The following is a 229,437-nucleotide window of genomic DNA, read 5'->3' on the forward strand; positions in this document are numbered from 1 at the left end:
TAGCAGAAGCCCCTTGACGGCTAAACTGTTGAAAAACATCTCCATCTTCTTTCTCAAACAATTTATGCTCTAAGAAATGAGCAATTCCATCTGGAACTTTGACAAATTCATCTTCGTTTAAAGGTTGAAAGTGGTTGTCAATGCTTCCGTACTTAGTAGTAAACGTAGCATAAGTTTTGTTAAATCCTTTTTTAGGCAGTATATAAACGTCAAGTCCGTTAGACATTTTTTCGTAATAGAGATCCTCTTGTAACTGATCGAAGGAAATTTTCTTCATGGTTATTCCTCCATTCCTGTTAAGAAATAAATAGTATCTAATTCTACTTTATTTGCTACTTTTACAATCTCTTCTTTAGTTGTCTTCTCAATTTCATTTAACCAATGCTCAAGACCAATCTCTTTTCCAGCAATTGCATTATGGTATAAAATCTCAATTAACCCTCTGGATGTATCAATCGTTTCCAAAAGCTGATTGCGGATAACCGCCTTTGTTTGATCGATTTCTGAATCTGTAAACTCTCCGTCTTTCATTGCTTGTAATTGCTCTTTTATAATACCTACTGCTTGATCATAATTTTTAAATTCAATTCCTGACATCACCATCATTAAGCCTTTATGACTTTCTAAGCGACTAGCAGCATAGTAGGCTAAGCTAGCTTTTTCTCTCACATTGATGAATAATTTTGAATGTGAGAATCCACCGAAAATTCCATTAAACACTTGAAGAGCAAAATAATCTTCATCGCCATATTCAGTATTTGTACGATATCCGATATTCAATTTCCCTTGTTTTACATCTTGTTTTTCCTTTACTACATTTTCTTTATTTTTAGACTGAGGTACAGAAGATTCTACACGCTCAATGGTTCTCACTTTAAAATTCAATAATTTGTCGCACAGGCCCTCTACCTCAGAAACATCTACATCACCAATAACATAAAGATCAAATTGATCCTCATTCATTGCCTTTTGATAGTATTGATACAATTCATTTGATGTTAAGGCATCTACCTGTTCACTAATTCCATTTACATGAAGTGCAAATCGTTCTCCTCTGCACATTTCTTCAACAAGTCGAGAATTAGCATAGCGCATTTTATCATCATATACTGCTTGAATTCTCACTTTTTGATTCCGCTTTTCCTTTTGAACTGTATTTTCATCAAATTGATTACTCTCAACATTAGGATTAAGCACCACATCAGATAAGAATTCAATTCCTTTTTCAAGAAGAGGCTCTGAATCCTTTAAAAACTTTTCATTCGCAATTTCTACAGATAAACTTACAACATGGTATTCTCCCTTTTTCCCCAAATCAACAAAAAAGTTTGCACCGTATAGCTCATCTAAATGAGATCTTAGTTCAGTTGTATTCGGGTACGTTTTTGTACTGCTTTGCAGGACATGTGGAAGTAGCCCGCGCAGAGTAACTGTTTCTTCATCTAAAGGAGCTTTCATTTTCAAAACCAGACTATTGGTTTTAAACTTATCTGTTTGAACGATATGTAGCGTATACCCCTGCTTCTTTTTTACCACTTCGTTTATAGCTGTCATTCTACCGTCCTCCTTAGTTCCACTTTATCGACCAATGATGGGTTTATAAAAATATTCTAAACACCCTTATTGTGCGGTATTTAAGTTTAACTATACATGTAGCAATATATTGATTTCAAGCATCTTCCACTTTTGGAAAAACAGGCATTGAGGTAAACCATTATATGCATCAGCAACTCTTAATATGAAATGATAGAAAAAACGGGTATTTCGCTCAATGACAAGAACGAAACACCCGTGAGTAGAAACTAATGAAATTAACGATTTCCTTTGATGTATGGAGTACCTAATGCTTTAGGGGCATCTGCACGTCCAATGAATCCAGTTAGTGCTAATATCGTCAACACGTATGGGGCAATTAATAAGTATACACTTGGAATATTCTCAAATAAGGGAATACTGCTTCCAATAATACTTAAGCTTTGGGCAAAACCAAAGAATAAAGCCGCTCCCATCGCTCCAAGTGGATGCCATTTTCCAAATATTAAGGCAGCAAGGGCCATGAAACCTTGTCCACTGATTGTAGAGTGGCTAAAGTCTGACGAGATTGATTGAGCATATACTCCTCCTCCAACTCCCGCAAAGGCACCGGATAGAATTACTCCAATATATCTCATTCTTGTTACATTTATCCCCATTGTATCTGCTGCCATTGGATGTTCACCAACTGAACGGAGTCTTAATCCAAATGGAGTTTTAAACATGACAAACCACACAATAAACGAAACTAGTATGGCAACAAAAGGTGGCCAATAGGTATTGGAAAAGAATATATCACCGATTACTGGAATCTTGCTTAGTAGGGGTACATCCACTTTTCCAAATCCTTCAGAAATGATATCTGTTTGCCCCTTTCCATAAATGCGCTTTACTAAGAAAAGAGTCAATCCAACTGCAAGTAAATTGATGGCAACACCTGAAACAACTTGATCTGCTCTAAAGGTAATGGAAGCAACCGCATGTAAAATAGCCAGAATCGCGCCCGTTAACATGGCAACCAAAAGAGCAATCCAAGGAGTTGAAGCACCCAGTGTATCAGAGAATGTAATGTTAAAGACTATACTAGAGAATGCTCCAATAACCATAAGTCCCTCAAGACCAATGTTAACTACTCCTGAACGTTCCGAGAAAGCTCCACCTAAAGCAGTGAAAATAAGTGGTGAAGCCCAAAGTAACGTTGATGGAATTAATATTACTAAAATGTCCATAAAGCCCACTTACTTCACCCCCTTTTTACTAAATCGTTGAATAAGGTAACGAATCATGTATCCTGAAGCTACAAAGAAAATAATAAGGGCAATAATAATGTCAACTAATTCATTTGGAATTCCTGCTTCAAGCGGCATGTTTAAAGCCCCTATTTTAAGTCCTCCAAATAATAATGCTGCAAATACAACACCGATGGCCGCGTTTCCTCCCAGAAGGGCAACGGCGATCCCATCAAACCCAACACCTGTAAAACCACCCTTAATGGATGCATAACCAAATGTACCGAGTCCTTCCATAGCACCAGCTAAGCCTGCAAAAGCACCTGAAATAACCATAGAAAGAATAATGTTTCCATTTACATTCATACCTGCATACTGTGAGGCATGTTGATTGAATCCAACGGAACGAAGCTCATAGCCACGAGTCGTTTTCTCTAACAAGAACCACATAACAAACACACAGATTAAAGCGATGAATATTCCCCAGTGTAAACGAGAATAGTCTGTTAAGGTTTCAAAAAATGGTGACTTTAATGAAGCTGTTTCTGCAATATAATCTGTACGATCTTTTCGATCTGTTAATACGTCTCGTATAATAGCATTTGTTACATGAAGAGCAATATAGTTCATCATAATCGTTACAATAACTTCATGTACTCGATATTTGGCTTTTAATAAACCGGGGATAAAGCCCCATAATGCACCTGCTAATGCTGCCGCAATAATAGCAAGAGGTAGATGAATAATCTTTGGAAGCTCATCAAAGGCAACACCTACCCATACAGCTGCCAGCCAACCAACAATTAATTGACCTTCAACACCGATATTAAAAAGGCCAGTTCTAAAAGCAAAAGCAACTGCTAAACCAGCTAATATATATGGTGTAACTTGACGCACTGTTTCACCAACATAGTAAATTTCCCCAAAAACACCCTGCCATAAGGCTGTATATCCCTCTACTGGATTATATCCGTTTATTATCATGATAACCGTTCCAACAATGATTCCTAAAAGTACTGAAATTACAGGGATTAATATATTAATTAAGCGATTAGACATGTGTTTCTCCCCCTTCTTCCTTCCTCTTAGAACCGGCCATCAATAGTCCAAGCTCTTGTTCCGTCGTTTCTTTAGGGTTTACGATGGCAACTATTTGCCCTTCATAAATTACAGCAATTCGATCACTCACATTCATAATCTCTTCTAGTTCAAAAGATAGAAGCAATACAGCTTTCCCATTATCTCTTTGTTCAATCAAACGTTTGTGAATAAACTCGATCGCACCTACGTCTAAACCACGTGTTGGTTGGGCTGCTATCAAGAGATCCGGATCACGATCAATCTCTCTTCCAATAATGGCTTTTTGCTGATTACCACCGGATAGAGCCCTGGCAAGAGTGTACTCAGATGGGGTTCTTACATCAAATTCTGAAATTAACTTTCGAGCTTGATTATAAATATTTTTATAGTTTAAGATACCTTTATTCGAAAATGGCTTTTGGTAATAGGTTTGTAGAACCATATTTTCACCAATCGGGAAGTCCAAAACAAGTCCATGTTTGTGTCGGTCCTGAGGAATATGACCTACTCCCGTTTCGTAAATTTTACGAGGTTTCATATTAAGAATTTCTTTCCCATTCAACTTAATTGAACCACTCTCGGCTTTATGGAGCCCCGTTACGGCTTCAATGAGCTCACTTTGACCATTTCCATCTACACCTGCTATCCCAAGTATTTCTCCAGCCTTCACTTCCAGGTTTAGTCCTTTAACAACAGGAACATTACGATGGTCTATTACATTTAAGTCTGTTATTTCTAATACATTCTCAGCAGGGGAAGCTTCCTTCTTCTCGGTTTTAAATGTAACTTCACGTCCTACCATCAAGCTAGCCAGATGGTTAGGGTTTGTATCAGAAACACTTACTGTCCCAATTCCTTTACCTTTTCTGATAACGGTAACATTATCACACACTTCCATAATCTCTTTAAGCTTATGGGTAATAAGAATGATAGACTTTCCTTCTTTAATAAGTGTTTTCATAATTTGAATTAGTTCTTTAATTTCTTGTGGAGTAAGCACTGCCGTTGGTTCATCGAAGATAAGAATATCAGCCCCTCGGTAAAGGGTTTTTAAAATTTCTACACGTTGCTGCATCCCAACTGAAATTTCTGAAATTTTAGCTTTGGGGTCCACTTTTAATCCGTATTTCTCTGATATGTCCAGGATATCTTGTTCAGCCTTTTTTATATCCACTGAAGCACCTGACTTAGGTTCACGTCCAAGGATAATATTTTCTGTTACAGTGAAGGTATCGACAAGCATAAAATGTTGATGTACCATCCCAATCCCAAGGTCGTTTGCAATATTAGGGTTTGTGATGTCCACCTTCTTGCCTTTAACTCTAATTTCTCCTTGTTCAGGTTGATACAACCCAAATAGGACATTCATCAATGTGGATTTACCTGCTCCATTCTCACCAAGAAGTGCATGTATTTCACCTTGTTTGAGTTGGAGGGTAATGTTGTCATTTGCAACGATGCCAGGAAATTCTTTACGAATATTCAGCATCTCAATTACATAATCCATTGTTTTCACTCCTTGCGTAGGCTAGGGATATTTATCCAGTAGTTAGAGGTCAGACCTTAACTGACTAGAAAAAAAGGGTTTCCCCTTTAAAACTCTAAATGAAAGATAGAAGAGGATTCTATACTTCAATTAAAGTTTTAAGAAAAAGGGATAAGAGACCAGCAAACCTAGGCCCGCTTATCCCCTTTACTCAAATATTAGTTAGCTGAAAATGATTTAGCAGCATCAAGAGAATCGGGTACAGTAATATCCCCATTCTTAATCTTTTCTTTCCACTCATCTACTTTACTCATAACTTCGTCTTTATTAGAAAGCTCTTCGTTAAGAGGTGCAAGTCCTACACCATCTTCAGTAAGACCGTAAGAAATTACTTCTCCACCAGGGAACTTATCTTCTAAAGCTTTGTTAGAAAGGTCAACTACAGCATTATCAACTCGTTTTAAAGCTGACGTTAAGATAATATTGTGATCGCCTACTTCACCTTCAGCAGATTGGTCAGAGTCAACCCCAATTGCCCAAATCTCGCGAGAAGGATCTTTGTCTTTTAAGTTCTTTGCTTCTGTAAATAAACCGTTACCTGTTCCACCAGAAGCGTGGAAGATAACGTCAACTCCTGAAGAGTACATTTTTGAAGCAATCGTTTGACCACTAGCAGCATCATCAAATGCACCAGCATAGTCAGATGAAATTTCTGCATCAGGGTTAACGGCTTTAACACCAGCGATGAATCCTGATTCAAAACGCTCAATTACTGGAATTTCCATTCCACCAAGGAAACCAATTTTATTTGTTTTTGTAGTCAAACCTGCAACAACACCTGCTAGGAATGAACCTTCTTGCTCTTTGAATGTAATGCTTGCAACGTTTGGTTGCTCTACAACTGCATCAACAATTGCAAATTTAGTGTCTTTTTGTTGTTGTGCAATGTCATTGATTGCACCTTGCATTAGGAATCCGATACCATATACTAAGTCAAAGTCTTGACGTGCTAATTTGTTTAAGTTAGTAGCATAGTCAGCGTCACCTTTTGATTGTAAGTAGTCGAAACCTTCTTTACCTTTTTCTAAGTCATGCTCTTTACCGAAAGCCTGTAAACCTTCCCAAGCAGATTGGTTGAAAGATTTATCATCTACTCCACCAACATCAGTTACCATTGCTACTGTAAATTGATCTTCTTTACTATTTCCTTCACCACTAGATGTACCTTCTTTACTATCGTCTGTTCCACAAGCTCCTAAAATTGTACCAGCAGCTAGAACAAATGACAGCGCTAAACCAAATTTACGCTTTTTCACCTAGAGTACCCCCTAAAATTAGTAATAAATTAGTAGAAAGATTGTTTGTGTTAGACACGCTTTCTTAAAACGTGGAAGCTAAATTTGTCTGATCGAAAATAGTTTACTGAATACAGAATTGGCTCATCATTCTCGTCAAAATGCATTTGTTTTAATACGAGTAAAGCCGTTTCTGGTTCACAATTTAGAATAGGAGAAATTTTATCGTGATAGCCCATTGGTTCTATTTGTGCGACTGCATAAGTAATTCTTTTATTCTCTCGTTTTTCTAAAACGGTGAAAATTGAATTATCTTCATGAGTGAAATTCCTGGGCATAATCTTTTTTGGAATTTTGTCCACACAATAAACAACCGGCTCCCCATTGGCCGTACGAACACGTTCAATGAGAATCACGTCCTCTTCCTCTTCGCAAACAAACCTTTTCATATCCTCTTCAGTAGCTTCTTGAGTAGTTGAGCTTAAGAAAATGGTCCCTGGCTCCATCCCCGCTTGCTTAATCATGTTGGTCACACTGTTTAACTGCTCAATACCAGAAGTAAAGAGCGGTTTCGCGTTTACAAATGTGCCTACACCATGACGACGTACGATGACACTTTCTTCCTCAAGAATTCTGAGAGCTTCCCTAAGAGTAGCTCGACTGACACCTAATTGTTTGGAAAGATCAAATTCAGAAGGGAGTTTTTCTTTCTCTTTGTATATTCCCGATTCGATGTCTTTCTTCAAACGATCAATTACTTGTAAGTATAAATGTCGATTGTCTGTTTTAATTGTCACTGGAACCACCACCAAATTTTCTCAAGACATCAGACCTCTGATGTATATCTTTCCTACTAATCGAAAATACTATAACACTTTTACTTTGATAAATAAATAGCATTGTGTGATTTTGTCGAAAAAAAAGATAATAATTAAAATTCTGACAGTAATAATGTTAAATATTAGTAGATTTTACGTCATGAATAGGTTTTCATGGGTAATTTTTACAATAATTTTACAAATATATTCTGACTGATTTTCTTTTATTACAATCTCAACACAATCACGTAACTTTTGTAAACGCTTTTAATAGTATAACACATTCGTGGATAAACCAGAATACTATAAAAGAAAACGTATACAAAACTAAATTTCAATTTCATTTAACTTAAAAAAAGTGTGTTACCTTATTCTTAGTTGAATAGAGTAACACACTTTTTTTATGAGCTATGTTCTTCTGAAGGCTTCCCAATTAAAACCGTTCTTGGCTTGCTGCCTTCATAAGGACCAACAACCCCTCTTACTTCCATTTCATCAATTAGTCTTGCAGCTCTTGTATATCCGATTCTAAATCTTCTTTGTAGCATAGAAACTGATGCTGTTTGCATTTCTGCTATCAATTGAACGGCATCGTGATATAATTCATCCTCTGCTTTACCGGTTTTTTCATCTTCTTGTACTTCATCAGGTATCATTTCTTCTTGATATTGTGCTTTTTGTTGAGAGATGACAAAGTCGACAATTTCTTCTACTTCTTCATCAGATAAGAATGCCCCTTGAACCCTTGTTGGCTTTGTTGCGCCTACAGGCATAAACAACATATCTCCTCTACCTAACAATTTTTCTGCCCCTCCAGAGTCCAGGATTGTCCTAGAATCGGTTTGAGAAGACACAGCAAAGGCTATTCGAGAAGGAATATTTGCTTTAATGACTCCGGTAATAACATCAACAGATGGTCTTTGGGTTGCAATAATCAGGTGAATACCAGCAGCACGTGCCATTTGTGCAAGTCTTGTTATGGCATCCTCAACATCATTAGATGCTACCATCATTAAATCAGCTAATTCATCTACAATCACCACAATATACGGCAGTAATGGATTTTTTTCTTCGTTCTCATTGTTTTGTTTCTTAACATATTCGTTATATCCTTCAATATTCCTTGTTCCCGTATGTGAGAATAATTCGTATCTTCGTTCCATTTCACTAACTACCTTTTTTAAGGCTTGAGATGCTTTTTTAGCATCCGTAACAACTGGTGCTAATAAATGGGGTACCCCATTATATACATTCAATTCTACCATTTTGGGGTCAATCATCATCAACTTAACCTCATGAGGCTTCGCTCTCATGAGAATACTTGTAATAATGCCATTGATGCATACGCTTTTTCCGCTACCAGTAGCACCTGCTACAAGTAGGTGCGGCATTTTATTCAGTTCTGCTAGAACAGCTTCGCCTGTGATATCTCGCCCAAGTCCAATTTGGAGTTTAGAATCCGGCTTATTTTGTTCCTTTGCTTCTAATACTTCCCGTAAAGAAACCATCGCTACTTCTGAATTAGGTACTTCAATTCCTATGGCAGACTTCCCTGGAATAGGAGCTTCTATTCTAATTCCTTTTGCAGCTAAAGCCAATGCCAAATCATCACTAAGGTTTACAATTCGACTGACCTTTACACCGACATCAGGGTGAACCTCATATTTAGTTACTGCCGGACCTAAGTGGACCTGAGTGACTTTTGCTTTCACTCCGAAGCTTTGAAAGGTTCTTTCCAGTTTAGCTGCGTTGGCATGAATAAGTTGATATTCATTACTTTGGTCCGTTTGTTTCGGGCTCTTTAACAAAGTTAAAGATGGTAACTTGTAATCTTTATTCTCTACTTCAGTAAATGTAATAGGAGGAGAGGATTCTGGTTCTTCTTCTGATTCTGATTTTCTCTGAGAATCAGAAGTCTCTTTTTCGTCATCCTGTTGTTGTAAGCTTTTCTCTTCTTTCCGCTCTCCATGCGCTGTTCCGTAAGCACGTTCTGCAAAATTTGAAATAATTGGTTCACTTTTCTCTTCTTCTATTGGAATATTTGCTTCAATTGTTTGGTTTTCTTCTTTGACGGGAATATTCTTTTTCTTCTTTGGTTTCTTTTCTTTTTTCTTCGTCTGTTCTTCTTTCCATTCTTTCATATCTTCTTTAAATGCAGACCATTGATCACTTAAGAACTGGCCAAATCGCTTCCCAACTTTGCCGAGTACTTCACCTAAAGACTTTCCTGTAACAAGAATGATACCGATTAATATGAATGTCGCACTAACAATTCGTGCACCCTGGGAATCAAATAGGAAATAAGAAACGGCAAATAAGAGACTCCCGATCATTCCTCCTCCTAAATCCGATGTACTTGTTTCCCCCTGTACGTCCATCCAGAATAAATCCCATGTGTTCATGATGACACTAGGATTATTAAAGGAACCATTATTAGACAGCAGGTCAAATAATTTCACATGACTTAACAGCAAGAAGCTTGCAATGATTATATAAACACCTATTAATCGACGACTGAATAATAAAGGCACCTCACGTTTGATCATAAGGTAGCCTGCAACATATAACATCCATAACAAGGCAACCATATACCATTCCCCGAGAAAAAATCGGTGGAAATAAACTAATGCACTACCTACTGCGCCTAATTCTATAATAGAAATAATACTGAGGGCTACAAGAATCATACCTGTAATTTCATATCTAATCGTTTGTTTCAATGTTGAGCTAGTTGAGGATCTCTTTTTTCTTCTTTTTCGTTTGGTCAAAATGTTTCACCTAAATTCCTTATAAGTCTACCCTATTATGTATGTAAAGATGAAGAAAGGGCTGATCCTTTGGGGCAAATCGTATGCCTAAGGTGTCAGACCCTTCCCTTTAACTTGATTGTTGTTTTATATATATGGTTAATGGATGTTTAATTACCAATTTTATTATATCATAACCACTATTTCGGGAAAATCCTCATTCTATCTTAATTCGTAATAAATTCTCCTGGGCAAACTGAATCATTTAAGAAATGAGCGGGATCACTACTCATCACTCTTATTACTCGATACTTATTTTCCTCTTGTTGAACAAGTAGAGGTATACCGTTGTGTTCCATTACCATTTGAGCATTATAAGCTTTTGCATCTGATTGAAAAATAAGGTCATAAGGAACTGTTGTATATAGAATCATTGAACCAACCCTTCTTTCTCCCCAGATTGTCTTCTCATTTCTATTAATTCATTAATTTTTTTAATAGCTGTGCCAATCCCACCAATCCCATCTATAAGTCCGTATTCCACAGCATCATCACCTACTACATTTGTACCAATATCACGTGTTAAATTTCCCTTTGCAAACATTAAATCTTTGAAGTCCTCTTCTGTTATATTACTATGTTTCGTTACAAAGCTCACTACACGATCCTGCATTTTATCCATGTATTCGAACGTCTGTGGCACTCCAATGACTAATCCAGTTAATCGAACAGGGTGAATGGTCATTGTAGCTGTGCTGGCAATGTAAGAAAAATCACATGATACTGCTATTGGAACCCCTATGCTGTGACCTCCCCCTAATACAATTGAGACAGTTGGCTTTGAAAGAGATGCAATCATTTCAGATATAGCCAGACCTGCTTCTACATCTCCACCAACTGTGTTTAAGATGACTACTAATCCTTCGATTTTAGGATTCTGTTCTATGGCTACAAGCTGTGGAATAACATGCTCATATTTTGTTGTTTTGTTTTGTGGAGGAAGTTGCATATGGCCTTCAATTTGACCTACGATTGTTAAACAATGAATATTAGAGTCCTGGGAAAGCTGAGGAACGTTGGTTTGTCCTAATTGCTGTATTTTTTCCATTAAGCCAGAAGGTTTATCTTTTCCATCCTCCTGACCTTTGTTTGGTTGTTCTGTATTCGGTTGATTTTGATCATTCATATCAGACATCTCCTTTTCATATCCATTCTCTTGTTATTATTTTAAAAAAGGAGTGTTTTCATACTGTAAATTGTTTAGATAACGTCGGTTTACGAGAGGGATGGTAAGTTTTTGGTGTGTACTAGAGAATTCTATTTGAATATTTCCAGTGTGTTTTCTAATAGATTTTATAAAAAAGCAGCGAATTGTTTTAATGCGTAAACAATTCGCTGCTTTCTATCGTTATACCTCCATAATTATAGGGAGGATCATAGGTCTTCTTCTCGTCTTATTAAACAAATAATAATTTAATTGGTCTCGAACATCTTGTTTAATGGCATTCCATTCAAAAGAACCTTTTTGAAGATAGGTATGAACAATGTCCGTCACAATCCCTGAGGCACCCTCCATTAACTCTTCTGATTCTCTTACATACACAAATCCTCGAGAGATAATCTCAGGTCCTGACACGATGGTTTTGTTTTTTCTGTTAATCGTCACGACTACTGTAAAAACTCCATCCTCGGATAAAAGCTTACGATCACGAAGAACAATATTTCCCACATCTCCAACACCAATTCCATCGATTAAAACATTTCCGGCTTGAACTCGACCGCTCATTCTCATTTTACCATCTTTATATTGAAGAACATCACCTTTGTCTAAGATGAAAATTTGTTTATAAGGTAATCCAATATCATGAGCCAATTGACTATGAGCAACAAGCATTTTATATTCTCCCTGAATGGGTACAAAATACTTGGGTTTCATAATATTTAACATAAATTTCAAGTCTTCCTGACTACCATGACCTGATACATGAACCATTTTGTTTGCTGTTAAGACATTTGCACCAGCTCTATAAAGCATATCAATAGTTTTTCCAACGGTTACTTCCATCCCAGGTGAAGGTGTTGCAGTGATTAAAACCGTATCCCCTTCTTCGATATTCACTTGGCGATGTGTACGCTTGGACATTCTTTGAAGAGCCTCAAAGGGTTCACCTTGTGTCCCCGTAGCAATAATGACTACTTCATCTTTGGGATAATCTCCAATTTCATCTATGGAGATGATCATTCCTTCTCGTACGTGAATATATCCTAATTTTAAAGCTACATCATATACCCTCTTCAAACTCTTTCCAACAACAACAACTTTTCGATTGTTTTGTTCTGCAGCATCAAAAACTTGTTGAAGTCGAATAAGATTAGATGCAAATGATGCAACAATCACTCTACCCGTTGCCATCCTGAAAGCGTCAGTAACATGCTGAGCTATCACTGCTTCAGAAGTCGTATAACCCGGTCTCTCTGCTTCTATACTATCTGATAAAAGGCAAAGTACACCCTTGTCTCCTATTTGTGCCATCTTTCCAAGGTCAGGTCGATAAAGATGTTTCGCAGATTGATCAAATTTAAATTCTCCCGTATGTACAATGACACCTTCAGACGTATGAAGACATACACCGACGGAGTCAGGGATACTATGTGTTGTTCTGAAAAAAGTTACATCAATACTTTTAAAGTGAAGAAGACTATCTGAATGGATATTGTAAAATTTCACTTCTTCATGAACCTGTTCATCTTTTAAACGTGCTTTAACGAGGGCGTTCGTTAGTCTGGTACCGTATACAGGGGCTTTGACACTGTTTAATACATACGTAATTGCTCCTATACTGTCCTCATGCCCATGTGTTAGGAATATCCCTTTTACCCGATCTTTATTTTCGATTAAATATTGTATGTCTGGAATGACAATGTCAATTCCCAGCATTTCATTTTCCGGAAACATTAATCCCGCATCGATGACAAAGATTTCTTCGTCCACTTCAATGACATACATATTTTTCCCGATTTCTCCGACTCCCCCAAGTGGAATGATTTTTATACTTTCATTTTTTGTTTTACTCACTATTATGTCCTCCTATGCTGTGCCTTCCCCGATCTTTAATCAGTTAAATTAATTATACTTGATAATAATTTTTAATTACAACCAATTTTATCCTTAACAGGAATGAACAGGCGTATCCTTTTGGAGATTAGGTCGACTTCCGCAATCATTTTACTACGTAACTATTTCGATACCTCTTCCATAAATCCTCCTTTATAAAAATTATTATTAGAAATAAGGGCATAAGTGGTTATAAATGCAAAAAGACTGTGACGGTTATTATCCGGCACAGTCTTTTAACAATCATGATAATGTTTGAAGCAATTGAGTCAGTTTTACCCTTTCTACTTCTGTTAATGGTATCAAGGGTAATCGCACAGAACCTACATCAAGACCTTTCATCTGAAGGGCAGTCTTTACAGGTGTCGGACTAGGACTTGTGAATAATCCTTTCATGACAGGTAATAGAGCTTGATGTAATGTAGCTGACCGAAGTGGATTACCCTCTGTAAATTCTTTAATCATCTCTTGCATTTCATTTCCAATAATATGAGAAGCTACTGAAACAATCCCTGCTCCACCGATTGATAATACTGGGAGGGTTAAACCATCATCACCACTATAAAGTAAGAAATCTTGAGGGGTTTTAGAGATAATTTCAGTCATCCCATCTAAATCTCCACTTGCTTCCTTCACCGCCACAATGTTTTCAACTTCTGATAAACGAATGATTGTTTCAGGTGCGACATTAACAGAGGAACGACCTGGAATATTATAGAGCATTACAGGTAAGGTTGTGGATTCAGCAATCCCTTTGAAATGTAGAAATAAACCTTCTTGACTTGGTTTATTATAATAAGGCGCCACTAGCATTATCGCATCTACACCAGCATCTTCTGCTTTTTTTGTTAACTCAATTGACTCATGTGTATTATTACTTCCCGTCCCTGCAATAACAGGTATTCTGCCATTTACCACTTTTACAACATGGCGAAATAAAGCGACCTTTTCCTCTTTTGTTAAAGTAGGTGATTCTCCTGTAGTACCTGCTACCACTAGTGAATCAGTACCATTGTCAATTAAATAGTCAACCAGTTGTGACGTTTTTGTAAAATCAATATTTCCTTTACGGTCGAATGGAGTGACCATTGCCGTAGATACGCGACCAAAATTCAATATTTCCACTCTCCTTATAAATCCATTATCCAACTTTAAATGTTGAGTTTTTCTCTTGTAATTGAAAAGTGTCATGAAGTGCATTTATAGCGTTTATTAAATCCATTTCTTTCACCAGTACCCAGATGGTCGTATGACTGTCGGCTGATTGTAGTATCCGTATTCCTTTGTCTGACAAGGAAGATACGATGGCAGAGGTAACTCCAGGTACTCCGTTCATGCCTGCACCAACTACTGATACCTTCGCACAATCTGGTTCTATAACAGGCTCGTGCCCCAGCTTCTTTAATACAGATATTGCCGCGACTGCCAATGATGAAGCCACTGTATACACTACTCCTCTAGGAGAGATATTAATAAAGTCCACACTGATTTTCTCTTTTGCCATTGCTTTAAACACTTCTGCCTGAAGATTGTATTGATCTTCCTTAGCAAACACTTTAATTTGTGTTAATTGACTTACATGAGCAATTCCCGTTACGGGATGATTTCTAAACTCTTTGTGAGCTTTGGTGTTTTCGAGAGTGGTAACTAGAGTACCTTCACCTTTTGAATATGTCGAGCGAATCCTTAGAGGTACATTAGAATTCATGGCAATCTCTACAGCCCTTGGGTGGATCACTTTTGCCCCTTGATAAGCCATATTACAAACTTCATTATAGGAAACAACTGAAATCGGTCTAGCCTTCGAAGAAATTCGAGGATCAGCTGTCATAACGCCATCTACGTCTGTAAAAATGTCAATGAATTCCGCTTTTAAAGCAACACCTAATGCAGAAGCTGAGGTATCACTCCCTCCTCTTCCAATCGTTGTTATATCGCCACCCTTGGTTGCCCCTTGAAAACCTGCAACTACTACAGCATCATGATTTTCTAATTCTTTCATTAGGCGACTGCAATTCATTTCGATTATTTTAGCATTATTGAAGTCATTATTCGTTGTAAATCCTGCTTGGGCCCCCGTAAGTGCTGTAGAGCGTATCCCATTGGTAATAAGCAAATTTGAAAAAACTAGACTGGAAATAATTTCTCCACAAGATAATAATAAATCTTGCTCTCTCTTACTAACAATTGTATTCGTACCACCAATTAATGAAAGTAAGGAGTCCGTTGCATAGGGGTCACCTTTTCTTCCCATTGCCGAAACAACAACAACCACCTTATACCCCTTTTGGATGGCTTGTTTTGTGTGATCAAGTGCTTTTAATCTGCTCTTTTCATCACGGACAGATGTTCCACCAAATTTTTGAACAATTACCTTCATGACTACACCTCAATTGTCATATATGTTCAAGAGGTATGAGGGGATAGATTATTTGAATTGTAAGTGGGATGGCTACAATATTCCTCTTAAATTATTTAACTAAACCTAACTTTAATAAGCTTTCTGCAATTTGCACCGAATTCCAAGCCGCTCCCTTTAAAAGATTGTCGGAAACAATCCACATGTGAAAGCCGTTGGCTTCATCTAAATCTTTTCGAACACGACCGACAAATACATCTGGTTTCCCTACAGCATGGGCAGGCATAGGGTATATTTGTTCTTCAGGTACATCCTCAAGTGTAACTCCCGGTGCTTCGTTTAATATTTCATGCAGATCTTTCACAGAAACAGAATCCTGTTCAATTTCAATATATACACTTTCAGAGTGACCTGTGACAACCGGTAATCTAACACATGTAGCTGATACCTTCAAAGCAGGCATGTGCATAATTTTTTTTGTTTCATTAATCATTTTCATTTCCTCAAAAGTAAATCCGTTATCATCAAATTTATCTATTTGTGGAATCGCATTAAATGCAATCTGATAATGCTTCTTGTCTCCCTTTACTGGCAGTACACTTGGCTCAAATGCCTCTTGGGATAAAATCGCTTGTGATTGTTGTTGTAATTCATCAATCGCTACTGCCCCGGCTCCTGAAACTGCCTGGTAAGTAGAAACAATGACCTTGGTCAAACCATATTTTTTTCGAACAGGTTCAAGTGCAGCCACCATTTGAATCGTTGAACAATTTGGATTGGCTATAATTCCATTATGAAGTTTTAAATCTTCCTCATTTACTTCTGGTACAACTAAAGGTACGTTTGGATCCATACGGAATGCGCTTGTGTTATCCACCACGATGGCACCATGCTTTACCGCTTCAGGAGCAAGTCGTTTTGAGACATCTCCACCTGCACTAAACAAAGCAATATCTACTCCTATAAAGCTTTCAGGTTTTGCTTCCTCGACTACCCACTCTTTCCCCTTAAAGGTTACTGTGCTACCAGCTGAACGCGCAGAAGATAATAGTGTTAATTGTTTTATTGGAAAATTCCTTTTTTCTAAAGTTTTAAGCATTTGATTTCCGACAGCGCCTGTAGCGCCTACAACAGCTACATGAAATCCTGATGTATCCAAAATATTCTCTCCTTCCAACCATTCAATATTCTCATAGTAGAATAGGTGAATCATTCAGTCTATTACTATAATAAAGAATATTTTAACATAAACAATTATTCGACAATAGAAGATTTTTTGTATCAGATTATATTCTTTCTTTTCTACTTTCATTCATCATCTTTCCTTAAGCATGAAAAGAAGGCCATCTTATTTGATAAGGTGATAGCCTTCATAAAGTATTAATCCAAGTATCTCTCGACAACTACTGGTTGAATTTGAACGCCTTCCATAGCAGCTTCAACTGTTTCTTGAATGAGTGTCATTCTTGCAACCATTGATTTTGGTTTCTTTTCAGGAGCATCTTGCCCAAATGGAATAAAATATATATCCTTCGTTGAAATTAACCTCATTAAATTTACGCCATTTAGACCAAGTGCATCATTTGTAGAGATTCCGAGAACAACTGGACGATGATTACGAAGCGTTGCTTTAGCTGCCATTAGTACTGGGGAGTCTGTCATAGCATTGGCAAATTTACTCATGGAATTACCAGTTAATGGAGCAATCACCATACAGTCTAATGGGATTTTTGGACCTAACGGTTCTGCCTTCACGATCGAATCAATGACCTTATGCCCCGTTACATCTTCTATCCGCTTTATCCAATCTTCTCCTTTGCCAAACCTTGTTTCAGTATTCATGACGGTTGAAGTCACAATTGGCATAACTTCAGCTCCGTTATTTACCAATCGTTCGATTTCTGGAAATACAGCATCATACGTGCAATGCGACCCTGTCAGACCAAACCCTATTCGTTTACCTTTAACACTCAAGACGATTTCTCCTTCCCTAAATCAAGATCTTTTTCTATTAATTGACTTAATACGTTCGCCAAAATTTGCCCGGCAGTTTTTGGTGCAACGATTCCAGGTAGCCCTGGTGCAAGCAAAGCTTTTATTCCTCTTTTCTCTGCATATCGAAAATCTGTTCCACCTGGCTTTGAAGCCAAATCAATAATTAAAGTATGAGCAGGCATTTTTGCAATCACTTCAGCTTTAACAATAGGAATCGGGATCGTATTAATACAAATATCACAATCCTCCACCTTTTTCTGTAAGTGATCCAAATGGAAAGCTTCTAAACCCATTTCTGTTATCCTGGCTAAATGCTCACTTTTCCGAACACCAACCCTCACCTTTCCTCCAAGATGGTGAAAGGTTCTCGCTACACTCATTCCAACCCTTCCAAGACCTAATATAATGATAGTAGATCCATGAATTGTAAAATCTGTATGTTGAATAGCCATCATGATGGTTCCTTCCACTGTGGGAATCGAATTATATATGGCAACATCATCTCTTTCAAACAACTGAACTAACTTTCGGTTAGTCGAAGACATTACTTTATCCAAATATTGATTACTAATTCCTGAATAGATCGTACAGTGATCTGGCGTCTGTGATACAATATTTTCGGTTAAATAAATTTTCTCATTCGAAAATATGGTGTCAATTTCTCCTTGTAGATTCGTGCCAGGTACAGGTAAAATAATGGCATCTATAATGGAGAAGTCCACTTCATCGAGCTTTTCCTTAGTGGCCCCTGTAAAGGCATGATCTAGTTGTTCAAAACCTACAAGTGAGATTTTTGCATCTAACTCTGTAAGTTTTCGAATAATCTCAAGTTGACGAGCATCTCCGCCTAGTACTGCGATCTGCATTCCGGTCAACATCACTGCTTTCACCTTCTTTTACATAATCGCTATAATTAATCCCTTTTCACTTCAACAGTGTATGTTATGAACACCTAATAGGTGAGTGGAAATACATAAGGTATGATGATTGGAATCAATTACTGCTTTATTTGAAATCTTCCTCTCAATCTGCTATTCACAACTTATGAAAGAACTCTCCTTTTGGAATTCTGCTGATGGAGGAAAAATAGCCGAAAAAAAAAAAAAAAACGAGGATATCCTCGTTTTAATCGCGACTTATTTATTCATCACTCGAAACCTCTAATATGATCATATCGGCTCCGATTGTTCGAATCTGATGCCATGGCACCCGAATTTCTCCACCTTGTTTTCGTAACCATTTCCCTGTTGGTATAACGAGAGCTTTTATTTGCCCAGACTGATCATTAAACTCTAAATCTGTTTGACCAAGCACTCCCATTCTTTCTGCTTTTTTATAATCAACTATTTCTTTCCCGCTTAATTCACTTAACCTCATGAAGGTACCTCCCCTAAAAATGCTCTGTGATACAATGTATACACTGTCCCTATTTTTTAGAAGAAGATATTTGTAAAGTTCTTTCTACAAACGAAAAAGGCAGACTATTTCGTCTGCCTTTTCGTTATTTTTTCATTTTTTCAGGAAGTTTTCCGTCTGGACTAATCAAGGATAAGGCATAATCGTCAGTAAAAATATCAATGGCTAATTGATTGACTCTTTCCATTGTGACCCCATCAATCTCTTCCACAATTTCATCTAACGTACGATGTCTTTTGAGTAATAATTCATTTTTCCCGTTACGACTCATTCGACTATTTGTACTTTCTAAACTTAACATGAGATTCCCTTTTAGTTGTTCTTTACTGTTTGTTAACTCTTTAGAGGTAATTCCATCCCTTTTTAGTTCTTGTAGGGTTGTATCCATCGTTTCAAATAGTTGGTCTAATTGATTCGCACCCGTCCCACCATATATGGTAACCATTCCGCTATCTTCATAGGCAGAATGATACGAGAAGACAGAATAAGCAAGTCCCCTTTGTTCTCTCACTTCTTGGAATAGTCTTGAGGACATACTTCCACCCAATACATTATTTAATACGATTAAGTTATATATATCTGAGTGTCCGATTTGTAATCCATTAAACCCTAAGCATAAATGGGCTTGTTCTGTGTCCTTTTTACGTGCAAGCTTATTGTAATGAAAAGCAGGTTTTTCTCTCTCCTCGGGTCCTTTGCCACCTTCGAAAGATCCAAATAAATTTTCAACTTCTTTGATAAAACTTTCATCAACATTTCCCGCGACGGACACGACTACTTGATCAGGTGTGTACATGTCATACATGTACTGTTTTAGTTTATCTTGATTAAAAGAGTGCAGTGTTTCTTCTGTTCCTAGAATTGGGTATCCCAGTGGGTGTTCTTCATATACTGCTTTACTCAGTAAATCATGAACGATGTCATCCGGGGTATCTTCATACATTTTAATTTCCTCATAGACAACATTCTTTTCTTTAGTCATTTCATCTTCTACGAAAGTAGAATTAAAAAACATATCTGAAAGGGTATGTAGGGCATAATCGGCATGATTATCTAACACTTTCGCATAGTAGCAAGTATATTCCTTAGAGGTAAAAGCATTTACTTGCCCTCCAATACTGTCGAAAGACTCTGCGATTTCCCTAGCGCTCTTTGTTTTAGTCCCTTTAAAAAACATATGTTCAAGGAAATGTGAAACTCCATTATTTTGCTTTGTTTCATTACGTGATCCTGTACCAATCCATATACCTATGGCTACTGAGCGTACGGTTGGTATTTCTTCAAGAACAATTCTAAGTCCATTTTTGCATGTATATTTCCTAATCAAAAATAGTTCCTCCTATTCATGCTGTAAAAAATTACTGCTTCTTTTTAACACTTTCTTGTTGAGGTGAATGGTCTATGTCAGCTGCAATTCTCTCTTCATTAACTAAACTAGTAACTGTACCTATCCTCAAATTTTGTGCCTTTATTTGCAGAATTAACGAATTTAAAGAGTTAGCAGTTGAAGCTGTTGGGTGCATTAAAATAATTGCCCCTTTATGCAATTTACCCATAACACGATTTACTAATACATTAGGTTGCGGCTTCTGCCAATCAATCGTATCTACACTCCACATGACCGTTCTCATATCCATCTCATCTGCTATTTCGATGACTTCATCACGATAGCTTCCACTTGGTGGAGCAAACCATTTTACCTTTTTACCAGTTGTTACTTCAATCATTTCGTTTGTCTTTTTCAACTCATCTTTTATTTTAACTGTTTCTAATGTTTTCAAATCTGGATGTGTGTACGAATGATTCCCTACTTCATGACCAGCATCTACAATCATCTTAGCTAAATCAGGATTATTTTTCACCCATCTACCCTCTAGAAAAAAGGTAGCATACACATGGTGTTTTTTCAAAGTAGAGAGCATATCGGGAATATACTCATTCCCCCAAGCAACATTTATTATGAATGAAGCCATCGGTTTATCTGGATTGCCTCTATATACAGGAGATGGAGGTAAGTCCGATAAATGTATACTTGGAGAAATTTGTTCGTACACAAGTAAATCCTCACGAAAGCTCTTTTCCTTTTTCATGTTTTTAATGGAAGCATTGACATCAACTTTTAATCCATTATAGCCAGGGGTAGCTTTCCATACTTTATCTATTTTAGCATCTTGAGGTGATATGATTCTCTCTTCTGCTTCCTGCCTAACTCTGTCAGTGAAATCACTGACTCCATTTACACTTATAGAGTCTTGCTTCAGTTGGATGAGATACTGATCCGATAAGGGGTTTTCCACAACTACTAAAGTAACAATAGCAATGAGGCTTATTCCCAGCAAGTATTTTTTTTCCATACTTGTTCACCTTCCTTCTCCTAAAACATATGTAGGAATTGGACAAGGTAGAACGGTATGGGTTTCACATATAAAAAGGCTGTCCAATAGGAGAGTTTGCTCCATACAGGACAGCCTGCCAATCTAGCAAGTGTTATGCTTGATTTTGTTCTTCTTTTTCACGTTGTTCTTTTAATACAGCTTTTCTTGATAGGTTCACTCTTCCTTGATTATCGATATCCAATACCTTTACAAGGATTTCATCTCCAATGGCAACTACGTCTTCAACTTTACGAATACGTTCTTCTGCAATTTCAGAAATATGCACTAAGCCATCCTTACCACTGAAGATTTCAACGAATGCACCAAATTTTTCAATACGCTTTACTTTACCAAGATACATTTGGCCAGGTTCAACTTCTCTAACAATATCTTCTATTGTTTTCTTAGCAACCTTGTTCATCTCATCATCAATAGAAGAGATGAAAATTGTTCCATCTTGTTCGATGTCAATTTTAACTCCTGTTTCATCAATGATCTTGTTAATCTGTTTACCACTTGGTCCAATTACATCACGAATCTTATCTGGTTTAATATGCATCGTTAATATTTTTGGTGCATATTTTGAAAGGGTTGATCTTGATTCACCGATTGTCGCTAACATGCTCTCTAGAATTTGCATTCTACCCTTTTTCGCTTGTTGAAGAGCTTCTTCCAGAATTTCACGTGATAAACCATCTATCTTAATATCCATTTGAAGAGCGGTAACTCCATTTGAAGTACCTGCAACTTTAAAGTCCATATCCCCTAAATGGTCTTCCATTCCTTGAATGTCCGTTAAGATTGAGTAATTTTCTCCAGATTTTATAAGACCCATTGCAATACCAGCTACTGGCGCTTTAATAGGTACACCTGCGTCCATCATGGCTAATGTACTTGCACAGATACTTGCTTGAGAAGTAGACCCATTTGATTCAAGTACTTCAGAAACAAGACGCATAGTATATGGAAAATCCTTCTCATTAGGAATAACTGGATCTAATGCTCTCTCTCCTAATGCTCCATGTCCAATTTCACGGCGGCCTGGTCCTCGGATTGGTCCAGTTTCTCCTACACTAAATTGTGGGAAATTGTAATGATGCATAAAGCGTTTAGATTCTTCAATACCTAGTCCATCAAGAACTTGCACATCGCCTAAGGCACCTAGGGTACAAATACTTAAAGCTTGTGTTTGTCCACGAGTAAAGAGTCCAGATCCATGGGTTCTAGGCAGTAACCCTACTTCAGAAGAAAGAGGTCGAATTTCATCTACTTTACGACCATCAGGACGAACTTTATCTTCAGTAATAAGGCGACGCACTTCATTTTTCACTAGCTTGTCTAACACTTTTTTCACTTGCTTAAGTGAATCATCATCCGCTTCTTTCTCTTCTTCGAAATGAGTAATGACATTATTCTTTACAGCTTTTATTGCTTCTTCACGAGCATGCTTCTCTTGAACTTGAATAGCTGGGATTAATTCACTTTCACATAGTGAGCGAACTTCAGCTTCAATCGTTGCATCAAGCTCAAAAAGTTTGATTTCTGTTTTTTCTTTACCTACTTTTGCAACAATTTCTTCTTGGAACGAAACTAACCGCTTAATTTCCTCATGTCCAAACATGATTGCTTCAAGCATAGTTTCTTCCGGCACTTCATTTGCACCGGCTTCGACCATATTAATGGCATCCTTTGTACCGGCAACAGATAAATGAATTTCACTTTTCTCCAATTGTTCAACAGAAGGATTAATAATGAATTCTCCATCCACAAGTCCAACAATAACCCCAGCTATTGGGCCTTCAAACGGTATATCAGAAACTGATAGTGCTAATGATGAACCAAACATAGCTGCCATTTCAGATGAACAGTTTTGATCCACACTCATTACCATACTAATAACTTGTACTTCATTTCGGAATCCGTCAGCGAATAATGGACGAATAGGGCGATCGATTAAACGACTTGCCAAGATTGCCTTTTCACTAGGGCGTCCCTCACGCTTAATAAAGCCACCAGGTATTTTACCTACTGCATATAATCTTTCCTCGTAGTTTACTGTTAGTGGGAAGAAATCGAGTGGTTTTGGTTCTTTTGAAGCTGTCGCACTACTTAATACTGCAGTATCTCCATAACGAATTAATACTGCTCCATTTGCTTGTTTGGCTAATTGGCCAACCTCGACCGTCAATTCTCTTCCGGCCCAATCAATGGAAAAGGTTTGTTTAGTTTGTTCCATAACGTGTACCCCTCTCTTTATACATCACTTAAAGGGCATCGGCTGAACCTTACCCGTATAATAAAAATCATTTTAATAATCTATATCATGCACTATGGTGCTGTTATATTCATTGAAATTACCGCATTTCGAACCATAATTGGGGGCTGACTCCCAAAATTAACTAATAAAGCTTTTTTATGAAAATATTTTTTCACCATTTCATTTAAAAGGAGACTTCCGTTTTTCTTTATATTATGTATTGTAGACAAAAACAGAAAGAATGAATACGTTTTGTTACAATTTCCAGATTAAATTTGCGAAATTAAATGGGGAATCATACAAAGATTTCCACTTTTAAAAACTAAAGAAAAAGCGGGAAAGATTCCCGCTTCCTTTGTCTGTTTATCGACGTAAACCTAATTTGTTAATTAAATCACGGTAGCGTTGTACATCTTTCTTACGTAGGTAAGATAATAGATTACGACGGTGACCTACCATTTTAAGAAGACCGCGACGAGAGTGGTGGTCTTTCTTATGAACGCGTAAATGATCGTTCAGATTGTTAATTTCTTCAGTTAGGACAGCAATTTGAACTTCTGGAGATCCAGTATCGTTCTCATGTACTTTGTATTCACTGATAAGCTCGTTTTTACGTTCTTTAGTGATAGCCATCCTTTTCACCTCCTAATAATTTCTTTCAAATCCCCTGTTACTGAGCAGCCGTTGGTGAATCGTGATGCCAAGCAAAGGTTCATTTCATACGCTATTTAGAATACTACTCTTTACGACAAAAATCAAGTGCTAACATCAAATTTCCGAAAAGTAGTGTATTGCTTCATCTTTATCCTTTTGTATTTGGGTAATTAATTCCTGAATCCCTGAAAATTTCACTTCGTCCCTGATTCGATGATACCAGTCAACATACACTTCTTCTCCATAAATTGAAGTATGAAAATCGAAGATATGGACTTCGATAGACATTGAATACTCCTCTGGATTTTTGAAAGTAGGTTTATAGCCAATATTACATACCCCATTATACCATTGATCATGTATGTGGATTCTTACAGCATATACACCAACTTTAGGTGTTAAATAATCATCTGCCATTTCGATATTGGCAGTCGGAAAACCTATTTTCCGACCTCTTTTATCACCGTGGATGACTGTTCCTTTTATTCTATACGGTCTTCCAAGTAGTTCCTGAACCTTCATTACATTCCCTGATCTAAGATTTTCTCTAATTAAAGTAGAACTTACCTTAAAGTCTTGATCGGTTAATTCAGGTATTGTTGTAGAAGTGAATGTATCTCTTGAATGAAATGGAAGAGTTTCCATGGTTCCTTTTCCTAATCGTCCGTAAGAATAATCAAAGCCAGCTATTACATGCAAGACATTCAGACCAATAATATATTGATCTACAAATTCCTGGGGCAACAGGCTTGCGAAGTCAGAAGTGAATCGAACAATAAATAAGTAATCCACTCCTAATTCCTGCATGATTTCTTTCTTATCCTGAAGAGGGGTTATGTAATGGATATGTTTATGTTTATGACCTAATACAACAGATGGGTGAGGATCAAATGTCATAACAGCACTATAGACATTAATATCTCTTGCCTTCTCTACTGCCGACTTAATGACCTCTTGATGCCCTTTGTGCACTCCATCAAAATATCCCAGTGCTAACACTAAAGGAGGAAATTCAGTTTTACTAATTGAATGTGGATGATGTAAAGTTATTACTTTCACAGTATTTCACCTTTTTCACTAGTCGTTGAAAAGCACTTTAACAGGTTTAATTATCCCTTGTTTGTCTGGATGACGCTGATAAATAGCAATGGCCTTCCCTTCATACTCCATTACTACTTCTACGCTCTGTGGCCAATCCTCAGGCTCTTCCAAGCGTGCTCCGTTCTTCACTTTCTCTGCTAATGTATCATTAATTACCCTTTTCGGCAAATGTAAAAGTCCCAATTCTAAAGGCAGTAAAAGTCTTTCAGGATTCTCATTTTGAACATATTCTTCAATTTGTTCTAAGGTTAAACAATCTTCGCTAGTAAAACTTGCAGATTGGGTTCTGGTAAGTGCTGACATATGGGCTGGGTACCCTAATCGCCTGCCAATTTCAACAGCAAGCGTTCTTACATAGGTCCCCTTACTGCAAGAAACTTTAAATGTAAATGAGACATTTTCACCCTTCAATTCTTGCCAATCTTCAAGTAATTCGAGACTGTGTATTTGCACCTTCCTTGATGGTCTTTCTACTTCAATTCCTTTTCTTGCATACTCATATAATCTTTTCCCGTTCACTTTCACAGCTGAAAACATAGGAGGTGTTTGAATAATCTCACCTGTTAATTCTTTTAATATTGCTTCAATCTCATCTCTACTTATGGTACCCTCTATTCTCTTCTCCTCAACTCTCTCTCCCCAGGCATCCTCAGTCGTTGTGGAAAAGCCTAATGTCACTTCTCCTTCATAGGTCTTTCCTGAAGAGGTTATGTAATCAGCAATTTTTGTAGCACGTCCGATGCATATAGGTAAGACTCCAGATACTTCTGGGTCAAGTGTTCCGGTATGTCCTACTTTTTTTGTTTTTAGGAGCTTTCTTAATTTAAAAACGCAATCATGGGAGGTCATGCCTCTTGGTTTCCATAAGGGTAAGATCCCGTTCATTTATAATACCTCCAATTGTAGAGTGTCCTATTTTTATTTATTCTTAATGAGAAAGGACTGACCCTCCGGATTTGTTTCGCTCCATAGGATCAGTCCTTTCTTGTTACTCTTCTTTATCTTTTGATTCTTCTTGCGGATCATCTTGCACTTTACGAAGTAAAGTTTCAATATGATTTCCATAATCAATCGATTCATCAAACTCAAAAATAATTTCAGGTGTTTTACGAAGTCGAACTCTTTGTCCTAACTCTGAACGTATGAATCCTTTTGCCTTCGCAAGACCCTTAAGTGTGTTCTCTCTTTGGTCTTCTCCACCTAGAACTGTAATGTATACCTTCGCCTGTTGCAAATCGCCAGATACTTCAACATCTGTAACAGTCACAAAGCCAATACGCGGGTCCTTTATTTTTCGTCCGATAATATCGCTGAGCTCTTTCTTCATTTGCTCGCCAACTCGATTCGCACGATGGCTCATCAATATCACCTCATAATTAAGTCTTTGCTAAAAAGTATTGAAATGTGAGATTTGACTAGAATGTTTCTCTTGTTGTTTCTAGTCTTTCCCACTCTGGAAAAGAATCGATGAACTTTAATGCATTTTCTATTTCTCTTTCACTGGCACCTTTAGTGGAAGCCACAGTAACTATGGCAATTCTTGTTCTCTGCCACACATCTTGATGATCAATTTCAGAAACAGCTACATTGTGTTTTTGTTTGAGTCTTGTAATGACTCTCTGTAAAACAGCTCTTTTTTCTTTTAAAGAGTGAGAATGATAAATCATACACTCACATTCAACATACGTGATCATTTACGTTTAATTTCCTCCATAATAAAGGCTTCGATTACATCGCCTTCTTTAACATCATTAAAGTTCTTAATCGTAATACCACACTCATAGCCTCTTGCTACTTCTTTAGCATCATCTTTAAAACGTTTCAGGGCATCTAGCTCACCTTCAAAGATAACGATTCCGTCACGGATAAGGCGAACTCCACTATCACGAGAGATTTTCCCCTCTGTCACATAGCTTCCCGCAATTGTACCAACTTTAGACACTTTAAACGTTTGACGTACTTCTGCCTGACCGATGATTTTTTCTTCGAATTCAGGATCTAGCATACCTTGCATTGCTGCCTCTATTTCTTCCATTACTTTATAGATAATGCGATGCAGACGTATTTCAACACCTTCAGCCTCGGCAGTACGTTTCGCGTTTACATCTGGACGTACGTTAAAGCCGATAACGATAGCATTGGAAGCAGAAGCAAGTGTGATATCAGATTCATTAATTGCTCCAACACCAGTATGAATGATGCGGATATTTACACCTTCTACTTCAATTTTCAGTAATGAAGCGGCAAGAGCTTCCACAGAACCCTGTACATCAGCCTTTAGTACAAGATTTAAATCTTTCATTTCTCCTTGCTTCATTTGTTCGAATAGATTTTCCAGACTAACTTTGGATTTTTCTCCACGCTGAGCCTGTAGTGCTTGTGATGCACGGGATTCACCTACAGAACGAGCTGTCTTTTCGTCTTCAAATACAACAAAACGATCTCCTGCTTGAGGAACGTCATTTAAACCTGTAATTTCAACTGGAGCAGATGGACCAGCTTCTTTTACTCGACGCCCTAAGTCATTTACCATTGCACGAACGCGACCAAAAGTATTTCCTACAACGATAGGGTCTCCAACTTTTAACGTTCCGTTCTGAACAAGAAGCGTTGCAACTGATCCACGACCTTTATCTAATTGTGCTTCAATTACAGTACCCAAGGCAGGACGATTTGGATTCGCTTTAAGTTCCTCGACTTCACTTACAAGGACAATCATCTCAAGTAAATTATCAATTCCTTCACCTGATAATGCAGAAAGAGGAACGAAAATAGTATCCCCACCCCACGCTTCAGGAACAAGTTCATATTCAGTTAGTTCCTGCATAACACGATCAGGGTTAGCCGCTTCCTTATCCATTTTGTTAACGGCGATGATGATTGGAACCTCAGCAGCTTTAGCATGATTAATGGCTTCAACCGTTTGAGGCATTACACCATCATCTGCAGCAACAACGATAATAGCTATATCAGTTACTTGAGCACCACGGGCACGCATAGTTGTGAATGCAGCATGTCCAGGAGTATCAAGGAAAGTGATTTTCTTTCCATCTTCTTCTACTTGATACGCACCAATATGCTGAGTGATTCCACCCGCTTCACCGGCAGTTACTTTAGTGTTTCGAATGGAGTCCAGTAGGGTTGTTTTACCATGGTCTACGTGCCCCATAATCGTAACAACAGATGGACGTTCTTCAACTTGCTCTTCTGAATCTTCAGTGAAGTATACTTCAAGATCCGTAGCATCTACTCTGATCTCTTCTTCCACTTCTACACCGTATTCTCCAGCAATTAATTCAATTGAATCTTTATCCAGCTCTTGATTGATTGTTGCCATAACACCAAGCATGAAAAGCTTCTTGATAATTTCTGAAGGTTCTTTGTGTAATTTTTTTGCAAGTTCAGATACCGTTAAAGAATCTGTAAATGTTATTTTAGAAGGAAGTTCCTTTTTCTTAGCCGGCTGTTGTTGTTGAGGAGCCTGCTTAACATTTTTATTGTTTTTGTTATTTTTACTATTATTGTTTTTATTATTTTTGTTGTTCTTGTTGTTATTATTGAAGACCTTTTTCTCCTTTGATTGGTGCTGTTGTTCGTGTTTTTTACCCTCACGACTTTTGGGTGCTGTTTTTACTTTTACAGTATTTGGTGACTCATCTTCTTTTACTGATTTTGATTTAGAATCATTTGAAGCAGTTTTCGTTCCTTGCGCTTTAGAGTTAGAATCACCCTTAAACATGGAATCTAGTTTTGTTACAGTTTCATCTTCTATTGTTGCCATATGGTTTGATACCTCAATATTCAATTGCTTTAATTTTGCGATAACATCTTTACTTGAAACGTTATATTTTTTTGCATATTCATAAACACGCATCTTGCTCATATGTTCACCCCCATTGAGATTCAGAGCATTTCAGATAATTTATTGGCAAATCCTTCGTCAGAAAGAGCAACAACAACCCTTGCATCTTTTCCAATGGCATGCCCCAGCTCGTACCTACTTTCTACAAACCGTACCGGTACATTAAAATACTTACACTTGTCCGTTACTTTTTTATAGGTATTTTTGGACGCATCATTTGAAAGGATTACAAGCTTTGCTTTTCCACTTCGAACTTCCTTAATTACTAGTTCTTCACCTGAAATAATCTTTCTTGCTCGAGTCGCCAATCCTAAAAGTGACATCCAACGATTTTGATTCATACGCTAAACGTTACTCCTTTTCCACAAGGCTAATCAATTCATCATATAGAGATTCATCTATTTTCGCTTGTAATTGATTGGCTAAAGTATTCTTTTTTTTCGCTTGTAAAATGACATCCTTATCTTTTGAAAGATAGGCACCACGTCCTGATTTTTTACCGGTAGGATCTATGGAAACCTCTCCTTCTTTAGATCGAACGATTCGAATCATTTCTTTCTTAGGTTTCATTTCTCCGGTTGCTACGCATTTGCGCAATGGAATTTTTTTATTAGCTCCCATAATTAGCTCACCACTTAATCTTGATTATCAAAATCAATATTTAAAGGTTCGTCCATATCATACTCTTCTTCCTTCTCGTCAGGTAAAAAGGAATCTTCGCGAGGATATAAACCTAATTCACGTGCATCTGCTTCACTTTTTATATCAATTTTCCAGTTGGTTAACTTGGCTGCAAGGCGTGCATTTTGACCACGTTTTCCAATAGCCAGTGACAGCTGATAATCAGGAACAATGACTCTTGTCGCCTTTTCATCTTCATTCACTTGAACATCTAATACTTTAGATGGGCTTAATGCATTTGCTACGAATGTAACAGGATCTTCAGACCATTGGACAATATCGATCTTTTCACCTTTTAACTCATTCACAATTGCCTGTACCCTAGCTCCCTTAGTTCCAACACATGCACCCACTGGATCTACTTCTTCATTTTCAGCGTAAACAGAAATTTTAGAGCGATCTCCAGCTTCCCGTGCAACAGATTTGATTTCAACTGTTCCGTCGAAAATCTCAGGAACCTCAATTTCAAACAATCTCTTCAATAACCCTGGATGAGTTCTTGATACAAAGATTTGAGGACCTTTGGTTGTCTTTTCAACTTTTGTAATAAATACTTTGATTCGGTCATGAGGCTTGTATGTTTCATTTGGCATTTGCTCACTAACCGGTAAAAGAGCTTCAATCTTTCCTAACGCCACATAAATGAAACGATTATCTTGACGTTGAACAATACCTGTCATAATATCTTCTTCACGGTCAACAAATTCAGAATAAATAATTCCTCTTTCTGCTTCACGTACACGTTGAGTGACTACTTGCTTAGCCGTTTGAGCAGCAATACGACCGAAATCCTTCGGAGTAACTTCTAACTCGACTACGTCGCCTACTTCATAACTTGGATTGATTTCTCCAGCATCTTCAACTGAGATTTCAAGACGGGAGTCAAAAACCTCATCTACTACTTCCTTACGAGCAAAAACTCTCATAGTACCTGTATCTAGGTTAAGGTCTACACGGACGTTTTGTGCCTGATTAAAGTTACGTTTATATGCTGAAACTAACGCAGCTTCAATTGCTTCAATAATGACATCTCTAGCGATGCCTTTCTCTTTCTCCAAAAAAGTAAGAGCATCTAATAACTGAGTGCTCATGTTGGTGTCATCCCCCTTCTTAGTGCGGTTATTCCCTATTAAAATGTAACAGCTAATCTTACAATAGCTATTTTATCTGTTGGAATTTCAACCTTCTTTTTTCTTGTTTTAATTGTTACTTCAAGTTGTAATTGTTCTGAAGTGTAGGAAAGAAGTGTACCTTCAAAAGCTTTTTCACCGTTTAATGGTTCATACGTTTTTACAAATACGTTTTTACCAATAGCTTTTTCAAAGTCCTTATCATTTTTCAAAGGACGTTCAGCTCCAGGCGAAGAAACCTCAAGAAAATAATTGTGAGGAATTGGATCGAGTTCATCTAGTTTTTCACCTAAGCGCTCACTTACTATTCCGCATTCTTCAATGTCAACACCTTGATCCTTATCAATAAATACGCGAAGAAACCAATTGGATCCTTCTTTTACGTATTCCATATCAATTAGTTCTAATGACATGTCTTCTAAGATTGGTGTAACAAGTTCTTCTACGAGTGTTGTTATTTTGCTCATACTTACCTCCTGGTTTATATGAAAATCTTGCACCAAGACTAGAAATATTAGTTCAAAAAATCTCCATGTAATAACGAAAGAGTGGGGTGCGACCCCACTCTTCTAACTTTAGAGCTATCTTTAGTATTTCCAATAAAAATATACCATAATCATCATTTTTATGCAAACAATTCCCTTGACAGTAGGCTAGAATAAGGAAAGTTGATTCTTATCTGGTAATGCTTCAAGGCAGCCATGATTATCAAGATACTCAATAATCGTTTTGGAGACACGACCTCTTTGTTGAAGGTCCTCCTTTGAGAGGAACTCTCCTTGTTCTCTCGCCTTACAGATATTAATTGCCGCATTCGTCCCTAATCCAGGGATAGAATTGAATGGTGGAATTAATGATTCCCCATCTATGATAAACTCTGAAGCATGAGATCGATAGAGATCTACTTTTTGAAATTTGTATCCTCTTTCACACATTTCTAAAGCTAATTCTAAAACAGTTAACGTGTTCTTTTCTTTCGGGGAAGCATCCAGCCCTTTGCCATTGATTTCTTCAATTTTCGCTCTGACAGCTTGTGAGCCCCTGACCATCGCTTCAATATCAAAATCCTCTGCACGTACGGTGAAATACGCAGCATAATATAGAAGTGCATGGTGAACTTTAAAATACGCTATTCGAACTGCCATCAATACATAAGCAGCAGCATGGGCTTTAGGGAACATGTATTTGATTTTCAAGCAAGAGTCGATATACCAGTCTGGTACACCATTCTTTTTCATTTCTTCTACCCATTCATCCTGAAGTCCTTTCCCTTTACGAACAAACTCCATTATTTTGAATGCCAAAGAAGGTTCAAGACCTTGGTATATGAGGTAGACCATAATATCATCACGACAACCGATTACTTCACTTAAATTACACGTATTATTATGAATAAGCTCTTGAGCATTCCCAAGCCATACATCTGTACCGTGTGACAGACCGGAGATTTGAACGAGTTCTGAAAACGTTGTCGGTTTGGTATCTTCTAACATTTGACGAACAAATCTCGTTCCAAATTCAGGTATTCCTAATGTCCCGGTTTTACACATGATCTGATCTTCGGTTACACCAAGAGATTCAGTGCCACTGAAGATTTTCATCACTTCAGGATCATCTGTCGGTATCGTTTTAGGATCGACTCCTGACAAATCTTGAAGCATTCGAATGACTGTTGGATCATCGTGCCCTAATATATCAAGCTTTAATAAGTTATCATGAATCGAGTGAAAGTCGAAATGAGTCGTCTTCCATTCTGAGCTAGAATCATCGGCAGGAAATTGAATAGGTGAAAAATCATAAATATCCATATAGTCCGGGACAACAATGATTCCCCCAGGGTGCTGACCTGTTGTCCTTTTCACACCTGTACATCCACTAACCAATCGATCGACTTCCGCACCTCGGATTTGTAATTGATGATCATTTGCATATCCTTTTACATAACCATAGGCTGTTTTCTCTGCAACAGTACCAATTGTTCCTGCTCGATATACATTATCCTCTCCAAATAATACTTTCGTATAATTGTGGGCATTTGGTTGATATTCCCCTGAGAAGTTTAAATCGATATCAGGAACTTTGTCTCCTTTAAAGCCAAGGAAGGTTTCAAATGGAATGTCATGTCCGTCTTTTCGATATGGCTGACTGCAATCAGGACAATCTTTATTTGGCAAGTCGAAACCAGATCCTACTGAACCATCGTCAAAGAACTCTGATTTTTTGCAGGCAGGACAAACATAATGAGGCGGCAAAGGATTTACTTCCGTTATTTCAGTCATGGTGGCAACAAAAGAAGATCCAACAGACCCACGGGATCCTACAAGGTATCCATCATCCAAAGACTTTTTCACCAGTTTATGGGAAATCAGATAAATGACTGCAAAACCGTGACCAATGATACTTTTTAATTCTTTTTCCAGTCTTGCTTCAACAATTTCCGGCAGGTCATCTCCATAAATACTCTTTGCCATCTCATAGCTCATTCTCCGCATCTCTTCATCAGCGCCCTCGATTTTAGGAGTATATAAATCATCCCTAATTGGCTTAATGACATCAATCAAATCAGCTATTTTATTGGTATTTTCCACGACGATTTCTTTTGCCGTCTCTTTTCCTAAAAATGAGAAAGCATCTAACATTTCATTTGTCGTTCGAAAATGAACATCTGGGTGCTCATGTCTATTTAAAGGATTGGCCCCACCTTGAGAGCTAACTAATATTTTACGATAGATTTTATCCGTTTCATTTAGGTAATGAACGTTACCGGTAGCAACAACAGGTTTGTTTATTTCCTTGCCAAGCTCAACAATATTTTGAATGATATCTTCTAAGTTTCGATCATTCTGGACGAGGTCAAGCTCTATTAAGTGTTGATATACCGCTTTGGGATGTACTTCTAAATAATCATAAAATTGAGCAATGCCCTCAACTTCTGCTTTTCCTTTTTGCATCATTCCTTCAAATACTTCACCTTTATCACATCCTGAACCAACAAGAATTCCTGATCTATATTTTTGAAGTTGTGACCGAGGAATTCTTGGAACACGATAAAAGTAATTCATATGGGAGATAGATACTAACTTGTATAGGTTCTTTAAGCCCTCTTCATTTTGAGCAATCAACGTACAATGATATGGTCTAGAACGCTTATAAGAATCGCCTTTCCCCATATAATCGTTGAACTGATTGTGATTAGTGATTCCTTTTTCCGTGGCATCTTTGAGCATTTTTAACAGGAGATACCCTGTTGCTTCTGCATCATAAATGGCACGGTGATGTTGGGTCAATTCAACATCGAATTTTTTGGCAAGCGTATTGAGTCGATGATTTTTAAATTGTGGATAAAGGAGTCTGGCTAACTCTAACGTATCAATGACTGGGTTAGATGCTTTAGACAACTCAGCTTTTTTATATCCTGCATTTAAAAATCCCATATCAAAAGAAGCATTATGTGCCACTAATATATCGTTCTCAACCCACTTATAGAAATCATGTAAAACGTCATTGATTTCAGGCGCGTTTTGAACCATTTCATCTGTAATCCCTGTTAACTCGATAGTAGTAGCCGACAATGGATGGTGGGGATTAGAGAATGATTCAAAGCGGTCAATAATCTCCCCATCTTTAATTTTTACCGCAGCAAGCTCGATAATTGTGTCATATACAGCAGAAAGACCGGTAGTTTCTACATCAAACACAACATATGTTTCTTCTTCAAGGTTTCGGTCACTGTCGTTATAAGCAATAGGAACTCCATCATTTACTAAATTTGCTTCAACTCCATATAGAAGCTTAATATCATTCTTTTTACTTGCACTATAGGCTTCCGGAAAAGACTGAGCTACTGCATGATCTGTAATGGCTACAGCTTTGTGCCCCCATTTCTTCGCCTGAGCCACAAGGCTGCTAACTGATGAAACAGCATCCATTTGACTCATTGGAGTGTGCATATGAAGCTCAACTCTCTTTTCATCCGACGGAGCTGTGTCTAAGCGTAAGACGGGCTTGATTTCATTTACATCATTTGCAATCATGACTAAGTCACGGACAAAGGTATCATTTTGAATACTACCACGACAGCGAACCCACATACCTTTTTTCATACTGTTCATAATCGCTGCGTCTTCTTTATCACGGGAGAACATCTTAACTAGAATTGAGCTTGAATAATCAGTTACTTTAAAAGTTAATAACGTTCGACCACTACGTAATTCACGTGTTTCACAGTCAAATACATATCCCTCAATGGCAATACGTCTTTCCTCGTCATAAATTTCTTCTATCTTACGGAAGTCAGCATCGTCTTTAATGGTAAGACCTAGCATAAACGGACCACTTGGTACACCTGAGGCTTCTTCTTTCTCTGCCTTCTGCATCTCGACAAGAGCTTGTTGTGCCCTTTCTTGGTCTTCTTTTAGTTTTTCTTCAAGGAATTTTTCGTAATCACTTGTCTGCTCTTCGATTTGAGCAACTTCAGCATCTAAAATTAATCTGGGAAATCCAAAATTCTCGAATATAGAAGTAATCATATCCCCATATTTCCGCTTCAACTGAGTTGCCTCTGTATCATTTGAAGCATTGACGATGATTTTATTCCCATTTATTTTAGGTTGCTGAGTGGTAAGTAATTTTAATAGTGGTGGAGAAATACCCTGGATTTCCTTTACGCATTCAGACCAGTATTCTAAAATGTGCTTCTCTGTCACATTGGGATTTATTGCTCTCATGCTGAAACTCACGCTAGCGATATGCTTAAAAGAAGCCTGTAACTTCATAGAAAATTCAGACCATACTTTACATGGCACAAGTTCTTCAATAACAAAATGAAAATGCCATTTTTTCTCGGCACGATATACTGTTAATTTTTCAATTTCAGCGTTGTGAAAATATTTTACAAATGCGTCCTCTGTTAACCCCAATTGTTGTAACAACAATTGAAACCTCTCTTTTTTACCGAGGGACTTTTCTTCCATTCTTTTTCTCCCCCATTTCTATTTTAATTAATTCTTTTCGTTTATATTGTAGTCATCGAATAATCTATACGAAAAGAGCCTTTACAAAAGAAAAGGGCTGACAGCTAAGGATATTGCACCCTTATAAAGTCTAGCCCGTTCTATTTAGGATTGAAGCAATTCCTGAATTTTCGCCAGTAAATCATCCTTGTGTACTTCCAGCATGTCTCCAGTTTTTCTAACTTTCACTTCTACAATTCCGTCGCCGGCTTTTTTCCCAACTGTAATACGAATAGGGAGCCCAATCAAATCAGAATCAGCGAATTTTACACCTGGACGCTCAGCACGATCATCCATCAGTACATCTATACGATTACTTTTAAATTCTTCATACAATTCGTTCGCTAGTGATGATTGAAGGTCGTCCTTCATGTTAATTGGGATCAAATGAAGGTCGTAAGGTGTTAAGTTTGTCGGCCAAACTAAACCATTTTCGTCATTAAATTGTTCCGCTACTGCCGCCAAAGTTCTTGAAACCCCAATACCATAGCACCCCATCAATATGGATTGTGCCCTTCCGTTTTCATCAAGGAAAGTACTATTCATTGCGTCTGAATATCGTGTACCTAGTTTAAATACATGACCTACTTCGATTCCTTTAGCAAAAACAATCTTCCCTTGTCCATCCGGTGAGGCATCTCCTTCTTTTATAAAACGAAGGTCAGCATATTGAGAAACGGTAAAATCCCGTTCTGGGTTAACATTTAGGAAGTGGTACCCTTCTTCATTTGCGCCACAAACACCATTTCGAATATATTTCACAGCCTGGTCTGCAATGACTTTTACCTTTTCATCTAAAGAACAAGGACCAATCGATCCAACTTCACAACCTAAGATTTCTTTTGTTTCTTCAGGAGAAGCAATCTCTACCACCTGTGCGTTTAACTCATTTTTTAATTTAATATCATTAATCTCATGATCACCTCTGGATAAAACTAAGATAAATTCATCGTCGACTTTAAACAGTAGTGATTTAACACATCGTTCTTTTTCTATTTTTAGGAAGGATGCAACTTCTTCGATTGTTTTACGATCTGGTGTAGAAACCTTTTCTGTTTCTTGTAGATCTTCACTGGATTCAGTGTAACAATCAATAACCTCAGCCATTTCGATATTCGCAGCATAATCAGATGAATCTGAATAGGCAATGGTATCTTCTCCCACCTCAGACAGAACCATAAATTCATGAGTATCTTTACCACCCATCGCTCCAGAGTCGGCAATTACCGCTCTAAAGTTTAATCCACAACGTGTAAATATATTGGAATATGCTTGAAACAATTTATCATAGGCTTCATCTAAACTTTCTTTTGAAGCATGGAAAGAATAGGCATCCTTCATGATGAACTCTCTTCCTCTAAGCAATCCGAACCGAGGACGCTTTTCATCTCTAAACTTTGTTTGGATTTGATAAAGTGTCAAAGGCAGGCGCTTATATGACTTAACTTCATCTCTCACCAAACTTGTTATAACTTCCTCATGAGTTGCACCAAGGGCAAATTCTCGATTATGACGATCGTTCATACGCATCAATTCTGGTCCATAAGTTCCCCAACGACCAGATTCTTTCCAAAGCTCAGATGGCTGTAATGCTGGCATTAAGAGTTCAACTGCACCAGCTGCATCTAACTCTTCGCGAATTATATCTTCTACTTTCTTTAATACTTTCTTACCAAGTGGCAAAAAACTATAAATCCCACTGGCATTTTGTCTTATGTAGCCTGCACGAAGGAGAAGTTGATGACTTTTAACCTCCGCATCGGCAGGTGTTTCTCTTAAAGTAGGAATCATGGTATTACGTTGCTTCATTTATTAGCACCTCTGTTACTATTTAGAATTTTTTATCAATAAGTAGTTGAACAAGAAAAGAACGGAGTGAAGTACTCCATTCTCATGAACGACTTCCTTAATAAAAAGACTAGTTGATGATTATCTTTTTATCAGGTATTTTTCGTAATACTTTCTTGATCTACCCTGCTAAGAAAATACCGAAGAGTAGGTATTTTCCTGAATAGTTAGATGTTTTATTACGTTTATGAATGTTTAGCAGAGAGTCCTTTAACTCTCTGTTCATCTTTTTATAGAAAGAATCGTTGAATATCATTCCATGTTACAACAAGCATTAGGACCATTAGAAGAGCAAATCCGATAAAGTGGACCATCCCTTCCATTTGGCGATCAATTGGTTTCCCACGTACCGCTTCAACTGCAAAAAACATCAGCCTTCCACCATCAAGTGCTGGTATAGGGAGCAGGTTCATGATTCCTAAGTTAATACTTAAGATAGCTGCCCATCTCATCAAATAAAAGATTCCGGATTTAGCAACTACATCCGTTGACTGGTAGATTCCTACCGGGCCTGAAAGGGCATCAATTGAAAATTCTCCAGAAACCAGTTTACCGAGGAGGACAAAAATCATTTTTGTCCATTCGTATGTTTGTTGTCCACTATTTGTTACGACCTTTAATGGTGATTTTTCCACTGGGCTATGAACCCCTATAATACCTATTTCTTTGCCCTCTATTTCCTGAGGTTTAGGTGTTACTGGAATTTCCTCCATTGTACCATCTCGTTCGACGTTAAATCGAAGTTCATCCCCAGGATGCTTCTGAATAATGGATACAATATCTTCCCAGGTAGTTATCTCGTTACCATCAATACTTCGTACAATATCATTCTTTTGTAAGCCTGATTCTTTTGCTGCCCCATCTTCTGTTAAATTTCCAAGTACGGGATCATTTGTTGGTACCCCTTGTAAAAGACCAACCAGAACAAAAATGAAAAAAGCTAAAACAAAGTTAAACAATGGACCAGCAAAAATGGCCAAGGCACGTTGTGGAAGAGACTTCGAAGCAAATTGACGATCCCAAGGAGCAATTTGAGTTTCTACTCCATCCTCAACAAAAACTGCTTCTTTAGAAATATCAAAGGTTTTTAGTTGTTCTTCATCTTCTTCATATCCCCGAATATAAAGTCTGTGTTCTAAATCTGCTTTTTCCACCTCTATGACTCGAATATTCGGATAGCGATCCTTGTTATTTAAGATTATTTTTTTGATTTTTTCATTTTCACCTAACACTAATCCAACTCGATGCCCGGCTTTTAATTCAATCATTTCAGGGTCTTCTCCTGCCATGCGAACAAAGCCTCCAAGTGGCAATAAACGTATTGTGTAGGTTGTTTCATTTTTCTTGTAAGAAAAAACTTTAGGTCCAAATCCTATTGCAAATTCTCGACATAATATCCCAGCCCGCTTTGCAAAGATTAAGTGACCTAGTTCATGAAAAAATACTAATGCTCCAAAAATAACAATAAAGGCAATCACTGTTTGCAAAATATAAAACCACCTTTTTTTAACCTGTTTCGAACAGATTTAAATAATAACGTTTTTGAAATTAAAATACTGTGCATTATTATACTACGTCAAAAACAATCTAAACATGACCAAGCCTCACACTCTAAATTCCATTTGTGATTGAACTACGAGTTTGTTTATCGATCGTCAAAATGGTTTCAAGATCTGGCCTATGTATAACTTCATGAGAATTTAAGGCTTTCTCAATAACTTCTTCGATTTCAAGGAAAGCTATTTTATTATCCAAGAACAAAGCGACAGCTGCTTCATTAGCTGCATTTAAAACCGTTGTCATACTTCCTCCTATGCGACCTGCTTCATAGGCAAAATGTAAACAACGAAATCTTTCATAGTTCATTTTTTCAAAATGAAGTTGTCCAATTTCAGCTAAGTTTAATCTTTTTCCGTTAGGTCTAGGGAGTCTGTCAGGATATGTTAAGGCATATTGAATTGGCACACGCATGTCCGGTGTTCCTAATTGTGCCATTACAGAAGAATCATGAAATTGAATCATAGAGTGGATAATACTTTCTCTATGTTGCAGAACTTCTATTTTTTCATATGGGATATCAAAAAGCCAATGAGCTTCTATCACTTCTAAACCCTTATTCATCATAGAGGCTGAATCAATAGTAATCTTTGCTCCCATAGACCAATTAGGATGATTCAATGCTTCCTTCACTGACACTCCTACTAACTCTTCCCTTGTTCGGTCTCTGAAACTACCACCTGATGCAGTAATAATTAATTTTTCGATATTTTTCTCCTGTTCACCTTGAAGGGCTTGGAAAATAGCTGAATGTTCACTATCTACTGGAAGTAGAGTAACCTCTTTCGATTTGGCAGCATCCATCACAAGGTGACCAGCTGTTACAAGAGTTTCTTTATTTGCGATAGCAATCGTTTTACCTGCTTCGATTGCTTTTAATGTTGGGTATAAACCAACACTTCCGAGAACGGCATTTACAAGGATATCCGCATCTTGATGACAAGCCACTTCAACTAACCCTTCTTCTCCATATAAAACTTTCACCGAAGATGGCAATTCTCTTATAAGTTGATCTGCGTCCTTTTTCAATTGAACAGAGACAAGGCTTGGGGTAAACTCGTTAATCATTTTTCTTGCTTCTATAATATTTTTACCAACTGATAAAGCTACAAGTTTAAATTCTTCAGGATGCTCTCTCAGCACATCTAATGTTTGTATTCCTATTGAGCCAGTAGCACCCATTAAACTAATTTTTTTCAAACGCCGCACTCCTCCCATTTCAAACCCTTTCACCAATTATAGATTGCTAAGGAAGTGAAGAAGGGGTAAAACAAATAATAGACTGTCGAAACGATCTAATATTCCACCGTGACCAGGTAATAAACTCCCTGAATCTTTTACTTTGTAATGTCGCTTTAATGCAGATTCAACTAAATCTCCGACTTGCCCAAAAATAGACAATATGGCTGTCACAATCACTAGCTTAGGAATCGACATATCCAATTCAGTAAAGAAGGTCATGAGTATAGCTACTATAATGGCACATACTATTCCCCCAATGAACCCTTCTACCGTTTTATTTGGACTGATTTCTGGCCATAACTTCTTTTTACCGATAGCTCGTCCAATGAAATATGCACCTGAATCTGTTGCCCAAATAATGAACAACGCATAAAATACGTATTGAACTCCTTCTAAGCGAGTATCGATAAAATAATAAAAACCGATTCCTACATAGAGAATACTAAGTAAAGAGAAACCAACATCATCAAAGGTAAAGCGATTCTTAGTTGCAACTGTATAAGTTAGAAATAAGATTACCGCAATAAATGCAAGTTCAAGTTTAGAATATCCAAAATCCTGAATAATCCCTATGTAGTCCTCTGGTATCAAAAACACCCATAGTAAAGCTAATGATAATAAACCTGGAATTGTTAAAATCCATTGTCCACGCATCTTTAATGCTTCGTAAAGTCCAACGGAAGCAATTAGGTACATTAAAATAATAAATGGAGTCTTACCAAATAGTATAATCGGTAGAAAGACTGCCGCCGCGACAACTGCTGTAATAATTCGTTGTTTCATTATGATTCCTCACTTTGTAACCCACCAAATCTTCTCGAACGACCTTGGTATGCTTCTATTGCTTCAGTAAGTTGCTCTTTACCAAAATCCGGCCACAGTACATCGGTGAAAAAGAACTCCGTGTAAGCTAATTGCCAAAGCATAAAATTACTTAAACGGATTTCTCCACTGGTACGAATAAGTAGGTCAGGGTCTTTTAAATCTTTAGTCATTAAATAACTTGAAAAAACTTCCTCATTTATTTGATTTTCATCTAGTATACCATTTTGAACATCTTTTAAGACATGCTTCATGGAATCAATAATTTCAGAGCGACTTCCATAGTTTAAAGCAAAATTTAAAATGAGACCATCGTTATGCCTGGTTTCCTCCATTGCTTTTGTAACAGCTTTTGTTGTATTTGATGGAAGCGCTCCTGTTGAACCCATCATTCGGACTTGAACATTTTCTTCAATTAATTCAGGCAAGAAGGTTCCAAGAAATTCTTCTGGTAACTTCATGAGAAATTCCACTTCCATTTTTGGACGCTTCCAATTCTCTGTAGAAAAAGCATATAAAGTTAAGGTTTCTACACCCAGTTCATTAGCTAATTTCGTAATTCGCCTAACGCATTTCATTCCTTCATGATGACCCGCAACCCTGGGTAAAGCTCTTTTTTTAGCCCAGCGTCCATTTCCATCCATAATAATGGCTATATGACCCGGTATAGGGTGTTTGACTAATTCTTGAAAACGTTCTTCAAAGCTATCTGAGCCCTGCTGCCGTTTCCATTGTTTAAGCTTGTTTAGCATAAAAAATCCTCCACCAACAATCCAAAAAATATTTACCTTTACTATCATATCAAAAAAACAGAAAGATATCTTCTAGAAAATTGAATATGTACTTCTTTAAATCAATGATGTCAAAACAAAAGGACTGCCCAATAAGGAATTTGATTTCACTTATAGGTCAGCCCCTTAAGATTAGATTATAAAAGTTATACTTCTAAAATTTCTTTTTCTTTATCTTTTGCAATATTATCTATTTTTGTAATGTTTTCATCTGTCGCTTTTTGAACGTCATCTGAATAGCCACGAAGATCATCTTCTGTGATATCTCCATTTTTTTCTTTTTTCTTTAAATCATCATTTGCATCTCGTCGAATATTACGAATTGCAACTTTTGCATCTTCAGCTTCTTTTTTAACAAGCTTTACAAGGTCCTTACGGCGTTCTTCAGTTAATGCTGGAATTACAATACGAATAATGTTTCCGTCACTCGTAGGGGTAATTCCTAAATCTGATTTTAAAATTGCTTTTTCAATATCTCCCAAAGCTGATTTATCGTATGGTTGGATTACAAGCATACGAGCCTCTGGAATTGAGATTCCTGCTAATTGATTTACCGGAGTTGGCGCACCGTAATAATCTACCGTTATTTTATCAAGTAGAGAGGCATTTGCTCTACCGGCACGGATACTAGCTAACTCACGAGAAAATGTTTGAATTGCTTTTGTCATTCGGTCATTTGCATTGGTTATTATTGTGTTTGGCATTAAGATTTCCCCCTTACGATTGTCCCAATATTCTCACCAGTAATTGCTCTTTTAATATTCCCATTCTCCATAATAGAGAATACAATAAGTGGAATATCATTGTCCATACAGAGAGAAGAGGCGGTTGAATCCATTACAGCTAAACCTTCTTTTAAAACATCTAGATAGGAAAGTTCATTATACTTTACTGCTGTTTCGTCTAACTTCGGATCTGCTGAATATACACCATCTACATTATTCTTTGCCATAAGAATCACTTCAGCTTCAATTTCAGCTGCTCGAAGTGCCGCGGTCGTATCAGTAGAGAAATAAGGATTACCTGTACCTGCTGCAAAAATTACAACACGCTTTTTCTCTAAATGACGGATTGCTCTACGTCTGATATAAGGTTCAGCTACTTGACGCATATCAATAGATGTTTGAACCCTTGTCTCAATCCCTTGGTGCTCGAGGCTATCTTGAAGAGCAAGGGAATTCATAACCGTTGCAAGCATACCCATATAGTCTGCTGACGCACGATCCATTCCCATTTCACTTCCTATTTTACCACGCCAGATATTGCCTCCGCCAACTACAACTGCTACTTCTACTCCAAGCTCTGCAATTTCCTTTACTTCTTCTGCAACATTTTTTATGACAGAAGGATTAATGCCAAAGCCATCATCACCAGCTAAAGCTTCTCCACTTAGTTTAAGAACGACACGTTTGTACTTAGGAACGCTCATAGGAACCTCCATATGTATTTAGAATTTTTCTTGAAAAATAGGGAACACGCTAGGTGTTCCCTACTAAGAAATGTTTAACTCAATCAGTTTACATTATTTCTTAACTTGGCTCATTACTTCTTCAGCAAAGTTATCTTGACGTTTTTCAAGACCTTCACCAACTTCGTAACGGATAAAATCAGTTAAAGTGGCTTTATTTGCTTCAAGGTATTGACGTACTTTTTGATCTGGATTCTTAACGAATGTTTGATCAAGGATACAGATATCCTCAAAGTATTTACCTAGGCGGCCTTCTACCATTTTTTCAACGATATTTTCAGGCTTTCCTTCATTTAACGCTTGTTGCTTTAGAACTTCACGCTCACGCTCTACTTCTTCAGCAGAAACCTGGTCACGAGAAACATACTTAGGGTTTAATGCTGCAGCATGCATCGCAACATCTTTTGCTACACTTGCATCAGTTGTGCCTTCTACTACTGTAAGAACAGCAATACGGCCACCCATGTGTAGATATTCACCGAACGCAGCGTTTTCACCTTTAGTACGGATTTCAAAACGACGCAGGGTGATTTTTTCACCAATTTTAGCAATGGCAGCATTAATGAATTCAGTTACTGTTGAACCATTTGTCATTTTTTGCTCTAGAGCTTCCTCAACAGAAGAAGGTTTGTTAGCAAGTAAGTGATCAGCTAGTTCTTTTACAAGGCTTTGGAAGTTTTCGTTTTTCGCAACGAAATCAGTCTCAGCATTCACTTCAAAGATAATTGCAGTGTTTCCTTCACTTGCGATGTAAGTTGTTCCTTCGGCTGCAATACGATCAGCTTTTTTCGCTGCTTTCGCGATTCCTTTTTCACGAAGGAAGTCAATTGCTTTGTCCATGTCACCATCTGTTTCAGTTAACGCTTTTTTACAATCCATCATACCAGCGCCAGTTTTTTCACGAAGTTCTTTAACCATTTGTGCAGTAATTGCCATAGTGGATTTCCTCCTTAAATTTACTATGTAGACATTAGCTTCTTAAGAAATGTTTCGTAAAACGAGGGAAAAACCTCCTGCTCATTTTACCACATTTAAGGCTTAGTCATAAATGTGCTAGAGCTTAAAATAAGTTAGCACTTAGAATACTCTTTAAAAAAAGGTGATAAGGGTAAGCCCCACTTATCACCTTTCTTGAATTACTCAGCTGCTACAGCTGCTTCTTCACCTTGTTTCGCTTCTAAAATAGCATCTGCCATTTTACCTGTAAGAAGCTTAACTGCGCGAATTGCATCATCATTCGCAGGAATAACAACGTCGATTTCGTCTGGATCACAGTTCGTATCGACAATACCTACGATAGGGATATTAAGTTTACGAGCTTCCGCTACAGCGATACGCTCTTTACGAGGATCGATGATGAATAATGCATCAGGTAGCGTGTTCATATCTTTGATACCGCCTAGGAATTTAACTAAGCGTTCATGTTCTTTTTTAAGTTGAACTACTTCTTTCTTAGGAAGTACTTCAAACGTTCCGTCTTCTTCCATTTTCTCAATTTCTTTAAGACGAGAAATACGCTTTTGAATTGTTTCGAAGTTAGTAAGTGTTCCACCTAACCAACGTTGGTTGATGTAGTACATACCTGCACGTTCTGCTTCTTCTTTAACAGACTCTTGTGCTTGCTTTTTTGTTCCAACGAAAAGAACTTTACCGCCGTTACCAGCTAATTCTTTAACGAATTTGTACGCTTCTTCAACCTTTTTAACTGTTTTTTGAAGGTCGATGATATAGATACCGTTACGCTCCGTGAAGATGTATCTCTTCATTTTTGGGTTCCAACGGCGAGTTTGGTGTCCGAAATGTACACCAGCTTCTAGCAATTGTTTCATTGAAATTACTGACATGTGTGTTTCCTCCTAATGGTTTTTCTTTTTCTCCTCCGCTTCTGTCATCTTGAGGTAGAAACTATTAAATATAGCACCATCTACTTCAATCGAGAAACGTGTGTAATCACACCATGAATACTATAGCATACCTTGTTGAGGCAATCAAGAACTTCCTACATTTTTTGACGGAATTTTATAAGAAGCTCTATTTCCGTCTTGCCTTTCCCTACCCTTTTCGCTATTTCTTCTATGGATAATCCTTTATTTTTCATGGTAAGGACCTGATGAGAAAGGTCCTTTTCTTCTAATTCTGGTTCTTTTCCATTAACCCCTCTGTCTTCTGAACCATCATCATCGCCGAGAGGAGTAATGGGGTTTTTATATGCTTTCGCAGCGTGTATACGATTAAAGCTGCTATTTTTTATACTATTGTTATTCTCTGGATAACCCTTTTTATCTCTAATAGGACCTTCATTAGAGATTTCGTAGGGCCTCATGTCCGAACCTTGACTAGAAGGACGATTCTCAAGATTTTGTAGAAAGCTTTCGTTCTCTTCTTTCATTTCCAGAAGATAAGTGGAAATGACCTCTTCCATTTCCTTCATTATTTTTTCTTGTTTTTTCTCTATGTCTGAAACACGATTTTGTCTAGTAAATAAGATAACAATACCAAGGAGAGAAATGATGTTGAGAAGAAATGAAAGGAACAGTAAAAAAGTTGTCAATATATCACCTCATTCAAATTTTAGTAGTTGCTAATGACAATGCTCTATTTGCAATGATTGTTGATCAATTCCTACAGGAGAAGTAGGACAGTCGGAAAAATACAGGGTCTTAACACGAGGTCATAAGCCTTGAACTACACAGGTGATACTTATACAGGCAGGACCTCCCCCGGAAATCGGGCATCTGAATTGGAAATCAACCATCAATCTTTTTTAAAAAGCAACAAAGTTTTCGAAAGCAGCAAAGAAAAAGACTGCCCCTTTAAATGAAATCTTCCTCTTAGGAACAGTCTTTATGGCAGCTATATCTAACTATTAACCAGAATAATCAATACTCTTTCCTTTAAATGGATGAGGATTCCCAGGCTTTAATTGAGCCTGACTATCTGATCTCGGGCTTTTTTCACTAGAATGCTTCTGTTTTGATTTTTCTTGATGAAGAGTAGCATCCCCTTTTGCATCAGCCTGTTTAACAGATTGTCTTTTCTTTTTTAACTCTTTCTCCATTTCAAGGGCTACTGCACTTTGGAGGAGTTGATTTTGTTCCTGATTTTGTTGAGCAGCTTTTCCTGCCTCAAACGTTCTAGGCAGAGCTACTTGCATCTCGATTGCCTTAAGACTCATGGAAATCCCTCATTTCAATGAGAAGGTTATGAGCTGAGTAAATTACGTAATTTATAAATGGCTTTGGAATGTATTTGTGAGATCCTAGATGTTGATAGCTTCATGACCTCTCCTATTTCTGTTAATGTTAATTCTTCTTTATAAAATAAACTTAACACAAGTTGTTCTTTTTCAGAAAGCTTCAGAATTGTTGATTCCAATTCAGTTATTCTTTCACCCTTTACGATTTCTTCTTCAGGAGAAATCATCTTGTCATCTTTCAAAGAGTAGGTTTGAGTATCATGATCGTCATCTGTAAGCTGATCATCGATGGATAGTACATTGGCAAAAAAATGTTCATTCGTCGTTTGGTAAACATCCTCAGGAGACATCTCTAACGCACTTGCTACTTCTTCAGCCGATACATGTCTTAGTAATTTTTGCTCTAATTCTACGACTTTAGCTTCAATTCTTTTAGCCTTATCTCTAGTGGATCTTGGTAGCCAATCTTCTTTTCTAAGACCATCCAGAATTGCTCCTCTTACCCGAAATGAAGCGTATGTATCGAACTTTAAATCCCTTGAAGGATCAAACTTTTGAAGTGCATCGAGTAATCCCATCAACCCAAGACTTTTTATATCTTCTCTCGAGACGTTTCTTGGTAGCCCTACGGAAATACGCTGAACATGATACGAAACTAACGGCATGTATTTTTTAACTAACATGTCACCTGCTTCGGTATCACGATTTTCTATCCATTTTTCCCAATATTGTTGTTCATCGGTTCGAGGGGGTTGCTGAGACATGAGACTCCTCCTTACTGTTTATTTTTAAATTTGTTTCATAGCGATACCTTTTTCTAAAGCTCTGTTAAATCTAGCTGTTTCTTTCACTCCTGACAGGTGGTGAACCACCTTTTCCGACAACAAAACTTATCCAAAAAAGCAATATTATCTCTGTTCTTCTGCCATCATTTTTTTAACAATGGCAGCAATTTGTTCACTTTCATCCGTTCTTGATTTATCCGTTAAAGACTCTTGAACAGCATTTTCCACCGAATTCGGATTATGGTCATGTTTTTCAGTTGAGTTATTATCCATAATAGACGATAAACTCCACCTAATGAGGTACATGAATATAAATGAAAGAAAAGCATAAATGAGCGATTCCATGATTATTTTATTCGGGTAATCAGGATGAAAGGACAACATAAAATAGAATGTAAAACTAATTATAGCAAACCATGAATTCCAAAATATTGTTCCTTTCATTTTCATTACAGCTCCTTTATTCCTTCATTTACAGTACGAACTTGAAGAATATTCGTAGATGTAAAAAATTCAATCGTTCTTCCCTTATTTCCACCTAAATCCTCTGCTAAAACAGGTATGCTATGATTGGATAGTGCCTTTTTCACTGCATCAATATTTCTTGGACCGATTCTCATGACATCACTCTTCGAGGAAAACTGAAACATTTGAGCACCACCAGCTAACTTGCACTTCAACCTTTGTAAACTAGCTCCTCTTTTCCTTAATTGAGATATAAGCTCGTCGATACCGGTATCTGCATATTTTGCAAGATTCAGAGTTTTTTCTTTAGAAGCATTTGAGCTTGGGAGCATGACGTGTACCATACCAGCTAGCTGGATTAGTTCATCATATAAAACGACCCCTACACATGAACCCAACCCCGATGTACGGATTGAACCACCACGATCAGCAATGTTCAAGTCAGCTATTCCAACTTTTACGACTGTAGTAAGCTCTATCATTCATTTACACCCAATGCTTTAAAAATGATTTCAAAAGAGTCTGGATCAGGTAATAAGAAAAAGTGCCCTTTTACACTCTCAGAATTTAGATTTTCATCATCTTTTAATGCAGTATCCACTACAATTGCATAGTCACTCTCTTGTGATATTTCCAATAATCCAAAACCAATAATAGCTCCCACCATATCAACAGATAAAGCAGGTACTGAAGGTAAGAGGTTTAACTTAGTGAAATCAGATAAAGAAGAAAGGTAGGAGCCGGAAAGAATATTACCTAACTCTTGCATTGCAGATAACCCTAAATCTGAATAAGGCGGTTCATCAAATGAAAATGTATCATCCTGTATCATTGATTGAATGAAGGAAGAGGCTTGTTTAAGAGGTAATAAGAAAAACATACTTCCAGGGGCATCGCCTTCAATCCTAAGGAAAACGCTTACCACTACATTATCTGGACCTCCAACCATATCCATCATTCCATCAAATGAAACAATCTTGACACTCGGAACCTTCATATCAATCTTTTTATCCAATAAAGTAGATAGGGCAGTAGCTGCATGACCTGCCCCTATATTTCCAATTTCTTTTAAAATATCTAAGTGCATGTTTGATATTTTTTCTTCGTATCCCATAATTAACCGTTCCTTTTATAGAGATTGGAGTACTCGATCTAAGTGAAGTAAAATGAGTAATCTTCTATTCTGTTTCACTACTCCGCCAATGTATTCTGCTTCCTCAATCCCTACCACTTCTGGAGACGGCTCGATTTGATCCTTTTTAACGTCAAGGACATCGTTTGCCGCATCAACTATTAATCCGACTTCCTTATCCTCCAGACCTACAATAATAACACGGGTACTTTCAGATGGTTCAACAGGAGCTAGATCAAAGCGGTTTCTTAAGTCGATAATAGGCGTAACAACACCACGTAAGTTTATGACTCCCTTAACATAAGAAGGTGTTTTTGGAACTCTTGTAATATGCTCTAATTTCTCAATGGAGCGAACTTGATTTACTGGAATAGCATATTCCTTATCTACCAATTGAAAAATGATAAGCTTTAAATCTTCGACTTCAGCTATTAATTCACTCATATACTTTGACCTCCTATTTAATTAACGCGTTACAATCAACGATTAGTGCCACTTGACCATCACCTAAAATGGTTGCACCAGAGATAGCAAATACATCATTTAAGTAATTACCTAGAGACTTAAGAACTATTTCCTGTTGACCAATAAATGAATCTACAACAAGTCCAGCCATCTTTTCACCTTTACGTACTATTACAACAGAATAGAACTCATCATCTGAACTCTCTTTAGGTATATCAAACACATCTTCTAATAATACTAAAGGCACAACTTTCCCTCTAAAATCAATGACCCTTTGGTTATGGGCATTCATAATTTCTTCCTTTTTCACAATTGCTGTTTCGATAATAGATGAAAGAGGAATTGCATATTTTTCACTCTCTACTTCTACAAGCATAACGGAAATTATGGATAACGTTAGCGGTAATTGAATAGAGAATAATGATCCTTGTCCCTCTGATGAGTCAATTGTAATCGAGCCACCTAATGATTCAATAGTAGCTTTCACAACATCCAAACCTACTCCTCGTCCAGAGATATCGGATATTTGCTCTGCTGTTGAAAAACCTGATGCTAAAATAAGTTCATAAATTTGTCGGTCTGACAATGTGTGTGCTATCTCTTCGTTAACAATACCTTTTTGTATAGCTTTTTGCAGTACTCTCTCTTTGTTAATACCGGCACCGTCATCCTCAAGCTCAATAAACACATGATTTCCACTATGATAAGCCTTTAATTTAACCGTTCCTTGTTCAGGCTTTCCATTTTTCAAACGAACTTCTGGTGTTTCTACACCATGATCAAGTGCATTTCGTATTAAATGAACTAAAGGATCTCCAATTTCATCAATAACAGTCCGATCCAGTTCTGTTTCAGCACCAATTATCTCTAAATCGATCTTTTTATTTAAGTCTCGAGCGAGCTGACGAACCATACGAGGAAAACGATTAAATACCGTTTCAACCGGAACCATTCGCATATTCAGAATGATATTTTGTAAGTCCCCTGAAATTCTAGTCATTCTTTCAACCGTTTCATTCAGTTCGGGATTTTTTAGTTCTTTTGAAATTTGCTCTAATCTTCCTCTATCAATGACAAGCTCTTCAAAGAGATTCATTAAAATATCTAATCGCTCGATATTGACACGGATTGTTTTACTTGAAACATTGCCTTGCGGTGTTGAAGGTTTAGACGGGCTTTTCGTATCTTTAACTTTTTCTGCTGAGTCCGTTGATTGAATCTGTTGAGCAGTTGAATCTTCTGCAGTATGTAATTGGTTATCTTGCTCTTGTAATTGATTAGGAGTGATCTCTGTTACAGTCACTTGATCAATCTCAGAAACCTTACGGATTTTTTTCTCAATGTCTTCACTTGGTTCTTTTGAAACAATGGTCACAACAAAAGAATGATCAAATTGTTCCTCTTCCAGTTGATCTACTGTTGGAAGAGATTTAATAACCTCACCTGTTTTTTCAAGCACTTCAAACACCATATAAACTCGAGCTGCCTTTAATAAACAGTCTTCTCTCAAGGAAATTCTCAATTCAAAACAACGGAACCCTTGCTCATATGATTGTTGGATAACCGTTTGTTCAAAAGCCTCATAATATATAGAGCTAGCATTTTCAACAGGTGATTCCGCTACTGCAATTTCACTTTCTGCTTTGAGATGAATGCTTTCCCCCTTTTCAATAGCAAGAAGCATGGCTACAACTTCTGAGACATCACGTTTTCCATCTCCACCGCCTGCAATAGATAGGACCATTGCTTCAAGGTCATCAACCGATTTAAAAACAACATCCAAGATTTCTGGTGTTACTTTGATTTTTTCATTTCGGATTGCATCAAGAACATTTTCCATTTTATGCGTTAGATTAGCTAAATCTTCATAGCCCATCGTAGCTGACATTCCCTTTAAGGTATGTGCTGAACGGAAGATTTCATTTACAATTGCCAAATCATGAGGGTTTTTCTCAAGTTCTAATAACTGTTCATTGCAGGTTTGTAAGTTTTCCTTACTTTCCTCTATAAAGACTTCTAAATATTGACTCATTTCCATGTGCTCCACACCTCTCTATAACATGTACTTCATTATTGATTGCGCGATATTCTCTATATCTTCCACGTTATCTACTAAATTAGTAGCTATTGCCGACTTGGGCATTCCAAACACAATACAAGTCTCTTTTGATTCCGCAATTGCTTTTACTACACCTAATTCTTTAAGCTTTACCAATCCTTTTGAACCATCAGAACCCATACCTGTCATAATGACAGCAATTTTATTATAATGATTTACCTCACTTATAGATTCAAATAATACATCTACTGAAGGCCTGTGACCATTTCTTGGCGCTTCCTCTTTCGTTAATTGAATGGCAAGATTCTTCCCTATTTCAACTATTTTAGTGTGAAATCCCCCAGGTGCAATGTAAGCTGTTCCTTTTTGGAGGATCTCTCCTTGCTCTGCTTCTTTCACAAGGATTCCAGAAAGGCCATTTAACCGATCGGCTAAAGATTTTGTGAAACCCGGTGGCATATGTTGAACGACCACAACAGGCGCATCTAAATTCTTTGGAAATTTGGTTAGCACTTGTTGTAAGGCCCTGGGACCACCTGTTGAAGTTCCAATTAAAATAACGTTAGGAAGGTCCTTTCTCCAACTGGTTTTAGGTGAGCTTGGGAATCGATTATTTTTTTGCATACCATTTAAAGAAGCTTGAGGTTGATTATTTTTCACTTCAGTATGGGCTAATGTTGTTAATTTAGATATGTTAACACTACTTGCTGATAGGACTTTTTGTACTATTTCACTTTGAATTTTATGAAGATCTAATGAAATAGTTCCAGATGGCTTAGCAATAAAGTCTACTGCACCTAGTTGCATAGCCGTTACAGTTTCCTCAGCACCTTCCATGGTCGTTGAAGATAACATGACAACTGGGACTGGACATTCCTGCATGATTTTCTTTAATGCATCAATTCCATTCATAATAGGCATTTCTACATCAAGTGTAACAACATCAGGGCAAAGCTTTTTAACTTTTCTAATCGCATCTTCACCATTTCGAGCAATCCCTACTACTTCAAGCTGGTCAGAGTCAGACAGAAAATCACTAATAAGTTTTCTCATAAATGCAGAATCATCGACAACTAGGACTTTCTTCTTCACTGCATCTTACCTCCCAAAAAATAGTTTTCTTATATTTTTTAGAAATGTTGGGGTATCATTGTTCTCGTTCGTATCCGGTGTGAGTAATTGCCTGGCTACCTTTCTCAAACTTGAAGCCATGGGGGAATTTGGGTACCCCATTATGATAGGTGTTTGACGCGTGACTGATTTTCTCACAGTACTGTCTTCTGGTAGGAAGCCTAATGAAAAAATTTCCTTGTTCAAAAATTTCCTCACTGTTTCTTGTAATCTAGCAATCGTTTCAATGCCTTCATCCTTATTCTCAGCACGGTTGCATAGAAGATGGAATTCTTTTTCTTCATTTCGTAGATGTATATACTTAATCATAGAGTAAGCATCTGTTACAGAAGTGGGTTCAGGGGTTGTGATAACAATAATTTCATCCATGGCTAATAGAAACTCTAACGTTTCTTTAGTAGCACCTGCCCCCATATCAAACAGTAAATAATCATACTTTAATACAAGATAATCCATCGCTTCAAAAAAACGGTTAATCTGCCTCTCATTCCACTCTACTATATTTTTTAATCCATTTCCTCCACTAATATAGGAAATTCCGTGAATATTTTTACTGATGACCGTATCGATTTCCAGTTCCTCTTGCTCAATAAATTCCATAATCGAGTAATTATTTTGACCACCTAATAATATGTTAATATTCCCCATACCAATATCCATATCAAACAATAATACTTTCTTATTTTCCTGTCCTAATAATATTGATAGATTCGTTGAAATATTTGATTTCCCTACTCCACCTTTCCCACTGACGACGGCAATGGTTTTGGCTTGGGATGATGTAGATTGAAGCATTTTCTTCCGTAGATTATAGGCTTGATCTTTCATCTTTGAACCCTTTCATTAAGAGGTGACTTAACCCTTCAACAGTCACTTCTGAAATATCCTCAGGAACATCTTGCCCCGTCGTCAGGTAGGCAGCTCCTAAATTCACTTCATTAATCATATTAATGATCGAACCGTAACTTGACGTTTCATCTAATTTTGTAAAAATAAAACGATCAATATGAACTTGTGAGAATTGAGCAATGATGTCTTTCATATCTTCCTCTTTACTTGTAAGGGCTAAGACCAGATACGTTTCCATGTCGTGATCGAAGTCAATAATTTTTTGAAGGTCCTCTACGTATCTTTTCTCACGAAAATTCCTTCCAGCTGTATCGATAAAGATGTGATCAAAATCTTTGAATTTTTCTATAGCCTTTTTAAAATCATCTATTTTATAAACTACTTCTACCGGAACATTTAGCAGACCAGCATATGTCTTTAATTGTTCAATAGCAGCTATTCTGTAGGTATCTGTTGTAATAAAGCCTATTTTCATTCTCTTTTCTATGACTGCTTCGGCTGCCATTTTGGCTAAAGTGGTTGTTTTTCCAACACCGGTAGGGCCAATCACGTTAATAAATTTTTTTTGAAAACTAGTTCCACCCATGGGGATGTCCTTCAACAACTGAACAAAATACTTTTTTACTTCTTCCCTTATCCAATCATATTTATCAGTATTCTTTTCCCATGATTGTTTATTTTGAGAGTCTAAATATTCCCCTAAATGTGAAAGGATTCCCTCATTCACATTATGTTTACTTAAATGGACAAGTATGTCTTGAGTGTCCTCAGTGAATCGGTCAAATTGACTTTTAGATTTAATAGAAGCAATCATTTGTTTAAGCTCTTTTAACTCAGAATGAACACCTTCATTCGCGTTTCGTGATTGTTCATTCCTCTTAGGAGTCTCTTCTACCCGTGTAAAAGTTTCAGTTCGTATTTGATTCATTTCTTTTTTTTCGATTTCTACACTAGGGTCAATTGCGGCAATGACTTCAATCATCTTCTTTTTAAATAAACCAAGAAAGCCTCCTGAAAATGTTACCTTTGAATTTAAGATAACCGCATTATCTCCTAGTTCTCCTCTTACCTTTTTCATTGCTTCATTCATGGTTGGAGCTACAAATTTCTTTACCTTCATTCAACATTCACCACCCCTAAGCTTTGTACCTCAACGTTTGCTTCTAATTCGTTGTAAGAAATGATCGGAACTTGAGGGAAATATCTTTCCGTTAACTGCCTCACATACATCCTAACCGCAGGCGAGCATAATAAGATTGGAGATTCTTCCATTAAAGAAAGCTGCTCTACCTGTGAAGCTATTGCTTCTAATATGCCTTGTGATTCATTTGGATCCATAGATAAATAATTTCCATGATCTGTTTGCTGAATCGCATCGGCAATCATTTTTTCAACTTTTCCAGACATGGTGACCACTTTCAATGATTGATCTCCTTGAACAAATTGATTCGTAATTTGTCTAGCCAGTGCTTGCCTTACATATTCAGCTAGCAAGTCCGTATCCGAGCTCATCTTTGCAAAATCTGCTAATGTTTCAAATATAATGGGTAAGTTTCTTATGGAAACATTTTCTTTTAACAGCTTAGCTAATACTTTTTGTACTTCACCAACAGATAAAGGATTCGGTGTTACTTCTTCTACTAAAATTGGATATGATTCTTGCAGGTGATCAATTAACTGCTTTGTTTCTTGTCTACCTAATAATTCATGGGCATTTGATTTAATCATCTCTGTTATATGAGTAGAAACAACTGAAGGTGGATCAACCACCGTATAACCAAATATCTCTGCCTGCTCCTTCATCTCTTCTGAAATCCATTTGGCAGGTAGTCCAAATGATGGCTCAATCGTATCGATACCCTCTATAGAGTCATCTTCAACACCAGGGCTCATGGCTAAATAATGATCCAATAGCAGCTCTCCCCTTGCCATTTCATTTCCTTTAATTTTCAACCTGTACTCATTTGGTTGAAGTTGAATATTGTCACGGATTCTCACAACGGGAATAACGAGCCCTAATTCAATAGCCAGTTGGCGTCGTATCATGACAATTCGGTCCAGGAGGTCTCCACCTTGGTTTGCATCGGCTAGAGGAATCAACCCGTAACCAAACTCAAATTCAATTGGATCGACATTTAATAAGTTAACGACACTTTCAGGGCTTTTCATTTCATCCTGCTCTACTTCTTCTTCCAATTCCATCAGATCTGATTCATCCTGCTTTGGTGTCCTAGAAAGCATAAAAGCACCAATACCTAATGCTCCAGCAACTGGAATTGTAAGAATATCATTGATTGGAGTAGCTACTCCAAGCATAAAAATAGTAAATCCAGCAACATACAGCATAGCAGGGTAAGCAAGGAGCTGGTTCATTATGTCTTGTCCAAGATTTCCATCAGACGCTGCCCGTGTAACAACAATACCGGTTGCAGTGGAGATTAATAGGGCTGGAATTTGACTGACGATACCATCTCCTACCGTCAATAATGAATATCGTGTCGCCGCTTCAGCGATGGGTAATCCTTGTTGAGTCATTCCAATAATGATTCCAAATAGTAAATTGATCATTACGATGACGATTCCCGCAATGGCATCTCCCTTTACGAACTTTGATGCCCCATCCATCGCACCATAAAAGTCTGCTTCACGACCAACTTTTTCTCTTCGATCACGGGCATCATGTTCAGAAATCATTCCTGCATTCAAATCAGCATCAATACTCATTTGCTTTCCTGGCATAGCATCGAGAGTAAATCGCGCTGCTACTTCAGAGACACGTTCTGAACCTTTTGTAATAACAATAAATTGGATAATGATTAATATGACGAATACAACGATCCCGACAAGTACATTCCCACCAACTACGAATGTTCCAAAGGTTTCCACAACGTCCCCTGCGTCACCCTTACTAAGGATTGACCTCGTTGTGGAAACATTTAGACCCAAACGAAAAAGTGTTAATAATAATAAAAGGGATGGAAATATTGAAAATTGTAAAGGTTCATTCATATTCATGGATGTTAGGAGTACAAGTAATGCGAGTGAAATATTAATGATAATAAGAACACTCAGTAACCATGCAGGGAATGGAATGATTAACATGGCGACGATTAATATTACACTGGCTAGTACGGATAAATCTCTTGCTGACATTACACTCTCTCCCAACTGCTTACACTTTGTTTTTTATACGATAAACGTAAGCTAAAATCTCTGCAACTGCTTTAAAAAATTCTTCAGGAACTGCATCACCAATTTCAGCTGAGTCGTAAAGAGACCTGGCTAAAGGTCGATTCTCTACCATAACAACATCATTTTCTTTTGCGATATACTTAATCTTTTGTGCCATGAAATCGACTCCCTTAGCAACTACAAAAGGAGCATCCATTTTATTTTCATCATATTTTAATGCAATGGCAAAATGAGTTGGATTGGTAATGACTACATCTGCCTCTGGTACTTCCTGCATCATTCTTCTCATGGCCATTTCTCTTTGTCTTTGCTTTATCTTTGATTTTATTAAAGGATCTCCTTCGATGTTTTTGTGTTCATCTTTTAAATCCTGTTTAGACATTCGAATGTTTTTTTCAAAATCATATTTTTGATAAAGGTAATCAAAAAGAGATAAAAATAATAGGGCAAGTGAAGCAGCAATTCCCATTTGTACGGTTAAACTTGCCATCGTCACTAATGAATCTCCTACCGATTTAAAGGATAGGCTGAGTACTTTATCAATATTCGTCCATAATATAACAAACGTTATGGAACCTACGAAAGAGATTTTCAAGATGGATTTTAGCAACTCAACAATGGCCCTCAGGGAAAAAATCCGTTTAAATCCTTTAATTGGATCTATTTTCTCTAATTTCGGCTGTAGTGGCTTAGTTGTAAACATAACTCCGACCTGAATATAATTAGAAAGTAATCCAGCTAACAGCGCCACCAACATGATCGGTCCAAGTAATAAGGCAAGCTCTTTCATAATATCCAACGTAATAACCTGGACTGTATTTTCAGAGAGCTCCATAAGCATATACTCTTGAAAGGTATGATTGAATAAATCGAATACAATATTTCCAATATAGGAGGCTCCAAAAGTTAAGAATAAAAAGACCGCAAGAAGAATGATCGCTGTATTAACATCTTGACTTTTTGCTGTTTGACCTTTTTTTCGAGCGTCCTCTCTTTTTTTCGGAGTTGCTTTTTCCGTCTTTTCACCGCTAAAATACTGTAAATCCAGTGACAGCCATTGCAATTTAAGTGCCTCCAATTATCTTCATTAAATCTCTCATGGTCACAAACATCATTTCGAACAACTGCTGCATAACCGCAAACATGACACCCATCACAATAAATAACACAATAAATGCAACGGCTATTTTAATGGGGAATCCAACAACAAAAACGTTTAATTGTGGAACGGTACGTGCCACAATTCCAAGGGCAACATCTACTAGAAATAAAGTAGCAACAACAGGAATCGACATTTGAAAAGCAATGATAAACATTGAATTAAATGCATTTATTAAATAATCAACTAATTCTTCATCTCCAAATGGAATCCAGGGGCTATCAATAGGTATCAGTTGATAACTATAAAAGATACCATCCAATAATAAATGATGACCATTTAGAGCAAGTAACAACAATAAGGCGAATGTATATAAATATTGTCCCATTAGTGGGCTTTGAGCTCCCGTTTGGGGATCAATGACGTTTGCAATGGCGAACCCCATTTGAAAATCAATAAATCCACCTGCTATTTGAATAGCTGAAACAATCATATAGGCTACAAAGCCTATTAATAGGCCGATCATTGCCTCTTTCATGATTAGGAGGAAATACTGTCCATTAATTTCAAATGCTTTGGCATCCAACGTGTAATACATAATCCAAGAGAGTACCACTGAAAAAGCAATTCGATGTTGTGCAGGTATATTCCGATATGAAAATAAGGGCATGGTCACAAAAAAAGCAGACACTCTTACAAATACCAATAAATATACCGATAGAATAGGTACAAGCTCTTCCATCCTACTAACCTACAAACCTAGTCAAATCTGAAAAGATTTGTGAAGTATAGGTCACAAGCTTTGTTAACATCCATGGACCAAAGAACACGATGCCAATCATGACAGCAACGATTTTCGGAATAAAAGCAAGGGTTTGTTCTTGTATTTGTGTGGTAGCTTGAAAAATACTTACAATTAGTCCCACTACTAATGCTAGTAACAATAGAGGACCAGAAACGATTAGAGTCACATATATTCCACGCTCTGCTAAAGCAATTACAGATTCAGCATTCATTGAAACTCACCTACTTAAAAACTTTGTAAAAGAGATTTAATTACTAAATACCAGCCGTCAACTAAAACAAATAGTAAAATTTTAAACGGCAAGGAAATCATTACTGGTGGCAGCATCATCATCCCCATTGACATCAAGACACTCGCTACAACCATATCAATCACAAGAAAAGGAATAAAAATCATAAAACCAATTTGGAATGCTGTTTTAATTTCACTTAAAGCAAATGCCGGGACTAAGGAAGTAAGAGGAATATCTTCAATTGTCTTTGGACGCTCTGCGCCAGAATATTGTAAGAAAAGCTCTAAATCCTTTTGTCTTGTATGCTGACTCATAAATTCTTTAAACGGAACAGAAGCTCGTTCATAAGCTTCTTCAAGATTAATTTCCTCATTGAAAAGTGGGGTCAACGCTTGATCATTCACCTCTTGAAATGTAGGAGCCATAATGAAAAACGTAAGAAACAAAGAAATACCTATCAACACTTGATTAGGCGGCATTTGCTGAGTAGCTAGAGACGTTCGTACAAAAGATAACACAATCATTATTCTAGTAAAGGCTGTCATTAAAATAAGGATGCTGGGAGCTAAAGAAAGGACTGTAAATAATAATAGTAGTTTTACACTTGTTGAAACTGAATCCGCTGAGCTACTATTAAAAAATTCCATGAATTCATTCATCTGAATGATTCTCCTTCTTCTTTAGATCTTGAAACAATTTCTTTCTACCTTTACTCATTTCATCAAGTTGCGATTTTAATAGGGATTGAAACGAATTCCCTGAATCTTTTTGAGAGGATGAAGGTCCTTTTCCTAACCATGTTGACAAAACATTTTTGGCATCAGCCATTTGGGATGGACTTTCATGATAAAAGGATAATATCTCTTCCTTCTCTTTTTCATCTTGAACCTCTTTTAATAATTGAATATCTTCTCCGACTCCTAATACAAGAACCTGATTTCCTACCTTTACAATTTGGACGGAACGATTTCCCCCAAGAGGAGTTCCACCTAAATGATTAATGATTTTTGTTTGTTGAAAAGATCTACCTTTTTGATTAATAAATTTCAGTAGAATATAAATAAGTGCAACCACAAATATAAGAGCTAAAATCATTTTTACATAATCTATAAACGTTACAGAGGTGGAAACACTTGTATCTGTATCAGAAGAATTTATTTCATTCCCTTGTTGGTTCTTACATTTTTCTGGATGTTCTATACAAGATTTTACATTATCCACATCGGCAAGTGCCGTTGTATCAACAGCACTTACCAAAAGTAAGAATAATATAAAACTAAATAGATTTTGAATCTTCTTCAATCAAATGCACCTTCTTAATGATCTATTAACTAAGAGCCTTTTGAATTGCTTCAATTACTCGATCTGCTTGGAAAGGCTTTACAATAAAGTCTTTTGCTCCTGCTTGGATAGCATCAATAACCATTGCCTGTTGTCCCATGGCAGAGCACATGATGATTTTCGCCCCTGCGTCCATCGCTTTAATATCCTTTAGAGCTGCAATACCGTCTTTTTCAGGCATCGTAATATCCATTGTTACAAGATCAGGTTTTAATTCTTTGTATTTATCTACTGCCTGGGCACCGTCAGCTGCTTCACCAACTACTTCAAATCCATTTTTCGTTAAAATATCTTTGATCATCATTCTCATAAAAGCAGCATCATCTACAATTAGAATTTTATTTGCCATTACCGTCATCCTCCATCATAATATCATTCTTATTTAAGTTGTTTTAGTCGATCACTCGGGCTTACAATGTCTGTTATTCTTACGCCGAAGTTTTCATCGATTACTACTACTTCTCCTTTAGCAATTAAACGGCTATTCACCAAAATATCCACTGGTTCACCAGCTAATTTATCAAGCTCTATAATCGAACCTGAAGAAAGCTCTAGAATGTCTTTTACTGATCTATTCGTTCTTCCTAATTCGACAGTTACTTGTAAAGGAATGTCTAGTAACATATTTAAATTTTTTGTTTCTTGTTGACCTAAAGAAGTAGTTTCAAAGTTACTAAATGATGCCGGTTGTACATGAACCGGTTGTTGGGAAGATTGATTTCCTTGCCCTCCTAAATGCTGAGGAGAAGGCTGGTGATTAGGTACTCCCTTAGTTGTTTCTTCATTTAATCTTTGATTACCAGCACCCTGCTCTACTATAGGAGAGCTATTGATGCTTTCTTGGACTGGTGCATTTTCAGGTGGGGCTGGTTCATCACTTCCCCCCCATTCATTAATTCATCAACAAGGCTTTTTGCGAAGCTTAATGGTAAAAGCTGCATAATGTTAGAATCAATCAAATCGCCAATCTTCAATGAAAAAGATATTTTCACTAACAAATCCTGATTAGGGAGATTTTCTTCTCCTTCGCCTTCAGGAATATACATTAAGTCAATTGATGGTGGTGAAATGTCCACCTTTTTACTAAACACAGTTGACATTGATGTAGCTGCAGATCCCATCATTTGATTCATGGCTTCCTGAACAGCACTAAGCTGAATTTCTCCCAAATCTCCAGAGGGATTTCTCCCATCTCCTCCTAGCATCAGGTCTGCAATAATAGCTGCATCTGACTGCTTAATGACTAAAAGATTAGCACCCGAAAAGCCTTCTGTGTATTGCACTTGAATGGCTGCATATGGATGTGGAAATTCTTCTTCTAATTGATTTTTGTTGATGATAGATACTTTAGGGGTAGTGATTTCAACTTTTTGGTTTAGTAATGTTGATAATGCTGTTGCAGAGCTTCCAAAGGATATATTTCCAATTTCACCTAAAGCATCTTGTTCCATAGAGTTTAAATATTCTTCTATGATTGTCTCGTTGTTATCCTTTACCTCTTCTTCTGGCTCTGCTGAACCTCGAAGTAACGCATCAATTTCATCTTGAGATAACATATCATCACTCATCATCATCTTCTCCCCCCTTCAATGAATCCAATATTTGTATGGCCAGTCTTTTATTTGATTTCCCTGGCTGGGCTGTAAATTTAGGAATCTCACCTACTTTAATAGTTAGAGGGTCATCGATTCTACTATTTAATTCAATTACATCGCCTACATCTAGCATAAGAAATTCCTCAATTGAAACATCTGAATTTCCTAGTTCAGCTACAACAGGAACATTAGCTTTTTTAATTCTTTTTTCTAACTGAGCTGTTTCTTCAGGATTTGTTTCCTTCCGCTTACTCTCCATCCAATAACTACCAGATAATTTCGGCAGGATTGGTTCTAACACAACGTGAGGAATACAAATATTTATCATCCCACTCGTTTCACCAATAGTAGTATTAAGAGAAATCACGACAACCGTTTCATTTGGAGAGACCATTTGCAGAAACTGTGGATTCACTTCAAATTCGGCAAAGAATGGATCAATATCTACTACTGTACTCCAGGCTTCTCTTAGGTTTTCAAAGGCCTTTTCAAACAATTGACTCATAATTCTCGTTTCAATTTCCGTAAGGCTCTCAACTTTGTTAACACTTACACCTTTTCCACCCATTACACGGTCCATCATTGAATAAGCGATATTTGGATTGATTTCCATCAGTATTCTTCCATCCAATGGAGGCAATTCATACACATTTAATATTGTCATCTTTGGAACCGAACGAATAAATTCTTCATAAGGAATTTGATCGGCAGAAGCTACATTGATTTGAACGTAAGTGCGTAGTTGAGCTGAAAAATAAGTTGTTAGGATACGAGCGAAATTTTCATGTATTCGAGTTAAACTTCTTATTTGGTCTTTCGAAAATCGTAACGCTCTTTTAAAATCGTAAACTTTTACTTTTCTTTCTTCTTCTTCTTTTTTAAAGTCATCAGCACTCATCTCGCCTGTATTAAGAGCCGATAAGAGAGCATCAATTTCACTTTGGGATAAAATATCATTCGCCATACCTTCACCTCCAAACCTTGCAATATAGGATATTTATTGAATCATCATAGAGGTGATATACACTTTTTCTATCATTCCTTCTTGCATAAGAGAGTTTGCTTTTTCTTTTATTGTTTTTTCTATAAACTCTTTGCCTTTTTTCCCTTGTAATTCTTCAGCCTTTACTTCCGAAAGCTCTTCTATGATGATGTTATTAACCTGGAAATCTCTCTTTTCTAATTCTTCTTTCGCTTTTTTGCTGTCTGTTTGAATCTTAAAGGAAATACGTATAAAATCATTGCTTAATAAATTGGTTGTAACCTCAGGTATATCAACGGAAGTTTCAATTACTTCTTCAATAGATGGTTCCTTAGCTTCCTCATCATCAGAAAACTTCAAAATGACAACCAATGCAATGACACCAACTAAGGTAATGGTGACCAATAAGATGGTCATAATGGTTAATACTTTATTTTTCACCTTGTACCCCCTCCTTCATATGGTTTACCTAAAAGGTTAACCTTTCCATAAAAAGATAGAGAGTAGTTGTATACCTCTTCAACCGTTTCTTTCACAACATATCTTTTACCGTTTGTTAAGAGAATCGTAGTATCAGGGAACGCTTCTACTGTTTCTATGTATAATGCATTTATAGTGAAAGTTTTTCCATTTAGTCTAGTTAAGGTAATCATTTATTTTCAGGGCTAACTTATTTTTCTGAGATTCTTAATGATCACCTCAAAACTAATTAAGTTAGCCCCTGCCCCCTTTATTAATGAATTATCGCTTCAAATTAACAAGTTCTTGTAAGATTTCATCAGAGGTTGTAATGATACGGGTATTTGCTTGGAAACCACGCTGGGCTGTAATCATTTCTGTGAATTCTTCTGATAAATCAACGTTAGACATTTCGAGTGCTCCTGACTGAAGCGTTCCTCTTCCTTCTCCTGCTACTCCTTGGTTTGGAAGACCTGAGTTATTAGAAGCTTGAAATAAATTACTTCCAGTCTTAATTAGTCCACCCGGATTAGAGAAAGTTGCCAGTGCAAGTTGACTTAATACCCTTACTTCTCCATTTGAAAATACTCCATTCACTTCACCTGAAGAACCAATATTGAAGCTTTCTAAGTATCCTTCAGAATTCCCGTCTACTGTATTTACATTAGCCGATGATGAGCTATCGAATTGACTGATTTTCGAGAAATCCAAATCAATATCCTGGGTAGGTGCAGCACCTGTTTGGTTATTCAGAGTAATCGTAAAAGGTGCAGCTGAAGATAATTTACCTTCTGAATCAAAGTTTAAGGTTGTACCCATTTCATTTGTTGCAGTACTACCAACGGACACACCATTAGTTAAACTGGATACTTTAGCATCCCAAGTATTATTAGTCGCTGACTTAGTCATCACTATTTTCAAACTAATATCTTTCCCTAAAGAATCCTTCACTTTTGTTTCTAGTTCCACCTGAGTACTTGCAACAGCACTTGACTTTAAATTTCCGTTATAGGTTGCCTTTGTCGTGGCTTGTGGAGCCATGGTTGTATCTGTATCAATGGTAATATCTGTTGTACCACTCTTATTCACAACCCCATCCGCATCAACTGGATAACCTTGTATAAGGCCACCTTGACCGTTTACAAGACTCCCATTTGAATCTAAATAAAAGTTTCCTGCACGGGAGTATAGCTCGTTATTTCCTTGTCTAACAACAAAGAATCCATCTCCAGATACTGCCACGTCTAATGTTCTTCCTGTGGTTTGTAAACTTCCTTGTGTCTGAATTGAATCGATTGAAGATAAAGAAGATCCTAGTCCAACTTGCTTGGCATTTTGTCCTCCACGATTATCGGATGCTCTACTTGCTCCAGATACCGTCTGATTCATTAAATCCTGAAACGTTACACGACCTTTTTTATACCCATACGTATTCACGTTTGCGATGTTATTCCCTATTACATCTAGTTTTGTTTGAAAGTTCTTCATTCCACTTATTCCTGAATACATTGAACGAATCATTATATTTTTCCCCTTTCATATTAGCTGCTTCGATCGGTCCACAGCTATAGGCTTCCTTTAAGGTCCAGCCTAAGAATCTATTAGTATAGTTCCATTGATATTCGTGAAAATTTGCGAATTCGCTTCATGACGGTCTAATGCTGTAATAACCGTTGAATTTTTTGCACTGACAATTAAAGCAGCGTCTTTTAATAAGACTAATGAATCTTGGACACCTTTTGATTTTGCTTCTTTTACTTTTTCTCCAATCTTCTCCCATGTTTGAGAAGATATCGAAATCCCTCTTTGTTCCATTCGCACCTTTGCATGTCTACTAACTACAATATCCGTTCCACCCTGCATGACTTTTTCTAATTGGGAAGAAAAAGATGTAGCAGGTTTTTGAACAATCGTATTTGTCTTTTGTTTATACGTTGACGTAATTGGTTGGGATGGAACTCGATGAAGGAACGTTCTTTCCATACAACCACTCCTATTAAGACTCTATTTTTAAAAGGTCATCACTAGAGATACTATCTCCATTGTTTGTGTGAATCCAGATTTGAGAATCTTTCTTTGAAACGGATTGAACTACACCGCTCACTTCTTCAGATTCATTCTTCCAAGTCACTTTTTTACCTATTAACATTGAAGCATTCACTAAGGATTCTTGTGAGGAGTGAGGCTGTGAGTTCACCTGAGATATATTACCAGGATTTAGAACTGTTCCATCTTCCATTATGAATTCAACCGTGTCGTTCTTAAAACGAACACCCTTAACAAGTCCTTGACCTTCTTGAATTTCAGGAATTTCATTTGAATCCGATTCAATCATTTTATGCCAAGTAACTTCTTTACCGACAAATTGATTGTAAGCTATTAATTGAGATTGATTTTGGTTTTCTACAAATTTCTCCATTGTTTTGGTTAAGTTCGTCATTTGTTCTAAAGAAGAAAATGTAGCCATTTGAGCAATAAAATCCTTATCCTGCATAGGATTTAAAGGATCTTGATTCTGTAATTGAGTCATTAATATTTTCAGGAAATCATCTTTCCCCAAAATGTCACTTGCACCTTGTCGTTTCGTTTGTAATGTGGAATAAAGTAAACTTGGGTCTATCTTTGTCATGTGATCACCTAAACCTCACTGTTTATAAGAAATTCCTTAAATGATTCTGAATCCTTTTCATTATGATGTTCCGAAGCTTCTTGTTGATTATTCCTATTGTTTTGCTGAGAAGATTGTTGCTGTGACTGTCCTTTACTTTGACGTTCTGCATCAGTTAAAGCTTGTGATATCTCAATCTTCTCGACTTGTAAATTTTGTGAAGAAAATGCTTGTTTCAAGGCATGCAGTTGAGAATCTAAAAGCTCTTTAGCTGTAGTGGATGATGCTAAGATCTTCGCAGTCATGACACCATTTTGTTGAAGGAGTTCTATTCTCAAAGAACCTAATCTCTCTGGATAGAGCTTGATGAGCAACTTACTCATATTGGGTTGAGAGACCATTTGTGATTTACTTAAGACATTCTGAAATTCTTTAACAAATTGTTCATATTGAATGGACCTTGAAGATGATTGTAATGATATTGAAAATTGCTCGGTTTTTGGAAGAGTAAAATGAAACGTGTTCCCTTGAACATTTCCAGTCACTTTCTGATCTTTAATCGTTTCTTCATTTGGATGACTTTGTACACTAGATGGTGTTGATATTTGTCGCTGGAATGCTTCCTTTAACACAGGAGACCACTCTTTTGATCCGCTCATCAAATTAACCAATGAACTTTCTACTTTACCTTGTACGATTCGTAGCATTTCTTTCGTTTCAGATGCTTTGTGTGCATCAATAATATGCAAATCCTTTTTGTTAGATAAAAGTTCAATCACTTTTGCCAACTTTACACTCTCTTCAATCCCATTATTCCCCTTTAATTCCTTAGAATTTTTTGAGATGTACGATTGTAATAACTGAAGGGTACCAACAATGATGTCATGAATATCGATTTTATCTAACTCACCTAACGCTGTATGGTTCTGTTCTTCAATGCCTAAAACTCGTTCTTTAAGTTGTGCAAAAGCCTTCTCAATTGTCGATAGGTCTATCTCTAGAATGCTAGCAATATCTTCAATATTTACTCCCTCTAATTCAGTAAGGGAAAGAATTTGGTCTTCGGTTAAACCTAATTCCTCTAGCTCTTTTGCTCCTATAATAGTACTTAGAGAAAGTAGTGAGGCTATGGAACTTTCTTTGGTTTCATTCGTATTTTCATATGTTTGATTTGATACCATACCTAATAGATGCTTAGAAAACCCACCGTTAACTCCCTTCGTTCCATTGTTATTATTAACAGAACCTAAGGCCGTGTTTATACTTTGTATTGACGTCATTCCCATTTCCACTTTTTTCACCCCCTTTCAACTTAAATGTCTTATTCTTCATCAGTAGAAAGTAACTCTGTATACATTGCAGCATCGGCAGGAGGCATCTTTTCTAATATATCTCCCAGTGTATCTGGCTTGATGCTTGAGAGAATTTTTATGGCATCTTCGTCTTCCATATTCATTAAAACAGGGGCAGCACTCTTTGCAGACATGGATTCAAATGTACTCACTACCTCTTTAAAGGCTCTTTTGTTTTCTTCCCCTATCTGTCTTAATTCCTCTAATTCATTTTTTTGTTGCTCAATGGTCGCTTGCAGTTGTTCATTGTCTGTCTCTTTACGATCTATTTCACTTTGCAGTTGTAGAATTTTTGCTTCTTTATCTTCAATTGAAGCTTGAAGTGATATAAGACGATCTTCTAATTGATCAACATTCTCCTTGGTATCAGAGGGAATTACCTTTGATAATAAAGGAATGTCCGAACTGATAGACTGTGCCTTTTCAAATACGTTTATTCCTGCAACTGTCATGACAACTAAACCGATAGTTATTGCGAACAAAAGAGGGATAAACACGATAAATAGTACTGACTGAAAACGATTGTATGATTTTCCTTCTTTCCCTTGTTCTAGCCCCTTTGCCATGAAATCACCTAATTCCTCGATTCAAATATTGAGCAACCGAAACTTCATCCAGCTGCTTACTCTCGTCCTTTTTTCGCTCTTGAAGGAATCGAGAAAAATCTTTCACTTTCATTTTTTCATATTTCTTTACTTCGACATTCATATCAACCAATTTTTCTTCATACCAATTCATCCGGTTTCTTGCCTGTATAACAAGATCTTGGTAGTATGTGATGCTTTTTTCTATGTTAGTAATAAATTGTTGATGATGGCGTATGTCTTGCACAGAAAACCCCGATTGAAGTTTTTGAGCCTGGTAACTTTCAAGATCCTCTTTCTTTTTTAAAAACTTGTAAAGTTTTTCAGCTGCTTGTTCAAACTTCACTATCGAACCTTTGTACATTTCATGAACTTCATTTTTTTCTTTTTCTTTTAAAGTCAGGATTCGTTGGAACCTATACTGATAGCTCATTCTCTCCCATCACCTTTTTCTGATAGTCTTATCAGTTCATTCACACTTGTGGCTTGGGTTACTTGCTCGTAAACTCCTTGTTTTAAAAAAGATAATATTTTCGGATAGTAGACAATTGCTTCATCGATTTCTTTTGATGTACCCTTTTTATATGCTCCGATTTGAATTAGATCCTCAGAATTCATATAGGTACTTAATAACTCCCTAATTCTAGTTGACGCTTGTAGATGCTGAGGAGATGCAAGATGATTCATTAATCGACTGACGCTTTTAAGTATATTGATAGCTGGGAATTGACCTCGGTTTGCAATTTCTCTATCCAGTACAATGTGACCATCAAGTATCCCTCTGACCGTATCAGAGATCGGTTCGTTTAAGTCGTCACCGTCTACTAATACAGTGTAAAATGCTGTGATACTTCCATGTAGATTCGTCCCGGTTCTTTCTAGTAATTTTGGCAAAATGGCAAATACAGAAGGGGTATAGCCTTTCGTTGTAGGCGGTTCACCAACTGCTAATCCAATTTCCCTTTGAGCCATTGCTACACGAGTAGCAGAATCCATCATGAGCATGACATTCATTCCTTTGTCACGGAAATATTCTGCAATCGCTGTGGCTGTAAAAGCGCCTTTAATTCTCATTAAAGCAGGTTGGTCAGAAGTTGCAGCAACAACGATTGTGCGTTTTAAACCTTCTTCTCCCAAGTCCCTTTCTATAAATTCCCGGACTTCTCTTCCCCGCTCACCAATGAGGGCAATGACATTAATATCGGCTTTGGTGTTTCGTGCAATCATTCCAAGTAACGTACTCTTCCCGACACCACTTCCTGCAAATATCCCTACACGTTGACCCTTTCCAACAGTCAACATGCTATCAATTGCTTTCACTCCAACTTCCATTGGTTCGTCAATTGGAGGTCGTGACAAAGGGTTAGGAGGATCCTGCTCTGTATATGTTGTGTTTAAACCCCTTGGTAATTCACTACCGTCAAATGGTCTTCCTAAAGAATCAATAACCTTACCTATTAAGGAAGAACCAATTTTAACCTTTAGAGGTTTTGAAGTGGCTTCTACTAAACTGCCAGGAGCAATATCATGCATATTTGTATAGGGCATGAGAATGACCAGCTCTCCATTAAAGCCAACTACTTCGGCAAGAATAACTTTCGGTTTTCCGCGACTGACAAGGTGAATATGACAAACCTCTCCGACAGAACTTTCTGGACCTTGAGATTCAATCATTAGTCCAACAACTCTTTTAACTTTTCCGTATTTTTTAAAAGTAGGAATGGAAGGGATATATTGGATTAAATCAACCGCTCTCATTCTTCATCACCTAGCAAAATTTCAAGAAGTTTTTGTTTTAATTCCTTTAGTTGAATGTCTACACTGACCATAATTCTTCCTTGACTCGTTTCGATATAACATTCATCTCGTCCAAGTTCATCATTCGCATAAATATAGCATTGAACATTTGAGGGGAAAACCACTTCCAGTTCATCTTTGTTTTCGTTAAGAAGTTGATGCCTACTTGGGTGCACATGGATTTGGATTTCAGGTAAATCCCTTACTTCCTTTAAACTACGTTTTATAATAGAAATAAAGTTTTCAGGTTCATCTACAATTTTCTGGTTGATAATTTTTTCTGCACAAGCTACACCTAAAGAAAGAATGACTTTTTCTGCATTTTCAATATAAGAGTAATATTGCTGTTTGTTAACCTCTGTAATATCATTCGCTTGTTGAAGATGAGCGGAATAATCTTGATATCCTTTTCTCTTCCCTTCCTGTTCTCCTTGTTGAAAACCAGCATTGTAAGCTTCTTGCATGAGTTGCTCTCTCTCAATTACCCATCTTTCCCTTTCAAGCTCAATTTGTTCCTGTGCTTTCTTTAATTGAATAGCTGCATCATCTACCAGATTCGCTGCCTTTTGCTCTGCTTCTTCTAATAGTCTGTTGAGTTCAACGGAATTCTCCATTGGTTCTTTACCTTCCTCTTCAGGAAGGTTTGAATGTTTGGAGGATACTTGTTTGAGAGAAATTAACTTGCCTTTTCTTTCTGAAGTTTGAGTTATAGAAGATTTAATAATTCTAGACAATAATATCGTCTCCCCCACCACGGGCTATGATAATTTCACCTGAATCCTCTAATCGTCTTATGACAGCAACGATTCGAGATTGTGCTTCTTCTACATCACGTAATCTAACAGGCCCCATAAATTCCATTTCTTCCTTTAGACTCTCTACCATACGGTTTGACATATTTTTAAAGACAACTTCTTTCACTTCGTCACTTGAGACTTTTAAGGATAGAAGTAGGTCTTCATTTTCACAATCGCGAATCACTCGTTGAATTGATCGACCATCTAATGTAACAATATCTTCGAACACAAACATCCTCTTTTTAATTTCTTCTGCTAATTCAGGATCTTGTATTTCTAAAGCATCTAGGATGGTTCTTTCTGTGGAGCGGTCTACTCCATTTAATACTTCTACCACAGCCTCAACTCCACCAGTTTGAGAATAATCTTGTGTTACTGTTGTAGAAAGCTTTCTTTCTAGTATCGCTTCTACTTCACTAATTACTTCTGGAGAAGTACCATCCATTAAGGCGATTCGCCTAGCTATATCAGCCTGAACCTCTTGTGGTAGCTCTGAAAGGATTTGTCCAGCTTGTTGAGGCTCTAAATAAGATAGTATAAGAGCTATCGTTTGTGGATGTTCATTTTGTATGAAATTTAGAATTTGACCAGCGTCAGCTCTTCTAGCAAAATCAAATGGTTTAACTTGCAAAGAAGAGGTTAATCGATTAATAATAGCCGATGCTTGATCTGTTCCAAGTGCTTTTTCCAATACCGTTTTGGCATAACCAATTCCACCTTGAGAAATATAATCTTGAGCAATAGCGATATTATGAAATTCTTCCAATATATCTTCTTTTGCATCTGTTTCTACCTTTTTTACTCCAGAGATCTCCAAGGTCAATTTCTCTATTTCTTCTTCAGCTAAATGCTTGTATACTGATGCGGATACATCAGGACCAAGAGAGATTAGAAGGATGGCTGCTTTTTGTTTTCCCGTTAGTTCTTTCTCTCTTCTCACCATATTAATCCCCCTAATCCTCGGCTAACCAAGTTCGTAGTAATTTTGCAAATTCTTCTGGTTTCTCTTTCGCCATTCTTTCCAGCTGCTTACGGCGGATAGATCCCTCTGTATCTTCCTTCGGTTCAATATCCGGAATATACGCAGGCTCTCTCTTTTCTTCGTAAACCAGCTCTTCAACTTCTTTATTTTTACGTGAACGAAGAATAAAGAATATTAATAATATAATTACAACCAATAAGATAGCCCCAACAACATATGTCCACCACGGTAATACAGGTTTAGATTCGTTTGAGAATTCCATCTTACCGTTAAACGGTTGTACTGAAACTACAACTTTATCCTGAATTGATTCATCTGTTAGTTCTGTTGCAGCATCTTTGTCAATTGATGTTCTAACAATGGTAGATAGGATTTGACGTATATCTTCGACTCTGTCCTGTGGTAATGAGTTTACTTCTTCTGGATTCGGTGGCTCAACCATTACCTGGACGCCAAGATCTCTTATTTTATAAGGGCTTTCAACAATTTCTTTACGAATACGGTTCACTTCATTGTTAATGGTCTCTTCAATTCTTTCATAATCACCGTTTGATTCAGACCCACTTTGATAAGTCACTCCGCTGTTAGTTGGCTCATTACCATCCTGAGTTCCAGGTGTCCCTCCGGGGTTAGCCCCTTCACCTGAGAATGTTTCTGTTATTCGATGGGCACTTACTGCAATTCCTTCAATATTTTCTTCATCAACAGGTGTTACTTCGTTTACTTCTTGATTTACTTGGGTAAAGTCTATATCGGTAGTAACGGAAACAACCACTTTGTTAAATCCAATTAAAGTTCCTAACATATTCTGAACTTGTCGCTGGATATCACGCTCAATTTCTTTCTTGATGTTCATTTGTTGTGCAAAATTCCCACTACCCGAATTATTTTGAGATTCTAGGTCAAAATACTCAAAAAACTGATTCATGATGACGATATTCTCAGTAGGGAGATCAGGAACACTTTTGGATACTAAATGATAAAGCGATTTAATTTGCTTTGGATCGAAATTAAAACCTGGTTTGGTATTTAAGACGATAGAAGCTGATGCCTGTTGAAGGTCATCATTTAAAAAAACTTGTTCCTTTGGTAGATTAATCATTACTTTAGCATCTTGTACACCATCTATCCCCTTCATTAGATCAGCAAGCTCTGTTTGCATTGCATCTAGCTTGAGGACGTTGAACTCATTATCTGTCATACCGAATCCCGCATTTTGACTGAAGAAAGAGTAATCAATACTTCCTGAGTTTGGAATACCTTCTGCTGCTAATTCAACTTTCAACGTATCGACTTGCTCCTTCGGTACCAAGATTGTGGTACCTCCATCAGAGATTTCTGATGGTACTCCTCTTCCATCTAGATTTTCCTTTATTGTGCCCGTCTCAGAAGGAGAAAGATTACTATATAAAGGAACAAGTGTTGTTCTTGTTGCAAAAAAACTAGCTACGCTGACAAAAATCACAAAAACTAAAAGGGTAATCCCCATTCCAGTCTTTTGCTTTTTGGTTCTACTTGTCCAAAATGACTTTATTTGCTCTGTATATTTCTTATACGATTCATTCATTACAATCCCCCGGTACTCGACTGCATGCTTCTATTACATTGGCATTCTCATTATTTCTTGATAAGCTTCTATTACTTTGTTACGTACTTCCAATGTCGTTTGTAACGTAATGCTAGCCTTTTGCGAAGCAATCATTACTTGGTGAAGATCTACATTTTCACCTCGAACAAGCTTTTCTGTCATCTGATCTGATATAACTTGGGTTTGATTTACTTCTTCAATGGACTTTTTTAATAATTGTCCAAAGTTTTCTTGAAATTCAGAAGGTGAAATTTTTTTTGACATTGACGGACTAATAACACCAGGATTAACCGAACTAATATTATGAATTGTCATAAGTTCATCCTTTCTCCTTATTTACCAATTTCTAAGGATTTCATTAACATTGATTTGTTCGCATTGAAAACTGTCACATTTGCTTCATATGAACGAGTGGCCGAGATTAAATCAACCATTTCTCTTAATGGGTCTACGTTTGGCAATTGTACATAACCATCTCCATTAGCATCTGGATGCTCTGGATCAAACACCATTTTATAGGGTGTTTCCGTATCTTTTTCAATTCTAGCTACGCCAACACCGTTACCTATTGAATGATCCTCGCTTCTATTCATCGCTTGATTTAGAAAGGATGAAAATCGAGCTTCTTTAGGTTGAAATACTACTGATTTTCTCTGATAGGGTACCCATTCGCCATTTACCTTTTCCCCTCTCGTAGTATCAACGTTTGCCATATTCGAAGAGATAACATCCATTCTTAAGCGCTGTGCGGTTAAGGCAGATGCGGTAGTATTCATACTTGAAAATATCGCCATTCTTACTTACCTCCTCTTATCACAGATTGAAGACTGTTAAACTTTCCGTTGATTCGATCGGTTAAGGCATTGAAATATATCTGATTGGTAGCCATTTCTGACATTTCCTGATCTAGGTCTACTCCATTTCCGTTATGATTGTATTGATTATTTACTTTCGTTTTGACGGCAGGATGTTGGGCAGCAGATTGAAAAGTGAAATGCCTGGAATCTGTCCTTTTAGCATCTAGTTGATTCATTGAATTATGTAGTAAGGTTTTGAATTCTACTTCTTTTGCTTTGTAATTGGGCGTATCAACATTTGCAATATTTTGAGCTATTACTTTTTGATTTAATGAGGCGTAATTTAAACCTCTTTCCAATGTGTTGAAAGTATTGGAAAATAATTTCATTTCAGTCACCTCAATCATTTTTTGACAAGTAACTACTATTTTTTACAATTTTAGCAGGTAACAGTATTTATTGTAATGTTTAGGACAAAGAGTGTCTATGAATATTCAGTAGTTTTTTAAGAATATCGTCGCATTTTGGAGAAAATGTGACTTTCTGACCAATTACCAACCTATTTTTCCCATGAAATATATCAAACATTCACGCTTCTTTTCACTGACATTATTATTATTACAAATAGATTACAATTCTAATTGTAACAATTCCTTTTATTAACCACTACCTGAATATTTTTCCAATAAACGAGATTTACAAGTGACATATTTTTCCTTAATTACAATTTAAGAACTACGAGAAGATTTCCCTCTGTTATTTTTATCCTTTATTTTTACACTATATATTTTATGCAAAGGTTTTGTAACTATGTCGAAATTAGTCGTAACATTCTTGTAATTTCATTGTACTACTCATTGGAATGTTAGCAATACCCAATAGATTGGCAATGGTAGTCCTTTCGGCTTATTTTAAGAAAATTCTTTTTCACTAAGAATGGTTTTATTTTAAAACACATGAATCTAGCGAATGCTTTGTCAACCAGTGTGTGCTGGAATCGTGAGGGAAACTACTTAGCTTTCAGCTAGTGTTCGGCCTAGCCTTTTTAACTTCGCTTCCACGCCCGTTTTTCCTCAGGAGTCTACTCAGTTCTCCTCAACACCTAAAAAAATTATATGTGACAGAGCTTAATTGTGAAAAAAACAATCGTAAGAAGCGACCTTTCTTTAATAAAAGTAAAATACACCACTTCACAGTTTTAAAATGATGTTTCAAGCTTATATTGTATTTATATTAGTCCATAGAAATAAACTAAAGCTGAGAATGTTGATTTTCTGCTGCAAAAGCTCGACTCCTACGGGGATTGCGGGAATTCACGAAAAGTTAGGGGCTTTGTACATAGGCTCATTCATAAGGCGATTCTGTCAGAAAGGCGTATTTTGCTTTTTTGGCAGAATCGCCATTGTCCTCGAGGCCCTAAGACCCGGAGCTAAACAGGTAGACCTAAAGGGAGGCGCAACTCACGCATTGCAGAACGCGAACAACTATCACTGCAATCAACCTCTACTCGCTTTTGCAATAGCACAACGTTTATGAAAAGAGCCTTATGTAAAGATTCATAGAAAATACCCTCATTATCCAGCAACTATAAGGAAAAATAAAAAGCCACAGTCTCAAAATATGAGACTGTGGCTTTCCTACTTTAACTGAATTAATTTGTACGAAGTTTATCTAATTCCATAAGGAATTTGTTATTTAGAACTTTGATATATGTCCCTTTCATACCTAATGAACGGGATTCAATAACTCCAGCACTTTCAAGCTTACGAAGTGCATTCACAATTACTGAACGGGTAATACCTACTCTGTCAGCGATTTTTGAAGCAACTAATAAGCCTTCATTTCCATTTAACTCTTCAAAGATATGCTCAATCGCTTCAAGTTCACTATATGACAATGAACTAATAGCCATTTGAACAACTGCTTTGCTTCTAGCTTCCACTTCGATTTCTTCGGCTTTTTCACGAAGAATCTCCATACCTACTACTGTTGCACCATATTCACCTAGAATAAGATCATCATCTTCAAAACTAGCCTCTAATCGAGCAAGAATTAAAGTACCTAATCTATCTCCTCCACCAATAATCGGAACAATGGTCGTTAAACCATTTTTAAATAGTTCTCTGTTTTCAACAGGGAAAGCAGTATACTCACTATTCACATCCAGGTTTGGAGATGTTTCTTGAACATTAAATAAGTTTTGTGTATACTCTTCTGGAAATTGACGATCAGCAAGCATTTGTTTCATTCGCTCATTTTCAATTTGTTGATTGATGGCATAACCTAACAGCTTACCTCGACGACTTACAACAAAGACATTCGCCTCAATCACCTTACTTAATGTTTCTGACATTTCTTTAAAGTTAACTGGTTTACCCGCTGCTTTTTGCAGCATAGCATTAATCGTTCTTGTTTTCCCTAATAAATTCATTTCATTTCCTCCTACTACATCTTAAGTGTATCTATTATTTGATTTTTATTTGTGTATTCTATTCTTAATCCTTACCCTGATTATATAATGAAGAAACTTATAAGATAAACTGGCTTAAATCCTTATCCTTTGAAATCGCACCTAATTTATCTTCTACATAACTTGGAGTTATTTGAATGGTTTCTAAAGTAATATCAGGCGCTTCAAAGGATAGATCTTCCAGAAGCTTCTCCATTATAGTATGAAGTCTTCTCGCACCAATATTATCCGTGTTTTGATTTACTTCAAATGCAATTTCAGCTAATCTACGTATAGCATCGTCAGAAAATTCAATTTGTATACCTTCCGTTTCCATTAATGCAATATATTGCTTAATGATCGCATTATCAGGTTCAATCAATATTCGAACAAAGTCTTCAGTAGACAATTTTTGCAGCTCTACTCTGATTGGGAAACGTCCTTGTAGCTCTGGAATCAAATCGGAAGGTTTGCTCATATGAAAAGCACCTGCAGCAATAAAAAGGACATGATCCGTTTTAACAGAACCGTATTTTGTTACAACAGTTGAACCTTCAACGACAGGAAGGATATCTCTTTGAACACCTTCTCTAGATACATCAGCAGAGGATTGTCCGGAGCTTTTACTAGCAATCTTATCCATTTCATCTATAAAGATAATCCCAGATTGCTCAGTTCGTTCAATTGCTTCTTGAGTGACCTCATCCATATCAATAAGCTTTTGAGCTTCTTCATTGGTAAGCACAACTCTAGCTTCTTTCACTTTTAATTTCCGCTTCTTCTTTTTCTTCGGCATGAAATTACTAAGAGCATCCTGCATATTCATGCCCATTTGCTCCATACCTGATCCTTGAAGCATATCAAACATAGATGATTGCTGTTCTTCAACCTCTATGTTGATAAACTCTTCTTCTAATTTTCCTTCTTTAAGTCTTTCCTCTATTCTTTTACGTTGTTCATGAATAGACATTTCTTCTCGTTTTTCATCTTCTTCTTCTTGTGATGAATCGGGTGATTGATTTCCACCAAAGATCATTTCAAAAGGATTTTTATAGGAAGAAGACTTTTTCTTTGAGGGAACAAGTAGTTCAACGAGTCGACGATTGGCGTTTTCCGCAGCCCTTTCACGTACACCAATCATCTTTTCCTCTTTAACTAATCGTACTGAAGTTTCAACTAAATCTCGAACCATTGATTCCACATCACGACCAACGTAACCTACTTCAGTAAACTTTGTTGCCTCCACTTTAACAAATGGTGCCCTTACTAGCTTTGCAATTCTCCTTGCAATCTCTGTTTTACCTACACCAGTTGGTCCCATCATTAGAATGTTTTTAGGAATCACTTCATCCTTTAAAACATCTGAAAGAAGACTTCGGCGATAACGGTTCCTTAGAGCAACAGCAACCGCTCTTTTTGCATCTTTCTGACCAACGATGTATTGGTCTAATCGTTCAACAATTTGCCTTGGGGTTAAGTGATCAGTCTTATTCTTCAAATGGCACACTCCTTACTTTTTTCTATAATTGTAAGAGAAAAAAAGTATGATGGATAAATTGTTAACTAAAGCTCTTCAACAATGATTTGATTGTTCGTATATACACATATATCCGCTGCAATTTGCAAAGAGGCCTTCGCAATTTCTTTCGCTGTCAAATGGTCTCCAGAAAATTGTTTTAAAGCTCGACCTGCTGATAATGCATAATTCCCGCCTGAACCAATTGCCAGTATTCCATCATCTGGTTCTATCACTTCTCCTGTACCAGAGATCAGTAGTAGATGAGTCTCATCCATTACGATGAGCATAGCTTCTAATTTTCTCAAGACCTTATCACTTCGCCACTGTTTCGCAAGCTCTACCGCAGCACGTTGAAGATTCCCATTAAATTCTTGAAGCTTGCCCTCAAACATTTCTGACAATGTAAAAGCATCAGCTACTGAACCAGCAAATCCAGCTAATACCTTTCCATTGAATAGCTTTCTTACTTTCTTGGCAGTATGCTTCATGACAACTGTATTCCCAAAAGTAACTTGGCCATCACCAGACATAGCACATTGACCTTTATGTTGAACGGCAAAAATCGTGGTTGCATGGAATTGTTCCATTATAAAACCTCCAACTCTTAAGCACGTGGATGATGTGCTAAATATGTTTTTCGTAAATGATCCTTTGACACATGAGTGTATACTTGAGTTGATGATAACTGGGAATGTCCCAAAAGCTCTTGTACTGTTCTCAAATCTGCACCATTATTTAATAAATGAGTTGCAAAAGTATGTCGTAACATATGGGGATGTATTTTACCTGTTAAGGATGCCTTTTCGATCATTTTATTAAGAATTGACCGAATACCTCTTTGTGTGAGCGCGCCTCCACGATGATTCACAAATAAAGTTGAATGTATTTGTTCTTTCATTAGTAAAGGTCGAGATTTTGTTATGTATTCTTCTAATGCATCGTGAGCGAAGCTACCAAAAGGTACATACCTCTCCTTGTTACCTTTTCCTTTTACAAGGATTGTAGATAGAGAAAAATCTACATCCTTTAGCTGTAAGTTGGAACATTCACTTACACGGATCCCAGTACCATATAACAATTCGAATATTCCTTTATTTCGTATATCTAATAAAGAATCTCCACTACATGCTTCTAATAACGCTTGTATCTCTTCTTCATAAAAGAACTTTGGTAATCTTTGTTCTTTTTTAGGAAGATTCACAAATGAGAAAGGATTATCAAGAAAATATTTTTCCTTGTTCAAATAACGGTAAAAACTCCTTAAGCTTGAAACCTTTCTAGACATCGAAGCTCTAACTAAACCTTTATCATGTAGTTTTGTTAAAAAAAGTCTAGCATCAAAATAATTGACATCTTCTAATGATTCTAAACCTTGTTCTTTCATAAATACGTAGAACTCTTCTATATCATGACGATATTGTTCAAAAGTATGAGTTGAATAATGCTTTTCAATTTTTAAATATTCAATAAAGGATTGTAATTGTTTATTTAATTGATTTATCATAGTTAACACCTCACAAGGGCTACTAAATAGTAACACAACCTGGCAACCCTTGCAATGAATTTTACACTTTTTTCACAAAGTTCTGAATTGTTTCTAACGCCCTATTAGCGTGCTCTTCATTTCGTTCTTTTTTCCCTTTTAATCTAACTGGTAAATCTGGAAATAGACCAAAATTAGCATTCATAGGTTGAAAGTTCTTTTTATTAGCTGTGGTAATGTATCTCGCCATACTGCCGATTGCAGTTTCATGAGGAAACACAACTGGTATTTCATTTTGTGCTAGCTTGGCTGCATTAATTCCTGCAATTAATCCGCTGGCTGCGGATTCTACATATCCCTCTACACCTGTCATTTGCCCTGCAAAAAATATATGATCATGATCCTTTAATTGGTAGGTGTCCTTTAATGCGTTAGGTGAATTAATAAATGTATTTCGGTGCATTACACCATAACGAACAATATCCGCATTTTCTAGACCGGGAATTAAGCGAAGGACTTCTTTTTGTGGCCCCCATTTCAAATGAGTTTGGAATCCAACTATATTGTACAGGGTTCCTGCTGCATCATCCTGTCTTAATTGGACAACTGCATATGGACGTTTTCCTGTTTTAGGATCTTCTAATCCAACAGGCTTTAATGGTCCGAACAACATTGTCTTTTTCCCACGAGCCGCCATTACTTCAATTGGCATACATCCTTCAAAGAATATTTCTTTTTCAAACTCTTTAAGGGGAACTGTTTCTGCAGAAATTAGCGCTTCATAAAATGTGTTAAATTCCTCTTCATTCATTGGGCAATTTAAATACGCTGCTTCACCTTTGTCATAACGTGATTTTAAGTATACCTTGTCCATATCGATAGAATCTTTTTCTATAATAGGTGCAGCTGCATCATAAAAATATAGGTGTTCTTCTCCAGTCAGCTTTCTAATTTTCTCTGATAGACCTTCACTCGTTAATGGACCCGTTGCGATAATCGTGATGCCTTCTGGAATTTCCGTTACTTCTTCATGATATACGGTGACATTAGGGTGATTCTTGACTTTCTCTGTTACATGAGCAGCAAATTCGTGCCGGTCAACAGCTAATGCTCCACCTGCTGGGACTGCACAAACGTCTGCTGCACTTATGATGACCGAATCTAAGTGGCGCATCTCTTCTTTTAATACACCAACGGCATTTGTTAATGTATTCGCTCGTAGAGAATTACTACAAACAAGCTCTGCAAACTTATCTGTATGATGAGCCGGGGTTTGCCGTACTGGTCTCATTTCAAACAAGTTTACTTTTATTCCTCTCTTAGCAATCTGCCATGCGGCCTCGCTGCCCGCTAATCCTGCACCAATAACATTTACAACAGTCATATAAGATGTCCTCCTTCTGATAGATCATTTTTTTGTATAGTTTCAATTCGAAAACATGTTTACATAGTAAATAAGACAGGGGCATTGATTTCGTTTTGATTTGATCAATCTCCACTTTAACTGGCATACCTTCCTCTTGCATCTTAAAAATTAGGAATAACCAGCCTTTATAGAAGATTGAACAAAGCTATTTATTATATGTATCCTATTGAATAAGTTAAAAGAATTATTCATGCACTTAATTTTAGAAAACAGAAAGGAACTGACCCGGGTTGGCAATAGAGAAATCACCAGTGGGACAGTCCCTCGTTACATTGTATAGATTCAATGTCGAACAATCAATTGTTTTTTTTAGTGTCACCCTGCCAATAGATTATTTTTGGGGTTCTTCTTTATAATCACAATTTACACATTGAATTTGGTTTCCTTTTTTAAGCTTTTTCTCAACCAGTAATTCAGTACATTTTGGACAACGTCTTTCAATCGGTTTATCCCACGATAGGAAATCACATTCAGGGTATTGATCACAACCATAGAAAATCCGTTTTTTCTTGCTTTTTCTTTCGATGATATTTCCTTTTTCACATTTCGGACATTTTACCCCAATTTCTTTCACAATCGGTTTTGTATTTCGACAGTCAGGGAAATTACTGCATGCCATGAACTTACCATAACGGCCCATTTTATAAACCATTGCATGACCGCACTCTTCACAATCTTCACCTGCTGGTTCATCTCTAATTTCTATTTTTTCCATTTCATTTTCTGCTTTTTCTAAATGTTTTTCAAAGTCCAGGTAAAATTTCTCTATGATTTTTTCCCACTTCACATTGCCTTCTTCAATATCATCGAGGCTTCTTTCCATATTCACTGTAAATTCTACATCGATAATATCAGGGAAAAATTCTCTGACTAATTCTAAAACAATTTCCCCTAGTTCAGTAGGAATGAATCTTTTATTATCTAACGTAACATATCCTCTACGTTGAATTGTATCAAGTGTAGGTGCGTAAGTAGATGGTCTACCTATCCCTAGTTCTTCCAAGGTTTTGACTAATCTTGCTTCTGTATATCTTGGAGGAGGCTGTGTGAAATGTTGATTGGATTCAATAGATTCACTTTTGACTTTATCTTTTTCCACTAGTGCTGGTAGAAATTTATCCTTTTCTTCCTTCTGGTCGTCTGATCCTTCGACATACACTTTCATAAATCCCGGGAACTTTACCTTTGACCCCGTCGCTCTAAACATAACAGATCCATTTACGATATCAACGCTCATTGTATCCATTACTGCTGGTGACATTTCACTAGCGACAAATCGTTCCCAAATCAATTTGTATAATCGATACTGATCTCTGGATAGAAACTCCTTCACTGATGAAGGATCCCTTAAAGTACTAGTAGGACGAATCGCTTCATGTGCATCCTGAGATTTTTGTTGTTTCTTTTCTTTTCTTTCAGTTTGCTTAACGAACTCTTTTCCGTATTTGTTTTGAATATAGTCGTTAGCTTCGTTTTTTGCAACTTCAGAAATTCGGGTGGAATCCGTTCTCATATAGGTAATGAAACCAACGGTTCCTTGCTTACCCATTTCAATTCCTTCATATAATTGCTGAGCCAACATCATCGTTTTCTTGGCTCTAAAATTCAGTTTTCTTGCTGCCTCTTGTTGAAGTGAAGAAGTTGTAAATGGTGGTGCAGGATTACGTTTTCTTTCTTTTTTTGTCACCTTATCAATTTCGAATGCTTTCCCTTTGACTTGGCTGAGGACATTCTTAACATCAGCTTCGGTTTTTAATTCGACTTTCTTTCCGTCTATTCCATAAAAGGATGCCTGAAATGTCTCTTTTCCTTTTGTAAACTCAGCTTCTATTGACCAATATTCTTCTGGAATAAAGCTTTTTATCTCATTTTCTCTATCAATAATCAAACGTACAGCAACTGATTGTACTCGTCCTGCACTTAAGCCTTTCTTTACCTTTTTCCATAGAAGGGGACTAATATTGTATCCGACTAATCGGTCTAGAATCCTCCTGGCTTGTTGAGCATCTACTAGATCCATATTAATGGCCCTTGGATGCTTAAAAGATTCTTTTATAGCATCTTTTGTAATTTCATTGAATACTACACGGCATTCTGAAGCAGTGTCCATGTCTAGACTGTGGGCTAAATGCCAAGCAATAGCCTCCCCTTCTCTGTCGGGGTCAGCCGCGAGAAAGATTTTCTTTACTTTTTTGGCCGCAGTTTTTAATTCTTTTAATACGGGGCCTTTTCCACGGATAGTAATATACTTCGGTTCAAATTCATTTTCAACATCAACGCCCATTTGACTTTTTGGCAGGTCTCTAACATGACCCATCGAAGCTCGGACTTTATATTTCTTTCCTAAATAACGTTCAATTGTTTTTGCCTTTGCCGGCGATTCTACAATTACTAAATAATCTGCCATCCAATTAGCCTCCTTAAAGAGGAAAATAATCACTGTTTATTATGATACCTTGGAATGTTGTTTTGTCAAAGTACGTTCAATATAAGGAAACGTTTACACTTACATTCACATAGGTATGGAGTTGTATTCAGTGTCGAAGTACTACTCTTTCATTAATAATGATATCTCTTATATAGTTTTAGTTACCTGTTGCAAAATGTATAACAGTTTATCAATAATTGCAACCATTTTGTATAAAATACTAGGAATAATTCCAATTTCGCGCTAAAAATGGGCTTTATTACATGATTTTATATAAAATAGTGAAACTTTATACACGCAGCTCTGAAAAAATATCTTCAATTGATAAAACCATTTTTGCCCCTTCTTGAATTAACGCATTGGTTCCTTGAGATAAGTGATCAAATATAGGTCCCGGTACACACAACACATCTCTTCCTTCATTCAATGCATAATCGGCTGTAATAAATGTTCCACTTTTCTTCTCTGCTTCTGTTATGAATACTGCATTTGACAATCCACTAATAATTCGATTTCTAAATGGGAAATGCCACTTCTCTGGTTTAACATATGGAGGGTATTCAGATATAAGAAGTTGTTCTTCCTTCATCTTTTTTGCTAATGGGGCATTTTGTTTCGGATAGATGTGGTTAAAACCTCCACCCAGAACTCCAATTGTTCCACCTCCGTTATCAATCGTTAGTGTGTGAGCGATTGTATCTGCCCCTTTCGCCAAACCACTAATAATGATTACTTGTTTTTCTACAAGTTTTGGAATCAATTCCTGGAGGATTTTGGTTGTATAAAGTGTGGATTTTCTTGACCCAATTATGGCAAGTTTTTTGGAGGCTTGGAGAAGATTTTTATTACCTATATAAAAGAAGATCAGAGGTGGATCGTATACATTTTTTAATAGAAAGGGGTATTCATCATCAAGGATGGTAATCCATTTGATATTATTTTCGCTATAAATTTTCATATATTTTGCTGATGGGAAGCTGTGAAGGTCTTTAAAGAAGATTTCAGTATTCGCGGCAGTGGTTTGGAGAATGTTTTGAAGGGTTGTGGAGGAAAGGTTAAAAATGGACGGAAGATTGGAACTGGTCAGCAGCTTTTTCATTCCTCTTATCCCTATGCCACGACAATGGTGTAAATGGAATAATATTTCTCGATTGGTATTCATGTTCGCCTCCAATTAAGAGTTTAGTAGTTAAATGATAAAAGCTGAGACTGATTGCTAAGTTGCAACCAGTCTCAGGCTATTCTTAATGTGTTTTACATTTGTCAAAGATTCCTTCTTCTTTCAGAACCTTAATCAACGTATCACCCATATCAGAAGGTGTTGGAGCTACTTGCATTCCGCATTCGTTCATTACGCGGATTTTTTCATCAGCAGTTCCTTTTCCTCCTGAAATAATGGCGCCAGCATGACCCATACGTTTACCTGGAGGTGCTGTACGACCACCAATGAAGCCTACAACAGGTTTCGTCATGTTTGCTTTAACCCATTCAGCTGCTTCTTCTTCAGCTGTTCCACCGATTTCACCAATCATAATAACAGCGTATGTGTCCTCATCTTCATTAAATGCTTTAAGCACATCAATGAAATCTGTTCCATTTACAGGATCTCCACCAATTCCTACTGCAGTCGATTGCCCGATACCTGCTTGAGAAAGCTGATGAACAGCTTCATATGTTAGTGTTCCAGAACGAGAAACCACACCTACGTGACCTTTTGTGTGAATATATCCAGGCATGATTCCAATTTTACATTCATCAGGAGTTATTACGCCAGGACAATTTGGTCCAACTAGGCGTGTTTTCTTGCCTTCCATGTAACGCTTTACTTTAACCATATCTAATACAGGAATGTGTTCAGTAATACAAATTGCTAAATCCAGTTCAGCATCTACCGCTTCCATAATTGCATCCGCTGCAAATGGTGCGGGAACATATATAACTGAAGCATTTACGCCTGTAGCTTTTTTCGCTTCTTCAACTGTATTGAAAACAGGAACGCCTTCAACCTCAGTTCCACCTTTTCCAGGTGTTACACCTGCAACGATTTGTGTACCATATTCCAGCATTTGCTTCGTATGGAAAAGAGCTGTTGATCCTGTAATTCCCTGTACAACAACTTTAGTGTCCTTATTAATAAATACGCTCATAAGTCTCCCGCCTTTCTTAGCCTACTTGCTCAACGATTTTTTGTGCGCCGTCCGCCATTGATTCAGCTGCAATAATATTTAATCCAGATTTGTTTAGGATTTCTTTACCTAAATCTACATTTGTACCTTCAAGGCGAACTACAAGTGGTACTTGAAGACCGATTTGTTTAGCTGCTTCAACTACACCTGTTGCAATAACATCACATTTCATAATTCCACCAAAAATATTTACAAAAATCCCTTTAACATTTTCATCTGAAAGAATGATTTTGAATGCTTCTGTTACTTTCTCAGCCGTAGCGCCGCCCCCAACATCAAGGAAGTTAGCCGGGTCTCCGCCATAGTGCTTAACAATATCCATTGTAGCCATTGCAAGCCCTGCACCGTTAACCATACATCCGATGTTACCATCTAGAGAAATGTAGCTTAAGTCATACTTAGAAGCTTCAATTTCTTTTGCATCTTCTTCTTCAAGGTCGCGTAATCCCATTACATCTTTCTGGCGATATAGAGCGTTTGAATCGAAGTTGAATTTAGCGTCTAAAGCCATTACATCTCCGTCTCCAGTAACAACTAAAGGATTAATTTCCACAATGGAAGCATCCTTTTGCACATATACGTTGTAAAGGCCAAGCATGAACTTCGCTGCCTTCCCAACAAGTTGTTGAGGAATATTGATATTGAATGCAATTCGACGAGCTTGGAAACCTGTTAATCCAACAACTGGATCGATATACTCTTTAAAGATTTTTTCAGGCGTTTTTTCTGCAACTTCTTCAATTTCAGTTCCACCTTCTTCAGATGCCATTAAAACAACTTGGGAAGTTGCGCGGTCTAATACTAAACCAACATAATATTCTTTCTTGATATCACAGCCTTCTTCAATAAGTAAGCGCTTAACTTCCTTACCTTCTGGTCCTGTTTGGTGAGTAACTAATGTTTTACCGATTAACTCTTCTGCATATGTACGCACTTCGTCAAGGCTCTTAGCAATTTTCACACCGCCAGCTTTCCCACGACCACCTGCGTGAATTTGAGCTTTTACTACATACACGCTAGAATCTAACGTTTTCGCCGCTTCTACTGCTTCATCAGCTGTAAATGCCACTTTACCATTCGGTACGGATACCCCGTAATTTCTGAGGATTTCTTTACCTTGATATTCATGGATATTCATTTTCCATCCTCCTATCAAACTCTTCAAAAAATAGACTGCGCTTTCATTGTATAAAATGACAGTTTATATGTCTACCATTATGCTAAAAATATTATATTAATTTAAAAATTCTGAACATATTTCTTTAGTTTTCTTTACCGTGTACGCTATTTTTATATCAAATTCCAGACTAATTATTATTCTCGAAAAATATATCCGGAGTCTACTTCTACCTTTTATTTTCTGTTTGAACTATTTTTGTCAACACGGTAGACAAATGCAAAAACCTCTGCGACAGCATTATATAATTCTTCAGGAATCGATTCCTGTATATCCAGATTCCCTAAAAGAGAAACTAAGCTCTTGTCCTCTTGAATAGGTATATGGTGCTCCTTGGCTTTTGATAAGATATTCTCTGCAATGATTCCTTTTCCTTTAGCCATTACTTTGGGAGCAGAGTCACTGTGTTGATCGTAGCCTAATGCAATGGCTTCTTTTCGTACATGAGGTTTCTTCATATTTTCAGATCCACTCCTGTATATGTAGTAGAGGAATTGTCTGTAACCATTAAATTTGATAGATTTTTACGTTTATCTGGAATTTTAATATTGACGGTAGAAAGGTGGTAACCCACTTGTTCTAATCCTTGTTTCAAGCCAGGAATAAGTGGCTGGGAAACCTCTTTAATATCCTGGTTATCGTTCCAAATCGATACAGAAATGACACGATTTTGAACCTGCATATCAACTAAGGTTTCATTTAGATTGTCGAGATTCAGATAAAATAAAATACGACAAAAATCTTCATCAATCACCCCTTTTTCTTTCTCTTTTCCCATCCACTGTATAGTGATGTCTGTGTTTTTCCCAAACAAATACATTGGGAATTGTTGAATAATATTTAAAAAAGGTGAATTGTCTTGTGATTGCAATATCTGGCTATTCATCTTTAAAACCATTTTATCAGCCAGTTCTCTTACTTCAAGTAGAGGATGTTCATTACTTAATTGGAGAAGCTGCTGTTTAAGAGTGTTTTGAAAACCTGTTAAATCAGCGTTTTTATTTAATTGAGCTTCAAAATTCAGACCAAACGAACGTAACATATTTTTTAAGCTTTTCCCAAAATCCTCTCCTTTGATCAATGTAGCGAGGTCTTCATTCACTTGAAGCTGTAATTGTTGAAAGAGCTTAGCTTCATTTGAATCCGGCACTCTCCCCATCCACTTGGTTAAGAGTCTTGAGAAATTCATCTCTACTGTATTTTTTTTCGCTTCTCCAAATAGACTGAAAAGCTTTTCAGCCAAATCAATGAAAGAACTCTCACTTTTACCTTTATTGTTAACGAACTGGTCTCCCAGAATCATTGAAATAACCTTCCTAAACTGGGTTTCATTCACTTTCTCTCCGTTATTTGAATAAAGTTGAACGTCAAAATTGCTTGCATTCATTTGTAACCATTTTGAAAACGACTCTAATGTGCTTCCTGTAATATTATTGGAAGAGAACTGGTGAACAATAGCATTCGTTACTCCCTCCCTCCAAGCATTCATTGGAGCTTGTTGAGGAATAATACCAAATGATTTTAACAAATCGAAACCGGCTAATCTATTTGCAAATGTAGCCGTAGAATTTAGTAAAGTAGCCAAGCTCTTTATAGCTGTGTTTTCAGAAGCTACCCTATTCAGTGGCTGCTGAATTTTTTTTATTATTTCCAGTGCCTCTGAATCATTTGATGTTAATTTTGAGCGTAAGTCATCTAGTAAGTTTACAAAGGTATCCTTGGACTTTCCTTCCCTTAAGGACATAAACACACGATCGGATAAAGGCAAATTGTTTTTTGCCAATTCCACTAATACTTTCATTTGGTCTGTTGAACTATCTTGCTGTAAATACTTATTTGCAAAAAGAAGCATATCCTTATGTATGGGCACTTTATTTTTAATCAATTCTATCACTAAAGCCTGCATGTCTTTTCCTTTATTTGATAGAGAAAGTTGATTCAATAAATCATTGGCTATATTTTTAACTGATTCATCACTTTTAGGAACTTTGTTCTGTATTAACTGGAGACTAATCCCATTTTCTGTCTGTTTCACTTGAACCCAGTATCGTTCCCCTGCCTCCATGGGAGCTTCAAGCTTGGCAATGAACTTATGCCCTGATACAGAGACTTCGGCATTTCCTTCACCTAATAGTGTATGAACAGTAACATGAAGGACCCTACCATTTTGTAGTGTAAAGGGCTTCCCATCGATTTGAGGTGTCCTCGGTGAGCTGAATGCGCCTTTAATATGGTTCATATACCTTTTCTCCCTTATTGTTTTTGGATATGTTCCTTGACTGGTGCAAAGCTTTTGCGGTGAATAGAGGTTATACCTAATTGTTCAAGGCCAACCAAATGATCCTTTGTACCATATCCAGCGTTTTTATCAAATCCGTAGCCTGGATATTTGATAGCATATTCCTTCATCAAACGGTCTCTTGTCACTTTTGCCACAATGGAAGCCGCGGCAATCGAGATGCTCTTAGAATCACCCTTGATTATTGATTGACTGGGATAAGGAGTTTGAAGCTTCATTGCATCGATTAGGATATAATCCGGTTTGGTATCAAGGTTTGTTAGGGCTTCGTACATGGCTTTCTTAGTCGCTTCATATATATTTATACGGTCAATTTCCTCTGGTTCTATCAGCCCAACTCCAATCCCTTCTGCACCTTGTACTATCAATTCATAGTATTCTTCCCTTTTACTCTCCGATAGCTTCTTACTGTCATTTAGACCCCCTAAATAAAAGTGCTTTGGCAATACAACAGCAGCTGCTACAACTGGTCCAGCTAATGGACCTCTACCCACTTCATCAATTCCTGCGATCCTTGTAAAACCTTGTTGCCAAATGGCTTTTTCATAAACCCTTAATTTTTCAAAATTGCTTTTTTCTTTTTCTATATTTAATCTCTTTCGATCCATTTTCTCGAGTAGTTGGATGACTCCTTTTCGTTCATCCTTTTTTAACTCTTTTATAATTGGGTCATCTGCCTCAAGGTTTTCTGTTAATGCTTTAATTTCCTTAATCGTTTTATCCGTTGTCATTTAAGTGAATGCTCCTTCTATTTATATCGGTCACTACTTACATAAATAAAGAGACTGTTAAAAAGAGAATCTATACTCTTTAACAGCCTCATGTCTATTCCGTAGTACTTTCAGTATCCTCAATTGTATCAAATGTCATTGGGCCTAATTGAACGTTACGGATGTCTCTTACAATGACTTCTGAAGTTTTGTCATAATTGACTTCTCCTCCAGCCATCAAACATCCTCTTTTTTCCCCAATCAAATCAAAGCTTGAAACAACTTCTTCAGGTATTTCTTCAAGGCCATAACGATCTTTTAACCGCTCCGGGTAATATTTTTCAAGGAATCTTAATCCGTAAACGGCAATATCCTGTAAATTTAATATTGTGTCTTTAATGGCTCCTGTTAAGGCAAGTTTATATCCGACCTGAGGGTCTTCAAACTTCGGCCACAAGATTCCGGGAGTATCAAGAAGTTCCAATTCCTTGCCTACCTTAATCCATTGCTGAGCTTTTGTAACCCCAGGAGTATTTCCTGTTTTCGCTATGTTTTTCTTAGCTAACCGATTAATCAAGGTAGATTTACCAACATTGGGAATTCCTACAATCATTGCTCTAATTGCGCGTGGTCTCATTCCCCTTGATTTCATTCGATCAAACTTCTCCTTCAAAATACCTTTAGATGATTGCACGATTTCTTGAAGCCCTTTACCATCTTTTGCATTTACAGCAAGTGCCTCAATTCCCTGCTTTTCAAAATAGGATATCCACTGTTTCGTCCTTGTTGAGTCAGCCATATCAGCTTTATTCAACAACACTAGTCTGGGCTTTTGTCCGATGATTTCTTCAATCATTGGATTTCTCGAAGATAAAGGAATCCTCGCATCTACTAATTCTATCACGATGTCTACAAGCTTTAATTTTTCCGTTACTTGTCTACGGGCTTTAGCCATATGTCCAGGAAACCACTGAATCGTCATATGACCACCTCCAAACGACTTTATTTACTATTCTTTCACAAAACCAATATCTTTAACAGGCCAATAAATGACTTTTGTGTCACCAATGACTTCATCTAAAGAGACTGTCCCTATATGCCTGCTGTCTTTACTAAACCGACGATTATCACCCATTACAAAGATCTCTCCCTCAGGAACAGTTTCTTTGTCGATAATATCGTTGAGGGTGAAGTCCTCTGTAAGAGGTCCATCACTTAATTGGTCCTTATATTCTTGCAGATATTCTTCTTTCATGGCTTTACCATTTATGTATAAAGTGTCGTTCTTATACTCCACTTTATCTCCAGGAAGTCCAATGACTCTCTTAATATAGTCCTTTTCTTCTGGAGCGTGAAAAACGACAATATCGAATCGTTCCGGCTCCCCAAGCTTACTAACAATCATTCGATCTCCATTATGTAGTGTAGGCATCATAGATAAACCATCGACTACAATTGGTGCAAATAAAAAGTATCTGATTATAGCGGCTAATCCCACTGCAATTAACAGTGCTTTCATCCACTCCCACCACTCGTTTTTCTCTTTAGCCAACACACCCACCACCCAAAGTAATTTCTATCTTTTTTATTCTACTAAAAAACGTTCGATTTCTCATCAAAAAAAAGAGTAATTACTCCAATAGTCTTACTATTTATTTATTATAAATAAGGAAAAGGAGCTTGTCGCCAAGCTCCTTTTCCTAAGTTCTTATCGAATTTCTTTAATACGAGCCGCTTTACCACGTAGGTTACGTAGGTAATAAAGTTTCGCACGACGTACTTTACCACGACGAATAACTTCTAATTTAGCGATTTTTGGTGTGTGTACAGGGAAAGTACGTTCAACACCAACACCGTAAGAAATTTTACGAACAGTAAATGTTTCGCTGATACCGCCACCGCGGCGTTTGATTACTACTCCTTCGTATACCTGAATACGTTCACGAGTACCCTCAACGATGTTAACGTGTACACGTACTGTATCACCAGGACGGAAAGATGGTAGATCAGAGCGAAGTTGTTCTTTTGTAATATCTTCGATTAATTTGTGCATCTTTTTCAACTCCTTCCAACAGATGCTCTTACAAAAGCGATTGATTGCAGCGGAACATCGGGATAAATGACAAAAAGAGATAACTCTTCAAGCCACAAAGAATATAATATCATACGGGATAGTAGGATGCAATAGTCTATTTAGAGCTTTCCCATTCTTCTATCCAACTCTTTTGCTTTTCTGTAAGTGAATACTTCTCCAAAAGATCTGGTCTACGATTATATGTTCTGCGTAAACTCTCCTTCTCTCTCCACTCCTCAATCACACGGTGATTCCCTGAGATTAGTTCACTTGGAACCTTTAAACCTCTAAAATCAGCAGGACGGGTGTAATGGGGATGCTCAAGTAGTCCTGAAGAGAAAGAATCCAGGACTGGGGAGTCTGCATTCCCAAGAACTCCTGGCAGTAGTCGAACGACACTATCGATTACAACTAGTGCGCCTAATTCACCGCCAGTCAGTACAAAATCCCCTATGGAAATTTCATCTGTAACAATATGTTCTCTTATACGTTCATCATATCCCTCGTAATGACCACAAATAAATACTAAGTGATCCTCTTTAGCTAACTCCTCAGCCTTTTGTTGTGTGTATCGTTCCCCTTGGGGACACATTAAAATCACTCTTGGCTTTGTTTGATCATTCTTCAATGATTCGACTGCATCGAAGATCGGCTGAGGTTTTAACACCATTCCAGCTCCCCCGCCATAAGGATAATCATCTACTTGATTATGCTTGTTATCTGCAAATTCCCGAAAATTAACCACGTTATAAGAAACTGCCTCTTTTTCTGACGCTTTTTTCAGGATTGATTCACCAAAAATCCCATGAAACATTGTCGGAAATAAGGATAATACATCAATTTTCATCATGAAAGTAACCCTTCCATTGGCTCAATCGTGATAAGTTGATTATCTAAATCAATTTCCTTTACTATGTCTTCGATATAAGGAATTAAGTGTTCTTTTCCTCTTTCGCCCTTTACAACCCAAACATCGTTAGCTCCTGGGCTAAGGATCTCTTTAATTGTACCGATCTCTAAACCGTCATTTGTTACTACTTTACAACCAACGATTTCATGGAGATAGTACTCTCCTTCTTCTAAATCATGTAGTTGGTCTTCAGGGACTTTTAACAATCCCTCTTTAAACTTCTCTACTTGATTGATATCTTCATAACCCTCGAAGGTTAAAAGATCAAAACTTTTATGGTTTCTGTGTGTTTTTATCACTAATGGCATTGGATCCTTTTGTTTTGGTAAAAACAAATATAACGTATTGCCAACTTGATAACGTTCTTCAGGGAAGTCCGTTTTAGAAACAATTTTCAATTCTCCACGAACACCATGGGTATTCACGATTTTTCCTACATTAAACCAATTTTCCATAGTCCACCTCTAACTCTTAACGTATTTCTTTAACCTTACCATCCTCAATCACAATCGTTTTCGACAAAGTTTCTTCATCCCAATTGTCACCAACTTGAATGTCCATCATACCTTGAACTTCTTTTTCTTTCAATTCACTTCCGATGGGTAAAATATTCATTTGATCCATCTGAAATTCTATTAACTTTATCTTCTCAGCTCTTTCATTTAATTCTCTTTCAAAACGCTGAGTTAGTTTTTGAGAAGGATATTTTTTTGCGCGTTCTATCTTTTTCATTTCAAATTGTAACTGATCACATTCTTGTGATAGTTGCAACTTTTGATTTTCGTATTTCTTCATCAACGAGTCTTTGCTTTTTTCCGTTAGGACCTGCTTTATGGTAATAGTATGTATGATATTCAATATCCTGCTTCCTCCTTTTTTCACCCCTTCTGCTGTTTGTTCTCGAAGGGTGACCACTAAAGGGAGTTATGGATTTTCAACTATAAAAAAAGGGACTGACTTCGTAAGGCTATGTATTAACCTTTATGGGTCAGTCCCCTTATCTTCATTAGAGAATATTACACGGAATCAATAAAGATGTCCGTGTATAGTGGGAAAATTAATATTCTCTCACTCCACAATCTCTAAAAAGATTTTCTTCTGTTGTGAAGATCCTGCTGCAGCGTATACCACAGTTCGAATCGATTTAGCTACACGCCCTTGCTTCCCAATGACCTTCCCCATGTCTTCGGGGTGAACAGATAACTTGTAAGTTAAACCGTTCGCTCCCTCATCAATGCTGATTTGTACAGAGTCTGGATGGTCGACTAAGGGTTTCACAATCGTTAGAATAAGATCTTTCATCGATTTAATCGATTACTTACTGTTCTTAGCATTGTGGAATCTTTCCATAATGCCTTGTTTTGAGAATAGGTTACGAACTGTGTCAGATGGTTTTGCACCATTTGATAACCATTTAAGAGCTAATTCTTCATCGATTTTCACTTCAGCTGGTTTAGCAACCGGGTTGTATGTTCCAACTGTTTCGATTTGACGTCCATCACGTGGTGAACGAGAATCTGCAACTACGATACGATAGAAAGGAGATTTTTTTGCTCCCATACGTTTTAATCTGATTTTTACTGCCATTATTAAAGCACCTCCGAATAGTTTCACACAAGTTAGTATAATATCAAATGTGTATTTTGTTTGTAAAGTGTTTTTTCTTAACAGTTCAATTTTTTTTAAGAAAAATTGAACAAATTGCTTACATAAATGGGAATTTCATCCCTTTTTTCTTACCTTTTCCTTGCATGCCGCTCATTTGTTTCATCATTTTTTTCATGTCTTCGAATTGCTTAAGGAGACGATTCACTTCTTGAATGGATGTTCCGCTTCCTTTTGCAATTCTTTTACGGCGGCCAGCGTTGATCGTTTCAGGATGGCTTTTTTCGTTTTTTGTCATTGATTGAATAATCGCTTCAACATGACTAATTTGCTTGTCGTCCACTTGAAGCTTATCTAAACCTTTCATTTTGTTTGCTCCAGGTAACATTTTCAATAGATCATCAAGTGGACCCATTTGTCTCACTTGACCTAACTGTTCCAGGAAGTCATCAAATGTAAAGGACATAGTTCGCATCTTTTGTTCGAGCTCTTTTGCTTTTTCTTCATCAACATTTGCTTGAGCCTTCTCGATAAGGGACAATACGTCACCCATACCAAGAATTCTAGAAGCCATTCGCTCAGGATGGAAAGCTTCTAATGCATCCATCTTCTCACCCATACCAACAAATTTAATCGGCTTTTCTGTTACTGAACGGATTGATAAAGCTGCCCCTCCTCGAGTATCTCCATCGAGTTTTGTTAAAACAACACCTGAAATGCCAAGCGCCTCATTAAAGCTTTGAGCAACATTAACAGCATCTTGCCCTGTCATGGCATCAACAACAAGGAAAATTTCATCTGGATTTGAGAGTTCTTTGATTTCTTTTAACTCTCCCATTAAATTTTCATCAATGTGAAGTCGACCTGCTGTATCAATTAGAACGTAATCGTGATGTTCTTCCTTCGCCTTTTCGATTGCTTGTTTTGCAATTTCAACCGGACTTACTTGATCACCAAGAGAGAACACAGGTAAGCTTAATTGCTTCCCTATTGTTTCCAGTTGATTAATGGCTGCCGGACGATAGATATCAGCAGCTACCAATAGTGGTTTGCGATTATGCTTCTTTCTAAGTAAGTTAGCAAGTTTACCGGTGGTTGTCGTTTTACCTGCACCTTGTAGTCCCACCATCATAATGACAGTTGGAGGACGTTTAGCAACAGCAATTTGACTCTGTTCGCCACCCATTAATTCAGTAAGCTCTTCTTGAACGACCTTGATCACTTGTTGTCCTGGAGTTAAACTCTTCATGACTTCCTGACCAACGGCTCTTTCACTTACCTTCTTAACAAATTGCTTTACCACTTTAAAATTAACGTCTGCCTCTAAAAGAGCTAAACGAACTTCACGCATCATTTCTTTAACATCCGCTTCGCTAATCTTTCCTTTACCGCGGATTTTCTGTATTGTACCTTGCAGTCGGTCGGCTAATCCTTCAAATGCCATTCATGCCGCCTCCTAATCCAATATTTCAAGAGCATCAATAAGTTTAAAGCAATGAGAAGAATCACCTGAAGGCTCTTCTATACTTTTTCTTAGTTGATCTAGTATCTCGTTACGTTCTTGAAATTTCTTAAATAATAAAAGCTTTTCTTCGTACTCCTCTAGCATTGCCTCTGTTCGTTTAATGTTGTCGTAAACTGCTTGCCTACTTACATTATACTCCTGAGCAATTTCTCCTAAAGAGAAATCGTCCAAATAGTAGAGGGACATATAACTTCTTTGTTTTGGAGTTAACAAAGATTGATAAAAATCATAGAGATAGTTCATTCTGGTTGTTTTCTCCAGCACTTATATCCCTCCTTGTTAAGTGAAAAACCTTTACATATGAAGAATACAGATTTTAAGCTCATTTGTCAAGAATACATAGGATTTTTCTTCATTTTTTTCTTTTGCAATTACTTCTTCTTACTCTACATTTTTCATGAAGCAAATATACAAAAAGAGTAACCTACAAGGAATCACTCTTATTCTACTCATCGCTTTCATCATTTCTTTAGCAATGAGCAAATCGAAAGTGATTCACATCAAGGTTACTCCATCTATCATCTTATTCTTCTTCTCTGTCGACTAAATTCGAAAACAGACCATATACATACTTTTCTGCATCAAAGGGTTGAAGGTCATCCATCTTCTCACCTAATCCAACAAATTTAACCGGTATTTCAAGTTCATTTCGGATCGCCAGGACAATTCCACCTTTGGCTGTACCGTCTAATTTGGTTAACACAATACCAGATACATCGGTAGCGTCCTTGAAAGTCTTTGCTTGAATCATGGCATTTTGACCCGTTGTTGCGTCAAGAACAAGTAAAACCTCATGAGGGGCACCTGGTATTTCTCTCTCAATGACTCGCTTTACTTTTTCTAATTCTTTCATAAGATTTACTTTGTTTTGAAGTCGTCCAGCTGTATCACAAATAAGGATATCTGCTTTTTTTGCTTTTGCTGATTGTACAGCATCATACATAACCGCAGCAGGATCACTTCCTGCTGCTTGTTTGATTACCGGTACTCCTACACGGTCACCCCAAACCTCAAGCTGTTCAATTGCACCTGCACGAAACGTATCCCCTGCTGCTAAGACAACATTCTTACCTTCTTGCTTAAACATATGAGCAATTTTACCGATGGTTGTTGTTTTTCCAACTCCGTTTACGCCTACAAATAGTAATACCGTTAATTGATCATTTTGAATGTTTAAGGTGCTGTCTTCTTGTTTATCTCCATTGTAAATCTCCACAAGTTTCTCAGAAATGACGGATTGAACATCTTCTGTATCCTGAATGTTGCGGCGTTTCACCTCAAGCTTTAATTCATCAATTAATTGCATAACAGTATCGAAGCCAACATCGGCTCCAATTAAAATTTCTTCTAATTCTTCAAAGAATTCTTCATCTACTTTTCGATATCTGGCAACAAGGTCATTTACCTTTGAGGAAAAATTATTCCTTGTTTTACTTAAACCATCTTTAAATTTTTCCGTTACATTATCACTTGATTGAGTGAATTTATCTTTAAGTTTTTTGAAAAAACTCATTTCTTACACCTCACTAGTTATGTTTCGAGTAATTCATGTGTTTCTTGTAGTCTTACGGATACTAATTTAGAGACACCAGACTCTTGCATTGTAACGCCATACAGAACGTGAGCTTCTTCCATCGTTCCCTTTCTATGGGTAATGACAATAAACTGGGTATCATGACTGAATCTCTTCAAGTATTGGCTAAACCTCTGTACATTGGCTTCATCTAGTGCTGCTTCCACTTCATCAAGTATACAAAATGGAACAGGACGTATTTTCAAAATAGAGAAAAGCAGTGCGATAGCAGTCAAAGCCCTTTCTCCACCAGACATCAGACCAAGGTTTTGCAATTTCTTTCCGGGTGGTTGGGCAACAATGTCGACACCTGTATGAAGTAAGTCTGAAGGGTCCGTTAATTTTAATTCAGCTCGTCCTCCACCAAACAGTGCTTTAAACACATCCTCAAATTCCAACTGAATGGCTGAGAAAGTCTGATCAAATCGTTTGATCATCTCTGTATCCATTTCATTGATAACTTGATATAGGGTGTCTTTGGCTTCTGTTAAATCTGTTTTTTGTTCTAATAAAAACTCATAACGTTCCTTTACTCTTTCGTATTCATCAATGGAACCAAGGTTAACCGTTCCTAATTCCTCTAGGGCTAACTTAACAAGTTTCACTTTCTTTCTCGCTTCTTCAACCTCTATTGAAAGAGGATAGTCTTCTTTCGCCGCTTCAAACGAAAGCATATATTCTTCTCTTAAATGGTTCAAGCGATTCTCAAGCTCTACATCAAGTCGGTTGATTTTCACTTCTTCATCTTTGAGAGCATTTGCCAGACCTTTATATTGCCGTTTCATTTCTTTAAGCTCTAGCTCTTCGCCTTCTACGCTACTTTGAAGATTTAATCGCTCTTCTCTTCGCAATGAAATCAGTTTTGTTGTTTCAACCTTTTGTTTCCCACACTCTTCTGCTTTTATTCCTAATTGTGCTTCTCCTGAGAAGTTATCCTTCATCTCAGTTTGCAACCACTGTAAATCTTCTTCTAAGGTGCTTTTCTGTTTTTCAGTCTCTTGAATCGATTGGGAAACTCTTTCAACCTGTTGTCGACTATTCACTAGTTGCTCATTGCGAGCGGCCAGACTAGCTTTAATGTCACTAATATCGTCCGATAATGCATCCTTTGATGTTCTGTCACTATTCTTTTGTTCCGTTAATTCTTTGATTTTTATATCTAACTCTCTTATCTCTGTTTCAATATTTTTCAAAGAAGATTTTAAATCTTTAGAACGATTGTCATGCTTATTCCTCATAGAAGTAAAGTCTTTTTTTTCTAAATCATATAATGAAAGTCTTTCGTCCATATTTTTTTGTGATAATTCATTTTCCCTTCGCTGGGATTGTAAATCTTGTTCTTTCAGACGCAAACGCTCACCCGTTACTCTCATTTCTTCTAGCTTTTTTTCACGAAAGTTACTTTCTTCTTTTAACGATTTCACTTGTGACTGAAGCTGGTCTGTTTGAGTTTCCATTGAAGCGAGCTTTTCTTTCATTTCTTCCAGTTCACCTTTTCTAGAAAGAAGAGAGGTTTTTTTCTGTTTAACAGTTCCTCCAGACATAGATCCACCTGGGTTTACTACATCTCCCTCAAGTGTGACAAGTCGAAAGCGATATTGAACTAGTCTTGCGATGTCATTTGCCCCTTTGAGGTCTTTAGTGATAATCACATTTCCTACTAAATTAGAAATAATCATTTGATAACGTGTATCATATTCGACAAGATCTGAACCTACCCCAACAAAAGATGGGTGTTCTTTAAGCACCTGCATTTGCCCAGCAGGTATAGATTTACCTTTCATCACGCTCATCGGAAGGAAGGTAGCTCGACCAAATTGATTTTTCTTTAAGTAGGCTATTGCTTTTCTTCCATCCTCTTCAGTTTCAACAACAATATGTTGCATGGAAGCAGCAAGAGCTGTTTCCATAGCCGTTTCGTATTGTTTTGGTACAGTAATTAATTCAGCAACAGCACCTTGAATACCGCTTAATTTACCGTCTCTTTCTTTTAAAACTTCTTTTACACCTTGGAAAAAACCTGTATAATCATCTTCCATCTCTTCAAGCATTTCTTTACGGCTCTTCGCTTGTTGTAAATATTGAAATGCTTGATACAATGTTTTTTCCCTATTTTCATAATTCTTTTTTACCGAATCTAATTTTCGTTGTTCTTCACGATATAAGAAAAGGTGCTCATCTATTTTTTCTTTTTGACCATTTAATTCCTCAAGCAGTACTTTGTGATTTTTTTGTAATTCAACTCTTTCTAGAACATATTTTTCATTTTCAGCTTCAAGGCGTCCACTTCGACTAGATTGTTGTTCTAGCTGTTGTTCTAGGTATTGTATCTCGTTTTTTGCAGTTGCTTGCTGATTCAGCTTCTCAATATAATCACTTTTTAAAGATTCAATAACGTCTTCAAGGTTCTCGTTGAAATGCTTTAATTGATTCTGCTTCTTAATCAAGACATTTTTTAAGTCCTTAACTTCTTGATCGATTTTAGCGAATACCTCTGTTGCCTCTTGTTTTTCCGAAGACAGCTGTATCAATCGACTTTTCAATTCATGTATGGATTGCTTTAGCTGAGATTCATTGGAAGAAGAATTTCTCTTTCTTTCGGCTAAAACCTGTTTTCTACCTTCTAATTTTTCAAGCTCTTCACTGGTTGAGAGCAAAACCTCTTGGAGATCTGTAATGGACTCGTCCAATGCAGAAATCTTGTCTCGAGTTTGGGTGAGGGTAGCTTCCTTTTTTTGAATCCGGGAAGAGAGGGCTAATTCTTCCCTCCCATGCTCCTCAAACTCCTTACTTAAATTTTCCCATTCCTTATGTAAATCCTCAATATCATGGACTGTTAAAGCCACTTCAAATTTTTCAAGCTCTTCTTTTTTCTCTAAATAATCCCTTGCCATTGAAGCTTGAATCTTTAAGGGCTCTACCTGTCCTTCTAGCTCATAGAGAATATCATTTACTCGATTTAAATTTTCTTGTGTTTCAAATAACTTATTTTCAGCTTTCTTTTTTCTCGTTTTGTATTTAAGAACTCCTGCAGCTTCTTCGAAAATAGTTCTTCTTTCTTCAGGCTTACTGTTAAGGATTTCTTCCACTTTTCCTTGACTGATAATAGAAAAAGCTTCTTTACCTAACCCGGAATCCATAAATAATTCAATAATGTCTTTGAGACGACATGGTTGTTTGTTTAGTAAATATTCGCTATCTCCGGAGCGATACACTCTCCGAGTAACACTTATTTCACTATAATCAATTGGTAACGCTCCATCGTCATTGTCAAGAACAAGGGTTACCTCAGCAATGTTAAGTGCTTTTCTCGAGTCACTTCCAGCAAAGATAACATCCTCCATTTTCGCACCACGTAAACTTTTAGCAGACTGTTCTCCTAAAACCCAACGGATAGCGTCAATAATATTACTCTTTCCGCTTCCATTTGGACCGACAACAGCCGTTACTCCAGGAACAAAGTCCACAGATATTCTTTCTGCAAAAGATTTAAACCCCATTACTTCCAGTTGTTTGAGGAACATCTTCTTTCCCCCTATTAAGCGTCTAGCTTCTGTTTTAACTTCTCAAGTGCTTTTTGTGCTGCCTGTTGTTCAGCCTCTTTCTTTGAACGGCCATTGCCAACACCAAGTTCATCATTATTCAAACTTACTCGTGAAATAAATTGACGATTGTGAGCAGGTCCGCTCTCTTCTAAGATGCTGTATTCAATCATCCCTGCACTACCACGTTGTACTAACTCTTGCAGCTGACTTTTATAATCCATCACATGAGAAAAAGCACCGACATTGATTTTTGGATAGACAACTTTTTCAAGAATTGAAACCACAGTATCTAATCCCTGGTCAAGATATACTGCCCCTATAAAAGCCTCAAATACATCAGCTAATAGAGCCGGTCTTTCTCGCCCTCCTGTCATTTCTTCTCCTTTACCTAAAAGAATAAGTTCTCCAAATTTCATTTCAGTAGAAAACTTGACTAAGGAAGGTTCACATACAATAGCAGCTCTTAGCTTTGTTAATTCCCCTTCACTCATCATTGGATATTTTTTATAAAGGAATTGAGAAACCGTCAATTCTAATACAGCGTCTCCAAGAAATTCCAGGCGTTCGTTGTCTTCATATGGCTTTCGACGATGCTCATTCACATAAGATGAATGTGTAAAAGCTTGTTTTAATAATTTTTCTTCGTGAAAATGAATACCGATTTCATCTTGAAATCGTTTAAACTTCAATTCATTTTTATGCTTGATTATTCCTTTGTTTTTACTCTGCTTACGCATAAGGCACTCCACCTTGCTCTATATGTTCTCAAATATTCACTTATCAAGTTTATGCTAAAAAAAACATTTACGCAAAAGTTTCTTTATAGGATTTATGAACTTCACATCTTATCTGTAAAACGTAATCATAACATAGATAAATAAAAACAAAACAATTGGCGTAATAACACAAATAAACTTGATAGAGATGAGATCTCTACCAAGTTTGTCATGTCTTGAATTAAAGTTTTATGATGAAAACTCAATTCAAAAGAGCTTTGAATTCAGTCCAACGATTAAGCGTTTGCTTTTATGTAGTTCACAGCATCACCTACTGTGCCGATTTTTTCAGCATCATCGTCAGAAATCTCCATGTCAAATTCATCTTCAAGTTCCATTACTAGCTCAACTACATCAAGGGAGTCAGCACCTAAATCTTCTTTGAAAGAAGCTTCAAGCTTTACTTGAGATTCATCTACACCTAGACGATCAACAATAATTTTAGTTACACGATCTAAAACCTCTGCCATTTTTGTCACCTCCCCTCAAAGTATTATAGTGCATTTTAGTCTGTTATGAAAAGACCTTACCTAAAAAGGGTTGAAATTTTTAGGCCTTGTCCTTTATTACATCACCATTCCTCCGTCTATATGAAGGGTTTGACCTGTCATATATGAGGAAGAATCAGAGGCAATAAATGTTACCACTTTTGCAATATCCTTTGGATCACCAAAACGATTTAGCGGTATTTGCTTAAGCATTTCACTACGAACATCTTCAGGAAGTTGTTCTGTCATGTCTGTGGAAATAAATCCAGGGGCAATAGCATTAACTGTAATTCCACGTGGAGCCAGTTCCTTTGCGGTTGTTTTTGTTAAACCTATTACACCTGATTTAGCTGCTACATAATTGGCTTGTCCAGGGTTACCACTTACTCCAACGATAGAAGAGATGTTGATGATTCGTCCACCTCTTTGCTTCATCATTGGACGTGTTACGGCTTTTGTACAAAGGAATACTCCCTTTAAGTTAATGTTAATGACATCGTCCCATTCATTTTCCTTCATTCTCATTAATAAATTATCTTTTGTTATGCCAGCATTATTAACTAGAATATCTACTGTACCAAACTGGGTAATGGTTTCTTTCACCATGTTTTGTACCGAATCACTATCAGAAACATTACATTGAATGGCCACAGCTTCTCTTCCAAGACTTTTAATCTCGTCAACCGTTTCATTTGCCTTTGCTTCACTTCCAGCATAATTCACAACTACATTACAACCTTCGCGTGCTAATTCAAGGGCAATTTCTTTACCGATCCCTCTTGACGCTCCTGTTACCAAAGCTACTTTGCCTTCTAAATGCATTTAAGCTTCCTCCTTTAACTTACTAATCGTTTCTAACAAGGATGCTTCATCTTGAATAGAATATGTTTTTACTCGTCTATTCACTTTCTTCACTAAGCCAGACAAGACTTTACCTGGACCAATTTCAATAAAAGTATCTACACCTAAGTTTAATAGTTTTTCCACTGAATCTTCCCATAACACCGGGGAGTACAACTGTTCAATTAACAGACGCTTTATCTCTTCATTTCCAGTAACAGGCTCAGCATTTACGTTTGCTATGACAGGAACTGAAGCATCCTGAATCGTAATAGAATCTAATACAGATACAAAATGATTTGCGGCTGGCTTCATTAAGTCTGAATGGAATGGTCCGCTTACTTGGAGAGGAATAACCCTTTTAGCTCCTTTTTGCTTCGCAACTTCTGAAGCAAGCTCAACTCCTTTTACCGTACCGGAAATAACAATTTGACCTGGGCAATTCAGGTTGGCTAACCCAACGGAATGCCCTTCCAAGGAAATGGTCTCAGTAAGTTCTTTTAAAGAGTCTCTATCCATTCCGAGAACAGCCGCCATTGTCCCTTCTCCACTAGGAACCGCTTCTTCCATTAATTCTCCCCGTTTACGTACAGCATAAACAGCATCCTCAAAACTAATTGCTCCAGAAGCAACGAGTGCAGAATATTCTCCTAGACTATGACCAGCAGTATAGTCTGGAGAAAAACCCTCAGCTTTTAACCGTTCAAAAATACTCACACTTGTTGTCAATAGTGCCGGCTGAGCATTGATTGTCTGTGTTAATGTTTCTTGTGGACCTTCAAAAATAATCGAGGAAAGATTCATTCCCAAACGCTGATCAGCTTTAGAATAAAAGGCTTGAACATCTTGATATTTATCAGCAAGATCTTTCCCCATGCCAACTGATTGAGACCCTTGTCCCGGAAAAACAAATGCAATTTTACTCATTTTCTTCTCCACTCCCTTTTACAGCTTCTTTAATTGTCTTTGAGACATCATGCTTCACCATTTCTCTAGCCTGTCTCATCGCATTATAGAAAGCAACTTCATTGGAAGAACCGTGTGCTTTTATAACAGGAGCTTTTAATCCAAATAATCCGGCTCCTCCGTATTCTGTATAGTCCATCATATTTTTCATTTCTTTTAAATCATTTTTTACTAGTCCAGCGGCAATTTTATTTTTCACAGATGACGTTAATGTTTTTTTCAACATAGAAAAAATCGACATAGCTGTCCCTTCAATCGTCTTTAATACCATATTTCCAGTAAATCCATCTGTCACAATGACATCCGCAGGACCTTCCAATAAATCGCGGGATTCAACGTTACCTACAAAATGTATAGGGGCGTCCTTTAACAATTCGAAGGATTTTTTTGCGAGTTCATTTCCCTTTTTGTCTTCAGTTCCTATATTTAAGAGACCGACCTTAGGATTCGTGATCCCTCTAACCTTTTCAGCATAAATACTCCCCATAATTGCGTATTGCAGGAGGTGTTCAGGCTTCGCGTCTACGTTTGCACCTAAATCCAGCATTAGGAATCCTTTTCCGTCCAACGTTGGTAGAGTAGGAGCTAATGCCGGGCGTTCAATTCCTTCAATTCTGCCAACAATAAATAAACCTGATGCCATGAGCGCCCCAGTATTTCCAGCAGAGATACACGCATCTGCCTTTCCATCTTTAACAGCTTGAGCCATTAACACCATAGAAGCATTTTTCTTTCTCTTAACGGCTCTGACAGGTTCGTCGGTTCCTTCTATCTTCTCTTCTGTATGAACAATAGATAATCGTTCAACCGGGCTTATCCATTGTTTCATTTGAGTTTCATCACCATATAATATAACTTCTATGTCTTTAAATTCATCTAATGCACGCTTTACACCAAGAACAATCTCTTTAGGAGCATGATCTCCGCCCATTGCATCAACCGCTAATCTCATCTATGTCTCATCCTTTGCAGATTTTTTAGAGCGATACATTTCAAATTCACCTGTAAAAACAAGTTCACCACTTACAGAGCTTTGAACTTCAACGATGGTTCGGTCTTTGTGTTCTTCTATATGTACCACTTTAGCTTTTGCCACAACTCTTTCACCTTCTTTAACGGGACGAGTAAATCGAATGGTCGACTTAGCCGTTAAAGCTAATTCGTCATTAATGACTGCAACAGCCAGGGAGTTCGCTTGAGCAAATAAGTGATGCCCTCTGGCAATTCGATTTCTAACAAAAACATGTTCTGTTTTTACATCAAAGATTGAAATGGCACTTTGATCCAGCTCTATATCTACGATCTCACCAATTACTTCCTCAATTGGTAATGATTTAACCTCGTCTTCAAAAGACTTTTCAGCAACATTCTTTATTCTTTCCCTTAATTCAGGAATAGATAATTCCATGCGATCTAAACGAATCGTTTGTACACTTACTCCAAATCGTTCAGCTAGTTCTTCATCCGTAATAAACGGATTTTCTTTGATGGTTTCTTTCAGATTTCCTTGTCTTTCTTTTTTTGATAATCTCATTTATATACACCGTCCAGTATTAGTACTAGGTACTAATAGTAGTATATAATCTAAAAAAGCAGATTGCAAGAAATAATCTTACAATCTGCCTATCTAGTCTAGCTTTTCACCCTCTAAAACACCTGACGATGATAAATACGTACGTAAAGGTTTAAATTCTGAATCACTCCAGAACTGCTTTGAATTTATTAGAAAATTCGCGTCGTCTCTAGCCACCTCTAAAGCACGGTAATCATGAACCATATCTGCAACTTTAAACTCAGGAAGTCCACTCTGCTTCTTCCCAAAGAAATCTCCAGGTCCTCTTAATTCGAGATCTTTTTCACTTAAAACAAATCCATCGTTCGTTTCAGTCATGATTTTCATTCGTTCTTTCCCAACCTCTGTTTTAGGTTCTGCCAACAGGATACAATAGGATTGGTCCTCTCCTCGACCAACTCTTCCTCTTAATTGATGGAGTTGAGATAACCCAAATCGCTCTGCATCGTAAATTAACATAAATGTAGCATTCGGTACATTAACTCCTACTTCCACCACTGTAGTTGACACTAATACTTGAAGCTGATTGGAACTGAAATTCCTCATCACTTCATCCTTTTCGTCTGGATGTAATCTTCCATGCATTAAGCCTACATCATAACGCCCTTCAAAATAGTGCAAAAGTTGATTATAAACATCGATGGCGTTTTGCACATCTAATTTATCAGACTCTTCAATCAATGGACAAATGACATACGCTTGTCTTCCCTTATCAAGTTCTTTGTCCATAAATGTCAGTACCCTGGATAACATATCCGCCTTCGCCCAGTAAGTCTCAATTGGTTTCCTTCCAGCGGGCATTTGATCGATAATACTTACATCCATTTCACCAAACACAGTTATGGCTAATGTACGGGGAATCGGAGTTGCTGTCATAAATAATACATCGGGACTTTCTCCTTTTTCTCTAAGAACACGACGCTGATTCACACCAAAACGATGTTGTTCATCTGTTACAACAAGTCCTAATTGCTTAAACTGGACGTCATCTTGAATAAGTGCATGAGTCCCGATAAGAATATCTATGTCTCCATCTCTTAACTTCTCCAAAAGAAGTGCACGTTTTTTTCCTTTTACAGAGCTGGTAAGCAAAGCAACAGACAACCCTGAAGGAGAGAGTAATTCACTTAATGAATTTGCATGCTGTTCAGCAAGTATTTCAGTAGGCACCATCAGTGCTCCTTGGAACCCAGCAGTTACACTGGAATAAAGGGCAATGGCAGCTACCACTGTTTTCCCTGAACCAACATCCCCCTGCAATAAACGATTCATTCGATAAGGTGATTTCATATCAGCTGATATTTCATTTATCACTCTTTTTTGAGCATCTGTTAGGGGAAAAGGTAAAGAGTGAATAAACTCCTTTATTTTCTCTAAGTCATAATGTTGTTGAATACCTGAAGTGTGCTCTCTTTCAAATTTTCTTAATGCCTGCATTTTTAATTGAAATAATAAAAACTCTTCATATACAAATCTTCTTCTAGCCTGCTTCATATCCTCAGTGGAATCTGGAAAGTGCAAGTGATATAAAGCATCTCGTCGATGAGATAATTTATATTTTTCTAATAATACAGAAGGTAAATTCTCTTGAATAACATCAGGATAATCATTAAAAGCCTTCTTTATAAACTTTCTCAAGGTGTTATTGGTTACCGATCCCTTTAGTGAATAGACAGGTTCAAAATCCCCCTGCTTCCCATGGGGACCTCCCTGGAAGTGCTGTACGGTTACAATTTGACGATTCTTATCCCATTTCCCCGTTACAGTAACTGTATCATGAAGATTAATTTTCTTTTTCAAATATGGTTGATTAAAAAAAACAGCTTGAATCAAATATCGACCAACTAATAGCCTCAGGGTTAAACGAGATTTTTTCCGTCCATAGTACATAAGGGCAGGTTCAGAATGAACTTTCCCTTCAACTGTAACCCTTTCATCGTGAGCAACTTCTTCCAAGTCCCTTAATCTGTAATCATCATATCGGTATGGAACATATTCTAACAAATCCAGAACCGAATGAATTCCCATTGCATTCATCTGTAATGCCGTTTCCTCACCAACACCCTTGATATTCTGGATCGTTAGCTCTTCGTTAGGAGTTTTCACGTTTATTCAGGGAAACCCCAAAGATTTTTGCTTCTAATTCTCTACCAGTAGGAGTTGCCGCTAATCCACCTTGAGCCGTCTCTCTTAAAGCAACAGGCATCGTTTGACCAATTTTATACATAGCATCAATGACTTCATCACAAGGAATTCGACTTGTTATTCCAGCAAGGGCCATATCAGCAGCTACCATAGCGTTAGCAGCCCCCATTGCATTTCTTTTTACACACGGAACTTCTACTAATCCTGCAACAGGATCACAAACAAGGCCAAGCATATTCTTTAACGTGATAGCCATTGCTTCTGCAGATTGACTTGGCGTTCCTCCTGCCATTTCCACAATGGCAGCTGCTGCCATTCCACTCGCAGAGCCAACCTCCGCTTGGCACCCACCTGCTGCTCCTGAAATTGAAGCATTATTTGCCACAACAAATCCAAATGCCCCAGAAGTAAATAAGAAACGAATCATTTCGTCTTTTGATGGATTCAACTTATTTTTAACTGCAAATAAAGTCCCAGGTACAACTCCTGCAGACCCAGCCGTTGGTGTTGCACAAATTGTCCCCATGGCTGCGTTGACTTCATTCGTGGCAACTGCCTTACTAACCGCATCTAAAATAGTATCACCACAAAGAGATTTTCCTTTTTCAATATATTTTTGCAAAAGTACAGCGTCGCCGCCTGTTAATCCCGAATGAGATTTTACTCCTTCTAAACCTCTAGCTACCGCTTGTTCCATTACCTCAAGATTTTTTTCCATTTGACCATAAACCTGTTCAAATGTTTTACCTGTAAATTCTATTTCCTGTTCGATCATTATGTCTGATATTTTTTTATTTTGACTTTCTGCCAGTTCGATTAATTCTGCAACATTTCTAAACAATGTATAGCCTCCTTACTGAATTTAATGTAAACGTTATCATAATAGAAATTGTTCAATCAGAAATTCGTGTAACTTGAGTAATATTAGAAAGAGACGTTAATTCTTCAATAACCAAGTCGTCAATTGGTTGATCCACCTCAATGGTCATCAATGCCATTTGTCCCTTCTCTTTACGGGATACATCCATATGCCCAATATTTAATTGATGTTTGGCAAGAATATTAGATACTGAAGCAATCGCTCCGAATCGATCATCATGCACTACCAGAATAGCCGGGTGATGGCCAGAAAGCTTAAGCTCAAATCCATTCAGTTCGATAATTTCAACCTTTCCTCCACCGATAGAAATCCCCACTAATTCTATTTCTCCATCATCGTCACCCATTTGAATACGAGCCGTATTGGGGTGATCGGTAATAGCCTCTTCCTCATTAAACCTAATCTTTATTCCTTTTTCTTTTGCTAAATCAATCGAATGAATAATTCGTTCATCATATGTATCATAATCGAGAATACCGCCTACTATCGCAACATCTGTCCCATGACCTTTATAAGTTTTGGCAAATGATCCATAAAAAGAAATGGTTGCCCACTTAGGTTCCCTACGAAAAAGATTTCTTGCTACTCTACCAATTCTTGCAGCTCCAGCCGTATGTGAACTAGATGGTCCAATCATGATGGGGCCAATAATGTCAAATACACTTTTATATTTCATCCACTTTCTCCCCCTAACCTAACATTCAATTTATATTTTCATTCTAACATAATTGAAGGGGACAAACTCAAATGAGCTGCCCCCTTCTCTTATCTTTTATTCAATTGAGAATATATAGGAGTAAAGTGGTTGTTTACCATTATGAACTTCCACTTCTAAATCTTCATATTGCTCTTCTATATAATCTCTTAATGAACTTACATCTTCCTCTGAAACGTCTTCACCGTAGAGAATCGTTAAGATTTCTGCATCTTCATCCAGCATTTTTTCTAAAAGGGTTTTCGCTGTTTGTTGTCGATCGTTTTCAGCAACAACAATCTTCCCTTCAGAAATACCCATAAAATCATCTTTGGAAATCGAAATTCCGTCGATGCTAGTGTTTCTAACAGCATATGTAACTTGACCTGTTTTCACATACTGAGATGCTTCACTCATTAATTCTTTATTTTCTGATACAGATGCAGTTGGGTTAAACGCAAGTAAAGCTGCCATACCCTGTGGAACCGTTTTGGTTGGAACAACAGCTACTTCACTTTGAAGAACTTCCGCTGCTTGTTCAGCTGCCATGATGATGTTCTTATTATTTGGCATAATAATTACTTTCTTGGCATTTACTTCTTCAACGGCTTTTACGATGTCTTCAGTGCTAGGGTTCATTGTTTGACCGCCTTCAATGACAGCAGTCGCTCCAATGCTCTTAAATAATTCTGCAATCCCTTCACCCATGGCAACGGTAACAATTGCAAAATCAACTTCTTGTTTTACTGCAGGAGCCTCTGCCTTAACCTGAGTTTGTTCTCCCACAATATTGCTATGTTGTTGTCTCATGTTTTCGATTTTAATATTAATTAAGCTTCCATATTTGTGTCCATAGGTTAAGACGTCTCCAGGTTGTTCAGAGTGAATATGAACTTTAGCTAGTTCTTCATCACTAATGACTAATAGAGAATCACCAAACTGACTTAGGTCCTGACGAAAGTTTTCTTCATCAAACGCTTGTTTGTCTTGTTCGAATCTCACCATAAATTCTGTACAATAACCAAACTCAATATCTTCTGTACTCATAAAATCCTGAGCTGCCTTATGATGCTCTGCGCTTACTAAGTCATTCATAGAAGGCAGGGATGCTTGGTTAGAAACCTTTTCTCCCTTTAGTTCAGCTAAAAATCCTTCATAAACAAATAATAGCCCTTGACCACCACTATCCACTACACCAACTTCCTTTAAAACAGGTAGTAAATCTGGTGTGCGATTTAATGAAGCCTGCGCCTCATCTACAATGGCTTGCATTACTTTAACGAAGTCACTCTCTTTTTCAGCAGTAGCAACACCCTTTTTAGCGGCATCCTTTGCAACGGTTAAAATTGTTCCTTCAACAGGTTTCATTACAGCTTTATAAGCTGTTTCAACACCGGTTTGTAAAGCTTGAGCGAATTCAACACTTGTTAAAGAGCTTTTTCCCTCAATTGCTTTTCCGAATCCTCTAAACAACTGGGACAAGATAACACCAGAGTTCCCTCTCGCACCCATCAATAACCCCTTTGAAAGGGCGGCAGACACATTTCCAATATGATCTTGGATGTTGTTCTGAACCTCTTTCGCTCCAGAAGTCATTGATAAATTCATATTTGTTCCAGTATCACCATCAGGAACAGGAAAGACGTTTAATGCATCAACGAGTTGCGCATTAGCTGATAGCTGGGTAGCACCTTGAATAACCATCTCTGCAAAACGTTTTCCCTCCAAAGATGTAATCGACACGAATCTTCCTCCTCACTACGGGTTCGTCACACGAACCCCCTGCACAAAAATATTTACTGAATCTACCGCCAAGCCGACGGTCTTGTCAAGGGTATATTTAACCTTGGATTGTACGTTATGAGCAATCTCAGAAATTTTTGTACCATAGCTCACAATAATATACATATCAATATGTACTTCTTCTTCATCTTGACGAACAATCACTCCACGAGTGAAATTTTCTTTGCGTAAGATATCTGTAAATCCGTCTTTAATTTGGTTCTTTGAAGCCATTCCAACAATTCCGTAGCAATCCACCGCTGCACCTCCAGCAATCATTGCAATGACATCATTTGTAATATCAATTTGTCCGTACTGCGTTTTTAATTCGATGGACATGGAATGTTCTCCCCCTTTAATTACATGCTTGGCTAAAAACATTTTACTATAAGTATCCTCTTTTTGAAAGCTAAAGTATTATCTCTGTGTGATTTGTTTGATATATATTTCATTTTTCCCTTATATTCGTACATTAATCATTTGATGTTTTGAATATGTAGAATGAAAAAAGACGCCTAGTAACTAGACGTCTCCTCATATTAAGTATTATACGCGTTCTACTTTACCAGATTTCAACGCTCTTGCAGAAACCCATACTTTCTTAGGTTTTCCGTCTACAAGAATACGAACTTTTTGCAGGTTTGCACCCCAAGTACGCTTGTTCGCATTCATTGCGTGAGAGCGAGCGTTACCTGAGCTAGCTTTACGGCCTGTTACTACGCATTGTTTTGCCATAATATATTCCCTCCTCACTAACAAGAAGCTGAAGTTAATTTCAGTTCTACATTCACTTTTATCATAAAGATACTTTAATAATTTATCACACAACTTTCTATATTGCAATACTACAATTAAAACCTTTCAAGAAAAATTACTTTACAGGCAGAAAAGGCGAAGGAGGTTTTCTCAGAATACAATCGAAGTAGTACTTGTTCTTATTTTGGCTTAAAAATATATAAAGGTGACCCCATTTTGTTAGAGTACTGCCTATCTATTCACAAGGATTGTTGCTATTTCAGAGTAGAATGTAGTAGTTGATTTTCCTACTGGGTACCCGCTTTCTCCGGGGCTGTCGGTGAGCCTCGGGCAGTTCAACAAAAAAGAAGGTGACACCATGGTCACCTTCATCAACTGTTTATTCTTTCTTGAACGTACCTAACATTGCCCTTACAAGCCCACCTAAGAATTTTGGTAATTTAATTGTATAAAAGCGCATTAATAGTCCCTCCCCACAATCTAAAGAACGTAATGTTTCACTTGACAACAATTTAGTGTATTCAAGTGGATTCAGTTAAGTACTGTCTTCTTTTTATTCGGTTAAGAAGCTTCATCGCTACTTCTTATCACCATTAATATGCCATTTGTAAAAGAAAAAGTACCAGATGATTGTATAAGTTCATTACTAATACATAGTGCTGAACCTCTTAAAATATTCCGTTTTTTTAGTGGGTATTTAAATCCTTCTAAACTTAATTCCTTTACACAGTCGGTTATTGGAATAAAAGAAATATATTTTAGATCATTCATCTTTTCAACAGTATGCTCTCCAGATTCTGTAATGTACAAGCGGTTTTGTGTATCAATTAGCTCAACTTTTATTTTAGAATCTAACAGTCGAGGCTGCATTAATAATTGGATATTACCCATAAAGTGATCGAGGCGACCACCTGTCGCTCCGAATATTTTGATCGATTGAGGTTTTTGATTGATTGCCCAATTTAAAGCAAGTTCAAGATCAGTTTCATCTTTTTCAGGTTGATATGTTTTGACATCTTCAACATTTTGTTGAATGGTCTTCCATTGTTCTTCTGTAACAGAGTCAAAATCTCCAAAGGCTATACTAGCTTCAATTCCATGTTCTAATAATGTAAAGACTCCCCTGTCAACACCTATCCACTTCACTTCATTTGAATGGTACGAATGCAAATCAGGAAAATATCTTGATGGCCCACCTGCCACAATATTCAATTCCATCTGAACTACTTCCTTTCTATGAAAAACAGACTGACCTATATGATTAGATCAGTCTACTTTCTTAATATATGGCATTTTTAAGTTCAGCTATGGCTTCTCCCCGGTCACTGCGGTTATAGATGGCTGAGCCTGCAACAAAAACATCTGCTCCTGCCTCTGCACATAAGGCTAGCGTTTCAGGGTTAATTCCTCCGTCTACTTCGATTTCTAGGGTTGGATTAACTTCTTGTGCCCAAGTGCGAATTTGTTTGATTTTAGGTACTACTGAAGGAATGAAAGATTGACCGCCAAAACCAGGATTCACTGTCATGAGTAGTACCATGTCTACATCTTGTAAAATGGTTTTAATGGATTCAGCAGGAGTGGCAGGATTTAATACGACGCCTGCCTTCACTCCTTGATTCTTAATTAATTGGATGGTTCTATGTAAATGAGGACATGTTTCCACATGAACCGTAATGTAATCTGCACCTGCATCAGCAAATGCTTCAATATACTGATCTGGATTTTCAATCATCAAGTGAACATCAAGTGGTAAAGTCGTTAATGGTCGAATAGCTTTCACAACCATTGGCCCCATCGTAATATTTGGAACAAAGTGACCGTCCATGACATCGATATGGATGTAGTCAGCTCCACCCTTTTCTACGTCCTTGATTTCATTACCTAGCTCTGCGAAATTTGCAGATAATATGGAAGGTGCGATTTTCATACTAATACCTCGGCTTTCTGTCTTTAATTTCATTATGAAATGTTAAATAATGGTCATATCGATAGGAAGGGATTCCTCCGGCTTCGACTGCTTTTTTCACAGCACATTTTGGCTCATTGATATGAAGGCAGCCTCTAAATTTACAATGATCAGCAACTTCCACCATTTCTGGAAAACACATTGGAAGCTCTTCTATTTCCAGTTCAGAAAATTCAAGTGAGCTAAACCCAGGTGTATCAGCTACCAAACCATTTTCTATATCAATTAGTTCTACATGTCTTGTGGTATGTTTTCCTCGTCCTAAATGGGAGGAAATCATGGCTGTTTTTAAATCAAGCTCAGGTTTTAAAGCATTTAATAAGGACGACTTCCCCACTCCAGACTGACCGGCAAAAACAGAGATTTTGTCTTTTAAGTAAGGGCTTAGTTCGTCGACTCCATTTTCTGTTTTGGAAGATGTGAGTAGAACCTCATAACCGAAAGATCGATAATCCTCAACATATTTTTTGATGGCCAGTACTTTTTCTTCACTTAATAAATCCTTTTTCGTGATGCAAATAAGTGGATCGATTTCCTTGCTTTCAACTAATACTAAAAATCGATCTAATAGTGCCGGACTAAAATCCGGTTCACTTGCAGAAAAAACTAAAATAGCTTGATCAACGTTTGCAATGGGTGGTCTCACCAATTCATTTTTTCTATCAAAAACCTTTAAAAGGTAGCCTTCTGTTTGATTTTCTGCTTGAAATTCTACAAAGTCTCCCACCAAAGGAGTGATCTTATCCTTGCGAAATGTACCTCTGCCTCGACATTGGGTGATACTTCCATTTGAAAGCACATAATAAAACCCGCTTAACGCTTTGATTATCTTTCCTTTCGCCATTCGAAACCTCCTTTTTATGATAACAACGTTTATTTAAACTTTTGCCTTTGTATGCACTTTACTTCCTATTATAAACGAAAATAAGAGGACTGTCCCGTACGGTTTAGTATAACCTGGGTACAGCCCTTCTTATTGATTTATTCTTCATCTTTAGGATATTCTACAGTGCCTTTTTCATACTCTTCACCATCAACTAGAATTAGATATTTAGCTTCTTTTCCTTCTTCAATTGTAAAGGTTAAGGTAAAGGTTTCTTCATTATAAATACCTTTAAGTTCGTCACTGTCTTCGATACTTCTATCTTTATCTTGGATATAAATATCAACCATTTGGGGATTTCCATCTTCCCTCTCGTAAGGAATCTTTATATCTAACGTTTTTTCTTTGGTCGGAATAGGTCCCTTAGAAATCACCACTTTTACGGTATCCCCTACTTTAATAAAGGTACCCTCTGCCGGTTCTTGAGAAATAACAAGTCCCTTATCAATTTCTTCAGAGTATTCTTCCCCTTCTTCTGTTATCGTAATTCCATTTGAAAGAGCATATGCTTCACGGTTTGTTTTATTGAACCCTGATAAGTCCCCTAGTTCAAAGGAAGAGGGACCTTTGCTGACAGTAAACGTAATCGTTGTTTCACTAGGAACCACTTCATCACCAGGAGAGACGTCTTGGTCGATAATGACACCTTCAGCGTATTCATTGCTTTCTTCTTCTTCTTTCTTTACCGTAAACCCTTGTTCCTCTAACTCAGGAGCCACTTCATCGAAGGTCATTTCAACAAAGTCTTCTACAGTGCTTTTTTCTTTCCCAGTACTCACATACAGATTGATGGAAGAACCTTCTTTTGCCATCCGTCCGGCAACAGGGCTTGTTTTAATTACTTCACCTTCAGGTACTGTTTCATCTGATTGCTCTTTCGTTTCACCAACCACGAATCCCTCGGATACGATGATAGAAACAGCTTCTTCAGATGTTTCACCAACTACATTTGGAACTTTTATCTCTTTAGGTCCAAGTAATTCAGGAACGACTGTAACGGCTGCGACGCCTAACAGAATAAGTAAGAAAAATAGGCTAATAATAAGGATTGGCCATTTCTTTTTGCTTTCTTTTTTAGGTTTGTTATTTTTCGTTTCTTTCCCTTTAGAGACAGGAATATTTGGTTTAGTTTGTACGGAATCTGAATTCCCTTGATGATGGACGATGGTGTCATCTAAGTTTGAAAAAGACTTTTCGTTTGTAATGACAGGGATCGCTTTCGTTGCTTCATCATCTATAGGTACAGCAAACTTTGGCTCATTCAATCGTTCCGGATCCAAGGCAGAATTTAGATCTTCATCCATTTCCTCTAAACTATCATATCTTCTAAAAGGATCTTTTGCTGTTGCTTTCAGTACTATATTCTCAACACTTTGAGGGATGGAAGGGTTCCACCTTTTCAAAGAGGGCGTTTCAGATTGCAAATGTTTTAAGGCAATCGAAACGGCCGATTCTCCAGAGAAAGGAAGCCTTCCCGTTAATAACTCAAACATCACAATCCCTAATGAATAAATATCAGACTTCTTAGTTGCCATCCCACCTCTCGCTTGTTCAGGTGAAAGATAGTGAACCGAACCTAGTACAGAGTTTGTCTGAGTAATAGAGGTTGCTGTTAGTGCCATGGCTATCCCAAAGTCAGTAATTTTCACATTTTCATGTTCATCTACTAATATATTATGTGGCTTAATATCCCGATGCACAATATGGTTTTGATGAGCATGAGATAAAGCAAAAGTAAGTTGCTTCATAATATCGATTGCTTTGTCTACATTAACCGGGGAATGTTGTTGTATGTATTGCTTCAATGTCATTCCATTGACATATTCCATGACGATATAATAGAGGTCATCTTCTTCTCCTACGTCATATATACTTACTATGTTTGGATGAGCTAAGCTAGTTGCAGATTGAGCTTCTCTTTGAAACCTTTTAATAAACTCTTCTTCATTAGCAAAGTCCATGCGGAGCATTTTAATGGCTACTTCACGATCTAAAATCATATCGTGAGCTAGATACACATTGGCCATTCCGCCTCCACCAATTAACTTAATAATTTTGTAACGCCCACTGATGCGCTTTCCATTCATCATGTTATCACCCGCTTTCCGTTTCAGCGGCATACTCAACGATCACTACGGTAATATTATCCTCACCGCCATATTCATTTGCCAAATGAACAAGCTTCTCTCCTTTTTGTTGAAGAGAATGGTTTTCCACTAAAATTTCTTTCATTTCTTTTTCAGATACTTTATTTGAAAGGCCGTCGGAACAAAGTAACAAAACGTCATCATCTTCAAACATAATAGTTTTAATATCCATTGAAATAGTAGGTTCCGTTCCAATCGCTCTTAAGATTACATTTTTTCTTGGATGATGCTCAGCGTCTTCTTTGGAGATCTCACCGCTCCTTACTAATTCATTCACCAATGTATGGTCTTCTGTTAACTGATGAAAGCCATTTTCGTTAAGGATATAACCTCTACTGTCTCCAATATTCACAATGGTTGCAAATAATGATGTACAAACGGCTCCAACAAGAGTCGTTCCCATCCCCTCACATTCAGAGTTGGATTGTGAATAAGTATATACTTCTTTATTTACTTCGTTAATGGTCGTTTTTAACCAATTTTCAGCTTCATCAGCTGTATGAAACTTTGCAGTATTTTCCCAAAGTTCCTTTACTATTTTTATGGTTAATTGACTAGCAACATCTCCAGCTCGATGACCGCCCATTCCATCAGCAACAACAGCTAAATGATCCCCGTGTTGATTTACAAATACTCCTGCACTGTCTTCATTCAGTTGACGCACTTTCCCTTTGTCCGAATAATAAACTGTTTTCACAATGGTCACCTTCTCTCTTCTTCAAACTCACTTGTCTTAATTCTATAATAGCCATAGAATCTAGACCTTTTTGACAAGTAAATAAGTCTTACACAGGTCGTTAATAGTTGATATCAAAGTGCTCCCGTAGCTTAGACCTCATTTTTTGATATGGTCCTTACTACATTTACGACTTTCATTGGGGATTTTCCTGCAATAAATTTACACTCCTACACAACATCTTTCGAGCGACTAGTTATTTTTTCTTAAAACATGCGATATAAAACCCGTCTCCTCCAAAATCCTGAGGGAAAATTTGTAAAGAGTTTTGATTAATAAAAGGCGTGATGGATTCTGGCAGCCCTTCTAATGGACATGTTTCAAATTCGGGATGATCACTTATAAAGGCAGAAACAGTTCCTTCATTTTCATTTTGGTCAACCGTACAGGTGCTATAAACCAATAGTCCATCTTTTTTTAACAATGGGGCAACTGCCGAAAGGATTTCCAATTGAATTTTCTGTAAAGAATTGAGATCTGACTCTCTTTTAGAGTATTTAATATCAGGTTTTCTTCTTAGGACACCTAATCCAGAACAAGGAGCATCTACTAAAATGCGATCGAAGCTTTCTTTCTCGAAAAGTTCTCCAGCCTTTCTACTATCAAGGGCGTATGTTTGAATATTTGAAAGGTCTAGTCTTTTGGCATTTTCATCGATTAATTTGACTTTATGCTTATGTAGATCTAATGCATGAACTTCACCTGTACCACTAAGCTTTTCACCAATGTGAGTCGTTTTCCCACCTGGAGCTGCACATGCGTCTAATACTTTCATGTCATGGTTTAATTGTAAGGCATATGAGACTAGCATGGAGCTTTCATCCTGTATGGATAATTGTCCGCTTTCATATGCTTTTGTTTTGGCTAAATTCCCTCGTAGTGATTGTATTGCTTCTGGTACTATAGGACTCTCTTTCACTTCAGTACCATCTTCAAGCAACGATTGAACTAGTTCTTCCCTAGACACTTTTGTACGATTTACTCTAGCCGTTTGTTTAGGAGCAATTAAATTGGTTTCGCACATTTCTCTTGTTTTTTCAAGACCAAATTGGTCTACCCACCTTTTTACGAGCCAATAGGGGTGACTCGTTTCAATGGAAACACGTTCTACTGGATCTTGTATACTTTCTAAGGATGGAAGACCCTTTCTTTGAACGGATCTTAACACTCCATTGACTAATCCGGATATACCTTTATGACCTCTTTTTTTAGCAATTTCAACCGCTTCATAAAAGACCGCCCGGTCAGGTATTCTATCTAAATATACAAGCTGATAAAGGGATAAACGCAATAAATGACGAACCCAATCATCCAATTTCCCTTTAATAAAAGGAGCTAAATAAAAGTCTAACGTCAGCTTTCGTTGAATGGTCCCATATGTTAGTTCCGTTAAAAGACCGATATCTTTCTTTGGCAGTTCATTTTTTTCAATCACATGATTTAATAATAAATTACTATACGATTGATTTTTCTCTACAGCTTCAATAACTTCCAATGCAGCTTCTCGAACACTTTTATTTCGTTTACTCATTTTCCTCTCCTAACACGTCGCCTACTTCCAGGTGAGAACCCGCTCCACGTAAATAGTCAACAGCACTCATTCTTTTTTTTCCTGAAGGCTGTATATCAGTTATTTTGATACCAACAGAGTTCCCTGTGGAAACGATAAAACCATCTTCCTCTATCCCGATGATTTCACCTGGAACTGAAGTGGATTTCCCTTCTACCTTTTCTCCCCACCAAACTTTCATAACCGAGCCATCTAATGTTGTATATGCAACCGGCCAAGGATGCAATCCCCTTATATGGTTGTAAATTTCTTCTCCAGGCTTTGTCCAATTAATAACCTCTTGCTCTCGCTTAATATTTCTCGCAAAAGTGGCTTTTGTATCATCTTGCTTTACGGGTTGTGTTTCCCCAGCTAAAAGCTTCGGTAATGTTTCAATGAGAAGTTTTGCTCCTGCTATACTTAATTTATCATGCAATGTTCCTACATGATCTCGTTCTTCTATGTCTACTTCTACTTGACTAATAATGTCTCCTGCATCAAGCTTCTCAACCATATACATAATGGTAATACCCGTCTTAGGTTTTCCTTGCAATATGGAATAATGAATTGGAGCTCCGCCTCTAAGTTCAGGGAGTAAAGAAGCATGAACATTTATACAACCAAATGTAGGAGCTTCTAATAATTCATTAGGTAAAATTTGACCAAACGCTGCTGTTACAATTAGATCAGGATTTAATGAAAGAACTTTATTTAATTCTTCTTCGTTTTTAATCTTCTCTGGCTGATATACTGGAATACCATGCTTTAAAGCTTCTACTTTTACAGGAGGTGGGGTTAGTACTCTTTTCCTGCCCACGGGGCGATCAGGTTGTGTTACAACCGCAATCACATCATACTTTTCTTCTAATAATGCTTGTAAAACAGGAACAGAAAAGTCTGGTGTTCCCATAAAGATTACTTTCGTCATTAAGCTTCATACCCTTCTAGTTCTTCTTCAGAAATTAACTTATCTACTTTGGATGTAAACAAAATCCCATGAAGGTGATCAATTTCATGTTGTATCGCTCTAGCTAGAAAATCATTAGCATGCAATTCAATTGACCTTCCTTTTCGATCATTGGTTCGAACCTTTATCGAATACGGGCGTGTAACCTCCCCATATAAGCCCGGAAAACTTAAGCATCCTTCCAGATCTTTTTGAGATCCTTCAAACGACAAAATTTCGGGATTAATCAGTTCAATTGTACCTGTTTCATCGCCAATATCGACAATGGCGACCTGTAGATCCACACCCACTTGAGGTGCAGCAAGTCCTACTCCATCTGCTTCAATCATCGTGTCATACATATTTTCTAATAATTTTTTTAATTTTTTATCATATGCCGAGACCTTTTCACATTCTTTTTCTAAGATTGGATTAGGGTGCATTACAATAGGAAGAATCGCCATTTTTCTCCTCCGTCTTTCATTCATAATATAGTTACATCATCATATAAGGGTTTACATCAATTGAAATTGTTAACCCTTTAGAAGCGTATTGCTGCTGGTATTGATCCAATAAGGTTTTTAAAGTTGCCGTTAAATTTGGTTCCCGCTTGTATTTTATCAAACATTGATACCGATATCTATTCTTTATCCGAGGAATAGGGGAAGCAACCGGACCAAGTATGATGGTGGCTTCAGACATTCTTGAGCGAATGAAAGACGACATTTTTTCAGCTATGTCCACTACCTTCATGAGATCTTCATGGCTAAGTGTAACCAAAGTAATGAAGTAAAAAGGTGGATAAGAACCCATTTTTCTCATCACCATTTCCTGTTGATAAAATCGGTTATAATCATGTAATGATGCGAGTTCGATGGAGTAATGTTCAGGAGTGTAGGTTTGTACCACAACTTCTCCAGGCAGTTGGTGTCTACCAGCTCTCCCACTCACTTGGGTTAATAGCTGAAAGGTTTTCTCAGCCGCCCTAAAGTCAGGTAAATGCAACATTGTATCTGCGCTTAACACACCTACCAAAGTGATATTCGGAAAGTCCAACCCTTTTGCAATCATCTGTGTACCAAGAAGTATATCTGCCTTCCCTTCTCCAAAAGCCGTTAAGAGCTTCTCATGGGAGCCTTTACGGGTTGTTGTATCTACGTCCATACGAATAACTCTAGCACTAGGCAAAAGTTTATTGATTTCTTCTTCCACCTTCTGTGTTCCCGTTCCAAAATAACGGATGTGCTCGCTTAAACATTCAGGGCATGTATTTGGAACACCCTCTTCATAACCACAATAGTGACATTTCATGCCATCAGAAAATCGGTGATAAGTTAGGGATATATCACAATTGGGACATTGAAGAACAAAGCCACAATCTCTACACATAATAAATGAAGAATGTCCTCTTCTATTTAAGAATAGTACCGTCTGTTCCCCTTTTTCTATTCGTTCCTGTAACTTTTCAAAAAGCTCTTTGGAAAACATTGAACGATTACCTTTTCGTAATTCTTCTCTCATGTCGACAATTGACACAGATGGAAGATCTCCATTATTCATTCGCTTATCCAACGTCAGAAGTTCATACACTCCCTTTGCTGCTCTTGCAAAGGATTCTAAAGAAGGGGTAGCACTACCCAAGATGATTGGACACTGGTGATATTGCCCACGGTAAATAGCCACATCCCTTGCATGGTATCTTGGATTTTCCTCCTGTTTGTAGCTCGTCTCATGTTCTTCATCAATTATGATAATACCAAGGTTTTCAAATGGAGCATAAACGGCTGAACGAGCACCAACGACGACTTTGACTTCTTTTCGTTGAATCTTTCTCCATTCATCATATTTCTCACCAACGGATAATCCACTATGTAGAACGGCTACGTCATTTCCAAACCTACCTTTAAAACGGTGAACCATTTGAGGGGTTAAAGAAATTTCAGGAACCAATACAATGGCTTCTTTCCCTTCTTTTAATACACGTTGAATAGATTGTAAGTATATTTCTGTCTTTCCACTCCCCGTTACACCGTAAAGGAGGAAGGTTTTATGTTCTTTCTCATCAATCGTCTTCAAAACTGGCGTAATGGCTTCTGATTGTTGAGGTGTTAAGGTGAGTGGTGACGTTTTCTGAAACGTTCTGTTTAGGAAAGGGTCTCGATACATTTCCTCATTCTTCTCAAGGAACAAACCTTTTTTAACCAGTGATTTAATGGTGGAAGAAGTAGCACCAGTAGCTTCAATGAGTTCAGTTACTGCCATTCCTTTCTCATCTTCAGTTGATTGACTCATATATTGTAATAGCTCTTTTTGCTTAGAAGCTTGTGGAGGAAGATCTTCAATCATTTGGTGTAATTGGCTTCCAGAAAAGTTCAAATATACTTTACGTACAGTTTTCTTTTTCCCTTTTGCTTTAACCTTATATAAAACCTCTACAGTACCATTTTTAACTTCTTTATGAATAAGAGGAAGGAAGCCGCTCTCTTCTATTACCTTCCAAGATACTTCTCTACTTTTATGAAAAAAACGTTGAAGAGATAAAGGAAGCTCCTCAGGTTTCTTCTGATTTTCTAAGGAAAAGAACTTTTCATATTTAGCTTTCATGGCTGCTGGAAGCATGGATTGAAAAGCAGAGATTTTAAAGCAAAGAGTTTTTTCTGTTAACCAATCCCCTAAAGCCAGAAGTTCTCCATTCAGCACAGGTACCAAATCCATTGGTTCTACAATTGGTTTCAGCTTTGAAACTTCGCCTTTTGCTTTCAATTCAGTCACAAACCCTTGTACTTTTCTTGGTCCAAATGGTACAACCACTCTCATTCCTGGAACGATATTTCCTTTCCATTCATTTGGAATTGTATAATCAAACGTCCGATCGGTTTGCATAGAAGGAACATCTACTATGACACTAGCTACGTTCATCTTGATTAGCTCTCTTCATTTGGTTAATAGCTTCCTTGAAAATCTCTTTTGAAACCTCTACTTTAGGAAGTACGGGTAAGTTAATGGAACCATCCTTCGTCACAATTAGAACTCGGTTGGTATCAGTACCAAAACCAGATCCCTCTTCTTTTACATTATTTGAAACAATCATGTCTGCTCTCTTTTTTTCAAGCTTGGCTTTTGCATATTCCTCAACATTTGTTGTTTCAGCCGCGAAACCAATGAGATATTGATGTTCTTTCAGTTCACCAAGGCTCATAAGAATATCCTTTGTTCGCTCAAATTCAATAACAAGGTTGCCATCTTTTTTCTTTAATTTATTTTCAAATACTTCAATCGGTCGATAATCTGCCACTGCTGCACTTTTTACTACGATGTCAGCTTCCTTGAACACGGAATGAACTTGTTGGTACATTTCCTCTGCACTATTCACTGATATAAATTCGACTCCAGTTGGTATAGTTTCATGGGATGGACCGGATATTAACGTGACGTGTGCTCCCAATTCTGATGCTGCTTCTGCAAGAGCAAACCCCATTTTCCCCGTAGATCGATTAGAGAAAAAACGAACAGGGTCTACCATTTCGCGTGTGGGTCCTGCAGTAATAACAACTTTCTTTCCTTTTAAAAGAGTTTCAATATTTGTCTTCTTGCTAAAGTGAAGGTCAAGGAGCTGGATGATTCTTTCGGGTTCTTCCAATCGCCCTTTCCCAACATAACCACACGCTAAATAACCTTCACTTGGTTCAACAAAGCGATAGCCAAAATCAAAAAGAGTGTTGATATTCTTTTTCACAGCTGGATGGTCATACATATGTACATTCATGGCTGGAGCAATCCAAACAGTAGCTGTTGACGCCATGATAGTTGTGGAAATCATATCATCGGCGATTCCATTTGCCAGCTTTCCAATCATATTAGCCGTAGCCGGTGCAACTAGAACTAAATCCGCCCAGTCAGCTAAATCAATATGAGCAATTTTTGAAGAATCTTTTTCATCAAATGTATCCCAATACACATCTTGTCGAGATAACGCTTGAAATGTAAGTGGAGTGACAAATTTTTGAGCTGATTCAGTCATCATAACCTTTACTTCAGCTCCACTTTGAACGAGCTTGCTTGTTAATGCAGCTGCTTTATAAACAGCTATTCCTCCTGAAACGCATAAAAGAATTTTCTTCCCTCTAACCATTCTTGTTTCCCCCATTACTCATTCTCATTCATCTTCCTTTATTATGAAGGATTTTCAATTAAAAAGAAAATAGGGTTGTCTCGAAAAGATAAAATCATCTTTCTGAGTCAACCCTGATTTTTGAACTAATGATTTCACTTGCGTTTATTCATCAGAATAAACAGCTTTTGCATCTCTTTCTTTCATTGATAATTGACCAGCATGAATTTCTTCAAGAGCCTTTCCTACGAACTTATGAGACGTGTACTTATTCAAACGGTAATCTCCAGTGTCTTGTAGGTTTCTAGCACGCTTGGCTGCAATACTTACTAAAGAATATTTAGAGTCAATCTTTTTCATTAAGGAATCAATGGATGGGTTTAACATTTATTCGACCTCCAGCATTTTTAGGTATCGTTGTTGAACTCTTTCTCTTTTACAATGTTCTGCTTGAACAATGGACTTAATTTTATTCACTGCATTTTGGATTTGATCATTTTCAACAATATAGTCGTAAAGATCCATCATTTCAATTTCTTTTTTTGCAGTGTTCATTCTACCTTGTATTAAATCATCCGTTTCTGTCCCTCTAGTGACAAGACGATTTTGAAGCTCTGAAAGACTAGGTGGAGCGAGGAAGATAAATAATCCTTCAGGGAATTTATCTCTCACCTGTTGTGCACCTTGTACTTCAATTTCAAGGAAGACATCTCTACCAGACTCAAGAGTTTCTCGAACATAGTCTACGGGAGTACCGTAATAGTTTCCAACAAACTCAGCGTACTCTAATAGTTTCCCTTGCTGTATAAGTTCTTCAAACTCTTCTCTTGATTTAAAGAAGTAATCGACACTATCCACTTCTCCTTCCCGAGGTTTACGAGTAGTCATGGAGATGGAGTATTCAAACTTTGTATCTTCTTGTGAAAAAATCGCCTTACGAACTGTTCCTTTCCCTACACCAGAAGGTCCGGAAAGCACGATGAGCAACCCTTTTTCTTTCATTTATTTACCCTGCCCTTCTTCAACTATATCCTCTTTATCCGTTAAACGATGAGCAACGGTTTCAGGTTGTACAGCAGAAAGAATCACATGATCGCTATCGGTAATGATGACCGCTCTTGTTCTTCTTCCATATGTAGCATCAACTAGTGTTCCTCGATCTCTTGCATCTTGAATCAAGCGTTTGATGGGTGCTGATTCAGGACTAACAATTGAAATAATTCGATTTGCAGAAACAATATTACCAAATCCAATATTGATGAGCTTAATAGACATAACGCTCCTCCTAATCAATAGTTTAGTTTCGCCGGAAATGCATGAAACTAAACTTCTTATTCTACATTTTGCACTTGTTCTCTAAGTTTTTCTAACGTTGACTTTAATTCCACTACAATCGTCGCAATGATGGAATCATTTGCTTTTGAACCAATGGTATTCACTTCTCGATTCATTTCTTGAATCATAAAATCTAGCTTTCTACCCATTGGATCTTCAATGGATAATGTAGAATAAAAATAGTGAATATGACTCTCTAACCGAGTTAGTTCTTCTGTAATATCTGATTTATCAGCAAAAATTGCAACCTCCGTCAGAAGTCGTGTCTCATCAAATGAAGCATCTTGAAACTCAATAATCTTTTTTTTCAATTTTTCTCGATATTGATTAACAACTTCAGGAGCATGCAAAGTCAATTCAGTTATTTTTTTTTCAAAATGATGGAGATGGGTGAAAAAGTCCTTTTTAAGGAGCTCTCCTTCTTTCATCCGCATTTGCCTCAGGTCGAAAGCAGCCTGTTCAACTGCCTTTAATACTATGAAATCAAGCTCTTTATTTTCTTCTTCTGTCTCTTCCACCGTTACAAACTCTTCTTTATTCAGTAAATCCGACAATGTAATATCATCTTGTAAAGAGTAGGTTTCTTTCACTTTATTTACTAACTGATAATAATCTTGAATGAGCTTCCAGTCAATATGAAGATTTCTATGTACTAAGCCTTCACCAGTTATTGAGATAAATATATCCACTTTACCACGCTTTACAAATTCAGAAACCTGTTTTTTTATTTTATCCTCAAGTTTCATTAACTGTCTAGGCATTCTTATGTAACATTCACTAAACCTGTGGTTAACAGATTTCATTTCGACCGTTATTGTATGTTGTTCAGATTCCACTTTACTTCTTCCAAAGCCTGTCATACTGACAACCATTACGATCACATCCTATCTCTATATATGATGGTTTTCGTATGTTAATCAACTGTTTCATTTTGAAACTTTTCTTTATATAAAAAAGGCAATAGAGAACTTCACTCTATTACCTTATGGATTATACCACATTTATCTATTTTTTTCTTGCAAAAAATGACCCTGCCAATAAAAACGTTGGAATCGAACTTAATCCAATAATGATCAACCAATCTTTAAATGCAATAGAGACTGTATGGAAGATAGGTTGTAGTGAAGGAATATAGATAACTAATAGCATCAGGACTAAAGATGATAATACTGCCCACACCAAATACATATTACCAAAAGGATTTCTAGCCAATATGGAGATTTCACTTCGACAGTCAAATACATGGATTAATTGGGCCATAACAAGTGTAGCAAAAGCAACAGTTTGAGCATACGCTAAGTGATCCGGATGTGTTTTATAGGCCAGTAAAAATGCTAATAAAGTCACTCCGCCAATTAGAAATCCTCTAGATACCACTTTCCATCCTAAGCCTCTAGCAAAGACCCCTTCTTTCGGGTGCCTAGGTTTTCTCTTCATCACATCACCCTCAGGCTTATCAAGTCCGAGTGCCATAGCTGGTAGACCGTCTGTCACAAGGTTTACCCAAAGAATTTGAATGGGTACCAACGGGAGGGGTAGAGCTAATATCATGGCAAATAACATAACAAGAATTTCTCCAACATTTGATGCCAATAGATACCTAATAAATTTTCGAATATTTTCATAGATGTTTCTTCCTTCATGAATGGCTGATTTAATTGTCGCAAAATTATCATCTAGTAGTACTAAGGAGGATGACTCTTTTGCAACGTCTGTCCCGGTAATGCCCATGGCTACACCGATATCAGCTGATTTTATTGCAGGAGCATCATTTACTCCATCACCAGTCATAGCTACGACATGCCCTTTATTTTGTAATGCTTTTACAATTTTTAATTTATGCTCAGGTGATACACGGGCAAATACCGACACCTCTTCTACTACCTCTTCCAGTTCATGAACATCCATGAGGTTTAATTGTTTTCCATCTAATACCCGATCTTTACTTTTTAATATACCTAGTTGTTTTCCAATTGCTTGCGCAGTTAACATATGATCTCCTGTTATCATGACCGTCTTGATTCCTGCCGCTCTACATTCTTTCACAGCTTGTTTCACTTCTGGTCTAGGTGGATCAATCATTCCCTGCAGACCAATAAAGGTTACCCCTTCTTCGACGTCTTTTTCAGTAAGTGATTCATACGCTCTCTTATTGATTGGTTTATAGGCTATAGCTATATTACGCAATGCGTTGGACGACATTAATCTTATTGCATCTTCTATTCCATTAAATAATTCTCTGTTCTTATATTGTAATTTCCCATCCCAAAGAATGGATTCACTTTTTTCAATCAATACGTCTGGAGCACCTTTTGTAATGGAAAAATATTTTCCATTTTGGTCCCGAACAATCACACTCATCATTTTTCTTGTAGAATCAAAAGGGAATTCCTTAACAACGTTAAATTTTTCAAGTAAGGTTGTACGATTTAATCCTGCTTTTAAGGCAGCAACAAGGAGAGCTCCTTCGGTAGGGTCCCCATCCACTACAAAACGATTCTCACGATTGACCAGATCAGCATGGTTACAAAGCATTCCAAAAGTTAATAATTGCTTTAAAGCATTTTCATTATTCGGAGACACTCTATTTTCACCATTATAGAACTGGCCCTCAGGTTCATAACCTGTACCCGTAACGGTCCAAGTTCTGCCACCACTCCATAAATGGGTAACGGTCATTTTATTTTGTGTTAATGTACCGGTTTTGTCTGAACAAATAACAGATGCACATCCTAAGGTTTCTACTGCTGGCAGCTTTCTTACAATCGCTTTCTTCTTGATCATCCGTTGGACCCCAAGAGAAAGGGCGACGGTTACAATAGCAGGAAGACCTTCAGGGATAGCAGCTACAGCAAGCGATACACCTGCCAGGAACATTGTATACATATCATGTCCTTGAACGACGCCAATCCCTACTACCAAAGCCGTTAAAACTAGCGCTACTGTGATAAGGATCTTCCCCAGTTCTTCAAGTCTCCGTTGAAGAGGTGTAGTCATTACTTCTGCCTTTTGAATCATATCGGCAATTTGACCCATTGCCGTTTTCATACCAATGGAAGTTACCACACCAACTCCTGTACCCCTGGTTACCATTGTTCCCATGAATGCCATATTTTCTAAATCACCAAGGCTCATATTCTCCCCATATAAAACATCCGTTCTCTTTGCAACCGGGACTGACTCTCCTGTCAATGCTGATTCTTCAATTTCTAAGTTATTTGCTTCAATGAGTCTTATATCAGCACCAATACGATCCCCGCTTCCGAATCGAGTAATGTCTCCAATAATAACCTCTTTTGTAGCGATTTTCACCCAAGCTCCGTCCCTCAATACAGATACTTGAGGAGCGGAAAGTTCTTTTAGTGCCTGTAAGGATTTTTCTGCTTTTCTTTCTTGAAAAAAACCCAAGAAGCCATTAATGAACACAATTGCAATGATGGCAATGGCATCTATATATTCTCCTAGCAATCCTGAAATGAGTGTGGCTGCCAATAACACAAGTACCATAAAGTCTTTAAATTGACTGAAAAATAATAATAAAGCTGATTGCTTCTCAGCTTCTTCTAATTGGTTATAACCAACTTCTTTCCTTCTTTTTCCTACATCATCTGATGATAGTCCTTGTTGGTAATTCGTATTCAACGACTGTTCGATGTCCTCCTGTCTCATCTCATGAAATTTCATGCAACCACTTCACTCTCCTCCTACGATACGAAAAGTTGTCCCTCTCATAGCATTCTTATTCAGACTCGTCCTAAAAAATGATATGATTTAAGTATGTTTTGTTTTTAAGATTGTGGAAGACTATTGATTAATCTTAAAAAATTCTTAATTAAAATCGATGAAAGCTCAATATTAATTGAAATTGTATAAAGTAGAGGATGTTTTATATGTCATTTGACGGATTATTTACAAGAGCCATGACGAAAGAATTGGTAGAGAATTTATTACATGGTCGTATCAACAAAATTCACCAGCCTTATAAAAATGAAATCATCATGATTGTAAGAGCAAATGGGAAAAACCATAAAGTTTTATTATCAGCACACCCAAGCTATTCAAGAGTACAGATTACAAATGAAAGTTATGAAAACCCTTCAGTACCACCGATGTTCTGCATGCTTCTAAGAAAGCATCTAGAAGGTTATATCGTCGAAGACATTCAACAGGTCGATTTAGATCGAATGATTATTATTGAGGTGAAGGGGAGAAACGAACTAGGTGATATCTCCTACAAACAACTAATCATCGAAATAATGGGGAGACATAGTAATATCATATTGGTAGATAAAGAAAGAAATATGATACTTGATAGCATTAAGCATATTTCTCCTAGTATGAATACACACCGAACTGTATTACCTGGTCATCAATATGTTTTCCCGCCACAACAGAATAAAAAAAATCCTTTGGAGGTAACAAATGAAGAGGTTCTTCGTCCACTGGATTTTAATGCTGGAAAATTAGACAAACAAATTGTTCAATCTTTTGCGGGTATATCACCCATATTTGCAAAAGAAGTCTTAAATCAAGCAGGAATTGGTAATCCATCTTCTATTGCTGAGGCGTTTCTTCAGTTGATACAACCAGCTAAAGAAAATACTTCTTCCCCTACTTTAATTAGTGGAGATAAAGAAACCTTTTACTGGATTGATTTAAAGCATATAGATGGGGAACGACAAGCCTTTTCATCATTAAGTGCATTATTAGATCGTTTCTTTTACCAAAAGGCTGCAAGAGATCGAGTCAAACAACAAGGAAACGACCTTGAACGATTCATTCGAAACGAAAGAGATAAGAATGTTAATAAAATTAAAAAACTAAAAAACACCTTAAAAGAAGCTGAACAAGCAGATTATTATCAGCTATTAGGAGAGCTACTTACTTCTAATTTATTTGCTGTTAAAAGAGGAATGAATGAGATAAGCGTCGTTAACTATTATGATGAGAATGGGGGAAGTATCACCATTCCACTTAATCCACAAAAATCACCATCTGAAAATGCACAGAACTATTTCTCTCGCTATCAAAAAGCAAAGAATGCAATCATAATTGTTCATGAGCAGATTGAAAAAGCAGAAGAGGAAATTGTTTATTTGGAGCGATTACTACAGCAATTAGAATCTGCCTCTACGAAGGACGTCGAAGAAATTCGAGAAGAGTTGGAAGAGGAAGGCTACTTAAGAGCCCGAAAACAGTCTAAAAAGAAAAAAGGTAATGTAAAACCTGCCCTGGAAAACTATATTTCAACAGATGGAACTCAGATTATTGTTGGAAAAAACAATAAACAAAATGATTATTTAACAAATAAAGTTGCCAGCAGGGATGACATATGGCTTCATACAAAAGATATTCCAGGTTCACATGTGGTCATTAAAAGCAACCACCCTTCTGAACAAACGATTAAAGAAGCTGCAAATATTGCGGCCTATTTTAGCAAAGCACGAGAATCCGGTTCAGTTCCTGTAGATTTCACCGAAGTGAAACAAGTAAAAAAACCAAAGGGAGCCAAACCAGGATTTGTTATCTATGAAGGGCAGCAAACAGTATACGTGACTCCTGATTTAGATTTAGTCCGATCAATGAAGAATTAATTTTTAAAAAAGCACTTTTCCTTCGTCTGTTGCAGGCGTATGGAAAATGTGCTTTTTTTGTGGAGGTTGGAGCTGTATTAGATGATGGCAATTGAAGGCGAATAATGAATGGAAGAGATATGTCACTCTAGGCAGATATATCACAAAAATGGCAGATACATTCCCCCTCTAAACAATAAGAAGGAAGCAACTCATTGTGAGTTGCTCCCTCCTAACTAATCCATTCCTCAGGGTTTTCCTTCCATCTCTTCAATTGCTCTAATTCTTCTTCACGAATGATGGACTCTTCAAGGGCTACTTCTAGCAAACTAGTATAATTTGATAGGGCAATTGCTTTTATTTCATTTTGTTCTAACATATTTTTTCCTTTTTCTAATTCGTACGTAAAGATGGCGGCAACTCCTAGCACATCACAACCAGATTCCCGCAATGCTTGAACTGCTGTAATACAGCTGCCTCCTGTAGAAATAAGGTCTTCAACTACAACAACCTTCTGTCCTTGTGTTACTCTCCCTTCGATTTGCTTGCCTTTTCCATGCCCTTTTGCTTTGGACCGAACATAACACATAGGCAGATTTAATTTCTCACTTACCCATGCTGCATGTGGAATACCTGCAGTTGCTGTACCTGCGATTACTTCTACTTCTGGAAAATGCTCTTTTATTATTTGAACCAACCCATCTGAGATTTGTTCTCGAACAGTTGGATACGACAAAGTTAATCGATTATCACAATAAATAGGTGACTTTAAACCTGAGGACCATGTAAAAGGCTCTGTCGGATTTAAAAATACAGCTTCAATTTCTAATAAACTTTTCGCTATCTTATGTTTCATTCCATTCCCTCCCATTCATTCAATACCTGACTATATGCTCTAACTGGATCGGTTGATTTCGTAATGCTTCTTCCGACAACAATGTGGGATGAGCCTAATGCTTTAGCCATTTTTGGAGTTGCAACCCGGTTCTGATCACCCTTTTCATCTTCCCCAAGTCTAATTCCCGGGGTAACTCGTAAAAACTCTTCTCCACAATTTTCTCTAATGATGGAGGCTTCGTGGGGAGAACACACCACTCCGTCGAGTCCTGCTTGTTTTGAAAGAGTAGCATAATGTAAAACCGACTCATTTATTGTTTTAGATATAAGCTGTTCTGTTTGCATTTGAGTCTCTGTTGTAGATGTAAGTTGAGTCACTGCTATAAGTTTCGTTCTTTTATTATAAGCTGTTCCTACTTGAAGTCCTTCTAAAGCTTTTTCCATCATCACTTTTCCACCTGCAGCATGAACATTTATGAATTCAAGGTCATACTGTGCAAGCCCTCTCATAGCACTATAGACTGTATTAGGTATATCATGGAGCTTTAAATCCAGGAAGATTCGGTGATCTTTTTGTAAAAGCTTTTCAATTATGCTCGGACCATTTTGGAGATATAATTCCATCCCCACTTTAACATTCAAACCTTTTGGGAATAATTCAAGAAAGGATGACGTTTGTTCCCACGTCGGGAAATCAAGAGCTATAAACGGTTTTTGATTCATTCTTTCCCCAGCTCCTTCCAGTCAATTCTGATATATGTTCTACCCCTAGTTCTTCTAATAATATTGGTAATTGTTTTAAAATCTTTTGACATACGAAAGGATCAACAAAGTTTGCAGTTCCAATAGCAACAGCGCTGGCTCCAGCGTAAAAATACTCTATGACATCTTCAGCTGTTTGAATTCCACCCATACCGATGATTGGTATTTGAACAGATTGACTTACTTCATAAATCATTCGTATAGCTACTGGTTTAATGGCTGGCCCTGAGAGACCTCCTGTTTTATTAGCTAAAATAGGCTTACCTGTTCTTACATCCAGTCTCATACCTACTAACGTATTAATCATAGTCAAACCGTCTGCCCCACCAGCTTCCACAGCCTTTGCCATTTCAACAATATTGGATACATTTGGGGATAATTTAACATATAAGGGTACCTGAGAGACCTCTTTTACTCTTCGTGTTAATTCCTGTGCTACTTCTGGAATTGTTCCAAACGCAATCCCGCCACTTTTTACATTGGGACATGAAATATTCAACTCTAATGCTTTCACATTAGATGCCGTTGAAATGACTTTTGCAACTTCCACGTAATCTTCCATCTGTGATCCAGCTACGTTTGCTATGATGGGAACATCGTATTGCGATAGCCACGGGAGTTCGTTTTCCATTACACCTTTTAATCCTGGATTTTGTAAACCAATGGCGTTTAGCATTCCCCCGTTCGTCTCTGCCACTCGTGGTGTCGGATTTCCAAAGCGAGGTTCTTCTGTAGTAGCTTTGATCATTATTGCTCCTAACTCACTCAAATCATAGAACTGACTAAACTCACGTCCGAATCCAAAACAGCCTGAGGCAGGCATAATCGGGTTCTTTAGCTTTAATCCAGGTAGATCTATTTGTAATGATTTCATAATTGCACCACTCCTATCGGAAATACTGGTCCATCACTACAAACCTTTACATAACTTGTTCCATGTGGGTCATCCTGTTTATGGCAAACACAGGCAAAACATGCCCCAATTCCGCACCCCATCCTTTCCTCTAGAGAAATATACCCTCGTTTATTCTCCAGCTGAGATTCTAATGCTTTTAACATTGGTGTAGGACCACAGGAATAAAACACATCAAAGCTAGGCTGTTCTGAATCGATAACATCTGTTACAAAACCACGTTTTCCTATTGAACCATCTACTGAGGCAATATACGTTTCACCCAGTTCTTGAAAGGAATTGATATAAAAGCTTGAACATTCTGTTTGAAAACCTAAAATATGTTTCACTTCCCAGCCGAGATTCACTAATTTCATTGAAAGACCATACAGGGGAGGAATGCCAATTCCTCCACCCACTAATAAAGCGGTCCTCTGTTCCAAATTAGCCTCTTCTACCAAAAAGCCATTCCCGAGAGGTCCCAACACATCCACTGTTTCACCCGGCTTCACCATGGTGAGAAGCTTCGTTCCTTTTCCTTCAGCCCTATAAATTAATGTCATTGTCTGATCCACAAGGTCATGAGAGGCAATGGATATGGGTCTTCTGAGGAGAGGATCAATTCCAGTTCCTACTTTAATGTGAAGAAATTGTCCTGGAGCCGTAACTTCCATTACTAATTCTCCTTGTAAAACTAATTCAAAAATATTTTTGGCTATCTGTTCATGAGAAAGAACATTCATCTTTTCATTCACTATCATAGAAATACCGCCTCTCTGCTCTTCGTTTGAGAAGGAAGGGCTTCAGCTGAAAAAGTCATCGATTCAATTACTCTTAATATTGCTTCAGCTGTGTCTAAAGAAGTTAGGCATGGGATCCCATTTTCCACTGACTCTCTACGTATTCTAAAACCATCTCGAGCAGGTTGTTTCCCTTTGGTTAAGGTATTAATGACAAGCTGTGTTTCTCCACTTTGTATGATGTCTAGAAGGGTTGGACCGTCGGAACCAATCTTATCAACTTCTCGAACAGCAATATTTGACTTTGCCAGATGCTCAGCCGTTCCTTTCGTTGCAAGGATTTGGTAACCGATTTCGATAAAACGTTGCGCTAAAAGAACAGCTTCGTCTTTATCTTTATCTGCAACGGTCATCAGTACAGATCCGAATTCTTTCATTTGCATCCCAGCTGCAACCATACCTTTGTAAAGGGCTTTTTCTAACGTTAAGTCCTTCCCCATTACTTCTCCTGTTGATTTCATTTCTGGTCCTAAGGTTATATCTACTCGTCTCAATTTGGCGAAAGAGAATACTGGAACCTTTACATAAACCCCCTGTTTTTCTGGGATTAATCCAGATTGATACCCTTGTTCCTTCAAAGAAATTCCAAGGATGGACTTGGTTGCAATATTCGCCATCGGTACATTTGTAATTTTACTAATGAATGGAACTGTTCGGCTGGAGCGAGGGTTCACTTCCAGAACAAACACTTCTCCTTTTGAAATCACATATTGGATATTCAGTAAGCCAACAATGTTCAGTCCTTTCGCCAAGCGTGTTGTATAATCTACAATGGTCTGTTTTTGTTCTTTTGTCAGCTGTTGAGGAGGATAGACGGCGATGGAATCGCCTGAGTGAACTCCTGCCCGCTCAATATGCTCCATTATTCCTGGAATGACAACATCCATTCCGTCTGAAATGGCATCCACTTCAATTTCTTTACCAATCAGATAGCGGTCGATTAGAACCGGATGCTGTGGATTAACCTTTACAGCATTCTTCATATATTGAAGTAGCTCTTCTTCCCGATATACAATTTCCATGGCTCTACCACCAAGAACGTAGGAAGGTCTAACTAGAACAGGGTATCCGATGGATTCTGCGATTTCAATTGCCCCTTCTACCGACACTGCTGTTTTCCCATCAGGTTGTGGAATACCAAGTTCATTCAAGGTATATTCAAATTTATCCCTATTCTCTGCACGATCTAAATCATCTAGTGATGTGCCCAGAATTGTAACTCCTCTTCTGACGAGTTCATCTGCTAGATTGATTGCCGTTTGACCACCAAACTGCACAACAACTCCCTTTGGTTTTTCAAGGTCAATGATATGCATCACATCTTCGACTGTCAGTGGTTCAAAATATAATTTGTCTGATATACTGAAGTCCGTCGAAACGGTCTCCGGATTGTTATTCACGATAATCGCTTCATAACCCGCTTCTTTAATGGCCCAAACAGAGTGTACAGTTGCGTAATCAAATTCGACTCCCTGCCCGATTCTGATTGGTCCTGAGCCAAGAACAATCACACTTTCTCGTGAGGTAACCTTTGATTCATTCTCTTCTTCATAGGTTCCGTAGAAGTATGGCGTTTCTGATTCAAACTCTGCTGCACATGTATCAACCATTTTATAAACAGGTGTCAGGTCATTCTCTTTTCTCCAGTTATATATTTCTGATTCTTTACTATTCCATAACTTTGCTAAAGTGATATCAGCAAAGCCCATACGTTTAGCTTTTTTAGCTATTTCTTTTTGGAAAGGATTTCGTGATAACTCCTTTTCAAACTCTACAATTCTATTCATTTTATATAGGAAGAAAAGATCAATTTTGCTCCATTCATGAATGGTTTCAATCGTCACACCTCTTCTAAGTGCCTCCCCTATATAGAAGAGTCGTTCGTCTCCTGCTTTTCGAATTCTCTTCTCGATCCATTCGTCTGTAAATTGTTCGGCATCATTTAATTCCATATAATACGTATTGCTTTCAAGGGAGCGAATCGCTTTAAGGAGTGACTCCTCAAATGTTCGGCCAATCGCCATTACTTCACCTGTTGCTTTCATTTGCGTACCTAGGTTTCGCTTAGCAGCTTCAAATTTATCGAAGGGCCATCTAGGAATTTTTGTCACCACATAGTCAAGTGCGGGTTCAAAAGAGGCATACGTTTTACCAGTTACCGGATTCATCATCTCATCCAATGTCAAACCTACTGCAATTTTCGCTGCAAGCTTAGCGATCGGATATCCCGTTGCTTTTGAAGCAAGTGCCGACGAACGACTTACCCTTGGATTCACTTCGATAATGTAATATTGAAAGCTTTCTGGATCCAGGGCAAGCTGTACGTTACACCCTCCTTCAATTCCTAATGCGCGTATAATTTTTAAGCTCGTATTACGAAGCATTTGGTACTCACGGTCACTCAGGGTTTGACTCGGAGCTACCACTATGGAATCCCCTGTATGTATTCCTACCGGGTCAATGTTCTCCATATTACATACCACAATGGCATTATCAGCTTTGTCTCTCATAACCTCATATTCTATTTCTTTAAAACCTGCAATACTTTTCTCTAGGAGACATTGAGTTACCGGGCTATATTTTAAGCCTGAGCTTACAATCTCTATTAATTCTTCTTCGTTATGACAGATACCTCCGCCAGTTCCACCTAATGTATAAGCAGGTCGAACGATGACAGGGTAGCCTACTTGTTCTATAAACTGAAAGGCTTCATCCACCGTACGGATAATTTCACTTTCAGGAACAGGCTCTCCCAGTTCATTCATTAAGTTTCTAAACAAATCACGATCTTCTGCTTTTTCAATCGCGGAAAGTTTCGTACCAAGAATTTCAACTCCACAATCTTCTAAAACTCCTGATTTAGCGAGTTCAACAGCCAGGTTTAACCCCGTTTGACCACCTAAAGTAGGTAGAACGGCATCAGGGCGTTCTTTACGGATAATTCGACTGACAAACTCCAGGGTTAATGGTTCGATATATACTTTATCCGCCATTTCTGCGTCCGTCATAATCGTTGCAGGATTAGAGTTCACCAGGATAACTCGATACCCTTCCTCTCTAAGAGCAATGCAAGCTTGTGTTCCGGCATAGTCGAATTCAGCTGCCTGCCCTATGATAATTGGTCCACTTCCGATAACTAAGATGCTTTTAATGTCTGTACGTTTAGGCATGTTGAAGCTCCTTTCTTTTTTCGTCTTTCATAAGTTGTAAGAAATCATCGAATAAGTAATTTGAGTCCTCAGGTCCTGGTGATGCTTCTGGGTGATACTGAACCGTGAAGGCCGGGAAGTCTAAATGTTTCAACCCTTCAATTGTTCCATCATTAATGGCAGTGTGAGTTACTTGAAGTCTGGATCCACCTAAAGACGCTTCATCCACTGCGTAGCCGTGGTTTTGAGAAGTCAGTGCCACTTTACCCGTTTTCAAATCTTTAACTGGATGATTCCCTCCCCTGTGGCCAAACTTCATTTTGAAGGAGTCTCCTCCACATGCTAAAGCAAACAATTGATGCCCCAAACAAATTCCGAAGATTGGAATTTCTCCAAGCAACTCTTTGATCGTTCCAATCGCAACTGGTACATCCTTTGGATCTCCTGGTCCATTTGATAGCATGATTCCATCAGGCTGCAATCGACGAATCTCTTCAGCTGACGTATTATATGGAACCACAATTACATCACAGTTTCTCTTATTTAATTCTCTAAGAATTCCGTGCTTCATACCAAAGTCCATTAACACCACTCGATGTCCTCGCCCTGGACTGGCATAGGCTGTTTTCGTGGAAACCTGATCAACTTGATCTGTTCTTAACTTTGTTCCATGTAAATTTCTTAGCATTTCTTGCGGGTCTAGTTCAGCTGAACAAATAATTCCTTTCATAGCTCCATGCTGCCTGATAACCCTTGTCAGCTTTCTTGTATCGATATCGGCAATACCTGGAATTCCTTTTACTTTTAATAACTCATCCAATGTTGATTCATTTCTCCAGTTAGAAGGAAAATCTGCAACTTCTCTCACTATGAAGCCTTTGATTGCTGGAGTGATGGATTCGAAATCATCTCGATTGATTCCGTAATTCCCAACCAGTGGATAGGTCAATGTAACAAGCTGCCCACAATAAGATGGGTCTGAAAGAATTTCTTGATAACCGGTCATACTGGTATTGAATACGACTTCACCAATCGTTTCTTTATTCGCACCAAAACCTTCTCCTACGAATACTGTTCCATCGTCTAAAATGAGTTGTCTTTTCATTATTCGTTTCCTCCTTCATTCCATACAAGAGATCCTTGATAAAAAGTAGCAACTGGCCACCCGTTGCATTCCCAGCCTTTAAAAGGAGTATTCTTTCCCTTTGATAAAAATGAAGCCGGGTCAATCATTTTATGTTTTTTTAAATTGATAAGGGTGAAATCAGCATCTCCTCCTACTTCTAGTAGTCCAAACGGAAGATTGAAGGCTGAACTTGGTTTTATGGTCATCCAGTCAAGTAACTGCTTTAGTGTAAAGATTCCTTTTTCTACAAACTGCGTGTAAAGTAACGGAAATGCAGTTTCTAATCCTACAATACCGAATGGAGCCAGCCGCATCCCTTCAGATTTTTCTTCTTCTGTATGAGGAGCATGATCCGTTGCGATAAAATCGATGGTTCCGTCAAGTAATCCTTCCAATAAAGCTTGTTGATCCTCTTTGCTTCTTAAAGGAGGGTTCATTTTGAAGTTTGGATCTAATCCTGGGATATCTTCTTCACAGAGTAAAAGGTGATGCGGTGTCACTTCTGCTGTCACATTGATTCCAGCCTTTTTCGCATCTCGAACCACTCTTACAGACTCTTTTGTCGAGATATGACATATGTGGTAATGTACCCCTGCTGCTTCTGCCAAAAGCACATCCCTGGCTATATGTACGGACTCACAAATAGAAGGAATACCTGGTAAGTCATGCTCTTTGGAGAATGTTCCATCATGAACCGCTCCTCCATAAATCAACGTATTTTCTTCACAGTGAGCCACAATGGATGTATGAATACTCGCTGCCATTTTCATGGCTTCAAACATCATGGCTGCTGATTGAACGCCTACCCCGTCATCAGTGAAGGCAAATGCTCCCCTTTCCTTTAAGGAAGGTAAGTCATTAAGTGTTTTTCCGATTTGCCTTTCTGTAATGGCTGCATATGGCAAGACCCGTATATTTGCTGTTTCAGCGATTTTTTGGTTTAAAGACTGCAAGTTTTCTACTGAATCCGGTACGGGTCTTGTATTCGGCATAGCAGCGATGGTGGTGAATCCACCTTTTGCAGCAGATTTTGTTCCGGTACTAATTGTTTCTTTGTGTTCCCCACCTGGCTCTCTTAAATGGACATGTAAATCAACAAAACCCGGTGAAATCACTAACCCATCAGCTTGAAATTCCTGATGATAGGCACCTATAAGGTCTTTCCCCATCTCGATAATTTTTTGATTCTCTACTTTCACATCTATTTTCTCGAGTTCACCATTTTTTGTTAAAATACTTGCATTACGAATTAACCAATTCATTTTGTTTCCCCCTTATTTGTTAATTTCAAGAGCTCTCTTAAGGACAGCCATTCTGATATAAACTCCATTTTCCATTTGTTTAAAAATTCTTGATCTACTGCACTCAACGAGGGTATCTGCTATTTCTACACCACGATTTATGGGTGCAGGATGAAGGATGATGCTGTCTTTTTTCATTTTTTCCAATCGATCTACGGTAAGTCCAAAGCTTTCATGATATTCTTCTGAAGTTAGCTTTGAAGTACTTTCGTGTCGCTCATGCTGGATTCTTAGCAACATCAACACATCAGCATCCGTAACACTTTCATCCACACTTCGATATTGATGCAGATATTGTGATGGAAACCATTCTTTTGGCCCGGAGAATACTACCTCAGCCCCCAACATTTCTAATGCCTGGGCGTTTGATCGAGCTACTCGGCTATGAGCAATATCCCCAACAATGGCTACCTTTAGATTTTCAAAGCTTCCAAATTCCTGTCGAATGGTTAATAAATCTAATAAACATTGAGTTGGATGGTTTCCACAACCATCTCCCCCATTGATAATCCTTGTCTTAATCCCGTTAAGATCATCAAAATATCTTTCAAGATTATGCCTAATGACAACTGTTTCAACACCTATGGCTTCTAACGTCCTAACTGTGTCATAAAGAGTTTCTCCCTTTTGAACACTTGAAGTATGAGCTTCAAAGGGAATGACCTGTAAACCTAATTTTCTTTCTGCCATTTCAAAGCTACATTTTGTTCGGGTACTGGCTTCAAAAAATAGATTCGCTACATATCGGTTAGCGCCGTCCATCCACATTTCCCCATTTTTAAACCGCTCCGCCTGATTTAAAATTTCTGTAATATCTACTTCAGATAAATCGTTCATGGTGAGTAGATTTCTCATTTTGGTCATCCTTTCTTCCCCTCTTTCTAAAAAAACACCCTGTCTAGTTAGGACAGGGTGTTTGGAACATGACAAGAAAGACAGTTGGAGAATAGCATTCTCACCGTCTTGATCATTTCACCCTTATAGACTCTCTGGACCATTTTAAAAGGTGTTTCTATGCAACATCATTCTTTTGTGTTGATTTTTCTTCAAACAAAATGTTAGATCCTTCACTTTCTTCTCTACCTGGTAATACTAGATTTAAGACGACTCCCACGATTGCGGCAAGAGCCATTCCTGATAAGGATACCTCTTCGCTTATCTGCACAAAGGCACCCCCTACCCCTATAACAAGGATGACAGAAGAGATCACTAAGTTACGCTTATTTCCTAAATCCACTTTATTATCGATTAACATACGAAGACCACTTGAAGCAATGATTCCAAACAATAAGATGGAGACACCTCCCATCACTGCTGTTGGAATAGAGCTTATTAGCGCTGTAATTTTCCCTATAAATCCGAACATGATAGCAAGTACAGCTGCTCCTCCTATGACAAACACGCTGTAAACTCGAGTAATAGCTAGCACTCCAATATTCTCTCCATAAGTTGTATTGGGCGGTCCGCCAAGAAGTGATGCAATGACTGTTGCTACACCGTCACCAAGAATTGAGCGGTGAAGTCCAGGCTTTTCAATAAAGTTACGTCCTACCACTTTACTTAATACCATTTGATCTCCCGTATGTTCAGCTAATGTTACAACTGCAACTGGCACCATAATCGAGACAATTTCCCATGAAAAGCTCGGAGTGTAATTCATAAACGGAATGAAGAAATCTGGCATTTGAAATAGGGGAGCGTCAATTACACCTTTGAAATTTACTAATCCAGCAAACACAGCTATTGTATACCCGCCTATTATTCCAGCAAGAATAGGCACCATTCCTAAGAAGCCTTTAAAATAGATAGAACATATAATCGTAATGGCTAAGGTTGCCAAAGCCACCATAAAGTTTGTGTTACTGTACACCAATTCCTGCGCTCCCGGATTTTCATACATTGCCATGTTAACAGCTGTTCCAGCCAGACCGAGTCCAATAACCATTATGACTGGTCCTACGACAATCGGAGGAAGTATTCTAGTAAGCCATTTTAGTCCTAATTTTGATATGAGCAGTGCTACGATTCCGTATACCAATCCCGCAAGAAAGGTTCCCATCATGGCTGCTTCAGGTCCACCTAAGCTTTTGGCAGCAATAATTGGAGCTATGAATGCAAAGGATGATCCTAAATAAGCTGGAATTTTCCCTCGTGTGATCAGTAGGTATGCTAATGTTCCTAATCCACTTGAAATCAATGCAACTCCTGGACTTAATCCAACTAGAAATGGTACCAATACTGTAGCACCGAACATGGCAAATAAATGCTGTATACTTAACGTTATCCAATTTCCTAATTTTGGAACATCCTCAACATCTAAAATAGCTTTTTGGTTCTGATTCATTGTTGTTTTCCTCCTCTTAAATTCCTATAATTCTCCATAAAAAAACCCTCTTTGTCTCCTAGAGGGTACAAAGAGGGTATACGAAGGCCATTAATACCTTCATTCCCATCCTTTGTTAGCCTCTCGGGACCAATCTTAAAAGGATTTCATTTATTCTTTTTCATGTATAGTTACTTGATCTTCGTGATCAACTTCTGATAATGCCACCATTATTTTTTCAGAGCTGGATGTAGGAATGTTTTTCCCCACAAAATCTGCTCTAATCGGTAATTCTCTATGTCCTCTATCTACTAATACAGCAAGTTGTATTTGGCTTGGTCTTCCAATATCCATAAGGGCATCCAAACCTGCTCGGACCGTTCTTCCAGTAAATAAGACATCATCGACTAGAATAACTTTCCTATTGGTTATTTCTACAGGCAAATCTGATCCTTTCACTTCAGGTTCGTTGTCTTTTGTTTTCATTGATAAGTCGTCTCTATATAAGGTAATATCAATTTCCCCTACCGGGATGGCTTCACCTTCAATTTCATGAATTCGCTCAGCTAATCGTTTTGCAATGTAGATACCTCTTGTTCTAATACCTACGAGTATACAATCTTGAATACCCTTATTTCTTTCAATAATTTCATGAGCTATTCGAGTTAGTGCTCTTCGAATGGCGGGCTGATCTAATACTGTTGCCTTTTTCGTCACTTTCGCCACCTCACTTTTCTATTTTTAAAAACTATTTTCTCACAACATTTCAAAGGCTAAGAATTCTTAAAAAATAAAAAATCCCTCTCACCTGTTAGATGAGAGGGCACACTTATCGTTATAATCAAATTGCACGCCAAGTATTGGTCGTACATTGCTCCTTCTCAGCCTCACAGGACCGTATTAAAGGTTACCTTATTCAATTAACTAAATAGTACAGGTCAAGTCGATTTTTGTCAACGGTTATTTTCAAGCTGCTTCATTACCTGCTTAAATTCTTGAGGTAATTCTGCTTGAAATTCCATGTATTCCTCTGTTCTTGGGTGTACAAAACCAAGAACTCCAGCATGAAGAGCTTGTCCCTCGATGCTCAATGTTTTTCTTGGTCCATACTTAGGATCACCGGCAAGAGGATACCCGATGTACTTCATGTGAACACGAATTTGATGGGTTCTACCTGTCTCTAATTCACATTCGACTAATGTAAAATCTTTATATCGATCCAACACTTTAAAGTGAGTAACAGCCTGTTTACCGTTGTCGACCACTGCCATGCTCTGACGATCTTTTGGATCTCTTCCAATAGGAGCATCAATCGTTCCATATTCATGAGGAATTAACCCATGGACGATTGCTGTGTATTTTCTTGTAACAGATTTTTCAACTAACTGGTTTACAAGATGTTCATGAGCTAAGTCGTTCTTTGCTACCATTAATAACCCTGACGTGTCCTTATCGATTCTATGAACAATACCTGGTCTTAATACCCCATTGATGCCTGAAAGGTCATTACAATGATACATAAGACCATTTACCATTGTCCCTGAATAATGTCCTGGTGCAGGATGTACAACCATCCCTTTAGGTTTATTCACAACAATTACATCACGATCTTCATATGTGATTTCAAGATTAAGATCTTCCGGCTCAACATCTAACTCTTCCGGTTCTGGAATGGATACCGCAACCGTTGCCTCAAGAGGACATTTAAAGTTAGATTTGACACTTTCACCGTTCACTTTAATGTGACCTTCTTTAATCCACTGTTGAACTTGTGAACGGGACCATTCTTTATTCAACTGGCTTACTACTTTATCAATTCGTTCTCCCTGTTCTTCCTGCTGTATGATGTGCTGAATTACTTCCATTTTTGTTCTCCTTTTTGGCTTTTCGTTCGTCTAAATACATATATATTAGTAAAAATACTACTCCAATGGTTAATGATGCATCGGCAATATTAAATATCGGAAAATCATAGGAAAAGATGTATGTATTTAAGAAATCGACAACTTCTTTTCTAAGGAGTCTGTCAATAAAGTTCCCAATTGCACCACCAAGCATAAAGGCTAAACTTATGCTGAAAATAAACTGCCCTTTTGCATGGACTTGCATATAATACACGAGCCCTACAATTACTACTAATGTAATAACGTAAAAAAACCACATTTGTCCTTGGAGTATTCCCCATGCTGCACCTTGATTTCGATGAGAAGTAAGATAGAAAACATTTTCAATAATTTCTATACTTTCTCCTTCAGTCATCCTCTTTACAACGAACCACTTAGTTAATTGGTCTAATGCAATCACAACCAAAGCAATTAAATAATAAAACACAAAGGCAACCTCCACATCGTAAGAAATGATTACCTTTGCATTTTAGCATAAACGGGCAAATAAAGACACTTTCTTAAGCAATGTATTTGCTTAGAAATCGTTATGAATTAGAATTCATATGAATTTTACCAAAACGTCTCCAATTTAATGCTTCATTTAACGAAGTGCATGTGGGACTCATTTTAATGTAATTGAATGGAATTTCTTCTCCACTCAATTCACAATATCCATATTTATTATGTTTTACCCTATTTAATGCATTTCTCACTTCTGAAATTTCTTCACTAATGTATTGCTGAATTAAAGGATGTTGAGATTGACTTCCCTCTAGCTCTTTTAAGGATGTAGTTAACTCCTGAACAATAGATGTGTATCGGTCATATGTCATCTTAATCCCTCCATTTATAGTATGGAGAATAGTAAGCAAAAACTTGTCTTGCAAGATATAGCAATTATGGAATTAGTCCTGTTGAAATAAAAAAGGTTGACCTCCTTAAAGGAGATCAACCTCATATTTACTTTTATGCTAAATGGGAATAGCTCTCTTTCACTACTGATGCACAGCGTGTGCAAAGTGTTGGATGATCTTTGTCTTCTCCAACTGTTGTTGTAACCACCCAACAACGTTCACATGTTTCACCTTCAGCTTTTTCAACAACAATATAGCTTTCGCCAACATTTAATGCATGTTCAGGTGCTTCATCTGCTTTACCACCGATTTCAATAGCTGAAACGATAAATAATTGCTTTAAGTCTTCATTGATTGAATCCAATAAAGATTTCGTCTCATCATTAACAAACAGAGTCACTTTTGCTGTTAATGATTTACCAATCATCTTTTGGTTTCGTGCTTCTTCCAGTGCCTTTAGAACATCATCTCTTAGTTCCAGGAATGCATTCCATTTTCTCTTTAATTCATCAGCATTCTGAATGTCTTTAGCTTCTGGCATATCAGTTAATTGAACACTGTCACCTTCTACTCCAGGAAGATAAGACCAAACCTCATCAGCTGTATGGGAAAGGATTGGAGACATTAACTTTGTCAGTGCGACTAAACATTCGTATAAAACTGTTTGCATTGCTCTACGCTCTTCATTATTTTCAGATTCGATGTACAGAACATCCTTTGCGAAATCTAAATAGAATGAGCTTAAATCCAATGTACAGAAATTATTAACTGCATGATAAATACTTGCAAATTCGTATTTATCATAAGAAGATTTTACATTCTTCACTAAATCATTCAGCTTTACAAGCATAAACTGATCTACTTCTCTTAATTGATCGTATGGTACGCTATTTGATTTAGGATCAAAATCAGCAAGGTTACCAAGTAAGAATCGATAGGTGTTGCGAATTTTACGATAAACTTCTGCTACCTGCTTCAAGATAGGATCTGAAACACGTACGTCGGATTGATAATCGACGGAAGCTACCCATAATCGTAGAATATCAGCTCCTAATTGTTTCATTACTTTTTCTGGAACCATGACATTACCAAGTGATTTACTCATTTTTCTTCCATCACCATCCAGGGCAAACCCATGGCTTAGTACACCTTTGTAAGGCGCTTTTCCTGTAACAGCAACACTAGTAGTTAAAGATGAGTTAAACCAACCACGGTATTGATCAGAACCTTCTAGGTATAAGTCCGCCGGTCTTTGTAAATCATCTCTTTCTTCAAGAACAGCTTGGTGAGAGGAACCTGAATCAAACCAAACATCCATAATATCTTGTTCTTTCGTGAAGTGACCATTTGGACTTGATTCATGAGTGAACCCTTCTGGTAATAAATCCTTCGCTTCTTTTTCAAACCAAATATTAGATCCATGTTCACGGAAAAGATTGGATACATGTTCAATCGTTTCATCTGTAATAATTTCTTCACCATTCTCAGCATAGAACACAGGAATCGGAACGCCCCATGCACGTTGACGGGAAATACACCAATCTCCGCGATCACGAACCATGTTGAACAGTCTCGTTTCTCCCCAGCTTGGAATCCACTTCGTTTCATTCACCGCTTCTAATAACTCTTTGCGAAATTTGTCAATGGATGCAAACCATTGTGCAGTAGCTCTAAAAATAACCGGCTTTTTTGTACGCCAGTCGTGCGGATAAGAGTGAGTAATAAAGGTTAACTTCAGTAAAGCTCCAACTTCCTGAAGCTTTTCTGTGATTGGTTTGTTCGCTTTATCATAAAATAAGCCTTCAAACCCAGGAGCTTCTGCCGTCATGACCCCTTTATCATCTACCGGGCAAAGAACATCTAAACCATATTTTTTTCCGACAAGGAAATCATCTTCCCCGTGTCCAGGTGCTGTATGGACACAACCAGTACCCGAATCCGTTGTAACATGATCGCCTAGAATAACAAGGGATTTTCTGTCATATAAAGGATGCTTTGCTACAAGATGCTCAAGTTCTTCACCTTTTACCTTTTTACTAACGGAATAGTCTTCCCACTCTAAATTTTTTGCTACTTCTTCTAATAGATCTTCTGCTACCACATATTGTTTTTCTTTTTCTGAAACAACAACATAGCTTAGATCTTTATGAACAGCAATACCTAAATTTGCCGGGATCGTCCAAGGAGTTGTGGTCCAGATGATCATCTGTGTCCCTTCTGCAAGGACTCCTTTTCCATCTGTAATATCAAAACCAACATAGATAGAAGGAGAACGCTTATCCTGGTACTCAATTTCTGCCTCAGCAAGAGCTGATTCACTTGAAGGAGACCAATATACAGGTTTTTTCCCTTTATAGATATAGCCCTTTTTTGCCATATCACCAAATACTTTAATTTGCTGAGCTTCGTATTCAGGCTTTAACGTAATATATGGATTATCCCAGTCACCACGTACTCCTAATTGTTTAAATTGAGTTCGTTGGTTATCAACTTGTTCATATGCGTATTCCTCACACAATTTACGAAATTCAGCAATCGTCATCTCTTTACGCTTTACACCTTTATTTGTTAAAGCTTGCTCAATAGGTAATCCATGAGTATCCCAACCTGGCACATATGGTGCATGAAATCCATTCATTGATTTATACCGTACAATAAAGTCTTTTAAAACTTTATTTAAAGCATGCCCCATATGAATGTTTCCATTAGCATATGGTGGCCCATCATGAAGAACAAATAGTGGACGCCCACTTGTTCTTTCTTGTACTTTTTTATAAATACTCATTTCTTCCCATTTCTTTTGTGTTTCCGGCTCTCTTTTAGGTAAATTCCCTCTCATAGGGAATTCTGTTTTCGGCATTAATAAAGTATCTTTGTACTCCATTCGTACATCCTCCTTAACATTTCTCTTATTGCCATCTTTTCTAATTAAGTTGTTTCTTAATCAAATGAATTGGTTTTCTAAATGAAGAACAAAAAAAGCTTTCTCATCCCAATAAAGGGACGAGAAAGCTTTTCCCGCGGTACCACCCTCATAAAGACAAAGGTAAATCTTTATCTTCACTCGTTCCGATTCGTAACGTGAATGAAACGCTATTCATTACTCTTCTAAAGAGAATTTCATGATTAGTGCTCGAGGGTGATATTCCGATTCTTGTTCCTTGTCGAGCTTTCACCGTCCTCGACTCGCTTAAAAAGGAAATGATATAAGAAACGTACTGTCCCTGTCTTAGCCTTCAGTATGGCAATTAAGATTGTTGTTCAATTATATGAAAAAACGGCTGTTTTCGTCAAGATAATGTTTCTTCTTCTTTTAATGTTTTTAAATCTGTTGCATCAAGATCAAATTCCATTAATTGATCCCAATCGTTTGTATCCAGTAAATCAAGCTGAGCCTCAATTAACATTTTAAAACGTGTTCTAAATACTTTTGATTGCTTTTTAAGCTCTTCAATTTCAATGGCAATTTTTCGAGCCTTGGACAATGATTCATTTACGATTCGATCAGCATTTTTTTCTGCTTCTCTTATTATCAGCTTTGACTCTTTCATTGCGTTTCTTTTTACTTCTTCCCCAGCTTCTTGAGCTATGACAATTGACTTGTTTAACGTTTCTTCAATATTCGTAAAATGACCTAGTCGCTCATTCATCGAATTTAAACGTTCTTCCGTTTCTTTCTTCTCACGGATAAGAATTTCATAATCTTTAATAATTTGATCTAAAAATTCATTGACTTCATCCTCATCATAACCACGAAAGCCACGACTAAATTCCTTATTATGTATGTCTAATGGCGTTAAAGGCATGGGAGCCACCTCCAGTACTTGGTGAATTACATTATCATTATAACTAATATTTCGACAGTATGTGTGGAAATTCCTTTATTTTTCTTAAATTATTTCAAAACCCCTACAGAAATTCGCCATTTTTCTTTCTTTGTTTTCCCTTCAATGGATAAAAGCTTGCTTCTTCCGTACCCTCTTGAAGAGATAACATCATACTCTTCCACCACAAAAGAAGCATTTTCGACGATTCTCCAATTAACCTTTACCAGGCTAGCTTTTATTAAAGCTTGGGCTTTCTGTCGAGAAATGGAATAGATTGCTGAAAGTATGACATCTAATCGCAGTGAGCTTACAGTTGTTATTTTATCTTGCCACTGTTCATTTGTTTGCACCATATCAGCTATTGGCTTTGGTATAAGAGAAACCTTTGTTTTTCCAACCTCAGTGAATTGCATAGAAACATAGTCAGAGATTTCTTCTGCAAGAATCAACTGAATAGAACCATTATGGGTTAAGATATCTCCATATTTATCTCGTTTTAATCCTAATGACATCAGTGTTCCTAAAACCTGTCTATGCTCTATTGTAACAAACTTACTTGGATACTCCATCTCAAATAAAAGAATACCAAAATCTTCTTCCTCAGGATGATAGTAAGGTGGATATAACAAAGCTCTCTTTCTTTCAGCAGTTTCAGGATAAAACATCACTTGAATATCCTCATTTTGACCAACAATTGACTTCACTATGTACTGCTGCCTAGGGTCTAAAAAATCAGTACGTTTAGATGCATATTGGCTCTCGACCTGACTTTTCCATTCTAAAACACTGTCAACAAACTCTTTTTCCTCTGTCCTAAAATGTTGATAAATAGATGTCATCTAACCACCTCCTATACATTTTTAAAAATGGCTCTTGTCGTAAACTTTGTTGCTGTAAGGGAGTAGAGGTTGATTGCAACGAGAAGTGCTCGCTTTCCACGGGGCATGAACTGAGCCTGAGCCTCCTTGGGCTAAGCCCTATGGGGTCTCACTGTCTAGCTCCAGGGCTTAAGGGCTAGAGGTAATAAGTCAATTGTGGCAAAGAGGAAAAAATCCCCTTTCTAACAGAATCGCCTTATGCTTGTCGCCCCTGAACAAATCCCCACCGCTTTTCATGCCTTCCCGCTATTCACGCAGGAGTCGAGCACCTTACGTTCCAATCAACTTACGAAGCGAGAGTTTCTAAAATAGATAATATAAGGACCTATACGCGTAAAATAACAGCTTTTATTAAAGTGTTCAGCGGTTGATATTAACATGTAAGAAAAAAGCCTTTTCTTAAAATTGTTGTTTGTCGCAATTAAGCCATGTCACGTAAATTCTATATTGTGAGGGGGCTGCGTAGAATTCTGAGGAAAAACCTGCGTGCTGAGACCTTGAAGCGAAGCAGTATTCCTCAACATTCAGTATAAACTGGTTGACAGAGCCTTGCAGATATCCTGTGCGAAAAGAGCTTTAAAAACAAAAGAACTGAAACGTTAAAAAATGTTTCAGCTCTTTTTAATAATTTTCTGATCGATTCAATTTAAATTAACCAACGGAACAGTTGAGCTAAGCCGGCTTGAGCTAAATTCAAAACGATAAAAGCGACTATTGGTGAAATATCAATCATTCCAAGTGGAGGAACGATACGTCTAAACGGCTCTAAATAAGGCTCACAAATACGAGTTAGAAATTGTCCGATGGACGATTCTTTTGCGTTTGGAAACCAAGACATTAAAATATAGATAATTAATGCCCAAGAATAAAGCTGTATGAGAGTAGATAATACATCATAAATAAGACCCATAATTTACATTACCACCTCGAATCCGATATATCTTCTTCTTTAAGGAACTCAGAGATATTTCCACTTACCTCAACGTTATCAGGCGTACATAAGAAAATGTTGTTCCCAACTCGTTGAATATCTCCTCCTATTGCATAAACAGTACCGCTTAAAAAATCCACAATACGTTTTGCTTGATCATGTTGAATGCGTTGTAGGTTTACAAGAACAGACCGGCGATTCTTTAAGTGATCTGCAATTTCTTGAGCTTCTGCGTAAACCCGGGGCTCTACCAGAATCATCTTAGAGGATTTCTGTACACTTTGAAGACTCACTACATTTTGCTTTGATTGAGCCAAGGATTGTGATTTCATGGACTTTTTCTCCTCGTATTCTTCATCGAACTTTTCATCTTCATAATCATACTCTTCTTCGTCAAGCAAAAAGAACGTTTTAAGTTTAGATTTGATCCCCACTTACATTCATCTCCTCTCAGTCATTTCCAACTAATGCAGTTCCAATACGAATAAAGGTAGCACCTTCTTCGATTGCAAGCATGTAATCATTACTCATCCCCATTGAGAGCTCTGTACATGGAGCATGAGGAAAATTCAATTGGCTCATTTCCTCTTGTAATCTTTTCAATTTCCGAAAACATTTTCGAAGGAAAACCTCATCTTCTGTATGAGGAGCCATGGTCATTAATCCTATGACTTTAATATTGGGATACTCTTTAAGCTGTATGATGAAGTCTTTTAATTCATTGGGAGACAATCCATGTTTTGATTCTTCACCGGAAACATTTACTTGCACAAAGCAGGATACAGGCTTGTCTGATCTCTTATGTATCTCTTTGGCTAAAGACAGCCTGTCCAATGAATGTATGTATGACACTTTATCAATAATATTTTTAACCTTCTTCGATTGAAGAGTACCGATAAAATGCCAATTAGGACGATCTTTTAGTACTTCCCACTTATTGAGCAATCCTTCATCACGGTTTTCACCAAAATGAGTTAAACCAGCTTCAAAAGCTTCACTTGCTCTTTCAGTAGTTACATATTTCGTAACAGCCACAACATTTACTTCTTCAGACTTTCTCCCACTCCGCTTACATGCAGCATCGATGTTTTTTTGGACCCGTTCTAAATTTTCACTAACTTTCATAAGAAGGCTCCTTCCAACCAATAAAACTCATCATTCTTCCTGTTGTTCCTCCGTCTCCTCTAAATGAGAAAAATTCCTCGGAGCATAGTGAACAATAATTAGAAGTATGGATTTGGATAGAGTTCAAACCACTTTTTAATAATAGAAGCTCATTAACTTTCTTTAAATCCAAATTATATTGCCCCTCTTCTACTAAATTATAGGGCAAGTTGATTTCATCTTCTAGTATTTTTTTCACTTTATCTATGACTCGATTATCTACAATATAACATTTTTTACAAATGGATGGGCCAATAACGACTTCTAGATTAGAAATTGAGGATCCATAATCTAAGAATTTTTTTAACATTTTTGGCCCGATTTCTAATACTGTACCTTTCCATCCAGCATGGGCTACTGCAATCAATCCGGTAACTTTATCAATGAAGTAGAGAGGAACACAGTCTGCATAACACATTGTTAACAAAAGGTTCTTCTCTATGGTAATTAATCCATCCGTATCATTCATACTTGAATCATACGAAGTAGCTCCCAAGCCTTTATGATCTATATTCACAACACGAATTTGATTTCCATGAGTTTGTTCACATCCCACCCAAGAAGAAAGAGGGAAATTTAGAGAAGATGCTACTTTTTCACGGTTTCGAATCACAGAAAGAGCTGAGTCTCCCACATGCAGACCCATATTTAAGGATTGAAATGGTGCCTTACTCACACCCTCTAGCCTGGTTGTAATACCGGCTACCAACCCAGGAAAGTTACCCGTCCATTGTTTTAATGAATAATAAGATTCTGTTTCTTTTAAAAATGGTTCGTTCGACACGTAGGAATCTCCTTTAAGTTTTCATTTAGTGTACCATAGAAACCGAACGGTCGTCATTTATGATGATGGCTGTTTTGGCTCTTGTAGCTGTCCTTGATTGTAGTGGGTTTCCTTGTACCTTACCAAAATCACGTCTTCCCCTATTTTCACAATATTACTCCACGGTATAACGATGTCTTCATCTCTACCAAAAAAACCAAGTATCTTTCCTCCTCCGCCTATAACGATTGCATCAATTCTTCCCGTATCAAGATTAATTTCAATATCTCCAATGTTTCCTAATTTCCGACCATCAGAAATACTTACTACATCTTTGATTTGAAATTCAGAAATACGTACCATCGCTTTCCCTCTTTTCTAAATGCTATATATTTATCTTTTTCACTAAACATTACTATTAAAGTTATTATTATTGTATGCAACAAAAAGAAAGGCAGACCTTGGATTAGGAACTGCCTTTCTTTAGATTAAAAATTTTGTTTCACCATTCAAATAAATCATAGGATCGGCATTATCCACCCATGGCGGTGAACCTACTTTACTATTGAATGTTTTTATTCATTTGTTTTATTGCTGCTTTTTCTAGACGGGACACTTGAGCCTGTGATATACCTATTTCGTCAGCCACTTCCATTTGTGTTTTACCTTGAAAAAACCTTTTACTGATAATAAGTTTTTCCCTATCATTTAAACGCCTCATGCCTTCTTGTAATGCGATTTCTTCAATCCAGTGAAAATCACGATTTTTCTCATCACTCAGTTGATCCATTACAAAAATAGGATCTCCACCATCATTATAAATTGGTTCAAATAAGGATACAGGATCTTGAATTGCATCTAAGGCAAAAACAATTTCTTCATGAGGAACATCTAAAACTTTTGCAATTTCTTCTGCTGTTGGTTCTTTTGATGTTTCACCCATTAATTTTTCTCTAACTTGTAAAGCTTTGTAAGCAATGTCCCGTAATGAACGAGAAACGCGTATAGGGTTATTATCTCTAAGATATCGGCGTATTTCTCCAATGATCATAGGAACCGCATATGTAGAGAATCGAACATTTTGACCTAAGTCAAAATTATCAATGGATTTCATCAACCCGATACAACCTACTTGAAATAAATCATCAACAAACTCACCACGATTATTAAAGCGTTGAATTACACTTAAGACGAGGCGCAAATTTCCATTCACAAGTTTTTCTCTTGCTGTAATGTCGCCCGCTTGCATTTGTTTGAAGAGTACTCTCATTTCATCATTTTTTAAGACAGGTAATTTGGAAGTATCTACACCACAAATCTCGACTTTATTACGTGTCATTCTTTCCCCTCCTTGTAGGAGCTGCTGTACAAAATTCAGTATTTCCTTGGAGAGGAAAAATATGCATTTCGATCTAGTACCTTATTTTATAAATTCATGAAAACCCTTTATCCATCTGGGAAAATTCTATAATTTTTTTTTTGAAGATGCTGTTTTTCGTTATCTATGGCCTTTGAAAAAGCGCGTAGTGAAAGATTGTGGTAGTGAGATTCCCTATTCACACCTTTCCTACCTCTGTACAATGGTAATAGAGAATAAAAAAACTGATCCTCAATTAAGAGAGATCAGCTCTAAATGGTTAAACCATTTTATTAAATTCCTTTTTTAACCGTTTAATAATTCTCTTTTCGAGTCTTGAGATATAGGATTGGGAAATGCCCAGCATATCTGCTACATCTTTTTGTGTTTTTTCCTCCTCACCCATCAAACCAAATCGAAGTTCCATTATTTGCTTTTCTCTATCCGATAATTGATGGAGAGCATTAAACAATAGTTTTTTATCCACTGTGGCTTCAAGGTCCTTAGTTATAATATCCTCGTCTGTGCCAAGGACGTCTGATAGCAGCAATTCATTTCCATCCCAATCTATGTTTAAAGGTTCATCAAAGGAAACCTCAGAACGAATTTTATTATTTCGTCTGAGATACATGAGAATCTCGTTTTCAATACACCTTGAAGCATAAGTAGCTAATTTTATTTTTTTCTCAGGATTAAACGTATTAACAGCTTTAATAAGTCCAATAGTACCGATGCTAATTAAATCTTCAATATTAATTCCTGTATTTTCAAATTTCCTTGCGATGTATACTACTAACCTTAAATTACGTTCAATTAATAAAGAACGTGCTGTTTTATCACCTTTAGGCAGTTTATTTAAGAGGATTTGTTCCTCTTCTTTCGATAAAGGAGGGGGAAGTGCTTCACTACCACCTATGTAATAAATTTCATCTGATTTAAGTCCAAGTTTTATTAAAAGTTTATACCAATAATATAGAAATTTAAATTTAAATTTTTTCAATGTTGCTCCCCCTTCTATTTCTTTAATTTGTGAGTATAGTATTATAGATTGATTTTACGACACATATTGTATTGGCTTTTGAGAAATCATTTTTGGATGAACAATTCCTTGAAAATTCCCATCAGCCGATAGAGCATCGGATCTAAAGACTACCAAACCATTTGATACCACCCATTCTGTATCTGTATCTTTCACTTTAAGTAAATCAGGTTTGATGGCTGCCAGGAGCTGACTACTCCTTCCCACTGACTGAGCAGGAATGATCCGTATACGATCAGACCAGGAGGAGTCAATACTATTTTGATTAGTGAAAAAATCATCAATTTCACCGCAAAGTGTATGAACCTCTTCCGGAATGTCACCTAAAACCTCAGAAAGAGATACAATCATGACAGGGGATTTTGAAATTGGATCTTGAAGCTGATTCCCACTATCAACTAAACCTTTGATATTCACTTGAAAATTATTAATTTGAATTGTGACGTCAACAAGTTGATCATACTGAATTTTAACGTGTTCAATGCTTTCAATACGCCCCTTAGAAAAATACCAGGCAATTGGAAGTACGAGCATGACAAATGTCCAGCTTATTGGATCACCAAACCCTTTAATACTTGCTAATAATACAGAAGATTTTGCACTTGGATCAAATTGCAAAAAATAATGAGTTCCAATTAAAATACCACCTGTTAAAAAAGTGACAAAATAAAACATGAGCAAATTCGTTAAGAAATATCGCAATCTCTTAAAACCAAATGTAGCGAAAACCATGACAATCGAAAATAATAGCTTTACAAGCGGATTTCCTGTTATAGGTGAATATGGTGAAAAGGCAAGAAGAATAATAATTGACCCTATTAAGCTTCCGATGCCAATTCTCCAATAGACTAGTGGCCTTTTCAAAATAATTCCTGTAAACCATAGAAGAATAAAGTCTACTAACAGATTCAACAACCAGATGACATCTAAATATAAGGTCAATCGCTACCCTCCTTGTTAAACTTCATCTAGTTCAGATCAATTTAAAACTCTTAACAATTACTTAGGTGAAGTATATCGTACATACCCACTAAAACGTTGTCACTTTTTGTATCCATTACGGAAAAACTTTTAGTAGATATCAACGAAAAATGTCGCAATTATTAACAACTTATTTCACCATAAAAAAAAGACCTCTGAAGATGAGGTCTTTTTTTTATGGTGAAATATATAATTCTATTTTCATCTGCACATTTCAAAAAGAAAATCTTTGCGAAATGAAGCTGTTAGGTCATAAGAAAAGCTATCCAAAATGGCCAATGCAATACGCCTTTACGGATAGCTCTTCTTATTATGCTTGTTGCCTTAGTGTTACATATTATCTACGGCGATTACGATTGCGTAGGAAAGTTGGAATATCTAATGTTTCTTCTGCACCTTGGTGTGAAGAAGAGCGTACAGGCTCCTGTTGCTGAGTTTCTTCACGCTTCGGTTGTTCACGTTTAACAGCTTGATTAGGGTTTGGAGTTGGATTCATACCACCAAACGTAGGACGAGTCTGTTTAGGTGCTTGAAGCACTTCTTCATTAAAGCCAGTCGCAATAACTGTTACGACAATATCATCCTTTAAATCTTCGTTAATGACAGATCCAAAAATCATATTCACTTCCTGGTCAGATGCTGAGGCTACAATATCCGCTGCTTCTTGAACTTCATAAAGACTCAGGTTTGTTCCACCTGTAATGTTCATTAACACACCTTGAGCACCATCTATAGATGTTTCAAGTAATGGACTGGAAATGGCCTTTTTGGCAGCTTCTGAAGCACGATTTTCACCAGAAGCCGCACCGATACCCATAAGAGCAGAACCTTTATTTGACATGATAGTCTTAACATCTGCAAAATCAAGGTTAATCAGTCCAGGAACTGCGATTAAGTCAGATATACCTTGTACACCTTGACGCAATACGTTATCTGCTTCACGGAACGCTTCAAGCATTGGAGTGCTTTTATCAACAATTTCTAGAAGTCGATCGTTTGGAATGACAATAAGAGTGTCTACTCCTTCTTTCATTGCTGCAATACCACCGCTAGCTTGGTTTGAACGTTTTCTTCCTTCGAAAGTAAATGGGCGCGTTACAACACCTACTGTTAACGCTCCTATTTCACGCGCGATTTGAGCGATAACGGGCGCTGCACCAGTTCCAGTGCCTCCACCCATTCCTGCTGTAACAAAGACCATGTCCGCTCCTCTTAGAGCTTCTTCAATCTGTTCTTTGCTCTCTTCGGCAGCCTTCTTACCCACTTCCGGATTTGCACCTGCTCCTAATCCTCGGGTTAATTTCCCACCGATTTGCATTTTGATTTCAGCTTTTGAAAGGTTTAATGCTTGTGCATCTGTATTAACAGCGATAAATTCAACACCTTGTACACCATGCTCAATCATACGGTTTACAGCGTTATTTCCGCCACCACCGACACCAATAACTTTAATTGTCGCTAATGAATCTAAATTTGTATCAAACTCCAACATGACAAATCCTCCTAACTCGTCGAATCAATGGATTTATTCTATTCAAAGAAATATCCAAAGAACTTTTTCACTTTTGACATCGCCTTTTCATCTTCATTTGTTTCATCTTGAACCTTTGCAGGTTTTGGTTTTTTATTAACTTGCTTCGATTGTCTTTTTTCAGTAGCCTCAACAGGTACTGGAGCTGCACTTACATTTCTTCCTTGTAATCTAGCATTCTTCTGAGCGTATTTAATCAATCCTACTGCTGTTGTATACTGTGGTTCTCTCACACCAATATAATCTGGAATCGCAACTCTAACACGATTTTGGAATATGATTTGTGCTAATTCTAACACACCTGGTAAATTTGCTACACCACCAGTTAATACGTACCCACCTGGCAGGTCTCTGATACCCATTCTTTTTAATTCATGACTAATAAGATCTAAAATCTCTTCTAGTCTTGCTTCTATGATATCAGAAATTTCTAATTGATTAAATTGTTGATGTTGATCACTGCCAATAATTGGAACACTAAACACTTCATCTTCAGATGCATGATCATAAAAAGCATGTCCATATTTTGTTTTGATTTTTTCTGCATCTTCAGTTGATGTTCTCAATCCGATAGATAAATCTTTCGTAATGTGTTCTCCACCAACAGGAAGAACAGTAGTAGCCTTTAAGTGACCTTGTTCAAAAACTGCAATTGTTGTAGAACCGCCACCTATATCAATGAGAGCGGCACCTAAATTCTTCTCGTCTTTAGAAAGTGCAACTGAACCAGCTGCAAGAGGTTGAAGAACAATATCAACAATTTCAAGTCCAGCTTTTTCTACACAACGCAAAGTATTATGTAAAATCGTCTTAGAGCCAGTAATTATCGTACCTTCCATCTCTAAACGAACACCAATCATCCCGCGTGGGTCAGTAATTTCATCCAACCCATCTACAATAAATTGTTTTGGGATTACATTAATAATTTCTCTTTCAGGTGGAATGGAAACAACTTGTGCTGCATCCATTACTCTTAAAACATCTTCGTCGCCAATTTCCCGATTATCACTTGATACAGCTACCACTCCATGACAAGCCTGAAGTGATACATGGTTGCCTGTAATTCCTACAATGACATGGCTTATAGATAAACCAACCATCCGTTCTGCTTGCTCTACTGCCTTTTTAATTGTTTGAACAGTTTCGTCTATATCTACGATGGAACCTTTTCTGATTCCTTCTGAACTCACATTCCCTACACCGATAATGTTTAAGGAATCATTTGTCATTTCACCAATGATTACTTTCACTGTGGATGTACCGATGTCAAGGCTTACGTAAATTTCATTGCTGTTCACTCTATGGCACCTCCTTAAAAGAATGTTTGTTGGAACAACAATCTTAGAAAATACTATTCTAAGTATATCTTATTATGATATTCGTCGTAACAAAAACGATTCCCTTTTAAAATTCTAATTTTTTTCTCTTTTTTCTTGATTACTTGTCCAATTACTAATTAATATACGTCTAATGACTGCAATGTTTTGGAATAATCTAACCCCAAAAGCAAAAACAGCGGCCAAATATAAGTCTACACCAAGATGAACACCTAGAAAAGCTAAACTTGCTGCCAGTAAAATATTAAAAAAGAATCCAGATACAAACACCTTATCATCATAAATATTTTGAAGGTGAGCACGAATTCCACCAAATAGTGTATCTAACGCAGCAAGAACCGCTATCGATAAATAATTCGAATACTCATCTGGAATCCTAATATCAGTAAGAAGCCCCAAAACAACCCCTACTAGCAACCCTAATACGGGGAGCCACATATCATCCGTTCCCTCCTCTTTCTTTTACCGGTTCCATTAGACGGACACGGATTGTATCTTCATACCCAGGAAGAACTATCTCTTCAAGAGGCTTCGATATAGACACTCTGAGATTATCAATAAAAAAGTCTTCCACAGACTGGGATACCTGCATTCGATTATTTAAGTTCTTAGCCGTTTTTAAATCTTTGGTTAGAACTCTTACTTCAAACGGTATTTTATTAATAGAATAACCATCTACCTTCGTTTCCCCATTAATATCACGGATAACAGAGGTATTTATTAAACGATGGCCATCTATGGATATATCCGTTGCCTCATATCGATTCAATTCATTAACTAACCTCTCTAATAGTTCTGGTGAAACACTTTGAACCTTCTCTCCGAGCAGAATGTCTTCCATCGCTGGTTCGACTGTTAAGATAAGGCCTGTTCCTTTTTTTTCAGTTAATCCTACTTCTGATTTTAATTCTTCTAAGGTTTGTTTTAATGCCTGTTCAGGACTTGATTGCTTTTCTGTTTTATATTGTTCTAATTTCTTCTCAACAGAATGAATTTCTGAATACAGGTTTGAACCCATCTCTTTTTCTTTCAATAATGCTTCTCTTAATTCCCAAATATCTCTAGTATCACGGACAACAGGTTCCTTGACTGTTTGGAATTGGATAGCAATCATGAACCCAATAATCATGGTAATGATTGTAAAGCTCACCTTAAGTTTGTTGTCCATTCCGTGTCACCTTACTTTCAAATCTCTTCAACATTCTTAATAATGGTACCAAATTCACTCCATATAATACATTAAAGTGGATTTAACACTTTATCACTCACCTATTACAGGTTCTAAAACAATATCATTCTTTTTTTCCATTGAGAATTTAATGTTTTCATTTACAAGCTGATCCTTAACTCCACCAGTAATATTCATGGCAGAGCTTAGTACTTCAGGATCTCCTATGGCTGTAATCTTGAATGGAGCAGGGTATTCAATATCGTCAATTAGAATAACAGGACCATAGCATAATACAAACGAATCATGCTTTAACCTTTGACCATTAATTGCTACTGCGGATGCTCCGGCAATATACAATTCATTTATTACTTTGAAAACATGATGCTCATGAACAATATAATTATTTGCGTTTTCCTCTTTAGGGTCATAGTTTGAGTCCTCTAATGTAACAGTCACTCCTGGCCCTGTTACTTTGGTTTTCCCTAAATACATACGATATTTTTCTGCGTCTTCAGCCAAATTAAAATAAATTTGTTTTTCTTTTGAAAACTCTGCCTCTAGATTTACTACTTCTTCTTGTTTAGCATAGAGCTTTTCTTGGAGATTATTGTTCGTTTTTTGCTGTTTTAGAATTTGGTCTCTTAATGCTTCCTCTTGTTTCCATTGACCATTCGTCCTATTCCCAAGTTCAGATTGACCCGCATTAGCAAGACTATATGAAAAAGCAAGGATGAAGCCTAATACTAAACAAACGAGGGAGAGAATAACATGTTTACCTCTCACTTTCATCCCCTTCATTGCTTTCTTCACCTTCCGTTTCGTATGCCCTAAAAAACGAACCAACCTCTAAATCAATCACACCTTTTTTAGACGGGTCCAATTGACTGACAATTGAAGGGTAATGCACCATTTTCTCAGAAAAAGTTCTGATAGTAGCACTTACTTCAAAACCATCGTTCATAAACAGTGTTAAATGATATTGATCCGTTTTCTTAGGTGTTAAATTTACTTCAGAAATAAGATGCTGAACCTCTTTTGGTAGTTTACCTAACTCATCCACTATCTTCACAAGGACTTTATCTTCCTTGAAACCTCTTAATAATGGAGCATCTACCGGTATTGATTCCGTTCCTTTATTCAAAACATTTCCATTTTCTAAGATCACAAAAAACTTATTACCTTTAGAAAGATATGCTTTTTTATCAAATTCTTCAACGGAAATACTATATGAATTAGGAAATGACAATTTCACATTTGCATCCTTAATCTCAGGAAGCTTCTTTAATTGTTCTACTGTCTTATCACTACTCACACTCCAGACATTCATCCCTTTATCAATTCCACTTTTCTCTTGGACGATTTGATCTGATACGAGTTGGTTTCCTGTTATAACAACATTCTTAACATGACTTAATGGAGATTGAAAATAGACAACAGATAAAATCATAAGTAAGAACATCGAAAGTAAAAACAGCAATCGGCGATTTGCTTTCTTTTTTCGGTGCTGTTTCAATTTAGGAATCCGGTCTTCAATGGATACGACATTTTCTTTTTTCATTTCGTTCTCCTCAATTTCACTTTAAATTCAACAAAACATGAATAAGAAAATACTTATCACGTTATATAATGAAAGGTCCCTTTTCACCAAGATTACTAATAGTGTTAAAAGAGAATCAGAACGTATTTTTCACTGTAAATTCTTTATTCGTTGTCGTGTCATACATTCTAGATAAGAACGATTTTCAAACTATTTATGAATGCTTGCTTTTAGGAAAAGTTTTCTTGTAATCGGTACTTTACCAATTATTATGTACATCAGAAGAATACAACCTATTTATTACACTCTTACCATCTATTTAAACAACTTTAGAATAAGAAAGATAGCATGTAATTGAATTGTAAAACGATTGGTTACTAATAGTAATAAACTCTCCTAATATTTGAAAACTGTTCTTTACTAATAAAAATTGCTAATATGTAATTTATTGTAACATCTCACCTAATATTATCCTATCGTTATTTAAAGAAAATCGCAGGAAAATTTAAAAAGGAATCTATTCGTAACCTTTTTTGAATCGCTTTAGATGGTGAGGGAAACAGCTTCGCTTCCGGGGGATCTCGGCAGGCCCACGGAAAGCGAGCGTCTTCTCCCTGCTATCAACTACTATTTTTTTCTCTAAAATTCATTCTTTACGGTAAGAGTTTTTCTCAGAAAGCAAAAAAAGATTGACCCTTTGATCTTGGAAGAGTCTTATTTACACCTAAAGCCCTTAAACTTTAGAAAGTGAATAAACTCTTCCACACCATGAGCCAACCTGTTTTAATTCCACATCAATTTCTTGTATATCGACTAATATTTAGTAATACTCCAACAGCCATTAACATTAATGTTAATGATGAACCTCCATAACTTAAAAATGGAAGTGTAATCCCGGTAACTGGCATAAGGCCAGTTACCACACCTACATTGATCATAACCTGAATGGCAATCATTGAAACAATTCCAACTGCTAAAAAACTACCAAATAAATCAGGAGCACCTAAAGATATTCGAATCCCCCTCCATAATACGATTGAAAATAGAAGAAGGACAAACGTACCCCCAATGAATCCCAATTCTTCAGCTAAAATAGCAAAAATAAAATCATTTTGAGGTTCCGGGAGGTAAAAGAACTTTTGTCTGCTTTGTCCCAAACCTAAACCAAACAGTCCACCAGGACCTATTGCATAGAGAGACTGAATAATTTGAAATCCGCTATTTAAGGGGTCTGCCCAAGGGTCTAAAAAAGAAGTTATCCTTTTAATCCGATAAGGGGCTGATAGAATTAAACCGATAAATCCTGCCAATCCAATCATTCCAAGCCCTACAAAATGCATGATTCTTGCTCCTGATATAAAAATCATAACCAAACAAGTACCAACCATTACTGTTCCAGTCCCTAAATCAGGTTGCAGCATAATCATTCCAAATGCAGTAAACACCAATAATAGAGCAGGTAATACCCCTTTTCTAAAGGAGGTTATGTACTTTTGTTTTTCTGATAAATACTTCGCAAGAAAAGCAATCATAGCCAGCTTCATAAATTCAGAAGGCTGGATTGAAAAGGCTCCTACTCCAATCCAGCTCCGGGAACCATTTCTCAACACACCGATTCCGGGAATTAACACAAGAACGAGTAATACAAAGCATATGATTGTAATGATTTTCGCCCAATTTCTCCAAGTCCAGTACTCAACATTCATTATAAAAAACATAGCAAACAATCCAACACCTGCAAAAAGCATTTGTCTTTTAGCAAAGAAAAAGGAATCCTCAAATTTGTAATCAGCCCAGACAGCACTTGCACTGTATACCATAATCAGCCCAATGGCAAGCAATGTAAGAGTGGCAACAATTAGTATAAAATCGGGAGTCGATTTTTTAAAAGGCAATCTTAAACACCTCGAATAGACTTATTTGAGCCGTTTCGAGCAAATTCTACTACCTTTCCTGGATTGCCTTACTGGTTGTGAAGTATTGGTTGCTCTTCATAGACAAGCCCTTATTAAAGCATATGCACGGCTTTAATAAAAATGTCACCACGTTCTTCAAAAGTTCGATATTGATCCCAGCTTGCACAAGCAGGAGAAAGCAACACAACATCACCCTTTTCAGAATGTTCATATGCAACAGGCACTGCCTTTTCAACATTATCGACAGTAATGACCGTTTGTATCCCTGCCTTTTTGCCCGTGTTCCTTAATTTCTCTGCTGTTTCCCCAAAGGTTACTAATACCTTCACATTTTTCATATGAGGGATAAGGTCGTCAAAATCATTTCCACGATCTAACCCACCAGCGAGTAATATCGTTGGTGCTTCAAAAGCATTTAGAGCACTTTTCGTTGCCAATATATTCGTTGCCTTTGAATCATTATAAAATTTTCTGCTGTTTACTTCTCGTACATACTGAGTTCTATGTTTTACACCTGCAAAAGTACTTAGCACACTTAATATATTTTCATTTGATACACCATAAATTTTTGACGCTGCGATAGCACATAGAATATTTTCCAGATTGTGAGCTCCCGGAAGTACAACTGACTCAAGCTCAATAACTTTTTCATCTTTAAAATAAATTGCTCCATTCCTTATATATGCCCCTCCATCAACCTCTCTCGTCGTAGAAAAAGGAATAATTTGAGCATTAGAAAAGGAAACTGTCTCACGTAAATGATCCTGGTCGGCGTTGATGATTAAATAATCATCTTGAGATTGATTTTTAGTGATATTTGCCTTAGCCTTCCAATACTCATTAATATTACCGTGATAATCTAAGTGAGCATCATACAGATTTGTGATAATAGCAATATGAGGAGCGAATTCCTCAATACCCATTAATTGAAATGATGATAGTTCCACTACCATTTTATCGTCTTTTTGGGCTTGCTGAGCAACTTCGGAAGCCACTGTCCCAATGTTTCCTGCAATAAGAGGGTTTTGATTAGCCTGCTTTAATATTTCAAACAAAAGCGTTGTTGTCGTGGTTTTACCATTTGTACCTGTAATACCAATCATTTCAGCCTCAGAAATCAAATAAGCTAATTCCACCTCTGTTAGAACAGGGATTCCTTTTTCGATCGCTTTTTTAATAAGTGGATTATGATAGGGGATCCCTGGATTTTTAACAATATATTGAAATCCTTCATCAAGCAATTCAATAGGATGACTGCCGCATATTACTTTTATACCTTCCTGCAATAGACCTTGTGCTTCAGGATTTTCCTCAAGAGGCTTTTGATCATTTACCGTCACAAATGCTTCTAATTTATGTAGAAGAGAGGCTGCACTAACCCCACTTTTTGCCAGACCCAATACAAGTACCTTTTTATGTTTAAACTTCGTAATTTTTTTCAATTATAACCACACCTCTATATAGATTCCTAGAACAGCAAAAAGTAAACCAACCGTCCAAAACGTCACTACTACTCTCCACTCAGACCATCCCACTAGCTCATAATGGTGATGCAAGGGGCTCATTTTAAAGATTCGTTTTCCGGTCGTTTTAAATGATGCTACTTGAAGAATGACAGACAAGGTTTCAATAACAAAAACCCCACCAATAAGAATTAATATTATTTCTAGTTTTGTCAGGATGGCGATCGTAGCAATGGCTCCTCCTAAGGCAAGTGAACCTGTGTCACCCATAAACACTTTTGCAGGGTGTGCATTAAAAACTAAAAATCCTAGGACTGCCCCCACAACGGCAACACCGAAGATCGCTACATCATATTGAGACTGATTCCATGCAAGGACTGCTAATGCACCAAAAGCAATGGCTGCGGTTCCTGAGACCAATCCATCTAAGCCATCTGTTAAATTTACAGCATTGGAGAATCCAACCAGCCAGAAAATGATAAATAATACGTAAAACACGCCTAAATCAACTGATAAATCTGTTAACGGAATAGATACAGTCGTCGGAAAATCATTTTGTTTAAAAATTAAATAAAAAATGACTGAAATCACGATTTGTCCTACTAATTTTTGCTTTGATGTTAATCCTAAGTTTCTCTTCATTACAACTTTGATGAAGTCATCTAAGAAGCCTAGTAAACCAAATCCTACTGTGACAAGAAGCATTAAATACGTTTCTGGTCCAGGTTCTGAATATTTCCCGGTCATTACTAATGTTGTAATCACAATAGATAAAAGGAATAGAATCCCACCCATAGTAGGGGTTCCGGTTTTTTTCTGGTGAGATTCCGGCCCTTCATCTCGGATACTTTGACCGAATTTTAATCTTCTCAGGAAGGGAATAAAGATTGGTGAAAGAATAACGGTAATTAAAAATGCCATTATGATTGTAAAAAATATTACTTGCTCCATCATGTTATTCCCCTCCCCTTTTGGTTTCTGTATTTTGAATTTTCTTTGATTCAATAATTAGATTAGATTCACTGATATAAATAAACTTCGTCATAATTTCCCACTTTTCTTGAATGTAATTTTGTTTGTAATAGTCATGTAATTCCTCAAATGCTTTTTGAATATCTTCTACTAAAAATACAGGGAAATGGTTTGGTAAGAACGCTGGCACATCGGTATCTTTTTCCCATAAAGTGGCGATGGCTCCTTTTTCTATGCTTTCAAAAAGGTCTACACGCTTTCCACTAGGAATATACAACCCCTTCTTCATTTCTACACTAGTTGAATTACAAACTACTAAAAATTCAAAGCCAGGTAAATGAATACCTAATGTATGAGGAAATAATTTTTTGACATCATCATAGAGAAGCATCTTTCTTCTCCTTTATGATCTGTCTGGCTATTTCTCTATCATCAAAGTCAAACACATTGTGACCAATGATTTGATAGGTTTCATGTCCCTTACCGGCTATTAATACTACATCTTCTTTCCCTGCAAGGTTTATTGCTTCCCTGATAGCTTCTTTTCGATCCTGTATTAATGTATACCCTTTTCCAACTACTCCTAACTCCATATCTTTTAAGATGCTCATTGGGTCCTCAGTTCTTGGGTTGTCTGAAGTGAAAATCGCATAGTCTCCATATTCACATGCTATTTCTGACATAATTGGACGTTTCGTTTTATCTCGATCCCCTCCACATCCGACAACAACAATGATTTTACCTGTTGTAATAGATTGAATGGTTTCTAATACATTTTTTAATCCATCAGGAGTGTGGGCATAATCTACAATGATGGAAAAGTCCTGACCTTCAGATACTGTCTCAAATCTTCCCCTGACTCCTTTTGCACTTTGAAGACTTCTCGTACTATCTTCAATTGAAATACCAGCTGCAAATCCTGTAGCAATCGCTGCTAATGCATTGTATACGTTAAATTGTCCAGCTAGATGGAGAACCATTTCTTTTTCTCCTAAAGGAGTGACCAATGTAAAGGATGATTCCGTTGCTTTTAATAGGATGTCCTTCGCATAAAAATCAGCTGCACTTGATAAACCATATGTAATGACATGTGCGGCTGTGGAATGAATGTAAAAATCAGAAGCGTCATCATCTTTATTAATAATGGCATACTTTGGGGCCTTTTTAAAATAAGTATTCCCTAATTGTGAGAACAATAAGCCTTTGGCATTACGATAATCCACCATTGTCCGATGATAGTCTAAATGATCCTGAGTAAGATTAGTAAAGACTGCAATATCATAATCGCACCCATTCACTCTTCCTTGAGCTAACGCATGTGAAGAAACCTCCATAATAGCAGAATCGACACCTTTTTCACAAAAGTTTTTAAAGGTTTTCTGAAGTGTCAAACTATCTGGAGTTGTGTTGTGGCTTACTTCAAGTTCATCTCCGATTTTAATATGAAGTGTTCCAATCAAACCTGTCTTTCTACCACAACTCGAAAAAACATGATCGATTAAATGAGTTGTCGTTGTTTTTCCATTGGTACCTGTCACACCAACTAAAAGCAATTGATGAGAGGGCTGTTTATAAAAGTAATCTGCGAGGATTGCCATCGCCTTCTTCGTATCAGGAACGACAATGACAGGTATTTGAACATCTACAAATCTTTCTGCGAGGATAGCAGCTGCACCATTCCTTTCAGCAACTTGCGCTAGAGTATGGCTATCAACCTCAAATCCGTTAATACAAATAAATAAGTCACCGCTTTTAACTTTTTTATGGTGATTTGTAATATCTGAAATAACAGGATCCCCTTCACCCTGCACCGAGAAGAACGGTAGTATTTCCAGCAAAGTATGCAATCTCATTTTTTCAACTCCTCACAGGTAGAAAGCAACCTTTTTTTATTTTACAAAAAAATTCGCCTGAAAGCTATCAACCTTTTAACATAGTTTTTTCTTATGATTTACTGATAAACTTTATTTTAGTTTCAATGATTGCAGCGAAAGGATGTTTCCTTCCGTTACGTCCATCTTCAAATATGTTCTATAGAAGACACTGTTATACAGTAGGTGCTTTAATGGTAAGGACAACCGCTTTGCTTGTAGCCAGCTTTCTGCCCGAGGATCCTCCACTTTGCTTCCGGTGTCTCGGCATACCCGTACTTTTTTCATTCATCTACTCGCAGTTCCCCTCACCATCTAAAAAGTCAGTTACAGAGCTTAATGTGACGATAAAATTTATAAAGAACAGAGTTTCTAGTACAATGCCGATATTGACTACTGCTCTGTTAATTCCAAATCAGATGAGTAAATTAATTATGAAATTAACCATTACTCTCTTTTAAATGCAACAATGTTTATGAAAACAGCCTTTGAAAAAGGTCGTCTCAACAAATTCCTATTATTCATTCAACTAAAATAGTGAGAGGTGAATGTAATAGTATATCATGAAAAGTCATGGTAAAGTCTTTCACTCCTCTAAATAAATTCTCACCGTAGATCCTTGTTTAATCTTCACACCTGGGTCTGGTGACTGACGAACTACCTTTTTCCCACTACCACTAATATCAAGTTTTAAATTCACCAGCTGTTGTTGTAATTCCTGTTTCGTAAGTCCAATTAAATCCGGTGTTTCAATCATTGGAACATCATCCCAATTCATTTTCTTCTCAATTTGATCCTTACGCTTAGGTACTCCCATCGCTTCCAAACTATCCCCAATAATACTTCCAGCAATTGGTGCTGCAACCACCCCACCAAATTGGATTGTTCCTTTAGGGTTATCAACTGCCACATATACGACTATTTCAGGGTCATCAGCAGGTGCGATCCCCATAAAGGAAACAATATGATTGTTTTCTAGATACTTTCCATCCTTCGCTTTCTGTGCTGTACCGGTTTTTCCACCTATACGATACCCATCTACAAATGCTTTCCCACCTGTACCTTGTGCAACGACACTTTCAAGAGCTTCCCGTATTTGTTTTGACGTTTCTTCTGAAATAACTCTTCTAACTTTTTCAGGCGTTTTCCTCATGACAACTTCTCCACTGGAAGGATCCACAAGCTCTTTCGCAATAAAGGGCTGATATAGAATTCCACCATTTACAGCGGCTGATACAGCAGCTACTTGTTGAATCGGCGTAACCGCAACACCCTGACCAAAAGCAGTCGTTGCTTGTTCCACTGGTCCTACACGATCAATATTGAATAATATCCCTTTCCCTTCCCCTTGTAGATCAATTCCCGTCTTTTTACCGAATCCGAAATCTTCAATATAGCTAAATAACTTTTCTTTTCCTAATCTGTTTCCTAACTCAACAAAGCCAGGGTTACAGGAATTTTGCACAACTTCGAGAAATGTCTGGGTTCCATGTCCTTTTCTTTTCCAGCAATGGAGAGTGGCTCCTCCCACTTCAATATAACCAGGGTCATGGAATTTTTCTTTATACAAATCTACCTTTCCTTCCTCTAAGGCTGCCGCTAGAGTAATAATCTTAAATGTAGACCCTGGCTCATAGGTACTCCATATTGGTAAATTACGATTATAAATTTCTTGGGGTACATTTTTAAAATTTGCCGGATCAAAGGTAGGACGACTTGACATGGCAAGTACCTCACCTGTTTTAGGGTTCATGGCAATGGCAATAATCCCATCTGGATTATACGTTGCTTGCGCGATGTCCAATTCCCTTTCTACAATCGTTTGAACCTTTGTATCAATGGTAAGCTTTAAATCCAATCCATTCTCCGGCTGTTCAAAGTCATCAGCCATATCAGGCATCCTTTTCCCTTTTGCATCAGAAAAAAACTTCACGTATCCTCTATCTCCACTAAGCTCCTCATCATATGACAGCTCTAGTCCCATTAATCCCTGGTTATCAATCCCTGCGAAACCTAAGACATGGGAAAGATAACTACCGTAAGGATAATAGCGTTTGGAGTCTTCTCCTAAATACACACCCTTAAGATTTAGATCTCTAATTTCTTTCGCTTTTTCATACGAAATTTTTCTACCTTCATTAATTCGTACCATGCTGTCTGCCTGTGTTACATATTTATATGCAACTTCTACTGAAATATTAAGAACAGGGGCTAGTTTCTCAGCAGTATCTTGTGGATTGGTAATTTGTCTCGGTACGACAAATATTGTGGGTGCACTTTGGTTCGTCGCTAATTCCACTCCATTCCGGTCTACAATTTTTCCTCTTTCCGGTTGAAATGGAATATTACGGCTCCATAAATCCTTTGCATTCGAAGTAAGCCAGTCCCCTTTAAAAAACTGAACATACCCCAGCCTGATATCAATGATGGAAAAAATGAATACTCCTATAATAAGAGCATACGCTAATCTTTTTCTTACTGTAACATTCGATACTCTTTTCACAAATGGAACCTCCCCTTTTATGGCTCGTTCCATTATATGCTTGGACATATTTACGTATGTTTGAAAATCCGAGAAGTACCATTTGAAACAAGAAAAAGGATGACTTGTTATTAAAGTCATCCTTTTTATATAATCGACTAATTCAATGGTCTCTCTTCTTCATTCTCTTCAGCAGCTTCATCTGTCTTTTTCTTCTCTAATTGCTCCTGAGGTGTTTTAAAATTAACGACTAAAGGTTCATTTTCCTTCACAGGAGATCCCGGCTGAATATTTTGACTGACAGCATAACCATTGCCAACCATATTGATTTTCAATCCAGCAATATTCGCCACCTTAAACACGTCTCTAACTGACCAACCCTTCATATCAGGAATTGTGATTTCTCCATTCGTTTTGAGCACAACTCTTTCCCCTTCAAGCAACTTACTTCCCGGTTCAGGAATTTGTTTGACGATCTCTATTCCATTTCCAACTACAATTGGAGAAGCACCCATTTTTTCTAATTCTTTCTTTGCTGATTCAACGGCCATCCCATGTGTATCAGGGATTTCCTCTTTTTTGAGACTTACCTTTTCCTGAGGCTTTATATTTAAATATTTCAAGCTGTTTTGCATAACAGGATTGAACACTTGTGATACAGGGTCAGAACCAACTTCAATGTTTTCAAGTTCCGGTTGCTGAATCCCTACATAAACAATAAGCTGCGGGTTTTCAGCAGGAGCCATCCCCATAAAGGAGAAAAGATAGTTTTCTTTCCCTATCATATATCGACCAGTTTCAGGATCAGGTATCTGACCCGACCCTGATTTTCCTGCCACTGTATATCCTTCTATGGCAAACCTTCTTCCTGTACCATCATCTGAAGTGACAGTAGTCGCAAGATATTCTCTGGCCTTTTCGGCTGATTCTTTTGTAATGGGATTTCCTACAACTTCCGGCTTCGTTTCTTTAACAACGCTCTTTGTATTTGGATCTACGACTTTAGAAATGACATAAGGCTTCATCATTTTTCCATCATTGGCAATGGCTGATTCTGCTTGAATCATTTGTAAAGGTGTGACGGTTGTTCCTTGTCCAAAGATAGTTGTGTATTTCTCAATAGGGTAATGATATAAAATAGACCCCTTCGCTTCATGCGGCATACCAAAATTGGTTTTTTCACCAAATCCAAAGTCATGTAGGTACCCTTCGTATTTATCAAAGCCAATCTTATCCAATAGATTGGCAAAAGCCACATTCGAAGACCTTTGAACACCCTCTAAATAAGAGATCGTCCCCCAGCCATCTCCTCCATTGTGATCTCTGATTGGATTAGGAACATTGTCTACATAATACTTTCCGGACTGGTACGTTTCATTTGGATTAAACTTTCCTTCATTAATGGCAGCAGCTAGGGAAAAAGCCTTCATTGTTGAGCCTGGTTCATATGTATCCTCAACAATAAAGTTTGTCCAGTTATCTAATAATCCTTCTCTTGTATCAGGATGAAATGTTGGACGCTGAGACATGGCTAATATTTTTCCCGTTTTAGGGTCAGACACAATCGCAAACATCTTTTTAGGCTTATACTGTTTCTGCACTTGATTAAGAGCCTCTTCTAAAAAGGTTTGAATTTTTTTATCAATTGTTAAGTAAATATCATCTCCATCTTGAGGAGGCGTTACATGTTCATCTGCATTAGGTAACAAATAGCCCCACACATCACTCTTATACTCCACTGAACCGTCTTTACCACTTAATACGTCATTAAAGCTAGATTCAATCCCCATTTTACCCACTGTCTCCGTGTCACCGTTATCAGCTGTGGTCTTCTGGGCAAACCCTATTAAATGAGAAGCAAAAGAGCCATTTGGATAAAAGCGCTTTGCTTCTTTTCTAAAGGTGATACCCGGGATATCACTTTCTCTTATTTTTAACATCATCTGATGAGAAAGATCTCGGCCAGCAGATCCAAATTCGACTTGGTACGCCCCTTCCTTATTCAATCTCTCATAAATTTCACTTTCCTTCATGTCGAGAAATTGAGCAAGTTTCCTTGCCGTTTGAGAAGGATCTGTTACATGATTGGGCTTCTTTGGATCAGTTGTTACACTCGAATCTAATATGGCTACGAGAGTGTACGCTGAAGTATCCTCTGCTACTACCTCTCCCTTACGATCGTAAATCGTTCCTCTATGAGCTTCTAGAATATGACTTTTAATGTACTTTTTTGCTGCTTGAGAAGCCAAAACTTTGCCTTCAGCTTCACCCGTTACTTGAATGGTGACAAAACGAACCATCAATACAAAAAAGAGCAAGCCGAAAATCCCGAAAAGGATGGCTGCCCCTATGTTCATACTTGGTCTTTTTTTCATTATTGTTCAACAACCTTAACATTCTTTTCTTTCAAGTTCAGCCCAAGTTCTTTCGCTTTTTCCAAGATACGCTCATACGTGCTAAGCTCACTAACTTGAAGTTTTAAATCATTATTAGCCTTTTCTTGCTTATCAATGGTCGATTCTACCTGCTGAACCTCTTTGTTCACATCATAAACTGCAGCTTGAGTAGACACAATTTGTACAGCCAAGAAGCAAAATACCATTGCAAAAATAGCGACAAGAATTTTTTCCCCCGGGGTAATAACCGCTCTTCTCTCTTCGGATAAACGCTGTGGCTTCACTTGAACGGATTGATTGTAGTTTTCAACAGATTGCTGTTCGTGCTTTCTAGCTAAATTACTCATTATTCTCCCTCCTATTTCCTTTTTTCTATTTATTTTTTTGTGCTATTCTTAACTTTGCTGATCGAGCTCGGTTATTTTCTTCCAATTCTTCGTCACTAGGTAAAATAGGTTTCCTCGTTACTAGCTTTAGAACTGGCTCATATCCTTCTGGTATGATAGGAAGTCCTGGTGGTAATTCTGGTCCTGCTGCTTTCTCTTTAAACATCGTTTTGCACATACGATCTTCTAATGAATGGAAGGTGATAACACTTACTCTTCCTCCTATATTAAGTAGATCAATCGCTTGTTCAAGCGAGTCTTCGAAAGCTCCTAATTCATCATTAACCGCGATTCGTATTGCTTGAAAGACTCTTTTGGCAGGATGTCCTCCCTTACGTCTAGCAGGGGCTGGAATCCCATCTTTTATTAATTCAACAAGCTCACCTGTGGTTTCAATAGACTTCACTTCACGGGCTGCTTCAATTTTACGCGCAATTTGCTTTGAAAATTTCTCTTCTCCATATCGATAAAAAATTCGTACTAAATCTTCAAAAGACCAGTGATTGACTACATCATAAGCAGTCACATCACCTTGTAAATCCATTCTCATATCAAGGGGTGCATCATGATGGTAACTAAAGCCTCTTTCTGGAGTATCCAGCTGAGGTGATGATACACCGAGGTCGTAAAGTATTCCATCTACACTATGTACTCCAAGTTTCTCAAGTTCTTCCTTAAGATATCGGAAATTGGCTTGTATAAATGTAACTTTATCTTTATGGGCACTTAGCTTTTCCATAGCGTGGTTAATGGCTGTTTCATCTTGATCAAAACAATATAGATGCCCATCTTCAGAAAGTTGATTTACTAAGTATTCACTATGACCGGCTCCACCTAACGTACAATCTACGTAAACGCCGTCACTCTTAATATTCAATCCATCGACAGTTTCTTTTAATAATACAGTTGTGTGATTAAACATGTTGACTTCACCTTTCCAATCGAACATTTAGTGGGATAAGCTAAATATCAAATCCTATCATATTCTCTGCAAGCTCCGCAAATGAATCTTCAGACTGTGTAAAGTAGTCTTCCCATAATGGTTTACTCCAAATCTCAATTCGATTAGAAACTCCTAAAATAATGCACTCTTTATCCAATTGTGCATAATTCACAAGGGTAGCAGGTATATTAATTCGACCCGTTTTATCTAACTCGCTTTCTGTGGCTCCAGAAAAAAAGAATCGAGTAAAGGCACGGGCATCTTTTTTTGTAAGTGGTAGGGCTTTAAGTTTTTCTTCTAGTGCTTTCCATTCTTCCATGGGATAACCAAACAAACATTGATCCAATCCTCGGGTAATAACAAAACAGTCCCCAAGATGATCACGAAACTTAGCTGGCACGATTAAACGGCCTTTATTATCAATGTTATGTTGATATTCGCCCATGAACATATGCACTGCCCCCACTTTCTAACACAAATGTACCACATCCCCCCACTTTTCTCCACTCTTTTCTTAATTCTTTCTTTACAAAATTTTACCTTTAACTTTTTTTAGCCAATTTCTCTTCTTTAGTGACATGTTTACAAAAGGAAATCTTGTCTTATATCAACGTAAAAAGGACCTAATTCGCAATTAAAAACGAATTAGGTCCTTTTTTCTTTCCGTAACATTATATATATACAATTTTATGCTTTCCATCAAATATATATGGTAAATCAGTTAGATCTTTTATAAAGGTAGGACCATATTTATTCAAGAAATAAAGAGTATTCCAGGTTCTTTCTTGTGGACCACCATTTGGCCGGATGCAATTTTCTATTTTATTAAACTGACGAAAAGTAGTTTCATGTTTACTTTTCAATGACTTTTCCTTTTTATCTCTTAAGAAGTCAAATTGACTTAAGTGAAATTCAAGGTTTTTGTTTATTATTAAATGTAAATTAGGGTCTATCTCTTTAGCTTTTTCCCTTATGATTTCGTATTTAGCTTGTAGTGTTTTCTCAATTTCATAGATCTCTTCTTCTATGCTGTAATCTTGTAAAGATTCCCAAAAAACCTTTCTTTCAAACTCAACACCTTCGGCAATAACATGTTGAACAGAAAGATTCAGGTCATGGATTTTCTTTTCAATATCTCTTTCTAAAATAGTGATGTTCAGCCTAGGAATCACTGGTGGCATGGTCAGATCAAAGTGCTCAAATGCCTTTTTCAACTCACCCCAATAGGCTATTTCACCTGGTCCAGCGATAAATGCAAGAGAAGGAAATAACCATTCTTGCATGATTGGTCTTGTCACAACATTATTACTAAACCTTTCAGGTGATTGCTCTACTAACCTTATTAATTCTTCGTTAGAAAAAGCCCTTCCACTTGTTTTATCTTTAAAAACTGAGCCATCTTTTTCTAAAAGTGCTCTTTCATTATTAATGAGAAGAAAGAGATTTGCAGCAGTCGGAGATATTTCTAACTGAGTAGAAAAACCTTTTTGACGAATTTCCTCTTGTTGTTCTAAGACAGCCATCGATATAGATTGACTACTTTCTAGTAAATGATGAAAGTGGGAAGACTCTAATTTCCTTAAAGGCTCGTATGCGGAGTCTATGACAAGGAGTCCAAAGTCTTTAAACAGGCTCATAACCAAATGGGCAAAAAAGCGAACAAGATTATCTTCACTTTCAACCATTTCATCTAAATTTTTAGTTAAATCTTTCGTATATTGGGTTTCACCTAAAGTCTTTGTAATGTCATCCAGCCACTTTTTCATTACTGATTTCGAAAAAGTGATGTGTGAGGTCATTTTTTTCTCCAAAACTCTTTCAGGATATCCAAACTTTTCAAGCTTTCCATCCTTTTCAAGGTAGATATGATTCACTTCTTGGTAATCATGATCTTCACCAGCAATCCAAAAAACAGGTACTACTGGATGGTTTAACTCTTTCTCTTGTTGCTTGGCTAATTGAATAACGGAAATGATTTTATGTATGGTATAGAGAGGGCCTGTTAGCAAGCCCGCTTGCTGACCAGCAACTACAGTTACAGCACCATTTCTTAATTTAGTTAACGATTCTTCTACTTGATGTGATGATGGTAACGAAGTCATATATTCAGAAATACAGTCTGCAAGCTCCAAGGTTGGAAATTCACGTGATTGTAAATCCAACAATCGTTGAGAGAATACTCCAGGTTCATTAATTTTATAGTGAAAAAAAGAAGCTACTGGTTCTTCTTGATTTAAATATTGCGAGGCAAAACGGTTTATTGCTGGAATGTTCAAGCTTTCCAATTCCATATGAATTACTCCTTTTCTAGCTCATTATATCTAACGATGAGTATATCATTCCACTTGAGGAAAAGGAAAAAACTTGCCTACTAAAAATAATAGTATTTATTCTCAATACAATTCTAATAGACGCAAAATTAATCCTGTTACCATTAAAGAAATATACGCCATAAAAAAGAAAATAAAATTAATTCTCCAAAAACCACGAATGACTTTAGGGTAATGAATCTCTCCTTTTGCTTTCCAATATAATATGGCAAAAACTAGACCTATACAGCAAATAATAAGAAAGATGAGCCACAAATAAGATGTTTCCCATATAGCAATAACGATGAAATGTACAGAAATAATGAGCAGAAACGTCGTAATATCAATAGCTACATGGACAGCTTTTCGATGATTCTTTAAGATTTCTTTTGCTAAAATAAAGCTAATAAAATAACCTAAAAATGGAATCATCACAAAAATAGCAATAATGGTTGAGAATACAGATGCCATTTCATCCCCCCTGAGCTTCAAATTCAATTCCTTTAACTAACATGTATAGTACATTCATGGTGGGTAAGAAATGGTTCTCCTCCGTTGCTTTTTGTAGAAGAACCCCTACTATTGTTTCAATCTCTGTCACTTTAGAAGACTCAATATCCTTAAGCATAGAGGATCTATTATGAAAAGTGGTTATACAAATCTCCTGGATTTCTTCCAATGATATAATATCCTTCATGTTTGGAAAAAGAATAAGCATTTCTTTATATAGTGATAATTGAATATCATGAAAATACGTATTGTTAACTAATTCCCCATTGGGAACCCGGGTTATAGCTGTAAGAGGGTTGATGAGAACGTTAATAAAAAGTTTTTTTAAAAGCATCTCTTCATAATCATCACAATAATAAAATGGAAATGTTTCCGTGCTATTAGATAATAATTCTTCTAAAATCTTGTAATCCCCTCTAATTATAGAAACATTTATCTTCCCTTTTCCTCGATGTTCAACTGTATGGTCGCTTACTTTGAACGCACCATGTTCAATGGACCCTACTAATAATGTATGGTGTGGTAAATCTTTCACCCAATCTAAATGTCCGATTCCATTTTGTAAAAACAATAATGGCTGACTTGGATGTAAGGTTTCGATCCACTCTTTTAAAGAAGCTAAGTCATATTCCTTTACAGCAATAACAAGTAAATCAACGTCCAATGAATGACCTGTTAATTGACGGACGTTCACGCTTGTTGAAATAGAAGATTCACTCGTATGTATGGTAATTCCTTTATGTTCTATTTCTTCTCGTTGTTCCAGTCTTCTTACAATTAGTGTTACATCTAGGTTTCTTCCTAAGTATCCTGACAGAAGTAGGCCAATAGCTCCCCCTCCAATTACTCCAATGTTCATAGCTACTCCTTTTAGTACTTAATTGTACAAATATTTTAACAAATTTCCATGTAATAGAAAACCATATAGTAAAAAAGAATGATATTTTCTACTTATTCTCTTAATCGAACAGATGATAACAAAAAAAGACTTATCCTTTATTGAGGAATACCCCTATAAAGAATAAGCCTTTTTTTATTACTTTTTTAAACAGGATACACTGGATGTTTTCTTTCACTAAATTGAACATCTTTTGTTTCATAAAGCTTATATCGCTGAATTAATACAGATCTCAATTCATTTGGAGCTGTGATTTCATCCACTATTAATTCAGAAGCTAGTTTATAGATATCAATATGTTCTTTGTATTCTTTCTGTTTCTCTTGAACATATTGTATTCTTTCTTTCGGATCCTCAATCGCTTGGATTTTATTGGAGTACACCGCATTTACAGCAGCTTCTGGTCCCATAACAGCGATTTGAGCAGTAGGAAGAGCAATACAAACATCTGGTTCAAATGCAGGACCTGCCATTGCATATAAACCTGCACCATAAGCCTTCCTTACAATAACTGAGATTTTTGTGACAGTTGCAGAACTCATTGCAGCGATCAGCTTAGCTCCATGACGAATAATTCCAGCTCTTTCAACCTTTGTCCCTATCATAAAACCAGGTACATCAGCTAAAAATAATAACGGGATATGAAAAGCATCACACAACTGAATGAATTTAGCTCCTTTATCAGCAGAATCATGGAATAAAACTCCGCCTTTTACCTTCGGCTGATTCGCAATGATTCCCACTACTTTTCCGTCAAGGCGAGCAAATCCTGTAATTAATTCTGGAGCAAAAAGCTTTTTCATTTCAAAAAAACTACCTTCATCAATCAAAGTACGAATGCAGTCATGCATATCAAAAGGAGCATTTTGATGTTCAGGTATGATGTCTTCTAATAGCTTTTCTGATTTAGGTGCAAGACCATCTTTAATTCCTGGTCTTGTTTTATAGTTTGCCGGAAAATAGCTAAGGTACCTTTTGGCTTCTTCGATAGCTTCTTCTTCTGATGCTGCCAATACATCTCCACAACCACTTATGCTGCAGTGCATTCTAGCGCCACCCATTTCCTCAAGTGTCACTTTTTCTCCAATGACCTTTTCCGCCATTCGTGGAGAACCAAGATACATAGATGCATTGCCGTCTACCATTATGACAATATCACAGAATGCTGGAATATAAGCACCACCTGCTGCTGAAGGACCAAATAGAATACAAATTTGAGGTACCATTCCTGACATTTTCACTTGGTTGTGAAATATTTTCCCTGCTCCTCTTCTATTAGGAAACATCTCTAATTGATCTGTGATACGGGCACCGGCTGAATCAACCAGGTAAAATAAAGGTACTTTCATATTTATTGCAGTTTCTTGTATACGTATGATTTTTTCGACTGTCCTAGCTCCCCAAGAACCAGCCTTAACAGTTGAATCATTAGCCATGACACAAACAGTTTGCCCTCCAACTTTTCCAATGGCTGTCACCACTCCGTCGGCAGGAAGATCTTCCGCTTTATTGTTCGCAAACATCCCATCTTCTTGATAATCTCCATTATCGAATAGCTGCTGGAGACGGTCACGAACAAACAACTTATTTTGCTCCTTCAGTTTCTCATGATACTTAGGTTGCCCGCCTGAAGCTATACGTTCCCTTGTTTCACCAAGGGTGTTGATGATGGTTTTAGAAGTTGACATATTTAACCCCTCCGTCATTTATGTAATAAAACTTGTCCCATCTCACCTTACAAGTTTGTCCTTAAATTGTTTATAAAGGAGCAGATAAGAAAAGAGAAATCTACTCCCTCTGCTTTACGTTTGTTTACCCTTTGTTTACCCTTCGATTACGAGTAAAACGTCCCCTTCGTTTACAAAATCTCCAACATTAACCTTCACTTCAGAGATTTTACCTGCTATTTCTACTTCTACTGGGATTTCCATTTTCATAGATTCAAGCATTAAAACTGTTTCCCCTACTGAAACTTCTTTTCCTTGCTCTGCTAATATGTTTAATACTGTCCCTGCCATAGACGCTGTAATTTCCTTCATGATTGATTCCTCCATTTTTCACTTTAAGTTAAGTACGGTTAGCTGTTAAAAAATCCTGTAACCATTTTGTCGTATAGTTTCCTGTTTGAAAGTTTGAATCTGATAAAATATCTTTAAATAAACTTACATTTGTTTTAACTCCATCAATCTTTACACCTTCAAAGAAGGATATTGCTTTTTGAATTACATCTGTACGGTTTTCTCCAATAACGATGCATTTAGCAATCATAGGATCATAAAAAGGTGTTACTTTATTTCCTTCTTCATATCCTGAATCAATCCGAACATCTTCAGCTTCTCCAAATTGAAGGGTGGATAACTGACCAGGAGAAGGATAGAATGTCTTTGGATCCTCAGCGTAAATCCTAAACTCCATTGAGTGACCACTGAATGGAACTTCTTCCTGTTTACTCAACGGTAAGGGTTCTCCACTCGCAACTAATATTTGCCATTTCACTAAATCTAAACCTGTGATCGACTCTGTTACGGGATGCTCCACTTGAAGTCGAGTGTTCATTTCAAGAAAATAGAAATTTTCTTGTTCATCTACAATAAACTCAACTGTTCCAGCATTTGAATAGTTTACTGCTTTTCCAGCTTTCACGGCTGCTTCAAACATCGATTCTTTAGTACTATTCGAAAGGTGTGGTGATGGAGACTCTTCAATAACCTTCTGGTTTCTCCGCTGTACAGAACAATTACGTTCAAATAAATGAACGACATTTCCATGGTGATCACCAAAAATTTGGACTTCAATATGTCTAGCATTTTCAATGCATTTTTCGAGAAAAACCTCTTCTTTTCCAAAATAGGCTTTTGCACGATTTTTCGTGGAATCGAAGCTTTGAACGAGCGCTTGCTCATCTTCACAACGGATCATTCCAATTCCGCCTCCACCAGCACTTGCTTTAAGCATTATAGGATAACCGATGCCACTCGCTGTTTTTTTCGCTTCTTCTAATGTTTCTACACCAGCTTCACTTCCAGGCACAACTGGAACAGAAGCTTCCTTCATCACTTTTCTAGCTTCCACCTTGTCACCCATTTTTTTAATAATACTATGAGCAGGCCCAATGAATATAAATCCTTCTTCTGTAACTTTTTGTGCAAAATCAGCATTCTCAGACAATAATCCATAACCAGGGTGAATCCCATCTACTTTTTCTTTTTTAGCAACTTCAAGAATATTTTCAACCACTAAATAAGAGCGGTTAACTTGCGCCTCTCCTATGCGATGGGCAATATCCGCTTCCTTAACAAAAGGCATATCCTGATCCGCATCAGAGTATACCGCCACGGTTTGAATGTTTAATTGTTTACATGTTTTTATGATTCTTGAAGCAATTTCTCCTCTATTTGCGATTAAGATTTTCTGCACAATCTCTCCCCTTTCTTCATAAAACACATCTGCTCATAATACGAATTCTACAAATATCGTGGAAATCCTTCTTCTTTATTGTAAACGTTTTCTTTGTTAAGTGCAGAATTTTTTGTTTTTTTGTTATATAATGATAATATTGGCTCCTTTATCTTTCAAGTTATAGAATTTAGATAAAGGGTACATTATTATTTTTACGTATTCTTAGGAGGTTTCGTTATGGGTGTGAAAGTTGAAAAATTAAAAGTTAATTATAAAACTCTTGAAGAGTTTAAGAAATTTAAAGAATATGGCGTACAAGAACTCTCTATGCTTGAAGACTTACAAGAGAATTTTATCGAGAATGATAGCGAGTCACCTTTTTACGGGATTTACTTTGGAGATACATTAATTGCTCGAATGAGTTTATATCAAAGAAGTGCCCGCTTTGATCAATATTTTGATCCTCCCCAAAATTACTTAGAACTTTGGAAGCTTGAAGTATTACCAAAGTATCAAAATAAAGGATATGGAGCATTACTAGTAGGGTTTGCTAAATCTTTAGGTTTGCCAATCAAAACGAACTCTCGTATTAAATCACAAGGTTTTTGGGAGAAAATGGGGTTTGAAGCCATAACCTATGATGTAGAAAGAGACTTAGGTGAAAATCCATATGTTTGGTACCCGGAAGGTGTAACCGAACAAAAATTAGGTTAAATACAAAAGGCTAGCTGTTTTATCAGCTAGCCTTTTTAATACTTTCATTTATTTAAACGTTGAAGGTTTCCATTTTTATCCATTTGAAATTTCACTTTGTCTTCATTCCCTTGCAAGAGAGCCATTTTTCTCGCTTTTTCAAAAATGGCTAACAGGGACTTGTGATCTTCTTCGAGTAATTTATATTTACTGACGTAATCTTTCAATTGATTTTCAGTTGCAAAAAGTTTTTCTTGGAGATGAGAGATTTGTCCTACCAATTTTTTATTTTCATTAATGACTAATTCTTCATTTCGAACCGCTTCTTCGGCTTTCTGTAAATATTGTATGATCCCGCCCATTGAAAACGCTTCTTGAGAAATCAAATCTTCCTTCTGATTGTTACTCTTTTGTGCGTTCCCTTTAGTATCTACTTTATATACTTTTGATTGGATTGGGGTCTGTTTTTTTGATTGCTTTCTTTGTTTTTTGGCAAGCTCAATACCAGATTTATATTGTTTGCGAACAAAAGAATTCCATCTGAAACCACAAGCAGCAGATGTTCTCGAGAGTTTTCTACCTACTTCTTCAAAAGCTTGAAGCTGGGTTCCACCTTCTCGAATGTGACGTAAAACTACTTCCGCCAACAATACATCTTCATCTTGACTCCATGCATCTTGTCTATTCGAAGACATCTCTATCCCTCCTGTAAAATCACATTTATCTAAACATATGCTCTTACTAGAGAAGATAGAATCAACTTAGCTTTTGATTATTCATTAAAAGTGAAAACGAGTGATGAGCAAACGTTCATACTGTTCTACTAAAAATGCCGTTATTTATTTAAAAATCGGTCAACTGCCTGATGATGTTCTTCACATGCCCATAACTTTGAACATTGCCGAATTTCCATTTCAATATTTTCTTCTATTTTAGGACGGTCCCATTTATTTAAAAGTTGTTTTTTATATGCTTTTAGTACACCAGGGACTTTCAAAGAGAGTGAATGAAATAATGGACTATCAAAAATGGATGCACTATCTTCTACGATTTCATCGATATAACCCCATTCATATAAACTCTCTATATTCATTATTCTAGCTGTCATAAGTAAAGAAAGTGCTCTAGATGGTGCTACTCGTTCAAAAAGCAACGTACCTCCACCCCATCCAGTAGTTATAGCAAGGTTTCCTTGGACAAAGCCCATTTTTGCACTTCTTTTTGCCACTCTAAAATCACATGCTGTCGCTATTTCACACCCTCCACCGATTGCAGTTCCATTAATAAAAGCAATCGTTGGTATTGGCAGAAAAGCCAATTGTTTTAACAATTCACCCATTTTACTGAGCATTTCATAGCTCTCACTTTCAGTTTTTAGACTGTGAAACTTTGATAAATCGCCTCCAGAGCAAAATGCTTTATTTCCACTCCCGGTGATTACCAGCAACTTGACACCTTTATTATGAGTACATTCATCTAGTACCTTTTCTAATCCTTCCATCACCTCATAGCTGATGGCATTTCGTTTTTCACGGCGATTTATAATAAATTGTAATATTCCTGCTTCATTAATATGTATATTATATTCTCCCAATTCATTCCCCTCCTTACATATAGTGTATGATTTTACAAGATATATGAATAGACCTTTTTTGCATACCACTTTTTTAATAATATTTTCCAGATTCAATTCAAAAATAAAAAAGCGTGAAGAGCCATGGTCTCTTCACGCTTTTTTTGTTGTAAATTACTTGTTTACAACTTCTTTTCCTTTATACGTTCCGCACTCTTTACAAACACGGTGTGCTAGTTTCATTTCACCACAGTTTGGGCATGCTACCATACCAGGTACACGTAGTTTGAAGTGTGTACGACGTTGTCTTTTTGCTGTTTTAGATGTTCTTCTAAAAGGTACTGCCATTCTTCCCACCTCCTTAAAAGATATAAAAACTTTATGAAGCCAGTTCGAACTGGTGCTTCGCTTTTAAGATTTCTTGTTTTCATCAAGAAGCTTTGCTAAGTCAGCGAGACGAGGATCTACTTTCTTCTGTTCCTCTTCTTCGACTTGATAAGCCTGTTCTTCCGTCATAACTTCCCAGTTCTTACCAGAAGGCATCTCATCTTGTTCCCTCGCTTCATTACTAATTACTTGCATCGGAATCTCAAGCAACAGTAATTCTTTTATTGCAGGTTTTAAATCAATCACATCACCTTGTATGTGATGAACTTCCTCTGTTTCATACTGATCATATTCAGTCTGTTCAAGAAGAAATGTTTCTATCGTATTAATATCGATAGGTAAATCAACTTCTACAAGGGTTCTTGAGCAAGGTAATACCATTTTCCCTTCAATATGAAGATGGAAAGTGACTCGTTTAGAACCGATATCTGCCTTTCCAGACACTCGAATAGGTGAGACTTCTATAATTTGGGGATCAATTTCTTTCAATTCATCCAAATTAACCGTTTCATCAATGGAAAGTCCCTTATCTCTAAATTTTTGTAATTGTATTATTGACCATTTCAATGTATTCACCTCAAGGCAACAAAGGTAATTATAGCTTTCATAATACCGTTTGTCAATATTTTTTCTTTACACTCTTTACAACCATAGTGCAGTTGTTAGTGTAGTCATTATAACGTTTTGATATATTCTTTTTCAAATAATATATAATATTAGTTATGATGTAATAAATAGCATTGAAAATCAATGGGATTTTCTATTTAGATATCAGTCTGTTTTTCTTAAAGGCTGTGAATGTAAACTTTATTTTTTCTAAGTAATCGTGGATTTCCTCGTTAGGAAGCTCACTTTCCGCGGGACATCCGGTGAGCCTCCTTGTCGCTGCGCTCATGCAGGGAAAATCAACTCTTTCAATAATTTTTTAAAACTTTTATGAACAGGACGTGATGAGAACCATGAAAGCCACTGGTGTAATTGTTGAATATAATCCATTTCACAATGGGCATTTACTTCATTTGCAGGAGACAAAGAAAGTATCAGGAGCTGATGTAGTTGTAGCTGTTATGAGTGGACATTTTCTTCAACGGGGAGAGCCAGCTATTGTCTCTAAATGGGCACGTGCACGAATGGCTTTAGAGGCAGGGGTTGACCTTGTTATCGAACTTCCCTATGCCTTTGCTACTCAACATGCTGAAACGTTCGCTAAAGGCTCAATTAGTCTATTAGACTCTATTGGATGTGACAGTTTTTGTTTTGGAAGTGAGGATGGCGATATTGATTCTTTTGAAACAACACTAACCTTAATAAATGATAGAAAGGAGGACTATAATACTTACATTAAAAAATTTGTGAGTGAAGGAATGAGTTATCCATCTGCCCTCGCAAAAGCGTATCAATCATTATCAAGGGATGATCGTATGATTGATTTAAGTAAACCGAACAATATTTTAGGCTATCATTATTTAGAAGCCCGTCAATCCATAGGGTCTGCATTAAGAGCATTTACAATAACGAGACAAGCCGCTCAGTACCATGATGAACACATCTCCTCACCTACCATTGCCAGTGCGACAAGTATACGAAAAACTATTTTCGCTTCAAACAGCCAGGAGGAAACTATCGGGAATGTACTCCCTTCAACATCCCTTGACATCTTACGAACATACAAACAAGAATTCGGAAATTTTCACAATTGGGAGAATTACTGGCCGTTACTACAATACAATATCGTTTCTTCTACGAAAGATAGCTTAAAAGAAATTTATGAAATTGAAGAGGGAATTGAAAATCGAATTGTGGATTGTGTAAAAAAATCCACGTCATTTGAGGATCTTATGCTCAATCTGAAGACAAAACGATATACGTGGACCAGATTGCAGCGAATGCTACTTCATATATTGACCAATACATATAAAGAAGATATGAGGGAAAGACACGAATATCCAGCATATATTCGACTTCTGGGGATGAACAAACAAGGAAGAGAATACCTTCGTCATTCAAAGAAAAACATGTCCTTGCCTCTTATTAGTAAGCTTTCAACGGCAAATCAAAAGGATATTGCTTTAGACGTAAGAGCAGCTGAAGTATATTCTTTAGGTTTACAGAACTCAGCATCCAGAAAGAAATTACTTCACCAGGAGTGGTCTCAACACCCCATCATACTGTAATATCATTTTATTCTCATCATCTAAACAAAAGGCAGCCAACTGGCTGCCTTTTGTTACTTATTTGGAAGTGATTGAAGAAATGAAAGAGCCTCATCAAACGTCTGGATCGGTATAACCTTCATATTTGTATCAATGTCTTTAGCCGTTCGTTTGGCTACTATATAATTTGATTCAAAGTCTGGATATTTCTCTTTCATTTCTTTTGTAATGGTTTCATCTGGAGCTAAAAAATATTCTGCACCCGCCTTATGAGCAGCAATAATTTTTTGCTCGATTCCTCCAATTCTCCCAACGGTTCCATCCTCAGAAATGGTTCCTGTCCCTGCAATCGAATAACCCTTTGTAAGATCATCCTTTGTTAATTGGTTATATATTTCTAAACTAAACATCAAACCAGCTGATGGACCGCCAATTTTTTCAGTGTTAAGTGTAACAGGAGGGTCTGTTACAATATCTCTGTCATCACTTAAAGTAATCCCTAACCCAATTTTATTTGGCATATCAGGAAATGTTTCAAGGGGGATATTGTTGTTTAATTTCTCTTTTCCTCTAACATATGTAATCTGAACAGTTTCACCATTCTGTTTGGTTTCAACGTACTCAATAAATTCTTGGGAAGATTGAAACGATTGGTTATCAATAGAAATAATACGGTCTCCAGGCTGCAAAATTTTTTCGGCTGGCATTGAAGGGTAAACATTCAACACATAAATTCCATTGTAATTGAATTTATAAGGTTTATTTGCTTTTTTAAATGCAACTTCTATTGCATTGTTTTGAGAATTTGCCATAAGCTGCAATTGACGAAGGTTATATTCTTCATCGCTTTCATGGGGACTTCGGATTTCATCAACTGGATAGATATGTTCATATTTCTTTAGACTCGCTAATAAATACGCATATATGTTTGCTCTTCCCATCCTTACGGTTGTTAACATTAATTCTCCTTTATCTTCATAACCATTTTCTACAGTAACTATTGGATCTAGTTCGTGGGCATTACCTGGTTTGGTTACATAGTAAGGAAGATAATAAAAAGAAGTAGCTACTATGATGATGGTCATGATGATTAGTGTCCGTAAAAACGTTTTGGTTTTCATTTCATTTTACTCCTTCCACTCATCCAAGGCTTGTTTAATAGAAGGAATAACCTTCTTCGCTTCTTCTTCCCCCATTTCAATAATTTCTTCAATATTTTTAAATGCTCTTGTACTATACATTTCTACATGTGGTCTTATCATAAAGTCAGATGCATATTCACGGTGAGCAACAATTTCTAATTGCAGGATGTCAATACTCTGCATAATGACATCGTAAATAGTGGTAATTTCTGCGTTTCGTTTTACGTGGGAGACATCTACACCTATTACGATATCTGCACCCATTTCTTTCACAACTGAAACAGGAACGCGATCAATTACTCCTCCGTCTACTAACAATCTCCCATTAATTTTTTCTGGAACAAAGACACCTGGAATAGCAATACTGGCACGAACAGCACTCGAGATGGGACCTGAAGTAAACACCACTTTTTCACCATTCGTAATATCCGTCGCTACTACACTAACGGGAATATTTAAATCCTCAATATTTTTATTGTGTGTAAACAATCGTATAAACTCTTTTATTCGTTTACCAGAAATAAATCCCATTTTTGGCACGGTGAAATCCAGATAATATTTTCTTCTAAAGGTTGTAGAAAGCTTATATAAGTCTTCCATTTTATGGCCAACTCCATAGAAACAGCCAACTAATGCTCCCATGCTACTTCCAGCAATCATGTCAATGGGAATATCTGCGTCGTCAAGGGCTTTTAGCACCCCTAAGTGAGCGAATCCTCTTGCACCACCTGAGCCAAGTGCTAATCCTATCTTCGGTCTACTCAATGGTGCTCCCTCCTTTTCACCGTATTATCGGGTTCATTTCATCATATGGTCTATTTCAATGATGTATGAGTATATTGAATAATATGAGGACAAGTTGAATTTAATTTTATTTTATCATTCTTTTCTTGTTACACAAGAAATTGATATAGGGCAAAATCGTTAATTGGAGGAGGAAGTCCGGTTGTTAAAATCGAAAATCAAAACGTTAGCTTTATCTTCTTCTGTTACTATCTTTGCAGGATCACTAATCTTAATGCCCGGTGAGTCCTTAGAAGCCTCAATACGTGGATTAGACATGTGGTGGGAAATTGTCTTTCCATCTTTACTTCCCTTTTTTATCGTATCAGAAATGCTCATAGGGTTTGGTGTTGTGAGATTTATAGGAATCGTTTTGGAGCCTCTTATGAGACCTTTGTTTCGGGTACCCGGAGTTGGTGGTTTTGTTTGGGCTATGGGCATGGCTTCAGGCTTCCCGGCAGGGGCTAAATTAACGGCTCGTTTAAGACAGGAAAAACAGATTTCAAAGATTGAAGCAGAACGCCTCGTGTCTTTTACAAATTCTTCAAACCCTCTTTTTATTTTCGGAGCTGTTTCAGTCGGGTTCTTTCAAAATGTCACTCTTGGCATCGTTTTGGCCTGTGCTCATTACATAGGAAACATTTGTGTTGGATTGGTAATGAGATTTTACGGTGGTGGAGCTGAGAAGGATGTTAATAGTACATCCAAAAAAAGTCGACGCTTTTTACTAAGAGAAGCGTTTTCCGCTCTTCATCAAACAAGAATAAACGATAAACGTCCAATTGGAAAGTTACTAGGGGATGCTGTCACATCTTCCATACAAACTTTGTTAATGATTGGTGGCTTTATTATCCTTTTTTCGGTGATTAATAAAATGTTATTCCACCTTCATGTTACAACCTTTTTTGCAGAAGGGTTTTCTTCTATCTTTTTACTTTTAAACATCCCTGAGCAATTAAGCATTCCTTTTATTTCTGGATTGTTTGAAATAACATTAGGCTCAAAGCTGACAAGTGGAGTTTCAGAAGCTACATTGCTTCAACAAGCCATAATTACAAGCTTTATCTTAGGGTTTAGCGGCTTTAGTGTTCAAGCACAAGTAGCAAGTATTTTAGCCGAAACTGATATTGGATTTAAACCGTTTTTCTATGGCCGGTTCATTCATGGAATTACGGCTTCTGTGGCTACAATTATACTTTGGAAGCCCGTTTACCATAGATTTTCAAATGAGCAAATTTCAAATGCCATCCCAGTCTTCACTGCTAAAAATTCGTATTTCTGGAGTGAACTTTTGTATTGGTTTAAAACAATAGGGCCAGTGGTAACTCTTATAAGCTTAATCTTGTATATTATTCTTTATAGTAAGTCATTATCAAAAACATTCAATTAATCTTTAAAAGTGTGTAGTGATGAATTTAACTTTTATTATAGAAACGCAGCTTCTTTCAAATGTTTTTTGTCACTATTAAGCTCTGTCACGTATTCTCTTATAGATGGTGTGGGGGCACTGCATAGACTCCTGCGGAAGTATGGGCGTGCCAAGACCCCGGAATCGAAGCTGAGGAGGCTCGGCCGAACATCCGCGGAATGCGAAGTAGCTCCCCTCACCATCCATGCATACTGGTTGACACAGGCATTAAGAAACTCATGTATAAAACAACAATCTTTGCGAAAAAAGCTCTTCTTAAAGATAGCATAGTAAGTTTTCTCCTTGTATAATAGAAAATTTTTGAATAAATATAGGATTACAATTAAGCTCACTCACGACTCGAAAAGAATCTATATAGAAAAGGGTTGATTCATTTGAATGAATCAACCCTTTTCTCATTCCTGATTATGTAATTTAGTGAATTTTTCTTTTAATGATTCCTTTACAGGGCGAGGGACCAATTCCGAAATATCGCCTCCATATTTGGCTACTTCTTTTACAATACTTGAACTTAAGAAGGAGTATTGATTATTGGTCATAATAAAAAATGTTTCAATGTCTTCTTCAAGTACTCTGTTCATTGAAGTGATTTGCATTTCATACTCAAAGTCCGATACCGCACGTAAGCCCCTAATAATTGCTTTTGCATTGACACTCTTTGCATATTCGACTAATAGTCCTTGAAATGAATCAACTACTACATTTGGAAGGTCTTTTGTGACCTCACGAATCAACTCTACTCTTTCTTCCACTGAAAACAATGAATTCTTGGAAGAGTTATTGAGGACCACTACATAAATTTGCTCAAATACTTTTGCCCCTCTGGTAATAATATCAAGATGTCCATACGTAATGGGGTCGAAACTCCCTGGACAAACAGCTATACTAGCCATCTTTTTTCCTCCTGTCTAGTTCCCGATTTCAAATGGCATATATAGAGATTCGAATAATGCCATATGTTTCTTCCCTAATTTTCCTTAAGTCTCCTACCTGTTCATCTAAAACAATCTCTGAGCTGTGTTCACACATGACGTAACCGCTTTCATTTAATAGTCTGTGTTCAGCTATAAGTTGTAATAGTTGTTGCAGCTTTTGCTGTTTATAAGGAGGATCTAAAAAGATGTAATCAAATGATAGTTCTCGTTTAAGTATTGCCTTTAAAGCTCTTGAGGCATCATTTCGATATACTTCACTTTGCTCTACTAAGTCACAGTCCTGCAAATTCAATTTTATCGTTTGAAAAGCTTTCGCATCACGATCAACAAAAATAACTTTTTCAAGACCTCTACTTATGGCCTCAATTCCTAATCCACCACTACCAGCAAACAGATCTAATCCTATTCCACCTTGAAAATAGGGACCAATCATATTGAATATCGATTCTTTCACCTTATCCGTTGTAGGACGCGTCCCACTTCCCGGAACAGCTTTTAAAGGTCTACCCTTCAAAGTACCTGAAATTACTCTCATCATTACTCACCACATATGTATTTTTTTCTTCATAATCCTATCATATTTTGATACATATCGCCACAAATGAAATTCCCCTATAAATGTATAAAATCAATTTGTTAGGTGATAATGGAAGTAACAGCATCCAAACTGATGTTGTTGCCAACCGCGGAGAAGACTTACGATTCCCCATAAGTTCTTCCTCCGGTTTCTCCTCTCCCTTTGCCTTCTTTCCTGTAATGGATATAGAAGGACCCTGCAGAGTTTCTGCAGGGCTTTTTACATTGTTTTTTCTTTTATATTAAGAACCTTATCCTCTCTTAATACATCTACCTTAAATAATTTTTCGAACCATCCTAAATCCATATACACCTTATTCCCTACCTTTTGAACTGGCTTCATTAGCAGTCCGTAATTTTCTTCATTGTAAATAAAATAGTCTTGATTTATATAGAACCTGAAGGTATTTCCATCCAAGGATGTAAAAAACACGTTCTCTTCTATTTTTTTTACATCTAAACCTAAGGAATCAAGAGATTCTTCAAAAGAAATTAATTCCTTTTGTTTATACAAGAGATACGATACATTTTGAACAATTTCCTCATTAAATTGAATGGATTTTTTACTATACAATGTCAAAGGCTCACGTTCTTCTTCCTCAATGTTATCTAAGAAAAAAGTAGAAGAAAATCCTGTTATACTTCCTATTTCATGGTCAAGTTGAGTGACATTAATTGCTCGTCCTTTTCTCTTGATGAAAAATTGTTTAAGTTGATTCAATTGAGCAGGGGTTAACCCTTCCTTTAACTCTTGGAAACCAAACTTAGCTTTAGAGGAACCATTTGACTCATTAACAAGTATATTTGCTGCTATTTCTTTCAGCCACATGTGAGTGGGATCAGAATAATCTTGTTGGAGCAGGCTCCAGAAAACAGCATCTTTTAATTCTTTATTACTATTGGTATTCGTAATGAGTAATCTGTCTGATTGGAAGGGTTCCATAGCATTGTTTATCATCACTGTAACAAAGCCATTCATTGCCTCGAAATGAAGATTCAGTTTTTCAGAGTTCATTTTTTCAGTAGAAATAATTCTTACATTTTCATAGTCTAACGAATTCATTCGTTCACTTGTCCAAATCAATTCAGGAGGTTGACTTTCTCCGCTGAAAGCATAGTAATCAATGTAATCGAGCTTTTTATGGGCAACATCTTTATAACTAGAAATCCATTTTCCGTTTCTGAAACTCTTTTCCGTTAATTTCACATGTGTTTCAATGAATTTAAGAGAGGTTAACTTCGGGTACCATTCTTTTAACAGTAAATAAGTTGAAACGTTTTGCTGTTCAAATGAATACTTAATCTTCAAAGTTTTATTCTTATTATTAATTGGCTTCAATTCATATTGGCCATTTTCTTTTGTTAAACAATTTTCTCCTTGTTCATCTGAGCATTGAAAGTCTTCTGCTTCCTTCGGCCATTTGATCATTATAGAACTGGGAATGTCTGCTGTAAAGAATAGTTCTTGAGTAACAAAAAAACGGGTGCCTTCATGTTTTAGAGCAATAGTTTGCTTGACTTCAGTATTAGTGGACTCTTCAGCACTTCCAGTAGAATATCCATTCCATTGAAAAAAGAGTATGCACGTACTTACCATGATCATTAGTAACACCATTGTTAAAAAAAAGCGTTTCATAAAAAAACTCCTTAGCTCCATGTCCTACTATAAAGATATCAGATTTAATGAAAGGGATATATACCTGTTTTAGGAATTTTTTTACGTTTTAATCATTGTTTCATCCCAGGTCAAAGTCTTTGCTATCCATAATTAAAGAATTGCCTTGAAGATGGTCTGTTACTAAGGTGTCCCACTCACCTTTATTTATCAAATGGGTGTTAATAAGAAAAGCTTCGAGATCCTTTAAATTACTATCTTTATATACTTCTTCCTGAGCAATGGACAGGATCCCATGAGCCACTAAAGTAGAAAGAATGGCAGAAACAATGATTGAATCAGAATACTTTACATTCATTGATGATTCACTATGAGTCTTTCCAAAGACATACATAAGGATCAAACTAAAAACGATGAAAAGAAATATCCATAACATATTTATCCCCCCATAATTTTTTTATAGTTTCTTTACTTATGATTGTATGTTTGAAATAATAAGGAATTGATTGAAAAGGAAAAAAAGGAGACAGGATTATGATTCAACGATTTATTGAATTAGGTGAAGGCTACTCTGATATTTATGAATTAATGGAACTTGCCCGTGCTAATAAAGAAAGGTTACAGCATATGATGGCATTTCATACAATTGTAAACAATCGAGCGGTGACATCTCTTGCTATTGTAATGAATCCAACAGAACAAGGAAAATTCCAAGCTATTTACGTATGTAGAGAAGGAGTTCCCAATCCAAATATAACTCCTAATCAGCGATACTCGATGTTTGAAGAAACTGCTAAAGAATTAGGTAAAGTTATTATTCAAATGGATGTAAAACCATCCACTCTTTTCCCAGAAAACCAATTGTACTATCAGCACCTTATTGCCATACTAAGACTAAATCATTACATTCTTCCGTTGCAATAATACTAACGAACAAGTATTTGCCTATGAAAAAAGCTGCCAATACAAAAACTCATTGGCAGCAATTAATTAAAATCCCATTTTGTAATCATATTCCTTGGCTTTATCTGGTCGTGAATTTTCGAAAACAGACTTAATGAATGGTTTAAAAGATGGATCAACTTTCTTTACGTAAGAATACGAAGATATCTTTTCCATTACACTATCGATTTCGTCTTGATTACAATACAGTAAAACATATTTCATTTTCTTGGATACATAGTGAACATTACCAAAACGTCTCAAGGACTTGGCATGTTTTAAGCTATGTAACCACACAACTAATCCTTGTCTTTCTGTTAACATATGGTTTCCCCTCTAGGACTCACTTTTTTATTAGTCTAGCACAAAATTATGAGAATAAGCAATAAGGCTATACTGAACTAACGTAGATTTCTCTTATTCATTCACCTTAAATAAAAACTTAATTATTTAGGTTCAAGCAAAGGAATCTGAACGGAGGTACAGAATGGATTTAAATACTATTTGGGAATTCTTTATTGAACAGCTTCAAAAACAAGAAAAAGTCAATTCCGTTTATGTTAAACGAATGGCGGGCATTCCTTTTTTATATATTGAATCTACCCTTGAAAAGAGTAAGCTTGAAGAATTAATTATAGGATCTTCTGCACGAGCAATGCGTGGAAAAAGATTGCATTCTGATACAATCTTTTTCAGAAAAAATCATTCCCTGTTTGTGTACCGACACCGGTTCTATGTTCCTCAAGAAAAGATGTTTTGCTGTGGAAACCTTTGTGTAGATTGTGTTAGATTGAAGCAATAACAATGGTACCTATCTTTCATTTATTTTATGCTCTGAGATTATTCTATTCAAAAGAACAGGAGCTGATGAAGTAAAACCATATAAAAAGAGCTGGTTAAATGTCATTTAACCAGCTCTTTTTATATTATGCTGAGCAACCACAGCTGCCTCCGGATCCACATCCTCCACCACAAGCACTACCGCTTGAGAAAAAGGGATTACCCGAAGGAACCTTTACATTTTTGGACACAGAATGTCCAATAAGTAAGCTTACTTCATCAAGTAAATCTTGAAGCTCATTTTCCGCACGTCGAAATTCCGCTACATTCTCATCTAAATCCATTTCTCTTTTTACTTCACGGATTTCTTTCATGATGGTTTTATAGTCAGGGTGATAACGACCAAAACGTTGAACCTCTTCGTAACTTTCTTTCATTCGAGAAAAAGTGTGAATTTTCCTCTGTGTGTCTTTACTGTTACGAAGTTTATATAAACATTTTCGATAAGTATCTGCCACATCGGATTGCAAAATCCATTGAGATAATTCATCTGCTGAATCTAAAATTTCCATTCTTTCAATAGTAGCAAGCAAAAAGCTCACCTCCGTAATGATATTTTAACACGTTTCATTAAAGGAAGCGAATTTACAAATAAGAAATTTTTTCATCAATAGACGCACATCATTTAAGGAATTGTGACATAAAGTTGTTTCTTCATCCCTAAGGATTTGTTGTTTAACCCAACTATTTCAACATTAAGGATATGCCTACCCTTAGGTAAACCCTTAACAACAAAAGCCGCGGTATGATATTCCTTGTATAATCTACCGGTGCTTGACGTAACCAGGATCTTACCTTTTTTTGTTTTATTATTTGAGGACGAAAACGTTACTCCAGGAACAACACATTCAATAAATACTTGATTTCCTTGTACAATATGTTTTATAGAAAGGCCTCTTTGCTTCTGTGCTGCTTCAACTTTTTTTGTAAACATAAGACTTTCTGGTTCGGGGATCTTTTCTTTACATCCCGTCATGACAAATAATAAACATATAGAAAGAACAATTATTTTTTTCATTATCAACACCACTCCTTACCAATAGCCTTCCCCATCTCATTTAAAATTTACACAAAATTCTCTTGAAATGAGGAACTGTTTATGAAGTGAAATGGTGGAGAACGCAATACGAATAGTACCAACTATTCAGTACTGTTCATTGCTTGAAACATGCTGACCATCATAGAAGCCATTTGAACTCCATTTGAAAATTTTTGCACTCGATGTGGGATGGTCTTTTGAAAATGATTAATTGAAGCGATTTCAAATTTTTCAAGTTCATTGGGACTTCTAGAGAGAGTTCGATACCATTCAGGCATTTCCCTTAAAAACAATTTTAAGTCTGCATTCCCATGTATATATTCAATAATTTCTGACCTCATCTATACTCCTCTTTTCTTAGTCTTTTCGAAAAGAAAATGGATGAGAAGGCTTTGAAGGCGTTTCATTTTTATCAGTCGTACCTCTATTATTTGATTGAAATTGACTTAGTACCCCTTGAACAGCTCCTAATGCTTCACTCAAACTGTTGATATGTTGCTGTAGCTGATTTGCATCCATTTTCTTTACCATTTCTCCGACTTGGTCCATCCATCCACTCTTTTTTCCTTCACTGCTTATTGAGTTTACGTTTGATTTTGAATTTCCCTCTTTGTATTGATCCCATCTTGTATCTTCTTCTCCAAGTAAATACCAATCTTCAAAAAGATCCTGCCAATTTGCCTGACCATTACGAACATCTCTTGCGATTTTAGGATTTTCCCTTACAAACTCTTTAAACTCTTTAACTTTTGGGTGTAGTGATTTCCCCATTATTTCGCACCTCCATTACAGGCTATTACCTAATACACTTTATGAAAGTGCGAAAAGAATGGTGATACATTCCTTTTTGTAGTAAAATTTACATGTATATTTACACTAATCAGATTTACACCAGTCGTTATCATAAGTGGTTGTGAATATAGAAAAGGATGTCTAATATGAAAGAAGATTTACACAAACTGTTAAATGAATGTATTGAAAATGCTACAGAAAAGGATTTAGAATCGTTAGAACAATTATTAAAAGGTGTTAGACGTACTCAGACTAAAGTAAATGGATCCATTATCGGTGGGATTTTTGCCATGAGAAGAGAAGAAATCAATGGGAAGTTCCAAATGAGCATTCCGATTACTTCCGTTACTTATAACTCGCTCAATATTGTACACGGTGGGGTAACTGCAACCTTGGTAGATACAGCAATGGGAACATTAGCCAATATGATGCTGCCTGACGGTTTTGGAGCAGTTACCACAAATTTAAATGTTCATTACTTGGCGCCTGGAATCGGAGACGAACTTACTGCTTACGCAACAATTGTCCATAAAGGCTCAAAAACCATTATCGTTGATGGAAAAGTAGTTAGTGGAGATGGAAGAGTAGTAGCTCATTCAACAGGTTCTTTCTTTATTATTGAAAAGAAAAAAGCGTGAAAAAAGGTTGACTCTACATTCGTCTCTGGTAGAGTCAACCTTCTTTATTCGGGATCTTTTAATTTTTCAATAAAATTTTGTGTATAGTACCTTCTATATACTCCTACACCAAGATGCGTAAATTTTTCTTCTAATAATATTTTTCGGTGTCCTTCCGAATTTAACCAGCCATGCACGGCTTCTGGTGCGTCAATATATTCTGAAGCAATATTTTCACCGGCTACTTTAAAAGGAACTTCTTCCATTTCTAAACGGTCTGCAAGACTACCAAGGTTTGGTGATTCATGTGAAAAATAATCTAACTCAAACATCTCTAAACTGTGTCCTTTAGCTACCATAGATGTTTCTTCATCCCACTCTAAAACAGGTTTCTCGAAGTCATGACGAATAACATTAGATATGTCGAAAATTTGTTTTTCACGTGCTTGATTCACATTATCCCATTCTTCTTCTGTCGGTTCTATTTCTTCTTCTAATTCACCCCGATACATCATTTCATATGGATGCAATTTAACTAAGGTTTGTTTATCTAAAAATCGAATACTGGTTAACTTTCCAGTGAATTTATCCAAATACAGCTGGGCATATATTTCTCCTAAAGATACTAGCAATCGTGTATTCAAATCTTCTTCACTCAGTTCAAATTGATAAGAACCGGAATCATCATTTACTATTACCTCAGCATCTACTATTGTAAAACGATAAATATCTTCTAAACTTTGTCCTAACCTATATGGAGAAACATCCACTTCATTTCCTATTGTATAAAGGGTAACAACTTTATTATTTTCAACTCCGAACTGAATATATTGGCTGGAGGAAATAGGATATACCCACCAATCATAACCGTAAGAACTCGGCTCAACCCGAATTGGCTCTCCAAAATTATCCATAAGTTTATTCTTACTTTTCCCGATCCAAATCGATAATCCCGATGTTGGCCTTTCTCCAGGAGTAGTCTCCATCGATTGTTTAATATCGCTTTCTTGATTTTCTTTAAGAGTTTGGGTTTCTGGACCTTTTAATGGTTCATTTTCTTGCTGGTAGTTTTGATAAATACTAATAATTAAAATAATAACAAGAATAATAATGATTCGTAAAACAGTTCTCAGAAATTTCCCTCCTCTCATTATTTCTTCCTTAACATAATGCATATAATAGGATTATTATACCATCGAAAACGATTCTAAAAATTATGTAATATATAAAGCATAGCATATTTTTTTTTTTACTAAAACAATGTTCTTCTATGAATAACACCGCTTACACAAATTAAACAAGAGATAACCACTTTGATTAAAAGTGGTTATCTCTATCGAAACGTGAAATATCTAAATTTTTTGGTTCATGAAGTACTACATGAAGAGGCTGCATTCTGTTCCTAAAAAGGTTTATTTCTAAAATACGATTCTGAAATATTTTCTAACGCTATGTATGCCTGTTTACCTAAAGATTCCCTAATCGCAAAATCTCCTAAAGAAACGATTCCTACAAGTCTCTCTCCTTCTACTATCGGTAACCTTCTAATTTGATGATCCGCCATTACGTTGGCTGCTTCCGTTGCTTCTGTTTCAGGTCCAACTGTTACTAACTCCTTACTCATAATATCTTCTACTTTAGATGAGGCAGGGTGTTTTTCAGCAATACAACGAGTGACGATGTCTCTATCCGTAATTACTCCAACAATTCTATCACCATCAACAATTGGAATTGACCCTATGTTATTCTCTTTCATTTTTACAGCTACTTCAAATACGTTGTCTAATAATGAACACGTTTCAACATCTTTGGCCATAATGTCTTTTATTTTCGTCATCATCATCATCCTTTATTAATCTTTTTCTAGTGTTCGCCATTAATAAGGTTAACCTTATATATTTTTCTCACTTTTGAAATAGATATTCACCTTTAATAATTTTGACATTCACATTAAACTCAGACATTGCAAGAAAAAGAATTTTACACTATTATTAAGAATGAGAAACAGTGCATTTACTATCTTTGTCCATTAACCGATATAAATGCTTCTACCATGTGAAAAGCGTTTAGCTCTAAAAGGCGACTATTTTAATGATGAACATATAAAAGTTTAACTTAACAAGATGGGAACCTTTTAAGCTATAAGCTAGACAATATAGGAGGGAAATTTTATGCGTTTTGAAACAACTGGAATTGAAAAATTAAAAGTAGATCTAAATCGTTTAGATGAAATTATGGAGTCTCACGGCCTTGTTCGTGCTGGACAATGGGATTATGAAAGAGTAACCTATGACCGTAAATTCGAAGTAAGAGAAGGCACTTTTTATCTGCGAATCCAAGGTCTTGCAGTTGAAGGGGACATCGGAAAGCACGATGCTGTAATTCAATTAATGACACCTTTACTTGGTAAACATTATTACCCTCACGGTGTTGAATATGGTGAAGGTGAAGAATTTCCTAAGCACCTTGTTACAACATGTGAAAAACTAATTGCTGATGTTAATAAGGAAGCAACTAATTTTGTTTGGTAAGCTTTTAACTGAGACTGTCCTTTGTAGACAGTCTCTTTTTTTAGTTTTTAATGTACAATTTGTTACCTTTAGAGAAGAAAATAATGGTTGATTTCTACTTGTCTCATGAAAATTCATTTATAAGGTGAGGAGAACTGCTAAAACTCTATCATTTGAAAGTAGAATTTCCATGTAAAATAATTAAAAATACCCTACTTCCCACTGTTCTTTCTTTGTCCTCTCTAATATAATAATAGTAAGAGGTGTCTGTTAGAAAGGGGTACTCCATTGTCCAAGTTTTTCTCCAAAAAAGTTTTAATGATTGTTTTTATCATTTCGTTACTAGCACTATTTACTCTTTTTATTCTTCCTGTTTCAGTCCCCTTAATTGCTGCGATTATCACTGCGCTTTTTTTAGAACCTGCAGTGAAATTTATTCAAAGAAAGCTGACTACTAATCGAAGAGTAGCTGTTTTATCCGTATTTATTTTATTTCTATTATTAGTGGGGGTTTCTTCCTTTTTTGTCACAACTAAGGTTGTAGGAGAAGGAATTAAACTAATTGAAGATGCGCCTAAATATATAAACCAATTAAGTGAGATTTGGTTAGAATACGAGGATAGGTTATTAAATGCAGCAGAGGATTTACCCGATGAGGTTGTTACTGAATTCAGTGATGAAGTGCAAAGCTTCTTAAATAGTGGTAAAACGAAAATCCTTAATTCTCTAAATATAGAAAAAATAAGTGCCTTTTTATCCTATATACCAAATTACCTGGTAAGTTTTCTAGTTTATCTAATCGCATTATTTCTGTTTATGCTTGACCTTCCGAGAATCAAGTTAAGCATTTATAGTCACTTAACAGAAAGAACAGCAGAAAAGGTTAACTTTATGACCTCCCGCCTGACGTATGTTATTTTTGGGTTTTTTAAAGCACAATTTCTTGTTAGTATCATTATTTTCTTCGTATCCTTAATAGGATTACTGTTTATTGCTCCTGATGTTGCATTAGTAATGGCCACTATTATCTGGGTGGTTGATTTCATTCCTTTAATTGGCTCTATTGTCATTTTAGGGCCTTGGGCTCTCTTCCATTTAATTACAGGAACAATCGCTTTAGGAACACAGCTAGCGGTCTTGGCAGCAATCCTACTCATTATCAGGAGAACCGTTGAACCAAAAGTAATGGGGAGTCATATCGGATTGTCACCATTAGCCACGTTAATTGCCATGTATCTTGGTCTCAAGCTCCTTGGCGTACTAGGATTTATTATTGGTCCACTAGTATTGATTGTATTTAATTCTGCTAAAGAAGCCGGAATTATCAAAATGAATTTTAAGATTTAATTTGAAAAGGACTAACGCTAAATACTGGCATTAGTCCTTTTATTTTTTTAATAAGTTTTTTTCTTTGAGTATTGCTATTTCAGCTAAGAAAGAAGTTTCCACTGCAGGATGCTCCGTTGCGAGCGGGTTCCTCTGCAGAAAGAAAGGAAACCAACATCTGTTCGTTAGAAGAAATCATAAAAGAAAGGGTTATTCTGTTGAGAAAAAATCTTTAATTGATTCACAGCTTCTTGATTATTGGTTATTAATTGACCCATATCTATCAAGGACTGAGGAGTATGTACACCAAATACCAATGATGATAATGCATTAATAGTCATTTCAATGGAAAGTTCACAAGGCTCTTTTCCGGTTACGACTACATCCTGACCCTTAATCATAAAGGTCTCATTGTTCCAACTTGCATTAGCATCCGAAATCCTTAAGGAGAAATGTGTAGAATTGCTTATTTGCTTTAGATAAATCTTCAAAAAGCTTTCCACATCTACTATACGAACCATGAAATAGGGTTGTTTTTCAATTTTAACCTTTGGATCTTTTAGCATAAATGGAAGAACCTCAATAGGATTTAAGATTAATTCGACATCCTCTACCATAGAATCGTGCTGACAAATATAATTCCAAAGTCCAAATCTAGCTTCGCTATTTAACGCAATAAATTCTTCTACTTTAAGTCTCTCTTTTTTCACTTCATAAGTTATATAACCAGTCGGTTCACTTAGTTCATCATAATAGATTGCAATGAATAAATCAGTGATACTTCTTTCCTTCCACCAACTTTTAGTACGGACAAGCATACCGTTTTGTTTTACTGCATAACGTTCATAAATAGTCTCTAACTCAACAGGATAATTATCTTTTGAGTATCGACGAATACATCCTTCTGTTTTGTTTAAAGGCGTAAGGTCCTTTTTTTTCAAATATACTTTTTCAAAAAAAGAAAATACCTCCCATCCGAACTTCCGATAAAAGTCGATAGAAAAAGGGTGAAGCATAGAGATAACCTGATTTTCCTTTTTCATTTGCTCTAAAGAAAAGTTCATTAGGTTACGAACATGCCCCCTCCTTCTAAATTCTGGATATGTAGCCACTCCTGCAATTCCACCCATAGAATATTTCTGCTCCCCCATCCAGACTTCTAAAGGAATAAGGTGAAATTTAGCAGCTAAAATACCCTGATCAAAAATTCCAAAAATACTTTGTTCCTTTAGCTTTTCAAATCGATTTTCCCTTTGCTCTTGAGGCACCTTATATTGAAAAGCATACTCAGAAAGCTGTAAGGATTCTTCATAGTTAGCTTTCTCTAACTTTCTAATCATTCCATCATCTCCTCACTTCTCCAGTTTATTTTCGACTAATTATGCAGCAATTCCTTCAAAACAGAGCAGGTATTAATTCCTTCATGAGTACATTCAGGAACTTTCTTATAAATAGGGAAGCGAACTGCATAGACTCATGCTGAAGTGCAGATATATCTTGGTCCCGAAAACGAAGCTGAGGACTCTGACGAAACTCCTCCGAAATAGCAGGGCGATTCCCTCACCACCCTGTTCATATTTGTTGGTAGAGTCATTTGCAGATTATATATATCAGCACTTAGAAAAGAGAAAAAAACAGATTCTACATGAGTAAACATTAAACTCAAATAGAATCTGTTACATTAGTATCCTAATATGGCTCTTATTACGGAAGTGGTTTCTCCACCTTTATAGAACACGTATAAGAGCAGGTAAACTGCAACACCAGTAATGGCAGTAAAGAACCAAATAAAGCTTGTAATCGGTCCTAACTTCCTATGTCTGGCTAAACGTTGTTTATATCCTGTCCATAAACTCATTAAACCGAATACGGCACCAGTTGTAGCTAATGTGATATGAAAAACCAAAAAGATCGTATAATAAATCTTGATATTGTCTGGGCCACCAAAAGAAGTATTACCAATAAAGATGGTTCTACTTAAATAAATGATAAAAAAGGTTAAGGCAAAAATCCCTGCTAAAGTCATGGTCTTTTGATGTTGTTCGATCTTTCTTTGTTTAATTTGTACCCATCCGATAGCAACTGTTATAGCACTTAATACAATAAAGCTTGTACTGAGGGTAGGTAATATTGGTAAATCCATATGTGTTCCTCTCTTTTCTTCAAAATTCTAAAGGTAATTATGTATCGATTAGAATGACACTTGTCATCCTAATCGATGTTTATCTTTCTGATAGAGTGGTATCTACTTTAGGGTTATATGAAAGATTCTCCTGCTGCTCCTGATCTTTTCTATACCATTGAAAAAATAAGTTAAACAGTACTACACCGAAGACAATTTCTTGAACAATTTTCATCAGAACTCCACCAAGCTGTTGATCATTCTTTGTCGACAATGAAGTGAACAATTCCGGACCTGAAAGAGTCAAGCCCTGAAGAGTATCAACCGGTACACATAAGGCTAAAGCTTTGAGCCATTGATTTGAATCATAATACGTAGCATATAAAGGGTTTTCCGCAAAGATAATGAGTCCACATGCAGGTGTCAGTAACACTGCACTTCCTAATATATATCCGATTCGCTTTAATCCACTCAACTCAAAATCTTCCTCTGCCGGATTAATTAACGGCCACCACATAAATACTGCTAAAACAAATAAGATAAATGTAAATATTCCGTGTAGGGTAATATCCGTTCGAACATGATCAAATACTAATGGAATATGATAGATTGAAAAAAGTAAGTTAAATGAAAGTAATGATATTAATGGCTTTGTCATGAAGCTGAAAATTTGTCTCAATACTGGAAGCTGAATCGTTTCTCTCCATAACCAATTTGGAATACCTAAAATCAGTAGTGGAGTAAAGACTAAGTATAATAACGCCATTTGAGTCATATGGGCTGAAAACAATATTCCACTTAATACTTCTATTGGAGATCCTTTAATTGCATATAGAAGTATCATTGATAATAGAAAGAAAGACGCTTCTTTACGGGTTAACTTACTGCTTTCCTTAAAACTATCTCTCCATTTTATTGTAATCAAAAAATAAACAACCGTTATAAAAACTAACGTTATGATAAAGAAAGGGCTCCATAAAGCCATAAATCCAAAAATACCTAATGGCATCTTCTCACCTCATTTCACATTAAACACCTAATCCCATTATACTTACATCCGTACCTTACTTCAATGTAAGGTAATGACAAGTTCTTGACAATTTAGTTGCGGTCTTCAATTAGAAAGCTACCCAATCAATGAAAAAAGCCAGTCACAAAAAGTGTGACTGACTTTCTATTCATTAGATCCATACAATCGTTACGAATGCTAATACTGTGATACCTGCAACAAGTGCTCCAGAATACAAGAATAATGCAGGAGCTTCATGACCTTTATGACTCATGTGCATGAAGTAATAAAGTTGAAAGATAAGTTGCACTACTGCAAGCAAAAGAATGAATGGTACAACAAAGTACTTATCAAAATCTCCTGCTACTGCAATAAATGCTACTAATGTTAAGAAAATCATTAACATAAATGATGCAACCTGCATTTTCATGTCTTCTGCATTTTTCTTACGACGATATTCGTAATCTACACTTGGGTTACCTGAATTTGATTGTTGATTCGCCATCAGTTTATCCCACCATTCCCATTAAGTATACTACTGTAAAGATAAATACCCATACAACGTCGATAAAGTGCCAATATAGAGACGCTAAATAGAACTTAGGAGCATTGTAAAGGTTTAAACCACGTTTAGCATTACGAAGCATTAAACTCGTAATCCACAATAGACCGAAAGCTACGTGGCCACCATGGAATCCTACTAATGTATAAAAGGATGAACCGAATGCACTACTAGTAAAAGTATGTCCGAATTCGTGAACATAATGATTAAACTCGTAAATTTCTAATCCAAGGAAGCCAGCACCAAGAAGAACCGTAATTAATAACCAAGCTTGCATGCGTTGAAAATTATAATTCTTCATATGGTACATTGCATAAACACTTGTAAGAGAACTTGTAAGAAGTAACATTGTTGCTAAAAATGCTAATGGAAGTTCAAAGATATCAGCTGCAAGAGCATGTGAATCACTTGGAACTTTGTCTTTAAGTGCTAAGTATGTTGCAAATAATGAACCGAATAAAACTGTTTCTCCACCAAGGAAGAACCAGAAGCCCATAAATTTATTTTTCCCCTCAAGGGTAGCCTTTTCAGGGGAGGCTGGCCAGGTCTTCGGCGTGTATTTTTCTTCCGCGTGCATTATGCCTTACCCCCTTTATCGTCATCCATTAAGTCTTCTTTATGAACATGGTATCCATGATCATCCACAACAGAACGTAAGAACATTCCACCTAAAGTGATTAACATACCGATAATCAGAACAGGAATTGCCCATGCTTTGTCTCCATCAGGATGATACATAGCTCCAAACGCAGCTATAAATAATCCTAGTGAAATAATAACCGGTAAAATGGAGTTATTAGGCATATGAATATCCCCAATTGGTTCTGCTGGTGTAAGATCCTTCTTCCCTTCCATTTTCTCTAACCAATACGCATCTAATCCACGGATTAGTGGGGTTTGCTTAAAGTTATAGAATGGTGGTGGTGATGGAATTGCCCATTCAATGGTACGTCCATCTCCCCAAGGATCATTCGATACTTTTACTCCTTTAACTTGAGTCGAAATAACGTTATACACAATAACAAGAACGGCTACACCCATGAAACCTGCTCCAATGGAACTGATAAGGTTTCCAGTTTCTAACCCTTGACCAGGTAAGAACTTCCAAATACGACGTGGCATTCCCATTAAGCCAAGGAAATGCTGAATGAAGAATGTTAAATGGAACCCGAAGAAGAATAGCCAGAAGCCAATCTTTCCTAAGAAATCATTTAACATTGTTCCAAACATCTTCGGCCAGTAGTAATGAACACCTGCTAATAAGGCAAATACTACTCCACCAACGATTACATAATGGAAGTGAGCTACTACGAAGTAAGTATCATGGAACTGATAGTCTGCTGTTGCAGCTGCGTTCATGATCCCTGTAACTCCACCTGCAACGAATGTAGGAATGAAAGCTACTGCATAAAGCATAGGAGTCGTAAAACTTATGCTTCCTCCCCACATAGTGAGAAGCCAGTTAAAGATTTTAATTCCAGTTGGAACGGCAATCGCCATTGTAGCAACTGCGAAGATAGCATTTGCTATCGGTCCTAGACCTACTGTGAACATATGGTGAGCCCATACCATGAATCCTAAGAAACCGATTAGGACTGTTGCGAAAACCATGGAAGAGTAACCAAATAAACGTTTTCTTGAGAAATGTGGAATAATCTCAGAGAATATTCCAAAGGCTGGTAAAACAAGAATGTACACTTCCGGGTGACCAAAGATCCAAAAGAAGTGTTCCCATATAATGGTGTTCCCTCCATTTGCTACATCGAAGAAATTTGATCCAAACATACGATCAAATAGCATTAAGAATAATCCTACAGTTAATGCAGGGAAAGCAAATAGAATAAGAGCAGATGTAACAAATACTGTCCACGTAAACAGTGGCATACGCATATATGTCATACCTGGAGCACGCATATTAATGATGGTAACTAGAAAGTTAATACCACCAATTAAGGTACCTGCACCCGATATCTGTAATCCTAATACATAGAAGTCAATACCATGACCTTTTGAATGTAATGAAAGCGATGCATAGGAAGTCCACCCTGCATCAGGCGCTCCGCCTAAGAACCAAGAAAGGTTAAGGAATACTCCCCCAGCGAAGAATAACCAAAAACCTAATGAATTTAGGAAAGGAAACGCTACGTCTCGAGCACCAATTTGTAATGGTACAACAGCATTCATAAATGCAAATATCAACGGCATAGCCGCTAAGAAAATCATCGTTGTACCGTGCATTGTTAATATTTCGTTGTATAAACCTGCACTAACAAAATCATTGTTAGGCACTGCAAGTTGTATACGAATGATAAGAGCTTCCAGACCACCAACTAAGAAGAAAAATCCTCCTGCCATTAGGTAAAGGATGGCGATCTTTTTATGGTCTACTGTAGTTAAATAATCCCATACAGTCGCTCCGAAGCCTTTTTTCTGTGCATAGCTACTCACGATTAAACCTCCCTTTTTACTAATCCCCTATTATTCTTGAACCTTTAAGCCCATAAGGTACTCTGCAAGGGCATCCAGTTCTTCTTCATTCAGGTTACCATATGTACCTGTCATTGTGTTTCCTGGCTTATACTGCTCAGGGTCTTTTAACCAATTTTTAAGTTCTTCTTCATTGTGATCTAAAAAGCCTGCAATACGAGAACGTTCACCGAAATTAGCCAGGTTTGGTGCTTTACGAGCAACTTCTGGACGTCCATCCTGTGGTGAAACTGCGTGACAAGCTAAGCATTTTTGGTTGAAGATTTCTTGTCCTTGTTTTGCTTTTGCAGTAGTCGGTTTAGGTTCTGCTGCATTTTTCATATCTTCTACCCATGCTGTAAACTCATCTTTCGGAAGTGCTTTTACTTTAAAGTCCATGATTGCATGAGATGGTCCACAAAGTTCAGTACATTTCCCGTAGAATAATCCACCAGCTTCATCAGACTTTTGACCATCAAACTCAAGGAAGAAAGTATTTTGATTATCAACGTTTGCATCAATCTTACCTCCAGCAGCTGGAATCCAGAATGAATGCTTTACATCTGAAGCAGTGACATTAAAATAAACCCTTTCATCTGTAGGAACTACCAGTTCCTGAGAAGTAATGATTTTTTGATCAGGGTATTCAAATTCCCACCAATAAAGATTAGCACGTACATTGACAACTAATACTTCACGGTTTCCATCTTTATCTTTCTTCTCCATAGCTTTTGTGTCAGCTAATTCGAATGTAGACGTTACAGTAGGAACGGCAAGAATCAGTAGAAGGATAATTGGGATTACTGTCCACACAATTTCTAATGTATGGCTTCCTTCAACTTGTTTAGGAATAGTAGTATCTCCTTTTTTTCTACGGAAACGAATGATCGCAACCATATAAACGATTACTACTACAATGATTACTAATACCATTATTAACGTTGACAGTATCATTAAATCATATTGTGACTGTGCTACTTCACCAGCTGGCTGTAATGTGGATAAAAACGGCTCTCCACAACCAGAAAGAACTAGCGCCATCATTGCTACAATTGAGAATAAGCGCCACTTAGATAGCCTTGCTTTCATAGCTTAATCAAACCCCTCTTTCATGTAATGTACTTTTTGAATAAAACAAGGACTCATAAAAATATCTATTTGGATTTCTTATCAGAAAGAATTCCCACATTTTTTATAGTACGGTAACAATAACCATAGCTACAAACAAGATGGTCAAATAATTAAGAGAATAAACAAACATAAGTTTTGACCATTTTATATCATCTTTCATTTTATAACCTGCTAACCCAAGGGCTAACCAGCCAATATTGAAAGCTGTTGCTAATACAAAGAAGAACATTCCCAAATCCATCAAAAAGAAAGGTAGTGGTAAAAGGGCTGCAACCCAAGCGACAATATGGTGCTTCGTTTTAGCAAATCCCTTCACTACTGGAAGCATTGGTATATTCGCTGCTCTGTATTCTTCCACTCTCTTCATTGCTAAAGCGTAGAAGTGTGGTGGTTGCCATATGAACATCATTAAAAACAATACCCATGCTATTAAATCTAGATTTGCATCTACCGCAGCCCATCCAATTAATGGTGGAACAGCACCTGATATACTTCCTACAATAGTATTACTAACATACTTTCGTTTTGACCACATTGTATATAATACAACGTAACTAAAGACTCCTATAATTCCAATTACACCTGCTGTAACAGTTGTCATAAACAACATGATAGTACCGATAGTAATCATCAATAACCCAAGGCCTAATGCTTTAGGTCCGTTAATTTTCCCAGTTACAGTCGGTCTTCCCTTCGTTCGTTCCATGAGATGATCTATATCTCGATCATATACATTATTTATACTACATGAACCTGCAATGATAAGGGATGATCCAATTAAAGTAAGGAATATAACATCGAGAGAATTTAGAAAGTGTGTATTTGTAAAATAAAATGCTAACCACATTCCTGTAAAAGTTGTAATAAGGTTAGAATTAACGATTCCAATTTTTATTAATGATAAAAAATCTTTCCAAACAGTTGTGGCTGTTATATCAGCTTCTTCTAAATTTGCCATCGTACGACTATTAGACATTTTTCTCCTCCTCTCTTTAAACGCCAGAGGCTTATACTACCTCTATACTATAAAGGAAATGCATAACCATTACTATCTCTCTTTAATGAATCATGCATAGATAGAAATAGTATATATGCTATCAATATAATATTAAACCATATATTTTTTCCTTTTTGGGAGTGAAATGAACAATATTGTGAAGAAATTGTGAAGAAAGAAATTCATCAGGAATTCTTCATCATATTACAAACATTTTAAACCCATCATATCACAAATATGAAATAAGCGCTTCCAGATTTCACATTTCTATAAATTAGTATAATTTCTTCACTAATTGTCATTTTATGGTACGTAAATAGCTAATGTCATTTTTTAGACAATTCTTCTCTACTTTCGGTCTAAATAATGGTACAAAGTATACAACCATTGATTTTATTGGTTTGAGTTACTCATACTTTTCAAGCGCCTATATAAGATTGAACATACTGCATATTAAATTAGAAATAATCAAGATTCTGTAACATTTTATCGGTTGAGTTTTCTGTGTCTTTTATGTATTATCGTAAAGGCATATATATTTTTCTAGTATTTTATCTTATAGAAAGTGTGTAGAGTCTATTAGTTAAGAAGGTGAATAGATTGCATAAAGGTTTAAAATGGCTTGCCGTTCTTACTACTCTTGGCATGTTATTTGTTCTTTTAGGTGGAGCTCTTGTGACAAAAACTGAATCAGGAATGGGTTGCGGACGGTCCTGGCCACTATGTCATGGGCAATTAATTCCTAGTAATATAACGATTGAACTTGTTATTGAACTGGCTCATCGCGTTGTTTCTGGTGGAGTGGGTTTGTTGGTATTAGCCTTATCAGTATGGTCATGGAAGTCAATAGGGTATAAGCGGGAAACCAAATTTTTATCCATACTATCTTTCTTTTTTATTGTGCTTCAAGGTCTAATTGGTGCAGCAGCAGTTGTATGGGGACAATCTGACTTTGTATTGGCATTACACTTTGGCATCTCGCTTTTATCTTTTGCTTCTATATTATTATTAACCCTGCTTATTTTTGAAGTGGATCAAAAATTTGACGCAAACAATTTAGTGATTGACAAACGTATGAGATTTCATATGGTGGGTGTCACATTGTATAGTTATATTGTGGTTTATACAGGAGCTTTAGTACGACATACAAACTCAAGCCTTGTTTGCAAGGATTGGCCATTATGTGTAAACTCAGCCCCTAGCCTCCCCACTAATTTATACGAGTGGGTTCAAATGGGCCATCGAATGGCAGCGGGATTAATCTTTATCTGGATAGCTTATATTACGTATTTGGCCATAAAAGAACATAAGCATCAAAAAGTCATCTATTGGGGATGGATCATTGCATTTACGCTAGTTTCTCTTCAAGTAATATCAGGGGCCTTAATCGTGTTCACTCGACTAAATCTCGGAATTGCTTTATTACACGCTCTTATTATCGCCTGCTTATTTGGACTGCTATGTTACTTTAACTTGTTGGCATCCCGTAGTCGTCTTCAAAAATAACCAATAAAAATTTTCTAATATAGCTCACAAAAAAGGTCAGAGAATAAATTCTCTGACCTTTTTAAGTCTAAAAACGCTTTTTCAACCTATTTAATGTCCACTCTTACGCTTTTTGTACTTCTATCAATAAATCTCCAGGGCTAATAGCATCCCCATTTTGAACATATATATCTTTAATCACACCAGCAAATGGAGCTTGAACAGTGGTCTCCATTTTCATGGCTTCAGTGATCATTATATGATCGCCTCGCTCCACCTTTTCTCCTTTTTCAGCAATAACCTTTATGACTGTACCAGGCATAGATGCACCAATATGACTGTCATTTTTAGGATCTGCTTTCATCTTTGTAGCAACGGTAGATTTGATGCTTTCATCCCTAATTACAATTTCACGAGGTTGACCATTGAGCTCAAAGTATACGATTCTGGTACCATCAGCTTGCGCTTGACCAATTGAAACTAGTTTAACGATCAATGTCTTACCCGTTTCTATTTCTACTTCAATTTCCTCTCCAAGCCTCATACCAAAAAGGAATGTTGGTGTATCGAGAACTGAAATATCACCGAATTGCTCCATCGTGTGAGCATACTCCTTAAAGACTTTTGGATATAAGGCATAGCCTAGTGCATCAAAGCTTGTCACAGGGCGACGAAGTTCTTCATAAAGTTCTTCTTTTAATGTTGAAAAATCCACATCATCTAAGAGCTCTCCAGGTCGAACAGTTAATGGTGAGCGCCCTTTTAAAATAACCTTTTGCAGGTCATCCGGGAAGCCCCCGTGAGGCTGACCAAGATATCCTTCAAACAACTCAACAACTGAATCAGGGAAATCAATTTTTTCACCTTTTTCAATTACATCTATTTCTGATAAATCATTTTGAACCATGAATAATGCCATATCTCCGACAACTTTAGAAGAAGGAGTAACCTTTATAATATCTCCAAAAAGATGATTTACTCGTGCGTACATTTCTTTTACTTCTTCCCAGCGATGCCCTAAGCCCACTGCTTTTGCTTGTTGTTGAAGATTACTGTATTGACCTCCTGGCATCTCGTGCTTATAGACTTCAGAATGTGGAGACATCATTCCACTTTCAAAATCCACATAATATTTACGAATGTCTTCCCAATAGTGCGACAGTGTTTCAAGTGAATCAATATTCAATTTAGGTTCACGCTCGGTACCTTTTAACGCATAATAAAGGGAGTTAGCACTTGGTTGAGATGTTAGTCCTGCCATAGTACTAAGTGCAGTATCAACGATGTCTACTCCTGCTTCAATGGCTCTTGCATACGTATAAATACCATTTCCACTAGTATCATGAGTGTGTAAGTGAATAGGGATATTCACCGTATCTTTCAATTCAGATATTAAGCGATAAGCAGCTTGAGGTTTTAATAACCCTGCCATATCTTTGATTGCTAATATATGCGCTCCGCTTCCTTCTAAGTCTTTAGCTAAATTTTTGTAATAGTCGATGCTATATTTCGTTCGAGTCGGATCTTCAATGTCACCTGTATAGCAAATAGCTGCTTCTGCAACTTTTCCACTTTGTCTTACAGCATCTATAGCAACTTCCATTCCTTTTACCCAGTTTAAACTATCGAAGATTCTGAAAACATCGATTCCAGCATAGGCAGACTTTTCAACAAATTCTTTAATTACGTTATCGGGATAATTTTTATATCCTACAGCATTTGAAGCTCTAAGCAGCATTTGGAATAATACATTTGGTATTCTTTCTCTCATCGTAAGCAGTCGATTCCATGGGTCTTCCTTTAAAAAACGATAGGCAACATCGAACGTTGCTCCTCCCCACATTTCAAAGGAGAACATATCTGGAAGCAACTCTGAGGTAGGTTCAGCAATCTGCTTTAAATCATTCGTTCTAACACGAGTGGCAAGTAAAGACTGATGAGCATCCCTAAACGTCGTATCGGTTAAAAGAACTGATTTTTGATCCTTCACCCAATTAACCAATCCTTCTGCACCATGTTGGTCTAATATTTGCTTAGTACCAGGTTGAAAATCATTTAAAGACTGAAGTGATGGAATTCTAGGCTTTGTAAAAACTGGTTTTTTCTTTTTTTCGATTCCAGGGAATCCATTAACTGTTACATTTCCAATATACGCAAGCATCTTTGTTCCACGATCTTTACGTTTAGGGAAAATAAATAATTCTGGAGTTTTATCAATAAAAGAAGTATTATACTCCCCAGTTATGAACTTTTCATGTTTAACTACATTCTCTAAAAAAGGAATATTTGTTTTTATTCCACGAATTCTAAATTCTTGAAGATTTCTGACCATTTTGGATGCAGCTTGTTCAAAGGTTAACGCCCATGTTGAAAGCTTCACAAGTAAAGAATCGTAATACGGTGTGATGACTGCACCTTGGTATCCGTTTCCAGCGTCTAAACGAACTCCAAAGCCACCTCCTGAACGATAAGCCATAATCTTTCCTGTATCAGGCATGAAATTATTTAATGGGTCTTCCGTTGTGACACGCGACTGAATAGCGAATCCATTTGTACGAATATTCTCCTGAACCGGTATGCCTAATTTATTCGTATGTAAGGAATGTCCCTCAGCAATTAATAGCTGTGATTGAACAATGTCCACGCCTGTTACCATTTCAGTGATCGTATGTTCCACCTGAACTCGTGGATTCACTTCGATAAAATAAAATTCATTATTAGCTACCAGGAACTCAACTGTACCAGCGTTAACATATTTTACGTTTTCCATCAATCGAACTGCTGCATCACATATGTCCTCTCTTAACTTTTCAGGTAAGGAAACAGAAGGAGCTATTTCAACTACCTTTTGGTGGCGTCTTTGAATTGAACAATCTCGTTCATATAAATGAACAATATTCCCTTCCTCGTCTCCTAGAATCTGCACTTCAATATGCTTTGGATTCTCAACAAATTTCTCAACATAAATTTCGTCATTACCGAATGCTGCTTTTGCTTCAGATTTTGCACGTTCGTATGCTTCTTTCAAGCTTTCAAGGTTTCTGACAATACGCATACCACGTCCGCCACCACCTAAAGAAGCTTTAATGATTATTGGGAACCCATTATCCTTCCCGAAGCTAATGACCTCTTCTAAAGTAGAAACAGGGCCTGGGCTACCAGGAATAACTGGAATATTGGCTAACTGAGCTTGGTGTCGAGCCTTCACTTTATCTCCAAACATATCCAGATGTTTTGTATGAGGCCCTACAAAGGTAATCCCTTCTTCTTCACATCTTCTGGCAAAATGAATGTTTTCTGATAAAAAACCATAGCCTGGGTGAATAGCATCTACATCCGCTTTCTTAGCGATTCTAATGATATCTTCTATATCCAGATAAGCATCTATCGGCTTCTTTCCTTCACCAACTAAATATGCTTCATCAGCTTTATATCGATGATATGCTCCAGAGTCTTCCTTACTATAGATTGCAACTGTTCTAATATTTAGTTCCGTACAAGCCCGGAACACGCGGATAGCAATTTCTCCACGATTAGCTACTAGTACTTTTTGAATTTTCTTCAATACACTCTCTCCTTTTAGCTGTTCATGATTGAAAATCTTTCATTAAGCAGTCTATGAAAAAAGGGCTGACCCAAAGAACGATACTAAAAGTACCTTAGGGGGCAGACCCTAGACTTATCATTTAGATCATTATTCTTTCAAAACTACATTTTTAACCCATATATTTTACCGCTTGTATTCCTATTCTCCGTTGGTGGACTATTTTCCTGCTTTGTTTTATATTTTTCTTCATATTTAACAAACATAGAGACATTTACAAGTACTCCCATGGAAAGTGATAACACTAATAGTGAAGAACCTCCATAGCTAATAAACGGAAGGGGGACACCTGTGATTGGAATTAATCCTGACACACCACCTAAATTGATGAATGCTTGGATTCCAATCATACTTGAGATTCCAATAGCTAACATCGTACCGAAAGGATCCTGGCATTTAACTCCTGTATAAATCCCTCTAAGAACAATATACGAGAGCCCTAAAATAACAAAACTTACTCCAAACACACCAAGCTCTTCGGCGATAATCGCCATGATAAAATCCGTTTGCGGTTCGGGTAGATACCCTAGTTTCTGAACACTTTGCCCTAAACCTAACCCCTTTATTCCACCTGAACCAATGGCCAAATAGGAGTTAACCAAGTGGTAGCCCTCACCTTGAGCATATTTAAAGGGGGATAAATATGCTTCAATTCTGCTAAGTCTTTCCTTTGTAAAAATAAATCCCCTAGCTAAATAGATGACTGGTGATAGGATCAGGAAAAAACCTATACCTACCCCAGCTAACTTGAAGAACGTTTTAAAACTTATACCTGAACATAAGATTACAATCATTCCTATGGCAAATATGATAGCTGCGGTACCAAAATCCGGCTCAAGAAAAACGAGGAAACAAATAAATCCCAGAAATAAAAGTGGTGGAGCTAGTCCCTTGTTAAAATCGTCTATATAACTTTGTTTCTTAGAGTAAACCGATCCAAGATAAATGATAACAGCAAGTTTTGCAAACTCAGAAGGTTGAATATTCATAATTCCAACATCTATCCAACTTTTAGCATTATTTACTTCTGTACCAATAATATGTACTGCAAACAATAACCCGATAATGACAAACATAAATGGCTTTATAATGATTCCTACCTTAAATGCTTTGTATGGAAACCATGCTGCTGCTGTAAAAGCAATAAATCCAATTACTATAAAAATCAATTGCCTTTTATAAAAATGGTCACTGTCCCAACCAAACCGTTCAACAGCCATAACCATACTTGCACTGTAAATCATAACTAAGCCAAACAAACATAAAAATAAATATACAGCTATTAATGAATAGTCATAGGACTTTAAAATTTTTTTAATCATGACATTTTCAACCCTTTTTATTATTCTGTTTCTATGCTCGATTTTCAAATCCGAATTTTTCTTCACGAAATTACTATAAAAATTATGTAATGGTTCAATATTATGTAGCTGCTTATGGAATCATCATAAACAAAAAAACTCAAACAACAGAACGATGTATTGTTTGAGTTGTCATGACTATTTTACTTTTTTGTAGATGCTTCATGAAGGGCAGAAAGTTGTCTTTCTAAAGAATCAATAAGCTCTTTTCCATCTACATCGTCTACTAGCCCTAATCGGACTGCAAATTCTATTTCACGGGATAATCCGAACATTTGGGTATCCAACACTTCCTCATAAAGAGGGCATTGGGGCATCGTTAAATTATCCATTTGTACTTTTATAAGTTGTAAAATCTTTTCTGCGTCGGCCTTTAATAATTCATAGGCTTTTTCTCGATGATTAACTGTCATTTCTGACGCCACAGTGATCCCCCCCATTCCGAACAAATAGCATTCCTGTCTTAAAATTTTATCGTTAATCCGCTAAAATTGCAAGAAAAATAAGTGTTTTTGTTAGGAATGAGTAAGTTTTATCACTTGTTTATTTTAGAGCTTCAAGATTGTATTACTCCTTTAAAAAATACTCCATGAATATTTAGTACTGAGCATTTCCAAAAGCTTTAAGCCGCCACTGCTATTTCCTATTTCATCTAGCGCAGGTCCAAAGACTCCGATTCCACATTTCCCCGGCACAGAACCCATTATCCCTCCGGACACTCCACTCTTTGCAGGGATGCCTACTTTAATTGCAAATTCACCAGAACTATTGTACATCCCACATGTAACCATAAATGTCTTACAAATACGGGCAACATCTCTCGAGATGACTTGCCTACCTGTTTCGAGATCTATACCATCATTAGCAAACACCGCTCCAATTTTTGCTAAATCAACACAGTTCATCTCAACGGCACATTGTTTAGTGTAAAGAACAAGTAAATCTTCAACATTACCAGTTATAACTCCGTGTTGTTTCATAAAATAGCAAAGGGAACGATTTAAGTTTGCTGTTTGTAATTCTGAATAAGCCACATCTTCATTGTACGAAACCTTTTCTCCTGTTAAGTGACAAATAAATTCAAGTAACCTATCCCATTTCTCAATAACCGTATCACCTTTGATCATATTGGTTACTGCCAAAGCTCCTGCATTAATCATTGGATTTAGAGGTTTTGAAGGTTTATGAGTTTCGAGCTTTGCTATTGAATTAAATGGATCTCCCGTTGGTTCCATTCCCACCTTTGAAAACACTTTTTCTTCCCCATAATCCATTAAGACCAAAGCCAAAGTAATGACTTTGGAAATACTTTGTAAAGTGAATTTTTTCATATAATCCCCACTATAAAATGAGGTGTTATCTAAAGAGTATATACAAATAGCTAAATCAGTTGGGTCCTGATCACTTAGAGCAGGAATATAATCCGCTACTTTACCTTTTATCGCAAATGGCCTTGCTTGATTTATTAAATCATCAAGTAAATCTTGAGTGTGGTTCATTTTTTTCACACGCTCCTTTTCTTCTCTAAATAGTTTCCCTTAATTCCACGTTAGGAAACACTGTAAATGCTTTCATTTATATGTGACAAACCTTTTTATAACATATATACTTGTACTATCAGCTAGAGAAAAAGGAGGAAACTTCAGTGGAAAGCATTGTACCCATTAAAGGAAAAGTAAAATTCACCATCACACTAGATCCGGGGGTCTGGATATTCGATGACAGAAAAATTGACCTGACCACTTATTTTCATCAGCCAAATGAACGAGTTGATGAATTAGAAGAGTATACGAAAGCAATATCAAAGCATTGGTCTAGAGAGATACAAGAAGGTGCCACCTATCCACCAACCTTAAAAACTGAAAAGAAATTTGAAAAGGAAAAGATTCTCTCCGGAACCTTCGCTATTCCGTTAACTCCTTTCCTTACGAACGCAGAACCTACTAATGAAGCAACTTCCGTTGTAATCGAAACGGAAAATAATGAATATAAAATAGCCCTGTCTAAAATCGATGATTTATTATTAGCTTTCTCTAAAAATGGAAAACCATTAAGGGAAGATGGTCCTATACATATCATTTATCGAGATGGCTCTAACCAGCACAACCCAATTACATCTGTTAAAGGGTTTCGTGTTGAATAACAAACGATTGAATATTATCCAATAAAACACAAACAAAAAAAACGATTCAGGAACACCTGAATCGTTTTTTTCATACAGTATTATTGTGTTTGTAAACAATGCTCTTAAAGTATATCTGCTGCAAGTTGTGCAAGGCCAGAACGCTCACCCTTCATCAACTTTACATGACCTGCTAATTTTTGATCTTTAAATTTTTCTACTACATAGGTTAACCCGTTGTTGTATTCATCTAAATAAGGGTGATCTATTTGAGCAGGGTCTCCCATTAACACAATCTTACTCCGCTCTCCTACACGTGTTAAAATCGTTTTCACTTCATGTTTTGTTAAGTTTTGAGCCTCATCAATTATAATAAACTGATCCGGGATACTTCTACCCCTGATATACGTTAGAGCCTCTACCTCTATTGATCCCATACCTGCTAAAATATCATCTAATTCTCCAGGTTTTTTTACATTAAATAAATATTCTAAATTATCGTAGATAGGTTGCATCCAAGGACGAAGTTTTTCTTGTTTCTCCCCTGGAAGATATCCGATGTCCTTACCTACTGGTACAATAGGACGTGCGACAAGTAATTTGTTGAATTTATGAAAATCCTCTGTTTGAAGCAGACCTGCTGCCAATGCTAATAACGTTTTGCCAGTCCCCGCTTTACCAATCATGGTCACTAAAGAAATGTCGTCTCTTAACAAAAGCTCCGTTGCCATTGTTTGTTGAACATTTCGAGCTTTTATTCCCCACATATGTTCTTGGTCGTACACTAATTTCTTTACCTTTAAACCAGTTGCATCTACCATTCCAATAGCCGAAGCAGAGCTACCTAAAGCATCTTTCATAATTAAAAATTGATGGGAATGAAATCTTTGCTTCGTCATATCCGAAAGAGTAAGCTCTCCCTTATCATAAAATTGATCAAGCCACTCTCTTTCAGTGTATACTTCCATAAACCCAGTATATATATCATTAACCTCGATAACACGGTCACTTAAGAAATCCTCGGCTTGTAAGCCTAAGGCATCGGCTTTAACTCTCACAAGTGTGTCTTTACTTACTAAAATGACAGACTTTCCATCTTTCTTTGCCTCTTCTTCTAATGATAAGTTTTTGGCAACCGCAATAATTCGATTATCATTGGTTTTCTCTACAAATATTTCTTGCAATTGTTGAAAGGAACGGTGATTCAATTCTATTCTAAGAGATCCCCCAGTATATAAAGGGATTTTTTCATGGAGCTTTCCTTCTTGCCTTAAATTATCTATTAACTTCGATACATGTCTTGCGTTTCTTCCGATTTCATCCATATAACGCTTCTTAGAATCCACTTCTTCTAAAACGACTGCAGGTATAACCACCTCATTATCTTGAAATGAAAAGATGGCTTGTGGATCTTGTAATAAGACATTGGTATCTAAAACATAAATTTTATTCAAATCGATGCCTCCTGCTCCTGATTTCTTCTTACTATTGTATGTAGCCAATGGTGTTCCGGTTATTCCTAGCTACGTAAATAGGACGGCCCGTTTCTAAAATATATGAATAAACGTATAAAGATAGAAGAAAATTACACAATAAGAAGAGATAATGATCACAATTCGGGAGGTACAACATGACTAAGCTTATCTATCTTTTCATACTAACCCTTATCCTTTCAGCCTGCGCTAACAAAAATGAGGTTGGGTATAATAATGATCAAAACAGTAAGAATACTAAACCCATCTCTGTAGAAGATAGCAATATTCAGCATGTAGAAAGAAAATCTGGGCAACAAATTTCAAAACATCTCGTAAGCTTAACAACTGGAATTCCAGATGTTAAAGATGCCACCGCTGTTGTCTTTGGTAAATACGCATTTGTCGGCATTGACATTGACTCCAATGTTGAGCGCTCACAGGTAGGTTCCATCAAATACTCCGTTGCCGAAGCTTTAAAGGATGACCCTTATGGGGCTCAAGCTATTGTTGTGGCAGATCCTGACTTATATGCAAGACTAAAGGAAATCAGCAAGGATATCCAAAACGGACAACCTGTACAAGGAATTATGAACGAATTATCTGACATCTCCGGAAGGTTAATGCCAGAGCTACCAAAATCATTAAAACAAACAGATCCAGAAAATGCTCCAAAAGAACCCAAGAAAAAAATCAACAATACAAAAGAGAAACAGTTAAAGAAAGAACAAGAAAATCAATCGTATAAAAAAATTGACTAATTTGAAAGATGTTAGCATATTTTACAAAATACACTCACTCCCCTCCCATTCAAGGCAACAAGTCTTAGGAGAATCAAATAAAAAAGGAAAAAGCCATGAAACGCTTAATATTTAAGCATCTTTCATGGCTTCTATTACTTGTCGATCTAAACGATCAGCTGCATTTTTATCGTAAGTCTTTTCATAAGTCGGTTCGGTAGAAATTTTTGATCCATAAAACATGACGTCTCTGACCTCATCAATGTCAAGCTTAAAAAGCGTTAGCTTTAATGGCACCCCATCAAGTTTCGATTGATGGATCACTGCTTTTCCGCCAATAGAATAGGTAGATTCATTGGCAATTAAATTAATGACTACAAGAGAGTTTTTCTTAATATTCTCAACAATTCTAGATCGTTGATCCACAGCAAAAAAAACAGTCTGCTCATCTTTAGCGAACACCCAGGAAATGGCGCTTACATTTGGACCGCTACTTTCATGATCAACGGTCGACAAAGTCACAAATTTTTCCGTTTGTAGTTGTTCAAATAATGCAGGAATTAAGCTACGTTCTACTTGATTAGCCATACAATCCCCCTTTATATAGCTTAATGGAATATTTTCAAGTGTTAGCCTATTGTTAGCATGTTTCAATTTGATTATACTATATCAAATTGTCATAATAAATACACACAACAAAGTTATTTAAAGCGTTTGTTCTTACTACATGATATACTAATGACACTAGACTTATGAATAGATAAAGTTAGAGGTGTGAAATATGAGAGTTAAATGTGCGTTGTGTGAAGTAATTGATAATATCGATGATTACTCATTACAAGCGAAGAGATTACGAAATAGACCGATTCACACATATATGTGTGATTCCTGCCATGACCGCATAAAAGAAAAAACAGAAGAGAGAGTATCCACAGGTAATTTTAAATTTTATAAATCTCCACAAGTGGAAGATGAATTTTAAAAAGATTTCATTCGGAGTATTCGTTGGATTAATTTCAGGTTCCCTACTAGGAGTATTTTTAAAATTTATACAAAACATCACAAACATAAATGTATATGTCCTATTACTCAACGTAGATTTTCTTCCACTAATCGGGAAGGTAAGCTGGCCAGAATGGATTGAATTTTCATTTCATCTCTTGATTTCATGTATATTAGGAGTAACCTTCATATTCTTAATAAAAAAGACAAATTGTTCAATTAAAATGATTTGGTTATTATCCTTTGCATTGACCCTTCCAACAGTATTACTTTACTTTCCCCTTTCTTATTTAGCTCTAAAAGATGTACCAGAGCTACTAAATTTCAATGCCATTTTTATATGGACGTTAGGACATTTACTTTACGCAATATCTTTACCAGCCATATATTTTCTAGGTAAAAAAAGGATGTCATCTCTTTAACCGAGATGACATCCTTTTTAATGATCTTTTATACATTACCTTTTTTCTTTTCGTTTGTTAAACGAATCTTGTATATGACTAAAATAAGAGCAGCTACCACTAATCCCTCAGCAACAGGTAAAAAGATGCCTAAGAATGTTAAAACCGTACATCCTACTAGCAGGAAGATATAGATTAGGATCGACTTCATTAACGGTAGCTTCTTTGCAAAACCGAGTTTGTACACTAAAATACATAGTCCTACAATGGTCAAATACAGCAACCACATACCCATTTCCGCGTTTTCGTCTACACGGTAAAGGGATGCGAAAAAGGACAAACGCTCTGTTACATCCATTTCCTACTCTCCCTTCAATCCGTTTATTGAGTAACCTTGTTCTTCTTTTCTGCTCTTTCTCGCTCATTCTTATCCAGAATTTTTTTACGAAGACGAATTGATTCTGGAGTTACTTCACAATACTCGTCATCATTTAAATATTCAAGAGATTCTTCTAATGTCATGATTCTTGCCTTTTTAATGGTTACGGTTTGATCTTTGTTGGCAGAACGGACATTCGTCGCTTGTTTCAGCTTCGTGATATTAACGGTAATATCATTTTCTCTTGTATGTTCTCCAACAATCATTCCACCATAGATTTCTGTACCGGATTCAACGAAGATAATGCCGCGATCTTCCACTTGCATGATTCCGTATTGAGATGCTTTCCCAGTTTCCATTGATACAAGAACACCTTGACGACGTCCACCAACGCGACCTTTTTGAAGTGGCTGATAGCTATCGAATGTGTGATTGATGATACCATAACCGCGAGTAAGGGTCATGAATTCAGTTGAATAACCGATTAATCCACGTGCAGGTACCATGAACATTAGACGAACCTGACCATTACCGTTGTTCACCATATCTAGCATTTCACCTTTACGTTGACCAAGTGATTCAATGACTCCACCCATATATTCTTCAGGGATGTCAATTTGAACACGCTCAACAGGCTCACTTTTCACGCCATCAATCTCTCTAATGATAACCTGTGGTTTAGATACTTGTAATTCGTAACCTTCACGACGCATGTTTTCAATCAGGATTGATAGGTGAAGCTCTCCTCTTCCTGAAACCGTCCATGCATCTGGTGAATCGGTTGGTTCAACACGTAAGCTGACATCTGTTTGAAGCTGAGCTAGTAAGCGCTCTTCGATTTTTCTTGAAGTAACGAATTTACCTTCTCTACCTGCAAATGGACTGTTGTTTACAAGGAACGTCATTTGAAGTGTAGGCTCATCAATGCGAAGAACCGGAAGTTGATCTTGATGTTCAACTGGGCAAACCGTTTCACCGACGTTAATATCTTCCATTCCAGAAACAGCGATTAAATCGCCAGCCTTTGCTTCTTGAATTTCTTCACGCTTTAATCCGAAGAAACCAAAAATTTTCGTTACACGGAATTGTTTAACTGTTCCGTCAAGCTTCATTAACACTACCTGTTGACCAACCTTCATTGTCCCTCTGAATACACGGCCGATACCAATACGACCGACATAGTCATTGTAATCAAGCAGCGCAACCTGAAATTGCAGTGGATCTTCAGAGTTATCTACTGGAGCAGGGATATGCTCAATGATTGAATCGTATAAACACTGCATGTTTTCATCTTGTTTTTCAGGGTCTGGATCTGTACTTGCTGTTCCATTGATGGCTGAAGCATAGACAACCGGGAATTCAAGCTGTTCATCATTTGCGTCCAGTTCAATGAATAATTCTAATACTTCATCGATTACTTCTTCAGGACGTGCTGAAGGCTTGTCAATTTTATTGACAACAACAATTGGTGTAAGATTTTGTTCTAGTGCTTTCTTAAGAACGAAACGGGTTTGAGGCATACAACCTTCATACGCGTCTACTACTAGTAGTACACCGTCTACCATTTTCATGATACGTTCTACTTCTCCACCAAAGTCAGCGTGTCCTGGAGTATCAAGAATGTTGATACGTGAGTCTTTATATTGAATCGCCGTATTTTTCGCTAGGATTGTAATACCGCGTTCTCTTTCTAAATCATTTGAATCCATCGCACGTTCTGAAACTGTTTCATTTTCGCGGAAGATTCCTGATTGCTTTAAAAGCTCGTCTACTAAAGTCGTTTTTCCATGGTCAACGTGAGCAATAATAGCAATATTTCTAAGGTCATTTCTTAAGTTCATATTTCCACTCCTGAATATTGGATTTCTTTCCTAATAGGTTAAAGATATGTTCGATTTCTGTTCAACTAGACCATTATATCACAGCATGTAGAAAAGCCATAATAAATCTTTTTGGCTAGCGTAACTTCTCAGGCTTTTGTACCTGCCATGCCCCTTCTCTTTGCACAATATCTGTGTAACCGGTAAAATTCAATAAAAAAATACATACTTTCATGTTATTATAACCATTGAAGCCAATTTAGTTTAATGATTAATAATGGAAACGGTTATGGGTTAAAATCTACTACCGCATTAAAGAATGAAAAAGGTCGTTTAAGAATAATAGATGGGGGTTAGAGAATGGGAAACATAAAATGGATTTTTGTTTTATTTTCAATATTAGCAGCAGCTTCACTTATGGGAATCGCAATATCCATCAGTGAGGGTAGCTTACTTATCGCTGTCTTCAGTTTGATTTGCCTGTTTATAACAATGGGATATGGCTTTAAAACAAAGAAAAAATACCGGGAAGAAGGTAAGCTCTAATTGAGTGGTTTGTACAGAAACTAAAAGGCATGGAAAAGGAATGTCCCCTTCCATGCCTTTTCTTATCTATTTTTTAACCTTTAAGTACTTTGTTAAAATCGTTTCATGCAGACCAGGTTTCCCGACAAATACTGAACTCTTGTTCAATGGGTTTAATGTCTCTCCTTTTAAATCAGAAACAACGCCACCCACTTCTTCGATTAAAATTTTACCTGCCGCAAAATCCCAGGGAGCTAATCTCATCGTTAAATAAGAATCTAGCCTTCCCGCTGCAACATAAGCCATCTCCATGGCAGCTGATCCATAAGAACGGGTTCCTCTTACATCCCTAACTAAAGGGGCAAGAATTGTATGATCAATACGATTGTTTTCTGTAACCCACAAAGCATTAAGTGCGATTACAGCATCTGCAATGGAGACACTTTTAAGAGTGGGGAGCTTCGTATCATTCATGTATGCTCCTTTGCCCTTACTTGCGAAATAAAGCTCATCATGAACGACGTCATATATGTAACCTAATTGACCAACACTTCCATCATATATCCCAATCGAAATAGCAAAATTTCGTTGTTGATGCACAAAATTCATTGTTCCATCTATGGGATCGATAATCCATGTGATACCAGATAATTCGTTCAACTCATCCCCATACCCTTCTTCACCAAGTATTTGATGATCTGGGTAGGTTTGACGAATGTTTTCAGTAAAATAATGCTCTGTTGCCTCATCCATATCTGTTACTAAATCGTTACGATTTGATTTGGTTTTGATATTTAGTTCCGTTTGAAATGAGTGGCGAATTCTTTCTCCAGCTTCTTTTATCCATGATCTCACGTTTTGATCTAATTCAGTCCAGTTTGTCATCGTTTAGACCTCCAATATACTATATGAAAAACAAGTACTTTATTTCTAATATGTTCCTTTTCATAGTCCCTACTCACTTATTTATATGTAAATAAGATATGAAAGAGCTTTTCTATAAGTAAATAGCTTAATGGAAATATGAGGCTGTTTCAAGGAAAACACCCTAGAGAACTATCTATTTATTCGTTCCCAATTTGTAAACTTGGTGAAGTTAGAGCTCAACAAAAAAGCGAACTCTTCACATAATTAGAAGTTCGCCTTCAATCCTTTGTATTCATTTTATTGATCATAATACTTTATACCCCTTATTAGGATTAAAGCTTTATAAGGCTTTCATTCTTATTAGCTCTTCACGAATACTCACTAACTTTTGTTTAGACTTCGTTTGTGTCTCTTTGTTTTTTGTTTGAATTGCCTCAAATAATACTGCAAGCTCATAATCTAATTCAAGTCTCAATACATTTAATCGTTGCTGCTGTACATCACGTTTTTTAGAAGTGTTCATTACTTGTTTCAAGTTCATACACCCCTTCCGTTTTATCTGATTGTTCTGATAATAATTACTACATGTTATGAAATTTCTCCTCATCTTGTAACTAAAATGTGCAAACACCCAACTTAAAACGTTTAATATACAAGCTTCCTCTTTCTTGTGATAAGATATGGTTGTTAAAAGGAGGATACTAAATGAATTTTAAAGGCTTTACACAAGATGATTTCGATGTTTTTGCCATTGACGGTTTGGATAATAGAATGAAAGCGATTCAAGAAAACATTCAGCCAAAATTAGAATTTCTGGGAGAGCACTTTGCACCAACTTTGAGTACATTAACTGGTGAAGAAATGTTTTATCATGTAGCAAAACATGCACGTCGATCAGTAAATCCACCTAATGATACTTGGGTTGCTTTCGCTAATAACAAACGTGGTTATAAAAAACATCCACATTTTCAAATAGGATTGTGGAAAACCCATGTGTTTATATGGTTTGCAATGATTTACGAAGCTCCAAACAAAGCTGACTTCGGTAAAAAAGCTGAAAAAAATGCAGATGACATCCGATCATTCATTCCAAGCCATTATGTTTGGTCAGGCGATCATACTAAACCTGATGCTACACCTTTTTCTTCTATGACTCGGGATGATTTCATTTCCCTTACTCAAAGAGTTCAAAATGTAAAAAAGGCTGAACTATTATGTGGCGTTCATTTAGATCGTGATACAATTGTAAAAATGAATGGCGATGAGCTTGTCCACAATATTAATAGCGCCTTTGAAACACTTTTACCCCTTTATAAAATGAACTAAACCAATAGAAAAAGTGTTTAACAGAAAAAGAAGACTACCTTGTCGGTAGTCTTCTTTTTAATTCATAGAAATTGATTCGTTCTCTTGGGATTCTTTCATTTTCTTCACTACTCGGTAAGATGAATAGCCACTAGATTCTTCAAATTCATTGCAAATTTTCTTCTCTTCTGATTTACTCGGTACAATTTCTTTGAACCTTTTATATCTACTCATAAGCTCTTCTTTTTTTACACTTTTTTCATAAGCCTTTTCCACAGCCTCAAAAAAAGAAATGACATCGATTACTTCTTCTGTAGACCAGTCAATCGAGAAAGGGTATTGATATTCCATTTTTCTCAAACAACTCCTTGTTAGTCATTATTTCTCGTTCCACTTTCTTCGAATTCCTTCTGCTTGAGCAATCATTCGTTGAATCAGTTCATGTACAGATGGACTATCTTTTATTAATCCCATGACTTGTCCTGCCCATGCGAATCCATTATTCATTTCACCGTTATAAATAAAACGTTTATTTGCTTCACCGCTTATGTAATCTTTAATGCTCTCATATCCAGCGTTTAATGCTTCAGTCTCGATAATTTGATTAGTCCAAGTGTTTGAAATCGCTCTTGCAGGAGCTCCAAGTGAACGTTTAATGACTACTGTACCATTCTCATCTCCTTCAATCAAGGCGCGCTTATAAACATCCGAAGCATGAATGCATTCCTTTGTAGCAATGAACCTAGTCCCCATTTCTACTCCTTCTGCTCCAAAGCTTAAAGCTGCCATTAAGCCTCTCCCATCACCAACACCTCCAGAAGCAATTACAGGAATCGATACAGCATCCACAACCTGAGGAATTAATACAAAGGTTCCAATATCATCTTTCCCTAAGTGGCCGCCTCCTTCATGGCCAACCACCATTACGGCATCAGCTCCAAGCTCCTCTGCTTTAATCGCTTGTCTCTTAGAAGCCACCAATACTAATTTCACAATATCCTTTCCTTGTAACTGATGGAATAATGGTGTTGGATTACCTCCTGTTACAGAAATAACAGGTACATTTTCTTCTACAGCTACATCAACAAAATCTTTAAATGGGCGCCCATGCTGGCCAATGGCAAAATTCACACCAAAAGGTTGATCTGTTAATGTCTTTACTTTTCTTATCTCTTCCCTTAACTCCTCTGAGTTATCTAATGACATTGCTGTAATTTGTCCTAATCCACCAGCATTCGACACAGCAGCTGCTAATTCAGCATATGCTAAATGAGCTAATCCACCCTGAATGATAGGATATTTGATGTTTAATAATGTTGTAACTTTTGTACTCCAATTCAACTTAATCCCTCCTATACTTCAACTATTCTCGATATTATAAATAAAATCCTTTTCTTATGATAAAAATGAATAAAGTATGGGCATATGCCACTATGCAAAGAAAATGTTAAGTGCTATAATTCATTTGTTTGTTGAAAGAGATTGTCTTTATTGTTTTAAAAAGCTTGCTATTCCTTTATAATAATCACTTTAGGATTCATGTTAATAAGTATACGAAGAGGTGTTGAATGAATTGTCTCAATATGAAACGCCGTTATTTACCGGCTTAATTGAACATAGTAAAAAAAATCCTGTACAATTCCATATTCCTGGACATAAAAAAGGGGCAGGAATGGATCCTACTTTTAAAGATTTCATCGGAGAAAAAGCTCTCTCGATTGACCTCATAAACATTGGTCCATTGGATGATCTTCATCAGCCAAAAGGGATGATAAAGCACGCCCAAGATTTAGCTGCAAAAGCATTTGGTGCAGATCATACATTTTTCTCAGTCCAAGGCACCAGTGGCGCCATTATGACTATGGTGATGAGTGTGTGTGGTCCTGGAGATAAAATTATTGTTCCTAGGAATGTTCATAAATCTGTTATGTCAGCAATCGTATTTTCAGGAGCAACTCCTATCTTTATCCACCCTGATATTGATGAGGATCTTGGTATTTCTCACGGAATAACAACCGACGCCGTTGAAAAAGCCCTGGAACAACACCCGGATGCAAAGGGAGTTCTTGTCATTAACCCTACTTATTTTGGCATTTCCGCTGACTTGAAGAAAATTGTTGAAATAGCCCATTCATTTGATGTTCCTGTGTTAGTTGATGAGGCACACGGTGTTCACATACATTTCCATGATGATCTTCCCCTGTCAGCAATGCAGGCTGGTGCAGATTTAGCAGCCACAAGTGTTCATAAACTGGGCGGTTCAATGACGCAAAGTTCTGTTCTTAATATGAAAGAAGGTCTTGTCTCATTTAAAAGAGTTCAAACCATATTAAGTATGTTAACAACAACCTCCACTTCTTACCTGCTACTGGCTTCATTAGATGTTGCTAGAAAAAGATTGGCTACTGAAGGATATGAATTAATAAGCAAGACGATTGAATTATCTCAACAAATTCGTAAAGAGATTAATACAATTGATGGACTTCATTGTGTAGGGAAAGAAATACTCGGAACGAAAGCGACGTTTGATTTTGACCCAACAAAATTAATTGTTTCTGTGAAGGATTTGGGGATAAGCGGGTTTGATGCTGAAAAATGGTTGCGAGAGGCATATAACATCGAAGTTGAAATGTCGGATTTATACAATATTCTTTGTATTATCACACCTGGTGATACAGAAGTGGAAGGAAACCAGTTGGTTGCGGCTTTAAAAGAACTGGCAACTCAATTGAAGAAACACGGAGATATTAAACCAGTCACTGTAATGTTACCTGATATTCCTGTTCTCTCAATGACTCCAAGAGATGCCTTTTATGCTGATACAGAAGTCATCCCAATCGATGATTCTGTCGGCAGAACAATAGCAGAATTCATCATGGTATATCCTCCAGGAATTCCGATATTTATTCCAGGAGAAATCATTACCAAAGAAAATATAAGCTATATAAAAACAAATATCGAAGCTGGATTACCGGTTCAGGGTCCTGAAGATTATGACCTAAGACACTTACGAGTGATTAAAGAACATCGAGCAATACGTTAAATCTGTACAAAAAAGGATGAAGAAGTTTCACTTCTTCATCCTTTTTATTTATGATAACCCCTTTTGAGACCGTTCTAATTCCTTACTCCCCTAAGCAGGTATTAGTCATCTAGTTCTACATCATCATTGCAATCACAGCAGTTAGAGAATAAAACAGAAACTTTCTCATCCTCATAATGATCAATAGTGTTAAGGCAAGATTGACATACAATTGTTCCCATCTTTATTTCCTCTCCTTCACAAGATGTTTTTGAAAACGCTTTATTTTCCTTACTTATATAATAATATAACACATTTAAAAAATCAACCTCTAATTGTATAACATATTTAACTTTTTATTCTTCCATTAAAACATACTATTGAATAATAAAATATATGTAAACATTTTCAAAAAAATGTTTAATTTGTTTAAAATCTTATTCTAAAGTATACAAAAAACGCCCAAATGAACTATAGTT

226 protein-coding genes, 1 pseudogene and 1 other annotated feature (1 of these 228 cut by a window edge) are annotated in these 229,437 nt (G+C 37.0%); of the genes and pseudogenes, 16 read left to right on the top strand and 211 right to left on the bottom strand.

The features are described from left to right. From yfmH to IQI_RS16765, 127 genes and pseudogenes are all read right to left on the bottom strand, one after another. Positions 1-277: the 5' portion of an EF-P 5-aminopentanol modification-associated protein YfmH gene (gene yfmH / locus IQI_RS16135; protein WP_064093649.1), read on the bottom strand. 1,013 nt of this gene lie to the left of the window's left edge; only the first 277 of its 1,290 coding nucleotides appear in the window; its start codon is at positions 275-277; the stop codon falls past the left edge of the window. Positions 278-279: 2 nt separating this feature from the next. Next, positions 280-1,554, bottom strand: coding sequence for an EF-P 5-aminopentanol modification-associated protein YfmF (gene yfmF, locus IQI_RS16140; RefSeq protein ID WP_064093650.1), 1,275 nt, complete (start codon positions 1,552-1,554; stop codon positions 280-282). Positions 1,555-1,811: 257 nt separating this feature from the next. Further along, entirely contained in the window at positions 1,812-2,771 is a 960-nt protein-coding gene (locus tag IQI_RS16145) for an ABC transporter permease (protein WP_064093651.1), read from the bottom strand. Then, a complete protein-coding gene (locus IQI_RS16150) occupies positions 2,772-3,821 on the bottom strand; it encodes an ABC transporter permease (RefSeq protein WP_064093652.1) in 1,050 nt (349 codons plus the stop codon). After that, complete coding sequence (locus IQI_RS16155; protein WP_064093653.1) at positions 3,814-5,349, bottom strand: ABC transporter ATP-binding protein; 1,536 nt, start codon at positions 5,347-5,349, stop codon at positions 3,814-3,816. Before IQI_RS16155 ends, IQI_RS16150 begins: the two co-directional genes overlap by 8 nt. Before the next feature lie 197 nt (positions 5,350-5,546). Then, positions 5,547-6,644 (bottom strand): BMP family lipoprotein, encoded by a 1,098-nt coding sequence (locus IQI_RS16160; RefSeq protein WP_064093654.1) that lies wholly within the window; start codon positions 6,642-6,644, stop codon positions 5,547-5,549. Positions 6,645-6,694: 50 nt separating this feature from the next. Beyond that, positions 6,695-7,420, bottom strand: a complete 726-nt coding sequence (locus IQI_RS16165) for a GntR family transcriptional regulator (protein ID WP_064093655.1) — start codon at positions 7,418-7,420, stop codon at positions 6,695-6,697. A gap of 422 nt (positions 7,421-7,842) precedes the next feature. After that, positions 7,843-10,209 (bottom strand): DNA translocase FtsK, encoded by a 2,367-nt coding sequence (locus IQI_RS16170; RefSeq protein ID WP_064093656.1) that lies wholly within the window; start codon positions 10,207-10,209, stop codon positions 7,843-7,845. Between the two features lie 206 nt (positions 10,210-10,415). Then, positions 10,416-10,622: a YlzJ-like family protein gene (locus IQI_RS16175; RefSeq protein ID WP_064093657.1), complete on the bottom strand. Its 207-nt coding sequence runs from the start codon at positions 10,620-10,622 to the stop codon at positions 10,416-10,418. Beyond that, positions 10,619-11,374 carry a ClpP family protease gene (locus IQI_RS16180; RefSeq protein WP_064093658.1) on the bottom strand — a complete coding sequence of 252 codons (756 nt, stop codon included), beginning with the start codon at positions 11,372-11,374 and terminating at the stop codon, positions 10,619-10,621. The genes IQI_RS16175 and IQI_RS16180 overlap by 4 nt, the downstream gene beginning before the upstream one ends. A 222-nt stretch (positions 11,375-11,596) precedes the next feature. Beyond that, positions 11,597-13,264: a ribonuclease J gene (locus IQI_RS16185; protein ID WP_064093659.1), complete on the bottom strand. Its 1,668-nt coding sequence runs from the start codon at positions 13,262-13,264 to the stop codon at positions 11,597-11,599. 282 nt (positions 13,265-13,546) lie between these two features. Next, positions 13,547-14,422 carry a 4-hydroxy-tetrahydrodipicolinate synthase gene (dapA, locus tag IQI_RS16190; protein ID WP_064093915.1) on the bottom strand — a complete coding sequence of 292 codons (876 nt, stop codon included), beginning with the start codon at positions 14,420-14,422 and terminating at the stop codon, positions 13,547-13,549. Positions 14,423-14,444: 22 nt separating this feature from the next. Then, on the bottom strand, positions 14,445-15,683 hold the full coding sequence (dapG, locus tag IQI_RS16195) for an aspartate kinase (RefSeq protein ID WP_064093660.1): 1,239 nt from the start codon (positions 15,681-15,683) through the stop codon (positions 14,445-14,447). A gap of 91 nt (positions 15,684-15,774) precedes the next feature. Continuing rightward, the gene (gene asd / locus IQI_RS16200; protein ID WP_082892763.1) at positions 15,775-16,875 is read right to left on the bottom strand and encodes an aspartate-semialdehyde dehydrogenase; all 1,101 of its coding nucleotides are present in this window, start codon (positions 16,873-16,875) and stop codon (positions 15,775-15,777) included. Between the two features lie 167 nt (positions 16,876-17,042). Next, positions 17,043-17,636, bottom strand: coding sequence for a dipicolinate synthase subunit B (gene dpaB, locus IQI_RS16205; protein WP_064093661.1), 594 nt, complete (start codon positions 17,634-17,636; stop codon positions 17,043-17,045). Beyond that, entirely contained in the window at positions 17,633-18,535 is a 903-nt protein-coding gene (gene dpaA, locus IQI_RS16210) for a dipicolinic acid synthetase subunit A (RefSeq protein ID WP_064093662.1), read from the bottom strand. The genes dpaB and dpaA overlap by 4 nt, the downstream gene beginning before the upstream one ends. Positions 18,536-18,797: 262 nt before the next feature. Next, positions 18,798-19,034, bottom strand: a complete 237-nt coding sequence (locus tag IQI_RS16215; protein ID WP_064093663.1) for a YlmC/YmxH family sporulation protein — start codon at positions 19,032-19,034, stop codon at positions 18,798-18,800. Positions 19,035-19,158: 124 nt separating this feature from the next. Beyond that, positions 19,159-20,400 carry a M16 family metallopeptidase gene (locus tag IQI_RS16220; protein ID WP_064093664.1) on the bottom strand — a complete coding sequence of 414 codons (1,242 nt, stop codon included), beginning with the start codon at positions 20,398-20,400 and terminating at the stop codon, positions 19,159-19,161. A 31-nt stretch (positions 20,401-20,431) separates the two neighbouring features. Further along, the gene (locus tag IQI_RS16225; RefSeq protein WP_064093665.1) at positions 20,432-21,427 is read right to left on the bottom strand and encodes a polysaccharide deacetylase family protein; all 996 of its coding nucleotides are present in this window, start codon (positions 21,425-21,427) and stop codon (positions 20,432-20,434) included. 133 nt (positions 21,428-21,560) lie between these two features. Then, positions 21,561-23,684 (bottom strand): polyribonucleotide nucleotidyltransferase, encoded by a 2,124-nt coding sequence (pnp, locus tag IQI_RS16230; protein ID WP_064093666.1) that lies wholly within the window; start codon positions 23,682-23,684, stop codon positions 21,561-21,563. A gap of 384 nt (positions 23,685-24,068) precedes the next feature. After that, on the bottom strand, positions 24,069-24,338 hold the full coding sequence (gene rpsO / locus IQI_RS16235; protein WP_064093667.1) for a 30S ribosomal protein S15: 270 nt from the start codon (positions 24,336-24,338) through the stop codon (positions 24,069-24,071). A gap of 135 nt (positions 24,339-24,473) precedes the next feature. Beyond that, positions 24,474-25,418, bottom strand: coding sequence for a bifunctional riboflavin kinase/FAD synthetase (ribF, locus tag IQI_RS16240; RefSeq protein ID WP_064093668.1), 945 nt, complete (start codon positions 25,416-25,418; stop codon positions 24,474-24,476). Positions 25,419-25,436: 18 nt separating this feature from the next. Beyond that, positions 25,437-26,345 carry a tRNA pseudouridine(55) synthase TruB gene (gene truB / locus IQI_RS16245; RefSeq protein WP_064093669.1) on the bottom strand — a complete coding sequence of 303 codons (909 nt, stop codon included), beginning with the start codon at positions 26,343-26,345 and terminating at the stop codon, positions 25,437-25,439. A gap of 103 nt (positions 26,346-26,448) precedes the next feature. After that, on the bottom strand, positions 26,449-26,820 hold the full coding sequence (rbfA, locus tag IQI_RS16250) for a 30S ribosome-binding factor RbfA (RefSeq protein WP_064093670.1): 372 nt from the start codon (positions 26,818-26,820) through the stop codon (positions 26,449-26,451). A gap of 55 nt (positions 26,821-26,875) precedes the next feature. Further along, positions 26,876-27,154: a DUF503 domain-containing protein gene (locus tag IQI_RS16255; protein WP_064093671.1), complete on the bottom strand. Its 279-nt coding sequence runs from the start codon at positions 27,152-27,154 to the stop codon at positions 26,876-26,878. Then, positions 27,151-29,343, bottom strand: a complete 2,193-nt coding sequence (infB, locus tag IQI_RS16260; protein ID WP_064093672.1) for a translation initiation factor IF-2 — start codon at positions 29,341-29,343, stop codon at positions 27,151-27,153. The genes IQI_RS16255 and infB overlap by 4 nt, the downstream gene beginning before the upstream one ends. Positions 29,344-29,363: 20 nt before the next feature. Beyond that, complete coding sequence (locus IQI_RS16265) at positions 29,364-29,663, bottom strand: YlxQ family RNA-binding protein (protein WP_064093673.1); 300 nt, start codon at positions 29,661-29,663, stop codon at positions 29,364-29,366. Positions 29,664-29,673: 10 nt separating this feature from the next. After that, positions 29,674-29,943 carry an RNase P modulator RnpM gene (gene rnpM / locus IQI_RS16270; RefSeq protein ID WP_064093674.1) on the bottom strand — a complete coding sequence of 90 codons (270 nt, stop codon included), beginning with the start codon at positions 29,941-29,943 and terminating at the stop codon, positions 29,674-29,676. A 14-nt stretch (positions 29,944-29,957) separates the two neighbouring features. Then, the gene (gene nusA / locus IQI_RS16275; protein WP_064093675.1) at positions 29,958-31,094 is read right to left on the bottom strand and encodes a transcription termination factor NusA; all 1,137 of its coding nucleotides are present in this window, start codon (positions 31,092-31,094) and stop codon (positions 29,958-29,960) included. Positions 31,095-31,132: 38 nt separating this feature from the next. Beyond that, positions 31,133-31,600 carry a ribosome maturation factor RimP gene (gene rimP / locus IQI_RS16280; RefSeq protein WP_064093676.1) on the bottom strand — a complete coding sequence of 156 codons (468 nt, stop codon included), beginning with the start codon at positions 31,598-31,600 and terminating at the stop codon, positions 31,133-31,135. Between the two features lie 186 nt (positions 31,601-31,786). Further along, positions 31,787-36,106, bottom strand: coding sequence for a PolC-type DNA polymerase III (locus tag IQI_RS16285; protein ID WP_064093677.1), 4,320 nt, complete (start codon positions 36,104-36,106; stop codon positions 31,787-31,789). A 144-nt stretch (positions 36,107-36,250) separates the two neighbouring features. Then, positions 36,251-37,954: a proline--tRNA ligase gene (locus IQI_RS16290; RefSeq protein ID WP_064093678.1), complete on the bottom strand. Its 1,704-nt coding sequence runs from the start codon at positions 37,952-37,954 to the stop codon at positions 36,251-36,253. Between the two features lie 269 nt (positions 37,955-38,223). Further along, positions 38,224-39,480: an RIP metalloprotease RseP gene (rseP, locus tag IQI_RS16295; RefSeq protein ID WP_064093679.1), complete on the bottom strand. Its 1,257-nt coding sequence runs from the start codon at positions 39,478-39,480 to the stop codon at positions 38,224-38,226. Between the two features lie 124 nt (positions 39,481-39,604). Then, positions 39,605-40,750 carry a 1-deoxy-D-xylulose-5-phosphate reductoisomerase gene (gene dxr, locus IQI_RS16300; RefSeq protein WP_064093680.1) on the bottom strand — a complete coding sequence of 382 codons (1,146 nt, stop codon included), beginning with the start codon at positions 40,748-40,750 and terminating at the stop codon, positions 39,605-39,607. Positions 40,751-40,786: 36 nt separating this feature from the next. Then, entirely contained in the window at positions 40,787-41,575 is a 789-nt protein-coding gene (locus IQI_RS16305; RefSeq protein ID WP_064093681.1) for a phosphatidate cytidylyltransferase, read from the bottom strand. Beyond that, entirely contained in the window at positions 41,575-42,366 is a 792-nt protein-coding gene (locus IQI_RS16310; protein WP_064093682.1) for an isoprenyl transferase, read from the bottom strand. Before IQI_RS16310 ends, IQI_RS16305 begins: the two co-directional genes overlap by 1 nt. A gap of 185 nt (positions 42,367-42,551) precedes the next feature. Continuing rightward, on the bottom strand, positions 42,552-43,109 hold the full coding sequence (frr, locus tag IQI_RS16315) for a ribosome recycling factor (RefSeq protein ID WP_064093683.1): 558 nt from the start codon (positions 43,107-43,109) through the stop codon (positions 42,552-42,554). Beyond that, on the bottom strand, positions 43,109-43,834 hold the full coding sequence (gene pyrH / locus IQI_RS16320) for a UMP kinase (protein WP_064093684.1): 726 nt from the start codon (positions 43,832-43,834) through the stop codon (positions 43,109-43,111). The genes frr and pyrH overlap by 1 nt, the downstream gene beginning before the upstream one ends. Positions 43,835-43,927: 93 nt before the next feature. Then, positions 43,928-44,809 (bottom strand): translation elongation factor Ts, encoded by an 882-nt coding sequence (gene tsf / locus IQI_RS16325; RefSeq protein ID WP_064093685.1) that lies wholly within the window; start codon positions 44,807-44,809, stop codon positions 43,928-43,930. Positions 44,810-45,009: 200 nt separating this feature from the next. Next, positions 45,010-45,717 (bottom strand): 30S ribosomal protein S2, encoded by a 708-nt coding sequence (gene rpsB, locus IQI_RS16330; RefSeq protein WP_064093686.1) that lies wholly within the window; start codon positions 45,715-45,717, stop codon positions 45,010-45,012. 155 nt (positions 45,718-45,872) lie between these two features. Continuing rightward, the gene (locus tag IQI_RS16335) at positions 45,873-46,424 is read right to left on the bottom strand and encodes a hypothetical protein (RefSeq protein WP_064093687.1); all 552 of its coding nucleotides are present in this window, start codon (positions 46,422-46,424) and stop codon (positions 45,873-45,875) included. A gap of 315 nt (positions 46,425-46,739) precedes the next feature. Next, positions 46,740-47,048, bottom strand: a complete 309-nt coding sequence (locus tag IQI_RS16340) for a hypothetical protein (RefSeq protein ID WP_064093688.1) — start codon at positions 47,046-47,048, stop codon at positions 46,740-46,742. Between the two features lie 26 nt (positions 47,049-47,074). Continuing rightward, on the bottom strand, positions 47,075-47,833 hold the full coding sequence (locus IQI_RS16345) for a FliA/WhiG family RNA polymerase sigma factor (RefSeq protein ID WP_064093689.1): 759 nt from the start codon (positions 47,831-47,833) through the stop codon (positions 47,075-47,077). Between the two features lie 144 nt (positions 47,834-47,977). Then, positions 47,978-48,298 (bottom strand): hypothetical protein, encoded by a 321-nt coding sequence (locus IQI_RS16350; protein ID WP_156509933.1) that lies wholly within the window; start codon positions 48,296-48,298, stop codon positions 47,978-47,980. A gap of 5 nt (positions 48,299-48,303) precedes the next feature. Beyond that, positions 48,304-48,801: a chemotaxis protein CheD gene (locus tag IQI_RS16355; protein WP_064093691.1), complete on the bottom strand. Its 498-nt coding sequence runs from the start codon at positions 48,799-48,801 to the stop codon at positions 48,304-48,306. After that, positions 48,798-49,433: a chemotaxis protein CheC gene (locus IQI_RS16360; RefSeq protein ID WP_064093692.1), complete on the bottom strand. Its 636-nt coding sequence runs from the start codon at positions 49,431-49,433 to the stop codon at positions 48,798-48,800. The genes IQI_RS16355 and IQI_RS16360 overlap by 4 nt, the downstream gene beginning before the upstream one ends. 15 nt (positions 49,434-49,448) lie before the next feature. Next, positions 49,449-49,895 (bottom strand): chemotaxis protein CheW, encoded by a 447-nt coding sequence (locus tag IQI_RS16365; RefSeq protein ID WP_064093693.1) that lies wholly within the window; start codon positions 49,893-49,895, stop codon positions 49,449-49,451. 13 nt (positions 49,896-49,908) lie between these two features. Further along, entirely contained in the window at positions 49,909-51,954 is a 2,046-nt protein-coding gene (locus tag IQI_RS16370; protein ID WP_064093694.1) for a chemotaxis protein CheA, read from the bottom strand. A 15-nt stretch (positions 51,955-51,969) separates the two neighbouring features. Then, complete coding sequence (locus IQI_RS16375; protein WP_064093917.1) at positions 51,970-53,028, bottom strand: protein-glutamate methylesterase/protein-glutamine glutaminase; 1,059 nt, start codon at positions 53,026-53,028, stop codon at positions 51,970-51,972. A 45-nt stretch (positions 53,029-53,073) separates the two neighbouring features. Beyond that, positions 53,074-53,934 (bottom strand): MinD/ParA family protein, encoded by an 861-nt coding sequence (locus tag IQI_RS16380; protein ID WP_064093695.1) that lies wholly within the window; start codon positions 53,932-53,934, stop codon positions 53,074-53,076. After that, positions 53,915-55,075: a flagellar biosynthesis protein FlhF gene (flhF, locus tag IQI_RS16385; protein ID WP_064093696.1), complete on the bottom strand. Its 1,161-nt coding sequence runs from the start codon at positions 55,073-55,075 to the stop codon at positions 53,915-53,917. Before flhF ends, IQI_RS16380 begins: the two co-directional genes overlap by 20 nt. Next, entirely contained in the window at positions 55,072-57,108 is a 2,037-nt protein-coding gene (flhA, locus tag IQI_RS16390; RefSeq protein ID WP_064093697.1) for a flagellar biosynthesis protein FlhA, read from the bottom strand. Before flhA ends, flhF begins: the two co-directional genes overlap by 4 nt. A 19-nt stretch (positions 57,109-57,127) precedes the next feature. Continuing rightward, positions 57,128-58,210 carry a flagellar biosynthesis protein FlhB gene (flhB, locus tag IQI_RS16395; protein WP_064093698.1) on the bottom strand — a complete coding sequence of 361 codons (1,083 nt, stop codon included), beginning with the start codon at positions 58,208-58,210 and terminating at the stop codon, positions 57,128-57,130. A 1-nt stretch (position 58,211) separates the two neighbouring features. After that, a complete protein-coding gene (gene fliR / locus IQI_RS16400; protein WP_064093699.1) occupies positions 58,212-58,988 on the bottom strand; it encodes a flagellar biosynthetic protein FliR in 777 nt (258 codons plus the stop codon). A gap of 4 nt (positions 58,989-58,992) precedes the next feature. Then, a complete protein-coding gene (gene fliQ, locus IQI_RS16405) occupies positions 58,993-59,262 on the bottom strand; it encodes a flagellar biosynthesis protein FliQ (protein ID WP_064093700.1) in 270 nt (89 codons plus the stop codon). Positions 59,263-59,276: 14 nt separating this feature from the next. Then, positions 59,277-59,942, bottom strand: a complete 666-nt coding sequence (gene fliP / locus IQI_RS16410; RefSeq protein ID WP_064093701.1) for a flagellar type III secretion system pore protein FliP — start codon at positions 59,940-59,942, stop codon at positions 59,277-59,279. Then, positions 59,935-60,585, bottom strand: coding sequence for a flagellar biosynthetic protein FliO (locus IQI_RS16415; RefSeq protein WP_082892765.1), 651 nt, complete (start codon positions 60,583-60,585; stop codon positions 59,935-59,937). Before IQI_RS16415 ends, fliP begins: the two co-directional genes overlap by 8 nt. 25 nt (positions 60,586-60,610) lie before the next feature. Then, positions 60,611-60,973 carry a response regulator gene (locus tag IQI_RS16420; protein ID WP_064093702.1) on the bottom strand — a complete coding sequence of 121 codons (363 nt, stop codon included), beginning with the start codon at positions 60,971-60,973 and terminating at the stop codon, positions 60,611-60,613. A gap of 29 nt (positions 60,974-61,002) precedes the next feature. Beyond that, a pseudogene (gene fliY, locus IQI_RS16425) lies at positions 61,003-62,195 on the bottom strand (flagellar motor switch phosphatase FliY). Continuing rightward, entirely contained in the window at positions 62,185-63,183 is a 999-nt protein-coding gene (fliM, locus tag IQI_RS16430; RefSeq protein WP_064093703.1) for a flagellar motor switch protein FliM, read from the bottom strand. The pseudogene fliY and the gene fliM overlap by 11 nt, the downstream one beginning before the upstream one ends. A gap of 33 nt (positions 63,184-63,216) precedes the next feature. After that, positions 63,217-63,642 carry a flagellar basal body-associated protein FliL gene (gene fliL / locus IQI_RS16435; RefSeq protein ID WP_082892766.1) on the bottom strand — a complete coding sequence of 142 codons (426 nt, stop codon included), beginning with the start codon at positions 63,640-63,642 and terminating at the stop codon, positions 63,217-63,219. Continuing rightward, positions 63,639-63,854 carry a flagellar FlbD family protein gene (locus IQI_RS16440; protein ID WP_064093704.1) on the bottom strand — a complete coding sequence of 72 codons (216 nt, stop codon included), beginning with the start codon at positions 63,852-63,854 and terminating at the stop codon, positions 63,639-63,641. The genes fliL and IQI_RS16440 overlap by 4 nt, the downstream gene beginning before the upstream one ends. Before the next feature lie 88 nt (positions 63,855-63,942). Beyond that, positions 63,943-65,181 carry a flagellar hook protein FlgE gene (locus IQI_RS16445; protein WP_064093705.1) on the bottom strand — a complete coding sequence of 413 codons (1,239 nt, stop codon included), beginning with the start codon at positions 65,179-65,181 and terminating at the stop codon, positions 63,943-63,945. A 69-nt stretch (positions 65,182-65,250) separates the two neighbouring features. Beyond that, complete coding sequence (locus tag IQI_RS16450; protein ID WP_064093706.1) at positions 65,251-65,643, bottom strand: TIGR02530 family flagellar biosynthesis protein; 393 nt, start codon at positions 65,641-65,643, stop codon at positions 65,251-65,253. 13 nt (positions 65,644-65,656) lie between these two features. Next, positions 65,657-66,289, bottom strand: coding sequence for a flagellar hook assembly protein FlgD (flgD, locus tag IQI_RS16455; protein ID WP_064093707.1), 633 nt, complete (start codon positions 66,287-66,289; stop codon positions 65,657-65,659). A gap of 8 nt (positions 66,290-66,297) precedes the next feature. Continuing rightward, positions 66,298-67,554, bottom strand: coding sequence for a flagellar hook-length control protein FliK (locus tag IQI_RS16460; RefSeq protein ID WP_231893451.1), 1,257 nt, complete (start codon positions 67,552-67,554; stop codon positions 66,298-66,300). Positions 67,555-67,589: 35 nt separating this feature from the next. Next, positions 67,590-68,186 carry a MotE family protein gene (locus tag IQI_RS16465; protein ID WP_064093709.1) on the bottom strand — a complete coding sequence of 199 codons (597 nt, stop codon included), beginning with the start codon at positions 68,184-68,186 and terminating at the stop codon, positions 67,590-67,592. Positions 68,187-68,190: 4 nt separating this feature from the next. After that, positions 68,191-68,637 (bottom strand): flagellar export protein FliJ, encoded by a 447-nt coding sequence (gene fliJ / locus IQI_RS16470; protein WP_064093710.1) that lies wholly within the window; start codon positions 68,635-68,637, stop codon positions 68,191-68,193. Further along, a complete protein-coding gene (gene fliI / locus IQI_RS16475; protein ID WP_064093711.1) occupies positions 68,634-69,962 on the bottom strand; it encodes a flagellar protein export ATPase FliI in 1,329 nt (442 codons plus the stop codon). Before fliI ends, fliJ begins: the two co-directional genes overlap by 4 nt. Continuing rightward, the gene (gene fliH / locus IQI_RS16480; protein WP_064093712.1) at positions 69,959-70,735 is read right to left on the bottom strand and encodes a flagellar assembly protein FliH; all 777 of its coding nucleotides are present in this window, start codon (positions 70,733-70,735) and stop codon (positions 69,959-69,961) included. The genes fliI and fliH overlap by 4 nt, the downstream gene beginning before the upstream one ends. Continuing rightward, complete coding sequence (gene fliG, locus IQI_RS16485; RefSeq protein WP_064093713.1) at positions 70,728-71,741, bottom strand: flagellar motor switch protein FliG; 1,014 nt, start codon at positions 71,739-71,741, stop codon at positions 70,728-70,730. The genes fliH and fliG overlap by 8 nt, the downstream gene beginning before the upstream one ends. A gap of 10 nt (positions 71,742-71,751) precedes the next feature. Further along, entirely contained in the window at positions 71,752-73,347 is a 1,596-nt protein-coding gene (fliF, locus tag IQI_RS16490) for a flagellar basal-body MS-ring/collar protein FliF (RefSeq protein ID WP_064093714.1), read from the bottom strand. 33 nt (positions 73,348-73,380) lie between these two features. Beyond that, on the bottom strand, positions 73,381-73,683 hold the full coding sequence (fliE, locus tag IQI_RS16495; protein ID WP_064093715.1) for a flagellar hook-basal body complex protein FliE: 303 nt from the start codon (positions 73,681-73,683) through the stop codon (positions 73,381-73,383). Between the two features lie 17 nt (positions 73,684-73,700). Continuing rightward, positions 73,701-74,162, bottom strand: a complete 462-nt coding sequence (flgC, locus tag IQI_RS16500; protein ID WP_064093716.1) for a flagellar basal body rod protein FlgC — start codon at positions 74,160-74,162, stop codon at positions 73,701-73,703. A 2-nt stretch (positions 74,163-74,164) separates the two neighbouring features. Continuing rightward, positions 74,165-74,554, bottom strand: a complete 390-nt coding sequence (gene flgB, locus IQI_RS16505) for a flagellar basal body rod protein FlgB (RefSeq protein WP_064093717.1) — start codon at positions 74,552-74,554, stop codon at positions 74,165-74,167. A 1,262-nt stretch (positions 74,555-75,816) separates the two neighbouring features. Further along, positions 75,817-76,596, bottom strand: coding sequence for a GTP-sensing pleiotropic transcriptional regulator CodY (codY, locus tag IQI_RS16510; RefSeq protein WP_064093718.1), 780 nt, complete (start codon positions 76,594-76,596; stop codon positions 75,817-75,819). 97 nt (positions 76,597-76,693) lie between these two features. After that, a complete protein-coding gene (gene hslU / locus IQI_RS16515; RefSeq protein WP_064093719.1) occupies positions 76,694-78,112 on the bottom strand; it encodes an HslU--HslV peptidase ATPase subunit in 1,419 nt (472 codons plus the stop codon). Positions 78,113-78,177: 65 nt separating this feature from the next. After that, positions 78,178-78,720 (bottom strand): ATP-dependent protease subunit HslV, encoded by a 543-nt coding sequence (hslV, locus tag IQI_RS16520; RefSeq protein ID WP_064093720.1) that lies wholly within the window; start codon positions 78,718-78,720, stop codon positions 78,178-78,180. A 17-nt stretch (positions 78,721-78,737) separates the two neighbouring features. Then, positions 78,738-79,637, bottom strand: coding sequence for a tyrosine recombinase XerC (gene xerC / locus IQI_RS16525; protein WP_064093721.1), 900 nt, complete (start codon positions 79,635-79,637; stop codon positions 78,738-78,740). 61 nt (positions 79,638-79,698) lie between these two features. Continuing rightward, positions 79,699-81,000: an FADH(2)-oxidizing methylenetetrahydrofolate--tRNA-(uracil(54)-C(5))-methyltransferase TrmFO gene (gene trmFO / locus IQI_RS16530; RefSeq protein ID WP_064093722.1), complete on the bottom strand. Its 1,302-nt coding sequence runs from the start codon at positions 80,998-81,000 to the stop codon at positions 79,699-79,701. Positions 81,001-81,373: 373 nt separating this feature from the next. Further along, positions 81,374-83,449, bottom strand: a complete 2,076-nt coding sequence (gene topA / locus IQI_RS16535) for a type I DNA topoisomerase (RefSeq protein ID WP_064093723.1) — start codon at positions 83,447-83,449, stop codon at positions 81,374-81,376. A gap of 310 nt (positions 83,450-83,759) precedes the next feature. Beyond that, the gene (dprA, locus tag IQI_RS16540; RefSeq protein WP_064093724.1) at positions 83,760-84,632 is read right to left on the bottom strand and encodes a DNA-processing protein DprA; all 873 of its coding nucleotides are present in this window, start codon (positions 84,630-84,632) and stop codon (positions 83,760-83,762) included. 82 nt (positions 84,633-84,714) lie between these two features. Then, positions 84,715-85,617: a succinate--CoA ligase subunit alpha gene (gene sucD / locus IQI_RS16545; protein WP_064093725.1), complete on the bottom strand. Its 903-nt coding sequence runs from the start codon at positions 85,615-85,617 to the stop codon at positions 84,715-84,717. Positions 85,618-85,633: 16 nt separating this feature from the next. Further along, a complete protein-coding gene (gene sucC / locus IQI_RS16550; RefSeq protein ID WP_064093726.1) occupies positions 85,634-86,794 on the bottom strand; it encodes an ADP-forming succinate--CoA ligase subunit beta in 1,161 nt (386 codons plus the stop codon). 215 nt (positions 86,795-87,009) lie between these two features. Continuing rightward, positions 87,010-87,291: an EscU/YscU/HrcU family type III secretion system export apparatus switch protein gene (locus IQI_RS16555; RefSeq protein WP_064093727.1), complete on the bottom strand. Its 282-nt coding sequence runs from the start codon at positions 87,289-87,291 to the stop codon at positions 87,010-87,012. Then, positions 87,288-89,072: a hypothetical protein gene (locus tag IQI_RS16560; protein WP_064093728.1), complete on the bottom strand. Its 1,785-nt coding sequence runs from the start codon at positions 89,070-89,072 to the stop codon at positions 87,288-87,290. Before IQI_RS16560 ends, IQI_RS16555 begins: the two co-directional genes overlap by 4 nt. Positions 89,073-89,086: 14 nt before the next feature. Further along, positions 89,087-89,863, bottom strand: a complete 777-nt coding sequence (locus IQI_RS16565; RefSeq protein ID WP_064093729.1) for a ribonuclease HII — start codon at positions 89,861-89,863, stop codon at positions 89,087-89,089. Positions 89,864-89,957: 94 nt separating this feature from the next. After that, entirely contained in the window at positions 89,958-90,824 is an 867-nt protein-coding gene (gene ylqF / locus IQI_RS16570; RefSeq protein ID WP_064093730.1) for a ribosome biogenesis GTPase YlqF, read from the bottom strand. A 27-nt stretch (positions 90,825-90,851) separates the two neighbouring features. Continuing rightward, complete coding sequence (gene lepB / locus IQI_RS16575; RefSeq protein ID WP_064093731.1) at positions 90,852-91,394, bottom strand: signal peptidase I; 543 nt, start codon at positions 91,392-91,394, stop codon at positions 90,852-90,854. A gap of 156 nt (positions 91,395-91,550) precedes the next feature. Further along, on the bottom strand, positions 91,551-91,895 hold the full coding sequence (gene rplS, locus IQI_RS16580; RefSeq protein WP_032088854.1) for a 50S ribosomal protein L19: 345 nt from the start codon (positions 91,893-91,895) through the stop codon (positions 91,551-91,553). Between the two features lie 136 nt (positions 91,896-92,031). Continuing rightward, entirely contained in the window at positions 92,032-92,763 is a 732-nt protein-coding gene (gene trmD / locus IQI_RS16585; RefSeq protein ID WP_197489769.1) for a tRNA (guanosine(37)-N1)-methyltransferase TrmD, read from the bottom strand. Next, entirely contained in the window at positions 92,763-93,281 is a 519-nt protein-coding gene (gene rimM / locus IQI_RS16590; protein ID WP_064093733.1) for a ribosome maturation factor RimM, read from the bottom strand. Before rimM ends, trmD begins: the two co-directional genes overlap by 1 nt. A 16-nt stretch (positions 93,282-93,297) precedes the next feature. Then, positions 93,298-93,684, bottom strand: coding sequence for a YlqD family protein (locus IQI_RS16595; RefSeq protein ID WP_064093734.1), 387 nt, complete (start codon positions 93,682-93,684; stop codon positions 93,298-93,300). A gap of 210 nt (positions 93,685-93,894) precedes the next feature. Beyond that, a complete protein-coding gene (locus tag IQI_RS16600) occupies positions 93,895-94,128 on the bottom strand; it encodes a KH domain-containing protein (protein WP_064093735.1) in 234 nt (77 codons plus the stop codon). Positions 94,129-94,140: 12 nt separating this feature from the next. Next, positions 94,141-94,413, bottom strand: coding sequence for a 30S ribosomal protein S16 (gene rpsP / locus IQI_RS16605; RefSeq protein ID WP_064093736.1), 273 nt, complete (start codon positions 94,411-94,413; stop codon positions 94,141-94,143). 118 nt (positions 94,414-94,531) lie between these two features. Then, complete coding sequence (gene ffh / locus IQI_RS16610; RefSeq protein ID WP_064093737.1) at positions 94,532-95,875, bottom strand: signal recognition particle protein; 1,344 nt, start codon at positions 95,873-95,875, stop codon at positions 94,532-94,534. Between the two features lie 12 nt (positions 95,876-95,887). Further along, positions 95,888-96,220 (bottom strand): putative DNA-binding protein, encoded by a 333-nt coding sequence (locus tag IQI_RS16615; RefSeq protein ID WP_064093738.1) that lies wholly within the window; start codon positions 96,218-96,220, stop codon positions 95,888-95,890. Positions 96,221-96,479: 259 nt separating this feature from the next. After that, on the bottom strand, positions 96,480-97,469 hold the full coding sequence (gene ftsY / locus IQI_RS16620; protein WP_064093739.1) for a signal recognition particle-docking protein FtsY: 990 nt from the start codon (positions 97,467-97,469) through the stop codon (positions 96,480-96,482). Between the two features lie 17 nt (positions 97,470-97,486). Further along, positions 97,487-101,053, bottom strand: a complete 3,567-nt coding sequence (gene smc / locus IQI_RS16625; RefSeq protein WP_064093740.1) for a chromosome segregation protein SMC — start codon at positions 101,051-101,053, stop codon at positions 97,487-97,489. Positions 101,054-101,067: 14 nt separating this feature from the next. Beyond that, positions 101,068-101,811, bottom strand: coding sequence for a ribonuclease III (rnc, locus tag IQI_RS16630; RefSeq protein ID WP_064093741.1), 744 nt, complete (start codon positions 101,809-101,811; stop codon positions 101,068-101,070). Positions 101,812-102,086: 275 nt separating this feature from the next. After that, positions 102,087-102,320: an acyl carrier protein gene (gene acpP / locus IQI_RS16635; RefSeq protein ID WP_064093742.1), complete on the bottom strand. Its 234-nt coding sequence runs from the start codon at positions 102,318-102,320 to the stop codon at positions 102,087-102,089. A gap of 96 nt (positions 102,321-102,416) precedes the next feature. After that, positions 102,417-103,160, bottom strand: coding sequence for a 3-oxoacyl-[acyl-carrier-protein] reductase (fabG, locus tag IQI_RS16640; protein ID WP_064093743.1), 744 nt, complete (start codon positions 103,158-103,160; stop codon positions 102,417-102,419). After that, a complete protein-coding gene (gene fabD / locus IQI_RS16645) occupies positions 103,161-104,105 on the bottom strand; it encodes an ACP S-malonyltransferase (protein ID WP_064093744.1) in 945 nt (314 codons plus the stop codon). It abuts the gene before it with no gap. Continuing rightward, complete coding sequence (plsX, locus tag IQI_RS16650) at positions 104,098-105,096, bottom strand: phosphate acyltransferase PlsX (RefSeq protein WP_064093745.1); 999 nt, start codon at positions 105,094-105,096, stop codon at positions 104,098-104,100. Before plsX ends, fabD begins: the two co-directional genes overlap by 8 nt. Next, positions 105,097-105,678, bottom strand: coding sequence for a transcription factor FapR (gene fapR, locus IQI_RS16655; protein WP_064093746.1), 582 nt, complete (start codon positions 105,676-105,678; stop codon positions 105,097-105,099). It lies immediately after the preceding gene. A gap of 93 nt (positions 105,679-105,771) precedes the next feature. After that, positions 105,772-107,823: an ATP-dependent DNA helicase RecG gene (gene recG, locus IQI_RS16660; protein WP_064093747.1), complete on the bottom strand. Its 2,052-nt coding sequence runs from the start codon at positions 107,821-107,823 to the stop codon at positions 105,772-105,774. After that, positions 107,810-108,703 carry an L-serine ammonia-lyase, iron-sulfur-dependent, subunit alpha gene (sdaAA, locus tag IQI_RS16665; protein WP_064093748.1) on the bottom strand — a complete coding sequence of 298 codons (894 nt, stop codon included), beginning with the start codon at positions 108,701-108,703 and terminating at the stop codon, positions 107,810-107,812. The genes recG and sdaAA overlap by 14 nt, the downstream gene beginning before the upstream one ends. 52 nt (positions 108,704-108,755) lie before the next feature. Continuing rightward, entirely contained in the window at positions 108,756-109,418 is a 663-nt protein-coding gene (sdaAB, locus tag IQI_RS16670; protein ID WP_064093749.1) for an L-serine ammonia-lyase, iron-sulfur-dependent subunit beta, read from the bottom strand. Between the two features lie 96 nt (positions 109,419-109,514). Next, on the bottom strand, positions 109,515-111,179 hold the full coding sequence (locus IQI_RS16675) for a DAK2 domain-containing protein (RefSeq protein WP_064093750.1): 1,665 nt from the start codon (positions 111,177-111,179) through the stop codon (positions 109,515-109,517). Positions 111,180-111,194: 15 nt separating this feature from the next. Continuing rightward, the gene (locus IQI_RS16680) at positions 111,195-111,557 is read right to left on the bottom strand and encodes an Asp23/Gls24 family envelope stress response protein (protein ID WP_034755738.1); all 363 of its coding nucleotides are present in this window, start codon (positions 111,555-111,557) and stop codon (positions 111,195-111,197) included. Positions 111,558-111,764: 207 nt separating this feature from the next. Then, positions 111,765-111,953, bottom strand: coding sequence for a 50S ribosomal protein L28 (rpmB, locus tag IQI_RS16685; RefSeq protein WP_034755741.1), 189 nt, complete (start codon positions 111,951-111,953; stop codon positions 111,765-111,767). A 400-nt stretch (positions 111,954-112,353) separates the two neighbouring features. Next, positions 112,354-112,434 carry a stage V sporulation protein SpoVM gene (spoVM, locus tag IQI_RS16690; protein WP_032088878.1) on the bottom strand — a complete coding sequence of 27 codons (81 nt, stop codon included), beginning with the start codon at positions 112,432-112,434 and terminating at the stop codon, positions 112,354-112,356. A 101-nt stretch (positions 112,435-112,535) separates the two neighbouring features. After that, a complete protein-coding gene (locus tag IQI_RS16695; protein WP_064093751.1) occupies positions 112,536-113,192 on the bottom strand; it encodes a thiamine diphosphokinase in 657 nt (218 codons plus the stop codon). A gap of 61 nt (positions 113,193-113,253) precedes the next feature. After that, positions 113,254-113,904 (bottom strand): ribulose-phosphate 3-epimerase, encoded by a 651-nt coding sequence (rpe, locus tag IQI_RS16700; protein WP_064093752.1) that lies wholly within the window; start codon positions 113,902-113,904, stop codon positions 113,254-113,256. 1 nt (position 113,905) lies between these two features. Next, the gene (rsgA, locus tag IQI_RS16705; RefSeq protein ID WP_064093753.1) at positions 113,906-114,787 is read right to left on the bottom strand and encodes a ribosome small subunit-dependent GTPase A; all 882 of its coding nucleotides are present in this window, start codon (positions 114,785-114,787) and stop codon (positions 113,906-113,908) included. 137 nt (positions 114,788-114,924) lie between these two features. Further along, a complete protein-coding gene (pknB, locus tag IQI_RS16710) occupies positions 114,925-116,913 on the bottom strand; it encodes a Stk1 family PASTA domain-containing Ser/Thr kinase (protein WP_408007725.1) in 1,989 nt (662 codons plus the stop codon). Positions 116,914-116,920: 7 nt separating this feature from the next. Next, positions 116,921-117,670 carry a Stp1/IreP family PP2C-type Ser/Thr phosphatase gene (locus IQI_RS16715; protein WP_064093755.1) on the bottom strand — a complete coding sequence of 250 codons (750 nt, stop codon included), beginning with the start codon at positions 117,668-117,670 and terminating at the stop codon, positions 116,921-116,923. Positions 117,671-117,905: 235 nt separating this feature from the next. After that, positions 117,906-119,240, bottom strand: coding sequence for a 16S rRNA (cytosine(967)-C(5))-methyltransferase RsmB (gene rsmB / locus IQI_RS16720; RefSeq protein ID WP_064093756.1), 1,335 nt, complete (start codon positions 119,238-119,240; stop codon positions 117,906-117,908). After that, on the bottom strand, positions 119,233-120,186 hold the full coding sequence (fmt, locus tag IQI_RS16725; RefSeq protein ID WP_064093757.1) for a methionyl-tRNA formyltransferase: 954 nt from the start codon (positions 120,184-120,186) through the stop codon (positions 119,233-119,235). The genes rsmB and fmt overlap by 8 nt, the downstream gene beginning before the upstream one ends. Beyond that, positions 120,186-120,668: a peptide deformylase gene (gene def, locus IQI_RS16730; protein ID WP_064093758.1), complete on the bottom strand. Its 483-nt coding sequence runs from the start codon at positions 120,666-120,668 to the stop codon at positions 120,186-120,188. Before def ends, fmt begins: the two co-directional genes overlap by 1 nt. A 31-nt stretch (positions 120,669-120,699) precedes the next feature. Further along, positions 120,700-123,123, bottom strand: coding sequence for a primosomal protein N' (gene priA, locus IQI_RS16735; RefSeq protein ID WP_064093759.1), 2,424 nt, complete (start codon positions 123,121-123,123; stop codon positions 120,700-120,702). Continuing rightward, positions 123,110-124,336: a bifunctional phosphopantothenoylcysteine decarboxylase/phosphopantothenate--cysteine ligase CoaBC gene (coaBC, locus tag IQI_RS16740; protein ID WP_064093760.1), complete on the bottom strand. Its 1,227-nt coding sequence runs from the start codon at positions 124,334-124,336 to the stop codon at positions 123,110-123,112. Before coaBC ends, priA begins: the two co-directional genes overlap by 14 nt. Positions 124,337-124,480: 144 nt before the next feature. Continuing rightward, a complete protein-coding gene (gene rpoZ / locus IQI_RS16745) occupies positions 124,481-124,702 on the bottom strand; it encodes a DNA-directed RNA polymerase subunit omega (RefSeq protein ID WP_064093761.1) in 222 nt (73 codons plus the stop codon). Continuing rightward, positions 124,703-125,317 carry a guanylate kinase gene (gmk, locus tag IQI_RS16750; RefSeq protein ID WP_064093762.1) on the bottom strand — a complete coding sequence of 205 codons (615 nt, stop codon included), beginning with the start codon at positions 125,315-125,317 and terminating at the stop codon, positions 124,703-124,705. Beyond that, positions 125,318-125,590, bottom strand: a complete 273-nt coding sequence (gene remA, locus IQI_RS16755; RefSeq protein ID WP_044337446.1) for an extracellular matrix/biofilm regulator RemA — start codon at positions 125,588-125,590, stop codon at positions 125,318-125,320. Positions 125,591-125,646: 56 nt separating this feature from the next. Beyond that, complete coding sequence (locus IQI_RS16760) at positions 125,647-126,522, bottom strand: YicC/YloC family endoribonuclease (RefSeq protein ID WP_064093763.1); 876 nt, start codon at positions 126,520-126,522, stop codon at positions 125,647-125,649. A gap of 133 nt (positions 126,523-126,655) precedes the next feature. Continuing rightward, a complete protein-coding gene (locus IQI_RS16765) occupies positions 126,656-129,334 on the bottom strand; it encodes a cation-translocating P-type ATPase (RefSeq protein ID WP_064093764.1) in 2,679 nt (892 codons plus the stop codon). A gap of 206 nt (positions 129,335-129,540) precedes the next feature. Here IQI_RS16765 and IQI_RS16770 point away from each other — a divergent pair, with 206 nt between their 5' ends. Continuing rightward, positions 129,541-131,244: an Rqc2 family fibronectin-binding protein gene (locus IQI_RS16770; RefSeq protein ID WP_064093765.1), complete on the top strand. Its 1,704-nt coding sequence runs from the start codon at positions 129,541-129,543 to the stop codon at positions 131,242-131,244. Positions 131,245-131,455: 211 nt separating this feature from the next. Here IQI_RS16770 and pyrE read toward each other — a convergent pair whose 3' ends face one another. From pyrE to IQI_RS17000, 46 genes are all read right to left on the bottom strand, one after another. Next, complete coding sequence (gene pyrE / locus IQI_RS16775; RefSeq protein ID WP_064093766.1) at positions 131,456-132,079, bottom strand: orotate phosphoribosyltransferase; 624 nt, start codon at positions 132,077-132,079, stop codon at positions 131,456-131,458. Next, positions 132,076-132,783: an orotidine-5'-phosphate decarboxylase gene (gene pyrF / locus IQI_RS16780; RefSeq protein ID WP_064093767.1), complete on the bottom strand. Its 708-nt coding sequence runs from the start codon at positions 132,781-132,783 to the stop codon at positions 132,076-132,078. Before pyrF ends, pyrE begins: the two co-directional genes overlap by 4 nt. Beyond that, complete coding sequence (locus tag IQI_RS16785) at positions 132,755-133,696, bottom strand: dihydroorotate dehydrogenase (RefSeq protein ID WP_064093768.1); 942 nt, start codon at positions 133,694-133,696, stop codon at positions 132,755-132,757. Before IQI_RS16785 ends, pyrF begins: the two co-directional genes overlap by 29 nt. Beyond that, entirely contained in the window at positions 133,693-134,475 is a 783-nt protein-coding gene (locus IQI_RS16790) for a dihydroorotate dehydrogenase electron transfer subunit (RefSeq protein ID WP_064093769.1), read from the bottom strand. Before IQI_RS16790 ends, IQI_RS16785 begins: the two co-directional genes overlap by 4 nt. Continuing rightward, positions 134,472-137,684 carry a carbamoyl-phosphate synthase large subunit gene (gene carB / locus IQI_RS16795; protein ID WP_064093770.1) on the bottom strand — a complete coding sequence of 1,071 codons (3,213 nt, stop codon included), beginning with the start codon at positions 137,682-137,684 and terminating at the stop codon, positions 134,472-134,474. The genes IQI_RS16790 and carB overlap by 4 nt, the downstream gene beginning before the upstream one ends. After that, on the bottom strand, positions 137,677-138,768 hold the full coding sequence (locus IQI_RS16800; RefSeq protein WP_064093771.1) for a carbamoyl phosphate synthase small subunit: 1,092 nt from the start codon (positions 138,766-138,768) through the stop codon (positions 137,677-137,679). The genes carB and IQI_RS16800 overlap by 8 nt, the downstream gene beginning before the upstream one ends. After that, the gene (locus tag IQI_RS16805) at positions 138,768-140,051 is read right to left on the bottom strand and encodes a dihydroorotase (protein WP_064093772.1); all 1,284 of its coding nucleotides are present in this window, start codon (positions 140,049-140,051) and stop codon (positions 138,768-138,770) included. The genes IQI_RS16800 and IQI_RS16805 overlap by 1 nt, the downstream gene beginning before the upstream one ends. A gap of 12 nt (positions 140,052-140,063) precedes the next feature. After that, positions 140,064-140,945 (bottom strand): aspartate carbamoyltransferase catalytic subunit, encoded by an 882-nt coding sequence (locus IQI_RS16810; RefSeq protein ID WP_064093920.1) that lies wholly within the window; start codon positions 140,943-140,945, stop codon positions 140,064-140,066. 157 nt (positions 140,946-141,102) lie between these two features. Beyond that, positions 141,103-142,434, bottom strand: a complete 1,332-nt coding sequence (locus IQI_RS16815; RefSeq protein WP_064093773.1) for a solute carrier family 23 protein — start codon at positions 142,432-142,434, stop codon at positions 141,103-141,105. A 150-nt stretch (positions 142,435-142,584) separates the two neighbouring features. Further along, positions 142,585-143,130 carry a bifunctional pyr operon transcriptional regulator/uracil phosphoribosyltransferase PyrR gene (pyrR, locus tag IQI_RS16820; RefSeq protein WP_064093774.1) on the bottom strand — a complete coding sequence of 182 codons (546 nt, stop codon included), beginning with the start codon at positions 143,128-143,130 and terminating at the stop codon, positions 142,585-142,587. A 236-nt stretch (positions 143,131-143,366) separates the two neighbouring features. Continuing rightward, complete coding sequence (locus IQI_RS16825; protein ID WP_064093775.1) at positions 143,367-144,278, bottom strand: RluA family pseudouridine synthase; 912 nt, start codon at positions 144,276-144,278, stop codon at positions 143,367-143,369. Further along, a complete protein-coding gene (gene lspA, locus IQI_RS16830; RefSeq protein ID WP_064093776.1) occupies positions 144,226-144,744 on the bottom strand; it encodes a signal peptidase II in 519 nt (172 codons plus the stop codon). The genes IQI_RS16825 and lspA overlap by 53 nt, the downstream gene beginning before the upstream one ends. A 100-nt stretch (positions 144,745-144,844) precedes the next feature. Next, positions 144,845-145,132: a hypothetical protein gene (locus IQI_RS16835; RefSeq protein ID WP_064093777.1), complete on the bottom strand. Its 288-nt coding sequence runs from the start codon at positions 145,130-145,132 to the stop codon at positions 144,845-144,847. Positions 145,133-145,265: 133 nt separating this feature from the next. Then, complete coding sequence (gene ileS / locus IQI_RS16840; RefSeq protein ID WP_064093778.1) at positions 145,266-148,037, bottom strand: isoleucine--tRNA ligase; 2,772 nt, start codon at positions 148,035-148,037, stop codon at positions 145,266-145,268. A gap of 112 nt (positions 148,038-148,149) precedes the next feature. After that, positions 148,150-148,393: a binding site (T-box leader), on the bottom strand. Between the two features lie 50 nt (positions 148,394-148,443). Further along, the gene (locus IQI_RS16845; protein ID WP_064093779.1) at positions 148,444-148,959 is read right to left on the bottom strand and encodes a DivIVA domain-containing protein; all 516 of its coding nucleotides are present in this window, start codon (positions 148,957-148,959) and stop codon (positions 148,444-148,446) included. Positions 148,960-149,048: 89 nt separating this feature from the next. Beyond that, positions 149,049-149,819: a YlmH family RNA-binding protein gene (locus IQI_RS16850; RefSeq protein WP_064093780.1), complete on the bottom strand. Its 771-nt coding sequence runs from the start codon at positions 149,817-149,819 to the stop codon at positions 149,049-149,051. A 685-nt stretch (positions 149,820-150,504) separates the two neighbouring features. Next, entirely contained in the window at positions 150,505-150,768 is a 264-nt protein-coding gene (locus tag IQI_RS16855; protein ID WP_064093781.1) for a YggT family protein, read from the bottom strand. 8 nt (positions 150,769-150,776) lie between these two features. Continuing rightward, positions 150,777-151,223, bottom strand: a complete 447-nt coding sequence (locus IQI_RS16860) for a cell division protein SepF (RefSeq protein ID WP_064093782.1) — start codon at positions 151,221-151,223, stop codon at positions 150,777-150,779. A gap of 16 nt (positions 151,224-151,239) precedes the next feature. Next, on the bottom strand, positions 151,240-151,914 hold the full coding sequence (locus IQI_RS16865) for a YggS family pyridoxal phosphate-dependent enzyme (RefSeq protein WP_064093783.1): 675 nt from the start codon (positions 151,912-151,914) through the stop codon (positions 151,240-151,242). Next, positions 151,904-152,737: a peptidoglycan editing factor PgeF gene (gene pgeF / locus IQI_RS16870; protein ID WP_064093784.1), complete on the bottom strand. Its 834-nt coding sequence runs from the start codon at positions 152,735-152,737 to the stop codon at positions 151,904-151,906. The genes IQI_RS16865 and pgeF overlap by 11 nt, the downstream gene beginning before the upstream one ends. Positions 152,738-152,794: 57 nt before the next feature. Continuing rightward, positions 152,795-153,079 carry a YlmC/YmxH family sporulation protein gene (locus tag IQI_RS16875; RefSeq protein WP_064093785.1) on the bottom strand — a complete coding sequence of 95 codons (285 nt, stop codon included), beginning with the start codon at positions 153,077-153,079 and terminating at the stop codon, positions 152,795-152,797. Between the two features lie 199 nt (positions 153,080-153,278). Further along, complete coding sequence (sigG, locus tag IQI_RS16880; RefSeq protein ID WP_064093786.1) at positions 153,279-154,055, bottom strand: RNA polymerase sporulation sigma factor SigG; 777 nt, start codon at positions 154,053-154,055, stop codon at positions 153,279-153,281. A gap of 298 nt (positions 154,056-154,353) precedes the next feature. Further along, positions 154,354-155,073, bottom strand: coding sequence for an RNA polymerase sporulation sigma factor SigE (gene sigE / locus IQI_RS16885; protein WP_064093787.1), 720 nt, complete (start codon positions 155,071-155,073; stop codon positions 154,354-154,356). Positions 155,074-155,127: 54 nt separating this feature from the next. After that, a complete protein-coding gene (spoIIGA, locus tag IQI_RS16890) occupies positions 155,128-156,054 on the bottom strand; it encodes a sigma-E processing peptidase SpoIIGA (protein ID WP_064093788.1) in 927 nt (308 codons plus the stop codon). 376 nt (positions 156,055-156,430) lie between these two features. After that, the gene (gene ftsZ, locus IQI_RS16895) at positions 156,431-157,585 is read right to left on the bottom strand and encodes a cell division protein FtsZ (RefSeq protein WP_064093789.1); all 1,155 of its coding nucleotides are present in this window, start codon (positions 157,583-157,585) and stop codon (positions 156,431-156,433) included. 38 nt (positions 157,586-157,623) lie between these two features. Beyond that, on the bottom strand, positions 157,624-158,922 hold the full coding sequence (gene ftsA, locus IQI_RS16900; protein ID WP_064093790.1) for a cell division protein FtsA: 1,299 nt from the start codon (positions 158,920-158,922) through the stop codon (positions 157,624-157,626). Positions 158,923-159,036: 114 nt separating this feature from the next. Further along, positions 159,037-159,399, bottom strand: coding sequence for a small basic family protein (locus IQI_RS16905; protein WP_064093791.1), 363 nt, complete (start codon positions 159,397-159,399; stop codon positions 159,037-159,039). A 1-nt stretch (position 159,400) separates the two neighbouring features. Beyond that, on the bottom strand, positions 159,401-160,129 hold the full coding sequence (locus tag IQI_RS16910; protein WP_064093792.1) for a DUF881 domain-containing protein: 729 nt from the start codon (positions 160,127-160,129) through the stop codon (positions 159,401-159,403). A 93-nt stretch (positions 160,130-160,222) separates the two neighbouring features. After that, positions 160,223-160,921 (bottom strand): DUF881 domain-containing protein, encoded by a 699-nt coding sequence (locus IQI_RS16915; protein ID WP_231893454.1) that lies wholly within the window; start codon positions 160,919-160,921, stop codon positions 160,223-160,225. After that, positions 160,905-161,690 (bottom strand): cell division protein FtsQ/DivIB, encoded by a 786-nt coding sequence (locus IQI_RS16920; RefSeq protein ID WP_064093794.1) that lies wholly within the window; start codon positions 161,688-161,690, stop codon positions 160,905-160,907. The genes IQI_RS16915 and IQI_RS16920 overlap by 17 nt, the downstream gene beginning before the upstream one ends. Before the next feature lie 773 nt (positions 161,691-162,463). Further along, positions 162,464-163,564 (bottom strand): stage V sporulation protein E, encoded by a 1,101-nt coding sequence (gene spoVE / locus IQI_RS16925; protein WP_064093795.1) that lies wholly within the window; start codon positions 163,562-163,564, stop codon positions 162,464-162,466. Between the two features lie 113 nt (positions 163,565-163,677). Next, positions 163,678-165,027 (bottom strand): UDP-N-acetylmuramoyl-L-alanine--D-glutamate ligase, encoded by a 1,350-nt coding sequence (gene murD / locus IQI_RS16930; protein WP_064093796.1) that lies wholly within the window; start codon positions 165,025-165,027, stop codon positions 163,678-163,680. Beyond that, positions 165,028-166,002, bottom strand: coding sequence for a phospho-N-acetylmuramoyl-pentapeptide-transferase (mraY, locus tag IQI_RS16935; RefSeq protein WP_064093797.1), 975 nt, complete (start codon positions 166,000-166,002; stop codon positions 165,028-165,030). It abuts the gene before it with no gap. A 1-nt stretch (position 166,003) separates the two neighbouring features. Next, positions 166,004-166,411, bottom strand: a complete 408-nt coding sequence (locus IQI_RS16940; RefSeq protein WP_064093798.1) for a hypothetical protein — start codon at positions 166,409-166,411, stop codon at positions 166,004-166,006. Then, positions 166,398-167,873: a UDP-N-acetylmuramoyl-L-alanyl-D-glutamate--2,6-diaminopimelate ligase gene (locus IQI_RS16945; protein ID WP_064093799.1), complete on the bottom strand. Its 1,476-nt coding sequence runs from the start codon at positions 167,871-167,873 to the stop codon at positions 166,398-166,400. Before IQI_RS16945 ends, IQI_RS16940 begins: the two co-directional genes overlap by 14 nt. A gap of 604 nt (positions 167,874-168,477) precedes the next feature. Continuing rightward, positions 168,478-170,394, bottom strand: a complete 1,917-nt coding sequence (locus IQI_RS16950; protein ID WP_231893443.1) for a stage V sporulation protein D — start codon at positions 170,392-170,394, stop codon at positions 168,478-168,480. A gap of 137 nt (positions 170,395-170,531) precedes the next feature. Further along, positions 170,532-172,748 carry a penicillin-binding protein gene (locus tag IQI_RS16955; protein ID WP_064093800.1) on the bottom strand — a complete coding sequence of 739 codons (2,217 nt, stop codon included), beginning with the start codon at positions 172,746-172,748 and terminating at the stop codon, positions 170,532-170,534. After that, a complete protein-coding gene (gene ftsL / locus IQI_RS16960; RefSeq protein ID WP_064093801.1) occupies positions 172,748-173,116 on the bottom strand; it encodes a cell division protein FtsL in 369 nt (122 codons plus the stop codon). The genes IQI_RS16955 and ftsL overlap by 1 nt, the downstream gene beginning before the upstream one ends. A 25-nt stretch (positions 173,117-173,141) precedes the next feature. Continuing rightward, positions 173,142-174,077: a 16S rRNA (cytosine(1402)-N(4))-methyltransferase RsmH gene (gene rsmH / locus IQI_RS16965; RefSeq protein ID WP_064093802.1), complete on the bottom strand. Its 936-nt coding sequence runs from the start codon at positions 174,075-174,077 to the stop codon at positions 173,142-173,144. Between the two features lie 40 nt (positions 174,078-174,117). Next, complete coding sequence (gene mraZ / locus IQI_RS16970) at positions 174,118-174,549, bottom strand: division/cell wall cluster transcriptional repressor MraZ (protein ID WP_064093803.1); 432 nt, start codon at positions 174,547-174,549, stop codon at positions 174,118-174,120. A 220-nt stretch (positions 174,550-174,769) separates the two neighbouring features. Continuing rightward, a complete protein-coding gene (gene bshC, locus IQI_RS16975; RefSeq protein WP_064093804.1) occupies positions 174,770-176,389 on the bottom strand; it encodes a bacillithiol biosynthesis cysteine-adding enzyme BshC in 1,620 nt (539 codons plus the stop codon). 102 nt (positions 176,390-176,491) lie between these two features. Continuing rightward, positions 176,492-176,878 (bottom strand): DUF3397 domain-containing protein, encoded by a 387-nt coding sequence (locus tag IQI_RS16980; protein WP_064093805.1) that lies wholly within the window; start codon positions 176,876-176,878, stop codon positions 176,492-176,494. 1 nt (position 176,879) lies between these two features. Further along, positions 176,880-177,776, bottom strand: coding sequence for a 2-dehydropantoate 2-reductase (locus IQI_RS16985; RefSeq protein ID WP_064093806.1), 897 nt, complete (start codon positions 177,774-177,776; stop codon positions 176,880-176,882). A gap of 185 nt (positions 177,777-177,961) precedes the next feature. Continuing rightward, entirely contained in the window at positions 177,962-179,503 is a 1,542-nt protein-coding gene (locus IQI_RS16990; RefSeq protein ID WP_064093807.1) for an acyl-CoA carboxylase subunit beta, read from the bottom strand. A gap of 135 nt (positions 179,504-179,638) precedes the next feature. After that, positions 179,639-179,854: a biotin/lipoyl-binding carrier protein gene (locus IQI_RS16995; RefSeq protein ID WP_064093808.1), complete on the bottom strand. Its 216-nt coding sequence runs from the start codon at positions 179,852-179,854 to the stop codon at positions 179,639-179,641. Between the two features lie 28 nt (positions 179,855-179,882). After that, positions 179,883-181,232, bottom strand: a complete 1,350-nt coding sequence (locus IQI_RS17000; RefSeq protein ID WP_064093809.1) for an acetyl-CoA carboxylase biotin carboxylase subunit — start codon at positions 181,230-181,232, stop codon at positions 179,883-179,885. A gap of 219 nt (positions 181,233-181,451) precedes the next feature. Between IQI_RS17000 and IQI_RS17005 the strand changes: the two genes are divergently transcribed. Continuing rightward, entirely contained in the window at positions 181,452-181,928 is a 477-nt protein-coding gene (locus IQI_RS17005) for an N-acetyltransferase (protein ID WP_064093810.1), read from the top strand. Between the two features lie 44 nt (positions 181,929-181,972). Here IQI_RS17005 and IQI_RS17010 read toward each other — a convergent pair whose 3' ends face one another. The 4 genes from IQI_RS17010 to IQI_RS17025 all read right to left on the bottom strand — a co-directional run bounded on the left by IQI_RS17010 (position 181,973) and on the right by IQI_RS17025 (position 184,434). Continuing rightward, positions 181,973-182,602: an RsfA family transcriptional regulator gene (locus IQI_RS17010; protein WP_064093811.1), complete on the bottom strand. Its 630-nt coding sequence runs from the start codon at positions 182,600-182,602 to the stop codon at positions 181,973-181,975. A gap of 140 nt (positions 182,603-182,742) precedes the next feature. Then, the gene (locus IQI_RS17015) at positions 182,743-183,501 is read right to left on the bottom strand and encodes an enoyl-CoA hydratase/isomerase family protein (protein WP_064093812.1); all 759 of its coding nucleotides are present in this window, start codon (positions 183,499-183,501) and stop codon (positions 182,743-182,745) included. A 153-nt stretch (positions 183,502-183,654) separates the two neighbouring features. After that, positions 183,655-183,828, bottom strand: coding sequence for a 50S ribosomal protein L32 (gene rpmF / locus IQI_RS17020; RefSeq protein ID WP_044337494.1), 174 nt, complete (start codon positions 183,826-183,828; stop codon positions 183,655-183,657). Between the two features lie 63 nt (positions 183,829-183,891). Further along, positions 183,892-184,434 (bottom strand): YceD family protein, encoded by a 543-nt coding sequence (locus IQI_RS17025; protein WP_064093813.1) that lies wholly within the window; start codon positions 184,432-184,434, stop codon positions 183,892-183,894. A gap of 383 nt (positions 184,435-184,817) precedes the next feature. Between IQI_RS17025 and IQI_RS17030 the strand changes: the two genes are divergently transcribed. Beyond that, positions 184,818-186,041, top strand: a complete 1,224-nt coding sequence (locus IQI_RS17030; protein WP_328585745.1) for a nucleotidyltransferase — start codon at positions 184,818-184,820, stop codon at positions 186,039-186,041. Positions 186,042-186,094: 53 nt separating this feature from the next. Here IQI_RS17030 and IQI_RS17035 read toward each other — a convergent pair whose 3' ends face one another. Both IQI_RS17035 and IQI_RS17040 read right to left on the bottom strand, forming a co-directional pair. After that, a complete protein-coding gene (locus IQI_RS17035) occupies positions 186,095-187,141 on the bottom strand; it encodes a SepM family pheromone-processing serine protease (RefSeq protein WP_064093815.1) in 1,047 nt (348 codons plus the stop codon). A 6-nt stretch (positions 187,142-187,147) separates the two neighbouring features. Beyond that, positions 187,148-187,927 (bottom strand): patatin-like phospholipase family protein, encoded by a 780-nt coding sequence (locus IQI_RS17040; RefSeq protein WP_064093816.1) that lies wholly within the window; start codon positions 187,925-187,927, stop codon positions 187,148-187,150. Between the two features lie 181 nt (positions 187,928-188,108). On the opposite strand from IQI_RS17040, the gene ylbJ reads away from it, so the two are divergent. Beyond that, positions 188,109-189,335 carry a sporulation integral membrane protein YlbJ gene (ylbJ, locus tag IQI_RS17045; protein WP_064093817.1) on the top strand — a complete coding sequence of 409 codons (1,227 nt, stop codon included), beginning with the start codon at positions 188,109-188,111 and terminating at the stop codon, positions 189,333-189,335. A gap of 434 nt (positions 189,336-189,769) precedes the next feature. On the opposite strand, the gene coaD is transcribed toward ylbJ, so the two are convergent. From coaD to IQI_RS17065, 4 genes are all read right to left on the bottom strand, one after another. Next, the gene (gene coaD / locus IQI_RS17050) at positions 189,770-190,267 is read right to left on the bottom strand and encodes a pantetheine-phosphate adenylyltransferase (protein WP_064093818.1); all 498 of its coding nucleotides are present in this window, start codon (positions 190,265-190,267) and stop codon (positions 189,770-189,772) included. A 28-nt stretch (positions 190,268-190,295) separates the two neighbouring features. After that, on the bottom strand, positions 190,296-190,844 hold the full coding sequence (rsmD, locus tag IQI_RS17055) for a 16S rRNA (guanine(966)-N(2))-methyltransferase RsmD (protein WP_064093819.1): 549 nt from the start codon (positions 190,842-190,844) through the stop codon (positions 190,296-190,298). A 261-nt stretch (positions 190,845-191,105) separates the two neighbouring features. Next, positions 191,106-192,521 (bottom strand): hypothetical protein, encoded by a 1,416-nt coding sequence (locus IQI_RS17060; RefSeq protein WP_064093820.1) that lies wholly within the window; start codon positions 192,519-192,521, stop codon positions 191,106-191,108. 100 nt (positions 192,522-192,621) lie between these two features. Then, entirely contained in the window at positions 192,622-192,936 is a 315-nt protein-coding gene (locus IQI_RS17065; protein WP_064093821.1) for a hypothetical protein, read from the bottom strand. A gap of 98 nt (positions 192,937-193,034) precedes the next feature. Between IQI_RS17065 and IQI_RS17070 the strand changes: the two genes are divergently transcribed. Continuing rightward, positions 193,035-193,424 (top strand): DUF7147 family protein, encoded by a 390-nt coding sequence (locus tag IQI_RS17070; protein WP_064093822.1) that lies wholly within the window; start codon positions 193,035-193,037, stop codon positions 193,422-193,424. Between the two features lie 66 nt (positions 193,425-193,490). Here IQI_RS17070 and IQI_RS17075 read toward each other — a convergent pair whose 3' ends face one another. Beyond that, entirely contained in the window at positions 193,491-193,766 is a 276-nt protein-coding gene (locus IQI_RS17075) for a YlbG family protein (RefSeq protein ID WP_064093823.1), read from the bottom strand. Positions 193,767-193,929: 163 nt separating this feature from the next. Here IQI_RS17075 and IQI_RS17080 point away from each other — a divergent pair, with 163 nt between their 5' ends. Next, entirely contained in the window at positions 193,930-194,244 is a 315-nt protein-coding gene (locus IQI_RS17080) for a hypothetical protein (protein ID WP_064093824.1), read from the top strand. A 124-nt stretch (positions 194,245-194,368) separates the two neighbouring features. Here the strand turns inward: IQI_RS17080 and IQI_RS17085 are convergent, their stop codons facing one another. The 4 genes from IQI_RS17085 to IQI_RS17100 all read right to left on the bottom strand — a co-directional run bounded on the left by IQI_RS17085 (position 194,369) and on the right by IQI_RS17100 (position 196,092). Next, positions 194,369-194,815 carry a YlbF family regulator gene (locus tag IQI_RS17085; RefSeq protein ID WP_064093825.1) on the bottom strand — a complete coding sequence of 149 codons (447 nt, stop codon included), beginning with the start codon at positions 194,813-194,815 and terminating at the stop codon, positions 194,369-194,371. A 92-nt stretch (positions 194,816-194,907) separates the two neighbouring features. Continuing rightward, a complete protein-coding gene (locus IQI_RS17090) occupies positions 194,908-195,300 on the bottom strand; it encodes a hypothetical protein (protein WP_064093826.1) in 393 nt (130 codons plus the stop codon). A 122-nt stretch (positions 195,301-195,422) separates the two neighbouring features. After that, entirely contained in the window at positions 195,423-195,662 is a 240-nt protein-coding gene (locus tag IQI_RS17095; RefSeq protein ID WP_064093827.1) for a YlbE-like family protein, read from the bottom strand. 16 nt (positions 195,663-195,678) lie between these two features. Continuing rightward, positions 195,679-196,092, bottom strand: coding sequence for a YlbD family protein (locus IQI_RS17100; protein WP_064093828.1), 414 nt, complete (start codon positions 196,090-196,092; stop codon positions 195,679-195,681). Positions 196,093-196,259: 167 nt separating this feature from the next. Between IQI_RS17100 and IQI_RS17105 the strand changes: the two genes are divergently transcribed. Further along, complete coding sequence (locus IQI_RS17105; protein ID WP_064093829.1) at positions 196,260-196,751, top strand: PaaI family thioesterase; 492 nt, start codon at positions 196,260-196,262, stop codon at positions 196,749-196,751. A gap of 44 nt (positions 196,752-196,795) precedes the next feature. Here the strand turns inward: IQI_RS17105 and IQI_RS17110 are convergent, their stop codons facing one another. Together IQI_RS17110 and IQI_RS17115 are read right to left on the bottom strand one after the other, a co-directional pair. Continuing rightward, the gene (locus tag IQI_RS17110; protein WP_082892768.1) at positions 196,796-197,881 is read right to left on the bottom strand and encodes a CAP domain-containing protein; all 1,086 of its coding nucleotides are present in this window, start codon (positions 197,879-197,881) and stop codon (positions 196,796-196,798) included. Between the two features lie 251 nt (positions 197,882-198,132). Beyond that, entirely contained in the window at positions 198,133-198,567 is a 435-nt protein-coding gene (locus IQI_RS17115; protein ID WP_064093830.1) for a CBS domain-containing protein, read from the bottom strand. Positions 198,568-198,901: 334 nt separating this feature from the next. Here IQI_RS17115 and IQI_RS17120 point away from each other — a divergent pair, with 334 nt between their 5' ends. Both IQI_RS17120 and ytvI read left to right on the top strand, forming a co-directional pair. Continuing rightward, positions 198,902-199,261: a YugN family protein gene (locus IQI_RS17120; protein ID WP_064093831.1), complete on the top strand. Its 360-nt coding sequence runs from the start codon at positions 198,902-198,904 to the stop codon at positions 199,259-199,261. 267 nt (positions 199,262-199,528) lie between these two features. Beyond that, positions 199,529-200,587 (top strand): sporulation integral membrane protein YtvI, encoded by a 1,059-nt coding sequence (gene ytvI / locus IQI_RS17125; RefSeq protein ID WP_064093832.1) that lies wholly within the window; start codon positions 199,529-199,531, stop codon positions 200,585-200,587. A 164-nt stretch (positions 200,588-200,751) separates the two neighbouring features. Here the strand turns inward: ytvI and IQI_RS17130 are convergent, their stop codons facing one another. From IQI_RS17130 to cyoE, 8 genes are all read right to left on the bottom strand, one after another. Continuing rightward, positions 200,752-201,906: a GNAT family N-acetyltransferase gene (locus tag IQI_RS17130; RefSeq protein WP_064093833.1), complete on the bottom strand. Its 1,155-nt coding sequence runs from the start codon at positions 201,904-201,906 to the stop codon at positions 200,752-200,754. 341 nt (positions 201,907-202,247) lie between these two features. Further along, positions 202,248-202,709 carry a DUF420 domain-containing protein gene (locus IQI_RS17135; protein ID WP_064093834.1) on the bottom strand — a complete coding sequence of 154 codons (462 nt, stop codon included), beginning with the start codon at positions 202,707-202,709 and terminating at the stop codon, positions 202,248-202,250. 79 nt (positions 202,710-202,788) lie between these two features. After that, positions 202,789-203,697 (bottom strand): cytochrome c oxidase assembly factor CtaG, encoded by a 909-nt coding sequence (gene ctaG / locus IQI_RS17140; RefSeq protein ID WP_064093835.1) that lies wholly within the window; start codon positions 203,695-203,697, stop codon positions 202,789-202,791. Between the two features lie 172 nt (positions 203,698-203,869). Further along, on the bottom strand, positions 203,870-204,202 hold the full coding sequence (ctaF, locus tag IQI_RS17145; protein WP_064093836.1) for a cytochrome c oxidase subunit IVB: 333 nt from the start codon (positions 204,200-204,202) through the stop codon (positions 203,870-203,872). 4 nt (positions 204,203-204,206) lie between these two features. Next, a complete protein-coding gene (locus IQI_RS17150; protein ID WP_064093837.1) occupies positions 204,207-204,836 on the bottom strand; it encodes a cytochrome (ubi)quinol oxidase subunit III in 630 nt (209 codons plus the stop codon). Further along, the gene (ctaD, locus tag IQI_RS17155; RefSeq protein WP_064093838.1) at positions 204,836-206,707 is read right to left on the bottom strand and encodes a cytochrome c oxidase subunit I; all 1,872 of its coding nucleotides are present in this window, start codon (positions 206,705-206,707) and stop codon (positions 204,836-204,838) included. The genes IQI_RS17150 and ctaD overlap by 1 nt, the downstream gene beginning before the upstream one ends. A gap of 30 nt (positions 206,708-206,737) precedes the next feature. Continuing rightward, positions 206,738-207,814, bottom strand: coding sequence for a cytochrome c oxidase subunit II (gene coxB / locus IQI_RS17160; protein WP_064093839.1), 1,077 nt, complete (start codon positions 207,812-207,814; stop codon positions 206,738-206,740). A gap of 103 nt (positions 207,815-207,917) precedes the next feature. Next, on the bottom strand, positions 207,918-208,832 hold the full coding sequence (gene cyoE, locus IQI_RS17165; protein ID WP_064093840.1) for a heme o synthase: 915 nt from the start codon (positions 208,830-208,832) through the stop codon (positions 207,918-207,920). 621 nt (positions 208,833-209,453) lie between these two features. On the opposite strand from cyoE, the gene IQI_RS17170 reads away from it, so the two are divergent. After that, positions 209,454-210,359, top strand: a complete 906-nt coding sequence (locus IQI_RS17170; RefSeq protein ID WP_064093841.1) for a COX15/CtaA family protein — start codon at positions 209,454-209,456, stop codon at positions 210,357-210,359. A gap of 103 nt (positions 210,360-210,462) precedes the next feature. Here the strand turns inward: IQI_RS17170 and pyc are convergent, their stop codons facing one another. From pyc to glsA, 4 genes are all read right to left on the bottom strand, one after another. Then, complete coding sequence (gene pyc, locus IQI_RS17175; RefSeq protein ID WP_064093842.1) at positions 210,463-213,903, bottom strand: pyruvate carboxylase; 3,441 nt, start codon at positions 213,901-213,903, stop codon at positions 210,463-210,465. A gap of 143 nt (positions 213,904-214,046) precedes the next feature. After that, positions 214,047-215,264 (bottom strand): FtsW/RodA/SpoVE family cell cycle protein, encoded by a 1,218-nt coding sequence (locus IQI_RS17180; RefSeq protein ID WP_064093843.1) that lies wholly within the window; start codon positions 215,262-215,264, stop codon positions 214,047-214,049. Positions 215,265-215,446: 182 nt separating this feature from the next. Then, complete coding sequence (locus tag IQI_RS17185) at positions 215,447-215,728, bottom strand: YlaN family protein (RefSeq protein ID WP_064093844.1); 282 nt, start codon at positions 215,726-215,728, stop codon at positions 215,447-215,449. Positions 215,729-215,878: 150 nt separating this feature from the next. Continuing rightward, entirely contained in the window at positions 215,879-216,802 is a 924-nt protein-coding gene (gene glsA, locus IQI_RS17190) for a glutaminase A (protein ID WP_064093845.1), read from the bottom strand. Between the two features lie 146 nt (positions 216,803-216,948). Between glsA and IQI_RS17195 the strand changes: the two genes are divergently transcribed. Then, positions 216,949-217,446, top strand: coding sequence for a hypothetical protein (locus tag IQI_RS17195; RefSeq protein ID WP_064093846.1), 498 nt, complete (start codon positions 216,949-216,951; stop codon positions 217,444-217,446). Positions 217,447-217,550: 104 nt separating this feature from the next. Here IQI_RS17195 and IQI_RS17200 read toward each other — a convergent pair whose 3' ends face one another. Further along, positions 217,551-218,879, bottom strand: coding sequence for a PhoH family protein (locus tag IQI_RS17200; RefSeq protein ID WP_064093847.1), 1,329 nt, complete (start codon positions 218,877-218,879; stop codon positions 217,551-217,553). Between the two features lie 176 nt (positions 218,880-219,055). Here IQI_RS17200 and IQI_RS17205 point away from each other — a divergent pair, with 176 nt between their 5' ends. Next, positions 219,056-219,658 carry a YhcN/YlaJ family sporulation lipoprotein gene (locus tag IQI_RS17205; RefSeq protein WP_064093848.1) on the top strand — a complete coding sequence of 201 codons (603 nt, stop codon included), beginning with the start codon at positions 219,056-219,058 and terminating at the stop codon, positions 219,656-219,658. A 111-nt stretch (positions 219,659-219,769) separates the two neighbouring features. Here the strand turns inward: IQI_RS17205 and IQI_RS17210 are convergent, their stop codons facing one another. Beyond that, positions 219,770-220,225: a pyridoxamine 5'-phosphate oxidase family protein gene (locus tag IQI_RS17210; protein WP_064093849.1), complete on the bottom strand. Its 456-nt coding sequence runs from the start codon at positions 220,223-220,225 to the stop codon at positions 219,770-219,772. Positions 220,226-220,418: 193 nt separating this feature from the next. Between IQI_RS17210 and IQI_RS17215 the strand changes: the two genes are divergently transcribed. Then, the gene (locus IQI_RS17215; protein ID WP_064093850.1) at positions 220,419-220,619 is read left to right on the top strand and encodes a YlaI family protein; all 201 of its coding nucleotides are present in this window, start codon (positions 220,419-220,421) and stop codon (positions 220,617-220,619) included. 470 nt (positions 220,620-221,089) lie between these two features. On the opposite strand, the gene IQI_RS17225 is transcribed toward IQI_RS17215, so the two are convergent. Further along, entirely contained in the window at positions 221,090-221,398 is a 309-nt protein-coding gene (locus IQI_RS17225) for a YlaH-like family protein (protein WP_064093852.1), read from the bottom strand. Positions 221,399-221,421: 23 nt separating this feature from the next. Continuing rightward, a complete protein-coding gene (gene typA, locus IQI_RS17230) occupies positions 221,422-223,260 on the bottom strand; it encodes a translational GTPase TypA (RefSeq protein ID WP_064093853.1) in 1,839 nt (612 codons plus the stop codon). A gap of 339 nt (positions 223,261-223,599) precedes the next feature. On the opposite strand from typA, the gene IQI_RS17235 reads away from it, so the two are divergent. Continuing rightward, a complete protein-coding gene (locus IQI_RS17235; protein ID WP_064093854.1) occupies positions 223,600-223,785 on the top strand; it encodes a YlaF family protein in 186 nt (61 codons plus the stop codon). A gap of 66 nt (positions 223,786-223,851) precedes the next feature. Here the strand turns inward: IQI_RS17235 and IQI_RS17240 are convergent, their stop codons facing one another. Continuing rightward, the gene (locus IQI_RS17240; RefSeq protein ID WP_064093855.1) at positions 223,852-224,649 is read right to left on the bottom strand and encodes an inositol monophosphatase family protein; all 798 of its coding nucleotides are present in this window, start codon (positions 224,647-224,649) and stop codon (positions 223,852-223,854) included. A gap of 322 nt (positions 224,650-224,971) precedes the next feature. After that, positions 224,972-225,172, bottom strand: coding sequence for a hypothetical protein (locus IQI_RS17245; RefSeq protein WP_328585746.1), 201 nt, complete (start codon positions 225,170-225,172; stop codon positions 224,972-224,974). Between the two features lie 164 nt (positions 225,173-225,336). On the opposite strand from IQI_RS17245, the gene IQI_RS17250 reads away from it, so the two are divergent. Next, positions 225,337-225,957: a YktB family protein gene (locus IQI_RS17250; protein ID WP_064093857.1), complete on the top strand. Its 621-nt coding sequence runs from the start codon at positions 225,337-225,339 to the stop codon at positions 225,955-225,957. A gap of 57 nt (positions 225,958-226,014) precedes the next feature. Here IQI_RS17250 and IQI_RS17255 read toward each other — a convergent pair whose 3' ends face one another. Further along, positions 226,015-226,287, bottom strand: a complete 273-nt coding sequence (locus IQI_RS17255) for a UPF0223 family protein (RefSeq protein WP_064093858.1) — start codon at positions 226,285-226,287, stop codon at positions 226,015-226,017. Between the two features lie 27 nt (positions 226,288-226,314). Then, the gene (locus IQI_RS17260) at positions 226,315-227,277 is read right to left on the bottom strand and encodes an NAD(P)H-dependent flavin oxidoreductase (RefSeq protein ID WP_064093859.1); all 963 of its coding nucleotides are present in this window, start codon (positions 227,275-227,277) and stop codon (positions 226,315-226,317) included. 232 nt (positions 227,278-227,509) lie between these two features. Between IQI_RS17260 and IQI_RS17265 the strand changes: the two genes are divergently transcribed. After that, a complete protein-coding gene (locus IQI_RS17265) occupies positions 227,510-228,979 on the top strand; it encodes an aminotransferase class I/II-fold pyridoxal phosphate-dependent enzyme (protein WP_064093860.1) in 1,470 nt (489 codons plus the stop codon). Between the two features lie 101 nt (positions 228,980-229,080). Here the strand turns inward: IQI_RS17265 and IQI_RS20395 are convergent, their stop codons facing one another. Then, a complete protein-coding gene (locus IQI_RS20395) occupies positions 229,081-229,200 on the bottom strand; it encodes a GapA-binding peptide SR1P (protein ID WP_082892769.1) in 120 nt (39 codons plus the stop codon). Positions 229,201-229,437 lie beyond the last annotated feature (237 nt).

The organism is Rossellomorea aquimaris TF-12, from assembly GCF_001648555.1.
GTDB classification, from domain to species: Bacteria; Bacillota; Bacilli; order Bacillales; family Bacillaceae_B; genus Rossellomorea; species Rossellomorea aquimaris.

Excerpts from the sequence above, each read along its gene's own strand:
- coxB (WP_064093839.1), bottom strand. The coding sequence starts at position 207,814 with ATGAAAGCAAGGCTATCTAAGTGGCGCTTATTCTCAATTGTAGCAATG.
- IQI_RS17205 (WP_064093848.1), top strand. The coding sequence starts at position 219,056 with ATGACTAAGCTTATCTATCTTTTCATACTAACCCTTATCCTTTCAGCC.
- IQI_RS16905 (WP_064093791.1), bottom strand. The coding sequence starts at position 159,399 with ATGTGGCTCCCCGTATTAGGGTTGCTAGTAGGGGTTGTTTTGGGGCTT.
- mraY (WP_064093797.1), bottom strand. The coding sequence starts at position 166,002 with ATGATGGAGCAAGTAATATTTTTTACAATCATAATGGCATTTTTAATT.
- IQI_RS17105 (WP_064093829.1), top strand. The coding sequence starts at position 196,260 with ATGAAAGAAGATTTACACAAACTGTTAAATGAATGTATTGAAAATGCT.
- IQI_RS17060 (WP_064093820.1), bottom strand. The coding sequence starts at position 192,521 with ATGAAACGCTTTTTTTTAACAATGGTGTTACTAATGATCATGGTAAGT.
- IQI_RS17135 (WP_064093834.1), bottom strand. The coding sequence starts at position 202,709 with ATGGATTTACCAATATTACCTACCCTCAGTACAAGCTTTATTGTATTA.
- IQI_RS16420 (WP_064093702.1), bottom strand. The coding sequence starts at position 60,973 with ATGGCAAATAAAATTCTAATTGTAGATGATGCTGCTTTTATGAGAATG.
- IQI_RS16810 (WP_064093920.1), bottom strand. The coding sequence starts at position 140,945 with ATGAGAAATCTACTCACCATGAACGATTTATCTGAAGTAGATATTACA.
- IQI_RS17080 (WP_064093824.1), top strand. The coding sequence starts at position 193,930 with ATGGATTTAAATACTATTTGGGAATTCTTTATTGAACAGCTTCAAAAA.
- IQI_RS16345 (WP_064093689.1), bottom strand. The coding sequence starts at position 47,833 with ATGTCTCAGCAACCCCCTCGAACCGATGAACAACAATATTGGGAAAAA.
- rpsP (WP_064093736.1), bottom strand. The coding sequence starts at position 94,413 with ATGGCAGTAAAAATCAGATTAAAACGTATGGGAGCAAAAAAATCTCCT.
- IQI_RS17255 (WP_064093858.1), bottom strand. The coding sequence starts at position 226,287 with ATGGAATATCAATACCCTTTCTCGATTGACTGGTCTACAGAAGAAGTA.
- rimP (WP_064093676.1), bottom strand. The coding sequence starts at position 31,600 with ATGAGCAAAATAACAACACTCGTAGAAGAACTTGTTACACCAATCTTA.
- trmD (WP_197489769.1), bottom strand. The coding sequence starts at position 92,763 with ATGAAAATTGATGTATTATCCTTATTTCCGACAATGTTTCATGGGATT.
- IQI_RS17180 (WP_064093843.1), bottom strand. The coding sequence starts at position 215,264 with ATGATTAAAAAAATTTTAAAGTCCTATGACTATTCATTAATAGCTGTA.
- IQI_RS16365 (WP_064093693.1), bottom strand. The coding sequence starts at position 49,895 with ATGAGTGAATTAATAGCTGAAGTCGAAGATTTAAAGCTTATCATTTTT.
- def (WP_064093758.1), bottom strand. The coding sequence starts at position 120,668 with ATGGCGATTCTTCCTATTGTAATGCACCCTAATCCAATCTTAGAAAAA.
- rnc (WP_064093741.1), bottom strand. The coding sequence starts at position 101,811 with ATGCGTAAGCAGAGTAAAAACAAAGGAATAATCAAGCATAAAAATGAA.
- IQI_RS17065 (WP_064093821.1), bottom strand. The coding sequence starts at position 192,936 with ATGTTATGGATATTTCTTTTCATCGTTTTTAGTTTGATCCTTATGTAT.
- ctaG (WP_064093835.1), bottom strand. The coding sequence starts at position 203,697 with ATGCCATTAGGTATTTTTGGATTTATGGCTTTATGGAGCCCTTTCTTT.
- IQI_RS16340 (WP_064093688.1), bottom strand. The coding sequence starts at position 47,048 with ATGAGTCTTAAGGCAATCGAGATGCAAGTAGCTCTGCCTAGAACGTTT.
- IQI_RS16815 (WP_064093773.1), bottom strand. The coding sequence starts at position 142,434 with ATGAATCAGAACCAAAAAGCTATTTTAGATGTTGAGGATGTTCCAAAA.
- fliF (WP_064093714.1), bottom strand. The coding sequence starts at position 73,347 with ATGAATGAATCGTATAAGAAATATACAGAGCAAATAAAGTCATTTTGG.
- bshC (WP_064093804.1), bottom strand. The coding sequence starts at position 176,389 with ATGGAATTGGAAAGCTTGAACATTCCAGCAATAAACCGTTTTGCCTCG.
- fliJ (WP_064093710.1), bottom strand. The coding sequence starts at position 68,637 with ATGAGCTATCAGTATAGGTTCCAACGAATCCTGACTTTAAAAGAAAAA.
- carB (WP_064093770.1), bottom strand. The coding sequence starts at position 137,684 with ATGCCTAAACGTACAGACATTAAAAGCATCTTAGTTATCGGAAGTGGA.
- flgC (WP_064093716.1), bottom strand. The coding sequence starts at position 74,162 with ATGGCGATATTTTCAAGTATGAATACTACCGCATCTGCCTTAACCGCA.
- IQI_RS16565 (WP_064093729.1), bottom strand. The coding sequence starts at position 89,863 with ATGACAACGGATAAAACGATTAAGGAAATTAAAGCATTAACAGAAAAC.
- IQI_RS17120 (WP_064093831.1), top strand. The coding sequence starts at position 198,902 with ATGCGTTTTGAAACAACTGGAATTGAAAAATTAAAAGTAGATCTAAAT.
- rsmH (WP_064093802.1), bottom strand. The coding sequence starts at position 174,077 with ATGTTTAATCACACAACTGTATTATTAAAAGAAACTGTCGATGGATTG.
- IQI_RS16440 (WP_064093704.1), bottom strand. The coding sequence starts at position 63,854 with ATGATTACCTTAACTAGACTAAATGGAAAAACTTTCACTATAAATGCA.
- fliI (WP_064093711.1), bottom strand. The coding sequence starts at position 69,962 with ATGAGAGCGGTTGATTTAATCCAATATATCCCTTCCATTCCTACTTTT.
- spoVM (WP_032088878.1), bottom strand. The coding sequence starts at position 112,434 with ATGCGCTTTTATACAATTAAATTACCAAAATTCTTAGGTGGGCTTGTA.
- codY (WP_064093718.1), bottom strand. The coding sequence starts at position 76,596 with ATGAATTTATTAGGGAAAACAAGAACGATTAATGCTATGCTGCAAAAA.
- IQI_RS16255 (WP_064093671.1), bottom strand. The coding sequence starts at position 27,154 with ATGATCACGTATGTTGAATGTGAGTGTATGATTTATCATTCTCACTCT.
- coaBC (WP_064093760.1), bottom strand. The coding sequence starts at position 124,336 with ATGGTTAGAGGGAAGAAAATTCTTTTATGCGTTTCAGGAGGAATAGCT.
- IQI_RS17100 (WP_064093828.1), bottom strand. The coding sequence starts at position 196,092 with ATGGGGAAATCACTACACCCAAAAGTTAAAGAGTTTAAAGAGTTTGTA.
- IQI_RS17130 (WP_064093833.1), bottom strand. The coding sequence starts at position 201,906 with ATGATTAGAAAGTTAGAGAAAGCTAACTATGAAGAATCCTTACAGCTT.
- IQI_RS16285 (WP_064093677.1), bottom strand. The coding sequence starts at position 36,106 with ATGGAAGAAAAGTCCCTCGGTAAAAAAGAGAGGTTTCAATTGTTGTTA.
- rnpM (WP_064093674.1), bottom strand. The coding sequence starts at position 29,943 with ATGGGAGCTAATAAAAAAATTCCATTGCGCAAATGCGTAGCAACCGGA.
- IQI_RS16225 (WP_064093665.1), bottom strand. The coding sequence starts at position 21,427 with ATGGAAAAAAAATACTTGCTGGGAATAAGCCTCATTGCTATTGTTACT.
- IQI_RS16445 (WP_064093705.1), bottom strand. The coding sequence starts at position 65,181 with ATGATTCGTTCAATGTATTCAGGAATAAGTGGAATGAAGAACTTTCAA.
- ileS (WP_064093778.1), bottom strand. The coding sequence starts at position 148,037 with ATGGAGTACAAAGATACTTTATTAATGCCGAAAACAGAATTCCCTATG.
- IQI_RS16695 (WP_064093751.1), bottom strand. The coding sequence starts at position 113,192 with ATGGAATTGAATATTGTGGCAGGTGGGCCATCAAGATATTTTCCTGAT.
- IQI_RS16290 (WP_064093678.1), bottom strand. The coding sequence starts at position 37,954 with ATGAAGCAACGTAATACCATGATTCCTACTTTAAGAGAAACACCTGCC.
- typA (WP_064093853.1), bottom strand. The coding sequence starts at position 223,260 with ATGAACTTAAGAAATGACCTTAGAAATATTGCTATTATTGCTCACGTT.
- fabG (WP_064093743.1), bottom strand. The coding sequence starts at position 103,160 with ATGCATTTAGAAGGCAAAGTAGCTTTGGTAACAGGAGCGTCAAGAGGG.
- fliM (WP_064093703.1), bottom strand. The coding sequence starts at position 63,183 with ATGGCGAATGATATTTTATCCCAAAGTGAAATTGATGCTCTCTTATCG.
- ctaF (WP_064093836.1), bottom strand. The coding sequence starts at position 204,202 with ATGGCGAATCAACAATCAAATTCAGGTAACCCAAGTGTAGATTACGAA.
- pyrF (WP_064093767.1), bottom strand. The coding sequence starts at position 132,783 with ATGAATCAAAAACCGTTTATAGCTCTTGATTTCCCGACGTGGGAACAA.
- pknB (WP_408007725.1), bottom strand. The coding sequence starts at position 116,913 with ATGAATGGAAAGCGCATCAGTGGGCGTTACAAAATTATTAAGTTAATT.
- IQI_RS16825 (WP_064093775.1), bottom strand. The coding sequence starts at position 144,278 with ATGGAAGTAATTCAGCACATCATACAGCAGGAAGAACAGGGAGAACGA.
- rpsB (WP_064093686.1), bottom strand. The coding sequence starts at position 45,717 with ATGTCAGTAATTTCAATGAAACAATTGCTAGAAGCTGGTGTACATTTC.
- IQI_RS16985 (WP_064093806.1), bottom strand. The coding sequence starts at position 177,776 with ATGAACATTGGAGTAATTGGAGGGGGAGCTATTGGCCTACTTCTGTCA.
- priA (WP_064093759.1), bottom strand. The coding sequence starts at position 123,123 with ATGAACGTAGCTAGTGTCATAGTAGATGTTCCTTCTATGCAAACCGAT.
- sigG (WP_064093786.1), bottom strand. The coding sequence starts at position 154,055 with ATGACACGTAATAAAGTCGAGATTTGTGGTGTAGATACTTCCAAATTA.
- flgD (WP_064093707.1), bottom strand. The coding sequence starts at position 66,289 with ATGACAAAGATAGACCCAAGTTTACTTTATTCCACATTACAAACGAAA.
- fliP (WP_064093701.1), bottom strand. The coding sequence starts at position 59,942 with ATGAATGAATTCATGGAATTTTTTAATAGTAGCTCAGCGGATTCAGTT.
- pyrE (WP_064093766.1), bottom strand. The coding sequence starts at position 132,079 with ATGAAACATAAGATAGCGAAAAGTTTATTAGAAATTGAAGCTGTATTT.
- IQI_RS16265 (WP_064093673.1), bottom strand. The coding sequence starts at position 29,663 with ATGAATCAAAATCGTTGGATGTCACTTTTAGGATTGGCGACTCGAGCA.
- IQI_RS16940 (WP_064093798.1), bottom strand. The coding sequence starts at position 166,411 with ATGCTTCTCTATGATGATGTCAAAAAATTATTTCCTCATACATTAGGT.
- fliE (WP_064093715.1), bottom strand. The coding sequence starts at position 73,683 with ATGACAATTCATAATATTAGTTCGGTTAATCCTGGTGTTATTAGTCCG.
- asd (WP_082892763.1), bottom strand. The coding sequence starts at position 16,875 with ATGATTCACCTATTCTACTATGAGAATATTGAATGGTTGGAAGGAGAG.
- IQI_RS17240 (WP_064093855.1), bottom strand. The coding sequence starts at position 224,649 with ATGACAAACTGGACTGAATTAGATCAAAACGTGAGATCATGGATAAAA.
- IQI_RS17150 (WP_064093837.1), bottom strand. The coding sequence starts at position 204,836 with ATGCACGCGGAAGAAAAATACACGCCGAAGACCTGGCCAGCCTCCCCT.
- IQI_RS16155 (WP_064093653.1), bottom strand. The coding sequence starts at position 5,349 with ATGGATTATGTAATTGAGATGCTGAATATTCGTAAAGAATTTCCTGGC.
- fliG (WP_064093713.1), bottom strand. The coding sequence starts at position 71,741 with ATGGTGAGAAGAGAGAAAGAACTAACGGGAAAACAAAAAGCAGCCATC.
- IQI_RS16980 (WP_064093805.1), bottom strand. The coding sequence starts at position 176,878 with ATGGCATCTGTATTCTCAACCATTATTGCTATTTTTGTGATGATTCCA.
- IQI_RS16855 (WP_064093781.1), bottom strand. The coding sequence starts at position 150,768 with ATGGGTCTTATTTATGATGTATTATCTACTCTCATACAGCTTTATTCT.
- remA (WP_044337446.1), bottom strand. The coding sequence starts at position 125,590 with ATGTCTATTAAGCTCATCAATATTGGATTTGGTAATATTGTTTCTGCA.
- IQI_RS17005 (WP_064093810.1), top strand. The coding sequence starts at position 181,452 with ATGGGTGTGAAAGTTGAAAAATTAAAAGTTAATTATAAAACTCTTGAA.
- sucC (WP_064093726.1), bottom strand. The coding sequence starts at position 86,794 with ATGAATATCCATGAATATCAAGGTAAAGAAATCCTCAGAAATTACGGG.
- mraZ (WP_064093803.1), bottom strand. The coding sequence starts at position 174,549 with ATGTTCATGGGCGAATATCAACATAACATTGATAATAAAGGCCGTTTA.
- fapR (WP_064093746.1), bottom strand. The coding sequence starts at position 105,678 with ATGAGATTATCAAAAAAAGAAAGACAAGGAAATCTGAAAGAAACCATC.
- ftsY (WP_064093739.1), bottom strand. The coding sequence starts at position 97,469 with ATGAGTTTTTTCAAAAAACTTAAAGATAAATTCACTCAATCAAGTGAT.
- IQI_RS20395 (WP_082892769.1), bottom strand. The coding sequence starts at position 229,200 with ATGGGAACAATTGTATGTCAATCTTGCCTTAACACTATTGATCATTAT.
- fmt (WP_064093757.1), bottom strand. The coding sequence starts at position 120,186 with ATGACGAAAGTAATCTTTATGGGAACACCAGACTTTTCTGTTCCTGTT.
- rpmB (WP_034755741.1), bottom strand. The coding sequence starts at position 111,953 with ATGGCAAAACAATGCGTAGTAACAGGCCGTAAAGCTAGCTCAGGTAAC.
- plsX (WP_064093745.1), bottom strand. The coding sequence starts at position 105,096 with ATGAGATTAGCGGTTGATGCAATGGGCGGAGATCATGCTCCTAAAGAG.
- IQI_RS16790 (WP_064093769.1), bottom strand. The coding sequence starts at position 134,475 with ATGATAGTGAATGAAAAGATGAATGTTCTTTCTCATGAACAGATAGCC.
- flhA (WP_064093697.1), bottom strand. The coding sequence starts at position 57,108 with ATGTCAGCAAGAGATTTATCCGTACTAGCCAGTGTAATATTAATCGTC.
- IQI_RS16215 (WP_064093663.1), bottom strand. The coding sequence starts at position 19,034 with ATGAGGTTAAGTGAATTAAGCGGGAAAGAAATAGTTGATTATAAAAAA.
- IQI_RS16915 (WP_231893454.1), bottom strand. The coding sequence starts at position 160,921 with ATGAAAGTGAGAGGTAAACATGTTATTCTCTCCCTCGTTTGTTTAGTA.
- IQI_RS16765 (WP_064093764.1), bottom strand. The coding sequence starts at position 129,334 with ATGAAATTTCATGAGATGAGACAGGAGGACATCGAACAGTCGTTGAAT.
- rsmB (WP_064093756.1), bottom strand. The coding sequence starts at position 119,240 with ATGAGTAAACGAAATAAAAGTGTTCGAGAAGCTGCATTGGAAGTTATT.
- ftsL (WP_064093801.1), bottom strand. The coding sequence starts at position 173,116 with ATGAGTAATTTAGCTAGAAAGCACGAACAGCAATCTGTTGAAAACTAC.
- IQI_RS17070 (WP_064093822.1), top strand. The coding sequence starts at position 193,035 with ATGATTCAACGATTTATTGAATTAGGTGAAGGCTACTCTGATATTTAT.
- IQI_RS16600 (WP_064093735.1), bottom strand. The coding sequence starts at position 94,128 with ATGAAAGATCTTATTCTAACGATTGTGAAACCCTTAGTCGACCATCCA.
- coaD (WP_064093818.1), bottom strand. The coding sequence starts at position 190,267 with ATGGCTAGTATAGCTGTTTGTCCAGGGAGTTTCGACCCCATTACGTAT.
- sdaAB (WP_064093749.1), bottom strand. The coding sequence starts at position 109,418 with ATGAAATATAAAAGTGTATTTGACATTATTGGCCCCATCATGATTGGA.
- pnp (WP_064093666.1), bottom strand. The coding sequence starts at position 23,684 with ATGGAACAAACTAAACAAACCTTTTCCATTGATTGGGCCGGAAGAGAA.
- IQI_RS16845 (WP_064093779.1), bottom strand. The coding sequence starts at position 148,959 with ATGCCTTTAACGCCATTAGACATACATAATAAGGAATTTAGTCGTGGC.
- IQI_RS16555 (WP_064093727.1), bottom strand. The coding sequence starts at position 87,291 with ATGAAGAAACCTCATGTACGAAAAGAAGCCATTGCATTAGGCTACGAT.
- cyoE (WP_064093840.1), bottom strand. The coding sequence starts at position 208,832 with ATGTCTAATAGTCGTACGATGGCAAATTTAGAAGAAGCTGATATAACA.
- IQI_RS17035 (WP_064093815.1), bottom strand. The coding sequence starts at position 187,141 with ATGAAAACCAAAACGTTTTTACGGACACTAATCATCATGACCATCATC.
- IQI_RS16180 (WP_064093658.1), bottom strand. The coding sequence starts at position 11,374 with ATGAATGATCAAAATCAACCGAATACAGAACAACCAAACAAAGGTCAG.
- dprA (WP_064093724.1), bottom strand. The coding sequence starts at position 84,632 with ATGAATACCAATCGAGAAATATTATTCCATTTACACCATTGTCGTGGC.
- IQI_RS16865 (WP_064093783.1), bottom strand. The coding sequence starts at position 151,914 with ATGAAAGTTAGTGAAAATTTAGAACGGGTCCAAAAAAACATCGATGCT.
- topA (WP_064093723.1), bottom strand. The coding sequence starts at position 83,449 with ATGGCAGATTATTTAGTAATTGTAGAATCGCCGGCAAAGGCAAAAACA.
- IQI_RS17250 (WP_064093857.1), top strand. The coding sequence starts at position 225,337 with ATGAATTTTAAAGGCTTTACACAAGATGATTTCGATGTTTTTGCCATT.
- IQI_RS16995 (WP_064093808.1), bottom strand. The coding sequence starts at position 179,854 with ATGAAGGAAATTACAGCGTCTATGGCAGGGACAGTATTAAACATATTA.
- frr (WP_064093683.1), bottom strand. The coding sequence starts at position 43,109 with ATGCCAAACACAATAATAACCAATGCAAATGACCGAATGACAAAAGCA.
- IQI_RS17010 (WP_064093811.1), bottom strand. The coding sequence starts at position 182,602 with ATGTCTTCGAATAGACAAGATGCATGGAGTCAAGATGAAGATGTATTG.
- sucD (WP_064093725.1), bottom strand. The coding sequence starts at position 85,617 with ATGAGCGTATTTATTAATAAGGACACTAAAGTTGTTGTACAGGGAATT.
- IQI_RS16150 (WP_064093652.1), bottom strand. The coding sequence starts at position 3,821 with ATGTCTAATCGCTTAATTAATATATTAATCCCTGTAATTTCAGTACTT.
- IQI_RS16805 (WP_064093772.1), bottom strand. The coding sequence starts at position 140,051 with ATGAATTGGTTAATTCGTAATGCAAGTATTTTAACAAAAAATGGTGAA.
- IQI_RS16175 (WP_064093657.1), bottom strand. The coding sequence starts at position 10,622 with ATGATTCTATATACAACAGTTCCTTATGACCTTATTTTTCAATCAGAT.
- yfmF (WP_064093650.1), bottom strand. The coding sequence starts at position 1,554 with ATGACAGCTATAAACGAAGTGGTAAAAAAGAAGCAGGGGTATACGCTA.
- IQI_RS16760 (WP_064093763.1), bottom strand. The coding sequence starts at position 126,522 with ATGGTTGTCAGTATGACAGGCTTTGGAAGAAGTAAAGTGGAATCTGAA.
- IQI_RS16800 (WP_064093771.1), bottom strand. The coding sequence starts at position 138,768 with ATGAAAAGACAACTCATTTTAGACGATGGAACAGTATTCGTAGGAGAA.
- hslV (WP_064093720.1), bottom strand. The coding sequence starts at position 78,720 with ATGGAACAATTCCATGCAACCACGATTTTTGCCGTTCAACATAAAGGT.
- rimM (WP_064093733.1), bottom strand. The coding sequence starts at position 93,281 with ATGGAAAATTGGTTTAATGTAGGAAAAATCGTGAATACCCATGGTGTT.
- dapG (WP_064093660.1), bottom strand. The coding sequence starts at position 15,683 with ATGAAGGTAATTGTTCAAAAATTTGGTGGAACATCTGTCCGTGATGAA.
- IQI_RS16375 (WP_064093917.1), bottom strand. The coding sequence starts at position 53,028 with ATGAGAAAACTTATTAGTGATTTTCTGTCTGACTCTGACCAGCTTGAA.
- IQI_RS16680 (WP_034755738.1), bottom strand. The coding sequence starts at position 111,557 with ATGTCCATCGAATTAAAAACGCAGTACGGACAAATTGATATTACAAAT.
- dpaA (WP_064093662.1), bottom strand. The coding sequence starts at position 18,535 with ATGTTGACCGGAATGCAGATCGCAGTACTAGGCGGAGATGCTCGTCAA.
- IQI_RS16350 (WP_156509933.1), bottom strand. The coding sequence starts at position 48,298 with ATGAAAGGAACAATATTTTGGAATTCATGGTTTGCTATAATTAGTTTT.
- pyrH (WP_064093684.1), bottom strand. The coding sequence starts at position 43,834 with ATGAGCGTTCCTAAGTACAAACGTGTCGTTCTTAAACTAAGTGGAGAA.
- IQI_RS17095 (WP_064093827.1), bottom strand. The coding sequence starts at position 195,662 with ATGAGGTCAGAAATTATTGAATATATACATGGGAATGCAGACTTAAAA.
- rpoZ (WP_064093761.1), bottom strand. The coding sequence starts at position 124,702 with ATGTTAAACCCATCCATTGATTCCTTAATGAAAAAGATTGACTCTAAA.
- IQI_RS16310 (WP_064093682.1), bottom strand. The coding sequence starts at position 42,366 with ATGCTAAACAAGCTTAAACAATGGAAACGGCAGCAGGGCTCAGATAGC.
- IQI_RS16850 (WP_064093780.1), bottom strand. The coding sequence starts at position 149,819 with ATGACATCTATTTATCAACATTTTAGGACAGAGGAAAAAGAGTTTGTT.
- glsA (WP_064093845.1), bottom strand. The coding sequence starts at position 216,802 with ATGAACCACACTCAAGATTTACTTGATGATTTAATAAATCAAGCAAGG.
- nusA (WP_064093675.1), bottom strand. The coding sequence starts at position 31,094 with ATGAGCACTCAGTTATTAGATGCTCTTACTTTTTTGGAGAAAGAGAAA.
- IQI_RS16955 (WP_064093800.1), bottom strand. The coding sequence starts at position 172,748 with ATGAAAAAAAGACCAAGTATGAACATAGGGGCAGCCATCCTTTTCGGG.
- IQI_RS16370 (WP_064093694.1), bottom strand. The coding sequence starts at position 51,954 with ATGGAAATGAGTCAATATTTAGAAGTCTTTATAGAGGAAAGTAAGGAA.
- IQI_RS17115 (WP_064093830.1), bottom strand. The coding sequence starts at position 198,567 with ATGACGAAAATAAAAGACATTATGGCCAAAGATGTTGAAACGTGTTCA.
- gmk (WP_064093762.1), bottom strand. The coding sequence starts at position 125,317 with ATGAAAGAAAAAGGGTTGCTCATCGTGCTTTCCGGACCTTCTGGTGTA.
- fabD (WP_064093744.1), bottom strand. The coding sequence starts at position 104,105 with ATGAGTAAAATTGCATTTGTTTTTCCGGGACAAGGGTCTCAATCAGTT.
- trmFO (WP_064093722.1), bottom strand. The coding sequence starts at position 81,000 with ATGACTGTTGTAAATGTTATTGGTGCAGGATTAGCGGGCAGCGAGGCC.
- IQI_RS16465 (WP_064093709.1), bottom strand. The coding sequence starts at position 68,186 with ATGGCAAAGGGGCTAGAACAAGGGAAAGAAGGAAAATCATACAATCGT.
- IQI_RS17110 (WP_082892768.1), bottom strand. The coding sequence starts at position 197,881 with ATGAGAGGAGGGAAATTTCTGAGAACTGTTTTACGAATCATTATTATT.
- IQI_RS16360 (WP_064093692.1), bottom strand. The coding sequence starts at position 49,433 with ATGGGATACGAAGAAAAAATATCAAACATGCACTTAGATATTTTAAAA.
- rbfA (WP_064093670.1), bottom strand. The coding sequence starts at position 26,820 with ATGAGCCATCGTGCGAATCGAGTTGGCGAGCAAATGAAGAAAGAGCTC.
- IQI_RS16835 (WP_064093777.1), bottom strand. The coding sequence starts at position 145,132 with ATGACATATGACCGATACACATCTATTGTTCAGGAGTTAACTACATCC.
- IQI_RS16355 (WP_064093691.1), bottom strand. The coding sequence starts at position 48,801 with ATGATAGAGCTTACTACAGTCGTAAAAGTTGGAATAGCTGACTTGAAC.
- IQI_RS17090 (WP_064093826.1), bottom strand. The coding sequence starts at position 195,300 with ATGAAAAAAATAATTGTTCTTTCTATATGTTTATTATTTGTCATGACG.
- IQI_RS17210 (WP_064093849.1), bottom strand. The coding sequence starts at position 220,225 with ATGGCTAATCAAGTAGAACGTAGCTTAATTCCTGCATTATTTGAACAA.
- rsmD (WP_064093819.1), bottom strand. The coding sequence starts at position 190,844 with ATGAGAGTAATTTCAGGTACTTTGAAGGGTAGACCTTTAAAAGCTGTT.
- IQI_RS16785 (WP_064093768.1), bottom strand. The coding sequence starts at position 133,696 with ATGAAATCATTACAAATAGATCTACCTGGATTAAAGCTAAAGAACCCG.
- IQI_RS16770 (WP_064093765.1), top strand. The coding sequence starts at position 129,541 with ATGTCATTTGACGGATTATTTACAAGAGCCATGACGAAAGAATTGGTA.
- rpmF (WP_044337494.1), bottom strand. The coding sequence starts at position 183,828 with ATGGCAGTACCTTTTAGAAGAACATCTAAAACAGCAAAAAGACAACGT.
- ftsZ (WP_064093789.1), bottom strand. The coding sequence starts at position 157,585 with ATGTTGGAGTTTGATACAAATTTAGATTCATTAGCGACAATTAAAGTT.
- tsf (WP_064093685.1), bottom strand. The coding sequence starts at position 44,809 with ATGGCAATTACTGCACAAATGGTTAAAGAACTTCGTGAAAAAACTGGC.
- rpsO (WP_064093667.1), bottom strand. The coding sequence starts at position 24,338 with ATGGCTATCACTAAAGAACGTAAAAACGAGCTTATCAGTGAATACAAA.
- IQI_RS16305 (WP_064093681.1), bottom strand. The coding sequence starts at position 41,575 with ATGAAACAACGAATTATTACAGCAGTTGTCGCGGCGGCAGTCTTTCTA.
- IQI_RS17225 (WP_064093852.1), bottom strand. The coding sequence starts at position 221,398 with ATGGATGTAACAGAGCGTTTGTCCTTTTTCGCATCCCTTTACCGTGTA.
- flhF (WP_064093696.1), bottom strand. The coding sequence starts at position 55,075 with ATGAAGGTAAAGAAATTTGTAGCTCCAACCATGAATGAAGCAATGAAA.
- IQI_RS16450 (WP_064093706.1), bottom strand. The coding sequence starts at position 65,643 with ATGGAAAGAACGTTCCTTCATCGAGTTCCATCCCAACCAATTACGTCA.
- truB (WP_064093669.1), bottom strand. The coding sequence starts at position 26,345 with ATGAACGGGATCTTACCCTTATGGAAACCAAGAGGCATGACCTCCCAT.
- smc (WP_064093740.1), bottom strand. The coding sequence starts at position 101,053 with ATGTTCCTCAAACAACTGGAAGTAATGGGGTTTAAATCTTTTGCAGAA.
- IQI_RS17235 (WP_064093854.1), top strand. The coding sequence starts at position 223,600 with ATGGGAAACATAAAATGGATTTTTGTTTTATTTTCAATATTAGCAGCA.
- IQI_RS16560 (WP_064093728.1), bottom strand. The coding sequence starts at position 89,072 with ATGAACCATATTAAAGGCGCATTCAGCTCACCGAGGACACCTCAAATC.
- rpe (WP_064093752.1), bottom strand. The coding sequence starts at position 113,904 with ATGAAAATCGCACCTTCCATATTATCTGCAAATTTCGCAGAGCTAGGT.
- ffh (WP_064093737.1), bottom strand. The coding sequence starts at position 95,875 with ATGGCATTTGAAGGATTAGCCGACCGACTGCAAGGTACAATACAGAAA.
- IQI_RS16380 (WP_064093695.1), bottom strand. The coding sequence starts at position 53,934 with ATGAAAGATCAAGCCTATAATCTACGGAAGAAAATGCTTCAATCTACA.
- IQI_RS17075 (WP_064093823.1), bottom strand. The coding sequence starts at position 193,766 with ATGTTAACAGAAAGACAAGGATTAGTTGTGTGGTTACATAGCTTAAAA.
- rplS (WP_032088854.1), bottom strand. The coding sequence starts at position 91,895 with ATGCACAAATTAATCGAAGATATTACAAAAGAACAACTTCGCTCTGAT.
- xerC (WP_064093721.1), bottom strand. The coding sequence starts at position 79,637 with ATGATAAATCAATTAAATAAACAATTACAATCCTTTATTGAATATTTA.
- IQI_RS16990 (WP_064093807.1), bottom strand. The coding sequence starts at position 179,503 with ATGTCAACTTCTAAAACCATCATCAACACCCTTGGTGAAACAAGGGAA.
- IQI_RS17245 (WP_328585746.1), bottom strand. The coding sequence starts at position 225,172 with ATGAACTTGAAACAAGTAATGAACACTTCTAAAAAACGTGATGTACAG.
- rsgA (WP_064093753.1), bottom strand. The coding sequence starts at position 114,787 with ATGGCGAAAGGAAAGATAATCAAAGCGTTAAGCGGGTTTTATTATGTG.
- IQI_RS17030 (WP_328585745.1), top strand. The coding sequence starts at position 184,818 with ATGAGAACCATGAAAGCCACTGGTGTAATTGTTGAATATAATCCATTT.
- acpP (WP_064093742.1), bottom strand. The coding sequence starts at position 102,320 with ATGGCAGAGGTTTTAGATCGTGTAACTAAAATTATTGTTGATCGTCTA.
- IQI_RS16910 (WP_064093792.1), bottom strand. The coding sequence starts at position 160,129 with ATGGACAACAAACTTAAGGTGAGCTTTACAATCATTACCATGATTATT.
- flgB (WP_064093717.1), bottom strand. The coding sequence starts at position 74,554 with ATGAAATTATTTTCCAATACTTTCAACACATTGGAAAGAGGTTTAAAT.
- IQI_RS16875 (WP_064093785.1), bottom strand. The coding sequence starts at position 153,079 with ATGGTACGTATTTCTGAATTTCAAATCAAAGATGTAGTAAGTATTTCT.
- IQI_RS16920 (WP_064093794.1), bottom strand. The coding sequence starts at position 161,690 with ATGAAAAAAGAAAATGTCGTATCCATTGAAGACCGGATTCCTAAATTG.
- IQI_RS16945 (WP_064093799.1), bottom strand. The coding sequence starts at position 167,873 with ATGAGATTGCATACTTTGCTGGAAATACTACCGTTCTTCTCGGTGCAG.
- fliR (WP_064093699.1), bottom strand. The coding sequence starts at position 58,988 with ATGGAAGAGCTTGTACCTATTCTATCGGTATATTTATTGGTATTTGTA.
- IQI_RS16460 (WP_231893451.1), bottom strand. The coding sequence starts at position 67,554 with ATGGGAATGACGTCAATACAAAGTATAAACACGGCCTTAGGTTCTGTT.
- infB (WP_064093672.1), bottom strand. The coding sequence starts at position 29,343 with ATGAGCAAGATGCGTGTTTATGAATATGCAAAAAAATATAACGTTTCA.
- fliQ (WP_064093700.1), bottom strand. The coding sequence starts at position 59,262 with ATGAATGCTGAATCTGTAATTGCTTTAGCAGAGCGTGGAATATATGTG.
- ylqF (WP_064093730.1), bottom strand. The coding sequence starts at position 90,824 with ATGACGATTCAGTGGTTTCCTGGACATATGGCTAAAGCCCGTAGACAA.
- IQI_RS17215 (WP_064093850.1), top strand. The coding sequence starts at position 220,419 with ATGAGAGTTAAATGTGCGTTGTGTGAAGTAATTGATAATATCGATGAT.